223 protein-coding genes, 1 other RNA gene, 5 pseudogenes, 3 riboswitches and 1 other annotated feature (2 of these 233 cut by a window edge) are annotated in these 230,686 nt (G+C 41.0%); of the genes and pseudogenes, 40 read left to right on the forward strand and 189 right to left on the reverse strand.

The features are described 5' to 3' along the window. Positions 1 to 392 carry the 5' portion of a class I SAM-dependent methyltransferase gene (locus NST81_RS10720; RefSeq protein WP_327805275.1) on the reverse strand. 289 nt of this gene lie to the left of the window's left edge, so only the first 392 of its 681 coding nucleotides appear in the window; it begins with the start codon at positions 390 to 392; its stop codon lies beyond the left edge, outside the window. A gap of 129 nt (positions 393 to 521) precedes the next feature. Between NST81_RS10720 and NST81_RS10725 the strand changes: the two genes are divergently transcribed. Further along, positions 522 to 740, forward strand: coding sequence for a DUF3892 domain-containing protein (locus NST81_RS10725; RefSeq protein WP_341029845.1), 219 nt, complete (start codon positions 522 to 524; stop codon positions 738 to 740). Between the two features lie 85 nt (positions 741 to 825). Here the strand turns inward: NST81_RS10725 and mntR are convergent, their stop codons facing one another. Continuing rightward, positions 826 to 1,251 (reverse strand): transcriptional regulator MntR, encoded by a 426-nt coding sequence (gene mntR / locus NST81_RS10730; protein ID WP_048623526.1) that lies wholly within the window; start codon positions 1,249 to 1,251, stop codon positions 826 to 828. 289 nt (positions 1,252 to 1,540) lie between these two features. On the opposite strand from mntR, the gene cspD reads away from it, so the two are divergent. Further along, positions 1,541 to 1,741: a cold-shock protein CspD gene (cspD, locus tag NST81_RS10735; RefSeq protein ID WP_003355070.1), complete on the forward strand. Its 201-nt coding sequence runs from the start codon at positions 1,541 to 1,543 to the stop codon at positions 1,739 to 1,741. 848 nt (positions 1,742 to 2,589) lie between these two features. On the opposite strand, the gene NST81_RS10740 is transcribed toward cspD, so the two are convergent. Then, on the reverse strand, positions 2,590 to 2,763 hold the full coding sequence (locus NST81_RS10740; protein ID WP_081473103.1) for a zinc-finger domain-containing protein: 174 nt from the start codon (positions 2,761 to 2,763) through the stop codon (positions 2,590 to 2,592). A 40-nt stretch (positions 2,764 to 2,803) separates the two neighbouring features. Further along, positions 2,804 to 3,457: a reverse transcriptase-like protein gene (locus NST81_RS10745; RefSeq protein WP_341029846.1), complete on the reverse strand. Its 654-nt coding sequence runs from the start codon at positions 3,455 to 3,457 to the stop codon at positions 2,804 to 2,806. A 461-nt stretch (positions 3,458 to 3,918) separates the two neighbouring features. Here NST81_RS10745 and NST81_RS10750 point away from each other — a divergent pair, with 461 nt between their 5' ends. Together NST81_RS10750 and sspL are read left to right on the forward strand one after the other, a co-directional pair. Further along, the gene (locus tag NST81_RS10750; RefSeq protein WP_244878001.1) at positions 3,919 to 4,836 is read left to right on the forward strand and encodes a DMT family transporter; all 918 of its coding nucleotides are present in this window, start codon (positions 3,919 to 3,921) and stop codon (positions 4,834 to 4,836) included. A 576-nt stretch (positions 4,837 to 5,412) separates the two neighbouring features. Then, positions 5,413 to 5,550: a small, acid-soluble spore protein L gene (sspL, locus tag NST81_RS10755; protein WP_003355074.1), complete on the forward strand. Its 138-nt coding sequence runs from the start codon at positions 5,413 to 5,415 to the stop codon at positions 5,548 to 5,550. A gap of 88 nt (positions 5,551 to 5,638) precedes the next feature. On the opposite strand, the gene NST81_RS10760 is transcribed toward sspL, so the two are convergent. From NST81_RS10760 to NST81_RS10835, 16 genes are all read right to left on the reverse strand, one after another. Then, complete coding sequence (locus tag NST81_RS10760) at positions 5,639 to 6,550, reverse strand: 5'-3' exonuclease (RefSeq protein WP_048623528.1); 912 nt, start codon at positions 6,548 to 6,550, stop codon at positions 5,639 to 5,641. 211 nt (positions 6,551 to 6,761) lie between these two features. Then, positions 6,762 to 6,965 (reverse strand): hypothetical protein, encoded by a 204-nt coding sequence (locus tag NST81_RS10765; protein WP_040341714.1) that lies wholly within the window; start codon positions 6,963 to 6,965, stop codon positions 6,762 to 6,764. Positions 6,966 to 6,978: 13 nt separating this feature from the next. After that, positions 6,979 to 10,605 carry a dynamin family protein gene (locus NST81_RS10770; protein WP_341029847.1) on the reverse strand — a complete coding sequence of 1,209 codons (3,627 nt, stop codon included), beginning with the start codon at positions 10,603 to 10,605 and terminating at the stop codon, positions 6,979 to 6,981. Positions 10,606 to 10,868: 263 nt separating this feature from the next. After that, positions 10,869 to 11,033, reverse strand: a complete 165-nt coding sequence (locus NST81_RS10775) for a hypothetical protein (protein WP_156179243.1) — start codon at positions 11,031 to 11,033, stop codon at positions 10,869 to 10,871. Next, a complete protein-coding gene (locus NST81_RS10780) occupies positions 11,030 to 11,542 on the reverse strand; it encodes an isoprenylcysteine carboxylmethyltransferase family protein (protein WP_341029849.1) in 513 nt (170 codons plus the stop codon). The genes NST81_RS10775 and NST81_RS10780 overlap by 4 nt, the downstream gene beginning before the upstream one ends. Positions 11,543 to 11,686: 144 nt before the next feature. Next, positions 11,687 to 12,751 carry a type III polyketide synthase gene (locus tag NST81_RS10785; protein WP_341029853.1) on the reverse strand — a complete coding sequence of 355 codons (1,065 nt, stop codon included), beginning with the start codon at positions 12,749 to 12,751 and terminating at the stop codon, positions 11,687 to 11,689. 231 nt (positions 12,752 to 12,982) lie between these two features. Continuing rightward, on the reverse strand, positions 12,983 to 14,290 hold the full coding sequence (locus NST81_RS10790) for a nucleobase:cation symporter-2 family protein (protein WP_048623531.1): 1,308 nt from the start codon (positions 14,288 to 14,290) through the stop codon (positions 12,983 to 12,985). Continuing rightward, positions 14,287 to 14,871 carry a xanthine phosphoribosyltransferase gene (locus NST81_RS10795; protein ID WP_048623532.1) on the reverse strand — a complete coding sequence of 195 codons (585 nt, stop codon included), beginning with the start codon at positions 14,869 to 14,871 and terminating at the stop codon, positions 14,287 to 14,289. The genes NST81_RS10790 and NST81_RS10795 overlap by 4 nt, the downstream gene beginning before the upstream one ends. A 136-nt stretch (positions 14,872 to 15,007) precedes the next feature. Continuing rightward, positions 15,008 to 15,109: riboswitch (purine riboswitch) on the reverse strand. 392 nt (positions 15,110 to 15,501) lie between these two features. After that, positions 15,502 to 17,013: a carboxypeptidase M32 gene (locus NST81_RS10800; RefSeq protein WP_048623533.1), complete on the reverse strand. Its 1,512-nt coding sequence runs from the start codon at positions 17,011 to 17,013 to the stop codon at positions 15,502 to 15,504. A gap of 219 nt (positions 17,014 to 17,232) precedes the next feature. Then, entirely contained in the window at positions 17,233 to 18,381 is a 1,149-nt protein-coding gene (locus tag NST81_RS10805) for a THUMP domain-containing class I SAM-dependent RNA methyltransferase (RefSeq protein WP_341029855.1), read from the reverse strand. Positions 18,382 to 18,504: 123 nt separating this feature from the next. After that, positions 18,505 to 18,905: RNase P RNA component class B (gene rnpB / locus NST81_RS10810), an RNA gene on the reverse strand. Between the two features lie 81 nt (positions 18,906 to 18,986). Continuing rightward, positions 18,987 to 19,325, reverse strand: coding sequence for a cell division regulator GpsB (gene gpsB / locus NST81_RS10815; RefSeq protein WP_003355088.1), 339 nt, complete (start codon positions 19,323 to 19,325; stop codon positions 18,987 to 18,989). A gap of 114 nt (positions 19,326 to 19,439) precedes the next feature. Then, complete coding sequence (locus NST81_RS10820; RefSeq protein WP_048624476.1) at positions 19,440 to 20,015, reverse strand: DUF1273 domain-containing protein; 576 nt, start codon at positions 20,013 to 20,015, stop codon at positions 19,440 to 19,442. Positions 20,016 to 20,165: 150 nt separating this feature from the next. Beyond that, the gene (locus NST81_RS10825; protein ID WP_048623536.1) at positions 20,166 to 20,402 is read right to left on the reverse strand and encodes a CotD family spore coat protein; all 237 of its coding nucleotides are present in this window, start codon (positions 20,400 to 20,402) and stop codon (positions 20,166 to 20,168) included. A 287-nt stretch (positions 20,403 to 20,689) separates the two neighbouring features. Next, a complete protein-coding gene (locus NST81_RS10830) occupies positions 20,690 to 21,979 on the reverse strand; it encodes a ribonuclease H-like domain-containing protein (protein ID WP_048623537.1) in 1,290 nt (429 codons plus the stop codon). Positions 21,980 to 21,984: 5 nt separating this feature from the next. Continuing rightward, positions 21,985 to 24,273 (reverse strand): DEAD/DEAH box helicase, encoded by a 2,289-nt coding sequence (locus NST81_RS10835; RefSeq protein ID WP_048623538.1) that lies wholly within the window; start codon positions 24,271 to 24,273, stop codon positions 21,985 to 21,987. A gap of 156 nt (positions 24,274 to 24,429) precedes the next feature. On the opposite strand from NST81_RS10835, the gene NST81_RS10840 reads away from it, so the two are divergent. Next, on the forward strand, positions 24,430 to 24,885 hold the full coding sequence (locus NST81_RS10840; RefSeq protein ID WP_082142301.1) for an Hsp20/alpha crystallin family protein: 456 nt from the start codon (positions 24,430 to 24,432) through the stop codon (positions 24,883 to 24,885). A 75-nt stretch (positions 24,886 to 24,960) separates the two neighbouring features. Here the strand turns inward: NST81_RS10840 and NST81_RS10845 are convergent, their stop codons facing one another. Further along, positions 24,961 to 25,437 carry a YppG family protein gene (locus tag NST81_RS10845; RefSeq protein ID WP_053083248.1) on the reverse strand — a complete coding sequence of 159 codons (477 nt, stop codon included), beginning with the start codon at positions 25,435 to 25,437 and terminating at the stop codon, positions 24,961 to 24,963. Positions 25,438 to 25,610: 173 nt separating this feature from the next. Between NST81_RS10845 and yppF the strand changes: the two genes are divergently transcribed. Beyond that, positions 25,611 to 25,829 carry a YppF family protein gene (gene yppF, locus NST81_RS10850; RefSeq protein ID WP_048623539.1) on the forward strand — a complete coding sequence of 73 codons (219 nt, stop codon included), beginning with the start codon at positions 25,611 to 25,613 and terminating at the stop codon, positions 25,827 to 25,829. 153 nt (positions 25,830 to 25,982) lie between these two features. Here the strand turns inward: yppF and NST81_RS10855 are convergent, their stop codons facing one another. Both NST81_RS10855 and NST81_RS10860 read right to left on the reverse strand, forming a co-directional pair. Next, positions 25,983 to 26,384, reverse strand: coding sequence for a YppE family protein (locus NST81_RS10855; protein WP_327824223.1), 402 nt, complete (start codon positions 26,382 to 26,384; stop codon positions 25,983 to 25,985). A gap of 283 nt (positions 26,385 to 26,667) precedes the next feature. Then, on the reverse strand, positions 26,668 to 26,898 hold the full coding sequence (locus tag NST81_RS10860) for a hypothetical protein (RefSeq protein ID WP_048623540.1): 231 nt from the start codon (positions 26,896 to 26,898) through the stop codon (positions 26,668 to 26,670). 190 nt (positions 26,899 to 27,088) lie between these two features. On the opposite strand from NST81_RS10860, the gene NST81_RS10865 reads away from it, so the two are divergent. After that, positions 27,089 to 27,196 (forward strand): spore protein, encoded by a 108-nt coding sequence (locus NST81_RS10865; protein ID WP_270583530.1) that lies wholly within the window; start codon positions 27,089 to 27,091, stop codon positions 27,194 to 27,196. A gap of 57 nt (positions 27,197 to 27,253) precedes the next feature. Here the strand turns inward: NST81_RS10865 and NST81_RS10870 are convergent, their stop codons facing one another. Next, positions 27,254 to 28,243: a DUF2515 family protein gene (locus tag NST81_RS10870; RefSeq protein WP_244878002.1), complete on the reverse strand. Its 990-nt coding sequence runs from the start codon at positions 28,241 to 28,243 to the stop codon at positions 27,254 to 27,256. 114 nt (positions 28,244 to 28,357) lie between these two features. Here NST81_RS10870 and recU point away from each other — a divergent pair, with 114 nt between their 5' ends. The 3 genes and pseudogenes from recU to NST81_RS17665 all read left to right on the forward strand — a co-directional run bounded on the left by recU (position 28,358) and on the right by NST81_RS17665 (position 31,789). After that, a complete protein-coding gene (recU, locus tag NST81_RS10875; protein WP_048623542.1) occupies positions 28,358 to 28,972 on the forward strand; it encodes a Holliday junction resolvase RecU in 615 nt (204 codons plus the stop codon). A 269-nt stretch (positions 28,973 to 29,241) separates the two neighbouring features. Further along, positions 29,242 to 30,880: pseudogene (locus tag NST81_RS17660) on the forward strand (transglycosylase domain-containing protein); the annotation flags it as partial. A 57-nt stretch (positions 30,881 to 30,937) separates the two neighbouring features. Further along, complete coding sequence (locus NST81_RS17665) at positions 30,938 to 31,789, forward strand: fibronectin type III domain-containing protein (protein WP_445662371.1); 852 nt, start codon at positions 30,938 to 30,940, stop codon at positions 31,787 to 31,789. A 150-nt stretch (positions 31,790 to 31,939) separates the two neighbouring features. Here the strand turns inward: NST81_RS17665 and NST81_RS10890 are convergent, their stop codons facing one another. The 16 genes from NST81_RS10890 to NST81_RS10965 all read right to left on the reverse strand — a co-directional run bounded on the left by NST81_RS10890 (position 31,940) and on the right by NST81_RS10965 (position 47,081). Continuing rightward, entirely contained in the window at positions 31,940 to 32,476 is a 537-nt protein-coding gene (locus tag NST81_RS10890) for a YpoC family protein (protein WP_048623544.1), read from the reverse strand. Next, entirely contained in the window at positions 32,442 to 33,128 is a 687-nt protein-coding gene (nth, locus tag NST81_RS10895) for an endonuclease III (RefSeq protein WP_040341728.1), read from the reverse strand. The genes NST81_RS10890 and nth overlap by 35 nt, the downstream gene beginning before the upstream one ends. Before the next feature lie 145 nt (positions 33,129 to 33,273). Continuing rightward, positions 33,274 to 33,963, reverse strand: a complete 690-nt coding sequence (locus tag NST81_RS10900; protein ID WP_048623546.1) for a DnaD domain-containing protein — start codon at positions 33,961 to 33,963, stop codon at positions 33,274 to 33,276. 316 nt (positions 33,964 to 34,279) lie between these two features. Further along, positions 34,280 to 35,572 (reverse strand): asparagine--tRNA ligase, encoded by a 1,293-nt coding sequence (asnS, locus tag NST81_RS10905; RefSeq protein ID WP_048623547.1) that lies wholly within the window; start codon positions 35,570 to 35,572, stop codon positions 34,280 to 34,282. A 132-nt stretch (positions 35,573 to 35,704) separates the two neighbouring features. After that, positions 35,705 to 36,181: a cell wall elongation regulator TseB-like domain-containing protein gene (locus NST81_RS10910; RefSeq protein ID WP_048623548.1), complete on the reverse strand. Its 477-nt coding sequence runs from the start codon at positions 36,179 to 36,181 to the stop codon at positions 35,705 to 35,707. 13 nt (positions 36,182 to 36,194) lie between these two features. Continuing rightward, a complete protein-coding gene (locus NST81_RS10915; RefSeq protein ID WP_003355111.1) occupies positions 36,195 to 36,365 on the reverse strand; it encodes a YpmA family protein in 171 nt (56 codons plus the stop codon). A 355-nt stretch (positions 36,366 to 36,720) separates the two neighbouring features. Beyond that, positions 36,721 to 39,528 carry an ATP-dependent DNA helicase DinG gene (dinG, locus tag NST81_RS10920; protein WP_341029874.1) on the reverse strand — a complete coding sequence of 936 codons (2,808 nt, stop codon included), beginning with the start codon at positions 39,526 to 39,528 and terminating at the stop codon, positions 36,721 to 36,723. A gap of 193 nt (positions 39,529 to 39,721) precedes the next feature. Further along, complete coding sequence (gene panD, locus NST81_RS10925) at positions 39,722 to 40,105, reverse strand: aspartate 1-decarboxylase (protein ID WP_003355113.1); 384 nt, start codon at positions 40,103 to 40,105, stop codon at positions 39,722 to 39,724. A 13-nt stretch (positions 40,106 to 40,118) separates the two neighbouring features. After that, positions 40,119 to 40,970, reverse strand: a complete 852-nt coding sequence (gene panC, locus NST81_RS10930) for a pantoate--beta-alanine ligase (RefSeq protein WP_003355114.1) — start codon at positions 40,968 to 40,970, stop codon at positions 40,119 to 40,121. Further along, on the reverse strand, positions 40,967 to 41,806 hold the full coding sequence (panB, locus tag NST81_RS10935) for a 3-methyl-2-oxobutanoate hydroxymethyltransferase (protein ID WP_048623551.1): 840 nt from the start codon (positions 41,804 to 41,806) through the stop codon (positions 40,967 to 40,969). Before panB ends, panC begins: the two co-directional genes overlap by 4 nt. A gap of 264 nt (positions 41,807 to 42,070) precedes the next feature. Next, positions 42,071 to 43,042: a biotin--[acetyl-CoA-carboxylase] ligase gene (locus tag NST81_RS10940; protein WP_048623552.1), complete on the reverse strand. Its 972-nt coding sequence runs from the start codon at positions 43,040 to 43,042 to the stop codon at positions 42,071 to 42,073. Continuing rightward, on the reverse strand, positions 43,027 to 44,217 hold the full coding sequence (locus NST81_RS10945) for a CCA tRNA nucleotidyltransferase (protein WP_270583540.1): 1,191 nt from the start codon (positions 44,215 to 44,217) through the stop codon (positions 43,027 to 43,029). Before NST81_RS10945 ends, NST81_RS10940 begins: the two co-directional genes overlap by 16 nt. A gap of 13 nt (positions 44,218 to 44,230) precedes the next feature. Continuing rightward, positions 44,231 to 45,361: an N-acetyl-alpha-D-glucosaminyl L-malate synthase BshA gene (gene bshA / locus NST81_RS10950; RefSeq protein WP_327824228.1), complete on the reverse strand. Its 1,131-nt coding sequence runs from the start codon at positions 45,359 to 45,361 to the stop codon at positions 44,231 to 44,233. Between the two features lie 162 nt (positions 45,362 to 45,523). Then, positions 45,524 to 45,928, reverse strand: a complete 405-nt coding sequence (gene mgsA, locus NST81_RS10955; RefSeq protein WP_340404330.1) for a methylglyoxal synthase — start codon at positions 45,926 to 45,928, stop codon at positions 45,524 to 45,526. 12 nt (positions 45,929 to 45,940) lie between these two features. Beyond that, a complete protein-coding gene (gene dapB, locus NST81_RS10960) occupies positions 45,941 to 46,741 on the reverse strand; it encodes a 4-hydroxy-tetrahydrodipicolinate reductase (RefSeq protein WP_048623556.1) in 801 nt (266 codons plus the stop codon). Continuing rightward, the gene (locus tag NST81_RS10965) at positions 46,728 to 47,081 is read right to left on the reverse strand and encodes a nucleotide pyrophosphohydrolase (RefSeq protein ID WP_048623557.1); all 354 of its coding nucleotides are present in this window, start codon (positions 47,079 to 47,081) and stop codon (positions 46,728 to 46,730) included. The genes dapB and NST81_RS10965 overlap by 14 nt, the downstream gene beginning before the upstream one ends. Positions 47,082 to 47,338: 257 nt before the next feature. Here NST81_RS10965 and NST81_RS10970 point away from each other — a divergent pair, with 257 nt between their 5' ends. Next, entirely contained in the window at positions 47,339 to 48,211 is an 873-nt protein-coding gene (locus tag NST81_RS10970; protein WP_048623558.1) for a YitT family protein, read from the forward strand. A gap of 95 nt (positions 48,212 to 48,306) precedes the next feature. Here NST81_RS10970 and NST81_RS10975 read toward each other — a convergent pair whose 3' ends face one another. From NST81_RS10975 to prsW, 40 genes are all read right to left on the reverse strand, one after another. After that, complete coding sequence (locus NST81_RS10975; RefSeq protein ID WP_048623559.1) at positions 48,307 to 48,987, reverse strand: zinc metallopeptidase; 681 nt, start codon at positions 48,985 to 48,987, stop codon at positions 48,307 to 48,309. A 246-nt stretch (positions 48,988 to 49,233) separates the two neighbouring features. Continuing rightward, positions 49,234 to 50,025: a sporulation protein YpjB gene (gene ypjB, locus NST81_RS10980; protein WP_341029879.1), complete on the reverse strand. Its 792-nt coding sequence runs from the start codon at positions 50,023 to 50,025 to the stop codon at positions 49,234 to 49,236. Between the two features lie 84 nt (positions 50,026 to 50,109). Then, the gene (locus tag NST81_RS10985) at positions 50,110 to 50,721 is read right to left on the reverse strand and encodes a DUF1405 domain-containing protein (protein WP_327805318.1); all 612 of its coding nucleotides are present in this window, start codon (positions 50,719 to 50,721) and stop codon (positions 50,110 to 50,112) included. A 209-nt stretch (positions 50,722 to 50,930) separates the two neighbouring features. Then, complete coding sequence (locus NST81_RS10990; protein ID WP_003355127.1) at positions 50,931 to 51,695, reverse strand: menaquinol-cytochrome c reductase cytochrome b/c subunit; 765 nt, start codon at positions 51,693 to 51,695, stop codon at positions 50,931 to 50,933. 56 nt (positions 51,696 to 51,751) lie between these two features. Continuing rightward, positions 51,752 to 52,426 (reverse strand): menaquinol-cytochrome c reductase cytochrome b subunit, encoded by a 675-nt coding sequence (gene qcrB, locus NST81_RS10995; protein ID WP_003355128.1) that lies wholly within the window; start codon positions 52,424 to 52,426, stop codon positions 51,752 to 51,754. 14 nt (positions 52,427 to 52,440) lie between these two features. Further along, the gene (locus tag NST81_RS11000; RefSeq protein WP_003355129.1) at positions 52,441 to 52,947 is read right to left on the reverse strand and encodes a ubiquinol-cytochrome c reductase iron-sulfur subunit; all 507 of its coding nucleotides are present in this window, start codon (positions 52,945 to 52,947) and stop codon (positions 52,441 to 52,443) included. Between the two features lie 147 nt (positions 52,948 to 53,094). After that, positions 53,095 to 53,556, reverse strand: a complete 462-nt coding sequence (locus NST81_RS11005; RefSeq protein ID WP_341030489.1) for a YpiF family protein — start codon at positions 53,554 to 53,556, stop codon at positions 53,095 to 53,097. A gap of 240 nt (positions 53,557 to 53,796) precedes the next feature. Further along, the gene (locus NST81_RS11010) at positions 53,797 to 54,339 is read right to left on the reverse strand and encodes a ReoY family proteolytic degradation factor (protein ID WP_003355131.1); all 543 of its coding nucleotides are present in this window, start codon (positions 54,337 to 54,339) and stop codon (positions 53,797 to 53,799) included. 38 nt (positions 54,340 to 54,377) lie between these two features. Next, on the reverse strand, positions 54,378 to 55,634 hold the full coding sequence (locus NST81_RS11015) for a tetratricopeptide repeat protein (RefSeq protein ID WP_327824241.1): 1,257 nt from the start codon (positions 55,632 to 55,634) through the stop codon (positions 54,378 to 54,380). A 429-nt stretch (positions 55,635 to 56,063) separates the two neighbouring features. After that, a complete protein-coding gene (aroA, locus tag NST81_RS11020; protein WP_327796608.1) occupies positions 56,064 to 57,338 on the reverse strand; it encodes a 3-phosphoshikimate 1-carboxyvinyltransferase in 1,275 nt (424 codons plus the stop codon). Between the two features lie 20 nt (positions 57,339 to 57,358). Next, positions 57,359 to 58,468: a prephenate dehydrogenase gene (locus NST81_RS11025; protein ID WP_327824232.1), complete on the reverse strand. Its 1,110-nt coding sequence runs from the start codon at positions 58,466 to 58,468 to the stop codon at positions 57,359 to 57,361. Between the two features lie 18 nt (positions 58,469 to 58,486). Beyond that, positions 58,487 to 59,584, reverse strand: coding sequence for a histidinol-phosphate transaminase (gene hisC / locus NST81_RS11030; RefSeq protein ID WP_327805325.1), 1,098 nt, complete (start codon positions 59,582 to 59,584; stop codon positions 58,487 to 58,489). A gap of 76 nt (positions 59,585 to 59,660) precedes the next feature. Then, a complete protein-coding gene (gene aroH, locus NST81_RS11035) occupies positions 59,661 to 60,044 on the reverse strand; it encodes a chorismate mutase (protein WP_003355138.1) in 384 nt (127 codons plus the stop codon). Positions 60,045 to 60,129: 85 nt separating this feature from the next. After that, positions 60,130 to 61,221, reverse strand: a complete 1,092-nt coding sequence (gene aroB, locus NST81_RS11040; RefSeq protein ID WP_341029882.1) for a 3-dehydroquinate synthase — start codon at positions 61,219 to 61,221, stop codon at positions 60,130 to 60,132. A 1-nt stretch (position 61,222) separates the two neighbouring features. Beyond that, the gene (aroC, locus tag NST81_RS11045; protein WP_341029883.1) at positions 61,223 to 62,389 is read right to left on the reverse strand and encodes a chorismate synthase; all 1,167 of its coding nucleotides are present in this window, start codon (positions 62,387 to 62,389) and stop codon (positions 61,223 to 61,225) included. Between the two features lie 326 nt (positions 62,390 to 62,715). Next, entirely contained in the window at positions 62,716 to 63,489 is a 774-nt protein-coding gene (locus tag NST81_RS11050) for a CheR family methyltransferase (protein WP_048623567.1), read from the reverse strand. A gap of 359 nt (positions 63,490 to 63,848) precedes the next feature. After that, on the reverse strand, positions 63,849 to 64,295 hold the full coding sequence (gene ndk, locus NST81_RS11055; RefSeq protein ID WP_048623568.1) for a nucleoside-diphosphate kinase: 447 nt from the start codon (positions 64,293 to 64,295) through the stop codon (positions 63,849 to 63,851). Positions 64,296 to 64,396: 101 nt separating this feature from the next. Further along, positions 64,397 to 65,359: a heptaprenyl diphosphate synthase component II gene (gene hepT, locus NST81_RS11060; protein ID WP_048623569.1), complete on the reverse strand. Its 963-nt coding sequence runs from the start codon at positions 65,357 to 65,359 to the stop codon at positions 64,397 to 64,399. A gap of 17 nt (positions 65,360 to 65,376) precedes the next feature. Beyond that, positions 65,377 to 66,090 (reverse strand): demethylmenaquinone methyltransferase, encoded by a 714-nt coding sequence (gene menG / locus NST81_RS11065; protein ID WP_048623570.1) that lies wholly within the window; start codon positions 66,088 to 66,090, stop codon positions 65,377 to 65,379. A 3-nt stretch (positions 66,091 to 66,093) separates the two neighbouring features. After that, complete coding sequence (locus NST81_RS11070) at positions 66,094 to 66,906, reverse strand: heptaprenyl diphosphate synthase component 1 (RefSeq protein WP_048623571.1); 813 nt, start codon at positions 66,904 to 66,906, stop codon at positions 66,094 to 66,096. A gap of 187 nt (positions 66,907 to 67,093) precedes the next feature. Next, positions 67,094 to 67,318: a trp RNA-binding attenuation protein MtrB gene (gene mtrB, locus NST81_RS11075; protein ID WP_048623572.1), complete on the reverse strand. Its 225-nt coding sequence runs from the start codon at positions 67,316 to 67,318 to the stop codon at positions 67,094 to 67,096. A 30-nt stretch (positions 67,319 to 67,348) separates the two neighbouring features. Beyond that, positions 67,349 to 67,918 (reverse strand): GTP cyclohydrolase I FolE, encoded by a 570-nt coding sequence (folE, locus tag NST81_RS11080; protein WP_003355148.1) that lies wholly within the window; start codon positions 67,916 to 67,918, stop codon positions 67,349 to 67,351. 550 nt (positions 67,919 to 68,468) lie between these two features. After that, positions 68,469 to 68,741 (reverse strand): HU family DNA-binding protein, encoded by a 273-nt coding sequence (locus NST81_RS11085; RefSeq protein ID WP_003355150.1) that lies wholly within the window; start codon positions 68,739 to 68,741, stop codon positions 68,469 to 68,471. A gap of 529 nt (positions 68,742 to 69,270) precedes the next feature. Continuing rightward, positions 69,271 to 70,749 (reverse strand): stage IV sporulation protein A, encoded by a 1,479-nt coding sequence (spoIVA, locus tag NST81_RS11090; RefSeq protein ID WP_003355151.1) that lies wholly within the window; start codon positions 70,747 to 70,749, stop codon positions 69,271 to 69,273. Between the two features lie 173 nt (positions 70,750 to 70,922). Further along, positions 70,923 to 71,630, reverse strand: coding sequence for a hypothetical protein (locus tag NST81_RS11095; RefSeq protein ID WP_003355152.1), 708 nt, complete (start codon positions 71,628 to 71,630; stop codon positions 70,923 to 70,925). A 75-nt stretch (positions 71,631 to 71,705) separates the two neighbouring features. Next, positions 71,706 to 71,906: a DUF2768 domain-containing protein gene (locus tag NST81_RS11100; protein ID WP_003355153.1), complete on the reverse strand. Its 201-nt coding sequence runs from the start codon at positions 71,904 to 71,906 to the stop codon at positions 71,706 to 71,708. 625 nt (positions 71,907 to 72,531) lie between these two features. Next, complete coding sequence (locus NST81_RS11105; RefSeq protein ID WP_327824235.1) at positions 72,532 to 74,091, reverse strand: amidase; 1,560 nt, start codon at positions 74,089 to 74,091, stop codon at positions 72,532 to 72,534. Between the two features lie 645 nt (positions 74,092 to 74,736). After that, complete coding sequence (locus tag NST81_RS11110) at positions 74,737 to 75,792, reverse strand: NAD(P)H-dependent glycerol-3-phosphate dehydrogenase (RefSeq protein ID WP_341029890.1); 1,056 nt, start codon at positions 75,790 to 75,792, stop codon at positions 74,737 to 74,739. Positions 75,793 to 75,811: 19 nt separating this feature from the next. Continuing rightward, on the reverse strand, positions 75,812 to 77,122 hold the full coding sequence (gene der / locus NST81_RS11115; RefSeq protein WP_048623578.1) for a ribosome biogenesis GTPase Der: 1,311 nt from the start codon (positions 77,120 to 77,122) through the stop codon (positions 75,812 to 75,814). A 223-nt stretch (positions 77,123 to 77,345) separates the two neighbouring features. Further along, positions 77,346 to 77,531, reverse strand: a complete 186-nt coding sequence (locus NST81_RS11120) for a capping complex subunit for YIEGIA (RefSeq protein ID WP_040341891.1) — start codon at positions 77,529 to 77,531, stop codon at positions 77,346 to 77,348. Between the two features lie 2 nt (positions 77,532 to 77,533). Beyond that, positions 77,534 to 78,430, reverse strand: coding sequence for a YIEGIA family protein (locus NST81_RS11125; RefSeq protein WP_340402543.1), 897 nt, complete (start codon positions 78,428 to 78,430; stop codon positions 77,534 to 77,536). After that, positions 78,423 to 79,037 carry a YphA family membrane protein gene (locus NST81_RS11130; RefSeq protein ID WP_327824236.1) on the reverse strand — a complete coding sequence of 205 codons (615 nt, stop codon included), beginning with the start codon at positions 79,035 to 79,037 and terminating at the stop codon, positions 78,423 to 78,425. Before NST81_RS11130 ends, NST81_RS11125 begins: the two co-directional genes overlap by 8 nt. A gap of 435 nt (positions 79,038 to 79,472) precedes the next feature. Then, positions 79,473 to 80,735: a group II intron reverse transcriptase/maturase gene (ltrA, locus tag NST81_RS11135; protein WP_327805004.1), complete on the reverse strand. Its 1,263-nt coding sequence runs from the start codon at positions 80,733 to 80,735 to the stop codon at positions 79,473 to 79,475. A gap of 977 nt (positions 80,736 to 81,712) precedes the next feature. After that, positions 81,713 to 82,849: a 30S ribosomal protein S1 gene (gene rpsA / locus NST81_RS11140; RefSeq protein WP_003355162.1), complete on the reverse strand. Its 1,137-nt coding sequence runs from the start codon at positions 82,847 to 82,849 to the stop codon at positions 81,713 to 81,715. 96 nt (positions 82,850 to 82,945) lie between these two features. Continuing rightward, on the reverse strand, positions 82,946 to 83,527 hold the full coding sequence (locus NST81_RS11145; RefSeq protein WP_003355163.1) for a lysophospholipid acyltransferase family protein: 582 nt from the start codon (positions 83,525 to 83,527) through the stop codon (positions 82,946 to 82,948). Beyond that, a complete protein-coding gene (gene cmk, locus NST81_RS11150; RefSeq protein WP_003355164.1) occupies positions 83,524 to 84,204 on the reverse strand; it encodes a (d)CMP kinase in 681 nt (226 codons plus the stop codon). The genes NST81_RS11145 and cmk overlap by 4 nt, the downstream gene beginning before the upstream one ends. 478 nt (positions 84,205 to 84,682) lie before the next feature. Further along, positions 84,683 to 85,330 carry a flagellar brake protein gene (locus NST81_RS11155; RefSeq protein WP_327796618.1) on the reverse strand — a complete coding sequence of 216 codons (648 nt, stop codon included), beginning with the start codon at positions 85,328 to 85,330 and terminating at the stop codon, positions 84,683 to 84,685. A 118-nt stretch (positions 85,331 to 85,448) separates the two neighbouring features. Further along, positions 85,449 to 86,795 (reverse strand): germination protein YpeB, encoded by a 1,347-nt coding sequence (gene ypeB, locus NST81_RS11160; protein WP_341029894.1) that lies wholly within the window; start codon positions 86,793 to 86,795, stop codon positions 85,449 to 85,451. A gap of 12 nt (positions 86,796 to 86,807) precedes the next feature. Next, positions 86,808 to 87,569 carry a spore cortex-lytic enzyme gene (gene sleB / locus NST81_RS11165; RefSeq protein WP_328203734.1) on the reverse strand — a complete coding sequence of 254 codons (762 nt, stop codon included), beginning with the start codon at positions 87,567 to 87,569 and terminating at the stop codon, positions 86,808 to 86,810. A gap of 334 nt (positions 87,570 to 87,903) precedes the next feature. Further along, positions 87,904 to 88,578 carry a glutamic-type intramembrane protease PrsW gene (gene prsW, locus NST81_RS11170; protein ID WP_327802824.1) on the reverse strand — a complete coding sequence of 225 codons (675 nt, stop codon included), beginning with the start codon at positions 88,576 to 88,578 and terminating at the stop codon, positions 87,904 to 87,906. Between the two features lie 107 nt (positions 88,579 to 88,685). On the opposite strand from prsW, the gene NST81_RS11175 reads away from it, so the two are divergent. Together NST81_RS11175 and NST81_RS11180 are read left to right on the forward strand one after the other, a co-directional pair. Then, entirely contained in the window at positions 88,686 to 89,663 is a 978-nt protein-coding gene (locus NST81_RS11175; RefSeq protein WP_340396785.1) for an asparaginase, read from the forward strand. Between the two features lie 102 nt (positions 89,664 to 89,765). Next, positions 89,766 to 90,182 (forward strand): CBS domain-containing protein, encoded by a 417-nt coding sequence (locus tag NST81_RS11180; RefSeq protein WP_048623585.1) that lies wholly within the window; start codon positions 89,766 to 89,768, stop codon positions 90,180 to 90,182. A gap of 216 nt (positions 90,183 to 90,398) precedes the next feature. Here NST81_RS11180 and NST81_RS11185 read toward each other — a convergent pair whose 3' ends face one another. The 5 genes from NST81_RS11185 to NST81_RS11205 all read right to left on the reverse strand — a co-directional run bounded on the left by NST81_RS11185 (position 90,399) and on the right by NST81_RS11205 (position 97,098). Further along, positions 90,399 to 91,721, reverse strand: a complete 1,323-nt coding sequence (locus tag NST81_RS11185) for an MFS transporter (RefSeq protein ID WP_445662329.1) — start codon at positions 91,719 to 91,721, stop codon at positions 90,399 to 90,401. 567 nt (positions 91,722 to 92,288) lie between these two features. Next, entirely contained in the window at positions 92,289 to 93,263 is a 975-nt protein-coding gene (locus tag NST81_RS11190) for a YpdA family putative bacillithiol disulfide reductase (protein ID WP_048623588.1), read from the reverse strand. Between the two features lie 676 nt (positions 93,264 to 93,939). Next, entirely contained in the window at positions 93,940 to 94,533 is a 594-nt protein-coding gene (locus NST81_RS11195; RefSeq protein ID WP_048623589.1) for an adaptor protein MecA, read from the reverse strand. Positions 94,534 to 95,532: 999 nt separating this feature from the next. Further along, on the reverse strand, positions 95,533 to 95,853 hold the full coding sequence (locus tag NST81_RS11200; protein WP_341029899.1) for a MerR family transcriptional regulator: 321 nt from the start codon (positions 95,851 to 95,853) through the stop codon (positions 95,533 to 95,535). Positions 95,854 to 96,729: 876 nt separating this feature from the next. Continuing rightward, entirely contained in the window at positions 96,730 to 97,098 is a 369-nt protein-coding gene (locus NST81_RS11205) for a hypothetical protein (protein ID WP_048623595.1), read from the reverse strand. A 163-nt stretch (positions 97,099 to 97,261) separates the two neighbouring features. Between NST81_RS11205 and NST81_RS11210 the strand changes: the two genes are divergently transcribed. The 3 genes from NST81_RS11210 to NST81_RS11220 all read left to right on the forward strand — a co-directional run bounded on the left by NST81_RS11210 (position 97,262) and on the right by NST81_RS11220 (position 98,439). Beyond that, the gene (locus NST81_RS11210) at positions 97,262 to 97,519 is read left to right on the forward strand and encodes a spore coat associated protein CotJA (protein ID WP_048623596.1); all 258 of its coding nucleotides are present in this window, start codon (positions 97,262 to 97,264) and stop codon (positions 97,517 to 97,519) included. Next, positions 97,503 to 97,760 (forward strand): spore coat protein CotJB, encoded by a 258-nt coding sequence (locus tag NST81_RS11215; protein WP_327796623.1) that lies wholly within the window; start codon positions 97,503 to 97,505, stop codon positions 97,758 to 97,760. Before NST81_RS11210 ends, NST81_RS11215 begins: the two co-directional genes overlap by 17 nt. A 109-nt stretch (positions 97,761 to 97,869) precedes the next feature. Continuing rightward, positions 97,870 to 98,439, forward strand: a complete 570-nt coding sequence (locus tag NST81_RS11220) for a manganese catalase family protein (RefSeq protein WP_048623597.1) — start codon at positions 97,870 to 97,872, stop codon at positions 98,437 to 98,439. 24 nt (positions 98,440 to 98,463) lie between these two features. On the opposite strand, the gene NST81_RS11225 is transcribed toward NST81_RS11220, so the two are convergent. The 5 genes from NST81_RS11225 to NST81_RS11245 all read right to left on the reverse strand — a co-directional run bounded on the left by NST81_RS11225 (position 98,464) and on the right by NST81_RS11245 (position 102,670). Then, a complete protein-coding gene (locus tag NST81_RS11225) occupies positions 98,464 to 98,919 on the reverse strand; it encodes a DUF2663 family protein (protein ID WP_327796624.1) in 456 nt (151 codons plus the stop codon). Between the two features lie 125 nt (positions 98,920 to 99,044). Further along, positions 99,045 to 99,548: a LysM peptidoglycan-binding domain-containing protein gene (locus NST81_RS11230; protein WP_327796625.1), complete on the reverse strand. Its 504-nt coding sequence runs from the start codon at positions 99,546 to 99,548 to the stop codon at positions 99,045 to 99,047. 3 nt (positions 99,549 to 99,551) lie between these two features. Next, complete coding sequence (locus NST81_RS11235; protein ID WP_327796626.1) at positions 99,552 to 100,145, reverse strand: CPBP family intramembrane glutamic endopeptidase; 594 nt, start codon at positions 100,143 to 100,145, stop codon at positions 99,552 to 99,554. After that, the gene (locus NST81_RS11240) at positions 100,132 to 101,613 is read right to left on the reverse strand and encodes a RecQ family ATP-dependent DNA helicase (RefSeq protein WP_327796627.1); all 1,482 of its coding nucleotides are present in this window, start codon (positions 101,611 to 101,613) and stop codon (positions 100,132 to 100,134) included. Before NST81_RS11240 ends, NST81_RS11235 begins: the two co-directional genes overlap by 14 nt. After that, a complete protein-coding gene (locus tag NST81_RS11245) occupies positions 101,603 to 102,670 on the reverse strand; it encodes a helix-turn-helix domain-containing protein (protein ID WP_048623601.1) in 1,068 nt (355 codons plus the stop codon). Before NST81_RS11245 ends, NST81_RS11240 begins: the two co-directional genes overlap by 11 nt. A 259-nt stretch (positions 102,671 to 102,929) precedes the next feature. Between NST81_RS11245 and NST81_RS11250 the strand changes: the two genes are divergently transcribed. Beyond that, the gene (locus NST81_RS11250; RefSeq protein ID WP_048623602.1) at positions 102,930 to 103,178 is read left to right on the forward strand and encodes a ferredoxin; all 249 of its coding nucleotides are present in this window, start codon (positions 102,930 to 102,932) and stop codon (positions 103,176 to 103,178) included. 448 nt (positions 103,179 to 103,626) lie between these two features. Here NST81_RS11250 and NST81_RS17670 read toward each other — a convergent pair. Continuing rightward, positions 103,627 to 104,497: pseudogene (locus tag NST81_RS17670) on the reverse strand (methyl-accepting chemotaxis protein); the annotation flags it as partial. Beyond that, positions 104,495 to 105,232, reverse strand: a pseudogene (locus NST81_RS17675) (MCP four helix bundle domain-containing protein); the annotation flags it as partial. The pseudogenes NST81_RS17670 and NST81_RS17675, both read right to left, overlap by 3 nt. A 413-nt stretch (positions 105,233 to 105,645) precedes the next feature. On the opposite strand from NST81_RS17675, the gene NST81_RS11260 reads away from it, so the two are divergent. Further along, positions 105,646 to 106,143 (forward strand): inorganic diphosphatase, encoded by a 498-nt coding sequence (locus NST81_RS11260; protein ID WP_048623604.1) that lies wholly within the window; start codon positions 105,646 to 105,648, stop codon positions 106,141 to 106,143. A gap of 82 nt (positions 106,144 to 106,225) precedes the next feature. On the opposite strand, the gene NST81_RS11265 is transcribed toward NST81_RS11260, so the two are convergent. The 5 genes and pseudogenes from NST81_RS11265 to NST81_RS11285 all read right to left on the reverse strand — a co-directional run. After that, positions 106,226 to 106,402 (reverse strand): hypothetical protein, encoded by a 177-nt coding sequence (locus NST81_RS11265; RefSeq protein WP_156179247.1) that lies wholly within the window; start codon positions 106,400 to 106,402, stop codon positions 106,226 to 106,228. Between the two features lie 240 nt (positions 106,403 to 106,642). Continuing rightward, positions 106,643 to 108,418: an ATP-binding protein gene (locus tag NST81_RS11270; protein ID WP_341029905.1), complete on the reverse strand. Its 1,776-nt coding sequence runs from the start codon at positions 108,416 to 108,418 to the stop codon at positions 106,643 to 106,645. Further along, positions 108,415 to 109,119, reverse strand: coding sequence for a response regulator transcription factor (locus tag NST81_RS11275; protein WP_169799157.1), 705 nt, complete (start codon positions 109,117 to 109,119; stop codon positions 108,415 to 108,417). Before NST81_RS11275 ends, NST81_RS11270 begins: the two co-directional genes overlap by 4 nt. 203 nt (positions 109,120 to 109,322) lie before the next feature. Beyond that, complete coding sequence (gene ccsB, locus NST81_RS11280; RefSeq protein WP_048623606.1) at positions 109,323 to 110,507, reverse strand: c-type cytochrome biogenesis protein CcsB; 1,185 nt, start codon at positions 110,505 to 110,507, stop codon at positions 109,323 to 109,325. Beyond that, a pseudogene (locus tag NST81_RS11285) lies at positions 110,504 to 111,349 on the reverse strand (cytochrome c biogenesis protein ResB); the annotation flags it as partial. The pseudogene NST81_RS11285 and the gene ccsB, both read right to left, overlap by 4 nt. Positions 111,350 to 111,489: 140 nt before the next feature. On the opposite strand from NST81_RS11285, the gene NST81_RS11290 reads away from it, so the two are divergent. After that, entirely contained in the window at positions 111,490 to 112,605 is a 1,116-nt protein-coding gene (locus NST81_RS11290) for an IS4 family transposase (protein ID WP_003352762.1), read from the forward strand. 146 nt (positions 112,606 to 112,751) lie between these two features. Here NST81_RS11290 and NST81_RS11295 read toward each other — a convergent pair. The 8 genes and pseudogenes from NST81_RS11295 to NST81_RS11330 all read right to left on the reverse strand — a co-directional run. Further along, positions 112,752 to 113,543: pseudogene (locus tag NST81_RS11295) on the reverse strand (cytochrome c biogenesis protein ResB); the annotation flags it as partial. A gap of 18 nt (positions 113,544 to 113,561) precedes the next feature. Then, a complete protein-coding gene (gene resA / locus NST81_RS11300; protein ID WP_328202653.1) occupies positions 113,562 to 114,095 on the reverse strand; it encodes a thiol-disulfide oxidoreductase ResA in 534 nt (177 codons plus the stop codon). Between the two features lie 273 nt (positions 114,096 to 114,368). Continuing rightward, positions 114,369 to 115,094, reverse strand: a complete 726-nt coding sequence (locus tag NST81_RS11305) for a pseudouridine synthase (protein ID WP_328202655.1) — start codon at positions 115,092 to 115,094, stop codon at positions 114,369 to 114,371. Positions 115,095 to 115,723: 629 nt separating this feature from the next. After that, positions 115,724 to 116,257 carry a spore maturation protein gene (locus tag NST81_RS11310; protein WP_048623608.1) on the reverse strand — a complete coding sequence of 178 codons (534 nt, stop codon included), beginning with the start codon at positions 116,255 to 116,257 and terminating at the stop codon, positions 115,724 to 115,726. A gap of 1 nt (position 116,258) precedes the next feature. Beyond that, on the reverse strand, positions 116,259 to 116,849 hold the full coding sequence (locus tag NST81_RS11315) for a nucleoside recognition domain-containing protein (protein WP_328202658.1): 591 nt from the start codon (positions 116,847 to 116,849) through the stop codon (positions 116,259 to 116,261). Continuing rightward, on the reverse strand, positions 116,842 to 117,984 hold the full coding sequence (locus tag NST81_RS11320; protein WP_003355210.1) for a D-alanyl-D-alanine carboxypeptidase family protein: 1,143 nt from the start codon (positions 117,982 to 117,984) through the stop codon (positions 116,842 to 116,844). The genes NST81_RS11315 and NST81_RS11320 overlap by 8 nt, the downstream gene beginning before the upstream one ends. A 270-nt stretch (positions 117,985 to 118,254) precedes the next feature. Continuing rightward, positions 118,255 to 118,845 (reverse strand): SMC-Scp complex subunit ScpB, encoded by a 591-nt coding sequence (gene scpB, locus NST81_RS11325; protein WP_003355211.1) that lies wholly within the window; start codon positions 118,843 to 118,845, stop codon positions 118,255 to 118,257. A 3-nt stretch (positions 118,846 to 118,848) separates the two neighbouring features. Further along, positions 118,849 to 119,592, reverse strand: a complete 744-nt coding sequence (locus NST81_RS11330) for a segregation/condensation protein A (protein WP_328202691.1) — start codon at positions 119,590 to 119,592, stop codon at positions 118,849 to 118,851. 192 nt (positions 119,593 to 119,784) lie between these two features. Between NST81_RS11330 and NST81_RS11335 the strand changes: the two genes are divergently transcribed. Further along, the gene (locus NST81_RS11335; RefSeq protein ID WP_048623611.1) at positions 119,785 to 120,327 is read left to right on the forward strand and encodes a DUF309 domain-containing protein; all 543 of its coding nucleotides are present in this window, start codon (positions 119,785 to 119,787) and stop codon (positions 120,325 to 120,327) included. Between the two features lie 120 nt (positions 120,328 to 120,447). Here NST81_RS11335 and NST81_RS11340 read toward each other — a convergent pair whose 3' ends face one another. The 16 genes from NST81_RS11340 to NST81_RS11415 form a co-directional block, all read right to left on the reverse strand. Beyond that, positions 120,448 to 120,816 carry a GNAT family N-acetyltransferase gene (locus tag NST81_RS11340; protein WP_048623612.1) on the reverse strand — a complete coding sequence of 123 codons (369 nt, stop codon included), beginning with the start codon at positions 120,814 to 120,816 and terminating at the stop codon, positions 120,448 to 120,450. Positions 120,817 to 121,017: 201 nt separating this feature from the next. Further along, the gene (gene lysA, locus NST81_RS11345; RefSeq protein WP_328202660.1) at positions 121,018 to 122,340 is read right to left on the reverse strand and encodes a diaminopimelate decarboxylase; all 1,323 of its coding nucleotides are present in this window, start codon (positions 122,338 to 122,340) and stop codon (positions 121,018 to 121,020) included. Between the two features lie 258 nt (positions 122,341 to 122,598). After that, positions 122,599 to 124,086 (reverse strand): spore germination protein, encoded by a 1,488-nt coding sequence (locus NST81_RS11350; RefSeq protein ID WP_328202661.1) that lies wholly within the window; start codon positions 124,084 to 124,086, stop codon positions 122,599 to 122,601. 51 nt (positions 124,087 to 124,137) lie between these two features. Beyond that, the gene (locus NST81_RS11355) at positions 124,138 to 124,557 is read right to left on the reverse strand and encodes a stage V sporulation protein AB (protein ID WP_003355218.1); all 420 of its coding nucleotides are present in this window, start codon (positions 124,555 to 124,557) and stop codon (positions 124,138 to 124,140) included. Beyond that, positions 124,550 to 125,170, reverse strand: a complete 621-nt coding sequence (locus NST81_RS11360) for a stage V sporulation protein AA (RefSeq protein ID WP_040341908.1) — start codon at positions 125,168 to 125,170, stop codon at positions 124,550 to 124,552. The genes NST81_RS11355 and NST81_RS11360 overlap by 8 nt, the downstream gene beginning before the upstream one ends. Positions 125,171 to 125,356: 186 nt before the next feature. Then, positions 125,357 to 126,121 (reverse strand): RNA polymerase sporulation sigma factor SigF, encoded by a 765-nt coding sequence (sigF, locus tag NST81_RS11365; protein ID WP_003355220.1) that lies wholly within the window; start codon positions 126,119 to 126,121, stop codon positions 125,357 to 125,359. A gap of 12 nt (positions 126,122 to 126,133) precedes the next feature. Then, a complete protein-coding gene (gene spoIIAB / locus NST81_RS11370) occupies positions 126,134 to 126,574 on the reverse strand; it encodes an anti-sigma F factor (protein ID WP_048623616.1) in 441 nt (146 codons plus the stop codon). Position 126,575: 1 nt separating this feature from the next. Then, positions 126,576 to 126,926 (reverse strand): anti-sigma F factor antagonist, encoded by a 351-nt coding sequence (gene spoIIAA / locus NST81_RS11375; protein WP_003355223.1) that lies wholly within the window; start codon positions 126,924 to 126,926, stop codon positions 126,576 to 126,578. A 141-nt stretch (positions 126,927 to 127,067) separates the two neighbouring features. After that, the gene (locus NST81_RS11380; protein WP_003355224.1) at positions 127,068 to 128,249 is read right to left on the reverse strand and encodes a D-alanyl-D-alanine carboxypeptidase family protein; all 1,182 of its coding nucleotides are present in this window, start codon (positions 128,247 to 128,249) and stop codon (positions 127,068 to 127,070) included. 180 nt (positions 128,250 to 128,429) lie between these two features. Then, entirely contained in the window at positions 128,430 to 129,734 is a 1,305-nt protein-coding gene (locus NST81_RS11385) for a pyrimidine-nucleoside phosphorylase (protein WP_341029916.1), read from the reverse strand. Between the two features lie 133 nt (positions 129,735 to 129,867). Further along, complete coding sequence (deoB, locus tag NST81_RS11390) at positions 129,868 to 131,052, reverse strand: phosphopentomutase (RefSeq protein WP_327796640.1); 1,185 nt, start codon at positions 131,050 to 131,052, stop codon at positions 129,868 to 129,870. Positions 131,053 to 131,306: 254 nt separating this feature from the next. Next, on the reverse strand, positions 131,307 to 132,200 hold the full coding sequence (gene xerD, locus NST81_RS11395; protein WP_003355227.1) for a site-specific tyrosine recombinase XerD: 894 nt from the start codon (positions 132,198 to 132,200) through the stop codon (positions 131,307 to 131,309). A 6-nt stretch (positions 132,201 to 132,206) separates the two neighbouring features. Then, positions 132,207 to 132,425 (reverse strand): YqzK family protein, encoded by a 219-nt coding sequence (locus NST81_RS11400; RefSeq protein ID WP_003355229.1) that lies wholly within the window; start codon positions 132,423 to 132,425, stop codon positions 132,207 to 132,209. Between the two features lie 143 nt (positions 132,426 to 132,568). Then, positions 132,569 to 133,045, reverse strand: a complete 477-nt coding sequence (fur, locus tag NST81_RS11405; RefSeq protein WP_003355230.1) for a ferric iron uptake transcriptional regulator — start codon at positions 133,043 to 133,045, stop codon at positions 132,569 to 132,571. A 111-nt stretch (positions 133,046 to 133,156) separates the two neighbouring features. Further along, positions 133,157 to 133,792, reverse strand: a complete 636-nt coding sequence (spoIIM, locus tag NST81_RS11410; protein ID WP_048623618.1) for a stage II sporulation protein M — start codon at positions 133,790 to 133,792, stop codon at positions 133,157 to 133,159. Between the two features lie 210 nt (positions 133,793 to 134,002). Then, a complete protein-coding gene (locus tag NST81_RS11415) occupies positions 134,003 to 134,554 on the reverse strand; it encodes an NUDIX hydrolase (protein WP_048623619.1) in 552 nt (183 codons plus the stop codon). Positions 134,555 to 134,796: 242 nt separating this feature from the next. Between NST81_RS11415 and mciZ the strand changes: the two genes are divergently transcribed. Together mciZ and NST81_RS11425 are read left to right on the forward strand one after the other, a co-directional pair. Further along, complete coding sequence (mciZ, locus tag NST81_RS11420; protein ID WP_082142307.1) at positions 134,797 to 134,922, forward strand: Z-ring formation inhibitor MciZ; 126 nt, start codon at positions 134,797 to 134,799, stop codon at positions 134,920 to 134,922. A 64-nt stretch (positions 134,923 to 134,986) separates the two neighbouring features. Continuing rightward, positions 134,987 to 135,898 carry an aldo/keto reductase gene (locus NST81_RS11425; RefSeq protein WP_048623620.1) on the forward strand — a complete coding sequence of 304 codons (912 nt, stop codon included), beginning with the start codon at positions 134,987 to 134,989 and terminating at the stop codon, positions 135,896 to 135,898. A gap of 179 nt (positions 135,899 to 136,077) precedes the next feature. On the opposite strand, the gene NST81_RS11430 is transcribed toward NST81_RS11425, so the two are convergent. After that, positions 136,078 to 136,317, reverse strand: a complete 240-nt coding sequence (locus tag NST81_RS11430) for a YqkE family protein (RefSeq protein ID WP_003355235.1) — start codon at positions 136,315 to 136,317, stop codon at positions 136,078 to 136,080. A gap of 161 nt (positions 136,318 to 136,478) precedes the next feature. Between NST81_RS11430 and NST81_RS11435 the strand changes: the two genes are divergently transcribed. Then, positions 136,479 to 137,393, forward strand: coding sequence for an alpha/beta hydrolase (locus NST81_RS11435; RefSeq protein ID WP_048623621.1), 915 nt, complete (start codon positions 136,479 to 136,481; stop codon positions 137,391 to 137,393). Between the two features lie 35 nt (positions 137,394 to 137,428). Here the strand turns inward: NST81_RS11435 and NST81_RS11440 are convergent, their stop codons facing one another. The 3 genes from NST81_RS11440 to NST81_RS11450 all read right to left on the reverse strand — a co-directional run bounded on the left by NST81_RS11440 (position 137,429) and on the right by NST81_RS11450 (position 139,501). Beyond that, on the reverse strand, positions 137,429 to 137,758 hold the full coding sequence (locus tag NST81_RS11440; protein ID WP_048623622.1) for an iron-sulfur cluster biosynthesis family protein: 330 nt from the start codon (positions 137,756 to 137,758) through the stop codon (positions 137,429 to 137,431). 147 nt (positions 137,759 to 137,905) lie between these two features. Continuing rightward, complete coding sequence (locus NST81_RS11445; RefSeq protein ID WP_270583134.1) at positions 137,906 to 138,229, reverse strand: YolD-like family protein; 324 nt, start codon at positions 138,227 to 138,229, stop codon at positions 137,906 to 137,908. Positions 138,230 to 138,244: 15 nt separating this feature from the next. Next, positions 138,245 to 139,501, reverse strand: coding sequence for a Y-family DNA polymerase (locus NST81_RS11450; RefSeq protein ID WP_327802861.1), 1,257 nt, complete (start codon positions 139,499 to 139,501; stop codon positions 138,245 to 138,247). Between the two features lie 180 nt (positions 139,502 to 139,681). Between NST81_RS11450 and NST81_RS11455 the strand changes: the two genes are divergently transcribed. Beyond that, complete coding sequence (locus NST81_RS11455; protein WP_003355241.1) at positions 139,682 to 139,858, forward strand: YqzH family protein; 177 nt, start codon at positions 139,682 to 139,684, stop codon at positions 139,856 to 139,858. 102 nt (positions 139,859 to 139,960) lie between these two features. Here the strand turns inward: NST81_RS11455 and NST81_RS11460 are convergent, their stop codons facing one another. Continuing rightward, complete coding sequence (locus NST81_RS11460; RefSeq protein ID WP_048623625.1) at positions 139,961 to 140,755, reverse strand: SDR family NAD(P)-dependent oxidoreductase; 795 nt, start codon at positions 140,753 to 140,755, stop codon at positions 139,961 to 139,963. A 258-nt stretch (positions 140,756 to 141,013) separates the two neighbouring features. Then, positions 141,014 to 141,226 (forward strand) — a binding site (T-box leader). 62 nt (positions 141,227 to 141,288) lie between these two features. Here NST81_RS11460 and proC point away from each other — a divergent pair. Together proC and namA are read left to right on the forward strand one after the other, a co-directional pair. Then, positions 141,289 to 142,158, forward strand: coding sequence for a pyrroline-5-carboxylate reductase (proC, locus tag NST81_RS11465; protein ID WP_255287997.1), 870 nt, complete (start codon positions 141,289 to 141,291; stop codon positions 142,156 to 142,158). A gap of 186 nt (positions 142,159 to 142,344) precedes the next feature. Further along, positions 142,345 to 143,361 (forward strand): NADPH dehydrogenase NamA, encoded by a 1,017-nt coding sequence (gene namA / locus NST81_RS11470; RefSeq protein WP_328202683.1) that lies wholly within the window; start codon positions 142,345 to 142,347, stop codon positions 143,359 to 143,361. A gap of 98 nt (positions 143,362 to 143,459) precedes the next feature. Here namA and ltrA (NST81_RS11475) read toward each other — a convergent pair whose 3' ends face one another. Further along, a complete protein-coding gene (gene ltrA, locus NST81_RS11475; RefSeq protein WP_003354109.1) occupies positions 143,460 to 144,722 on the reverse strand; it encodes a group II intron reverse transcriptase/maturase in 1,263 nt (420 codons plus the stop codon). 571 nt (positions 144,723 to 145,293) lie between these two features. Continuing rightward, positions 145,294 to 146,232 (reverse strand): ribonuclease Z, encoded by a 939-nt coding sequence (gene rnz / locus NST81_RS11480; protein ID WP_040341756.1) that lies wholly within the window; start codon positions 146,230 to 146,232, stop codon positions 145,294 to 145,296. A gap of 331 nt (positions 146,233 to 146,563) precedes the next feature. Between rnz and zwf the strand changes: the two genes are divergently transcribed. From zwf to pdxK, 4 genes are all read left to right on the forward strand, one after another. Further along, the gene (gene zwf / locus NST81_RS11485) at positions 146,564 to 148,066 is read left to right on the forward strand and encodes a glucose-6-phosphate dehydrogenase (protein ID WP_048623628.1); all 1,503 of its coding nucleotides are present in this window, start codon (positions 146,564 to 146,566) and stop codon (positions 148,064 to 148,066) included. A 184-nt stretch (positions 148,067 to 148,250) separates the two neighbouring features. Continuing rightward, a complete protein-coding gene (locus tag NST81_RS11490; RefSeq protein ID WP_048623629.1) occupies positions 148,251 to 148,868 on the forward strand; it encodes a cyclase family protein in 618 nt (205 codons plus the stop codon). 307 nt (positions 148,869 to 149,175) lie between these two features. Next, complete coding sequence (locus NST81_RS11495; protein WP_341029920.1) at positions 149,176 to 149,604, forward strand: YueI family protein; 429 nt, start codon at positions 149,176 to 149,178, stop codon at positions 149,602 to 149,604. A 165-nt stretch (positions 149,605 to 149,769) separates the two neighbouring features. After that, positions 149,770 to 150,591, forward strand: a complete 822-nt coding sequence (pdxK, locus tag NST81_RS11500) for a pyridoxine/pyridoxal/pyridoxamine kinase (protein ID WP_003355250.1) — start codon at positions 149,770 to 149,772, stop codon at positions 150,589 to 150,591. A gap of 281 nt (positions 150,592 to 150,872) precedes the next feature. Here pdxK and NST81_RS11505 read toward each other — a convergent pair whose 3' ends face one another. Beyond that, a complete protein-coding gene (locus tag NST81_RS11505) occupies positions 150,873 to 151,742 on the reverse strand; it encodes a Cof-type HAD-IIB family hydrolase (RefSeq protein ID WP_048623631.1) in 870 nt (289 codons plus the stop codon). A 405-nt stretch (positions 151,743 to 152,147) separates the two neighbouring features. Then, complete coding sequence (locus NST81_RS11510; RefSeq protein ID WP_341029921.1) at positions 152,148 to 153,221, reverse strand: DUF871 domain-containing protein; 1,074 nt, start codon at positions 153,219 to 153,221, stop codon at positions 152,148 to 152,150. A gap of 191 nt (positions 153,222 to 153,412) precedes the next feature. Between NST81_RS11510 and NST81_RS11515 the strand changes: the two genes are divergently transcribed. Continuing rightward, positions 153,413 to 154,774, forward strand: a complete 1,362-nt coding sequence (locus tag NST81_RS11515) for an IS4 family transposase (protein ID WP_341027776.1) — start codon at positions 153,413 to 153,415, stop codon at positions 154,772 to 154,774. 128 nt (positions 154,775 to 154,902) lie between these two features. Here the strand turns inward: NST81_RS11515 and NST81_RS11520 are convergent, their stop codons facing one another. From NST81_RS11520 to NST81_RS11590, 15 genes are all read right to left on the reverse strand, one after another. Beyond that, positions 154,903 to 156,282 (reverse strand): PTS transporter subunit EIIC, encoded by a 1,380-nt coding sequence (locus tag NST81_RS11520; RefSeq protein ID WP_048623633.1) that lies wholly within the window; start codon positions 156,280 to 156,282, stop codon positions 154,903 to 154,905. A gap of 20 nt (positions 156,283 to 156,302) precedes the next feature. After that, positions 156,303 to 157,187, reverse strand: coding sequence for an N-acetylmuramic acid 6-phosphate etherase (gene murQ / locus NST81_RS11525; RefSeq protein WP_003355254.1), 885 nt, complete (start codon positions 157,185 to 157,187; stop codon positions 156,303 to 156,305). 793 nt (positions 157,188 to 157,980) lie between these two features. After that, positions 157,981 to 158,829, reverse strand: a complete 849-nt coding sequence (locus NST81_RS11530; RefSeq protein WP_003355255.1) for a MurR/RpiR family transcriptional regulator — start codon at positions 158,827 to 158,829, stop codon at positions 157,981 to 157,983. Between the two features lie 163 nt (positions 158,830 to 158,992). Continuing rightward, positions 158,993 to 160,720: an ABC transporter ATP-binding protein gene (locus NST81_RS11535; protein ID WP_412678311.1), complete on the reverse strand. Its 1,728-nt coding sequence runs from the start codon at positions 160,718 to 160,720 to the stop codon at positions 158,993 to 158,995. A gap of 358 nt (positions 160,721 to 161,078) precedes the next feature. After that, positions 161,079 to 161,315: a hypothetical protein gene (locus NST81_RS11540; protein ID WP_048623636.1), complete on the reverse strand. Its 237-nt coding sequence runs from the start codon at positions 161,313 to 161,315 to the stop codon at positions 161,079 to 161,081. 58 nt (positions 161,316 to 161,373) lie between these two features. Beyond that, complete coding sequence (gene hydA / locus NST81_RS11545) at positions 161,374 to 162,789, reverse strand: dihydropyrimidinase (RefSeq protein ID WP_048623637.1); 1,416 nt, start codon at positions 162,787 to 162,789, stop codon at positions 161,374 to 161,376. A gap of 19 nt (positions 162,790 to 162,808) precedes the next feature. After that, on the reverse strand, positions 162,809 to 164,089 hold the full coding sequence (preA, locus tag NST81_RS11550) for an NAD-dependent dihydropyrimidine dehydrogenase subunit PreA (RefSeq protein ID WP_048623638.1): 1,281 nt from the start codon (positions 164,087 to 164,089) through the stop codon (positions 162,809 to 162,811). 17 nt (positions 164,090 to 164,106) lie between these two features. Beyond that, entirely contained in the window at positions 164,107 to 165,456 is a 1,350-nt protein-coding gene (locus NST81_RS11555) for an NAD(P)-dependent oxidoreductase (protein ID WP_341029925.1), read from the reverse strand. 92 nt (positions 165,457 to 165,548) lie between these two features. After that, positions 165,549 to 167,075, reverse strand: coding sequence for an NCS1 family nucleobase:cation symporter-1 (locus tag NST81_RS11560; protein WP_048623640.1), 1,527 nt, complete (start codon positions 167,073 to 167,075; stop codon positions 165,549 to 165,551). 116 nt (positions 167,076 to 167,191) lie between these two features. Next, positions 167,192 to 168,418 (reverse strand): Zn-dependent hydrolase, encoded by a 1,227-nt coding sequence (locus NST81_RS11565; RefSeq protein WP_048623641.1) that lies wholly within the window; start codon positions 168,416 to 168,418, stop codon positions 167,192 to 167,194. A 168-nt stretch (positions 168,419 to 168,586) separates the two neighbouring features. After that, positions 168,587 to 169,738: an iron-containing alcohol dehydrogenase family protein gene (locus tag NST81_RS11570; RefSeq protein WP_048624489.1), complete on the reverse strand. Its 1,152-nt coding sequence runs from the start codon at positions 169,736 to 169,738 to the stop codon at positions 168,587 to 168,589. Between the two features lie 18 nt (positions 169,739 to 169,756). After that, positions 169,757 to 171,124 (reverse strand): aminotransferase class III-fold pyridoxal phosphate-dependent enzyme, encoded by a 1,368-nt coding sequence (locus tag NST81_RS11575; protein ID WP_048623642.1) that lies wholly within the window; start codon positions 171,122 to 171,124, stop codon positions 169,757 to 169,759. A 125-nt stretch (positions 171,125 to 171,249) separates the two neighbouring features. Continuing rightward, on the reverse strand, positions 171,250 to 172,413 hold the full coding sequence (locus NST81_RS11580) for a PucR family transcriptional regulator (RefSeq protein WP_328202051.1): 1,164 nt from the start codon (positions 172,411 to 172,413) through the stop codon (positions 171,250 to 171,252). Between the two features lie 635 nt (positions 172,414 to 173,048). Further along, on the reverse strand, positions 173,049 to 174,461 hold the full coding sequence (gene gndA / locus NST81_RS11585) for an NADP-dependent phosphogluconate dehydrogenase (RefSeq protein ID WP_040341911.1): 1,413 nt from the start codon (positions 174,459 to 174,461) through the stop codon (positions 173,049 to 173,051). Positions 174,462 to 174,698: 237 nt separating this feature from the next. Then, the gene (locus NST81_RS11590) at positions 174,699 to 175,889 is read right to left on the reverse strand and encodes a DNA polymerase IV (RefSeq protein ID WP_328202047.1); all 1,191 of its coding nucleotides are present in this window, start codon (positions 175,887 to 175,889) and stop codon (positions 174,699 to 174,701) included. A 413-nt stretch (positions 175,890 to 176,302) separates the two neighbouring features. On the opposite strand from NST81_RS11590, the gene NST81_RS11595 reads away from it, so the two are divergent. Continuing rightward, the gene (locus NST81_RS11595) at positions 176,303 to 177,490 is read left to right on the forward strand and encodes a CaiB/BaiF CoA transferase family protein (protein ID WP_341029931.1); all 1,188 of its coding nucleotides are present in this window, start codon (positions 176,303 to 176,305) and stop codon (positions 177,488 to 177,490) included. A gap of 15 nt (positions 177,491 to 177,505) precedes the next feature. Then, entirely contained in the window at positions 177,506 to 178,714 is a 1,209-nt protein-coding gene (locus NST81_RS11600; protein WP_328202042.1) for an acyl-CoA dehydrogenase family protein, read from the forward strand. Between the two features lie 270 nt (positions 178,715 to 178,984). On the opposite strand, the gene NST81_RS11605 is transcribed toward NST81_RS11600, so the two are convergent. After that, on the reverse strand, positions 178,985 to 179,455 hold the full coding sequence (locus NST81_RS11605; protein ID WP_048623647.1) for a chemotaxis protein CheW: 471 nt from the start codon (positions 179,453 to 179,455) through the stop codon (positions 178,985 to 178,987). Between the two features lie 63 nt (positions 179,456 to 179,518). Then, positions 179,519 to 180,643 (reverse strand): tripeptidase T, encoded by a 1,125-nt coding sequence (locus NST81_RS11610; RefSeq protein WP_341029933.1) that lies wholly within the window; start codon positions 180,641 to 180,643, stop codon positions 179,519 to 179,521. Positions 180,644 to 180,967: 324 nt separating this feature from the next. Between NST81_RS11610 and prli42 the strand changes: the two genes are divergently transcribed. Beyond that, positions 180,968 to 181,063, forward strand: coding sequence for a stressosome-associated protein Prli42 (prli42, locus tag NST81_RS11615; protein ID WP_003355267.1), 96 nt, complete (start codon positions 180,968 to 180,970; stop codon positions 181,061 to 181,063). Positions 181,064 to 181,117: 54 nt separating this feature from the next. On the opposite strand, the gene NST81_RS11620 is transcribed toward prli42, so the two are convergent. The 3 genes from NST81_RS11620 to NST81_RS11630 all read right to left on the reverse strand — a co-directional run bounded on the left by NST81_RS11620 (position 181,118) and on the right by NST81_RS11630 (position 183,467). Then, entirely contained in the window at positions 181,118 to 181,618 is a 501-nt protein-coding gene (locus NST81_RS11620; protein ID WP_371836614.1) for a L,D-transpeptidase, read from the reverse strand. A gap of 129 nt (positions 181,619 to 181,747) precedes the next feature. Next, the gene (locus tag NST81_RS11625; protein WP_003355269.1) at positions 181,748 to 182,740 is read right to left on the reverse strand and encodes an aromatic acid exporter family protein; all 993 of its coding nucleotides are present in this window, start codon (positions 182,738 to 182,740) and stop codon (positions 181,748 to 181,750) included. A 289-nt stretch (positions 182,741 to 183,029) separates the two neighbouring features. Further along, positions 183,030 to 183,467, reverse strand: a complete 438-nt coding sequence (locus tag NST81_RS11630; protein ID WP_003355270.1) for a BrxA/BrxB family bacilliredoxin — start codon at positions 183,465 to 183,467, stop codon at positions 183,030 to 183,032. A gap of 600 nt (positions 183,468 to 184,067) precedes the next feature. On the opposite strand from NST81_RS11630, the gene NST81_RS11635 reads away from it, so the two are divergent. Then, positions 184,068 to 184,928: a DUF1002 domain-containing protein gene (locus NST81_RS11635; protein ID WP_048623650.1), complete on the forward strand. Its 861-nt coding sequence runs from the start codon at positions 184,068 to 184,070 to the stop codon at positions 184,926 to 184,928. Positions 184,929 to 185,085: 157 nt separating this feature from the next. Here the strand turns inward: NST81_RS11635 and NST81_RS11640 are convergent, their stop codons facing one another. From NST81_RS11640 to NST81_RS11665, 6 genes are all read right to left on the reverse strand, one after another. Further along, positions 185,086 to 186,369: a dihydrolipoamide acetyltransferase family protein gene (locus NST81_RS11640; RefSeq protein WP_048623651.1), complete on the reverse strand. Its 1,284-nt coding sequence runs from the start codon at positions 186,367 to 186,369 to the stop codon at positions 185,086 to 185,088. A 133-nt stretch (positions 186,370 to 186,502) separates the two neighbouring features. Next, positions 186,503 to 187,486, reverse strand: coding sequence for an alpha-ketoacid dehydrogenase subunit beta (locus NST81_RS11645; RefSeq protein WP_003355273.1), 984 nt, complete (start codon positions 187,484 to 187,486; stop codon positions 186,503 to 186,505). A gap of 12 nt (positions 187,487 to 187,498) precedes the next feature. Further along, complete coding sequence (locus NST81_RS11650) at positions 187,499 to 188,497, reverse strand: thiamine pyrophosphate-dependent dehydrogenase E1 component subunit alpha (protein ID WP_003355275.1); 999 nt, start codon at positions 188,495 to 188,497, stop codon at positions 187,499 to 187,501. Between the two features lie 26 nt (positions 188,498 to 188,523). Further along, positions 188,524 to 189,948, reverse strand: coding sequence for a dihydrolipoyl dehydrogenase (gene lpdA, locus NST81_RS11655; RefSeq protein WP_048623652.1), 1,425 nt, complete (start codon positions 189,946 to 189,948; stop codon positions 188,524 to 188,526). 125 nt (positions 189,949 to 190,073) lie between these two features. Next, positions 190,074 to 191,171 (reverse strand): branched-chain amino acid dehydrogenase, encoded by a 1,098-nt coding sequence (gene bcd / locus NST81_RS11660; protein WP_270583153.1) that lies wholly within the window; start codon positions 191,169 to 191,171, stop codon positions 190,074 to 190,076. 384 nt (positions 191,172 to 191,555) lie between these two features. Beyond that, entirely contained in the window at positions 191,556 to 193,610 is a 2,055-nt protein-coding gene (locus tag NST81_RS11665; protein ID WP_048623654.1) for a sigma-54-dependent Fis family transcriptional regulator, read from the reverse strand. Between the two features lie 121 nt (positions 193,611 to 193,731). On the opposite strand from NST81_RS11665, the gene NST81_RS11670 reads away from it, so the two are divergent. Beyond that, positions 193,732 to 193,968, forward strand: a complete 237-nt coding sequence (locus NST81_RS11670) for a DUF2627 domain-containing protein (protein ID WP_003355280.1) — start codon at positions 193,732 to 193,734, stop codon at positions 193,966 to 193,968. Positions 193,969 to 194,148: 180 nt separating this feature from the next. Here the strand turns inward: NST81_RS11670 and NST81_RS11675 are convergent, their stop codons facing one another. From NST81_RS11675 to NST81_RS11805, 27 genes are all read right to left on the reverse strand, one after another. Continuing rightward, positions 194,149 to 194,889: a glycerophosphodiester phosphodiesterase gene (locus NST81_RS11675; RefSeq protein WP_341029935.1), complete on the reverse strand. Its 741-nt coding sequence runs from the start codon at positions 194,887 to 194,889 to the stop codon at positions 194,149 to 194,151. A 177-nt stretch (positions 194,890 to 195,066) separates the two neighbouring features. After that, positions 195,067 to 195,855, reverse strand: coding sequence for a sporulation transcription factor Spo0A (gene spo0A, locus NST81_RS11680; protein ID WP_003355282.1), 789 nt, complete (start codon positions 195,853 to 195,855; stop codon positions 195,067 to 195,069). Positions 195,856 to 196,033: 178 nt separating this feature from the next. Next, complete coding sequence (gene spoIVB / locus NST81_RS11685; RefSeq protein ID WP_048623655.1) at positions 196,034 to 197,323, reverse strand: SpoIVB peptidase; 1,290 nt, start codon at positions 197,321 to 197,323, stop codon at positions 196,034 to 196,036. 108 nt (positions 197,324 to 197,431) lie between these two features. Further along, a complete protein-coding gene (recN, locus tag NST81_RS11690; protein WP_341029937.1) occupies positions 197,432 to 199,123 on the reverse strand; it encodes a DNA repair protein RecN in 1,692 nt (563 codons plus the stop codon). 22 nt (positions 199,124 to 199,145) lie between these two features. After that, positions 199,146 to 199,595 (reverse strand): transcriptional regulator AhrC/ArgR, encoded by a 450-nt coding sequence (gene ahrC, locus NST81_RS11695; protein WP_040341761.1) that lies wholly within the window; start codon positions 199,593 to 199,595, stop codon positions 199,146 to 199,148. Positions 199,596 to 199,879: 284 nt separating this feature from the next. Then, entirely contained in the window at positions 199,880 to 200,728 is an 849-nt protein-coding gene (locus NST81_RS11700; RefSeq protein WP_341029939.1) for a TlyA family RNA methyltransferase, read from the reverse strand. A 2-nt stretch (positions 200,729 to 200,730) separates the two neighbouring features. After that, positions 200,731 to 202,623, reverse strand: a complete 1,893-nt coding sequence (gene dxs / locus NST81_RS11705; protein WP_048624491.1) for a 1-deoxy-D-xylulose-5-phosphate synthase — start codon at positions 202,621 to 202,623, stop codon at positions 200,731 to 200,733. Between the two features lie 584 nt (positions 202,624 to 203,207). Beyond that, positions 203,208 to 204,095, reverse strand: coding sequence for a polyprenyl synthetase family protein (locus NST81_RS11710; RefSeq protein ID WP_048623657.1), 888 nt, complete (start codon positions 204,093 to 204,095; stop codon positions 203,208 to 203,210). A 6-nt stretch (positions 204,096 to 204,101) separates the two neighbouring features. Further along, positions 204,102 to 204,332: an exodeoxyribonuclease VII small subunit gene (gene xseB, locus NST81_RS11715; protein ID WP_003355290.1), complete on the reverse strand. Its 231-nt coding sequence runs from the start codon at positions 204,330 to 204,332 to the stop codon at positions 204,102 to 204,104. Continuing rightward, positions 204,322 to 205,677 (reverse strand): exodeoxyribonuclease VII large subunit, encoded by a 1,356-nt coding sequence (gene xseA / locus NST81_RS11720; RefSeq protein WP_340402312.1) that lies wholly within the window; start codon positions 205,675 to 205,677, stop codon positions 204,322 to 204,324. The genes xseB and xseA overlap by 11 nt, the downstream gene beginning before the upstream one ends. Before the next feature lie 115 nt (positions 205,678 to 205,792). Next, positions 205,793 to 206,659: a bifunctional methylenetetrahydrofolate dehydrogenase/methenyltetrahydrofolate cyclohydrolase FolD gene (folD, locus tag NST81_RS11725; protein ID WP_048623659.1), complete on the reverse strand. Its 867-nt coding sequence runs from the start codon at positions 206,657 to 206,659 to the stop codon at positions 205,793 to 205,795. A 13-nt stretch (positions 206,660 to 206,672) separates the two neighbouring features. After that, on the reverse strand, positions 206,673 to 207,068 hold the full coding sequence (gene nusB / locus NST81_RS11730) for a transcription antitermination factor NusB (RefSeq protein ID WP_048623660.1): 396 nt from the start codon (positions 207,066 to 207,068) through the stop codon (positions 206,673 to 206,675). 221 nt (positions 207,069 to 207,289) lie between these two features. Further along, positions 207,290 to 207,700: an Asp23/Gls24 family envelope stress response protein gene (locus NST81_RS11735; protein ID WP_003355295.1), complete on the reverse strand. Its 411-nt coding sequence runs from the start codon at positions 207,698 to 207,700 to the stop codon at positions 207,290 to 207,292. A gap of 20 nt (positions 207,701 to 207,720) precedes the next feature. Beyond that, entirely contained in the window at positions 207,721 to 209,073 is a 1,353-nt protein-coding gene (accC, locus tag NST81_RS11740; protein WP_048623661.1) for an acetyl-CoA carboxylase biotin carboxylase subunit, read from the reverse strand. A 12-nt stretch (positions 209,074 to 209,085) separates the two neighbouring features. After that, positions 209,086 to 209,595 carry an acetyl-CoA carboxylase biotin carboxyl carrier protein gene (gene accB, locus NST81_RS11745; RefSeq protein WP_341029943.1) on the reverse strand — a complete coding sequence of 170 codons (510 nt, stop codon included), beginning with the start codon at positions 209,593 to 209,595 and terminating at the stop codon, positions 209,086 to 209,088. 580 nt (positions 209,596 to 210,175) lie between these two features. Next, positions 210,176 to 210,736, reverse strand: coding sequence for a SpoIIIAH-like family protein (locus tag NST81_RS11750; protein ID WP_048623662.1), 561 nt, complete (start codon positions 210,734 to 210,736; stop codon positions 210,176 to 210,178). Between the two features lie 17 nt (positions 210,737 to 210,753). Then, entirely contained in the window at positions 210,754 to 211,398 is a 645-nt protein-coding gene (gene spoIIIAG, locus NST81_RS11755; protein WP_003355299.1) for a stage III sporulation protein AG, read from the reverse strand. Further along, entirely contained in the window at positions 211,382 to 211,999 is a 618-nt protein-coding gene (spoIIIAF, locus tag NST81_RS11760; protein WP_048623663.1) for a stage III sporulation protein AF, read from the reverse strand. The genes spoIIIAG and spoIIIAF overlap by 17 nt, the downstream gene beginning before the upstream one ends. Before the next feature lie 9 nt (positions 212,000 to 212,008). After that, positions 212,009 to 213,202, reverse strand: coding sequence for a stage III sporulation protein AE (spoIIIAE, locus tag NST81_RS11765; protein WP_082142309.1), 1,194 nt, complete (start codon positions 213,200 to 213,202; stop codon positions 212,009 to 212,011). Between the two features lie 132 nt (positions 213,203 to 213,334). Further along, positions 213,335 to 213,718, reverse strand: a complete 384-nt coding sequence (gene spoIIIAD, locus NST81_RS11770) for a stage III sporulation protein AD (protein ID WP_082142310.1) — start codon at positions 213,716 to 213,718, stop codon at positions 213,335 to 213,337. 26 nt (positions 213,719 to 213,744) lie between these two features. Then, positions 213,745 to 213,948 (reverse strand): stage III sporulation protein AC, encoded by a 204-nt coding sequence (spoIIIAC, locus tag NST81_RS11775; protein WP_003355303.1) that lies wholly within the window; start codon positions 213,946 to 213,948, stop codon positions 213,745 to 213,747. A gap of 18 nt (positions 213,949 to 213,966) precedes the next feature. After that, entirely contained in the window at positions 213,967 to 214,479 is a 513-nt protein-coding gene (gene spoIIIAB, locus NST81_RS11780; RefSeq protein WP_003355305.1) for a stage III sporulation protein SpoIIIAB, read from the reverse strand. Then, on the reverse strand, positions 214,476 to 215,405 hold the full coding sequence (gene spoIIIAA, locus NST81_RS11785) for a stage III sporulation protein AA (RefSeq protein WP_048623664.1): 930 nt from the start codon (positions 215,403 to 215,405) through the stop codon (positions 214,476 to 214,478). Before spoIIIAA ends, spoIIIAB begins: the two co-directional genes overlap by 4 nt. Before the next feature lie 163 nt (positions 215,406 to 215,568). Beyond that, positions 215,569 to 216,126, reverse strand: coding sequence for an elongation factor P (gene efp / locus NST81_RS11790; RefSeq protein WP_003355307.1), 558 nt, complete (start codon positions 216,124 to 216,126; stop codon positions 215,569 to 215,571). 20 nt (positions 216,127 to 216,146) lie between these two features. Further along, on the reverse strand, positions 216,147 to 217,208 hold the full coding sequence (locus NST81_RS11795; protein ID WP_327803935.1) for a M24 family metallopeptidase: 1,062 nt from the start codon (positions 217,206 to 217,208) through the stop codon (positions 216,147 to 216,149). Next, positions 217,208 to 217,654 (reverse strand): type II 3-dehydroquinate dehydratase, encoded by a 447-nt coding sequence (gene aroQ, locus NST81_RS11800; RefSeq protein ID WP_341029948.1) that lies wholly within the window; start codon positions 217,652 to 217,654, stop codon positions 217,208 to 217,210. The genes NST81_RS11795 and aroQ overlap by 1 nt, the downstream gene beginning before the upstream one ends. Before the next feature lie 141 nt (positions 217,655 to 217,795). Next, positions 217,796 to 218,371, reverse strand: coding sequence for a YqhR family membrane protein (locus NST81_RS11805; protein WP_328202013.1), 576 nt, complete (start codon positions 218,369 to 218,371; stop codon positions 217,796 to 217,798). A gap of 358 nt (positions 218,372 to 218,729) precedes the next feature. Here NST81_RS11805 and NST81_RS11810 point away from each other — a divergent pair, with 358 nt between their 5' ends. Further along, on the forward strand, positions 218,730 to 219,626 hold the full coding sequence (locus tag NST81_RS11810) for a DUF1385 domain-containing protein (RefSeq protein WP_270583238.1): 897 nt from the start codon (positions 218,730 to 218,732) through the stop codon (positions 219,624 to 219,626). Positions 219,627 to 219,684: 58 nt separating this feature from the next. Beyond that, positions 219,685 to 220,023 carry an SA1362 family protein gene (locus tag NST81_RS11815; RefSeq protein ID WP_328202012.1) on the forward strand — a complete coding sequence of 113 codons (339 nt, stop codon included), beginning with the start codon at positions 219,685 to 219,687 and terminating at the stop codon, positions 220,021 to 220,023. Between the two features lie 17 nt (positions 220,024 to 220,040). Here NST81_RS11815 and NST81_RS11820 read toward each other — a convergent pair whose 3' ends face one another. From NST81_RS11820 to NST81_RS11830, 3 genes are all read right to left on the reverse strand, one after another. Further along, positions 220,041 to 220,919, reverse strand: coding sequence for a patatin-like phospholipase family protein (locus NST81_RS11820; protein WP_048623669.1), 879 nt, complete (start codon positions 220,917 to 220,919; stop codon positions 220,041 to 220,043). Between the two features lie 150 nt (positions 220,920 to 221,069). Further along, on the reverse strand, positions 221,070 to 223,634 hold the full coding sequence (locus tag NST81_RS11825; protein WP_328202009.1) for a vitamin B12-dependent ribonucleotide reductase: 2,565 nt from the start codon (positions 223,632 to 223,634) through the stop codon (positions 221,070 to 221,072). 344 nt (positions 223,635 to 223,978) lie between these two features. Further along, a complete protein-coding gene (locus tag NST81_RS11830; RefSeq protein WP_341029950.1) occupies positions 223,979 to 224,818 on the reverse strand; it encodes a lipoate--protein ligase family protein in 840 nt (279 codons plus the stop codon). 162 nt (positions 224,819 to 224,980) lie between these two features. On the opposite strand from NST81_RS11830, the gene NST81_RS11835 reads away from it, so the two are divergent. Beyond that, positions 224,981 to 225,364, forward strand: a complete 384-nt coding sequence (locus tag NST81_RS11835) for a rhodanese-like domain-containing protein (protein ID WP_390895380.1) — start codon at positions 224,981 to 224,983, stop codon at positions 225,362 to 225,364. Between the two features lie 259 nt (positions 225,365 to 225,623). On the opposite strand, the gene gcvPB is transcribed toward NST81_RS11835, so the two are convergent. The 3 genes from gcvPB to gcvT are packed head-to-tail and all read right to left on the reverse strand — an operon-like array spanning position 225,624 to position 229,542. After that, entirely contained in the window at positions 225,624 to 227,084 is a 1,461-nt protein-coding gene (gene gcvPB / locus NST81_RS11840) for an aminomethyl-transferring glycine dehydrogenase subunit GcvPB (protein WP_341029952.1), read from the reverse strand. Continuing rightward, positions 227,084 to 228,424: an aminomethyl-transferring glycine dehydrogenase subunit GcvPA gene (gene gcvPA, locus NST81_RS11845; protein ID WP_341029953.1), complete on the reverse strand. Its 1,341-nt coding sequence runs from the start codon at positions 228,422 to 228,424 to the stop codon at positions 227,084 to 227,086. The genes gcvPB and gcvPA overlap by 1 nt, the downstream gene beginning before the upstream one ends. A 20-nt stretch (positions 228,425 to 228,444) precedes the next feature. Then, the gene (gene gcvT, locus NST81_RS11850) at positions 228,445 to 229,542 is read right to left on the reverse strand and encodes a glycine cleavage system aminomethyltransferase GcvT (RefSeq protein ID WP_003355320.1); all 1,098 of its coding nucleotides are present in this window, start codon (positions 229,540 to 229,542) and stop codon (positions 228,445 to 228,447) included. A 65-nt stretch (positions 229,543 to 229,607) separates the two neighbouring features. After that, positions 229,608 to 229,680: riboswitch (glycine riboswitch) on the reverse strand. Positions 229,681 to 229,683: 3 nt separating this feature from the next. Then, a riboswitch (glycine riboswitch) is annotated at positions 229,684 to 229,772 on the reverse strand. Between the two features lie 172 nt (positions 229,773 to 229,944). Between gcvT and NST81_RS11855 the strand changes: the two genes are divergently transcribed. Next, a protein-coding gene (locus tag NST81_RS11855; protein ID WP_341029955.1) for a DEAD/DEAH box helicase crosses the window boundary here: on the forward strand, positions 229,945 to 230,686 show its 5' portion. The gene runs 959 nt beyond the window's last position; only the first 742 of its 1,701 coding nucleotides appear in the window; its start codon is at positions 229,945 to 229,947; its stop codon lies beyond the right edge, outside the window.

Here is a 230,686-nt window from a genome sequence, read left to right on the forward strand (position 1 = left end):
TCACGTATTACGTCCAAAGGAGACTCCGTCCATTCAATAGAATTGATCGCCAGCACCCCGTCCTGTGAGTGATCGGGAATCGGCACATTTGAAAGATCTCCAACTAAAAATCGGACGTTCGGATGCTGATAAGACTTTGCGATGCTGATCATTTGTTCAGAAAGATCAATACCCGTCACCAGATAACCGGCTTCAGCCAATTTTAATGCGGCATAACCGTCGCCACACCCTAAATCGCAAATCTTTTTTCCAATTGGCAAAGCGCTTTGTAAAAATGGCAATATTTCTTTTCGGCTGCCTTTTTCCCACATATTCTTACTTCTAGCATGCCAATTTTGCGCATTCTGATTCCATTGATCCTTCGCATAGTCCGTCCACTCGTTTGATTTCAAAAGAACCACCGCCTGTTTTTACCATAATCATAATCGAACGGTGTATTCGAAACAATAAAAATTTATTAGTAAAAATCCGTTTCCAAGGACATGATAGACAATAGATTCTACAAAGAAAGAGGGGTAACAATGGAATATATTGTTGCTGTCCAAAGAAACTCTACAGGAGGCATAATTAGTGTTCAGACCTCCAAAGGAAGGATCATTTCCTACCAAAAAGCCTTGATAGAAGCAGAAGCTGGGATGTTGGGCGGCACCGAAATCCAATGGAACAAAGACGGTAACCGAATTTTATTGAATAAAATGTCCGAGGACATCTACTTTTCTGATTTCCCTTCCATTTATTAAAGGACGGTTTTTCCTAATTTTTCTTATGTTGAAACCGATAGGTGCTGCATAAAAAAACTTCCCGGGTCCATACTCAGGAAGCGCTTTACATTTCTTCTTCATTTTTCATCTGAATCATGCGAAGCGATTCAATCCGTTCGGGAGTTTCTTCAAAAAATTGCAGCAAATCGGCAATGCGGTTAATGGAGTCCCAACTCAAATGGTGCTCAATTCCTTCCACATCGTTATAAATATTCTCTTCTTTTACACCAATCGTTCTTAAAAACGATTCCAACAGATCATGACGATCGACAAGCCTCTTCCCGATTTTTTTCCCTTTTGGAGTAAGGACAAGACCTCGATATTTCTCATATACCAAATATTCATCTTTATCTAACTTCTGAACCATTTTGGTCACAGAAGATGGGTGCACAGACAAAGCTTCGGCGATATCCGAAACCCTTGCATACCCTTTATTTTCAATTAACAAGTAAATTTGTTCTATGTAATCCTCCATGCTCGGCGTTGGCATGTTCTACCTCCAATTCTTCCGATAAGGAAAGTGTACTACCAATTGAATATTATCATAAGAATGAACAAAAATAAAAATATATCATTGAATTCTTTCTTTGAGAAGAGAAATTTTTCTAAAAGGCCTGTTCTTATCTTGACTTCTCTCTTCTTATGTTGTATATTGGTGTTATCAATTAACAGAATATGTTCCGCCTTTCAAACTATAGGAAGCCGTGAAGTATTTTGTTATTTGATAAATATTTTGATTGAGCACGATGTGCTTGGAAAGTTTAGGAGGATTTAATAATATGCAAAACGGTAAAGTAAAATGGTTTAACAATGAAAAAGGCTATGGGTTTATTGAAGTTGAAGGCGGAGACGACGTATTCGTTCATTTCACAGCTATTCAAGGTGACGGTTACAAATCACTTGAAGAAGGTCAAGCAGTTTCTTTCGAAATCGTTGAAGGTAACCGCGGACCACAAGCTGCTAATGTTGTAAAACTTTAATTTCGCGATTTTGGTTTCTTTTTGACCATTGTGAATATGAAAAGCTGGCGGTTTTCCGCCAGCTTTTTTTGATGTGCGCCCGGCATGTACATGAACTATAGGGTGTAAGTCCCGAACCCCGAAGACAGAAGTAGAGGTTAGCCAAGAGCAAGGGTGTCCGTGGTGACGCGGAATCTGAAGGAAGCTGGAGGCAAAACACCGGTCCGAGGAACACGAACCTCATATAAGGCTAGGTATGATTGAGTGAGTTTGCATAACAAAACAAAGCTCTTTCTGTCGAAGGTCATATCGAGTAAATGAGGCGGATAGATGGTGTGAAAGTGCATGTACTTACCCGGGGAGGTCTGGCGGATATGTGAAGTACTCTTCATAACCTACTTAGTGATAAGTAGCTGAACCGTCAGAAGTCAGCAGAGGTCATAGTATTAGTTGGTCTAGAACAACTAAGAAGGACCGAACAATTAAGAGAGAATAGCCCTTGGTATTCAGTGAGTCATGATGAACACAGAAAACGTAGTACCTCACTTGAGGGAGGAAGCGGTGAATCCCGTGGGAGACCTCTTGGAGGGTGGAGTGACCACTGGCATAAAGAGAACAGCTATTCACGGAAGTTATAAAGACTTGCGTCAATTATCTTAATTGAACCGCCGTATACGGAACCGTACGTACGGTGGTGTGAGAGGACGGGAGTTAATCGCTCCCTCCTACTCGATTCTTGAAAGAATGAATGAAACATCTTCAAGATTGCGATTCGATTACTGCGATTTACTGATGAACGGATTCAACATGGAAAAACAGAAACGAAATTCTTCGCATGCGGACAGCTCCTCAACATCTTTCTCTCCATCTTAAAGTCGCCGTCCGTATTCTTTAAGTTTTTCTCCTACTGTACATTCACGAATACAAAATCGGTGAGCCCTTGTTTTCCCATATTCTTTTCGCAACGTGGATTTCACTAAACATCCTCGACAATATGTTTGTAGTAATTCATCCACCTCTTCCAACAACTGTTTCCTATCCAATTGAGTCAACACCCTTCGTACTGAACGATTTTATTTATCATCATAATTTCGAATGACTGTTTATTGTAATTCCTTTCAGCGCTTGGCTCGCTAATTTGTCCGCTTCTTTATTTTGCTTTCTATCCACCTCTTTGTAAAGAGGCTTTATTTGCAGTTCGTTGATTTTCGCTTCAATCCTGTCCAGCCATTTATTTAGATTTTCTTCAAAGCACGGCCACTCCCCGGACAGCTGTTTTAATACCCCTAATGAATCGCCGGAAATGGTGCATACCGTATTTTTGACCCCTAGTTCTTCCAGCATTTGCATGGCTTGATATAAAGCTGCATATTCCGCTTCATTATTGGATTCTAGTTCATCTAGCTTATGGTTGGCTCTTATCCTGTAGGGCACCCCACTTTTTGTGTAATAAATAACGATACCAGTGCCTGCTGTAAATGTGTTACGGTCAAATCCTCCGTCAAAATACACCGTGATATCAACCGGCTCTTCCTCCAGCTTTTCGTTTAATTTTATATATTCTTTTTTGGACCACTGATTTTGCAACTCGTCGATGACAACTACTTGCTTCAATCTTCCGGTCTTTTCTAAATCTTGGATCAGCGGCAGAACTTTTTCTTTCTCCATCCAGTCTGATTCAAACCATATTTCCTGGATTTTCTTTTGGCTGTATAGCCATTTTATTTTCATTTTCATCTTGTTCACCTGTTCCTATCTTTGCACATGTCTTTTTGTTTAGTATAATGAATTTTATGATCATTTTATAAAGTGAAACTTTCATCAATGGAGATCGTTCCCATTGATGGTTAGTCGAACTGATCAAAAGCATTCTCGCCGTTCTGTTGGAGAGACTGCTTCTTTTTCTTTATACAACCAACTTACATATTTATATATTTTCCTATTGTTTAAAAATGTTTCAAGGGACTTTCCGTTTTAATGATGATTGCACATTTCAATCTGATTTTCCATTTGTTTTATTTTATGTCAGATTCGATTTCTTAGCATTCTTTCTGGCAACGGAAATCAAAAAATGTCATCGCTTTTGAGTTTGTTTGAGCACTTGAATGTTCGATTGAGCTGATTTTAAAGAACGAATTCCTTGAGAATTGATTTCACCACTTTCGTATACGTGTATTTCTTGCCGGAGGTTCCGTTTCATGAAAGGAGACAGTATGATGAAATGGCTTTCTGATATTTCATTATTCATAGTTGCACTTGTATGGGGCTCAACATTTGTGATGATTCAAAACGCAATTGACTTTTTGCCGCCACTCTTCTTTAATGGTGTAAGGTTTGGTTTGGCCGGGCTTGTCATGTTTCTCATTGTCGTGCTTCGAAAAGATCAAAAAACCTTTTCTTTCAATGCGATCGGCTATGGAAGTGTACTTGGATTATGCTTGTTTATTGGATATGCTTTCCAAACGGTCGGGCTATTGTACACCACTGTTGCCAAATCGAGTTTTATCACTGGATTGTATGTTGTTTTTGTTCAGTTTTTGGCTTTCGTTCTTTTGAAAATAAAACCTTCTTTTTCTGCCATCGTAGGCTCGTTTACAGCGGCTTTAGGTCTTTATTTACTTACTTCGGCAGGTGATGGAGGTAGCTGGAATAAAGGGGATGTTCTCAGTTTATTTTGCGCCATTGCGTTCGCATTTCATATCGTATTGACAGGAAAATTTACCCATAAAGCTTCCGTGCTGATGTTAACGACCGTCCAATTTTTCACCGTATCCATTCTTAGTTTCATTGGATCCTTCCTGTTGGAGAATTGGCAAACAACTTTTCAACTTTCTGTTCTTATAAAACCTTCTGTTTTTTATCCGTTACTGATGACTTCCTTGTTGGCAACGGACGCTGCTTTTTTTATTCAAACATACGCCCAAAAATATACGTCCCCGCCAAAGGTGGCTTTCATCTTGTCAATGGAACCTGTATTTGGAGTCCTGACCGCCTATTTTTGGATCGGTGAACGGCTGTCATGGTCAGGAGTGACCGGTTCTTTATTGATTTTTCTAAGTATGGTGATATCAGAAGTGCCTATTTTTCAGTATTTTTTCCGGAAAAAGGCCGGTTAAATAAACCAAAAGAAAGAAGCTAATCTTTGGCAATCACTTAATCCAATCGGAAAGCAATCATTTTCTTAGACTTCTAGAAATGAATAGAGAAAAGAACTTTCACGAAACTGTTGAAAAGGAACAACAGTCAAATCAAATCTCTTCGTTTGTCCTTTTGGGAGTTCATGTGCGACAAAACACCAGTTTCATAACTTTTAATAATAAGAAACATCCCTCCCAAGTGTATAAGTTTTCAAACAACAAAAAATGGTTTCCTACCATTCTATCAGGTTGAAAATCCTGTACAGGTTATTCCAACAGGATTAGATCGAGATTGAACTTGAGATAACGAGAGAGTCTACTCAAATAGACTCCTATTGCATTCCTTCGCATCCAGATGAACATTTCAGAACCATTTATGCGATTAAGAGGCTGTAGTGAAAAAAAGACGTTTCTGCTCGTCGTATCTTGATAAGTATAAAAAATCATCAACACTCCGTTTCCCCTATTCACTGGCCTGCTTTTCTTTTCAGATAGAGCGGCTGCTTTGCATAAAATGAACTCCCTCCAGAGAAAGTAAAGATGGAGGTGACCATCATGAGCAAAAACAGAAACCGAGGAAGAGGAACAAAAGCACCAGGCGTTAATCCGCAAGGCTATGGCCAAGATGCCGATTTTACTCCCGATCCTAAAAGCCGATTGGAAAATGCAGCCAAAAAATCGAATAAAAAATAGCCAATGACTGTTTTAATTTAAATACTTTTACGAAAAAGCGCTTCTTTCGATTTACTGTTAAAAAAAGGCGGTGGGCAACATATTTTGCTCACCGCTCATTGGATAACAGTTTGGCCGATTGACTTTGATTCCATCGTAATAAAAGTGGTTTTAACGTTTTGAATTCATACTGTTCGATACACTCCATAATAGAATCGAGAAACGGCTCCCAACGCGCCTGTTCCTTATTCCAGCTAATTGGAGCATCACAATGGATGGTTGCTAATTTCCGCGACAGGAAAAGCATATCTAAATCTTCTTCTATTTTCTTTTTCTGAGAAGGCGACAGCAAAGAAAGATTTTCAAGGATTCCTTCGATAGAACCAAATTGTTGTATTAATTTCAGTGCCGTTTTTTCTCCAATGCCTTTCACACCCGGGTAGCCGTCGCTCGGATCTCCCATCAATGCTTTGACATCTATAAACTGTTGGGGCGTCACACCGTATTCTTCATAGAATCTTTCGTATGTGTAAAATGCATAGTTTCCATACCCTTTTTTCAGAAGCATGACATCGATATGTTCATCCAGCAATTGCAGCAAATCTCTGTCTCCGCTTAAGATCGTGACTTTTTTGGGGTGTTCCCTTTTAGCGATGGTTCCAATGCAATCATCTGCTTCGAAACCTTCCACTCCAATATTCGGAAGTTGAAAAAAATCAGTCGCTTTCTTCGCCAGGTCAAATTGAGGAATCAACTCAACCGGCGGTGCCTCACGGTTGCTTTTATAATCAGGAAAAAGGTCGTTTCGAAATGTATTACCACCCATGTCCCAACATACCGCGATATGCGTCGGCTGAATCTTCTCTACCGCTGTCAGCAAATGCTTTATGTATCCTTGCACGCCATTAGTCGGCATCCCTTTCGAATTGATCATAAATTGTCCCGTCACAGCCGTTGCGTAAAAAGACCGAAACAAAAGCGCCATTCCGTCTACGATTAAAAGATGTTCATTCTCTTTCATTCCGTCACCCCATTGTTGAATATGAACTTCCTTTCATACTACCATAATTCATTGATTCTAGAAAGAATTCCATTTTCCATGATAAAGAACAATGGCCTTGTCGGCATTGTTGACAAACTGCCGTTCAGTCATCTTAACATGATGGTGTTTCTCTTTTTTGTTCAAAAAAACCGGAGCTTCGATTGAAAGCCCCGGACTGATTCTTTTCTTCCTAGGACGACCTCTGTTCCAATACCTCGCCTTTCTCTTTTTTCATCAATTTCCTTACATGGTCTTTTGGTGTCCAGCAGTTGAACCGATAATAAGTTTTCGTTTCATAGCCTAAGCGGAGACAGCGAAAAAGCATTCCACTTTCCGTTTTTTCGGCTGAAAAATGAATGCAGGTGGCGCATGCGTGGAACCGGTTGACAGACAAATCCAATCTCCTCCTAAGCGATGTCTTTTTGAAGCACCTTCAGCACTTCTTTCCATTCCTGTATATTTTCCGTTGCTTCCAACGCTTCCATCCAAGCGGAGAATTGTTCCTCGCATTCAGATGCCAAGCTGTTCTTCAGGCGGTTGAATTGTTCGTCCAAAATCTCTTTTATCCATTGGCTCAATTTTTCTTTTTCGTTAAAAAGATATTGATCGGCTAACGGCGACAGTATGTCTTCCAATTTATTCTGCATGAGCTGTTTCTCATTCTTTTCAAAAAACGTTTTGGCATTTTTGAAAAGAGCGAGCGCCGGTGAAAACGTTTCTTGTGGAAGAGAATGAAACGCTGCCGGAAATTCAGGCGTTTCTTTCGTCGGCCATTCCAAATCAGAAAAGTAAAGCTGTTCTTGAATACTTTGATAGTGTTCGTGCAAACTTTTTTGCTTCGCATTTAAAACTTGGTGTAGAAATTTCTCCGCCCGCAAGCTTGTGGCCCGCATTTCTTGAGACAAATCAAATCCGATAGAACTCAAAAAGTCCTCTAATGCTGTACGAAGTGCTGCCTTTCCGCTTGACGGCTGCAAAACAGATGGATTAAAAGATTCTTTAAAAAAGTCTGGAAGCCGATAAAAAACACGTTGTTTCACATAATACACGAGCTCGTCGATTTCTTGACACAACCGTTTCCACAAAAAATCGGGAGTTTCCTTTTGCAAATGTTGGCTGATTTGCTCTTTTTGCTTTGCCAGCAATGCTTTCTTTTCTTTTCGGTTTTCCCGATTCTCCTCTGCCGTTTTGATCAATTGCTCCAGCTGCAAGACTGCACGCTTCATATCACGTTCTGCAGATTGTATGGCAATCTTCGTTAAATCATATTGTAAAAAAGATTCGAATGCTGATTGAAACGACTCTATCCGCGATTGCTTTCGTTTGTTCGGGTCTAGAGCAAGCAGGCTTGAGACGCCGTAAATTCGCGGGAAGCGAATGCCATACTGCAGCAACTGACCTTGAACATACGATAAAACATCCGCCATTTCTTCCTCATCATTAGCAAGATCTACGGCATTAACGATAAAAAACATTTTATCCAATTCAAACGAGTCTTTCACCCGGCCAAGCTGAATCAAGAATTCACGATCTGCTTTTGAAAATGCGTGGTTATAATAGGTCACAAATAAAATCGCATCGGAGTTTTTAATATACTCAAAGGCGACTCCCGTATGGCGGGCATTGATAGAATCAACTCCCGGAGTGTCAACCAATGTGATTCCCAATCTGGTAAATTCACAATCATAATAAAGATCGATGGATTCTACAAAACAGCTTTGACGTTCATTGGCCACAAACCCCCGGAAAGTATCCAAATCGACGACGAGCGTTTCCCCTAAATGGTCTTTATATTCCGGAAATCCTTCATAAAACGCTTTTAAAAAGGACAGATGAATATTTTCTTTTCCATTTTTATTCTCGTTTGCAGTAATGTTTGGAATGCGTTCATATCCTTCCTCAAGGGAATCCGCCATCACATGAAAAACACCTAAAGAGGACTGCAAATCGGAAAGCATTTCTTCCCTTGTTTTCAAATGGACAGCCGCTGTCCGATCATGATAGATTTCATTAGGTGGGTGAATACGATTGACTGCCGCTGTCGTTGGATTAGGGGAAACCGGCAGCACTTTTTCACCAAGCATGGCATTGGCAAAGGAAGACTTTCCGGCACTGAAAGCACCGAATAATGCAATCGTAAATTCTTGTTTTCCTAAGCGGTTCGCTTTCTCCTCCAATTCTTTCCGCAAATATTTAAAGCCCGGAATTCCTTTTAAAGCTTCGCTCCATCGATGCATTTTCTCTGCGATGATGACAGGAGAAAAAGCCGGCGCTTCAGATTCAGCTTTTTTATACTCGCTTTCTCTTCTTTGGATTTTTGGAATCGATTTTGTTTTTGATGGATTCGTTTCTTTTGTAAAAATTTCCGCTTCCTGCTCTTCGGCTTCCCATTTCCGTATTCTTTCATCGAAGGTCGGAGAATAAGAGTACGTGCCGGTTTTCAACATTGCAAACGCTTTTTTTCTTTCGTCTTCAAGAATGTCAAGTTCTTTCCATTGAAGCACAGCATTTTTCTTTTGATTCCACTCTGTCCATTCGTTTTGCAATGATCCTAGATCCGACTGCCATTTTTGCTCCAGAATCGATTTGGCCGTTTCCAGCCATTCATTGCTGGCCATCCGAGCCATCTTTTTTAGCTTTTCGGCTACTTCGTCGCAATAATGCAGCACGGAATCACCTGTTACTTGAGCGCCCGGTTTAATCGCCGACGTTAAAAGCGCTGAATCCAATTGGACCCTAAATTCTTCCGCCTTCATTGCTAAATCGTCATGAACGAGATTGTATTTTTTCAGCCATTTTGCCTGCAAGTCACGAATATGCCATTCGACCTGGGCCTTTACTTTTTCCTGCAAGTCAGCTAAAAACAGATCTAATCGACGGGTCTTTTCTTCTTCCGTTTTTTTCTTGCTGAAAAAAAAGCCGACTTTAAAATCAGGCTGGTACGCTTCTAAAAAGGACTTGGCAAGTTCCCGCGTCTGCGCCGGCATGATATAAGCATTTTTTAAAATGGTTTCCCGTTCGTTTTCCAATTCCTCCACTGCTTTTTGAACATCTTTTTGTTCGATTTTTATTCTTAGTTGTTCTTCCTTTGCGAAAATCTCTTTTTCATTCCATTCGTTTCCTAGTATTGCCGCAAGCTGCTCTCTTTTTTCGTCTTGTTCTTTTTTCAACCATTCCAAATGCTCCGCAATCAGCCGCTCCGTCATCGCTTCGGCAGACTGCAAGGATAACTCCTCCCGCATTTGGATGCTATCTGCCACCAGCTTTTTCACAACGGAAAAATCATTGAATGGATGATCAGGCTCTTTTAAGCTTGTAAAATAAAATCCTTCCGGACGGACTCCCCAATCATCAAAAGCACGGTAAACTGATTGCCGAAATTCATCAAAAGACAATTCTTCTTGATGATGCTTGTCAATCTGATTAATAATTAAGTACAATTTTGCTCCATGGGAAAGGAGCTCTTTTGTATACGTAAAATTCAATTCTGATTGCACATGATTATAGTCCATGACATAAAACACCATATCAGCCAAATGCAAAGCCGACTCTGTGGAAATGCGGTGGGCATCATCGGTTGAATCAATCCCAGGTGTATCCATCACCGTTAAGGTTTTCGGCAGCTTGGACTGCTTGCGGCCGATTTCAATGGATTCCACTTCCATGCCATTTTTACAAAATTCTTTTATTGTATCAAACTCGTACGAACCTTTGAACAAAAGCGGTTTGCGGTTTCGATACAAAATTTTCGCAAAGTCCTCGTCGGCATGGCGAATTTTGACTAAATTAGCGCTTGTCGGAATCGGACTCGACGGCAAAATCGATTCCCCTGTCAGCTGATTGATCATCGTTGATTTTCCAGCTGAAAAATGACCGCAAAAAGCAATAATAAATTCCTCTCGATAGAGCTTTTTTAGAAATCTTTTTGCTTTTTCCGCCCTTTCATGGTCTCCGAATTGCTGAAACCGTTCATAAAGCATCATGCTTTTCGCCATCATTTGTTCCGTTGTCTTATGTTTATGTGCAGTTGACATGTATTCCCTTAACCCCTTTATCGCTTAAACTAAAACCGTTCAGCACGGCGCTGATAGAATAAAATTCTCTTTTTATTTTATCGGAAATTCTCCTCTATTCCCATAAATATTTTTATTTTCAGAAAAACACTAATATAGTTTTTTCATTGATTCCCCTTCATTCTAATACAGTCCAGTTTTATATGAAAGAACGATTTAAAGGGATGGGCAGCCAAAATTTTCTCTTTCCAAAACAATAAAAAAGACAAACATTTTGTTTGCCTTTAACGGTGGGAATGTATTGGGACATAAACGGGATCGTCTTTTGATTCTTGCTGAGATGGACGAGAAGCAGAGGACAGACTTTCAGGCTGAAGAACATGATTCAGTACGTATTTTAATGTTAATCCGCAAATAACGACCGTTAAAAGGATGAAAATAGCGATCATGGCTTTGCTCCTCTCTTTTCATGCACATGATAATCATTTTCATTAGTAATTAGACTATAGCATAAACGAGAATCATTTTCAATGTCATTTTTCACGTACATTTCGTTTTCGCTTTGGCCAAAGCTGGCGCTCCAGCAAGTCTTGATATAATTTGTGTAGGCTAAAAGAGCTTTTTCTTCCGTTCGGATGCGAATGCGGAGCATCGATTGATTGAGGAGAAAAAATAAGAACAAGGTGATATACGCTTGGAACAGAAGCGGGATTAAGATCAATTCGAGTGTGACAAGCCAATAATTAGGATGTCTAATCCATCGGTAAGGTCCTTTTTTAATCGCTTCCGCTCCTTTAAGCACGATAATTTTTGTATTCCAATAAGGGCCTAACGAAGTGATAATCCATATCCTTGCCATTTGAAGGCAAAAAAACAGTAACAATAAAAAAATCCAATAACGATGAGGTGTTTTGCCAAAACCTTGAACTTCAGCTAAAAGGGATAGAAAAAAAAGCACAGTGCAGGAGGACCATCCAAGGATAATGACCAGAGCCGAATTCCACTGCTCCTTTATCGATCAGCCGTTTTTCGTTCCTTTTCGCTATTCTCAGTTCGATCAACCGTTGCAATACTAACCAACTTAATACGAAAAAAAACAGCATTATGTCCACCTCATGAGCAAAAGTTCTGTGCTGAATCCCGGCCCAAGGGCACAGGCAAGTCCGATTTCGTCGCTGCGGATCGATTTTTTCAGCACTCGTTCCAACACATAAAAAATGGTGGGGGAAGACATATTTCCGTATTTTCTCAAAATGAAAGCAGCATCTGCTGTCATTTCGCGATGAATGCCAAAAGCTTCTTCATAGGCTTGAATGACCTTTTTCCCTCCAGGATGGGCGATAAAATGGGATATTTCGTTCCAAGAAAGTTTTTGCTCAGCCAAAAAATCTTCTACAACTGGTTTAAGCCAATTTGCCACTAGGGTCGGGATATCCTTTGAAAAAATAACATACAGACCGTTATTGCGTATATCCCATCCCATGACATCAAGTGCGTCTTTTTTTAGCACACTTTTGGCTGCAAAAATATGTGGGAGAGTCTGTTTCGCTTTCACTACTGGACTCTCCACGCCGCAAACGAGCATACACGCCGCTCCGTCACCGAATAAAGAAGTACCGATCAAATTGCTTTTAGATCGGTCATCTAATTGAAACGTCAAACTGCATAACTCAACTGCCAAAACGAGCACATTTGCCTTTGGAAAGGCTTTGCAATACTCAAACGCCCGAGCCAGCCCCGATGCTCCGCCTGCGCATCCTAATCCCCATATAGGAATTCGTTTCACAGACGAAGAGAACGGAAGTATATTCATAATTCTCGCTTCCAGGCTGGGGGTGGAGAGTCCCGTCGTGCAAACGGTAAAAATCGCCTCAATATCTTCATAATGGAGCGGTTGTTTGTCCAGGCAATTTTGAATGGCCTCTTTCCCTAACCGCACTGCTTCTTCAACAAACAGCCGATTACGCTCTTCCATATCATGAAATGTTTGATACCACTCTATGGGCTTCACAAAATAACGAGTCTCAATTTCGGCATTTTGAAACACTTTCAGCATCCTGTCCACAGGGGGATAACCGGAAAAAATCTGTTTTACCAATGCTTGTACTTCCTCTTGGGAGGCACAATAGTCAGGATTGGCATGCCCCGCCGCTACAATCATTCCCATCGGAATCCTCTCCTGTTTTGTAGTAATAATAGTTTTTCCTTCCGATTGACAGTTATGATTCCAAAAATCAAGACAATCTGTCCGGGCATCCTGTGAATAGAACAAAAGTTTCACCGCAAACAACACTGGCCCAGCATACCCCCGGATTTGGTATGAAGGGCCAAATAAAAAAGCAAGGAATCGAGTCCCTTGCCTTTCATTTATTTTTTCCAGCTAAATTTTTGAATATTTTTATGAAATTTTCTGTTGAATCACAGCTGTGCTTTTATCTGTTCTTTTGCCAATCATATGAAACACGATATTCAAAACAATGGCTGTCACACTTCCAGCCACAATTCCATTTCCTGTTAATATTTGCAGAGCTTTCGGTAATTGGCCAAATAAATCCGGCACCACTGTCACTCCAAGTCCCATCCCAATGGAACAAGCCATAATCAATAAATTTTCTTGCGATGTAAAATCGACTTTGCTTAGCATTTTAATTCCTTGAGCTATGACCATGCCAAACATTGCCACCATTGCCCCGCCTAAAACAGAGGACGGGATGATCGTTGTAAAAGCTCCTATCTTTGGAATCAATCCAAGAAGCATTAAAATGAACGCCGTTACGAATATAACAGATCTTGATTTGACGCCGGATAGTTGGATAAGTCCGATATTTTGCGAAAAAGCCGTGTACGGAAAAGAATTAAAGAGAGATCCTAAAATACTGGCAATCCCTTCAGAACGATATCCTTTTTTGAGATCATCTTCATTTACTTTCTTTTCACAAATATCTGCCGCCGCAAAATAGACGCCGGTTGACTCAACAAGACTCACAATCGCCACAAAAATCATGGTCAAAATGGAAGTCCAATGAAAAGCTGGCACACCCAATACAAACGGCTTAATCATATGGAACCAGGATGCTTCCGAAACGGGTGAAAAATCCACTTTTCCCATCATTGCTGCCGCCATTGTACCAGCCAATAACCCAAGAAGAACAGAAATGGATCGAATAAAACCTGTGAAAAAACGATAAAGTACGATAATGACAATTAATGTTCCAAAAGAAAGGGCAATATTGGCAGGAGAACCGAAATCGGGGCTTCCTTCTCCTCCGGCCATATTTTTCATGGCAACAGGTATTAGTGTAAGACCAATAATCGTAACAACAGAGCCCGTTACGATCGGCGGGAAAAATGGGACAAGTCTGCTGAAAACAGGCGCAATCAGCACGACAAAAATCCCTGAAGCCAAAATGGCTCCATAAACACCCGGCAAGCCGTACGACTGTCCGATGGCGATCATCGGAGCAACAGCCGTAAATGTACATCCCAACACAATCGGCAAACCGATTCCAAACCATTTTCCTTTCCATACTTGCAAGAAGGTCGCTATCCCGCACATAAAAATATCAATCGATACTAGATAGGTTAATTGTTCGCTGGTCATTTTCAACGCACTGCCTGTAATTAAAGGAACAATCACCGCCCCAGCATACATGGCCAAAACATGCTGCAGCCCTAACGAAGCCGTTTGGATCCATCGGTTTTTCATAGCAATGCCTCCTCATGGAATCGTACTTTACCGTTTTCCAATGACTGAATTCGGACCAGCGACTCCACTCGAATATTTTGCTTACGAAGAAGGGAACCGCCATTTTGAAAGGCCTTTTCAATCACGATGCCTATTCCAACGAGGTGTGCACCTGCTTGTTTTAAGATATCCAATAAGGCGCAAGCTGCTTGTCCGTTTGCCAAAAAATCGTCGATAATCAGGACACGATCGCTTTCGTTTAAATATTTTTTCGATACATAGATGGTGCTCTTCTCACGTTTTGTAAAAGAGTACACCTCTGATAAATAAACATTTTCCGACAAAGTCAAAGATTTGTTTTTGCGAGCGAAAATAGCCGGCACTTTCAGTTCAAGAGCCGTCATGACCGCCGGAGCAATACCGCTTGATTCCAATGTCAGCACCTTTGTAATGGACTCGTTTTGAAATCTTTTCGCAAACTCTTCCCCCATTTCCTTGACAAGGAAAGGATCGATTTGATGGTTCAGGAAGGAATCGACTTTCAGCACCTGATCAGATAAAACCAAACCTTCCTTTAAAATTTTTTCTTCCAAATGCTTCATCATAGTCCTCCTTTTCTTTTGACCCGCAGAAAAGAAAAAAGCCCGCAGGTCATTGCATTCCCCAAACATGAGTGAAGCAATGCCCTTTGAGCTTTTAAAGGGACAAGGAAAAACAGGACAGATCAAATCAAATCGGTCCGCCTCATTGCTCACTCATAGTCAGACTGTTTACGGCAGTCCGGTAGAGACTGGCAAGCCATATTCTTGCCATTATATGAGTGAATGCATTTTGAAATTTTACTAACATTATAGCAAATTAGTAAGTGATTTCAATAGAAAATACGAACATTATTTTGTTTGAATAAATCTTTCCACGATATATTCCTCTTAATTCTGAACATTCTTTATTTTTCTGTTTTTTTATACTTTCGGAAAGATTCGCAGCGATGCTATTACGTTACCTATGGTTTACGGCCAACAATTAAAAAAATGCTTTCATACAAGCCCCTACTATTTAACGATAACGGTATCACACCAAAGCCATAAACTAGAAAAAGAGGAGAAACTTTTTTCTCCTCAAGAAACATGAAACGCTTTTTGATCGGATGATCCACTATATAACAATAAACTTCTAAAAAATGAGATCATGCCTTTTTCAAAGAAAATCAAACATGACGGTTTTCCGGTGAGCTATAACCGGTAAATGTCCGTATATTTATTGCGGATGTAACGGATGAAATATTCCGGATTTAATTCTTCTCCTGTCGCATCCATTAAAATTTCGAGCGGTTTTTTTAATTTTCCGTATTGGTGGACATTTTGATTGAGCCATTCTTTGATCTTAAGCAATTGGCCTGTTTCCAGAAGCCCCTCCAAATCAGGTAAATCCTTTTTCATACTGTAGTAAAATTGGGCTGCATACATAAGTCCGAGACCGTAGGAAGGAAAATAACCAAAATCTCCTCCTGCCCAGTGGATATCTTGGAGCACGCCTTCTCCATCGTTTTGAGGAGAAACGCCTAAGTATTCTTTATATTTTAAATTCCAAATTTCCGGTAAATCTTTCACCTGTATTTCATCTTGGAAAAGCGCTTTTTCTATTTCATACCGAATAATGATATGGAGCAGATAAGTACATTCATCGGCTTCGATCCGAATCAATCCCGGCTTTACTTCGTTCACCGCCCGATAAAACTCTTCTGTAGAAACGGTATCAAACTGGCCATTGGAATAGCGCTTCAAGAGATCAAAATGCTTTTTCCAAAAATGACGATGTCGGCCGATAAAATTTTCATAAAACAATGATTGTGATTCGTGAATGCCCATTGACGTGCCGGCACAGAGAGGTGTTCCGATCAAATCATGGCGGATATTTTGTTCATAAATGGCATGACCTCCTTCATGGATCGTACCGAATATGGCGACCCGGAAGTCTTGTTCATTATAGTGAGTCGTTACTCGAACATCACCCGGATTTAAGGCTATTTCAAAAGGATGAATCGTTTCGTCCAATCGGCCGGCTTCTAAATCATACCCCATTTTCTTTAATATCTGTAAGCTAAATAAGCGCTGATTTTCTTTTGGAAAATATTCAAATAAAAAATCGGTTTTTGGTTTATGAGGCGACTTCTCAATTTTTGAAACAAAATCTACCAGAAATGTCCGGACCTTTTTAAAAACAGGATCTAAAACATCCACTGTCACTCCTGGTTCGTACAAATCAAGCAATGCATTGTATGGATGGCCTTCATAGCCCCAATATTCAATAAATCTCTTCTTATACTCAACGATTTTTTCTAAATAAGGTCTAAACATTTCAAAACGACTTTCTTCTTTTGCTTGTTCCCATGCATTCTCCGCTTTTGACTGCAATATTATGTACTCTTTATATTCTTGAGTCGGAATTTTTTTATTGCGATGATATTCCTTTTTGCATTCTTCTAGTATTTTTGCAACTGTCGGCGAAAGCTTTTCTTCATGAGGGGATAAACTGGCAATAAAAGATGCCATTTCGTCGGAGACAGACATTTGAAACAATTCAGAAGACAATACCCCCACCACATTGGCACGCTGCTGAATTCCTTTTTTAGGCGCACCTGTCCGCATATCCCAATAAAGAAGATTTAAAGCCTCTTGAAAAGAGGTCATTTTTTGGATATATTGCAAAAAATCGTTTTCAATTTCTTTCGTCATTGGATTCATATAGGTCCCCCCTTTTCTCCGTATGAACCCATTTTACCACATTTTCCAAAAAATATCGGCGGGCTTTTAAAAACGGTCTAATTGCGAAGATTTCGAAAAGTATATTTGCTTTCTATAGATAAACCGACCACTCGCTATTTAATCGAACAATCCGATACAGTCTATTCGATACCGGAGCTTTCTGCACAAATATTAAACTGCGGGGAAGACCCCCGCCAATCAATATGATCTCACGTCTTTTGGTGGTTTCGGCCCCCAGTATTGATAAAAATCCGTTCTGATAAATCCGTTAAACAACTTTCTTTTTTTCGTTGCCGGTTTTCCATAAAATGTTTCAAATTGCCGATGGGAAGTCAAAATATAAATCGACCAAGTCTCTAATTTTGCAAAAGTCCTCCCCATTTCCCGATACATAGCCTCTACTTCCGCTTTTTCTCCTAACCGCTCTCCATACGGAGGATTCCCGACGATCACTCCGTATTGTTTTGTGGTATGAAGATCTTTTACCTGCATTTGCTTAAACTGAATCATTTCGCCTAGGCCAGCTTCGTAAGCGTTTTGTTTGGAAATGTCGATCATCCGATGATCGATATCCGTCCCCATAATATCCAATTCTCGGTCGTATTCGGCAAGATCTTCCACTTCAGTGCGAGCATCGTCCCAAATAGCGGTATCCATCCAAGGCCATGTTTCAGAAACAAAACTGCGATTGAATCCAGGAGCAATATTTTGACCAATTAATGCCGCTTCAATCGGAATGGTTCCCGAGCCACAAAAAGGGTCGATAAACGGACGGTCCGGCGTCCAATTCGTAAGCAATACTAAAGCCGCTGCCAGTGTTTCTTTTAACGGCGCTTCTCCCTGTCCAGCACGGTAGCCTCTCTTGTGCAGTCCGCTGCCCGATGTGTCTAGCAACAGTTCCACTTCGTCTTTATGGATGGCCACTTCAATTTTGAACAAAGCTCCGTTTTCTTCCAGCCATGAAGGGTGATGATACGCTTTTTTTAGACGTTCGACAATCGCTTTTTTGACGATCGCTTGGCAGTCCGGAACGCTGTACAGCTTGGATTTAACGGATTTGCCTTGAACGGGAAATTCAGCATCTACGGGCAAAAATTGTTCCCAAGGCAACGCTTTTGTTTGTTCAAAAAGTTCATCGAATGTGAATGCCTTAAAATGGCCGACGCGAATTTTGATCCGGTCCGCCGTTCTCAACCAAAGATTGGCACGGGCAATGGCTTTTTCATCACCTTGAAACAGGACTCTTCCGTTTTCGGTTTTGCATTCGTATCCCAAGTTTCTGATTTCCTTCGCCGCAATGGCTTCCAGTCCCATTGCAGTAGTCGCAATAATGGTATATGTTGACATTTCATCACCTATTCATTTTTCATTGATAACCGTATGTAGAACAAATGGGACTCCTTCTTAAACCCATAATAAAAGCTCCCCCAAAAGGAGAGCTTTTTATACATCCTATTCCCGATAATAACGTTCTGTAAGCCATGTTCTGTTCCTTCGTACTGCAAGCGACTGGGATAGTCTCGTACTCAGGCGGTAATCATCTATCTGCAAGCAAGAACATCTTGCTTGCCCTTCTCTCCGTTCATTTCCTTCGAGAAGGCGCCCCTACCATAATTTGGGTTGCTCACTCGCGGGGTTTACCTCGTTCCACCTTTGCGATTTCTCGCAAAGCTGCGTCACTGTGGCACTTTCAAGGTAATCATACCATATCCCTTTAAGGGACTTAGGTATTTTCCCTGCCGTCAGCCCAGCAAATGCCGAGCTGCCCTGGCTTATGGTTTCGCCAGGCACGAACACTACGGGCATCTCAGCACCGTGTGAGCATGGACTTTCCTCTGCAGCCTTTAAGGCGGCAGCGATTACCTGAACGTTATTATCCTTTTGGCTTGAACTATTATAAAAGAAACAGCGCAAAAATTCAACGTCATTTTCTTTATTCATGACGAAAAAGGTTAATCTTCATAAAGCTTATCGCCGAATACATGTTTTTCTAAATTGGAAAGTCTTTTTAAAATGTCATAATTGGTGACAGCTGGCTGCGGCTGGCTGGCCGGCTGCGTTTGAAGCCGTGACATGGATGGAGACTCCACTTTAGACGCTTTTTCAAGCTTCATTTTCAATCTTAAGTTTTCTTTTTGCAATTCTTCAATGGCTTGGTGAAAAGTTTCGTAATCTTTAATGACAAGATCCAAAAATTGGTCAACTTCTTCTTGATTATATCCCCGCATGCTTGTCTTAAATTCTTTTTCTAAAATATCTTTCGCCGTTAACTTTACTTTATTAGATAACATAAAAGCCATCACCTCTATTTTCAAAAGGTCCGCTTTCTCCAGCAGGACTCGACCATCCAGTATGGAGAGTACACTTTATTTTTTCAAATATATGGACTTTTGTCAATTATGAACCTACCAATCATGATTTTCCCATTGTTCTTCTTCTACAATGTTCTGCAAATCAAAAAAAGTGATTTGCTTAATTCTATAATACGGATTGATTTCTTGGTATTTTTTAGCTTGTTGATAAAGGTACTTTGGCGATCCTTCCTTTTCTTCATCATATAAAAGGACTAGACAATCGCTTTTTTGAAGAAAGAGCTTGTTTTTATTTTGAAATTGCCAGGGACCGGTATAAGGCTGTTTAGAAATGGAATCCACAAAATCTGCGTTGTTCAGAATGTCATAATACATCTCTTGGTTCGCTTCATTCCAATTTTTCTCCTGATCTAAAAAAGGAGTTAATACAGCCAGCTTTAAATCAGGATGTTCTATCCGCATGTTCAATACCACATCCGCTGTCCAGCACTCAACTCCCAATTGACCGCTAATCAGGACCCATTCAAGACCTTCTTCCAATAATTCTTGAATTTCTTTTTGAATGCCTTTTTTTATGTAATCAATCGCTTTGGCATCATGATGAAAAATACCTAATTCTATCGGCTTATATCCTGATACAGCAGCTACCTTCGTATCAATCCCTCCCATTGAGTTCAAAACAAGGTCCGTCCCCTTTCGCATAAGGGGCCAGACCCTTCCTGGTTTTGCCGCTCACTTTCCCTTAAAAGAAGCTAATTTTTCTCATAAACCGCAAAATAAGGCAATACTCGAAAAAAGTGTATCATTAGGCACTTACCGTTAAGGACCAAATAGCGGCCTTGGCTCCGGCCCGAATCCCACCAAATCTTGGTGAAGCGCATCATTCACTGTCGGTTCTGTATATGGAAAATAGCGCTGATGCTGAAAAACATGGTGATTAAAAGTGGTTGTATGACTTGGATGGATGTGTGGTACTACATAATGATGAATCAGATGATTTTCGCGATTAATTGTCGGATGAATAATCGGCGGTAATACTTTTGGTCTGCAATACATGTTTTTTCTCTTTTCTCTCCAGGTTTTTATATGAATAGCCTATGAGAAAAAAGAGAAACATGTATTAATGCAAAAACCTAATTTACAGGAAAGAATAGAAAGTATCTTTTAAATGAATCATCATCACACTCATGACGAGAATAAACACAAAAAATAAAACCAGCAATGCCCGATACACTTTCAATCACCCCTGTGTTTAGTTCGTTCTGTCTATATTTTATAATCATCTGTACCAATCCTCAAATGAAAAAATGACCATTTGTCGAATTTTGCGATTGCCCGGGAAATTACCTTGTCCATTCTTGATTCTTCAATAATTTGCGCCGGATCCGTTCCAATCTTTTATATAGGTCATTTGTCTCCGTTTGTTCTTTTCTCGTTCTTCCATGCCATCGCTTATAGTGGTCGAGTGCTTTTTCCGCAAAGGTATAGGCAGCCTCCAAATTTTTTTCTTTATGTTCATAATACTTGCTAAGCTCAATGAGGGCTTCTTTTTTCATGGCGATAGGCCCTTTTTCCGCTATTTCAAGCCATAGCGGTACAGCTTTCTCATACTGTTTTCCCTTTTTGTATTCTTTTGCCAGAAGCTGCTTTGCCCGAAAATCAACACTGCTATCTGTCTTTTTTTCTTCCACCAAGTCTTCTAAAGATCGCATTGCCTGTTTATTTTCGCCAATATAGTGGAACCATTTTGCCACTTGGTATTTTTCATTTTCTGTTTGATCGACAAGACCCAGAATTTGATAGGTTAAATGGATGTATAACGAAATGAGGCTAAGTATATCATGCTCATTATGCTTTAAAATGCCTATCATTCCATCCGGCTTTTTTCTTTCTACATAATCAAAATAAATCATCGGAGCCAAATAGCCGGGAACGTCATCCTTCCGTTCAATTCCTAAAATGCTCTTTTCCACATTGGACAGTTTAACGGACTCGAGTTTCTCTTTCCACATTCTCCGTGCAGCATGGAATAAATCAAAATGACCGAATTCCGGCAGCTTTGGAACATGCTCGCGGATTAAAGTATGTCGTGTTTTCACCTGTGGCCAGTCAAACGCTTTCCCATTGTAAGTAACCAATTTTTGGTAATCGATATTTTCCAAAAAACTTTGATAAAGTGCAATTTCATAACCCGGTTCAGGCAAAATATGCTGAACAACTTCCACTTGATGGTCCAATACACGGGCATGGCCCAATAAAAAGATCGTATTGCCCGCACCGTGTCCCAGCCCCGTGGTTTCCGTGTCAAAGAAAAACAGCTCATCATGAGATAGTCCCTTGGCTGATAAAGGATGGTCACCATCCCACTGGTTCCAATGCCGGACAGCTTCGATCAGCTCACGGAAACTGTACTTGCCATGGCGATGATCGAGGCTGTAAAACGATCGGCGAATCAAACAGTATTGATGGTCAAAAAAATAGGGCTCAGCTCCAGCTGCTCGCCATTCATCGAGGTAAGGAATCTCTTTCTCTTCTTCCTGTTCCGTTTTTGGCGGGTTTTGATCTAATCGGACCACTTCTTTGTCTCGTACTAAATGGGATTTCATTCGTTGCAGTTTACTCGATAACGACATGTTCCTCACTCCATCGGTTCATTGACCGCTTTAGCGAAAAGATCTAGCAGCCGTATTGTATGATCTTTGCCGTGCTTTGAAGCGACATCCGTTCCAATACAGGACGGACAGCCGTTCTCGCAAGGACAACTCTCAACCAACTCTTTTGCGCTGAAAATCATTTCTTTCATTCGGTTATACACTTCCGTGCTTAATCCAATGCCTCCCGGATAATGGTCATAAATAAAGATCGTCGGTTTTCCATTGTAATTTGCTTTTACTTGAGGCGCTATATGAATGTCCGAGGGATCGCATAGAATATGCAACGGAATAACGGCTTTTAAACTATGCGCAGCGCCAATCAATCCCTCTTCTAAATGTTCTTCGGAAAAAGTTTTTAAATCTTGCTGCAAAGAAATCCAAGCGGCACTCGTATGAATTTCCTCTTCCGGAAGATGAATAGGTCCTGAACCAATATTTTCATGGGTATCTAGTTTTATTTTTTTGAAAATAGTCGGAAGAATATGGATTCCTACATCACCAAAAGAGATTAGCGCCTGTTCATTTCCCCGCTGTTTGTCAATTTCCAACACTTGGAGCTGAATCGCGAGGTTGGCATCCGTATAATAATCTACATCCACTTCTCTTACATACGCTTTTTTTTCATCCCAATCCAATTTTTCAACTTGATATTGAATTCCCTGATGAAGATAAATCGCTTCTTCATGAAGAAGTGTCATGGCGCTAAAGCGGTCCATTTCCCCAATCACTTTGACATTGGCTGTTTCCGTCGTATCAATAATCACGACATTCTCTTGAGAAGCAGACCGCAAGCTGATATTATGAGCCGGGAACGAGTCGTTCATCCAATACCAACGTTCGCCTTTATAATGAAGAATTCTTTCCTCTGTCAAAAACTCCAAAATCTCTTCCACTTCTGCATTTCCAAACGTTTCTCCTTTTTGAAAAGGAAGTTCATATGCAGCACATTTTATATGGTCTACTAAGATGATTAAATTGTCTGGATTAATCCGTACTGTTTCCGGTTTTTTGTCCAAAAAGTAATCCGGGTGATTGACAATATATTGATCGAGAGGGCTGGAAGTAGCCACCATGATCACTAAAGATTCTCCTTGTCTTCTGCCGGCTCTGCCCGCTTGCTGCCAAACACTGGATACCGAACCTGGATAACCCGTCATCACACACGCCTGCAATTGACCAATATCCACGCCCAATTCCAGAGCATTCGTACTGACTACTCCGTAAATATCTCCTTTTCTTAAACCTTCTTCGATTTCTCGCCGTTCCGATGGCAAATAGCCGCCACGATAACCACGGATGGACTTAGGACCTAATTCATGCTGGACTAGTTCCTGCAAATAGGAAAGAAGCAGTTCCACCCGGACTCGGCTTCTAGCGAATACGATGGTTTGAATTTTGTTTTTCAACAGTTCGCCGGCTATTTTCCGAACTTCAAAAAGCGCGCTTCTGCGAATGTTCAGCGGCTTGTTGACGACCGGCGGGTTATAGAATACAAAATGCTTTTTCCCGCTTGGAGCGCCATTATTGTCGATCAAAGCCATAGGCGTTTCGCAAATCGCTTGCGCTAACTCCTTTGGATTCGCAATCGTCGCTGACGTGCAAATAAACACTGGATCGCTTCCGTAAAATCGGCAAATTCGCTTCAAACGCCGAATGACATTGGCCACGTGGCTGCCAAATACTCCACGATATATATGCAATTCATCAATAATGACAAACTTTAAATTTTCAAATAAGGAAACCCATTTTGTATGATGGGGCAAAATCCCGGAATGCAGCATGTCCGGATTGGTAATGACAATATGTCCGGCTTTTCGGATTTTTTGCCGGATTCCCGACGGAGTATCACCGTCATATGTATAACTATTAATATCAGCCCCAATTTCCATTATCATTTCGTTTAATTCGCTTTTCTGATCTTGTGACAACGCCTTTGTCGGAAATAAATAAAGGGCTCTTGATGAAGAATCGGACAAAATGGATTCAAGAACAGGTAAGTTGTAGCACAATGTTTTTCCCGAAGCAGTGGGGGTCACTACGACAAAACTCTCACCATTTCTAGCTTTCTCATAAGCTGCAAGCTGGTGAGTATAAAGACGATCGATCCCCCGTTTTTGAAGCCCTTCTTTCAATAAAGGATGAAGCGTTTTTGGAAAGGGAGCTGTTTTCGCTTCTTTTTCGGGAATGGTATGCCAATGAACAATCTGATCCTTGATGGATTCATCCGTTTTCAGCCACTCAATCGCTTCTTGTATCGTTTTTTTCTTTTCCATTTCATCGTTCACCTCAATACTGCCTATTGTACCGAATAAACGTTCTCTTTAAAAGAAAAAAGTTGCACCATATAACACCCGCAAACGGCAGTCACCTCTCCAATATTTTGGCATATTGTAAATGAAGAGAACCGATTGAAGAAAGGAGAATAGAAAATGGCGATGGACAGCCATCTTCCAGAGAAACCGAAAAAGCACAATACGTTTGACGACTGGATGAAATCCATGAACGGCATTTTTCCTGAGCGGCCGATGAAAAATTTCTTAAAGCACATCGATGAATTTTTTGCCGGCTCTTTTCCGGTGGAAATGAGAGAAAAAGAAAATGAATACTGGATATTGGCTAAACTGCCCGGTGTATCAAAAGAACAAATTGGAATAGAAATCAATGCTCAATTTGTCACTATTACCGTTTCTGAGCGAGAGTATGTACTGGAGGAAAATGAGAAGCGGCAAATCGTGCAAGAGCAAACTTCTTTTAGGAGACAATCAAGAACGATTCCTCTCCCTGCACTGGTTAATGAAAAAATGGCAAAAGCGAAGTACAAAGACGGCCTGCTAACATTGATTTTACCGAAAAAGAAAGGGAAAATAATTGAACTATCCGATTGACATGATTTTTTTGCAAACCACGTATGAAAACCCGCCTTCCAAAACGGCGGGTTCTTTCATTTCCTGGGTTGAATCCTATGATTGTTTAAATACGCTGCCAAACCCTTTTACCACACTCGAAAATTGATTCATTACCGCCATCATCTGACCGGCAGTGTTAATCATTTTGTTCATATCCAAGGTGCCATCCTGATTTTTGAAAGAATTCATGATCGTGTGAAATCCGCCTGATGGCGGTTTCATTAAGTTGCCTTTCGGGTATGGATGCAAATAGTTTATTTGTGTGGGGACAGTATGTTTCTTAGGATGCAGCGGATTTTCAAATAAGTCGCTGCTGTTCGTTGTTGCCGGGGGCTGATTCGGGATTGCGGGATAAACGAAAGAACTCCCGGCATTTTCCGCATTTAAAGGATCATAAGCTTGATAAGGGTAGTGAGCATAATGATGAAAAATGGGACCAGACTGGCCATGAGGTAAAATTTCATAAGGTTGGCCTGGATCAGCTTGATAATGAGCCAAATACGGATAACCGCTAGTCGTTTGCCTCCGCATCATGTTTTCTCCTTTCTCTATTTCTGTTGATTTATTTTATGTGGCAAAAGTTGAAAAGTGAATTCATAATTTTCCGATAATGTCGATATTTGTATATCTATTTTTTACAAAAATGTGTCCAAATAAGTGGCTATTTATGTTAACATAAAACAAAAAAAGAGGGGGTTGATAAAATGACCATTCACGAGTTAAAAGAAAAATTTCTGGAAAAAAAATCTTACCCGCCGCGAGATTTTAATCAGCTTCTTGATTTTGCCAGAAATTTGTATTTGTTGAATGAGCTGCCTCTCAGAGACTACAGAGACGTTGTTCGTGATTTAGAAACCGCCGGAGCAATCAGTCCCATTGTCTTGGAACAATCGTTATGGAAGAATACAACTTCTGCTTTATAATCTCAATAAAGAAGCGGATTTTAAAAGGTTAGTCCGTCCCTTTTAAAATCCGCCTCTTTTTTGTTTCCGCCTTAAAACTCCCTTTATGCGCCCTTACGAAAATATTCCGCCCATATGATTCTATTCCTTGTCTGATGATTGAAAAATGAAGTTTTACGATTCATTGTCATTAATCACATTTTTTGAGGATTCTCCATCATGAACATTCCGTTTTACTTCATTTAAAACATACTCCACTGTATGAACGGTTTGCTTAAAACGACTGTAGCTAGTTTTTGGAAAAAAGGCTTGTACAGCGATGATTTGCAAATTTTCTAATGTCGCGGTTATTTGTTGTTTATGGATGTACTTCGGTTTTTGACTCATAAGCCACTTTTTTGCTTCCGCTTCCCATTCATAACTTAACGATTTCATTTTGTCTGCAAAAGGCTTCACTTCCGTATAAAAATCCATTTCTTTCCCCGTTGATCGAACGGTTTCATACACTTCATCCGCCTGCTGAACAAGCTTTAACAGTTCGCTAGTTAATATCCATAAATTTGATTGTCCAGCCATATACATCCCCCCTTTAATCATAAAACAAGATCTAACCAAATCATCTTTAATCAATGGGGCTGCCGTTTCAAGCACTGAATAAAAGTTTCGTGCAAAGCGGATACGTACAAAAGGAAAGAATGAAAGACGCAAGATAAAAGGATGGTCCAAATATCGAAAATATAATGAAAACGGCTTTTGGCGAATCAATATGAAAGACTTTGACATTCCCGCTGACAAGAATAAAAAAAGCAGCTTATTTATCATCTATAAGCTACTAAAAAAACTATAACGAAACTGTTCTTCACAACGCAAGTTTTCTAACAGATGAAGGGTTCATTTGTGTATAGGAAATGTATTCCACATTTGCTTCAATATCTGCCAATTGGTCCATAAGCCATTTTTTTTGCTTTTCAATCGATTGAAATCCCGCTTCTTTCTCCTGATGAATACTGACCGTCAAAAGATCATCCATATCTTCGACTTTCTCTTCTATTTGCTCAAACAACTTTAAAATTTCTTCTCTTTGTATCATAGAATTTCCTCTCCTTTCCTTCAAGGTATTACCCATATTCTTGATTTTTTTGCCATTCCCTGCCTTCTTGACAAAACTAGATGCCATTCGGCAAAGAAAGAATTTTTTTAACAGAATGGGCTATTCTTTTCCTTCTTTCACCGTATTTTTCCTTTCCGAAAAGCTAACAATAGGACGGGAGGTGTACAATATGGCTGAGAAAAAAGAACAAAAGCCGAAAAACCAAGGTACTCGTTCTGAGACAAAATCCGCCTATGGTGACAAAAAACTCTCGGGACCTAACCGCCCATCAACGTAGTCCATCATTCATTCAAGACCGAAAAAGCAAGGAATTCCTTGCTTTTTTGGATTCTTTTTATATCTTTTTCATCAAGCTTGCCCATTGGAGTTGAATCTGCTTTTGAACAAACCATTCTGTTAAATGGACGGGTTTTCCAGGTTCGGAATCCATAAACCATTCATCTTTGATGACCGCTTCTTGCGACCAGTCTCTCCTTGTATGTATATGATGTTCCACGATCGGAAATGCCCATCGAAGCATGGGCGTCTGGCTATAAAACGGCTTTTTCATAAAACGCTCGTAATCTTTCCGCGAACCAGTATGCTCCACCTTTCGAGCAAATAACAAAAAATGAGGATAAAGATCCGTATGAAACAAGATATGAGCCAACCGCTTTCCTAAATCGATTCGCGCATCCACGTTGCGAAACGAGGTCACGCTGGAACCGTATAAATTTCCATTGATCGTCGGAAATAAAACCGTGCTGAAATGCAAACATTCCTCCACCCAAAACAGCAATGAACGAAAAACTTTCTTTTTGTACAGAGGATGTTTTAATATCGGTTCTTGAATAACGTTTTGTTCATTGATGATAAGTGCTTTCAGCAGCCGATCTCCGTCTTTTTCCACCCAAAAGCGCTCCCATTCTTCAATCATAAATTGGGAAACGCCCCAGCGATCTAAACTTCGAAAAAGAGGGAGATTTTCTAATTTGGAGAAATGATATAGAAGCAATTGCGGATACGCATCACGAAAAATCAGCCAATTGGCTCTTTCATAAGCTAAAAACATATGGTCCCTAGTTTCTTCTTCTAATAACGTGATCAATTGTGGACTTTTTAAATCACACATATTATATCCAGCATTTCTGGATACCATCGACGCCAAAAAAGCCCATTTTATCTCTGGGTGATGGCGGTAAAAATGAAAATAAGCGCTCGTTCTGCTGATATTATCCATGTTATGGCGCCAAACTGCCTTTAAAATAACGTCTTCCATTGAGGAAAAACGGTCAGCACCAACGATTTTGGAAAAAATACAACGAAAAAATAAGGTTTTGTTCATATATCTCGCCTCTTTTCCATATATAAGCTTATGATAGCGACAATTTCAGATTTTTATTCCCCCATTTCGGCTCGGTTTCTGATATGATATGTAGTAGTCTGCGAGGTGTTGATCGTGGAGTTTCATTATCCAAATGGAAAAAAATACAATCCTTCTCAACAACAAATAGCGAAAAAAGGGCATTCAAAACCGATACGATACGGCAATCGAGGAATGACTCTCGAAGAAGATCTCAATTTGACCAATCAGTATTATTTAGAAATTGGACATGCTGTCATTCATAAAAAGCCGACACCTATTCAAATTGTTCAAGTAGATTATCCGGCAAGGAGTGCCGCTGTGATCAAAGAGGCTTATTTCAAACAGCCATCCACTACAGACTATAACGGAGTATACAAGGGGAGATATATTGACTTTGAAGCCAAAGAAACGAAAAACTTGCACTCTTTTCCACTGCAAAATTTTCACGAACATCAAATCCGCCACATGATGCAAGTGGAACAACAAAAAGGCATCTCCTTCGTTATTATCCGTTTCACCACAACGGATGAAGTGTTCTTGCTTCCGAGCCAACATCTTTTTCGATTTTGGGAACGGATGAAAAACGGGGGAAGGAAATCCATCAAAAAAGAAGAAATTGAAAATTATGGGAAAACTATTCCGATTAAGTATCAACCTCGCATTGATTATTTGGAAGTGGTAGACATTCTTTACCATTCTTATTTTTAATTTCTGCCAAAAAACCCATAATGATATCAAAGTAGAAAGCGATTAGGTTTTTATTTTTGAAAGTGAGGAGTAAGCTTATGGCTGACCAATATAAATCACGCACAGAACGACGAAGACAGCAAAGCAAAAAACCAAAAAAGAAGCGAAATGGCGGTTCTTTGGCCAAACGTATCCTGTTATCATTGGTGATTGTCGGTCTCGTCATGTTGGTGGGCGGGATTGGAACGTTCGCCTACTTCATTAAAGACGCGCCTAAATTAAATGAATCGATGCTAAAGGACCCCATTCCTTCCAAAATTTACGACAAGGATGGACACTATATTACCTCGGTGGGATCCGAAAATCGGGACTATGTCAAATATGACGAGGTCCCCAAACTAGTGAGAGATGCGATCATTGCCACCGAAGATGCCCGTTTCTACCAACATCACGGGATCGATATTATTCGAACCATTAAAGCCATTATCAGCAATGTGACAAACGGTTATGGTTCCCAAGGCGGAAGCACCATCACTCAGCAAGTAGTCAAAAACTCATTTTTGACTCATGAAAAAACGATTAAACGAAAAGTACAAGAATGGTGGCTGGCATATCAGCTAGAACGTAAATATACAAAAGCACAAATCTTTGAAATGTACGTCAATAAAATTTATATGTCTGATGGCATATTCGGAATTAAAGCAGCGGCAAAGCATTACTTTAATAAAGATCTGAATCAATCTGACGGAAGCAGCCATGCTGGCCGGTATGCCACAAAGCCCGAATAATTACAATCCGTTTGAACATCCGGAACAAGCAGAAAAACGAAAGGATATCGTTTTATCATTGATGAAACAACACAGGAAAATTACTGAACAGCAAATGCGTCAAGCGGAAGCGGATCATGTCACTCATTATCTTGTCCCTCCATCCAAACGAAAAGTCGATACGGCGGATAACAAGTATGGTGCTTTTATCGACCTTGTCGTGGATGAAGTGAAAAACATGGGCGGCTACAACGCTTATTCCGATGGATTGAAAATTTACACCACTTTGGATCCGGATGCCCAAAGCTATGTAGAAAATATGATGAACACCAATGATGTCATTCAATATCCGGATGACAAGTTTCAAGCCGGGCTCGTTCTTTTAGATACGAAAACTGGTGAAATTCGTGCAATCGGAGGCGGAAGAAATCAAAAAGTAAGAAGAGGCTATAACTATGCTGTCGATGCCCACAGACAGCCAGGTTCTACGATTAAGCCTCTCATCGATTACGGTCCTGCGATTGAATACTTGAAATGGTCCACCTACCACCAGCTGACCGATGAGCCTTACAGCTACTCAAACGGACAACCGATTCGCAATGCCAACGGCACCTATAAAGGCCAAGTATCGATTCGAAAAGCGCTGCAATGGTCTTACAATATTCCGGCTTTAAAAACATTCCAAGCCGTCGGTCCTGATAAAGCAAGCGAATTCCTTTCCAACTTGGGAATTCATTTCGACCATATGTATGAGTCATACGCCATCGGCGGAATGGATCAAGGTCCTTCACCGCTCCAAATGGCAGGTGCATACGCGGCGTTTGGTGATAACGGTATTTACCATAAACCGCATTGTATTAAGAAAATTGTGCTGCGCGATGGCGAAACGGAAATCAAAAATCAGATTGACCCGCAAATTGCCATGAAAGACTACACCGCCTATATGGTGACGGATATGTTGAAAGACGTCGTCAAATCCGGTACAGGACAAACGGCGAATATACCTGGACTTCCTTTAGCAGGAAAAACCGGAACGACCAACTATGATGAAGAAACGCGGCAAAAGTATGGTATTCCTGATTATGCCAACAAAGATTCGTGGTTTGTTGGCTACACTACAAAATATTCAATGGCCGTTTGGACCGGCTATCCTGAACCGAATAAAAACTATTTAACTCCTGAAGAATCCAAAATTGCTCAGAAAATGTTTAAAAACGTGATGGCGCATGTTTCCTCCAATACGGAAACAAAAGACTTTAAAAAACCGAAAAGCGTTGTCGAATTGCCGATTGTAGCAGGATCCGATCCGCCACGGATAGCCAGCAAAAGCGTGCCGAGGGATAAGGTTGATTACGAATTATTTGTCCGCGGAGAAGAACCGACCCAATACTCTGATGATTCTTCAGAGGACAATAACCAAGAAAAGAAAGACGATAAGAAAGAGGAGGAACAAACCGTTTCTGCACCATCTGGTTTAAGCGGACAGTACGATCCGTTAACACAAAGCATCACGTTATCATGGAATTACGATCAACCGGCCTCGTTTGAAGTGACTGCCTCTTCAAGCCAAGGCACTACGACTCAAACGACGAATGGTACGTCCATCGTGATTTCCGGCGTCCAACCTGGTTCAACTTATTCATTTTCAGTGGTGGCCATTGTAGATGGCAAACGCAGTGCACCTGCTTCTACGAGCGTAAATGTTCCAGGTGAAGAAAATTCGGATCAATCACAAGGCAATAATCAAGGCCAAGGAACGACGAATCCAAATGAGAACCCAACCGACAACAATAACGGAAATGAAAACAGTAATAACGGCATGAACGGCGGTAACAATAATAATGACAACAGCAACGGCAATAATGGCAATAGCAATAACCAAAATCCAGAGCAACCAAGTAACAACACAGGAAATGGAAACCAAAGCGGCGGTAATGGAAGCAATAACCATACACAGCCAAGTCAACCGAATCAGCCATCTACACCGTCCAATCAAAATAAACAACAACCCGTTTCAGGACAATCAACGAAGGGTTCGGCTTCGACCAACAGCGTTCCGCCTAACGAATAATAGACCTGCATCCATGACCAAGGGGATTTTTCCTCTTGGTCTTTAAAATTTGATTTTCAAGAGAAATGACAAAAAAAGGACTACCCCTTCTTGCTTTTCACAATGATCTTACGTCTTCCAAGATACTGTGAAAACGAAGGAGTAGTCCTTTTACTTTGCTTCTTTTTGTTTCCGTTTTTGAATAGTAGCCATTTTAGCATATTGCTTATACTGTTCTGTAAACAGTTCATCCAATTGCCTGAAAGCAGGATAACTATTTGGCCTTTCCATAATAAATTGAAGCCGTTCAGCTCCATTTACGGGTTTAGCATAAAATCCATCCATTTTCTCTTTCCAATTGCTAAGTTCGACCGGCGCAGAATTGCTCCAAAACATCAACATAAAAAACAACGCTATTCCTGCCCTCATCTCGCTTTTAAGTACTTTTTCTCTTTTGGAGAATTTTCTTTCTAACCCTTCTCGAATTTTTTCCCATTTGTTCAATAAAATCGGAATCGATTTTTCTGGATTTTCCCAAGGGTACTCTTCTATTGGACTATTCCAATAAAAAGACAACTCAAAAAGAAAATAAGGAAATTTCTCCAGTTCTGCTGCTGATAACGGTGCTTGATTTTCATCGAACGGTTTTGAGCGCAAAAAGAAAAAATCGTCCTCAAGCTCCTTCGGTAGTTCTCTTTGCTTCTTCAAGCCCTTTCTTCCCCTTCATTCTTTTTTTTCCTTCACGGCACAAAGACAATAACGGGCATTCTTCGCATTTCGGCGATTGCGCTTTGCAGTGATACCGTCCAAAAAAAATAAGCCGATGATGAGTGATGGACCATTCCTCTTTCGGAACCTTCTTCATAAGAGTTTGTTCCACTTCCCACACACTATCTTTCCAGCGGCAAATTCCTAATCGCTTGCTCACTCTTTCCACATGAGTATCCACCGCTATGGCCGGCTGTCCGAAAGCAATCGAAACGACGACATTCGCGGTTTTCCTTCCAACTCCGGGCAATTCCATCAGTTCCTCTTTCGTTTCCGGTACTTGCCCTTGATGTTTCTCGATAAGTATTTTGCACAATTTTTGAATGTTTTTTGCCTTAGTGCGATAAAGCCCGATGGATCTAATATCTTGTTCCAGCTCCTCTAACGGAACACGAACATAGTCTTCCGGTCTTTTATATTTTTGAAATAATGATTTTGTGACTTTATTAACATGCGCATCGGTGCTCTGGGCAGACAGCACTACAGCGATCAGCAGCTCGAATGGATTTCGGTGATTCAGTTCCCCTTTCGCATTGGGAAACATTTTGGCTATTACGTCTAAACAGTAGCGAATTTGCGATTTTGTCAACATCATCGTCACCGCCTTTCTCTCTAAAAATAGACTGACCCATTGTCCGTAAGATTGTACGGATGCCGAACAAAAATACTTTTACGGTCCTGTCCTTTACGCTCTCTTTTTAACCGTTTTGAAAATGGGCAATGATGAAAAAACATGTTTATTTCTCCAGCCAATTATAAAAAGGAACAGCTTTATGGGATTTTTTAGGTTGAGTGGTTTGTTGTTTTCCTTGTCGAAAACGCTGGCTGTATTCTCTTGCTTGATCGATGGATTGTATTCCTTGTTTTTTCCATTCAAACAAAATTCGATCAATATAGCGGAAATTCAATTTCCCTGATATGACCGCTTCTCGAAGAGCCGCTTTAATCATGACGGGAGTATGGCCGTCTTGATCGATCCAAATCGCAAGTGTTTCACACTCTAACGGCGAAAGGGGTCTGCCGAATTCCTGCTCAAAGCAAGAGTACAAATCTTGCTCATGATCCCATGTTTTTTGAAGCTCTTCTTTTCTTTTTTCCATCAATAGGACATCCAAAAATTTTTCCCAAAGCGGCTGCAAAGAATACCTTTCGTAGCCGGGCTTTTCTCCTTCTTCAATGGCAATATATTGCATTTGAACAAGTTTTCGCAGTATACGTGCGCATTCTGCTGCAGAAATGGTCATTGTATCCGAAATTTCTTCCGGCGTAGGAAAGTGGATTCCTTTTTCTATGAAACGGTTTAACTGCAAAAGCAACACCAATTCTGTTTCCGTCAAATTCAATCTCGTATAATGGGTAAGAAGCAACTTGGAAACATTCACCGTTCCTTCTTCCAACCAAAATTTCATCAGCTCTTTTTGATCCATTTCGGACACCTCAATCAATAGTATAGCATGGGGATAGCAGAAAGAGAATGTAAATCCCCCTAGCATGATGTCATAATGTAAAACGTTTTTCCATTCGATCGCTTTCTTCTCTTCATCCGCGTGCTGGCTATATATGTAGGTCTGCTCACCTGAAAATCACAAATGAAAAAACCACATCATCATAAAATGAAAATGTGGTTTCTCATCACAGTCAGCATTTCTAAAACTCCCATTTCTTCAATGGAAAATAAAGAAATGCTGACAGCCTTCTCTTTCATTCAGACTGATATTTTAAGATGGATGATCTTTTTGTTCATTAAGGATACAAACGATTCAGCAAGCGTGGGAACGGAATCGTTTCACGTACATGTTCCACTCCGCTAATCCATGCAACTGTTCTTTCCAATCCTAGACCGAACCCTGAATGAGGGACAGAACCGTATTTTCTCAAGTCCAAATACCATTGATAAGCATCAAGCGACAAGTGATATTCTTCAAGGCGTTTCTTTAACAGATCGTAATCATGAATTCTTTCTGATCCGCCAATAATTTCACCGTATCCTTCCGGTGCGATTAAATCAGCGCACAGAACTACTTCGGGTCGGTTAGGATCAGGCTGCATATAGAAAGGTTTTATTTTAGCCGGATAATGAGTGATAAAGACCGGTTTTTCAAAGTGCTCGGCAATAGCGGTTTCATGGGGTGCCCCAAAATCTTCTCCCCATTCAATGTCTTGAAATCCTTTTTCATGAAGAAGTTCTATCGCTTCATCGTATGTAATGCGTGGGAAAGGCGCTTGCACTTTTTCCAGTTTGCTCGTATCTCTTTCTAAACGTCCTAATTCCAATTGACAATTTTTCAGCACGGATTGAACGATATAGGATACATATTGTTCTTGCAATTTCAAACTGTCTTCATGCTCATAAAAGGCCATTTCCGGTTCAATCATCCAAAACTCAATAAGATGGCGGCGTGTTTTCGATTTTTCAGCCCGGAACGTAGGACCAAAAGAAAATACTTTTCCAAAAGCCATCGCGGCTGCTTCCATATAAAGTTGGCCGCTTTGAGACAGATAGGCGTCTTCGTCAAAATATTTTGTATGGAAAAGCTCCGTTGTTCCTTCCGGTGCACTTCCTGTCAAGATCGGCGGATCAATCTTCACAAAACCTTTCTGATTAAAAAATTCGTATGTAGCTCGAATAATCTCGTTACGGATTTTCATAACGGCATGTTGTTTCCGCGACCGGAGCCATAAATGGCGGTGATCCATTAAAAATTCCGTTCCATGTTCTTTAGGGGTGATCGGATAATCGACTGCCTCATGGATCACTTGAATGTCTTTCACTTGTAACTCATAACCAAATGGAGACCGGGCGTCTTCTCGAACAATTCCTGTTACGTAAAGCGACGTTTCCTGTGATAAAGATTTCGCTTTTTGAAAGACTTCTTCCTCCACTTCGTTTTTCACTACGACTCCTTGAATAAATCCCGTTCCATCACGCAATTGCAAAAAAGCAATCTTTCCGCTGGAACGTTTATTTGATAGCCAAGCACCAATGGTTACTTCTTGGCCAATATATTGACTCACTTCTGAAATTGTACTTTTCATGTATACATTCCCTCCAAGCAGTACCACAACGTTCAAATCCATTCGCTCTCTATTATACATTTCCCACTTCAGTCAATCAATGGTGCCTGACCCCCTTCACGCTTTAAAGCGTAAAGGGGGTCAGGCACCGCCTTAAATATTGGTCATTTTCTTCCACCATTTGCCGTTTTTGAAAAGGACATAGTAATAATTTAAGTCCCCTTCTTTATCCAAATAAGCCATTTCCCATACCGGTCCGACTTCTTCCATGCCGAGATGCACAGATAAAAGTTTTGCCGGTTTCTCATCTTGATATAGTTTATCTATCGCTTTTTGTTCGGAAATCCCATTCGAATATTTGTCATATAGGATTTTATCTTTTCGCTGTTTCGGAATCCAAGCTACCATTTTTTCATGCTTTTTATTTTCGCCGATCAGCACATAATACGTTTTCTTACTGTTGTATAAATAGAATTTATCCACAGTCGAAATGATTCCGTGGTCTTTGGCTACTTTCAACGCTTCTTCTTCCGCTTTTTGATAAGGCTTTTTAGCACTTGCATAAATATAGGTGGAAAAGGCTAAAACCACCACCGCTATAATTGCGATTATCATCATAACTTTTTTCATAGTATCACTTCATTCAGGTACGATATATTGTAAAAACAGCTTTTTTCGGATCATTTGGATCCAACGCCAATCCGAACATTAAATCTTTTCGCTTTAATGTTCGATTCAAAGCATCGACAATTTTGTACAAATCGGGATGATAATTGATCATCACTGTCTGCAGAACCTCAATTTTGCTCTCCATTCGAAACCTCCAATACTTTTTTGCTTTTCGAAAGAAGTGGTCTCGAACCGAACGAAAGACACACTCTTCCAGCGACACCGCTAGCGATTGTTTATTCCGAATACCATTATAACAAGAATCTTGAAAAAATCAGTAACCAATATTCATAAAAAATGTCGGCCATTGCACTTTGCATGGCGGATCTTCGTTCAAGACCATGAAACGGCAATACTGCCCATCGTTCCATTTACCCTTCAAGGTGTTCACGCGGAATTCTCTATTATCCATCCTCCACCGAATAAAAGAATCCTCCCGCGCACATTCCCCCCAATCCACCGAAGTTTTTCTCTTCGGCTTGACGCTCCAAAAGGGTTTTTTAAAGCCAATCTTCAATGACTTGAATGACTTCCGGCAAAGAAGCATGGAGAATGGGTACTTTCGGAATCGATTGTATAAACGCTTTTCCATATCGAGCCGTAGTGATTCTACGGTCAAATACGATAATGATTCCCCGATCTCGCTCTGTTCGCATCAACCTGCCAAACCCTTGTTTAAAACGAATGACCGCTTGCGGGAGAGAAGAATGGTAGAACGGATTTTTTCCTTCTGCTCTAAGTGCCTCTCCTTTTGCTTGAAAGAGCGGATCATCCGGAGGAGTGAAAGGAAGCCGAACGAGAACCAAGCAAGAAAGATCTTCTCCCGGAATATCAACCCCTTCCCAAAAACTGCTAGTGCCAAAAAGAATCGCCTTTTCGAATTTTTGAAAGTGGCGAGTCAATCTCACTTTACTTCCATTCGTAATTCCCTGGGCAATTAAAACAAAATCTTCGAGGAGTCCGCTTTCCTTCATCAAAAGATACGTATTCTTCAACATATCATAGGATGTAAAAAGAACAAGCATCCTACCATTCGTAGCTTCCGCGACAGCACTTAAATAATCCGCCAATACTTCCACGTATTTCTCGCTTGTTACATCCTGAATTTCAGGAACATCATTAGGAATGATCAGCTTGCAATTTTTTTCATAATGAAACGGGGAAGGAAAGATGGCTTGTCGAAACCTTTTTTCCGGAATCCCTAGTTCCTCAGCGAAATGTTGGAATGAACGATTTACCGATAAAGTGGCGGATGTAAAAATGACGCTTTTTTTCCCATCGATAAATTGTTCCATCCGTATTCGATCTAAGCCGGCGGGACGGCACTTAATTTTCAAATGATTTTGCGGCATTCGGACATCGCCTTCCATCCAAATGACAGCCGGCTGCTTCGATCCTTCTATTATTACATTCTTGAGATCGTTCATCCACTTTTTCCAGCTTTCAAGCAAGTCATACAGCTTTTCGATCATCGCCGCTTCATCCAAAGTCAAGTCTGTTTCCAGCTTTTTGGCCAACATTAGTCTTTCTTGCAAACTATGATGAATCATTTTCATCAATTCATACAATCTTTCGGTTGAATAGAGTAATTCTTTCCAATATTTCATTTTTCGTTCTTGTTCGCCAACTCGAATCTGTACTTTATTCCAACTGTTAGGCTTCTTTTTCGCCAAGTGAAGGAAAAAGGCGGAAGCGGCATTCATCCATTCGTTCATTTCAAAAGCAATTTGGTGTAAATCATGATCGGTTTCAAAGAAATGAATCGTTGCCTCTTTTCCGTGCTTTTTCAGCAATTCTTCGCATTGAAAGAACAGTTGTTTTTGCTCCATCGTTCCGATCTGTTGATACATCCATTTCAATGCTCGCAAATCTATTTCAGTTCCCATCTGGTCTCCGAGTACATTCCCGAAATGATGGGCTTCATCTATAATGACTTGATTGTAATCAGAGATCAAATTTTGATCAGAAAACAAGTCTTTTGCCAATATGGCGTGGTTGGTCACGATAATATCGGCTTGTTGCGCCTGTTTTCTCGCATGCAAATAAAAATCTTTTTCCATCCAAGGGTTTTTGGAGCGGTTCAAAAATATATCTTCTTGCTTAATGCGAGCCCAATATAGTTCACCGCCGGAGGATAAATTCAATTCATTTTTGTCCCCGGTGGTCGTTTCCGTCAGCCAAACCAAAATCTGCATCTTAGTCAACGCTTCATCGTAATTGCTCGTTTCGTCGTTCAGGCTATTTTCAAATTGAAACAAGTCAATATAATGGCTGCGTCCTTTTAAAACGGCCGTTTGAACGGAAAATGGCAAAATCGCCTTCAATAGCACCAAATCCTTATTCATCAGCTGTTCTTGAAGCACCGTTGTGTACGTGCTAATCACAATCGGCACCTTATGCTGTTTACTGTAAAAAGCGGCAGGCAATAAATAAGCTAGCGATTTCCCGATCCCTGTTCCCGCTTCAATGAAAGCATGATTTGAAGAGTCCAGCGTTTCATAAACGCAATCCATCATTTCAAATTGAGCTTCTCTTATTTGAAACTGGGGGAATTCTTTCATATATTCTGCTTTTTCATTGGGAGAAGAGGGATACATCACGTCGTAGAGAAGGTCTTCTCTTTTTTGTATTTTTTTCTTTTTCAAGGCGATATTTCGATAGACTTCCAAATCTTCCGGCAAAGACTCGATCGATTGTTCTTTTTCATCCAGCACCGCTTGTATAACCGTGGAAATATCCGATTTTAAATGAGAAGAAAGCTGATGCAATTTTTTTAACGTGACATACGGCAATGACTTCAGCTTTTTCAACATCAAAAGTAAAATTTCCGCCGTCACATAAGCATCGCTGTCAGCTTGGTGAGGCCTTGAATGCAAAACTCCCAGTTCTTCCGCCAAATCGGACAGCTTATAACTGTCTTGCGTGGGGTACAGAAATCTGGCCAACTCCACCGTGTCTACTGTCTGCCCGTTAAATAGCGGAAAGTTCGCTTTTTCCAATTCTGTTTGTAAAAACGTTAAATCAAAAGCGGTATTATGAGCAACAAAAATCGAATGATCCAAAAGCGGACGAATATTTTGAGCAGCCTCTGAAAACAGCGGTGCTTGTTTTACCAGATCCTCGTGAATTCCCGTCAATTCTTCAATAAAGGCGGGAATGGCCGTCTCCGGGTTGATAAAGGTTGTATATTGATCAATAATCTGCTCACGCTCAATAATCACCAGGGATGCTTGTATAATTCGATCCCCTTTTTTCGGAGAATTTCCCGTTGTCTCTAAATCAACTACTACAAATCGTTGTGGTAACATCTAAGAGCACACCTTTTTTCTAAAGTGAAACTTGCCAATCTTTTTTCAAGTTTACCATAAGAATTCCGATGATGTCAGTCATATGTCCGCAAAATAAAAAGGCCGGCCCCCTCCATCAAGAAATAGGATAGAATCAAAGATCTCCTATTCTAATGATTTTAAAAGGGGCCAACCCACTATTTCATGTCAAAAACTATAAAATAGTCGCTTCTTTTTCGCCGGTGATCAATTGAGCGATCCGGTTATTCTCATCCATAATAGCGATTTTCGGTGAATGTTCCTTGACTTTCTCTTCTGGAACTAAAACATAGGAAATAATAATGACCGTGTCCCCGGGCTGAACAAGTCTTGCCGCCGCCCCATTTAGGCAAATGACTCCGCTCCCTCTTTTACCCGGGATAACGTACGTTTCTAGTCTTGCACCATTATTATTGTTCACGACCTGCACTTTTTCATTAACAGCAATTCCAACTGCATCCAATATGTCTTCATCGATGGTAATGCTGCCGACATAATTTAAGTTGGCTTCTGTAACAGTGGCGCGGTGGATTTTGCTGTTCATTAATGTACGAAACATTTTTGTTTCCCCCTTAACGAGACAAATCTAGTATCACATTATCAATCAATCGTGCTGACGCAAATTGTACGGCTGTGGCAATGATCACTTTTCCTTTTATTCTCTCAAGCGGATCCAATTCAGGGAAAGAAAGGACTTCCACATAGTCGATTTCTCCGCCCGTGTTTTGGCGAATATGATCGGATACCAATCGGACGATTTCCGCAGGGTCATCTACCCCATTCTCGACGGCTTTTTTTCCTTTCAGCAGCGCTTGATAAATTTCAGGAGCTTCCTTCCGCTCCTGTGCGGATAAATACGTGTTTCGGGAACTTTTAGCCAAACCGTCTTCTTCCCGAACCGTTTCTACGCCGATGATGTCGATCGGAAAGTTTAAATCCGCCACAAATCCTTGAACAATCGCAAATTGCTGTGCATCTTTCAATCCGAAATAAGCTCTGTCCGGCATTGTAATATGAAACAGTTTAGTGAGAACGGTAACGACGCCGTCAAAATGTCCTTTTCTAGTACGTCCGCACAAAACATCTTTTCGTTTTTTGACGTTCATTTGAACGATAGATTCTTCAGGGTACATTTCTTCCACAGACGGGTGAAAGAGAACATCAACGCCATTGTCTTCAGCCAGTTTTCGGTCACGGTCAAAATCGCGAGGATACCGCTCAAAATCTTCATTCGGGCCAAATTGAATAGGATTCACAAAAATGCTCATCACTGTCAGATCATTTTCTGCAGTCGCTTTTTTCACAAGCGATAAATGCCCTTCATGCAGATAGCCCATCGTTGGAACAAAACCAATGGTCTTCCCGTTTCGTTTTTGCTCGGAGAGGAATTCTTGGATGTCTTTTATTTTTGTAAAAACTTTCATGAGCGTTCTCCTCCATACAAATGACTAAGCTCTTCCTGCTTCATCGTAAAAGAATGATCTCGATCAGGAAATTCGCCTTTTTTTACTTCTTTTACATAATCTTTGATCCCTTTTCTCGCCGCTTCATTCAAATTTTCATACGGCTTTACAAATTTCGCTAATCGATCGACCCCATACTGTAGAACATCGTGGTAGACAAGAACCTGCCCGTCTGTTTCACTGCCGGCTCCGATCCCGATCGTCGGAATCGTCAGTTCTTTTGTCACCTCTTCTGCCAGCTGATAAGGAACACATTCCAATACGATCATAAAAGCGCCTGCCGCTTCAATTTGTTTCGCGTCTTTTATTAATTTTTTCGCTTGATCCGCCGTTTTTCCTTGAACTTTATAGCCGCCCAGTACTCCGACAGATTGAGGGGTCAGCCCAATATGCCCGACCACCGGTATACCCGCTTTCGTCAAGGCAGCAACGGATTCAGCTATTTCTTCTCCGCCTTCCACCTTAACGGCTTGTGCACCCGCTTCTTGCATAATTCGTCCTGCCGCTTTCAAAATTTCTTCACGGGAAAGATGCGCCGTTAAAAACGGAAGATCCGTCACGACAAAAGTATCTTTTGCTCCTCGTTTTACCGCTTTTGTATGGTGGATCATATCTTCGAGAGTGACCGGCACAGTCGAATCGTATCCCAGCACCACCATACCAAGAGAATCGCCGACGAGCAAAATGTCGGCTCCAGCCTCTTCCGCCAATTTGGCAGACGGATAATCATAGGCCGTAATCATCGCAATTTTTTCATGATTTTGCTTCATCTTCAAAAAATCAGCGGTCGTTTTCACGTTCCCATCCTCCTTTTTATTGGGAAGGGGACGAAACAGAAGACTTACTGCAAAATAAAAAGCCCTTCGACAGAAGGACTCGTTTTCCACTTATTTGTTTCGACCCTCTGTCCCTGTCACTATGGATCAAGGCAGACAAACATTTTATTGATTTACGCAAGGTGCAGTTCGCGTCTTGGATACTGCCCATTCAAATTATACCAAAAATACGCAACTCTTGCCTACCAAAACATTCTCGGCCAATCAGACAGTAAATATCACTCTTTAAATTTCGATATCTGCAGAATAGATGTTGTGTATCGTTCCGTTCGCATCCTGAAGCTGCAATACTCCTTCATCGGTGATGCCAAGAGCTTTTCCTGTTATCACTCCTGTAATCGTTCTCGCCTTTATATGTTTTCCGATGGATATGGCATATTGTTCCCACAACGCTTTAATGGGAGCAAACCCTTCGTTTAAATAGAGATCGTAATACTGTTCAAGCTTTTCTAAAATCCTTTGAATTAACTTCGGTCGGAAAACTTTTTCGCCTTTTTCTATGGCAAGACTGGTGGCAATGTTCTTTAACTCATCCGGGAATTGCAATTGATTGACATTCATGCCGATTCCGATAATGATCGCATAAATTTGGTCAGCGTTCGCTTGAAGTTCTGTTAAGATCCCCGTCATTTTTTTCCCGTTGATTAAAATATCATTAGGCCATTTGATTTTCGGCTGCAAACCGGTTATCTCTTCAATGGCTTCCACAATAGCAACAGCCGTCAGAAGGGTAAATTGCGGAGCTTGTTGGGGAGGCAGTGTTGGCTTCAAAATAATGCTCATCCAAATTCCTGATGATTTGGGCGAATACCATTCTCTTGTCATGCGTCCACGCCCGGCCGTTTGTTCTTCCGCGATCACAACTGTCCCCTCCGGACAACCTTCCTGAGAAAGGCGGTGAGCTTCTATTTGAGTAGAATCAACCGTTTCCTTATGAACGATCTTTCTGCCCATAAATCTTGTCTTGAGCCCAAGAAGAATTTCATTGGCTGTCACTTTGTCAGGCATGCTGATGATACGGTAACCCTTTTTGCGAACGGCTTCCAATTCAAATCCTTCTTTCCGAAGTTCTTCCATATGTTTCCATACCGCAGTTCTTGAACACCCAATGATGTCAGCAAGTTCTTGGCCGGAAAGAAACTCACCTTCGGCTTTCGAAAATGCTTCTAACAGCTTCGTTCTTACAACCGATTGCACCTCTTCAGCCACTCCTTTATTTTTTCTTTCTCATTTTTCGTTTTTTGATCTAAAACGGCTTTCTCGATCTCTTCCAGACAGGCTCTCAGCCATGGTCCCGGCTTTTTTTGAAACCACATGCATAAGTCATGACCGTTTACGCTTAGTTCTTTTCGATGTTTGATAGGAAGATTCTCATAAAGAGTCTGAATCTGTTCCGTCATATCTTCATCTTGGTAAAGGACAGAATGAACTTTTTCAACATCAACGGCAACGGAAAGTCCCGCATCGTATACATCCCACTGCGTCCATGGTGTTTCTCGCCTTTTTTTCATCCAAGTCAACCCGCTTAACAAATATTTTATCGTTTTGGAAGGGAGTTTCCATGCTTTCAAAAACTCGACAGGTTTATCCCCGGAAACCAAAACAGCAATTAAAAGCCACATTTGCTGTAGCGTTAAAGAAGTGCAGTCAATGGTCAACATTTTTTCCAGCTCTTTTTCGTTTGATTCAAGACCAGGCAAGTAAATATACAATCCCGTTTCCAGTAATAACTTCAAACCTTTTTTTCGGAAGCGCCCTGAAATGAGTTTTTCAAACTCATTTCGTTTTCTTTCCACCGCAATATGCTGCATTAAACCAGCATTGCGGCATATGGCCGTAAATACGCCGTCTTCCAAATCAAACCCAAGCTGGCTGGCAAATCGGGCCGCTCTCATCATCCTAAGAGCATCTTCTGAAAATCGTTCTTCCGCCTTACCCACAGTGACGATCTGACGGTGTCGGATTGCTTCCTTACCATTAAAAGGATCCACTACTCTCCCAGTGCGGTCCATCGCCATAGCGTTCATCGTAAAATCTCTTCTCTTTAAATCTTCATATAAAGACCGTATAAAAACGACTTTTTCCGGCCGGCGAAAATCTTTGTAATCCGATTCTGCCCGGAAGGTTGTCACTTCATATCCTTCGCCATTGTGAAGGACTAAAACAGTCCCATGTTCAATTCCCACGTCCACTGTATTTGGAAAAATTTCTTTCACTTCTTCAGGCAAAGCAGATGTGGCAATATCAATATCGCTGATCGACCTTCCTAAATAATAGTCGCGGACGCATCCCCCGACAAAATAGGCTTCATAGCCAGCCTGCTCCAATCTTTCCAACAAAGGAACAGCCTTTTGAAAAAGTGTGTCATTCATTTTTTTCACCTGCCTAGTCTTGTTGAAGCAAACTCAAATAGATGGATTCATAACGGTTGACAATTTTCTGTGAATAAAATTTTTGTTTGACCGTTAAAACCGACCTTTCAGAAAATTGCCTATGAATTTCGCTGTTTTCCAAAAGGTACAGAGACTTTTGGACGATATCCGCAAGATCTCCCGGCTCACAAATAAACCCGTTCACGCCGTTTTGAATCACTTCCGGAATTCCGCCGACATTGGTTCCGATGCAAGGAACTCCGCACGCCATTGCCTCCAACAACGCCAGCCCGAAACTTTCTTTTTGAGAAAGCAAAAGCATTAAATCACTGATAGAGTATAGTTCTTCTAAATTATCTTGTTTTCCTAAAAAGAAAACTCCCTCATCCAAACCTAAATCGCTGACTAATTTACTCACGACCGTCATTTCCGGTCCGTCTCCGACAAGAAGAAGTTTCGCAGGCATCTTCTCAAAAATGCGGGCAAATACCTTAACAACATCCGGCACCCGTTTGATGGATCGAAAATTGGAAACATGGATAATCACTTTTTCATCAGAGCGAATTCCGTACTCTTCCTTCAGATGGCTGGATGAAATCTTTTTAAAAATTCTTTCGTCGATAAAATTATAAATGGGAATGATCTCCTTTTCCGGCTGGATCAATTGATATGTTTCCTGAACAAGTGCATTGGAAACCGCTGTGACAGCATCAGAACGTTCGATGCCAAAACGGATAGCATCGGTTAAAGAAGGGTCATAGCCTAAAACAGTAATATCCGTACCATGCAATGTAGTGACGATTTTACTGTTTGATCCGGCCATTTGCTTCCCTAGTATGGCACAAACCGCATGAGGGATGGCATAGTGAACGTGAAGAATATCCAATTTTTCTCTCCGCATGACTTCGGCCATTTTATTGGATAATGCGATATCATATGGCGGATATTGAAAAACGGAATACTGGCTCACTTCCACTTGATGAAAATAAATATTATGATACATTCGGTTCAGACGGAAAGGGACACTCGAAGTAATAAAATGAATTTCATGCCCTTTTTCTGCCAATAGTTTACCGAGTTCTGTCGCCACAACTCCTGAACCGCCAACTGTTGGATAACAAGTGATTCCAATTTTCAACCTCATTTCTTGCCCCCTTCCTTTTTCGCGAAATGGCCGCCGATTTCCATCATCGATCGGCGGCTAGGCGATTGTATTGGTTTCATCCTAATGAAAAAAACCCTTTTTTCTTGTCCTTCTAGTTGGATGGAAGAAGAAAGGACGACACTCGCAACGGCGTTTTTCCTATCAATGCTTGTTTCTATATAAATTGCGCCAATCGATGTCTCCTTTTTCAAGACCTCTAATCAAAACTTCGCCTGTTCCCATATTGGTCGCCAGCGGTACGGAATAAACATCACAAAGCCTGATCAATGCAGAAACATCAGGTTCATGAGGCTGGGCCGTTAAAGGATCCCGGAAGAAAAAAACTAAATCCATTTGATTCTTGGCAATCATCGCTCCAATTTCTTGATCCCCTCCAAGAGGACCTGATTGAAAACGATGAACTTTAAGCCCCGTTGACTCTTGAATTCTTAAGCCTGTCGTGCCGGTGGCGTACAAAGTATGTTTTGCAAACGTATCACGATAAGCAAGGACGAATCTGACCATATCGTCCTTTTTCTTATCGTGAGCGATCAATGCGATATTCATCTCACATTGCCCCTATTCCAAAATATTTTCAAGCCCATAGACAAAATCATTTAATTTCGTAACGGTTTCGACGCTTACTTTTACTCCTGACATAAAGGAAGCACGATTGTAGGAATCATGGCGAATCGTCAGCGTTTGTCCTTCCGACCCAAACATAACTTGCTGATGCGCAATCAAGCCCGGAAGACGTACGCTGTGAATATGCATGCCATCGATATTGGCACCTCTTGCCCCTGAAATGGTTTCTTTTTCATTTGGATGCCCTTGCTGTTTTTGCTCCCTGACAGTTGAAATCATTTGAGCGGTTTTCACAGCTGTTCCTGAAGGCGCGTCCAATTTCTGATCATGGTGAAGTTCAATAATTTCAACATCTGAGAAATATTTGGCAGCCATTTGTGAAAATTTCATCATAAGTACAGCACCTATGGCAAAGTTAGGTGCAATAATGCAGCCAATTTGCTTCGAATTGGCAAGTTCTTTTAACTCTTCCAGCTGTTCTTCTGTAAATCCAGTTGTTCCGACAACCGGACGCACTCCATATTCAAGCGCCTTTTTGGTATGTAGGAATCCGGCTTCCGGAACCGTTAGATCAATCCATACATCAGCTTTTGTTTTTTGCAAGCATTCATCTACATCGTTGTATACCGGTACATCGATTCCTTGAAAACCTTCTAATTCACTTAGCAGAATGCCATTATATTTATGATCCAAGACAGCTTCCAGTTCAAAATGATCCGTGCGTTGAATAAGCTGAACGGCTTCACTTCCCATTCTTCCTCTCGGACCCGCTACAATGATTTTAATGGTTTCCATTATCCGCATCCTCCTCTGCTTTGATTTTTGTCCAACGGTCTTTATCTCTCGTTTGAAATTTATTCATCACAACATCATGCGCGTGTTCCAAATCAATATGTAAAGAATTCGCCAAACAAACAAGAACGAATAATAAATCACCCAGTTCTTCTTCCACTGTCTTTGCTTGTTCACTTGGCTTTTTAGGTTTCTCTCCGTAATAATGATTGATTTCTCTGGCCAGTTCACCAAGCTCTTCTGTTAATCGAGCAAGCATGGCTAAAGGACTGAAATAGCCTTCTTTAAACTGGCTAATATATTGGTCCACTTCTTCCTGAATTTGGGCCATCGTTTTCCTCATTTTTTACCGCCTCACTTTCTCCTTCCATGTTAGCTAATTCCTATTCTATTTACAATCTATTTCTATCTCCCAATACGTCATTGAATGAAATCGCTTAAGAGGTGATACAGGATAAAATTGCTTGTTTCTTTCGCTTTCTATATAATAGTTTCGATGTCTGCACTGCCTTTTCCATCGTTCTAATATTCGTCTTGGCAATATGGATTGAATCTTTTTTCTGACACTATACGTTACCATCATGTTAAGGAGGTTCCATGATGATTTTGGGGCTGAAAATAAAAAATATTTTATTCATTTGTATAGGAGCCGCCATCTATGCTTTTGGCTTAGTGCATTTCAATATGGAGAACAACTTGGCAGAAGGCGGCTTTACCGGGATTACGCTGATTTTATACAATTTGTTCGGCATTGATCCTTCCTATACAAACTTATTCTTAAACATACCTGTTTTCATCATCGGATGGAAACTTTTGGGAGGAAAAACATTCCGATACACGATTATCGGTACACTCGCCCTTTCCTTATTTTTATGGATCTTCCAACGCTTTCAGTTAAATATCCCTCTTCATCACGATCTTCTTTTAGCCGCTCTGTTTGCGGGCGTGTTTATTGGGATCGGGCTTGGCATCATCTTTCGATATGGCGGAACGACAGGCGGAGTCGACATTATTGCGCGGCTTGTCAATAAATACACCCATATCTCCATGGGAAAAACCATGTTTGTTTTTGACGCATGCGTGATCATCGCCTCTTTGTTGACATATATCAATTACAGGGAAGCGATGTATACCCTCGTGGCCGTTTTTGTCAGCGCTAGAGTGATCGATTTTATGCAAGAAGGTGCGTATACAGCAAGAGGCGCATTCATTATTTCTGAAAAAAACGAAGAAATTGCGCATAAGATTTTGGAAGAAATGGACAGAGGAGTCACCGTGTTCAAGGGGCATGGATTTTTTACAAAGAAAGACAGAAACGTACTATATTGCGTTGTAGCCAAAAATGAAATTATCCGCTTACGAAATATTATCACATCCGTCGATCCCCATGCATTTGTTTCTGTCGTGGAAGTTCATGAAGTTCTTGGGGAAGGATTTACGCTTGATGAAAATAAAAAGCCGCTTGAAGAATGAAGCACTCACCAACTGAATAGAACGGTAAACGAAAAAAGATCAGACTCTCGATCCAAAACGTCGAAAGTCTGATCTTTTTAAATCCTCATTCATTTTTAATTATCTTCGTTATTTTGCATTCCGACAAATACAAGAATCAAACGAATTAGTTCCAAAATGGCAACCGCTGTGGCAGCCACGTACGTCATTGCAGCCGCTCCAAGCACTTTACGAGCTTCTCTTTTTTCATCGTTGCGGATAATGCCTATAGAGACTAACTGTTTCAACGCCCGCGATGACGCATTAAATTCCACCGGCAGCGTAACGACTTGAAAAAGTACTCCGGCCGACATCAAAATAATACCGAGCAGAAACAATTTCGTCAGGGTGGTTAACCCCCCAATGATAATGAAGATCCAAGATAAACTGGAACTAAAATTAGCAATGGGAACAAGCGCATGGCGAAAACGTAAAAAGGAATATCCGACTTTGTCTTGAATGGCGTGGCCGACTTCGTGCGCCGCAACAGATGCGCCGGCAATCGAATTGCCCCAATAGTTATTTGGTGATAAATGAACTGTTTTCGTTATCGGATTATAGTGGTCACTTAAAAAGCCTTCCGTTTCCAGTACTTTTACGTGATACAAGCCATTTTCATCCAAAATTCGACGAGCCACTTCAGCTCCCGTCATCCCTGTAGAATAGGGGACGTCGGAATACTTATCATACGTTCTTTTTACCCTAAATTGTGCCCAAATGGGTATTAACGCAATCAGGATAAAATAGAGAATATACATGTTAAGTTGATAACCTCCATTTAAGTTCTGATTTGATTCTAACTATAAAATCTTTTCATTTTCCATCATTCAGCCAAAACGATCTAAGTCAATATCGGAAAGTGTTAGCGAGAAGTGACCATTTTGCCTTCACCTCTTACGACCAACCCGTTTTCGAGTCCATTCTTCAGAGATTCAATGAGGACTCTACACGATCTTCGGTCGCATTGTATTTGCATTTATTTTAGTATTAAAATAAATGTATTGTCAATCTTTCTGCTTGCGAGGCTTTTTTTCTTCTTTTTCCCCTTTGTATTTTCTCCATCCCACATAGGATAATGTACCGATAATAATACTTCCGGTTGAAATAATGACCCACCATAACGACGGATCCGCTTCGTCTTCTTCCGTTCTGTCAAACAATTTTTGTAAATCCGATTGAAGATCATTTAATTGGGATACGGCCTCTTTCTTCTTTAAATTGTCAACACTGTATTGATCGATATATTGAATTTTCGCATCCAATTTTTGAACTTCTTCCACCGGTATATCCACTCTTAAACTCGGTTCAATAATACTATACTTTTCTAAAAATTGGTTGACCGTTTGACGGTAGACTTCTTTGTTGCCAATCTTGGCCGCCTCCTTCACATGTTGAAAAGCCGTCAAAACCGGTTCTTTCATTTCCGACCATAAGGGCTGATATCGAGACGTCAACGCATCCACTACTAAACGAAAGGTTGTGACTTCATCTACTCTTTGTTCGTGATTCATCGATGTACTATTTAAGGCTCTTAACGCCTGATGATGTGCCACTGTTAAAATCCGAATATCATCCATGGTGAATGTTTGATGAAGAATGGCTGATTTCGTAAACTTTTCCGAAAAATCATTCAAGAGCTGCTTTGCTTCGGTGTAATGATAGCTTTTCGTCATCTGTAAAGCTTCTTCAACCGTCGAATCCAGCTTCTGCATCGGCGACGATTCTTCCGCCGCCAAAACAGCGTCGACGAATCCAAAAGTAATCATGATCGTCAGGAGTATTCTAATAAAGAGCATTCCAGTCCCCCCTAATGCTACTAATTCAGTGTATGTGAAGAGGGACAAGAGTAGAACTCTTCCTTAAAGCGACAACCGTTCGAATCACTCCTGCCCGTTATGCCAAGGAAAAGCTAACGTAATCCGTTTTTTGCGCATACTAAAGAAATAAGTAAGTCCAATGGAACAGATGCTAAGCCAAAACGTAAAGTACCCAATGGGTCTTATGTATAAATTCAGTTGCGGATATATAGGGTATTGCATGAACACATAATCAATCATTTCGTTATGTAATGTCCAAATGGCCGCCACGGAAAAATGCCATGGCTTAATCCTGTAAAAAGGAGAATAAAGGATCCCTTCGATCGCCATTGCCAAATGGGAAATCATCAACATATAGCCTTGCCAAGGCAAAGATCCAGAAACGGTTAATGTAAGCAAATTCATGACAACCGCCCAAATGCCATATTTAAAAAGGGTCATGGCCGCTAAAGCAGCAGGTAGCCCCCAATTTTTTTTCAGCCAAAATCCCGTCAGCGCAATAACAAAAAACAAGCTCGCTGTCGGGCTGTCGGGAACGAACGGAAGAAACCACCATTCCGTATTCTTCATTTGCGGAATATACCATATATATCCGTATACGGTTCCGGCTAAATTCACAATCCACAATAATTGTAAAAACTTCTTGTTACCCAATACAAGATATAAACGATTCACTTTTTTGCCTCCTACTTGTCCTCTTTCGATTTCTCACAAAACGAGAACATCTCATCATGAACAACCTATTATGACCTTTGTACACGTATTGATTCTCCCATCAAATGTTCCGCTGATCAATATCTTTCTATTTTTTCTTTTCGATCGACAAAAGTAAAATCTTCTAAGAAAAATCAAAAGAGCCAGCAAGAGCTGACTCTTGACTCTCTTTATTTTGTTTTTAAATTAGCAATGAAATTTGCCAATTTATCGAGTTCTTGATCGGTGCCTTTAAATTGACCGGGAGGCATATTTCCTTTTCCGTTTCTGGCTATTTTCTTAATTTCCTCAGGCTTTAAGCCTGTGTCTACGAGACTAGGAGCAGCTGCTCCGCCAGTGAGCTTTTCGCCGTGGCAGTTAATACAGCCATTTTTTTGAAAAAGCTGATAGCCTTCTGAACTTTTGTCAATTTTCGCTTCTTGAACAATTTTCCCCTGTTCTTCTGCCGCTTTCCAATCATGAGTAACGACGGACTGCCATGTCAAAAAAATCATTGCTGCCAACGTCAGCAGCATAAATCCAGTCGCAAACGGACGTTTTAACGGGCGGCGATGCGGCCCCCGATCAATAAACGGTGCCAAAAGCAGGGCTGCAAAAGCAATCCCGGGAATAACCAGTCCGATTACTTCATAGGGTCCAGACGCATAACTGTATTTCAAAAGCTGATAAAGAAACAAAAAATACCAATCCGGCATTGGAATATAGCCCGTATCCGTCGGGTCCGCAATCCGTTCAAGCGGCGACGGATGTGCAATCGTTAAGCATAAATATCCTACCAAGAAAACAGCGCCGACCATCCATTCTTTCAAAAGAAAGTTCGGCCAAAAGGCTTCTGTTTTTCCCGGGTACTCTGAATAATCTTTCGGAATATTCGGTTTCCGTTCAGCGGGAACACGGGAATCCCCGACAAATTTCATCCCTTTTCCGCGATGCATACGTTCCCCTCCTTTTGGTCATATGATTCTAATTTTATTCGATCATCCGCTAAAAGCTAGAGCGGGCCGGAAATGCCTTGCCTACGGATCATCAAAAAGTGTGCAGCCATTAATCCGAGCAGTATTGCAGGAAGGAAAAAGACATGTATGGCAAAAAAGCGTGTAAGAGTTTGTGCTCCTACAATATCATGATGGCCGGCCAGCAATACTTTCAGCCACTCGCCAATCACTGGTGTCGCCGCGGCAATTTGCAAACCAACTTTCGTCGCAAATAGCGCTTTCATATCCCATGGCAACAAATAACCGGTAAAGCCTAATCCCAGCATGACAAAAAAGATCAAAACGCCCACTATCCAGTTTAATTCGCGCGGTTTTTTGTATGCACCTTGGAAAAAGACCCGCAATGTATGTAAAAAGATCATTACAATAACAAGACTGGCTCCCCAATGGTGCATGCCACGAACAATTTGTCCGAAAGCGACTTCATTTTGCAAGTAATAGACCGATTGCCAAGCATTTTTAATATCCGGTACATAATACATGGTTAAAAACATGCCAGAAAGAATTTGAATGACAACGATAAAAAACGTCAATCCTCCAAAACAATACACGAAGGCAGAAAAATGATGCGCCGGATTCACATGCTCTGGAACCTCGTGGTCTGCTATATCCCGCCATAAAGGCGTAATGTCTAAACGTTCATCAATCCAATCATACAGTTTGTTCAGCAAGGATTACGCCCCCTTTATACGAGATTATTCGCCTTTGGTTTTCCAAGATACAAATAGCCGTCTTTCACTTTTACCGGATAAACGTCTAACGGTTTTGTAGGCGGAGTACCGGGTACGTTTTTCCCATTTTTGTGGTAAAGACCTCCGTGGCAAGGACAGAAAAACATATTGGGGTGGGACTTGTTTGCATTCCAGTTGACGGTGCAGCCTAGATGCTTACAAATAGGGGAAAGAGCCACAATGTCTCCATTCTTCGTTTTATAAACCCAGGCTGTTTGAGTGACATTGGACGTATACCAGGCATCCTTTTGCTCGTAAGTGAAGTCTACACGCGTTGGAGTTTCTGTCAAATCATCAACCTTTTGCTTCGTCGCATGAAAATTGCCTTTTCCTTCGGCTGCCAGGACAGGATCAATGGCAAAACGAAGCATCGGCATAAGAACACCAGCTGCCATGAAACCGCCTACACCAGTAAGCGTATAATTTAGAAATTGGCGTCTAGATACACGCTCCTTGCTCATATGTTTCCTCCTTCAATTTTGAACTAAGCCCATTCGGACCTTTACGTACAACATTAAAGTTAGTCATCATTATGATAAATCATACAGAAGATGAAATCAATAACAATTGTCCAAAAGTTTATAAAATACTAAATATTTAGATATTATCTATTGTTTTTCCCATTTCTCAATAATCTTATGTACATACTGTTTGACTTGATTTTCGATGAAATCGTATTTAAAGGAATCGTCCATATCCTCCATTGGGGTCGCAGGGAGCCAAATCAGCATTCCTTTCAGCTGGCTTTCTCTTGATTTCCAGTTGGCATCGGACGTGATAAAAAACAGATGCATAAATCCTTCTTCATGTAATAAATCAGACCAGCGGTTTAGGAGTGAAGATTTTTCATCCGTTATTTCTTGTGATAAATAAACAATGGCTGGAAACAACATGATTCTTCCTCTGAATTGTTTTTCAAGACAACTCGAAAACAATTGGATATATTCTCCTTGTGAAGCGGATCGCCTCATTTCATTTCCAAAATCAATCGGCAAGAGCGGTATCACGGCACTATCAATAAAGCTCTTTTCTTGTTGATAAAGTCGTGCGTCCCTCCCGTTCCATATCATTATTTTCACCTCTTTTTTCTCCCATTATAACAAATTTTTTCCAAAGGAACGATAAAAATTTCGATTACAGTAGTCAATATTGCTTCGAAAGCAGATGACAAAGAAAAAACGAATGCTAAGATCAACATTTGAAGTTCTCGTACATGATGGCTGATATTCTTGCCAATATACCACACTTGATGCTTTCTTTCACTTTCAGATAAAAGAAAAACCCCTTTAACAACAACGTGTAAAAGGGATTTATCGTTCCAGTTCTTTTAACTTTTCAGTTAAAATTTGAAAAGCTTCTTTATCATTTTTGTCTAATGCTTCATCAATGGCCTTCAGAAGTTTTTCTTTCTGAAATTTATAGATGCTGTCCTTTAGAAACTGTTCCGCTAAAAACCGATCTTTTTCGGTGATTTTTAAATTTCTCGGCATATAAGGGTTTTCTTCAAGCACAAGCGCATATTGATGAGAAGTATTGGCTCCGCGAAATTTTAATTCTATATAGATATCTTCATCTTTGTTCAAGCGGATATCATGAAAGGATTTTTCGGCATCTGTCGTCATGATATTATTTTTGAAAAAACGAAATGGAGTACTGTCTACGCAATGTGTGGACATCACAATTCCTCTAGGGCAATATTGTGCATCTTCCACAAAATGAACTTTCTCCATCAATTGATCGTGGCTCATTAAATAGTTTAGAATCCAGACCGACTCTCTTCTTTTTAATTGATAATGATTTAAAAACCAGCGAATAAAATCTTTCTTTTCATTCACAGAAACAGGGGTTGCCATGTTCTTTCCCTCCTTACTGTGTAATAAAGCTCTCAGAATCACTCAAGTCTTTCCAGCAAAAGAATCCATTCTTCATTGGTCGGATCCTTTTCCAACAGCTTATGAAATATTTCTGCAGCTTTTTGCGTTTTTCCTTCTTCCAAAAGAAAATAACCGTATTCTTCAAGAAAATCTTGATTGTTTTTAAAATCATTATATGCTTTCTGGTACATTTTTAATGCCTCTGAATATTGCTCTAAGCCGTGAAGAGCTTTCGCTTGATCCCATAAAAACTGAGGGTCGTCTTCCCCTTCGTTTTGCACTTGCTTAATAATATCCAATATGTCGCTGTACCGTTCCTGAGTCATGTATAATTTATTAAGAGTGAGTGCTGCTTCCAAATAGCCCGGGTCTAATCGCAATGCCTGTTGGAAAAATGACTCCGCTTCGTCCTCTTTTTGCAATTTCAAAGCAATCTTTCCTCCAAGGAAGTACAATTCCTTTTGAAATTCATCGTGTGAAATTCCTTCCTTAATCGATTGCAATGCTTGTTCAAGCATTTCTTCATGCTCGTAGGATCTTGCTAAATAAAGATACAATGAGTGATAATCAGGATCGAGGGCTTTTAATTCCGTAAATTTTTCAATTGCCGTTTGATAATAACCGGCTTGATAGGCAGTTAACCCAAAGCCAAATAAAGTATTGACTTCTAATTTTTCATCCAATGCATCGTCATAATAAGGCAAAGCCTCTTCAAATTCTCCGGCAGCGCTTAATGCTTCGGCGATTCGTTGGCGAATTTGAGTACCCGCCAATTCGTATATCTGTTGATCGATTAACTTATGATAGTAATCAACCGCTTCACGATACCGTCCTTGTTCCATATAAAGTTCGCCAAGAGCAAAATCAATCACAGGCTCATCTTTTGCTAATTCTTTGGCCATTAACAGTTTTTGCTCACTTACTTCATACAATCCCTGCATTTGATACAAATCAGCTAATAGCAGCAGTGCTCGTGGGTAGGACGGATCCGAGGCGTCAATTTTTTCCAAAAGAAGTATGGCCTCTTCTTCTTGATTGAGATCTACGAACGTTTCGGCGAGAAGGACAATTAATTCTCCTTCTTCAGGATATTTTTCCAGAAGAATCTGATACAAATTCTTTGCATCTTCAGGAAATCCAAGCTGGTTTAATTCTTCTGCAAGAAGATATCGTTCTTCATCACTCCCGCTTGTTTTTACCTTATCAATAAGCTTTTTTGCTTTATCTAATTGTCCATTTTCAAATAATTGGATGATTTCTTCCACGTTGTTCATCACAAGTATATCTCCTTTTAGCGTAAACTCGTGTTGACGGATTAGGTAATGTTAAAAAATGAAAAGCGACTATTCTTGGGTAACTCCATCAGATTGGTGAACCCAATGATCATTCTGTGAATCATTATGAATCTGCTGTTAATAGTAAAGCAAAGTTCTCTTTCCTTCAACTAAAATGCCATTCTTACTTTTCTAGAATTCTCTTTTGCAGCGAATATTCCCTTCATAAAATCGTCGATTTGCACGAAAAAATTCATCCGATAAAAACCCAAAACCGAAATCAAAAGGATCAGTCTTTGTGCCGGCGGCATCTCTTTGGATCATCTTTCTTCCATAAAACGGAAGCAGGCTGATTGAGCTAGACTTCTTTCGGATAAAAGAAATAAGAAAAGCCTCTGACAAGACCAAAAGTCTTGTGAGGCTATGGTTTTAAATCAACTTCTGCAAATCGTCAAAGAAATTGGGGTAAGAGACAGCTATGCATTCCGGGTTTTCTAAATCGACCGGATCTTTTGACAGCAAAGCAGCTATGGCGAGCATCATTCCAATACGATGATCTCCAAAACTGGACACTTTACCGCCTTTTAATGCCGTTTTTCCCCGTATGACCATCCCATCTTTTCTCGATTCAATATCCGCTCCCAATTTTTTCAATTCTCCTACGACGGTATCGATTCGGTTTGTTTCCTTTACTTTTAATTCCTCCGCGTCTTTAATCACCGTTTCCCCTTCTGCTTGAGTAGCCATTAAAGCGATAATAGGAATCTCGTCAATTAATCGCGGAATTAAACTGCCTCCGATTTCGATGCCTTTTAATTGGGAATAGCGTATCACAATCGTGCCCGTTTCTTCGCCATTAGACGAGAGATCAGACAACTCCAAATCCGCTCCCATTTCCTTCAAAACATCAATGATTCCAGAACGAGTCGGATTTAAACCTACATTTTTTAAAATAATCTCGCTTCCTGGAATGATCGCTCCAGCCGCCAGGAAAAAGGCAGCTGACGATATATCTCCCGGCACATAAATGTCTCTTCCTTCAAATGATTGAGATCCTTTAACGGAAATGGTCATGCCTTCTCGGATACATTCACCGCCAAATTCCTTGATCATTTTTTCGGTATGGTCTCTAGTTGGGGCCATTTCTTCAATCACGGTGGTCCCCTCCGCTTGGAGGCCTGCAAATAGCAAGGCGGATTTGACTTGGGCACTTGCTACCGGCATTTTATAGTGAATCGACCGAAGTGATCCTCCATTAATGGAAATCGGCGTAAATTTGCCATTTTCTCTTCCCGAAATGGAGGCCCCCATTTCCCGTAACGGAAGAACGACGCGATCCATCGGCCGTCTGCCTATGGATTCATCTCCCATGAGCACGGAATGAAAAGGGCGGCCGGCAAGAATCCCCATTATTAATCTCGTCGTAGTGCCGGAATTTCCTGTGTACAATATATCCTTTGGTTCTTCCAACCCTTCCCAACCTTTTCCTAAAATGGTGATCTGTTGTCCATCTTCCTCTATATGAACGCCTAGTTTTCGAAAACAGTCTATGGTGCTTAAACAATCTTGTCCTCTTAAAAAGTGGCGAATTGTGGTTTTCCCTTGAGCGATTGAACCAAACATAATGGCACGGTGGGAAATCGACTTGTCTCCGGGTACATGAATGACTCCACGTAAATGGGAATGATTATGTGGCAACCTCATGTCTCTACCATCCTTTTCTATTACGCAAGAAATACGTCATAATTTGTATGTTTTTGAATACATTTTTTTGCTTTCATACGGTCATGATCGTTTTGAAAACTGATGACCAAAACACCGTATACATCTTCGCGCGTTTCCATAATTCGAATATTGGTGATGCTGATTCTTTCCTCGGCAAGGTAGCCGGTTATCTCTGAGATGACCCCCGGATAGTCGGGCACATCCACATATAAATCATAAAAGGCAGGAATTGCTCCTTTAGATGAAGAAGGCAGCTGATCGCGAAACGTTTTAGCCGCAGCAAAATATTCGTACAATCCTTCCCCGTTTTCGTCTTTCAACAGCTCGGCAAATTTGTGCATCTCTTTTTGCCATACTTCTAAAAGCTGGATGAGCGTCTCCTTGTTGTGCAACGAAACATCTTTCCACATTTCAGGATTGCTGGAAGCAATGCGTGTAATATCGCGAAATCCACCCGCCGCAAGCCTAGACACTAACGGATTTTGTTGGTCAAAATGCCTGGCTTGATGGACAAGGGAAGACGCAATCACGTGAGGAAAATGGCTGATGACTCCGGTTAATTGATCATGTTCTTCAGGAGTCACTTCGATCATTTTCGCTTTTGTCCCTTTGAGCCACTCCTTCAATGTATTTAGCTCTTCAGTACTGGTTTGTTCATCGGGAGTCAATAAATAAAACGCATTTTCAAAAAGAATTTTCTTAGCAGCCGCTACACCGCTTTTGTGGGATCCCGCCATCGGATGGCCTCCGATAAAGGAGATTCCTAAGTCATTCAATTTTTTTCCTTTTTGCATGATTCTCGCTTTCGTACTGCCTGTGTCTGTCACAATGACATTTTTTTTCAATTTGTCCGCGTTTTGGACCAATTCCTTGATGAGAATCTCGGTTTGCTTGACAGGAACAGCTAAAATGATGAGATCTGCCCTTGCTGCCAGCTCGATAAAAGAATCAGATTCTTCATCCACCACTCCTAGCGCTTTAGCCAATTTTCTCTCTGATTCTTTAACGTCAAAGCCGATAACAGTTGCATGAGGATGAGCCTCTTTAATGGTAAGTGCCAGCGATCCTCCAATTAAACCGATACCGGCGATTAAAACTGTCCCTTTCAAAAAACGATCCTCCTCACGTTAGCCAATAGCTCTTTCTTTTATAAAGCTTCGCATCGCTTCAATGACGCCTTCATTTTGTTCTTTGGAACCAACCGTCACCCTAACGGATGTTGGGAATCCAAGGGCATTGCCTGATCGAACAATATAGCCTTTTGTCATTAAATAATGGAAGACATCATCACCGTTACAGCCAAAATCAATCAAAACAAAGTTGGTTTGAGAAGGAAAATAGTTTAACTTTTCTTGACGGCAAAATTCGTAAAATTGCTCAAGTCCTTGTCGGTTTTTCTTGCGGCATTCTTCGATAAATTCTTGATCGCGAAGCGCTTGAACGGCAGCTCCCTGGCCAAATGTATTGACATTAAACGGTTCGCGCACCGCATTGAAATACTTGATGATGTCTGGATGACCGAATGCGTAGCCTACTCGGAAGCTTGCCATACCGTATATTTTGGAAAAAGTGCGAGTAACAAGAACATTTTTGAATGTTTTCACCAACGATACAGCATCATAAATATCGTCCGCTACAACGTATTCTCTATACGCTTCGTCTAACACGACCAGAACATGATCCGGAACTTTTTTCAAAAATGGTATCATTTCATCCTCAGTGATGTAGACCCCAGTTGGATTATTGGGATTGCATATCCACACTATGGCCGTGTTTTCATCAATGGCCGCTAACATTCCGTCCAAGTCATGAGCTCCGTTGATCAGTGGAACTTCCCTCACTTCTGCTCCTGCAATGACTGCGTTATGGCGATATTGTGAAAAAGTCGGCACTGCCATGACAGTATTTTTTCCCGGCTCAAGAATCGTGCTGGAAACGACTTGTAGGATATTGTCGGATCCATTGCCAAAAAGCAGCTGATTTTCTTCAATATTTAAGCGTTTGGCCATCTCTTTGCGCAATTCGGTTGCATATCCATCTGGATAAAGGGCAAAAGAACGATCAAAATTTTTCAGCCACTCTTTTACAAGCGGAGAACAGCCGAACGGGTTTTCATTGGATGCCAGTTTCGTTACTTTCTCAAGATTGAATTCTTTTTTCACTGCCTCTATTGTTCTTCCAGGTTGGTAAGGCTCCAAATCTAATATTTGTTTTTTCCATTTCATGTTTATCTCTCCCTGCTTTTGCACTTTATTTCTTTACCAAGATAAAGAAACCTTATCTTTATTGTAGCACTAAAGTTTATTTTTGATTAGATTCATTTGATCCTGCTAAATCCGGACGCAAAACCGTTGCGTGATTCAAATAAATATGGCGGATTTCTTCCTGAGGAACCGCCGTTTCCACATGCATCATAATCCTGATACATTTTTCTAAACTATCAGGAACAGGGATTTCTTGCATACACATAACAGGAACGTATGTCCAACCTTCGATTTCTCTAAGCGCCTTAGCTGGAAAAGCGGCAAACACATCTTTTGTAACAGAAATGAAAACAGAAGCAACATCTTCCGGTTGAATGTTATTCGATTCGATCATTTCGACCAAAAGCTGCTTGGTCGCAGCGATGATCTCGGTTTCCTCATTTTGTTCAACGGTTGTCGCCCCTCTTATCCCTCTAATCAATCCATTTCCTCCCTTTCTCATACACTGTCCAAGCCATCTTAAATGGTTTTTTAGTCAAACGGACAAGGTCTTCATAACGATTGGTTCAAAGTTTAGAGAAAGATCGAATAAACTGATCCGCTTCTTTTAAGTCTTCTTGATTCATCTCCACAATGACAGGCTTTCCGATTTCTTCGAGAAGCACAAACCGAATGGAGCTGCCAATCGTTTTCTTATCTCGCTTCATGGCGGCGAAAAGCTGATCAAATGAGATCGTTTCTGGTACATCCAAGGAATATCCCAGTTGTTTGATCCAATCAACAAAAGACGACAAATCCAAGTCGAGCGAGTATTTTTTCTTGCTTAAATACAATGCATATACGATTCCAATCATAACCGCTTCGCCATGAGTTATTCTTCCGTAGCCAATAGTCGCTTCCAATGCATGGCCGTATGTATGCCCAAAATTTAAAAATGCCCGTATTCCTTGTTCCGTTTCATCTTCTGAAACAATGTCCGCTTTAATGCTGATGCCTTTGCATAAGCACATTTCCAGAAAATCAGAGTCCATCTTATCAAAGGACACGAGCGTACTGGTTAGCTGATGTAAAAATGTTTTATCTTTTATCAGCGCATGTTTGATCACTTCTGCGAATCCGGAACGAACCTCTTTTTCTGGTAAACTATTGATAAAATTCGTATCAAAAATAACCGCTTCCGGCTGATGGAAGTGCCCGATCATATTTTTTCCAAGGGGATGGTTGATGGCCACTTTTCCTCCTACAGCACTGTCGTGGGCTAGAATGGTGGTTGGAACTTGTAAAAAACGGATTCCTCTCATATAGGAAGCCGACACATATCCGGCCAGATCTCCCGCGGCTCCTCCCCCAAAAGCGATAATACATGATTTTCGATCCAAATTTTGTTCGAGCGCTTCCGTTATACACGATTCAAAAACAGCCATTGATTTAGCCGCTTCCCCTTGAGGCACTTCTTTCCATGCATACGGGACATGGGTCGGCAGATGTTTTTTTAGCTTTTCCTTATATAGATGAGAAACATGCTTATCGGCGATCACCAGGATTTTCGTGGCATCTGACAGCTTTTCCTTAAAAATTTCTGGAATCATTTCCAGCGCATTTTCTCCCACCCAAATCGGGTAGGTTTTATTTCGTGTATGGACCTCCATCTTTTCCATATTAAAACTCCCTTGCATACTTTCTTTGTTCATCTACGTTTCGAATTAACGCATCCATACGGTCGCTGTAAAATTGATCAACGATCGCCGCTGCTAATTCCCAAGCAACAACCGCTTCTGCGACCACGCTGGCAGCAGGGACGGCACAGCTGTCGGAACGCTCAATGCTGGCGGAAAACGGTTCTTTCGTGTCGATATCTACACTTTGAAGCGGTTTATAAAGTGTTGGAATAGGCTTCATGACTCCTCGGACGACTATCGGCATTCCGGTTGTCATTCCCCCTTCAAATCCGCCAAGACGGTTCGTTTTCCGCGAAAACCCTCTTTCTTCATCCCAAATGATTTCGTCGTGCACTTCGCTGCCAAACTTTCCGGCCGCTTCAAAGCCGATCCCGAATTCTACGCCTTTGAAAGCATTGATGCTGACGATCGCCGCCGCGATTTTTGCATCCAGCTTTCGGTCATAATGTACATAGCTGCCGACTCCTGCCGGCATTCCTTCAGCGACTACTTCCACTATGCCGCCGATCGAATCTCCTTTTTCTTTTGCTTGGTCGATCGCTTTCATCATTTCCTTTTCCGCTTCGCTGTCAAAACAACGAACCGGAGATTGTTCAGTGACTTCTTGCAGTTCTTTTATCGATTTGTAGCGGAGGTTTTTCGCCTTTACTCCCCCTATTTCCACTACGTGAGAAGCGATTTCGATTCCAAGCAGTTTTAATAGTTTTTTGGCAACCGCACCGGCTGCTACTCGCACGGTCGTTTCTCTCGCAGACGAACGTTCAAGAACATTTCGCATATCACGGTGTCCGTATTTGATTCCCCCATTTAAATCCGCATGACCGGGACGTGGCCTCGTAACCTTTCTTTTTGTTTCTTCCGGTTGCTCCGGGGCTTCAATGCCCATAATGTTGGTCCAATGCTTCCAATCCTTGTTCTCGACAACGAGAGCGACAGGTGAGCCTAATGTCAGTCTGTGGCGAACACCGCCCTTAATCTGAACCTGGTCTTTTTCGATTTGCATTCGCCGTCCTCGCCCATAGCCCTTTTGACGACGGCTTAATTCAATATTGATGTCTTCCGCAGTTAAAGGCATTCCTGCGGGAAGGCCCTCGATAATAGCAGTTAGCTGAGGGCCATGTGATTCTCCTGCTGTTAAATATCTCATGTCACTTTCTCCCTTCAACTCGTTAAAGCGTTTATAACAATATATCATATTCCGCATGACTTGGCATAGAAAAAATGAATTTCCAAGACTTTTTCTTATTTGCCTATTATTCATAATATCATTTGTTTTCAAATAGTTCCGTCTATTATTGATTTTATTTGAAAAATTTTTCCGTCTTTCTTTGCCGAAAAAAAGCTAAACCAGCCCAAAAACAGCGGAGGGCCTTTCAGCCCCCACATATTGCCTTATGAAAGCTTTTTTCTTTATTCTTCAAAATCCAATACCTTTACGGACCCGTGATCGTTTTACGACTAACAGTCTAACATTTATAATTTCCGATAAAAAAAAGGTTCCTCCGGTTCAAAGCCATAGACTTCTGGATTAAAAATTTGCTCTGTACTCCCTACAAATAGGACGCCCCCTTCTTTCAATGCGGCGTTAAATTTTTTATACAAAAGATCTTTCGCTTCTTCTGTAAAATAAATAAGCACATTACGGCAGACGATCAAATCATAATTTTTCTCGAATGGATCTGAAAACAAGTTTTCTTTCCGAAATTGGACCGTACGCTTTATCTCATCGGATAGGCGATAAAAATCTCCTTCTTTTGTGAAGTATTTTGTTTTCATTTCCGAAGGAACTTCTTCCAAAGAACGTTCCGGGTATACTCCCATTTTTGCTTTTTGAATCGCCTTTTCGTCTATATCCGTAGCAAGAACCCTTATTTGCGATAAGGGGAGAAACTGGGACAATATCATGGCAATCGTGTATGGCTCTTCGCCAGTCGAGCAAGCAGCACTCCAAATTTTCAACTGCTTGTTTGCTGCCAGCATCCTTGGAAAAATCTTTTTCTCAAGAACTTCCCATCGTTTTCTGTTGCGGTAAAATTCCGACACGTTAATCGTCATTCGATCCAAACATTCGTTCAATAGTTCGGAATTGGTATTCATCGCTTGAAAAAACTCTTGAAAAGAGCGAAAGCCCCTTTTTTGATACAAGGAAGTCAATCTTCTCTTCATTTGCGCTTCTTTATACAACGAAAGATCGATTCCTGTTTTTTTCTTAATCGAAACAATAAATGCTTGATAATCATCCGGCATGACTTTTTCCTCTCCATCTAATTACACACATTTCCTCTTAACATAGAGACTTAATAGCCACCAATACATGCAGAAATCCTCAAGGTTGAAACTCTCTCTACGCCCGAACTGGTTCCACTCATTATCCATCTCCCACGGATTGAAGTTTTCGTTTGTACTTTATTATAACGAATGGAGGCAATCAGTTGAAGGAAAAAAATGCTTCGATTTCCTATTTAACGAAATCAATCATAAATTTGACATCAAGAATGAGCAGAAATTCACACGATTGAAACCCAGTCAAAATGAAATGATTCCTCCCAACAATCAAAAAAGAGCTGCCATCACGGCAACCCTTTCCTTAAGAAAAAATTTTTATCTTAATAAATCCATTGGTTGATCAATTTTGAATATTCAACGAGTTCTTCTTCTTTGAAGAAAATACCAATTTCACGCTCTGCACTTTCCGGAGAATCAGATCCATGAATGACGTTTTTACTTACAGTCAGTCCAAAATCTCCTCTGATGGTTCCCGGAGCAGCGTCTTTCGGATTGGTCGTTCCCATCATTTGACGAGCTGTCGCAATGACATTTTCTCCTTCCCAAACCATCGCAAATACAGGTCCGGACGTAATGAATTCCACTAATTCACCGAAAAAAGGGCGTTCTTTATGTTCTTGATAGTGTTTTTCCGCCAACTCTTTCGTGACTGTCATCAATTTAGCGCCCACAAGTTGAAATCCTTTTTTTTCAAAACGGGACACAATTTCACCAATCAAATTTCTTTGGACTCCATCCGGTTTGATCATTAAAAATGTTCTTTCCATTTTCCCAACTCCTATTATGTATCACTATTGTTGTCACAAAAGACAACCCAAGAAAATAGTATCATTCGCGCAAATATTTGACAACGTTTCCATGTCTTTTTCTAATATTTTCTTTTACCGATATACTTGGCGATTTCTTTCAAAGACTTTTTTGCTTTATTGTCGGGAAGATCATCCAAGATGGCGATTGCTCGATCCAAGTATCTTTGGCTTAAATTGTTGGAACGCTGAATGGCATCACTTTGCTTGATTTGTTCGATGATCCTTTTGATATCTTTTTGGGATGTTTTTTCATTGACCGTATAGATCGCTTCCCGCAGTCCGGGCTTCTCCATGGCATATAAAACAGGGAGGGTGACATTTCCTTGAAGAAGATCGCCTCCAGCAGGTTTCCCCAACTGTTTTTCCGTTCCCGTGAAGTCCAATATATCGTCAATGATTTGATAAGACATCCCGACATTATAGCCGAAATGGTACAATTTTTTGCAAATATGGGGCGGGGCGCCGGACGCAACGGCTCCGAGCTGGCAGCTTGCCGCGATCAGCAACGCCGTTTTTCTTTTAATTCGACGAAGGTAATCCCTTAGATTTTGATCAAATCGATACTTGTCTTTCATTTGTACCATTTCGCCGATACATACTTCGATGATCGTATCGGACAAGACCTTATGAACTTCCACATTTTCAAGCTTAGTCATATATTCCAACGAGCGAGCGAAAAGATAGTCACCTGTATACATCGCCACTCGGTTGTCCCATTGAGCTTTTACAGTCGGCTTTCCTCTCCTTATATCGGAATCATCGATGACATCATCGTGAACGAGAGAAGCCATATGTATAAGCTCAAGAGCTACAGCCAAATTTTTGATTTTTCCAATATCGTAATTTCCAAAATGAGCGGCCAGCAAGACAAAGATGGGGCGAATCCGTTTTCCGCCAGCCTGCAACAGTTTTAAAGAGGAGTTATAAATGATGGGGGACCGGGAATAAATGGCCTGCTCCAGTTCCCTTTCAATTAAATCAATATCCGTTTTTAAAAACGAATATAACGATTGAAATTTCATATTTTTATCCACCTAGCTTACGTTTGTTTATATCCAAAATGGCTTGCAGCCACACCGCCATTATAAGGTTTATAAGCGACGTTAATAAATCCTGCCTTTTCAAAAAGCTTTGCCAGTTCTTTCATACCTGGAAATTCGCGGGCGGATTCTTGAAGCCACGAATACTCATCATAACTTTTGGCAAAGATTTTTCCGAACAAAGGCATGATGAACCGAAAATAAAAATAATAAAGCTGCCGATATCCCCATAAAGTCGGCTGCGAAGTATCGAGACAGACTGCCATCCCGCCCGGCTTCAATACCCTGTGCATCTCCTCCAAAACGCGCAAATAATCAGGAACATTCCTTAACCCAAATCCGATCGTGACATAATCAAACGTATTATCTTCAAAAGGAAGCTCCATAGCATTGCCGTGTAGAAGCGTCACTTGGGAAAGGTTTTTTTCTTTTATCTTTTGTTCGCCGATTTTCAGCATATTTTTGCTGAAATCGAGTCCATACACTTTTCCTTCTTCACCGACCGCTTCCGCCAACGCTATCGTCCAATCAGCCGTTCCGCAACATACATCGAGAGCAATTTTTCCTTTCTGCACATTCATTCGCTTCATTGTATCTTTTCGCCACCGCATATGTTGCTTAAAGCTAATCAGTGAATTCATTTTATCGTAATTCGAATAAATTTTTTCAAACACATTTAAAACACGTTCTTCTTTTGATGATGGTTGATGCATTCGCTACCCTTCTTCCGCAAGTATTTTGATTGAATACGGCTCCGTTTCTAACAACGTTCGAACTTTTTCAATCAGCAATGGATCCCGATGCTCCCAAGTGTTGAGAGTTTTCTCGATTTTTTGTTTTGTCCTTTGAATGTATCGATCGCTAATGTGAAGCAAGGAGCGAAGATCACTTCCGGCCAAACTGTACAAAGAGCCTTGAACTGTCGGAAATTGAATGGATTTCAAAGCATCAAAAAGCAAAGCCGGTTTTTGTTTTAAAAATAAGTTCCGTTCCTGCAGAAGCCTTTTGAGTAATAAAATTTCAGATATGAAAGAAGAATAAGCGCCGTATTGAAAATAAGAGTAAAATCCTTGAGCAACACCTGATTCTATCAACTTGATGCTGTTTATAATCTCGTCCGTCGATCGATTCTCATGTTGATATACAGCGATTTTCTGCTCATTGATTTGCTTAATGGAATTGGCAAATATTCGGATCATGGATACATTTTGAACATCGGCCAAAATTTGATAATACAGCCCGCTGAAATAATCGCCTGCCAACACTTTGATTTGACGTTTCATCGCTGGTTCTTCATTAGACACGGAAACCTTTTCATGGGTATCAAGGGCAATTTGAATCAGCATAGCTGTTGTAATATAATGTTTCACGTTTTCTTTCAACGATTCTTCTTGAAATGGCAATAACAAAAATAAGAGCCGATCTTCATCAATATGCGGATCATCCAAATGCCGACTCAAGTAAGGATATGACAGCTTTTGCTGAATTTCTTCTTTAATATCCGCCATCTTCTTCAACCAAGTGTACATAAGCATTCCCCTTAATCCCATAAAAATAAAAGTATGTATCCTATTCACCCATATGTACGCACAGTTTTTAAAACAACCAATATTATATCATACTCGCCTTTTAATTACGAACAGCGGTTGGATGAAAGAAAACATGCTGTTTTTCTTTTAAATGAAAAACAGCTTGCTCTTCTTTCTATTTCATCTTTTATTCATCGACCCCGCTTTTTAGCTGGCCAACATTCGTCCATATTTCCGCACGCCCCCGTACTTTGATAGCGGACGTGTGTTCTGTAAATTGCGCGATCATTACTTCGCCTGCATCTAATTTTTCCGAATGGTGAAAACGAGTATCGGTTCCTCTTGTTAAGCCGATGACGTTTACTCCGTTTTCCAACGCTTTGATGACCACATAATCACTTTGATTGACCATTCCACTCTCGCTTCCTTCATGGTGAAAAGTTTATTTGATAAGAGCCAATACTTCAGCACGTGCTTGAGCATCTTGTTCGAAAATCCCTCGAACAGCAGTCGTAACCGTTTTAGATCCTGGTTTCTTGACTCCTCGCATCGTCATACACATATGCTCAGCTTCTACGACCACCATCGCTCCATGCGGATCTAATTTTTTCATGATGGCCTCTATGACTTCATCTGTAATTCTTTCTTGAAGCTGCGGACGTTTGGCCACTGCTTCTACTGCACGAGCAAGTTTGCTTAAGCCCGTTACTTTTCCGTTCTTTGGTATGTAAGCAACATGAGCCTTCCCGAAGAAAGGGACAAGATGATGTTCACACATCGAGTAAAAAGGAATATCTTTGACAAGGACTAACTCCTCGTGGTCTTCGCTAAAGATGGTTTCAAAATACTCGCCGGGATCTTGTCTTAAACCCGAAAAGACTTCCTGATACATTCTTGCCACCCGTTTTGGTGTATCAATCAACCCTTCTCGTTCGGGATCTTCTCCGATTGCTTCTAAAATCAAGCGCACAGCTTGTTCAATTTGTGTCAAATTGACTTCTGTTTTTTGCATGTATAGAACCACTCCTAAAGGTATTTTCATTCGCAAGCATATGCTAATCTTCATAATAGCACACGAATAGGAAGGGGGCAAAGAAGCAATTTGCGATCTAGAGGGATTCTTTTTGCCGATTGAAAATGAAAGACAACCAAAAAGACTTTTATGGATTTGGATTAGCTTTTTCCTTTCGATAAATGTTTTATCTTTCAAAAAGTCCGTTTCCATGAGAATGAAACCCTTTAAACTATTTCAAAGCAGCGAAGATTTATGGTTTGTGCATCCCACGATTCGTTTAAGACTCTTCCGCTGCAGAAACGGCTTTTTATAATCAGTTTCTCCTATTAGGACTGCTTATCTTTGCAGAACTACCGCTTCTTAAAATGAGATACAGTGCTTTCATAAGCGGAGATTTTCTCATCTTCTTCCAATGATGGTTCGTTGGACCAATCGGGCTTTTAGCGGCACTGTCTTTCACCTGTAACTTCTTTCGCCTGCTTAAAGCGGGACAAAAAAAGAAGACTCGAAAGTACGAGTCTTCTTTCTATACCCGGCACTTATGTACTCACTTGACAGCATCCTTCAATGCTTTACCAGGTTTAAATGCAGGCACTTTGCTAGCTGCGATTTCAATTTCTTCTCCTGTTTGAGGGTTGCGTCCTTTACGCGCAGCACGTTCGCGAACTTCGAAATTTCCAAATCCGATAAGTTGAACTTTATCTCCGCTAGCCAGAGCATTTTGGATAGCAGTAAACACCGCATCCACCGCTTTTGTCGCATCTTTTTTAGAAAGTTCAGCTGCTTCTGCAACTTCGTTGATTAGTTCTGTTTTATTCACACCAATCACCTCCTCCCAAAATTAACAATGCACTTCTGCTTATTTTTCATTTTTACGCATTTTTTCCGTTTCTAAACAAACTTTATGGGAGAAACGCTGTAGAATTCATGTTTATCACATCAATTCTGTTAAAAGATTATCACATAAGAATTGCCATATCAAGCACAATTCTTTTATTTCGGTCAATATTTCCTTAACAATATTTCCTTAATCATACATAAAGGATTTGTTCCAATACTCTATTGATTTTTTGCGGTTTCCATTTTTATACTCTTTATCGCTTTTATTGTCAAGTCATACTGGAATACAAATTGGGGAAAAGATTAAATTAAAAAAAATTAAAAAAATTAAAAAAATTAAAAAAATCGTCATACATAAATACTCGACACATTAGCTTGTTTTAAAGTCCGATTGGCCATAGCCTTGTTGGCAAATAACGGGCGCCCTTCTATCGTTCAACCGTTAAAACGCTTTATTGGCATATACCGAGTCAAAATGTAAATAAAAAAAGACCTCCCACATAAGAGGCCTAAAGTATAATGGCTATAAGTCCTCCGGAACCTTCGTTAATGATGCGTTCCAGCGTCTCTTTCAGTTTATAGCGGGCATTTTCCGGCATTAATGATAGTTTCGCCTGTATGCCTTCTCGAACAATCGAACTTAAACTTCTGCCAAATATATCGGAATTCCAAATGGATAACGGATCATCTTCAAAGTCTTGCATCAAATACCGGACCAATTCTTCGCTTTGTTTTTCCGTTCCAATGATCGGAGCAAATTCTGATTCAACATCCACTTTAATCATATGAATGGATGGGGCGACGGCTTTTAGTCTGACACCGAATCGCGACCCTTGCCTGATAATTTCCGGTTCGTCTAAACTCATATCCGTTAAAGACGGTGCGGCGATGCCGTATCCGGTTTGTTTTACCATTTTCAAAGCATCAGCAATTTGATCATATTCCGATTTTGCATGAGCAAAATCTTGCATCAATTCCAACAGATGATCTTTTCCCCGCACTTCCACACCGACAATTTCTTTCAATACTTGATCATACAATTCATCGGGTGCATATAAATCTATTTCCGCAACCCCTTGCCCCATATCCATTCCTGCCAAACCGGCTCTTTCAATAAATTCGAGCTCGTCAAATTGCTGAACCACTCGTTCCACATCTCTAAGCCGTTTGATATCTTTCACCGTTTCTTTCACGGCTTCTTGATAATTTTCCCGAAGCCAATGATCTTCTTTCAATACCATGACCCAACTAGGCAGATTAACATTCACCTCAAGCACAGGAAATTCATATAATGCTTCACGTAAAACACTTAAAACGTCGCCTTCCCGCATATTTTCCACCGACATGGACAATACGGGAATATCATATTTTTCGCTAAGCTCTAAACGAAGCGCTTCCGTTTCCGGATGATAAGGCCTCGCAGAATTGACAATCATGATAAATGGCTTCCCTACTTCTTTTAATTCATCGATGACGCGCTCCTCGGCTTCAATATAATCAGCGCGCGGGATTTCTCCAATACTTCCATCTGTCGTAATGACAACACCAATCGTTGAATGTTCTTGAATGACTTTTCTTGTACCAATTTCAGCTGCTTCATGGAAAGGAATCGGCTCTTCATACCACGGAGTGCTGATCATTCTCGGTCCGTTTTCATCTTCATATCCTTTTGCTCCCGGAACCGTATATCCAACGCAATCAACCAAGCGAATATTCACTTCAAGCCCCTCATCAACGCTCACTTTCACCGCTTGATTTGGAACAAATTTCGGCTCGGTGGTCATAATTGTTTTCCCCGCCGCACTCTGTGGAAGTTCATCTTGAGCACGAGCCCGGTCTGCTTCACTTTGAATATTCGGCAATACAACAAGTTCCATGAATTTTTTTATAAAAGTTGATTTTCCCGTACGGACCGCTCCTACTACCCCTAAGTAGATATCTCCGCCGGTTCTTTCTGCAATATCTTTAAAAAGATCTACTTTTTCCAAAAGGATTCCCTCCCAACATTCATTCCAGGGATGATATTCTGGTATATATGTCTTCTATATATGTGTATGACATTGTCCCACTTTGTTATGACTGCAAAATAAGATGTACTTTCTAATAATGCAATAAAAAACCCTCTTCCCTACAATATATTTGCAAAGAAAAGGGTTAGAACCTATTTTTTCATAAATACCGGTTCATTTTTTTCATTAACGGTATAGGGCAATGAATAAGCGGGAACGAAAAATGAATGCTGCGTTAATAACGGTCGTATATCTTCTCCCGGCTTGTATATATGTTTGTTGTTTTTCAAGGCCTCATACAAGTCCATACGATAATCGACATAAATCTTTCCGTCTCCGGTAATGACGAGTGGAAGATTTTTTTGAGAGTAGGGGCTCGTAACCATTGGTTCTTCTTTATAGCCAAGTTTTTTGTAATCAAGAGTATAGACATTTGGCGCGATTTCTTTTTTAAACGGTGGATATCCGTGAGATTGAATACGTATTTCCAATTCCCTTATGGTTTCCGCAATACGCAAATCAAAGATTTTGACAACAGGTTTTTTCTCTACATCCAACAATACGTATTGAAAGATCCCGCCGTTTTCGTACGAATTCCCCGGAGGTTCCGGCAAATATTGAGGAACTAATTTTTTAAAATCAATTAAATATTTTTGATAGATTGGAACATTCTCATCTTTTGTTTGAATGGGAAGGATGCCTCCGTTTTGTTTTTGAAACTGTTCAACGGCTTTTTGAACGGATTGAATTTGTTCTTGATAAGGGACTTTATTCTCTGCTTTCTCTTCATCCGGAAACATGCATCCATCTAAAAAGAAAACAGTTGTGAGCAATAAAACAGATATGAGCAACTTCCTCAATCGAAAACTCCCTTTCTATGTCAAAAATCCAACGTTAATAAAGCGGATACGAATAAATGAAAATTCTTTTTCTTTCTAGCCGACAGGGCCGCTGAAAACAACATAGATCATCATGATGCCGCCAAGAAATAAAAATATGTAGGCAAAAAAAGCAACAAGAAATCGAAGAAACTTAAATTTCATTTTATATCGGCTGACATAAATAGCGAACACAGAAAGAATCATGAACCCCATCGCAAGAAAGGATATCCACATTTTAATCATGCCTGGTGACATGGAATATCTCCTCCTATTTTTCCAAATATAGTATATCACGCTACGAGTATATTTCATAGAATTTTCGTTATTTTTCAAAAATATTATTGCTGCATTTTTCCTTTGCCGATTCAGATAAAACAAAACGATGGTTTGAAAACATTGCATTTCAGTACCATTCGTGATCTTTATGATGAAACGATCGTCGGTTATGTTCTTAAACATTCTATAATAATAAATTTATGTTGGATACTCTTGATCAAGAGCTTTTGTATGATTTCCTGATGAACATCCACTTATTTTATATCGATTGTAGGTGCGGGCAACTTCGCATGGATGAAAGAGAAAGATGAAGAAAGCAAATCGGACTCACAGTATGTCCCGGGTTGGGTTGGGAGATGTATAGATTTAATCCAATGGAATCTTTTTGGAGACACATTCACGGGGAAAGGTACGATACCTTGAAGGATGATCTACAACGGCTGAAAAATATACATGCGATTTTATAGCCACGAAAGAATATAACAACAATTAAACGGCCTCACACCACTGAAATATAGGGCTTAAGGCCGTTTAAACTTTTTATTATTTTTCACTGGCTGCTGGTTCAAAAAGCGTTTATCGTGCTTTTCATGTTAACAAGGACTTAATATTCCGGATACAATACAGGGGCTTTTCGATGTTTTGTAGCTTGTTCGTAAGCATAAGCCATTCCAATCAGTTCGCCTTCACTCCACATTTTGCCGAAGAAGGCCAATGCAAACGGCGATCCGCTTTCATAATAGCCAGCCGGAACGGTAATCAGCGGTAAACCGCTTATATTGATTTCAGATATGGTGGTAGATTGCACAACATTTTCCTGAATCGACGGAATGGCTGTTGGCATTTGTGGATAGACAAATCCGTCAAGACCTTTGTCTTCCATTACTTGATGAATCATTCTAAGCAATTCCCCCTTTGTTTCGTAAAATTCACTCAAATCCGGCAAAATGCTGTGATCCGCTTCAGCTGTTTCAGCATTCACATAATCGTGAACTAAAGCAAGCGGGCCATCTTCAGTCCAAGGAATACTTTTTGCTTTATCAAACACTGTTTTGATCGAAAGAGAAGGATCCTCCGGATTTAAATGTTTAAGGTATTTTTCCAAGTCGTAGAAAAAGGTTTCCAGCCCAAGACCCACTAAAGCCGACGGACCACCTTTAGATGATACATATTCAGCAAGTCCGGTTCCTGCAAAAGGATCCTCAACAACTTCCGCACCTTGGGCTTTTAATACTTCAATGGCCGCCAAATACAATTTTTGGGTTTCCGCTGAAAGTTCTTGTGTACGCCATCCCGGTCCGTATAATCCTAAACGTTTACCTTGTAAAAAATTCTTATCAAGAAAAGAAGTGTATCCGTTTTTAGGAATATTTCCAATTGAAGAAATGGTTTTTGGATCTTCTTTTGAATACCCGGCCATCACGCTTAGCATAAGCGCTGCATCTTGAACCGTACGAGCGTGTGGTCCTAACACATCGCGAGTCGTTCCTCCTAGGGGAGTGACCCCGACATTCGGTATTAACCCAAAAGAAGGCTTAATACCGACTAAAGCTTGAGCTGCAGCAGGAACTTGAATGGATCCGGCCGTTTCCTCAGCGACGCCAAGGACCGCAAAGTTTCCTGAAACGGCAGTCGCGGTACCACTACTGCTTCCTCCTGGTGAAATCGAGCGGTTTACTGCATTATATGTGGGCCCGTCCCAACTATTGTTTGCATTATAAGCACAGCTAAAAGCCGGAATATTGGTTTTTCCTAGAATGATAGCACCCGCTTCTTTCAATCTTGCAACGACCGGCGCATCTTTCACCGGCATTAACTCGATTCCACCAGATTCCTTACAAAGAGGAGCCCAGCCAAACGTGGAAGGAAACCCTGCAACATCCACCGCTTCCTTTATGACAATAGGAATTCCTGCCAGAGGTCCAAGTTCTGCTCCTTCTTCACGCAGCCGGTCAATGTTTTTAGCATCCTCAAGAGCATTAGGATTCATGAAGGTAAAGGCATTATAAAACTGTTCCAATTCATGAATTCGATCAAGGTAAGACTGAACTACTTCTTGAGCCGTATATTCACCATTTTGATACCCAGCTATAAGTTCTTCTACTGTGACTTCTTCAAAAAGGAAATCTTTTTCGTTTGACTTCAATAAAGTACTTTTTTTCAATAGTTTTCACACCTTTTCTAAATAATCTATCACTTATCGAAACCTTTCTTGATTATATTTTAAAATTTTCATACTATTTTTAATATTTATTTGTCAGATAATCTGACATAAATATAGTGAAGATTATTTTGGATGGCGAGTTCAAAGAGAAGGAAGCACAGAATTCGGCCGTGTCTTCAGAATCACAGCTGCCGTTTTCGTTTCCGAAGTGAAAAATCGGACATACACACTAAATAAAATTTGCCATTCCGTTCAACTCCATTCACAAAAGAAAAACAAAAAAATCTCCTCGATGCATTGCTTTCGAGGAGGTTTTGATCAAATGATTCCTGTTTTGTTCATTGCCAAGAGACTTTTTCAAGAAAGTACAACCGGGGAATATCCCCGGTTAGAAAGACGACCCATCCTTTTTATAAAGCCTGCTTTCTCATAGTATCGTATGAGTAGAAACTAGATGTGCATCCTTCTAAAGCCCAAATGATCATAAATTCTCTTGAATTTCCGCTTTTTTTGCCGACAAGTCTCGGTATCTTTTTTCAAATGAAACGAGAGTGGCAACAACCTATTGAAGTTTCCCGCTTAATCCTTTTATCGCCGCGTAATGGTTTCGTTCGATTTGCACGTTGGGGCAAAAACCAAAACACATTACTCATTCATTCTTGCATCTAAAATACCGGACAAGTCTTCCATTTCATGAGTTCTCATTCTGGTCATCAATTCATCCACAGCTTTTTTCGGGTCATAGTTATGAAAAAGTACTTGATAAAGGGCAGTTGTAATAGGCATTTTCACATTATAATTTTGAGATAATTGATAAGCCGCTTTGGTTGTTCTTACCCCTTCTACCACCATTCCCATGTTTTCGAGCACTTCGTTTAAATTTTTTCCTTTTCCAAGCAAATTCCCTGCCCGCCAATTTCGCGAGTGGACGCTTGTACATGTAACAATTAAATCACCGAGCCCGGCCAACCCGGAAAAAGTTAAAGGATTGGCCCCCATTTTTGTTCCCAGACGGGCTATTTCAGCTAGCCCTCGCGTGATAAGAGCCGCTTTGGCATTATCTCCGTACCCTAAACCATCCGAAATACCTGCTGCAAGCGCAATGACATTTTTTAGCGCTCCTCCAATTTCTACGCCGATCATATCCGGGTTCGTATAAACACGGAAATGCTGATTCATAAACAGTTTTTGGATTTTCTCGGCTGCTTTTATATTTTTTGAAGAAACCGTCACAGTCGTCGGCTGACGCTGGCTTACTTCTTCTGCGTGACTCGGTCCTGACAAGACGATAAGATCCGTTAACAAACAAGAAGGCATTTCTTCTTCAATCATTTCCGAAATTCTCATAAGCGTATCGGGCTCAATCCCTTTACTGACATGGACGAGAGTAATCGGCTTTTTTAAAACCTCGACCATTTGTCTGACAACTTCTCGAATCGCCTTTGTCGGCACTGCCAATACAATCAATTCAACACCGTTCAGCGCTTCTTCCATGGAGGCGAATCCTTTTATGTTTTCGGGCAATATGACATTCGGCAAATATTTTTTATTCGTATGATGTTCATTGATTTCCATGATTTGTTGTGGATTATGACCCCAAAGCCGTACATGGCATCCATTATCCGCAAGTACCATGCTCAAAGCGGTTCCCCAACTGCCTGCACCGATAACGGTAATCGTGTCAATATTCGTCTCATTCATGCTTTTCACCTACTTTTGGTTATTTCCGAGATCTCGCAATGATTTTAATAGGCGTTCCTTCAAATCCAAATGCATCTCTGATCCGATTCTCTAAAAAACGTTCATATGAAAAATGCATTAATTCAGGATCATTGACGAAGATAACAATAGTCGGCGGTTTGACTGCCACTTGAGTCGCGTAAAATATTTTTAGCCGCCGTTGATTCTCAGTAGGAGTAGGATTCATCGCCACGGCATCCATTATGACATCATTGAGCACGCTGGATTGAACGCGCATCGCATGGTTTTCACTCACCATGTTTATAACGGGAAGAAGCGTATGAAGACGTTTCTTTGTTTTAGCTGACACAAATACGATCGGCGCATAATCCAAAAATAAGAAATGACTGCGTATCTTTTTTTCAAATTCATTCATCGTTTTCTCGTCTTTTTCAACCGCATCCCATTTATTTACGACGATCACAATTCCTCTTCCCGCTTCATGAGCATAGCCGGCAATCTTCTTATCTTGCTCTCTTATCCCTTCTTCTGCATTCAACACGACTAATACAACGTCTGAACGTTCAATTGCTCTAAGAGCACGCAGCACGCTGTATTTCTCCGTTGATTCATATACTTTTCCTTTTTTCTTCATGCCGGCTGTATCGATAATCACGTACTTTTGACCGTTATACGTATAAGGAGAGTCCACCGCATCCCTAGTGGTGCCGGCGACATCGCTCACAATCACTCTTTCTTCCCCTAAAATAGCATTGACTAAAGAAGATTTTCCTACATTTGGCCGGCCGATTAAGCAAAATTTAATCACATCATCATCGTACTCTTGCTGAGAAGACTTCGGAAAACGTTTCACCACTTCATCCAGCAAGTCTCCAAGTCCAAGACCATGGGCGCCGGAAATAGGAAATGGCTCTCCAAAACCAAGAGCATAGAAATCGTAAATTACATCCCTCATATCCGGATTATCGATCTTATTGACAGCCAACACAACCGGTTTATTGGAACGATACAAAATTTTAGCCACTTCTTCATCAGCTGCTGTAACCCCTTCCCGTCCATTGGTCAAAAAGATGATGACATCCGCCTCATCAATGGCGATTTCCGCTTGCTGGCGAATTTGTTCAAGAAAAGGTTCATCACCGATCTCAATCCCGCCGGTGTCAATAATATTAAATTCATGAGTCAGCCATTCAGCAGAGCTGTAAATCCGGTCTCTAGTAACACCCGGAACATCTTCCACTATTGAGATTCTTTCCCCAACAATACGGTTGAAAATAGTGGATTTCCCCACATTTGGCCTCCCCACGATCGCTACAACCGGTTTTGCCATTTATATCATCCTTTCACAGTGGTTATAGAAAATATTCCATTCATTTTTTGTCCATAATTCAATCTAAAGACATGTCCATTTTAAGAGAAAGCACAGCTGGAAGGAAGACTCCCGTCGAGTCTGTCGATTTTTTATCAATTAAGAACAAAACCCTTCCGAAAAAGAAGGGTTCAACTTCACCATTTTAGCAATAATGCACAAAACTAGCAATGGCGAATAGAATCTAATGCCTCACGATAATAAATATCTCTTCGGTCAACTGGTGGGCGATTCCATCCAATATAGCCTCTAAATTCGTGGCGATGACTTCCATCTCCTTTTGATCCTCGCAGTGAAAAACAGTCGTGCCGGACGGAACTTTTTTGGGATTCGTGGTCACGGCGGCCAAAATGAAATTTTCAATCATCATTGTCATTTTTGCCGATCCCCCTTTTGAATGGCATTTGACTCACTCGGCATTCGAATCGCGTTTTCAAGTGTCGGGACCTCTTTTAAAATACGGATGGCTTTTTCCTTGTTTTTTTCTTGCGGCAACACAAAAACAGCCACTTGGCCGTTATTCAGATCCCTTTTAGCCAACGGAACTAACGCTGGCGTTCCGGAATCCCGGATGACTCCCATAGCGGTGGAAATATCGTGTAATATCGCTTGTCTCTGTCCGAGGTTGGCAATCGTAGTGCGCGCATTAAAATTTTTTGGCGTCAAAATAAATCCCATGCCGTATTTCAATACTTCCTTTTGCCTTTCAGGAAGTCCTATATTCATAATATAAATATCTCCCACATACAAGCCTGCCCCTTTCACATGCGGCTCAACGTATTCAATATGAACGATATCTCCCAGTTTTCCGCCAGCCATTAATTTTCTTGAAATCAACAAACATACAAAAGCACCGATAAGTGCGACATAGAAGTGAAAGACAACATACAAAAGCGTTGTAGTGAATGAAGTTAAAATCACGAGGTAATTTCTGCTTTCGAAAGCAACAGCAATTCCTTCGATATAAGTAGCGCCCCTTGGCACTAGTTCTAATTGGTCGATGGTTGTCAACGTATTCCGCTCCATATTCCGAACATCACGAAATTGTTGAGCAGCTAACGATAAGAATGTAATAGCTGTAAAATCTTTTTCCATAATCGCCGGTATCGCGACTGAACCTAAGGCTGAAGCAATAAATCCCATGGAAATATGAATAATTTTTCCGTGCAGATAGGTCGGATACTGACGGTAATCTGTTTTTAACATGTAAATCCTGGTTAATGTTCCGGCAACCACACCGAATATCACTGGATGCACATACTCATTCATAAGTTTGCTTCTCCTTTACTGGCAAAGATTTTACGTGGAATATAGATTTGAGAATCCGTAATTCATGGATGCCAACCATGATTAGCATGGAAAAAGAAAAAAAGTCTAAAAACCAGCTATCCCCTATTTTATAAGGCAAGGATGCTTGGCTAAGGACCTTAAACAATAACCATTCTCCCGCTAAAAACCCCATATAAACAGAGATCATTCTATTTTTCCAAAGTCGAGGCTTAGGATAGATCGCAAATTGAATGAGCAGAACAAGGATCACAATATACCATTTGACGTCGACTAAAAACCAGGCCCTTTCATACATTTCAAAAAGCTTTATCCCCGCGAATACCATAGCGGTCATCAACGCGGATATACATAATGAAAACAGTTGTATGAATGGATATTGTCGAATGGCGAAACATCCAATCGCTGTCAGTAAAAGATAAGAAAACGATACTTCAGCATGATCGATTGTGATAAATTTTCCCGCTCCAATACAAAGCAGCAAGCTCATAATGCTTATTTTCAACCGTAGAGGATGAGATTTATCCATAAGAAAGGTAGCCGTTATCCATATACCCCAGCATACGGATAAAAAAATTATGTACTCCATCATTTGCCCTCCTATTGTTACCATTATGGGAAAGGATTATGAATTTCATTCATTGGAAAAGTTCACGGTTTTCGTCATTTCCTTCATACTAAGGAGGGGAGAGATAGAGAAAACAACAAAGATAACATTTCTTAATGGTAAAAGCCAGGCCAGGATTCATCAAAAGCCTCGCTTTCCGATTTCCAATCTATTGGAAAATCGAATTATTCGAAATGATGATCGTCCAATGCGAACGAATGCGTTTTCTTGGAACGGAAGGAATTGTTTCTTTTTATCCTCATGAACAGAAGATGAACGAATTCTGACCTATCCGAAATGAAAAACTAAAAAAAAGGGGGATTGTCCCAAAATCTCTTTTTAAATCGAGTAGGAGGGGGTGATTAACCCCCGTCCTCTCACACCACCGTACGTACGGTTCCGTATACGGCGGTTCAATCAAGATAAATGACGCAAGAATTCATAACGTTTCTGTAGACTTTTAAGCCCTTGGTTACTCCAATAGGAGTTTCCAAGGGTTCTGTGTAATATGGGACTTTTTGAGATTCGCCAATAACCTTTGCGACTGTTCCCCCATTCATAAGCTTTCCATTCAGGAACTCCTAGTTTTATGAGGTTGCGTATCCTGGTCTTTGAGGTCTTCCAGTTTTTCCATAAACACATCCGGAGTCTTCGTCGAATCCAGCCATCCAAATCTTCAAAGATACTCTTTGTGTCTGCTAATGCAAAATATCCACACCATCCAAGTAGATATTGGTTAAGTTTCTTAATCCGATATTCCATTGGGTATGGTATTTTTCTTGACGTGATTTCTCGCACCTTTTTCTTCATTCGTTTTAGACTTTGCTTGGCAATCCGAACTTTTGGCTCTTTTGAAGGTGTAAAACTAAATCCTAGAAACTTTCGTTTCCATGGTCGGTCAACCGCAGATTTCTTCTCGTTGACTTTTAGACGAAGTTTTCCCTCAATAAATCGTTTGACACTAGCCATGGTTCTTTCACCAGCCCGTTTTGACTTCACGTAAATATTACAGTCATCGGCATAACGAACAAATTTATGCCCTCTTTTCTCTAATTCTTTGTCTAGTTCATCTAGTACAATATTCGAAAGTAAAGGGCTTAGGGGGCCACCTTGCGGCGTCCCTTCTTCTGTCCTAGATATCACACCATTAATCATGACACCAGCTTGTAGATATTTGCGGATTAGCTTCAATAGTGGCTTTTCTTTAATAGTCTTGGCTAATGTACTCATCAGCCTGTCATGATTCACTCGATCGAAGAACTTTTCTAAATCCATGTCTACTACCCATCTATAACCATCTCTGATATAGCCTTTTGCTTTCCTAACTGCGTCATGAGCACTTCGATTTGAACGAAACCCATAACTATGTTCGGAGAACATAGGGTCATATATCCTCGATAATACTTGGGCAATTGCTTGTTGAATCAAACGGTCTGTTACGGTTGGAATACCTAGTAACCGAACACCGCCATCAGGTTTCGGGATTTCGACTCTTCGAACAGGCATTGGTTCATAGGTACCCTTGAGAATAGCTTCTTTAATGGATATCCAGTTTTCGACTATGTGCTGACGTAGGTTTTGTACGGGCATCATATCTACTCCATGGCTACCTTTGTTCTTTTCTACTCTTTGTAAAGCTAAAAGCATATTCTCCCGTGACAGGATTTGATTCAAAAGCATTGTTATTCTTCCTTCCGTGAATAGCTTATCTTCTTATGCCAGTGGTCACTCCACCCTCCAAGAGGTCCCCCACGGGATTCACCGTTTCCTTCCTCAAGTGAGGTACTACGTTTTCTGTGTTCAACATGACACACTGAATGCAAAGGGCTATTCTCTCTTAATTGTTCAGTCCTTCCGAATTGTTCTAGACCAATTCGTACTATGACCTCTGCTGACTTCTGATGGCTCAGCTACTTATCACTAAGTAGGTTATGAAGGGTACTTCACGTATCCATCAGACCTCCCCGGGTAAGAGTGTAATCTTTCCTTCCATCCATCTGCTTCATTTACTCTGTATCACCTTCGGCAGAAAGGGCTTTGTTTTGTTGTGCAAACTCACCCAGTGATACCTAGCCTCCTATGAAGTTCGTGTTCCTCAGATCGGAAGTTTGCCGCCCGCTTCCTTCAGATTCCGCGTCACCACGGACACCCTTGCGTTAAGCTAACTGCTACTTCTGCCTTCGCAGCTCGGGACTTACACCCTATAGATTACACCCATGCCGGGCGCACACAAGAAAACCCAACGAGATAAAATTTTCTCGTCGGGTTTTTTCTATTCGGAACTTTCTTTTTGAATCAGGCTGTTTTCTTCCTCCTGTTTCAAAAAGTGATAAGAGATGACAGAGCAGCCCGAATTCGATGCAGCTTTTGCAAAGAAAATTTGCGGAATGACTGATTGCCTTTAATATGACCGAACGAACGAATGAATGGGCAAGCCGAGTTTTTGGCATTTGTCAAAGTTGCTTTTTACTGTGACGGTCGAAAAATGTGGGAGACTGTTGCGGGGAAGCGAGCCGGGCGAGGAGCGAAAGAAAAGACTTGCGGATCGTCCGCGGAAAACGAGTGGATTGCGATCCCGAGATTTACATAAAAAAGGGGATGCCCCTCAGTCATTTTTCTGACTTTTGGGCATCCCCTTTTCCTTCGAGCAATAGGAATTATTTAAGACCTTTTAGTTGGTCGCCGATTACTTCACCCAACTGGAAACCTTTCGATTCTTCCGGCAATTCAAAAGAATCATTTGTATCGACAGGTTCATTTTCTAATTCTTTTATGCTTAAAGAAAGACGTTTTTCTTTTTCATTTACATCCAACACTTTTACTTCCACTTCTTGGCCTTCGCTTAAAACTTCATGCGGCGTGCCAATATGTTTATGGGAAATTTGCGAAATATGGACGAGACCTTCCACCCCAGGGAAAACTTCGACAAAAGCGCCATAAGAAACAAGGCGTTTAACGGTTCCTTTTAAAACGGAGCCGACAGGTGCTTTTTCTGCAATATTTTCCCAAGGTCCCGGAATGGTTTCTTTAATGGACAATGAAATGCGTTCATTGTCTCTATCGACAGAGAGTACTTTTACTTTGACAATCTCGCCTTCTTTTACCACATCAGAAGGTTTTTCTACATGTTCATGCGATAATTGCGAAATATGAACAAGACCGTCCACTCCACCTATATCGACAAACGCTCCAAAGTCCGTCAGCCTTTGTACTTTTCCTTCCAGTACGTCACCAGGCTGAATTTCATCCAAAAGTTTTTTCTTCGCTTTTTGTTTTTCTTCTTCCACCACTGCCCTATGGGAAAGAATCAGCCTATTTTTTTCTTCGTCCAACTCTACAATTTTGAAAGTCAGTGTTTTTCCTTTGTAGTCTTCAAAATCTTCTACATAATAATCTTCTACCAACGACGCCGGAACAAACCCGCGTACGCCTAAGTCAACCACGAGGCCGCCTTTTACAACTTCTTTTACTTCGGCTTCAAATATTTCGCCGTTTTCAAAGCGCTTACGCATCAAATCCCAAGCCTTTTCTGCATCCACTTTCCGTTTCGAAAGAACATACAGATCATCTTCTTCTTTCGTAATTACTAATTCAAGCGTATCTCCTACATTTACTGCATCCGATGCTTTTTCTATGTGTAAACTTGACAGCTCGCTAATAGGAATAATACCGTCTTTTTTACTGTTTTCAATTTCTACTTGCACTTGTTTGTCTTCAACTTTTATAACCGTTCCTTTTACTTTGTCTCCCACATTCAACGGGGAAATTTCGAGACTATTCAAATCCTCTGTCATAAAGTACTCCTCCTTAATACGAGACTGCGAAAAAATGAAAAAAAACCTCTTTTTACTAACTTCTAACAAATGCTGTCATTTGTCAAGCATCTCGCATTAGCGATTTTCATTTAAAAGCTGCTGAATATGCGTCATGATCAGATTTGTCGCCTCTTCAGGAGATGCTTTTTTTTCTCGCAATTCCGACATATCAATCGGTTTCCCGTAAATCACTTTTACTTTTTGAAATATTCTATAGCTGCCAATGATGGCACAAGGAATGACTTGAGCATTTGTCCTCAAGGCAAAATAACCGGCTCCGGCCAGACCTTTTCCTAATTTGCCTGTCTTAGAGCGGGTTCCCTCCGGAAACAGACCTAGAACTTTTCCTTCCTTAAGTACTTTCAAACCCGTTCGCAACGCTTCTCTGTCGTTTCCTCCTCTTTTTACAGGGAAAGCATTGAGCTTTTTAATGATGCCGCTTAGAATCGGTACATTGAAAAGTTCAGCTTTTGCCATAAAGGAAATGGGGCGTGGACAAGTTACTCCTAAAATAGGAGGGTCCATATTATCTATATGATTGGAACAAAGGAGAACACCTCCTTGTTCAGGAAAGTGTTCCAATCCTTTAACTTCCACTCTATACATTTTTTTTAAGATAGGAGATACGATCCGCTTTGCAAACGCATAAAACGTCACTTCAATCGAACCCTTTCTTTTACAAGCTCCATGATATGGTCTACCACTTCCTCAATGGACAAGGAAGTCGTATCTAATTCGATTGCGTCATCCGCTTTTTTTAAAGGAGAGGCCTCTCTTTCTGAATCCATCTTATCGCGCAAAGCAATTTCTTTCATTAATTGGGCTAGATCCGATTCAAATCCTTTTGCTAAATTTTCTTGATGTCGTCTTTTAGCCCGTTCCTCAACAGTGGCCACTAAAAAAATCTTGACTTCGGCGTTTGGAAGCACATGAGTGCCAATGTCTCTTCCATCCATGACGATTCCGCCTTTTTGGGCTAATTCCCTCTGCCTTTCCACCATTTCTTTTCTGACTAATGGATGCTTGGAAACAGTGGAGACATGTTTTGTCACTTCGTGAGATCGTATTTCGTCCGTAACATCCGTTCCGTCTAATAAAACGTGTTGTGCTGCATTCCCTTGGATAAGTTCGATATTAGTATTGTTTAAAATCTCCGCTAAAGCTTGTTCATCTTCCAGATCCGCTCCTAACTTTAGCGCCTTATATGTAAGAGCTCTATACATCGCTCCTGTATCTATGTATAGGTATGATAACTTTTTAGCAACCAATTTCGCGACGGTGCTTTTTCCGGCAGCTGCCGGCCCGTCAATTGCAATTTGAATCTCTTTCACCATATTTTCACCTTCTCACAATCAGTCAAGTCTATTTTATCATAACAATGTTATAAAGTATGAATTGAAAAAGATGTAAAGTCAAAGCAAAACATAACACAAAAGCAAGCGAACTCTTTCTCTTAAAGCTTACTTTTCTTTATACACTAATGTTAATTCGTCCAACATTCGTGTCCAATCGCCAACAAAAGAATCTCCCGGTGCGAAGAGAAAAAAGAATGCTTCGCCGGGAGATTCTTTTACTTTTGGGGCAAACGGGGGATATAATGAGGCACTCTCCAGCAGTATTCCGAAGGCTGGCAACTTCTCCAAACGTTTCACAATAAAAACAAAAATGTTTTTTCCATTTTCCTCCTTCGAACTATCGAAGGTGAACCACCATTTGTTTTGAATTCACAGCGAGGATGAAAAGCATTTTGAAAGTCATTTTTCATCATTGCTGCCGCGCATCCAGTCCATATTCAACAACATTAGAATATCACTATTCGAGCAGACCTTTTTTTCTTAATAATAACTGTCTTTCAAAACTAAAACGGAGCAAAAGCTGGCGCTCAAAAGCAGTCGTATCGGAAAATTGAATATAAGCAATGGAATTATGGCCTTCATCCGAAACTCTGACGATTTCACCTTTTAATTTTAAATAATGAAATTCACCGGACTGCATTGGCAACACCATCAATATATTCAATTGTTCTTTCTGCTTCAAATCCAGATGTTTAGGAATGATTACAGCGGCCCCTCCTGCGCTTATGTCCTTTGTAATGGTGGCAAAAACTTCATCGCTCCCCTCTTTCGAAATCGAGACATCTACAGAGGTTTCCACCCGAACGAACCGACGCCGTTGAATCCGTATATATTTTTCTTCGCCCGGATCTTGTATGACCATGGTCGGGATTTGTTTTATTTCTTTTCCGATCACCGTTGTCTGAAAAGTATAGACTGAATTTTTTTCCGCAATAAACGTAACTTTGAACGTTGTTCCGTCCATAAAAAAGCGAGATTTATTTGTCTCCAAATGGACTGGATAATCAACGTAAAGTATACCGGGGCCTTTATCGACTACCCGGCATTTATAAAGTTCTTCATTTTCATCGACCGTCTTCAGCGTTAATATTGACCCGATTTCCAACATTCCATCACCTGTTTCCTCAAAAATCCATCTTTATTATGCCATGAAAAAGATGAGGAATCTATAAGGAAATGCGGAATGCCGACTTCAACGGCTGATAAAGAAAATCTCGTTTCATTTATAAAACATCATTGTAAATAGGTTCTGCGTTTTCTAATTTTTCCACTTTCTCTTCGTCTCCTGTTTCAGCATTAATATAAATGCGGTACGTATCTTGATCAAGCGTTCCCAAAAATTCATAGCACAGCACTTCTTCATACAAATCATTGTTGATCACGGCAAGGCGGCTCTCTTCAATTTTCACATTGCTGTGAATCATTTTTTTCGCATCGCTGACTGATAGTTTCGGCTTTGGAAGTTGTCGCTTATGATGATGATTTAAATAGTCGGAAGCGACTAGTCCCATCACCTCGCCATTATCAAGGGCCACTTTGATTTTCACTGCTTCCGGGTAGATCCTTACTCCATTTTGGTTGGAAACGAAAGTGAACACCCCGATATGATCATACTGAGCGCTGTCCACTCCCTCCAGATTTTGAAAGTGATGTTTTTTTAAAAATCTTCGGGCTGTTAAATAAGCTTCATTTAAACTCAGTTTTTGATTCGCCACGTCTCTGTTCATCATATACCAAATCGGATAACCGCCTTTTTTCGTTACATCCATAGTGCCTTCAGCTCCGTCGCATTTAAAAGAAACGCTATAAAATCCAAATTCCGAACCATCCCCGTTTTTGGTTACTTTCACATTCGATATGTTTGAAGAAGGAGAAAACGATTTGGCAATCTGGACAGCCTCTTTTCTGGAAATTTCTTTTCCCGGAAGCTGATCGAATTGCGGCTTTTTCGCTCTTGTCGAAATAGAAGCCACGCCGTTGACATCTTCTTCTCCATATCCCCCTACTGTTTTCTCAACGGTCTTAAAACCGTCAATAATCGTATTGTCGGAGGCTTCTTTGCCATTTGCAAGCGCCATTTCGACGTCCATCCAGCGAAGATTGTTTTTCAATACCATGTGCTGGACTTGGCGCAGTTCATTTTGAATGTCGGCCGACTGTTTATATAACTTTTTCAATTGACTGTACTCTTGTTCTGAAAGAGGCTGCTTATTCAAGTCGCGGATCGCTGTTCGATAGCTGAAGTTTCCTATGTTGGATAGAAATTCTTCGGTTTTATTAAACGGAAGCAAAGAAAGCGGCAGTTGTCCAACGTCGGTATGAGCTTCAGAAGTCAACCTCCACACATCCGCCAAAGCAGGCGATAACTGTTTCTGTGAATTCATGGCCAACGTGGCTCCAATTTTGTCATGGAGCATGTCTACTTGGTACGTCAAATCATGAAAAGCTCGTTGATAATTATTTTCGGCGTTGATCAACACAGCGTTTTTTTCTTTATGCTCTTGGTATCCCCAAAGAACCGTACCGGCAAGTCCCAATGTCAAGATGACAACTAAAATGTATCTGATCATTTTTCCACCCCTTTACCGACAGAAAATATGTTTACCAATTTGCTTGATTTGCGGACGCGACCAAATCCATTTGCTCGTAGCCGTGGCCGGATTGAAATAATAAATCGCTCCATCGCTTGGATCCCATCCATTAATCGCATCCAGTACAGCTCTTTTGGCTGTCTCATTTGGAGTCAGCCATATTTGTCCGTCTGAAACGGCGGTGAAAGCTCCAGGTTCGAAAATGATACCGGAAATCGTTTTTGGAAAAGACGGATGTTCCAGACGGTTTAAAATGACAGCAGCGACTGCTACTTGTCCTTCATAAGGCTCTCCTCTTGCCTCGCCATACACCGCGTTTGCCATCAGTTGAATATCATTTTGAGAAAAACCTGGCGGAGTGTTTGCTGCAGTAGGTTTTATTTGGCCACTGCCACTATTTTTCGTTTGCTCGGTTCCCCCGTAATAGGTAAAATTTTTTCCTTTGTAAATTTGTTCTTTCACATAGTTTTCATCGTATTTGGAAGCTTTTACAAGTTTTTGTTTCGTTGTGTCACCCACCAATCCGTCGACCGGCAGACCAAATGCATTTTGAAAATTTCTTACCGCCCAATAAGTTCCCCACCCGAAAACTCCATCAATTTTTCCACGGTAATATCCAATATATTGAAGCCGTGCTTGAAGTTCGATCACATCATCACCAAATGCTCCTCTTTGAATGACCTGGTTGGAAAAAGCATTTGCTCTAAGATTTTGACAAGGGAAAAAAATAATGAAACTTAAAATAACCATCATCCGACCCATTAAAAGGATCCATCTCCAACTTTTCATGTCGCAAACCTCCAAACCCTGTTTTAACATTAACCCTATTTTTCGTTATCCTTGTCTTTTTATTCCAAACTTCCAACAACAAAAACTAGAAAGAGTTTCAAATCTTTCCATATTGAGATGACAAGGAAATCTTGCCGATTATCCTGAACTTATTTTTCACTTGAATCGTCTTTAACTCGTTCTTTTCAGATCCTTTTCCGGAAAAAAGCAGCCTCTAAAAAGACAAAAAAAAGAACGATACACCGCGTATCGCCTTTTTATGCCATTCATCTTATTTCTCACTCAAAACAAGAGGAGTCTATTTTGACAACAGACCTTTTTTATAATGTTCTGTCACAATGCGAGCATCTTTAACTTTTTTGAGACCGAGCCACCATAAAAACAGCATGAACGGTATGATGACATACATCCATGTCTCCTTTAAAAATAATATATAATCGTAAAGCCCATGAAGTACAAAAGGCAAAAACAAAGAAAGAAACAAACCTGTTCGTTTTTTTCCGGGGCTGGAAAATTTCGATTTTCCCAAATAATAGCCCATTATGACTCCAAAAAGAGCATGGCTGGAAACCGGAAGCAAAGCTCTCGAAAAAGCAAACTCAACTCCATTTGCGATCAAATATAAAATATTTTCTACAGTGGCAAACCCTAATGACACACTAGTTGCATACACAATGCCATCATATGGCTCATCAAACTCTGCATGTCCGTATATGGCATAAAATAAAACAAGCCACTTAAACAATTCTTCAATCATTCCCGATGAGAAAAAAGCTTGCAAAAAGTCAGAATGAACGATTCCTTCCGCGGAAAACACATATTGAATAAACATGACGGGCAAGGTTAAAAAGCCGCCGTAAATAAACATTTTCAAGACCATCAGTAAAGGTTCTGTTTCAAATTGGTCTTTTAAATAAAAATAACAGAGGAGCGCTAGACCGGGAGCAATTCCGGCGGATAAAACAGTAAGCATACATGGTCCTCATTTCTATCTGTTTAGTTTCATGTTAAATTTATCATGTAAAGAAAAGAAATGAAATGATTTTCTATTTAAAAAATTGTAGGTAGGAGGTTTTTCGGTTGAAAAAAACGATATTAGTCATTCATACCGGAGGAACCATTTCCATGCAAGAAGATAAGAAGACAGGAAATGTTCTTCCTCGGCAAAAAAATCCCTTGACAGAAGCTGAAAAAATATTGAACCAATATGCCAATATCATCACCGAAGAACCATTTCAACTTCCATCTCCTCATATTACGACAAAAGAAATGTATGAACTGAAACGCTTGATTGAAGAGAAGCTGAAAGAACATTCGATGATTGAAGGGGTTGTGATCACCCACGGAACAGATACGCTGGAAGAAACGGCCTATTTTCTGGACCTTACCGTCCAAACTTCTATTCCCATTGTGTTCACCGGAGCCATGCGGTCAAGCAATGAAATCGGGGCAGACGGACTATACAATCTGATTTCTTCCATTAAAGTGGCGTCATGCGAGGAGGCAAAAGACAAAGGAGTATTGGTCGTCCTAAATGATGAGATTCATGCCGCCAAAAACGTTACCAAAACTCATGCAAGCAATGTTTCAACTTTTCAAAGTCCTCAATACGGTCCGATCGGCATCGTCACGAAAAGAGCGGTTCTTTTTCATCATACGCCCGTTTCCAGGGAACATTATCCGATTTTGGACATTTCTCCGAAAATCGGATTACTTAAAATTCATTCCGGCATGGATTCGAGTTTGTTTTATGCGTTAAAAGACTTAAATTATGATGGCGTGGTCATTGAAGCGCTCGGACAAGGCAATGTACCTCCTGCTACCGTTCCCGGAATTAAAAGCCTTGTGGAAGCGGGAATTCCGGTCGTTCTTGTTTCTAGATGCTTTAACGGAATTGCTGAGGATGTGTATGCCTATGAAGGTGGAGGGAAACAATTAAAAGATTTGGGCGTTATTTTCTCGAATGGTCTGAACGGCCAAAAAGCCCGGATCAAATTGCTTATCGCTTTGTCCATTACGAAGGATGTTCAAAAAATTGAAGAAATGTTTCAATTGTAATCAACGGAGTCAGAGTCAGGCCGCAAGGAAAGAATTCTTTGAATAGGTTTGAATACGCAGCAAATACTATGTATGCACTACACCATTAAAGGAGGAAATGTCATGAAAGTGCGTGATATCATGTCATCCAATATTGAAAGCTGCTCTAGTCAAGATTCCTTGCAAACAGTGGCCTCTAAAATGAAACAATTGAATATCGGTGCCCTTCCAGTCGTAGAAAACGGCCAAGTAACTGGAATGATTACGGACCGCGATGTAACTATCCGTGCGGTAGCTGATGACAATGCCAACAAAAATGTAGAGCAAGTCATGACTCATAATGTCGTTTCAGTCAGTCCTGACGCTTCTGTTGAAGAAGCGGCTCAATTAATGGCACAACACCAAATCCGCCGTCTTCCAGTCGTAGAAAACGGTCAAATTGTCGGCATGGTTGCTCTTGGCGACCTATCCGTCAGCGAAAAATCGAATGAAAAAGCTGGAGAGGCACTCACTCAAATTTCTCAGCAAAATTTACAATAACGCCCATAATATTGTCATAGGGGTTCCCATATAGGGAGCCCCTGTTTGTTATGGCGTTTTCCATTTTGAACAAAGCGGTTGAGTCGCTTATCTATTATTCATATTTTATTTTAAGTGTAAAAGCCATGGATCATGAAGAGATTCTGCCGACGAATCATTTCCGAAATATATCTCAACATCTCGATTCATTCACAGACAGATCTAAATATCCATTCCTCAACCTTCGATCTTAGATATCTTCGAACGAGCATCAAACTGCAGTTCTTTATCTATCTCTTGATTCGATCTGTCTTTCACTGTCCATATAGCAATCGAACTGATCAATGCAGCCAAAATGATATAAAGAGCAACTGGTACATATGATTGATGAAATTCAGCTAATAAAGCGGTTGCCACTAATGGTGCTGTCCCCCCTGCAATTGCCGCTCCTAGTTGATAGCCTAACGAAATGCCTGTATATCTTATTTTTGCTGTAAAGATCTCTGAAAACAACGTGCCTTGGACAGCATTAATCGATCCCCAAATCACACCGAGACCGATGACCGTTGCGATAATTAATAGCGCTACAGATTTTTGTTGAAGCAACCAAAAATATGGAAACGCATACAAAATAGTCAAAACAATTCCACTAACGTAAATCGGTTTACGTCCAATGCGATCAGACAACATTCCAATGAAAGGAGCTAAAATAGTGGCAGTGACTGAACCAATAAGAACAGCGGTTAAAGCAGACGTTTTACTAAAATGTAAATTGGCAGTGGCATAAGAAACAACAAACGTACCAAATATATAAAATGGTGCCGTTTCCACTACTTTAGTACCCATTGCAATGAATACTTCTTTCCAATGATAGCGAAGAGTATCCACTAATGGGATTTTGGAAACTTCTCCTTTTTCTTGGGCTTTCTTAAAGGATGGGGTCTCTTCAATTCCTTTTCTAATCCATAACCCTAAAATAACTAATATCGCACTTAATAAGAAAGGAACGCGCCATCCCCATGACATAAAATCTTTTTCCGGCAGCAGCGTCATTACTGAAAGGGCTAGCGTGCCTAATATCAACCCTACTGAAATACCCATTTGTGGAACACTGCCAAACAATCCTCTTTTATCTTTTGGAGCATATTCCACGGCTAATAAAACGGATCCTCCCCACTCTCCGCCAAGCGCTAAACCTTGTATAAATCGTAAGCAAGTTAAAAAGATAGGAGCCCATATTCCAATCACTTGATAGGTGGGCAGTATCCCCATGCCAAATGTTGAAATCCCCATCAAGCTAAGCGTTAAGACCAACGTTTTCTTTCTCCCGAGTTTATCTCCTATATGGCTAAAGATAATCCCGCCAACAGGTCTTAGAAAAAACGCTAAAGCAAATGAAGTATAGGCGAATAATAAACCGATCGTGGGGCTTTTGCTGACAAAAAAGAGCTGATTAAAAACTAGCGATGCCACGGTTCCGTATAAAAAATAATCAAACCATTCAATGGCACTGCCAACTATGCTTGCAATTAAAACTCTCCACATACTTTTCTCCATCATTCTCTCCCTTTCCTTTGTTCATATCAAATAAGAATATTCTTATTTTTTTGCTGATAATAACGTTATAACTTCTTGCTTTTTTATGTCCTCCCCCCTTGTTTACTTTGACTCATCATTACAGGTTAACTGGTCATCTGATGACCTGGTTATAAAAATGTTTTTTTTTATACTATCATACTCATTTTGTTGTTTAAAGATGTTTTTTGCAATTTTTTTAAAATTAGAAATAATGTGGGTCGCACAATTCATCCAGCATGGATCAACAAGAAAAGAACCTTTTTAAACAATACAATCTGGCGAGGGCATTTTCACATCTTACGATTTAGGAGAATGATTTTGCAAACACTTTAAGATTTCATCGCCATTCGGTTTTGCAGTAATCCCTATTTTATAGGGTACTGTGTCCCGAATCATCAATGAAAGTCGAATGTCCAACGGAAATAGTCAAGTACATTCCTATGTAGAATGACCATGTCTTTTCATTTCAGGAAACAGCAAAAGGACAAATGAAACCAATGATACCATTTGTCCTTTTCATTCTATGAAACTAGCAGATGGTCGCATTGTTTAGCTTGCTTGTTCTTTTTCTGCAATCGCCGCCGCTATGAGTTCGCCATGAAAACGGCCATTTTCTATAAAAATTTCATTGGCATTGTTCCCGGCAGCAATCACGCCTGCGATAAAGATCCCTTCAACATTCGTTTCCATCGTATCGGGATTATAGTTTGGCCTTCCTGTTTCCGGTATAATCTCCACTCCCATTTTGCTGATGAATTCATGGTCAGGATGATACCCGGTCATGGCGAATACAAAATCATTTGCGATTTCTTTATCAATACTTCCAACCGTATATAGAACTGAGTTTTGCTTGATCTCTTTCACATGGGCGTTGAATTCCATCACAATTTCTCCATGACGTATCAAGGAATCAAATTCTGGCAAAATCCACGGTTTTATACTTTCCGAATATTGTTTTCCTCTGTATAAAACCGTCACTCTCGCTCCTGATTTATGCAGCTCCAATGCAGCATCAACAGCCGAATTTTTGCCGCCGATCACGACGACATCAGTGTCAAAAAACGGATGAGCTTCTTTGAAATAATGATAGACTTTGTCCAATTCTTCTCCTGGTATATTCATATAATTGGGATGGTCGTAATAGCCAGTTGCGACAACTACATATGGAGTTTCATACACTTCTTTTGTCGTTTTGACGAAAAAGGTACCGTTCGATTGTTTCGTTACGTCTTTTACTTCTTCGAAACGATGGATGCGAAGCTGTTTTCTTTTCACCACTTCACGATAATACGTTAAGGCATCGTTTCTTTTTGGTTTCCGTTCCACCGTTATAAAAGGAACATCGCCAATTGCCAGTTTATCGCTTGAACTGAAAAAAGTTTGATGAGTGGGAAAACGATAAATCGTATCCACAATATTTCCTTTTTCAATAATGAGTGGGTTTTTTCCTGTTTCTTTTAACGAGATGGCTGCCGCCAAACCGCATGGCCCTCCTCCAATAATGATGCATTCTTCCTTCAACATTCCGTTCCACCCTTTCTCCTACCGTACAACAAAGAAGCGGTACTGCTGATAAAAGTCCATTCAGACGTTTCTTTCGTTCGGATCCTTTAAAACATTTCATATATTCCAAACAATCGAAAAGTATTTGTCTATTTTCGCTCCCGTCATATACAAAATCCCGGTAAATCCAATGTTTTACCCGCATTTCAATCAATATTGTGATGACGAATGAAAAACATTAAATCATTGGCAATTTGTCACTGCGGCTTACCTTCGTGCAAGAAAACAGTTCCTTAAGGATTGCACGTCGCACGGTCGTTCCGTTCACCACTTTATTTTACTGGAAATTTATGTATTGCTTTTTTTCGTTTCATTCGTTTCAAAAGCAGCAAAAATGCAAAATGGCTCTTTTAATCCATTTTGTCCTATCCATCTTCCCATTCTCACGCTACAATTCACGTCATAGTATACACTAGAATCCTTGAAATGCAATCAAAAATCTGGGATTTCGGATCAAAAAGCGGCCATTGGAATTTCATCTTCCCGTTCGCAGGGAATATGTACCTCATTTCCATCATATGTTTTGAATAGATCCCGGTCATTTTACAAAACATGAATCATCGCCACATGGAAAAAGCCGAATAAAACAGAAAATAAAAACAGGCTTATAAAAAGAGCCTTTTGGTAAGACTCTTTTTTATCCCGGAAATAATTTATAGACGTTTTCAATCCCTTTATTGGAAAAAATTATTTTTCCGTATTCCTCCAAATAATGAATCGTGAGACGAGATCTCTCTGCATATTCCAAAATAACAGGCTCCAGATTTTTTTTCATCCCTTCTTGAGAATAGTCGACCGCCACATAATAAAAGGGATCTTTCCAAAAAATCCTCGAAGGAATCACCATTCTCATTTTTGCTATACGCTGAGCAAGCTGGATAATCTCTTCAAAATCCGTACATTTATAAATGGAAAAAGGCGTGAACTCTCGTTTCCATCCAGCATGCAACTCTTCAATGGCATCATTTGTATGATCGTCATTATCCAAAAAGTCAAGTGTAAATATGAGTGTTACTTCTTCCTCCGTTAAAGTATGGATCTCAATAGCCACCGGACCATCATACGCAAAATGGTAACGCTTTTCAATTTCTTCAATCAATTCTTCAAACAGTTCATGCCAAAAAAAAGCATCCTCTTCCACCATCTGCTTCTTAGCGAATCCTTTTTCATGCAATTCTTCAAAGGATATCGATAGTTTAACCGTATTTTTTGACAATCGCTCTATATTCATCACATGGCTGCCCCCTGAGTGTGAACTCTTATGAGTATATTATGTTAGGCAGCAAAGATGGTGTCAGAAAGGCATTATCACTTCGCTTTAAGAAACACTTTTTTCCTTTGGAGTTCATCAATAAATATGTAGATGCCTGATATCCCAACCTCAAAGAAATCATGTCCAAGCCGTTCCCGATCAAAATGATCGAATCTTTACCTTCCCCATTTTCCTAAACCGGAACACCAAATTTATTTCCCGTGCGTATACCCACTTAACATCAAGGATACTTTATCCGCTGTCTCCGTATTCATTTAAATATCAGATGATCTAATAAAAATTTTCACATCCGTCTGCCGGCACGACTTTGAACGCTCCCCTTTTATTACTTGACAATATTCAATATAAAGCGAAGTTGTGAAAATTTGCAGGAAAATGGTGTACTGTTTAAAAAGGACGATTCGCAAGAGTGCTGAGCCGTGGTTCCAGTCTATTTTGTATGGAAAAGTAATGATAAAAAGGTAAACAAAAAATGTTTTCATCATTTATTGTATCTATATTCTCTTAATCGAATGGGGATCAATTTTTAGCAGGATTCATGAACGTGTTTGAATGGACAAAACCTTTTGTCAAAATCATTCTGGACTGTCTCCTATTCTTTGCGAGGCGTGACAGTTTTATAAGGCTAAGCCATTCCTCCATATAGTCGGCTTATTTTCCGCCTTTTTGTCACGCCTGCATTTTTAATTTGCAATCATTCGCAATATTCTTGTTTTTTCACCCAAAAATTCCCACAAGGATAGCATAACAAGCACAAGAAACAAACATAACACCTGCTCTGATCACCTTATTGTATTTTTGAAGGCAGTTAGTACTTTTGAAACAGCAAGCGAACCTATGATGGTGCAAAAGAGGAATGGGCGATGACAAATAATACATTGTTAGAGAAATGAATATTAGATTAAACTTGACTGTTGAGATGTAATGCCATTACGAACATGGCACTTTTTCATCGAGTTACGGCATTCTCAGAACACCGAATCTTGCATTTAATTGTCCGCGAATCATTTTTTCTCGGACGGCTTCCTTTTCTTTTTTTAATATCTTTTTTCGAATTTCAAATGTCTGAACTCCTTCTTCGATCATCTCAGCGATCTCCATCAGCCGTTCCACATCGCTGAATGAATATTTTCTTGTTCCTTTCTTTGTACGATAAGGAAAAATCAATTTCCGTTCCTCATAATAACGGATTTGCCGTTCCGACAATCCTGTGATCTCACTAACAGTACCAATGGAAATCACTTTTTTATCTTTGTAAGATTCACTTTTTATACTCACGGTTATCCCCTCCTTTAAGCTCGTTACACTTATTTTTATTATATGTTAATATTCATAATATTTCCATAATAATGTTATTTTATATCACATATTTTTCTGAACAAAGAGTATGAGTGAGATTTATTTACAGAAATTCATTTTATATCATGCACATTTCTTATAAACAAGAAGGCTTAAAGGTCTTTATAAAGAGTGCAAATGGTGGTGAATATTTCACCATTTTTCATTCATCAATCCCATTTCTGATCGGGAAATTTACCGTAAGATTTTCTCACATCATTTTTCCAGAAAGTAATTTTCTTTCTTCTAGTTGTACTCGGCATCGAACTTGTGAAGATCGATTGGTTGGCTGCTGCTTCCATTCTCCGTTTTAAGCATTTTCTTTTGTTGGTTATTGCCAAGATGTCCAGTTGCTGTTCAGTGTATGAATTCCCCATCTTTGTACTTAAAAATGTAAAAACTCTTCCCTGATAAGGGGAAGAGCAGCAATAAACGTCTTTTTATAACGATATATTCTTCTGACTAGGTGCGACGTCTTCGATAGAGACAAATTCCTCGGAACAGGACGAATTTATCAGCACTTTTGTCAGTTTTTCTGACATATTTTTCTCGCAAAGACCTAAATGCCAGGTCCCCATATAGTAAGGACGTCAAAATAATGATAATGAACCTTTGTACAACTTTGCCTTGAAACATGATTCTTTGTGGGGTTACTCCCCGCTGTTATTTCATATCGGATCCAGCCAGCGATTGGAACAAAAAGTAATAAGGAATTTAACATTTAAAGAAATGAAAGAGTATTTTATTTCACTTCATTCATTCCTCATACCTAACGGCAATCAATTGAGAGCTGCTGATCACTATCGGAACCATCCATCATTGCATCTCTCTCAATTTTTGAAAATCTATGGAAATGATTCCATACAGAATAGAGAAAAAGCAAAGAATGGCTGTTTCCCAAAAAAAGAACCAAGCCATCACGACAAAAGAAGCAAAATGCAGAAAGAAAAAACATCCCCAAATATTGATGTTCTTCATAAACAACCGATACAGCCCTTTCACTTCCCATTCAAGCAGATTTCCATTCAATACAAAAGCCGCCATAAACGCTACTGCTGCGAGAAAAAACTTCATCGGCTTTAATATAAATGTTAATAACAAAAGAGACCATGAAAAGGCTTCCGGACTTGGCAAGCAAAAAATATACATCCAACTAAACAGTTCCGCAAACAAAAAGCGATACACTCCAGGGCATGGAACCACCTCCTCCTATATTCATCGTATGAGGAAGTCGCAAAAAAACTGCCTGCATCATCCGGCTATAATCCCACGACATTAGAATTTATTAGCATGAGGGACAAAACAGCTCCATACAATAGATTGAGATCTATGCGAGGAGGGTGATCGTGTGACACATTTTAAAGGCTTCACTCCATTTAAAAGCTATACACCGTATGTTAGTCCCTTTGATCCATGCCCGCCTAAGACGATCAAAACGTATTCCACTCCGCCGAATTTATATATAGGATTCCAGCCACCGAATACTCCGCAATTTTCACCAATAGAAGCTTTAAAAAAAGGGACATTGTTTAAAATTTTCTATGATCCATATTACGGTCCATACGAACAACCAAAGGGGGTTAGAGAAAATGAAGAAGCCACCTAATTATTACAAAGATTTAGAGGATCTGCAGGCCATTGACTTCGCCATTTTAGAACTAGCCCTCTATTTGGACACCCATCCTGATGATTACGATGCCGTTCTGCAATATAACTGGCTGATCAAACAACGGAAACAGATGAAAAAAGCTTTTGAACTTCAACACGGATCCTTAACCAGCTTCGGGTACAGTTATTCCCGTTATCCGTGGGATTGGAAAGAAGCTCCATGGCCTTGGCAAGTTTAAACCAATCTCGCCGCTTTTTCTGTGTCCTGATGCTCGAACTACTTCTTGATTTTTATGCAGGGTTTTATAATCATGCCTGAAAACAACAAGAAAGGAGTGTTGTCATTCTATGTGGGTGTACGAAAAAAAGCTTCAGTACCCAGTAAAGGTCAGCAGCTGCAACCCGATGCTGGCGAAATTTCTCATCGAACAATACGGGGGTGCAGATGGCGAATTAGCCGCAGCACTCCGATACTTAAATCAACGCTACACCATTCCCGATAAAGTCATTGGACTATTAACCGATATTGGAACGGAAGAATTGGCTCATCTTGAAATGATTGCCGCCATGGTGTACAAATTAACCAAAGACGCTACACCGGAACAAATGAAAGAAGCGGGGTTAGGGGATCATTATGTGAATCACAGCGAAGCGTTATTTTATCAAAGCGCGTCCGGAAATCCTTGGAAAGCGGAATATATTCAGGCCAAAGGAGATCCGATCGCCGATTTGTATGAAGATATCGCAGCTGAAGAAAAAGCTCGAGCCACTTATCAATGGATTATTAATTTAAGCGATGACCCGGATTTAAACGATGGCCTTCGTTTTTTACGAGAACGCGAAATTGTGCATTCCCAGCGTTTTCGTGAAGCAGTAGAATTGATTAAAGAAGAAAGGGGCAAAAAACAGTTTTTCTAAAAGCGGGAAGGAGCGGCTTTCCCGCTATTTGCTTTCGTGATATAAATTAATACCGAATTTTCTTTCCATCATTTCGAATATTTTATGCCGATTTTCCCAAGCGTCATTTTTCCAAAGATCTTTGCTTTTATCAATGATTTCACAGCGAAGCGCATGAAACTCTTCCTCCGCTTTGTCTTTTTGATCGCGAAAAATTTTTACAGCTCCTAAAAGTGCTGCGCCCGCCAATAACAGCAGCATCATCATTCGACTGTCAAAAAAGGACGAAATAATTTGAAAAGCGGAATCTGAATACGGAATCAACAGCTTTTTATAAAACAAATAAATAAAAAGAAAGGTATAAAGGAAAAAGAGTGATAAAAAAAACATCTGCTTTTTGTGAAGTTTATCCAGCTTCCTTTTTCTTTCAATTAAATTTTGAAGCATTTGCTTCGTAGCCTCATCTGTTCCGTCATCCAACATCAAAAGAACTGAATCCATCCTTTCCCTCCTCCACACTCATTCTATGTACAAGCACTCATCGATATGATCAAATTTTGAAAGGAAAGGATGTTGACCCGCTCCAGCTCTTTACCAAAAAAAGACGAGAAAGGCTAAACAAAAAATTATTTTTCCAATGGGATTTTGAGTACCTGTCCCTCGTTAATATGATTGTCCTCTAAATGGTTGGCCGATTTAATCTTGTCGATTCCATCCTTTGTACCGTAATAATGAATGGAAATATCAGTAAGCGTCTCATTCGGCCGGACAATATGAGTCACCGTTTTTCTTTGTTTGTTTTTTAAAGTTTCCTTTTTTGATTGGTTGGATGTTGAACTGGCCGATTGATCGTGTCCGCTTGCGCTTTCTTCGGTAATAACCGATACGGAAGACAAAGGACGTTCTTTTTCCTTTATCGTGTTGTAACTAAATAAAATCGCCACCGGGAGAAAAATAAATAGAATGAGAAGTGTACGAAGCATAGAAAAGATTTTTTTTTCTTGCTTTTTCTGCTTTCGATATTCTGTTCTGCTTAATGTTTTAGGCTCTTCTTCTATTTCGGTCCATTCTTGCAATTTCAGCTCTTTTCGATGCTTTTCTGCCAATTCTCGATAAGGGTCTCTCTTCATGTATCATCCCTCTTCGTTTTTTTCCCTTTTATCTTTAAAATGAATGATGATTCCTAATGCGCAATCGATGACAAAATGCATGACGACCGTTACTGCCAAGTTTTCAGTCCATTCGTAAAAAAAGCCAATCCAAAAACTGAAGACGAAAACATTGACTGTAAGAAACCAATTGCTTAAATAACGAATATGGACTAAAGCAAAAAGAATGCTTGCCGCTGCGAATCCAAAGTGAGTTTGAAGAACTCCCCGAAAAAACATTTCCTCGCTGAAAGCAATAAGAGCCGTTATCCATACGATGGAGATCATGTTTAGCTTCGAAAATATTTTCTCATTGATCCCGCCATCATCAAAATATTGGTGGGGAAGCCATTTCATGAAGCAAAAATCAATCAAGACAACGGTCAAACCTCCGACTATTCCCCAGACAAGCCGCCGATCGCTCCAATCAAACAATTGAAAATAAGAGGAGAAGGAATCAAATAATAGCCAGATGCCGATTCCGGTAAAAGCAAGCAATAGACATTGTGTCCAATAAAGAGATTTCATGATATCTTGGTGCGTTAACTCCTCTATCAATAGTAACTTATTCTTTTTCATCGATTTTTCCTTCCATCAAAAGCAATTTTTGCAGAATGGCCTCCCAATCATTCATCTCTTCTTGCCTGGACTGGCCGGCTGTCGATTCATAATAATCGAGAATATTCAGCCCACAGCAGTCGCAACACCTTTCCGGCTTCGATCCAATCTTTTCATGAAAATATAAAAGAACTCCTTCTCTACGGCAAGAAGTGCTATGGATCCACTGGACCATTTGACTCAATTTCCTGCGCTTCTTACGGATCTGCTCATTTTTGTCTCTTTGGATATACTCCCATTTTTTTTCGAATGAAAAATCTTTGTATAGTTCCTCATAGTGAAGAAGATAACGATACTGGACATCCGTCAGTTGCAGAACAGCCGCCGCTTCCTTTTTTAAGTTCGGCTCATATGCAAGGAATGCTTCAATTTGTTTGTCCGTAGGCAATTCCGTTTCCATTAAACGCTCGTGTATGCGTTCATCTCCGTCGGCGTACAACAAGATCGCCAAACTTCTTTTACCATCACGACCAGCGCGGCCAATTTCCTGCAAGTACGATTCCATTTGACCCGGTGGATGGAAATGGACGACGAATCGAATATCGTTTTTATTGATCCCCATCCCAAACGCGCTCGTTGCACAGATAATCTCCAACTCGTTAAATAAAAATTGCTGCTGTATTAAGATTCTTTCGTCCTGTTCCATTCCGCCATGATAAACGCCTACTTTTTTTATCCCTTCTTGTTCGAGCCAATAAGCCGTTTCTTCGGCGGCCTTCTTGCTGGAAAAATAAATAATGCCTGGTTTTTGTACGTTTTTGACAATCTCCAAAAGACTGTCCAGCTTTTCTTTATAACTTTCGCAATGTTGAACACTCATCGCAATATTGGCTCGGTCAACCGAAAAGATCCATTGATTCGCATCTTGAAGATGTAAATACTTCGTGATGTCCGTTCTCACTTCTTCTGTTGCGGTCGCCGTCAGCGCAAGCGTCAATGGCCGGTTCAATAATTCACGTGCTTCGCCGATTTTTAAATAATCAGGGCGAAAATCGTGCCCCCATTGGGAAATGCAGTGGGCTTCGTCCACTACAAACAATGAAAGGCGGATTTTGGATAATTCATGCAACACCCGTTGATTAGAAAGCATCTCAGGAGACATAAAAACAAAACGAAATTGCCCTAAACGGGAAAGTGCACGTTTTTTTTCTTCAAAGGAGAGGAAAGAGTTCAAAGCAATCACCCTTTTTTCCCCTCGCATCTTCATTTGTTCCATTTGATCTTGCATTAAAGAAAGAAGAGGTGAAATGATAATACACGTACCGTCTAATATGTAGGCCGGCAGTTGGTAGCAAAGTGATTTCCCTGTCCCGGTTGGAAGCATGGCGAGTGTATCTTTTCCTTCAAGCAGTGAAGTAATGACTTCTTTCTGTCCGGTTCGAAATGACGAATACCCAAATTGTTTTCGTAATAACAGTTCAAGTTCCATGTTGATTCACTATCCTTCCATACTTCGCTAGAACAAGACGAATTTGAAAGTAAGATAAATGAGGAAGAATTTCTTTAATATCCTTTAATTTTTTACTGGTGAGTGTCTTTGCTACTTTTTCAAAGGCCTCCAACTCTTCTCTTTCAATAAATGGATCTATGGAAAAATCGGGAACATTTAAGGCAATCTCAACGAGGTGATCTTCGATTGTATTCCGCTTCAGTCCGCGCACATGTGCGATCCGTTCAACAGATAGCCCCCTCTGAAATAGTTCGTATGTTTTTTTTGCTGATTTTGTCAATACAACCGGCTGTTTTAAATCTAGCAGCATTTCATGTAAAATGGGAAATTTTTTCGGATGATGAAGCGCAGAGTGTATCATAAAATGAATCCAATGAGAAAATCGCAGCCAATATTCCGGTTCTTCTATTCCCAATTGTTTTGCTGTTTGCGCCGCCGTTTTTCCAATTCGTTCGTATCCTGACAAGCGAAAAACGAACAGACGCGGATCTTCTACTTTTTCACTTTGCAATAATTCATATAGTTCGCGATATAGTTGTACACCTGTATCCGTCCGATTTACCTTCCGGCTCAAAAGCCATTTTTTCACCCACATTTGAACTTGGTCATTCCTCTCTGCCGGATAAAAGACAGATTCTTCATGAATTAAATAGGAAACGGTTTGAACGAGCAAGTTTAATCGTTTCCAAAAGACCGACGCCATCGAATGTAAAGGCCAGCCATCCAAATACGGAAGGGCTGAGTTTTTGGTCCAAAATTCTTCTAATTCACTTTTTCCTTTTGGAAGCAAAAGGGCTCTTTCGCCATTTTCCATATAGCACCATTGTTGATCACACATTCGCTTAATCTCTTTTTCGAAATCGTTTCTATTCAAATACGGAACGGCGGAAAACCACTTTGTTAATTGATAAAAATGCACATCTTGAATGGATTGCAATGATTTTTTTCCTTTTAGAATGTGAAAAATAGAATAGACCGTTCGCTCCCCATGGATTTTTTCAAAGCAATGCAGCAAAACCGCTTGAAACAAGTTCAAAGATTTTTTCCTCCAGCTCTTTGTTGATTTAGTCCATATGGCCTTACAAGAAAATGTTATGATTCCACTATCAATAGCAGCCGCCTTCTATTTTAACATGAAATTCGACATCCATTGTTCCATCACCTCCATCGTAAGCGTTTCAATTGAATTGTTGGCTCTTTTCTATTGAAAAGTTTTGTTAACAGCTTTACAATGAAGATGGAGAAGTTAAATCCGACTAAATTTCTCAAGATAGCTTTGTTAGGAGGAACAATCTATGGCAAAATATACAATTGTAGATAAAGATACATGCATCGCATGTGGTGCTTGCGGGGCCGCTGCTCCTGACATCTATGATTATGATGACGAAGGACTTGCATTTGTAGTATTGGATGATAACCAAGGAACAGCGGAAGTACCTGAGGTACTGCTTGATGATATGCAAGATGCATTCGAAGGATGCCCTACCGATTCCATCAAAGTAGCAGACGAACCTTTCGATGGAGACCCGCTGAAATTTGAATAAAAATCCAGTGCCTGCTTCAATCGTTTTTCGCTTAGATGAATCGCAAGACTAATCAGACAATTGCGTCAAAACGAAAAGACATTCCGACTGAAAATAAAAAACCTTTCAGTTAAAAGGATGCTTCATCCTTTTAGCTGGAAGGTTTTTTTGCTGAAGATTGAATACCAAAAACCGGTATGAGACATAAAGCTTAAAAGATCCATGTTCCGACTCGTTTTCAAATTCGAAAATATGTAAAAAACGATGGACGACAATCAAACTTTCAAAAGGAATCCCCGTTTTCTCACATGCAGGAAAGCAGCTTCACATGATCCAACGGACATTCCTAAACAGTATAGCCCCCTTTCTGATAATGATGGGTTTCCCTAATGTTTGACATGAAAATGATGGATCGCTTCATCCAGGCTTTGTACTTCTGTTTCCATTTGCTGAATTCCATTGGCTATTTGTTCAATGGATGAGGACGATTCCTCAGCAGTAGCCGTAACTTGTTCAAAGCCGGCGGCAGATTCTTCTGATACTGCTGCTATATTTTCAATAGCCGACGTAATGTCTTTCGTATGGTCTAAAATATCATATAAGTTCGTAGACATTTCTTCTACTTGCTCAAATACCCGTTCAATGCTTTGATAAATTTGATGGAAGGATTCGCCTGTTGATTGAATGGATTGGCGGCCTCCTTCTACTGTTCCATATCCTGCTTTCAGCGCTTGAACCACTTTTCCCGTTTCGTTTTGCACTTCCGAAATAATGGCTGTGATGTCAGCCACCGAATGATTCACCCCTTCTGCCAATTTTCTTACCTCCTCTGCCACGACGGCAAAGCCGCGTCCACTTTCACCTGCTCGCGCTGCCTCAATGGCTGCATTAAGAGCAAGCAAATTCGTTTGTTCGGAAATGTCTTCAATCACATTGACCAATTTGCTGATGTTTTCGGTTTTTTTGTTCAACCCTTCCACTAGCTGGAGCGCTTCATTTACCGTAATGGAGATGTGGTTCATTTCTTCCACGGATTGGTTCATTTTTTGTCTGCCCTGATCGGCCAGTTCTTTCATTTGTTCGGCTTTTGTTTTCACTTCTTCCCCTTTTAACGAGGAATCCATTAACATTTTCATGAATTTTTCCATATCGCTCGATAATTTTTGGTTAGAATTGGCCTGTTCTTGAATGCCGTTTGAAAGATCTTCCATCGTTGTGGCGATTTGCACGGCACCTTCTTTTACGTCAAATGAATATTTAGCCATTTTTTCACTGTGTGTTAATAAGTTGGCGGAGACGCTTTGCACTCCGGAGATGGTCCTTTTTAGATGATCGTTCATCACGTTTAAAGCGTCTACCAACTCCCCTATCTCATCTTTATTTTTTAACTGCAATGGTTCTTTTGGAAGAGTGCCCTGTGCAATCATCAGAAGACGATCTTTTGCACGAACAATCGGACTTGAAATGATCTTTGTAAATATTTGAGTGACGACTAGACTGATGACAATGATCACGATAGCTAATGTCAAACCCCAGCCTGCTATGGTATTGCTATTGGAAATGATTTCATTTCCATTAGAGTGAATATTGCTTTTTTCCTTTTGGGCAATGGAATCAAAATCAGCCATGATCTTTTGAGCGATCGGCTCCGCTTTTTGTTGCAACGCAGCCCGGGCTTCTTTTACTTTTCCATGATCATAGGCTTTAATGACGTCATTGAGTACTAGAGATCGCCACTTCTTACTGTCCGCAATAACGGCTTTCATTTCCTTCGATGGATGCTCGCTTAAAATCGAGTCGGAAATGGCTTTGCTAGATTCCGTATATTGATTAAACTCATCCTTATATTTAGGATCTCCATAAAGAACATAAGCTCTGGCAAGAGCAATACGTTGCGAAATATTAAAACGCAGTTCTTGCTCCGCAACCAGCTCGGGAACTTGATTTTTGATCATATTCTCCGTTTTCTGATACACGGTTTGGGAAGACACAAAGTAAATAACGGACATAATCGTCGACATGATGATTAAAATGCCGAAACCTAAATATAGTTTTCTTTTTATTGTTTTAAACATTATGCCCCCTCCTTCATTTTTCAAAATGCATTCAAGTGGACTCTATCTATTTTACCATAAAACAGGAATATAGTACCATGTAAAAGAGTATAAGGAAGTAAAATGGAATCCGTGTATCGGAAAACGGGTTGTTTGTCGGTCTAAAACAGGATCCTTCATTGATTTTTTCGACAGAGAGCAAAAAATCTTTACCCCTTATTAGAAAAAAGAACGAGGGGAGCGGACGGCCATCCACAGTCCGACGCGATTCGTCCTCTGCTCACTTGCGAACACTCTTGATGCGGAATCTTTTCGCTTTTGAATGCCAGAATTTATAGTGTGAATATTCCGAAAATATATAGAGTTGTTTGCCTCTCCCTACTTATTCCACTATAATGAAATAGTATACATAGTGTATAGGAGGTATTAGGTTCATGACGGTGAAAAACCAAATAGTAGAGGCGTTTATCGAAATTCCTACCGGAAGCCAAAACAAATATGAGTTTGATAAAGAACGAGGAATTTTTAAATTAGACCGTGTTTTATTTTCGCCAATGTTTTACCCAGCAGAGTACGGATATTTAGAAAATACGTTGGCTTTGGATGGAGATCCGCTGGACATTCTTGTATTGGTGACAAATCCTACTTTCCCTGGATGCGTCATTGATACTCGTGTCATTGGCTATTTGAACATGATCGACAGCGGCGAAGAAGATGCTAAACTAATCGGTGTGCCTGTAGAAGATCCTCGTTTTGATGAAATCCATTCAATCGACGACTTACCGCAGCATAAACTAAAAGAAATCGCTCATTTCTTCGAACGCTATAAAGATTTGCAAGGCAAAAAAACCGAAATCGGCACTTGGGAAGGACCTGAAAAAGCCGCTAAACTGATCGAAGAATGCCGAGCACGCTACGAAGAAAACAAATAAAAAGCAGGATGTTTCACCTGCTCTCTTTTAAACCAATTTTTTCAAAAAAGACTCACGGACGCTCTTGGCGTCCTTTTTCTTTTTACGGAGCTGTACCTTTCTCTGCAGACCACAGTCTGTAATCACCAAAACTAAGAGCATGTTTTTCTCCTGTACTGCTGCTGGTCTTGGCATAAGCAAGCCTTCCTCCAATGATCAGTATTCCGATGCAAGCCCCCATCGCTATTACGATGACCAACCGCTTTAAGTAATCCCGCATTCTGATCCTCCTCGGCAATTCTTTCACCATAAAACGTTATGATTCCAAATGACAAATTAGACCGCTTCATTTTATGTAAGCGATTCCATTTAAAAACAAAAAAAGGGTCAACCTCCTTTATAATTAGATGATGATTCAATAAGGTCGACCCTTTCTATTCGCGTATAAAGGAAGATGTTTCCCATGTAACAAGATTTATCGCCATCATTCCCACATATGAATGGGTTTTCGACAGTTTGATTAATAAGGAAGATAAAAGGAGAATGTCGTTCCTTCACCCAACTTGCTTTGAACTCTGATGCTTCCTCCATGAGCTTCCACGATGTTTTTCGCAATCGCAAGCCCTAATCCAGTGCCGGATCGGCCGCGAGTCCTGGCTTTATCGGCTTTATAGAAGCGTTCAAACACGAACGGCAGATCTTCTTCCGGAATACCCGATCCGGAATCGATTACGTAAATGACAACGCCTTTCTGTTTTTTCTCCATATCCACCTTGACAAAACCGCCTTTAGGAGTATGGCGGAGAGCATTGTCAATCAAATTCGTCAACACTTGCTCAATGCGGTCCGGATCGATATTGGCGGCAAAAGATGGCTTGTTCCAATCGAACAGTAAACGAACCTCTTGATCCTTCGCCAATCCTTGAAACTTGTTCGTGACTCTTTTGATAAAAGCCGGAATTTCTACTTCTCTTTTTTGTAAGTTGGTATGCCCGGCTTCCATTCTCGCTAAATCTAATAATTCGTTGACCAGCCTTTTCATTCGCAATGATTCTTCATAGATGATTTTCACGATTTCCTTCTTTTCTTCATCCGTCGCTGCGATGTCATCAATAATGGCTTCACTGTACCCTTGAAGCAAGGAAATAGGCGTTCTCAGCTCGTGGGAAACGTTGGCGATAAAATCTTTACGGAGCTTGTCCAGTCTGCGTTCTTCCGTCATATCCCGAACAACCGCTACAGCCCCCCGAACCGTTTCTCCACTGTATAAAGGGCTCACAATGACGACATACGTTCTTCCTTGAACAGTCAATTCACCTATTTGCTCTGATTCCTCCCGACGGAAAACTTTTCCCAATAATTCTTGAATAAGAGTCGGGGCGGTTTCCGGTTGTTCATCTTCTCTGTGCTCATAATACCAGTTTTGCAAAAAACGATCGGCCGGAGGATTCGTAATCAAAATCGTGCCATCTCGGTTAAAAGTGATCACTCCGTCTGCCATACTGCGCAAAATGCTGGCCAGCTGTTCTTTTTCCTGGTTAAGAGCATTCATGTTAAACTTAAGCCGTTTTGCCATGTGATTAAAAGCGATGCCTAACTCCCCGATTTCGTCAGACGTTAAAATCGGAACTTTCGCATCGAATTTTCCTTTTGCAAAAGAGCTCGTTGCTTCCCTCATCTTTCGCAAAGGGGCCGTAATCCGGGTGGATAAGAAAAAGGCAAACACCGTTGTCAAGAAAATCGCAATGCCGGCCGCCAATATAATCAGTTTAGTCGTCTGCTCCGACGTCTCCTTAATCACTTCCAGCGACTGATAAAGGAACACTGCTCCATTTTCATTCGGAGACATTTTCAGAGGAACTCCCACTACAATCGAATTTTCATAGCGATTGGAAAATTTTTTCCCACCATGGATGTTGATTTCTTTTTGGACATATTTTTTATTTTTGAAAACTTTGGACAATTGCTTGTCGTGTATGATGACGCTGCGGTCCAGTTTATCTTTCGGAGAAATATTGGGCGAATATAAAAAGGTGCCCTTATTCTTAGCAATAATGACATGAACATGTGAATCGACAATTTCCCATGCCATTTCCGTACCGATTTTTTCATTTGGATGGTGGGCCAGGATGTCCGCAATTTTTTCCGCGGTATTAGATAATTCCTTTTCCACCTGATTGACGTGGTAATTTTCGAAAAAACCTAACAGCAAAATGGTAAGAACAAATAAGACAAAGGACACCAAGAGCAAGATGGTCGCCCATAATTTTCCTACAATACTTCTCCAAAATTTCATTCAGGCTTTACCTCGAATTTATAGCCTACTCCCCAAACGGTTACAATCATCTTAGCGGCTTTTTCAGACACTTTGTTCAGCTTTTCCCGCAGCCGTTTTACGTGAGTGTCGACAGTACGCAAATCGCCAAAGAACTCATAATGCCAAACTTCCTTTAATAAGTGCTCGCGATCAAACACTTTATCCGGCGTTTTTGCCAGAAAATACAGAAGTTCGTATTCTTTCGGTGTTAAATTTACTTCTTTTCCGTCCGCAGTTACACGGTGGGCATCATTGTCAATGACTAAATGGGGATACACGATCATGTCCTTAGCAGAAGCGTTCGTATGCAAATAACTTGTCGTAGAAGCACGTCTCAGCAGCGCTTTTACCCTCAGCACAACTTCACGCGGGCTAAAAGGCTTTACGACGTAATCATCTGCTCCGACTTCAAATCCTTGCACACGATTTGCTTCTTCGCCTTTAGCCGTCAGCATGATGACAGGAGTAGCTTTCTTTTCTCTTAACTCTTTGCATACTTCCACACCGTCTTTACCGGGCATCATGAGATCAAGAATGATGCAATCATAATCAGTGGTTAACGCTTTGTCTAACGCAGTATTTCCGTCGGCTGCCTCATCTATCACAAAATTTTCCTTTTCCAAATACATTTTCAATAGTCGCCGAATTCTTTCCTCATCGTCGACAATTAAAATTTTCATCTCTTCTTCCACTTTATTTCCCTCCTAGTCTAAACTAGTTGTTCATCCCCGCTTTATGCTAAACAAGTAAGGAGGAGCAGTAACTCTTTGCTCCGTTAAATGAAGGGCCACATGCTTCATTTTAATAGGAAAAAAGCCTCTTTTAAAAGGGAAGGATTGAACTTTTTATGAACATCGACAAATTCTGATTTTAAAATCGGCTGCTACGCATAAGAATGCAGCCCGGCTATGACGAGATTGACCGCCACTAAGTTAAACATGATAATGATAAATCCGATCACCGCCATCCATGCGGATCGTTCTCCATGCCAGCCTTTGGAAAGACGCAAATGCAAAAAAGCAGCATAAAACAGCCAGGTAATAAGAGCCCAAACCTCTTTCGGGTCCCATCCCCAAAACCTTGTCCACGCAATTTGCGCCCAAATCATGGCAAAAACCAAAGCGCCTAAAGTGAAAACCGGAAAACCGATTAAAACAGCGCGGTAGCTGATTTCATCGACTAAGTCCAAGCTGATGTTTTGGACAAAAGGCTGCAGCAAAGCGGCTATTCGTTTTCTAGTGATCACTCGAATCAGTACGTATAGAATGGTGCCTGCTATCAACGACCAAATCACCGTATTCAGTTTTTTGGCATTAATGATAGCCGGAACGTAGAAAAGTGGATTCATAACGTTTTTCGTTTGCAAATCACCCTCATGAGGACCAATCAAAGCAGGCAGATTATAAACCACTTCCGCCGGCTGCCCTTCTTTATTGACATACTGAAAAGCGGCTTCATAATCCATTACCCGGAAAATGGTTGTCACCGCCACAAAGCCGATGACCGCCACCAGTCCGTACATAATGACTTCCAGCCAAAAAGTCCGTTTGCTCGCTTTTGATTGATCCACCACTTTGATTAAATAAATGAGCCCGGCAATAAAACTGATGGATAAAATCCCTTCTCCTGCCGCCGCTGTCGTAACATGAATATGAAGCCAATCGCTTTGCAACGCGGGGATTAATGGACTGATTTCTCTTGGAAACATGCTCGCATAAGCGATGATAATGACCGCGACAGGAAGAGCGAAAAGGCCAAGTGCAGGCAAACGATAAATAAAATAAATAATGATAAAGGCCCCTACTAACATCATGCCAAAAAACGTCGTAAATTCAAATAAGTCACTCACCGGTGCATGCCCGGCAGCAGCCCATCTAGTAAAAAAATATCCGACTTGAGCGATAAAACCGACGATGGTGATCAAAATTCCTATTTTCGCCCAGCGATTAGGTTCCTTTACCATTTCAGCGTTTTTAGAGCGGATGGATCCGCCAAAAAAAAGCGTTGCTACTAAATACAGAATAAAAGCGGTATATAATAAGTTACTGCTTAAATGTGCTAGCGTCACGCTTCTTCCCCCTTTTCAGATTGGTCAACCGGCACCGGCAATTGGGTTCCTTCTAGAATAGACGAAATTTCTTTTTTTAATCCATACCAGTTTTTATTTGTATGAGCAGCAATATAAACTTCGCCATCTACTTTTCTAATCCAAATCCTGCGATGATTCCAATAAGCGCCTTGAATGACGCCGATCATAAAAATCGCTCCCCCCAGGGCTAAAATCCAAAGAGTTAAATCTTTATGGACTGTCAATGCAGAGACATTCCGTGTTTCAAGGCTTTTAAACTTCATTTTATAATCGGTTGCACCAAGCGGCTCGATAGTCTGCCTGATCGCTACAAAACTCACTTCTCCATCAGGATGCTCAGGCGAAAACATTTTAAATAAGAAAGCAGGATTATTCGGAATCGGAGATTTGGATTGTGGCTCACCATTATTGGCAAATCCTGAAAAATCAGGATAATAACCCATTAATTTTACTTTATAGCCATGTCCTAACGAATACGTTTCTTTAGGTTGAAAAAGATCCACTTTTACCGTTCCGAACTCTTTGCCTGTTTTTTTGTCCGTTAAAGTGAACACCATCGCTTTTGGTTCGCCCAGTTTAAAGGAAGATTGGTAAATCGCGTAATGATCCAATTTGATTGGATGGTTGACACGGATGGCTCCTTCCTTTATCTTTTTTAATTTCGGTGGCGCTCCCGGCAGCCCTTGATTTTCATTTTTATAAAGAACTACATTGGATTGATAGTTTTTAGCGATGTTTCCAACGCGATCCATTGCTTGGTTAAAAACTTCCGGATCTTTCTTTTTGCTGTATTCCTGCAAAATAAATTTTTTATTTTGAACCACTAGCATTGCAGTAATTAAATCTGATGATTCAAAATACTAAGAATGTTCAATTTTTTATTGATTTCGAAACAAAAAAATCCTTTACAATGGAAGTACAGGTGGTTCCTGCCCAAATCCAATCGTAAAGGATAACCATTATGGACAAGAATACACTAATTTCATCATTTGGTAAATGGGTTTCACCCATAAATATTCAAAAACTTAGCGAACAAGTCAAAGAATTGAAACAGGACTATTACACAAAAAAGCTGACAACAGAAGCCTATATTAAACTTTTATTGGTAGCCCAGCTGCTCGAATTTAAGAGCTTAGAGGAAATGAGTGATGCACTTGTAGACGAAGATCTTCAAAAAGCACTCGGATTTGAATCGATAAGTGCCTCTCAGCTATCCCGAAAAAACAATCAGATCCACCCACTAATTCTTGCAAATTTGTTCTTGGATCTTGTTTGGAAAATTCAACGGTACCATTATAAAAACGGAAAGAATATGCCACTGAAAATCATTGATTCAAGTACACTCCCGTTGAACTTGACCCATTATAAATGGGCAAAATTCCGGAAAACAAAAGCTGGTGTAAAGCTACACTTACGGCTCGTTTTCATGGATAAAGACACCGTCTATCCTGAAAAAGCAGTGATTACGACAGCAAAAGAACATGACCGAAATCAACTCGAAGTCCTAGTGGATGATCAAGAAGCCATGTATGTGTTTGACCGCGGTTATGTGGACTATGAACGTTTTGATCGGATGACAGATGATGGCTATTTCTTCGTTTCAAGACTGAAGAAAAACGCAGTCATTCGTGAAGTCTATACATTTTCACTTCCTGATGATTGTCACGTTCTATCCGATAAAATGGTCTACATTGGTACCACACAAAATCGTACTGAAAATGTCTTTCGTCTACTAGAAGTTATGGACACAAAAGGGAACTTACTTCGTTTCATCACCAACCGATTTGATTTAAAACCAGAAGAGATAAGTGATATTTACCGATCTCGCTGGGCTATTGAACTCTTTTTCAAATGGCTCAAGCAACACGTAGAAATTAAGCACTTTTATGGAATGAGTGAAACAGCTATTCAAAATCAAATTTTCTTAGCCCTGATCACGTATTGCTTACATGTTCTCATTCAATTGGAGATGAAAAGTAAGAAATCCCTACTTCGAATTACTCGTTGGTTAAAGAGAGCTCTGTGGAAACCAGCTTATGTTTGGTTGCGAAAATTTGATGGGCGAGCCAGTCCATAATCTCCCTTTTGTCGTTGTCGCTCTGGTTTAACTGTATATATTTACCAAATGGGCAGTGCCACCTTTCTTTAGGTTTTGTCTTTTTGGCACAAATTCACAAAAAATAATTAACAGAAAATTCTAACTATATTTATGCAATGCTAATGATTTTGAACATAATATTTTCCGTTTGTCCCCGGAACCTCCAAGGTTTCCCCTTCCCTTATCCAAAGAAGCTTGTCTACATACATGCCGTCAACCGAACGCAACATAGCTCCAAATAAGAAAATGATCAAACCGATATGATTCACATAAGGTCCCCAGCGGGAAAAGCGTCCTTTTTCCGCCAACAGGGCTTCATCATCCATTCGGATACGGTAATGTTTTTTTTCCAGCTTTTTCTTGATTTTTTCGATGTCTTCATGAAAGTGATGGGCGGAACTTTGAGCAAACAAACGTTGCTTCTTCATAAAGGACTCATGTCGAACCACCCTTTGATTTCTTAAAGCGCGGTACAACGGGATGACCCTGTCAAGACTACAGATGACAAGTGATACTCCGATTAAAGCAATGAGCGTTATATACCAGACAGAGTTGTAAAGATCGTAAAAACCAAGCTTATAATAAATTTCCCCCAACGTTCCATAGACTTGTTTGTAATAATCTCCCGGGTCCACATTTTGAGGAATATACATTTTTTGAGGAAAAATCGTCCCGATGGCACTGGCAATCAACGTGACAATAATGAGGATAACTCCTACTTTAACAGAAGAAAAAAAGTTCCATATTTTATCAATGATCGTTTTATGATAAGTTTGGGAACGTCGAGCGCTTCCTTCGTAGCGCATATTATAAAGTTTGCTTTGTTTCGCTTCTTCCGTAAGTGCTCTCCCGCACGCTTCACAAAGAATAGTGCCATGAGGATTTACGTGGCCGCATTCACATTTCACCTTTTCCATAGTATTTCTCCTCTAACATTATGGTTTAATTTCCGCCAATTTTTCTCGCACTTGTTCCTCATTTTGAAGCCCGCCGATGATGACTTCTTTCACTCTTCCTTTTGAATCAATAAGAAAAGTAGTCGGCAAAGGATCGACTCCGTACGCTCTCAGCACCTCCTTATTGCCATCAATCATGATTGGAAATGTGAGATGGTATTGTTCGGCAAATTTTTTTACTACTAAATCAGGTTCACCGACATTGACAGCGAGGATTTCTACTCCTTTGCTTTTATACTCTTTTCCTACTTTTTCCAAATATGGCATTTCTTTTTTGCATGGCTCGCACCATGTCCCCCAAAAATTAAGAAAAACTCCTTTTCCTTTGTAATCAGAAAGCTTATGTTCTTTCCCATGCAAATCTTTCAAGACAAAATCAGGGGCTTGATCCCCCTTTTGAACGGACCCTTTCTCATCTCTTGTTAAATTGGCATAAAGTGTATAGCCAACTGCAGCGGCTAAGATGAGGAGAATGATCGTCCGTACCAAAAGACGTCTTTTCTTTTTATCCACATCAGCACCTCCATCTGATGAAACGATTTCTTCTTCATAGAAGAAAATGCTTCCGTCACATCGTTCATTCAGTATGTACAACAAAGGAAGCGGCCGTTGTCAAAGCAGTGCCTTAAGGCAGTCCGGCCGGATGCGCCATATAGTTTGAATTATGGTAAAAGTTTGATCTTTTTCAAAAATGAGACAATCACAGAATTTACATTCATTATACCATTTATTCCTTTATTGAATAGAAGAATGAAGCTTCGCGAATTTTATATTTTGAAAACCTCTTCATTCTCCTCTCAGCGCCAGTTCTCTCAGCTGCTTCACTTCATGAGGAGATAATTCACGAAACTCTCCGGCATTTAAACCTTGCAGCGTCAAAAAAGCAAAACGTTCTCTTCTTAATTTCAATACAGGATAGCCAATTTTTTCAAACATTCGTCTAACTTGCCTGTTTCTTCCCTCATGAATCGTGATTTCAACAATGGCGGTATTCTTTTTGCGGTCGCCACTTAAGAATTTGATTTTAGCGGGTGCCGTCATCCCGTCTTCCAATTCCACCCCTTTTTCCAACTGCTTTAAGGCTGGACGAGGAGGAATGCCTTTCAGTTTGGCAATATAAGTCTTTTCTATTTTATAGCGAGGATGCATGAGCAGATTGGCGAATTCTCCGTCATTCGTCAACAACAACAGGCCTGAAGTATCATAGTCAAGACGTCCAATTGGATAAATCCTCTTGTCCACATGAGGAAAGAAATCGATCACCGTTTTCCGTCCTTTATCATCTCGAACCGAAGAAATCACACCTCTTGGTTTGTACAGCAGAAAATACACTTTTTCTTCCCTTTCAACAGGAATCCCTTCTACTTCAATCTTATCGCTGTCTGAAACTTTCGTACCAAGTTCCGTAACTACTTCTCCATTTACTTTTACTTTTCCTTCTACTATCAGCTGCTCGGCTTTTCTTCTTGAAGCAATTCCTGCCTGAGCAATCACCTTTTGCAATCTTTCCATTTCCATCACCTCTACTGATTTCCTTAGTTGACATTCCTTACTGCATTATCACATATCGTTCCAAAAAAGCAAAGATGAATGTCATGAACGCAAAACGGGACGCTGTCTAACTGTTTTTCGTCGATCTTTCGATGGACGGGTCATGCATTGAAATTTCAGTGGCAACATAAAAAAATGGGACTGCCCCAATAGTCAGTAAAATGACTAAGAGGTGCCCCTTTTTTCATGTAAAGCTTTCTATCAAACATATTTGTGAACGAGAAAATCACTCGCTTTTCGTGTCTTGATCCGTGACACGCCTCGCACGTCCCTCGCTGCTAGGGATCTCGCCCGCTTCGCAATCATCACAGTAAAATGTTATCCGAGACAAATAAAAAAATCGCCTTTTCCATGTATGCAGATGAAAGAAGTTCATATGAAAAACGGCAGCTGATACCAGGTTGCAATGTTTAGATAGGACATTGAAACCCGTTCCTCAAAGATCAACAGACACCGGTTGCTTCACCTCGCATTTGGAAAAACGGAAAGCGTCATGTCCGCCTAAGCCAAATCCAGATATTAGTAGATGCGGGTTACGAGAAAAAACAACTATTTATATACTTTTTTCGAAAAATCATATGAACCGGAGGTCAGGAACCAAAAACGAGAGTCACCACGATGATAGCCACTATAAATCCCGCCAAATCGGCCAAAAGTCCGACTTTTAAGGCATCCCCCATTTTTTTTACCCCAACGGCTCCAAAATAAACAGTCAAAACGTACATTGTTGTATCCGTGCTTCCTTGAATAACCGAAGCCAATCGGCCAATATACGAATCAGGACCGTGAGTCGAAATCAAATCGGTCATCATTCCAAGCGCCGCATTGCCGGAAATCGGTCTAATTAAGGCAAGAGGTATGATTTCAGGTGGAATCCCTGCTTTTAACAATAAGGGTTTTATGCAGCCAACCAAAAATTCCAGAGCGCCGGATGCCCGAAAAATACCTATCGACACCATCATCCCCACTAAATAAGGAATAATGGAAAAAGCCATTTGAATCCCTTCTTTCCCACCTTCCACGAACGTTTCATAGGTCGGTACTTTTTTCATTGTTCCGTACAGTAATATAAAACCTATAATAAAAGGAATGAGCCATAAGGATATGGCGGATATCCACTGCATATTATTTCACTCCGTTTTTCCTTCGATAATAAAAATACCGGTCAATTAAAATGCCAAAAATAGCGGAAAATACAGTGGAAACCAATGTTGGACCAACAATTTCAGTCGGCGAGGAAGAATGGTAAGTGATACGGACCGCGATTACCGTCGTAGGAATCAAGGTAATGCTCGATGTATTAATAGCCAAAAAAGTAATCATCGAGCGGCTGGCTGCCTCCTTTCCGCCATTCAACTTTTTCAACTGCTCCATTGCTTTTATTCCAAGGGGTGTTGCTGCATTCCCAAGTCCGAATAAATTGGCCATCATATTGGATACAATATATCCTAATGCAGGATGGTCGGGAGGCACTTCGGGAAAAAGCCGCCTCACGAGCGGGCGAAAGGCTTTGGACATTTTATCAAGCAAACCGGATTCTTGGGCGATTCTCATCATGCCGAGCCAAAATACTAATACACTGATCAATCCAATGCACAACGTGACTGCTTGGCCGGCTGTTTCGAAGATGGCTTCATTCACTTTATCCATATTTCCATTCACCATCGCAAATAGCAAGCCAACGATCGTCATTCCTACCCATATATAGTTAACCATTTGATTTCACACCCATCTGCATCGCAAACAAGTCTTTCCAGTACTGTATCCAACCTTTTTTCTCTGTTTTGACTGGTTCAAAGTAAATCGGAATGGACCGAACTTGACGATGATCAAAATAGACAACAGCCCGACCTACTAATGAAGGCACATTTCTGCCTTTTTTCCAAGCCTTTTTAGGCTTTAGCAATTCATAATTTACTTCTACTTTTTTTTCTTCTTTTTTGGTGAGAGGCAGTACCACTTCTTTCTTTGTGTAAACTCGTCCTTTATAAAAAGAATTTTTTACTTCGTCAATTTTTCCTTTTGGCAAAACTACTTTTGGATCGTAACGATCAAATGCATAGTCAAACATTTTTATATGATCATCCCAATCATTTGGATCATCCAAAGTGACGGCAATTAAATCAAAGTCTCCTTTTTGGGCAGTAGATACAAGCGTCCTTTTCGCTTTTTTGGTATATCCTGTTTTTCCACCCGTACTATATGGATATTTTTCCGTCAACAGTTTGTTTTTATTTTTCCAGACCCTGTCCCAATCCCCCCTGGGGTCAGGCACTTTGTACACTTTTGTACCTGCAATTTTCCGATAGGTTTTATTTTGCATTGCATATTTCGTTAACAGCGCCATATCGTAAGCCGTAGAAAAATGATCATCCGAATCATCAAGACCGTGTGGATTCGAAAAATGAGTGTTTTTCATGCCGATCTCTTTCGCTTTTTGATTCATGAGAAAAACAAATCCTTCTACGCTTCCCCCCACGTGTTCCGCAATCGCAACAGCTGCGTCATTTCCTGATCTAAGCATTAATCCATAAACAAGGTCTTTCAGTTTTATTTTTTCTCCTGGTTGTAAATATAGGGAAGAGCCTTCTGTATGAACGGCACGCTCAGACACTTTGACTGTATCATTTAATTTTCCGGATTCAATTGCCACGATGGCCGTCATGATTTTCGTAATGCTGGCAATCCGCTTAATCTCGTGGGGGTCTTTCTCATATAATATACGGCCGCTGTTTTGATCCATCAAAACGGCGCTTTTAGCGCTGATCGATAGTTTCGCCTCTACCGGCTTGGGCCATAAAGGAACAAGCAGCAAAAGGGAGAAACATATGTAAACCATACTCCTTTTCATTTCCGCCCTCTCCTTCTGTTGTTTGTACAAGTCTATGCAGAAGAAATCGGCATATGATGAAAAGTTGTCGCATTCTTCATTGCACACACGGGAAAAAATCAAGCGTGAGAGGGAATTCCGGCAGCTGTTTTTTCATTGGAACCATTTAATGTTTTTTTATTCTTTCACTCCTCATAAACAAATAAAAAAGGCAAAAGTGATTTCATTTTAAAATCACTTTTGCCCTTGCAAAAAATGTTTTGATTTTCAATTTACTATATCGTAAAGGAATTATTCTTCAATTTGTAATGTTTCCTGGAATTTTTCAAAAAATAAATCCGCATCCTGCTGATATTCCTCTTCCTCAGGCTGACGGAGCGGTGGCAATTCGTTTAAATCTTTCAGTCCGAAGTAGTCGAGAAACTCATTCGTAGTGCCGTACAAAATCGGTCTTCCCGGGCTTTCTTTTCTTCCGACTTCTTTTATCAATCCTTTCGATATGAGCGTCTGAATAGGACGCTCCGTTTGGACGCCGCGAATCTCCTCAATCTCTACTTTCGTTATGGGTTGTTTATAAGCGACGATGGCCAGCGTTTCCAGCGCCGCTTGCGACAATGACTGAGGCCGCGCCGTTTCAACCATCTTTTTTAAATAAGGAGCATTTTCTTTTTTAGTAGCAAGCTGGAACGTATGGGCCCACTCGATGATCTGTAATCCTCGTTGTTCATTGTTTTCATATTCTTGCTTCAGATCATTGACAATGTCCATGGCTTCGAATTCTTCAATTTCCAACACATCTGCGATTTGCTTTAACGTCAATCCTTCGTCTCCGGCAGCAAAAAGCAAACTCTCTAAGATGCTTTTCCAATGAATCAATTCCAATCGTTATGCTCCTCCTTTCACTGCCAAGAAAATTTCCGAAAAATTTTCATCCTGCTCCGCCACTATTTCGTTTCTTTTCATCAACTCCAAGATAGCCAAAAACGTCACGACGATCACTTCTTTGCCGGTATCAGAGAATAATTCGGAAAATTTTTGCCGTTTTCCGGTTGAGCGCAGCGTCTTTAAAATTTCATCCATTTTTTCTTCAATCGGAATTTCTTCTCTGGCAATTTTGGCCGAAAGTGGCCGTTTCAGTTTTTTCCTCCGGAGCATTTTGTGATAAGCGGCGATCATTTCATATACGGTGACCTGTAAATCTTTCAGCGGAGCCTCCTCTTTGGCATAGGATGATAAGTCTGCCGGAGGTTTCGTGAAGATTTGTCCTCTTTCTGCTTCCTTTTCTTTTAACAGCTTAGCTGCCTCTTTAAATTGTTTATATTCTATCAACTTTGTCACTAGTTCCTCTCGAGGATCTTCCGGTTCCCATTCCTCAATATCATCGACGATTTCTTCTTCTTGCTTTGGAAGCAGCATTTTACTCTTTATCGCTAACAGCGTTGCCGCCATGACTAAATATTCGCTGGCTACATCGAGCTCGAGCTCTTTCATCGTATGAATATACAGCATATATTGCTCTGTAATTTCCGCCATTGGAATGTCATAAATATCTATTTCCAGATGCTGGATTAAATGAAGAAGCAAATCTAAAGGCCCTTCAAACCCTTCAACTTTTACATTAATCTGCATATTATCACCAATTCTAAAAAGCAGAAGATATTTCTTCTTTAAGATCATGAGATTGGTACATGCTCCATACCAACATTAATAGTATAGTGGATCCCCTGCTTGTTCTCCAAGTTTTATTTTCATTATACTTTTTCCATCATTCATGTTAAGCTATATTTGAATTGCGAAAAATCAATCTGAGGTGTACCCGAATTGACCTATCCCGTTTCTTACTTATTGTATTTAGCCCATTTTCATCTGGATCATGATTACTTTGAATGTCATGAAATATTAGAAGAATATTGGAAAAATGAAACACAACAAAAACGCGACTCCGTTTGGGTCTTGCTGATTCAAATTGCCGTTTCCTGCTATCACCATCGCCGTGGAAATTTCAAGGGGGCCGGTAAATTGCTGTCGAAGGTCCAAACACAGCTGAAAAAAAATCGAAAAGAACTCTTTCAGCTCGGAATCGATCCGGACCGTCTTTCACATTTACTTTTATCCCGTTATCAAGATATTCTGAATCAGAAAGAGTTTCGGCCGTTTGCTCTCCCATTGAACAATCCCAACGTGAAAAATCAGTATATGCAATTAGCCCGACAATTTTCTATTTCCAACTGGAGTGACATCCGCAATAGAAAGTACATTGTCAACCGACATTCGCTGCGAGATCGTTCCAGTATCATTGAGAACCGTCTGAAGTCACTGGAAAAGCGGCATAATTCCGGTGCTCCCGCATGGAAAAAATGCTGAGCTTCGTTCAAGATCTTTTTTAATCTTTTCAAACTTCTTAAAAATCCGCCATAACGATTTCGGGCGGCAGGCGTAAAAAAAGAGTGCCCAATCTTTGGAACACTCTTTTACCACATTTGATTAAGCATCATCTTCATTTAACTCGCAATTATCGAAGAACGCAGCTGTATACTCGTTGGGTTTCAGCTGCTTATCGCTGTGAAGTTCTTTGAGAGCTTTCAGCATCGCTTTTCCGATTCCTTCTTGACGATAGGAAGGATTGACACAAATATGTTGAATTTCAGCAATATTTCCTTCTTTTAGTTGAATTCCAACGACTCCGACAATATCTTCTTTATCTTCTTTTTTCCATAAATACAGTTGCCATTGATCATCAGTTTCGTATGTTTTCATGGTTTGCTGTAGCTTTTTAACGTCCTTTTCATTAGGCATGAACGATAACAAGCCCATTGCAATTTTTTCAAAAGACTTTTTATAACGAATAAGCATTCTTAATCCCTCTTAAGTTCGTGTATTTCCGCTACACTCTTTCCATTCATCCAATGACATAGCTGTAACTATATTACTAAAATTTATCGAAGGAATCAACTTATGGTTGCAAAATGGAAATATATGCCTGAACGAATCCGTCGTCTAGCCAAAATAGGCGTAAGATGCTTCTTCCCGTTCTCCACCTCTTCTATCCTTTCATTACGCGTTTTCAACGGAAACAGTTAGCGGTAAGTCTAATTTCACCAAATCTTCATAGCTTTCCCTTTTGATCACAAGACGCGCTTCGCCGTTTTCGACAAATATCACAGCCGGCCGTGGAATTCGATTATAATTGTTGGCCATGGAATAACCATATGCTCCCGTACAAAAAACGGCTAAAATGTCTTTATGGTTCGGTTTTGGAACAGGCAAGTCCCATATCAGCATATCGCCAGACTCGCAGCATTTTCCCGCAACGGATACCGTTTCTTCTACAGGATCATTCATCCGATTGGCAATGACGGCCTCATATTTGGCATCGTAAAGAGCCGGTCGAATATTATCCGACATTCCCCCATCAATGGCCATATATTTCCTCACTTCAGGAATTTCCTTCATTGAACCGATTGTATACAATGTCATTCCGGCATCTCCCACAAGAGAACGCCCCGGCTCAATCCAAATTTCCGGCATTGTTAAATGAAGGAGCTCCGTTTGCTGTTTCACTTCATGGATAATTTCTTCCACATAGCGGGACGGTTCAAGCGGATCATCCTCGCTCGTATATCTTATGCCGAACCCACCGCCTAAATTAAGAACTTCAGGCTGAAACTGATACTTTTCTTTCCATTCCGCCATCTTGGTCAACAATTTTTTGGCCGCCAGCTTAAACCCAGTCGTTTCGAAAATTTGAGAACCGATGTGGCAATGAAGACCAAGAACATTTAAATAAGGTGAGCGAAGGGCCATTTTCAGCGCATCCTCGCTTTGTCCGCTGTTTAAATCAAACCCAAATTTGGAATCTTCCTGCCCTGTCAAAATATAGTCATGAGTATGAGCTTCCACTCCAGGCGTCACGCGCAGCAAAACATTTACTTGTTTGTCTTTCTTTTTGCATAATTGCTGCAAGAGTTCAAGTTCATAAAAATTATCAACGACAATGCACCCGATCTCGTAATCAAGCGCCATTTCCAACTCTTCTTCGCTTTTGTTATTGCCATGAAAATGAATTTTTTCACGTGGAAAATCCGCTTTAATAGCCGTGTACAGCTCACCGGCAGAAACAACGTCAAGCGATAGTCCTTCCTGATCTGCCAGCTGAAGCATGGCGATAGAAGAAAATGCCTTGCTGGCGTAGGCAACCTGAGCCTTAACCCCCAACCGTTCAAATGTATTTTTAAATCCGCGCGCCCTGTTTCGGATCATGGCAACATCATATACATACAGCGGTGTACCGTATGTTTTCGCCAATTCTACCACATCTGCGCCGCCAAATACTAAATGCCCTTTCTCATTAATGGCAGCTGAAGCATGTTCTACCATTTTTATCCCTCATTCCGTCATCCGATTTCTGATATAATCACCGCAAGATTCTGATAAATCTATTGATGAAAACAATCGACAGCCGAACACTGTCGATTGATCTCGTTTCATAAAAAAGATAAATGTAATATAACATATATTTGAAATCAGCTCAACTTCAAGATTACCACTTTGTTCCTCCGGCCTATTTATTACTTGTTTTCATCCTATTCAAAACAGAGTAAATCAATATGGCAGGGACGTTTTAACTGATTTCGATCATGATGATTTGGTTGGCTGTTTGTATCGATCTTGCGGGTGAACAATGCTCGGACGAATTTTTTCTCCCGGAACCGGACGTCTTACCAACACATTTAACAACGCTTTTGGATTAAAAGGGATAAACGGCCATAAATAAGGTGTATTTAATGAACGAATACTGGCCAGATAGATGAGAAAAACGGTGCTGCCGATGACAAATCCCGGAACTTTAAAAAGGACTACCATAATGAGGAGAAACATTCGTGCCAACGTATTGGCAATGCTTAATTCATAGCTGGGAGTCGTAAAGGTCCCGATGGCTGCGACGGATACATATAAAATGACTTCCGGAACAAACAGTCCAACTTCCACTGCAATTTCACCGATCATCACGGCTGCAATCAGCCCCATAGCCGTTGATAACGGCGTCGGTGTATGAATGGCCGCTATTCTGAAAAATTCGATTCCCATGTCTGCTAAAAAGAGCTGAACCACTACAGGAATATGCGACTTTTTGTGGGGGCCTATATAATCGATTTGATCCGGAAGCAAGGATGGATCTTTCACACATAAATACCAAAGAGGCAACAGAAAGATGGAAATAAAAATGCCGATAAAGCGCGTCCATCGTACAAATGTCCCTACGGCTGCTGCCTCCCGGTATTCCTCGGCATGCTGGACATGATGGAAAAACGTTGCAGGAGTTAAAATAACGCTTGGCGATGTATCCACAATAATCATCACATGCCCTTCCAATAAATGGGCGGAAGCGATATCGGCTCTTTCTGTATAACGAACGAGTGGATATGGGGTATAGCCTTGCTTCAGCAAAAATTCTTCTACTATTTTATCGGCCATGGGCAAGCCGTCGATATTAATGTTTTCAAGCTCTTGCCTGATCACGTTGACTAAGTCGGGATTAGCCACATCTTTAATATATCCAATGGCTACATCCGTTTTGGAACGCTCCCCTATTTTCAATAACTCGAACCGCAATCGTTCATCACGGATTCTCCTTCTTGTTAATGCCGTATTCATAATGATATTTTCCACATAGCCATCACGGGAGCCTCGCACAACTTTTTCGGTGTCCGGCTCTTCCGGCTGTCTGCCTGGATAATGCCGAACATCGACAATAAAGGCCTCTTCTTCCCCTTCCACTAAAATGGCTACAAGCCCGGATAGTACTTGATCCACCATTTCATCAATCGTTTTCACTTTCTGAACCGATTGATTGACAATTCGGTTTTCCACGATTTCTTTTACTCGAATGGTATTTCTTTCTGTATCGTTGAGACGAGTCAAAAACATCAAAATACCTGTAATAAAGGAAGTATCGCATAGACCGTTCACATAATATAGATGAACGTTTTTTCTGATGATTTTTAGTTTCCGAACACCGAGATCAAAGCTAGTGCCCAATCCCACCCTTTCTTTCATCATTTCTTCAAGATGAGAAAGGTCTTTAGGAATGGTGGTTTTCGTATTGAGATCTTGCTTTCCCATTGTTAAACGCTCCCTTCCAATGTATCAACAAAACAAACATATTTTTTATCGCTATAGCCGGGCAAAATACATCCAATGAAACAGCGATCCGGCCACTTTTCCTATCACGATCGCCATTAATAGCCATACGATTTGATCATCAACGCCTATTCTTTTCGCTAAAATCGGCAACACGTTCGTGACTTCTGTCAGCGCAGCCGCAAGCATTCCAATAAAAATCCCGTACATAAGCCCAATTGGAATCAAAAACGCCGGAAAAAAAGAATATGTCACTTTCCATAAACTGATCAAACATCCGAACAATGCTCCAAGCACGATCGCCCATTCATAATAGCTAATCTTGTTGACGGTTTTCGTCAGCTGAGTAAGACGCGGCACAATTCCCAGCACACTTAGAAAAGCGACGAATCCTCCTCCGACAGATAAGCCACCAGCAAGCCCGACAAAGGCTGCTATCGCCTCTTTAATCATCTTTCAGTTCCTTCATGCTTTCTTTGTTTTCATGTACAATCATGTATTGGTCTAAATCTTGCTGGTAATTGAACATTTCGACTTCCAAAGGGCTCGGTTCTTCGTTAATCCGTTTTTGAAAGACATGATTGAAGAATAAAATCATTCCCACACCTAAACCAAGCGAGTACGGAATTTGGAAAATCAGCGGATTTTGATCCTCTTTTCCCGTGATAATTCGATACAGCTCCCTATGAACTTTTCCCATACTCACATCTTCATGAAAGTTCATAATGGTAAAAGCCGCTCCGATAAATAACAGCAGCCAGACGCTGATAAACAAGAGCGGGGAAGCTTTCTTTTTCTTATAAATCACTTCTACAATCGTCTGAGCCGGCCCGATGGTCTGAACATCTGCCTGTGGAAATACTTTCAAAACTTGATCAATTACCTTGATGACATCGATAATAATAAAATTTTTATCCTCTTTTCTAATCTGATAAATGGGCAAGTTTTGCAAAGTGTTCAAATACGGTTCTGGAGCAATAATTTGAGCAAGATCTTTTAATAATAGTTTTTGCAACTCGGGACATTGTAGCTTGTTTCTCATCCGAATGTAGATTGTTTTTTCCATAGTTTTACCACTTCCTGAGCGATCAGTTTGTTTCTGTTCATAGTATGGGCCGTTTTGGTTATTTTTTTCAATCCAATAACTGTCAGTCATCCTAAACATATGGTATCCATCCATTGGCAAAAGCCCATGGAATTTGATGCAAGATAGGAAATCAACCATTTTGAACAAAAAAAAGCACATGAATCGTTATGATTGATTCATGTGCGTTCTCATTTGAATTAAAATCTTTTTCTCAAGCCTTGACACTTGCACTTGAGATATTCCCAGCCTTTCAGCCACTTCAGATTGCGTCTGATCTTTATAATAGCGCAAATAGACAATCAGCCTTTCCCGTTCATCCAATTCACGGATCGCCTCTTTTAGCGCCATTTTATCAAACCATTGCTCATCATTTTGATCGGCGATTTGATCCAGCAAGGTAATAGGATCACCGTCATTTTCATACACTGTTTCATGAATAGAGGTAGGCATTTTGCTAGCTTCTTGCGCCATAATGATTTCTTCCGGCGAAAGATCTAAATGCGCTGCCAATTCGTTGATTGTAGGAGCCCGCCCCAAACGTTTCGTTAATTCATCCTTTGCTTTGCGTACTCTGTTTCCCATTTCTTTCAAGGAACGGCTCACTTTTACTGTACCGTCATCTCTTATAAACCTTTGTATTTCCCCGATGATCATGGGGACCGCATAAGTCGAAAACTTCACATCGTATGTCAAATCAAATTTATCTACAGATTTTAATAATCCGATACAGCCAATTTGAAACAAATCATCCGGTTCATATCCCCTGTTTAAAAAACGCTGTACAACAGACCAGACTAGCCGCATATTTTTTTGGACAAGGAGCTCTCTTGCCTCTTGATTGCCTTGCTGGCTCTTTTGGATCAAATCTTTCACTTCATGATCTTTTAAGATGGATGGTTTACCTTTATCCTTTTTCAATTCCACGTCCATAGGCACGACTCCTTAGTTACACAATGCTTTACTGTTGGCGATGTGTTTGGTCAATCGAATCGTGGTGCCTTTTCCAGGTTGTGAGATCACTTCGACTTCATCCATAAAATTTTCCATAATCGTAAAGCCCATGCCTGAGCGTTCCAATTCAGGCTTTGTTGTAAACAAAGGTTGGCGAGCTTCTTCGATATTGGCTATCCCAATCCCTTCGTCCCGTATGACCATGTCGACGACGCCATCTTCAATGGCGACAGAAATATAGATGATTCCTGCAGGATTGTTTTCATATCCATGAATGATGGCATTCGTCACAGCTTCTGACACGACCGTTTTGATTTCCGTCAATTCATCCATCGTCGGATCCAGCTGTGCAATAAAAGCAGCCACCGTCACTCGAGCAAATGATTCATTTTCGCTAATAGCACTAAATTGCAAACTCATTTCATTTCGCATTCTACGCTACCCCCAATCTTACCAAAGCGCCTGTCTCTGATTGTTCCAATCGAATGATTTTGAACAGTCCCGACATTTCAAACAGCCGCTTGACAGATGGAGATATGGCGCAAACGACCATCTCACCATGTTTTTGCTGAATTTGCTTATATCTGCCTAATATGACACCGAGTCCGGAGCTGTCCATAAAGGACAAATGCTCCAAATTCAAAACAATATGACGAATATCGTATGCTTCGATGGTTTCTGACGCCTGTTTTCTCAATGATTCAGCCGTGTGGTGGTCCAATTCGCCGCTTAATCGAATGCAGAGCACATCCGTTTTCACTTCCATATCAATCGCAAGACTCACAGCGTTTTCCTCCTTTAATCCTTTGCTAGTGAGTCAATTCGACTTATGAATCATGGAATCCTTCTCCATGACAAAAATAGTATCTATTCGCCAGAACCAGTGGATTTTATACAAAAACCTCCATCTTCTAAATCAAAGGTTCTATTCCTCTGCCTTTGTGAATAAGTTAAACGCTTTCTTGTAATATTGCCACCAGCCGGCTTTTGCTACATTCTCTTCGCTGATCAACGGCGTTTTGGACAAAATTTTTCCATCTTTTTTCAAAACGAGTTCACCAATTTTGTCGCCTTTATGAACAGGTGCCTTTATATCTTTTTTCAGATGTATATCCCTCTGCAGCTTATTCAATGCCTCGCCTTTTTTAATAAGAACCGAGACGCTTTCAGCCGTTTTGGCGTCAATTTTGGATTTTTTACCTTTGGAAATTTTGACTTGCCCCAACGTTTCTCCCTGTCCGTAAATCGGGGAAGTTTCATAGCGCGCAAAGGCATAATCCAGCATTTTGGAAATTTGTGTATTTCTTGATTTTGGAGTAGGTGCACCAAATACGACTGCGATGACACGCATATTATTTTTTTTCGCTGTAGCAGTTAAACAGTATTTCGCATCGTTCGTAAAACCGGTTTTCAAACCGTCTACTCCCGGATAATGTTTGACTAGCTTATTCGTATTGACGAGCCAAAATTTTTTATCGGTGTTTTCACGGAGATAGGATTCATAAAGCCCAGTATATTTTGTAATTTGTGGGTACTTTAACAGCTCTTTTGCCATCAAAGCCATATCGTAAGCAGAACTGTAATGGCCTTTTGCCGGAAGCCCAGTCGGATTTTGAAACTTGGTATCTTTCAATCCCAACTCCTTGGCTTTTTTGTTCATCATTTTCACAAATTCTTCTTCGCTCCCCGCAATATGCTCTGCCATTGCAATAGAGGCATCATTTGCAGATCCTACCGCGATGGCCTTTAGCATTTCTTTCACCGTCATCTCTTCACCAGGCTCCAAGAAGACTTGTGACCCCCCCATGGAAGCCGCTTTTTCGCTTGCTCTTACTTTATCATTCCAATGAAGGCGCCCTTCTTGTATAGCTTCCATAATGAGAATCATCGTCATAATTTTGGTCATAGATGCCGGAGGAAGCCGTTCATGGCTGTTTTTGTCATAAAGAACCGCTCCTGTATCTCTTTCAATTAAAACAGCGGATTTCGCTTCATCAGCAAGTTCCGATTTTGATCCATCCTTTTGCTTTTCTTCTGCAAAAGCAAGTGATGACATAGATGATATCCATAGGAACAAAGCCGCGAAGACGATCAAGAATCGTTTCATTTTTCTACCCTCCATTTGTTTTGTAAGCTATCTAAACCCATCTTTTCCAGTTTCATAAAATTTATGCAAAGTTTTCCTGAAATAAATAAAAAGAAAAGACCGACCTCTCCGCATCCCAGACAGATCTGTCTATTGAGGAATTGGGAGAAGCCAGCCTCATAAAAGCGATGCTAGCCGTTTTTATTTTGAAATGACTTCGTATATTAACGTCGGTGCCGTCACTTTTTCTTTGGAAATCTTGATGCTTTCATATAACTTTTCTTTTACATCTTCAACATCTTCGCGATTGCTGTATATGGTGACGATCGATTCGCCTTTTTTGACTTCGTCGCCGATTTTTTTCTTCAGGACAAGACCCACTGCCAGATCGATTGTCGATTCTTTTGTGGCTCTTCCTGCCCCCAGCCACATTGCTGCCGTTCCAATGCTGTCCGCTTCCATCTCTGCTATATAACCGTCTTCCTTAGCAGGCAAGTCGATTTGGTACTTTGCCTGCGGCAGTTTATTCGGTTGATCCACTACAGAAGCATCGCCTCCTTGGGCAGCCAAGAAAGTTCGGAACGTATGCAATGCCGATCCATTCTGAATGGACGTAAGCAGTTTCTCACGCGCTTCTTCCAGCGTATTTGCTTGTTCTGCCAGCAAGACCATGTAACTGCCTAAAGTTAAACAAAGTTCGGTTAAATCTTTCGGTCCTTCCCCTTTTAATGTATCCATCGCCTCTTTTACTTCCAATGCGTTGCCGATCGCATAGCCAAGGGGCTGACTCATATCCGAAATGATGGCCATCGTCTTGCGTCCAACTTGATTGCCGATGCGAACCATCGCTTCCGCAAGCTGACGCGCCTCTTCCCTTGTTTTCATAAAGGCACCCGCCCCGGTTTTGACATCCAGTACAATGGCATCGGCACCTGCGGCGATTTTTTTGCTCATAATGGAACTGGCTATCAGCGGGATACTGTCTACCGTAGCCGTTACATCTCGGAGAGCATATAATTTTTTATCTGCAGGCGTTAAGTTCCCGCTTTGCCCAATAACAGCCAATTTATTTCGGTTTACGAGTTCTATAAATTCTTGATTGTCAATTTCTACGTGAAAACCGGGTACAGACTCTAGTTTATCAATGGTGCCGCCGGTGTGGCCCAAACCGCGCCCGCTCATTTTAGCAACCGGTACGCCAACCGAAGCCACAAGCGGTCCAAGTACAAGCGTCGTCGTATCGCCCACTCCTCCAGTAGAGTGTTTATCGACCTTGATTCCGTGAATCGCCGATAAATCGATTTGATCACCGGAACGCACCATCGCCATCGTCAAATCTGCGCGCTCTCTTTCTGTCATTCCCTGAAAAAATATGGCCATTAACAACGAGCTTACTTGATAATCCGGAATTTCTCCTTTTGTGTAGCCGTTAATAAAAAATTGAATTTCTTCTGTAGAAAGCTCATTTCCGTTTCTCTTTTTTTCAATAATATCTACCATTCTCATCTGTTCTCACCGCTTTTGAAAGATTTCAATGTTATTTTATACTTCGTTCCATCCATCGCTTTTTCATGCTTTTCCTGATGAAATTGCCGTACAATACCCTTTCATGAGGGCAGAACCATTTGATCCTGTTCATTCATTTTAAATAGGGTAAAAAGCTTTCCCCATGCTCCGGCATACGGACTTGAAAATTATCCGCCACAGTTGCCCCGACGTCTGCGAACGTTTTTCTGATCGGCAGCTCGTTTCCTCCATGAAAACGTTTGGAGTAAACGAGCAACGGCACAAATTCGCGTGTATGATCCGTTCCGTGGTGAATTGGATCATTGCCGTGGTCCGCTGTGATAATCAACAAGTCTTCATCCGTCATTTTGTCGAATACTTCAGGCAATCTGGCATCAAATTCTTCAAGTGCTTTCCCGTATCCGATCGGATCCCTGCGATGACCGTATAAAGCATCAAAGTCTACCAAGTTGATAAAACTCAAACCGGTAAAATCTTGATCAAAGACCGAAATGAATTTATCCATTCCATCCATATTGGATTTGGTCCGAATGGCTTCGGTCACCCCTTCGCCATTATAAATATCAGAAATTTTCCCAATCGCGATGACATCGAAGCCGCTGTCTTTCAATTCATTCATAACAGTACGGCCAAATGGCTTTAACGCATAGTCATGGCGATTGGACGTTCTAGTAAAATGGCCCGGTTCACCGATGAATGGGCGTGCAATCACCCGTCCCACTTTATATTTTTCATCTAACGTCAACTCTCGGGCAATTTCGCAAATTTTATATAACTCATCCAACGGTACAATCTCTTCATGGGCGGCAATTTGTAAAACCGGATCGGCAGACGTATAAACAATCAAAGCCCCGGTTTCCATATGTTCTTTTCCCAGTTCTTCTATAATGGCCGTACCGCTAGCCGGTTTGTTTCCAATCACTTTCCGGCCTGTTTTTTCTTCCAATTGGCGAATTAATTCCTCGGGAAATCCATTCGGAAATACCTTAAAAGGCTTGTCAACTCGGAGCCCCATGATTTCCCAATGCCCTGTCATCGTATCTTTTCCTTTTGATGCTTCTTGCATCTTTGTATAATAAGCCAGCGGTTTTTCTGCTTTTGGAATTCCTTTTAACGGTCTTATATTACTTAAGCCCAACTTCGCCATATTCGGCATGTTCAAGCCATTCATACGCTCTGCGATGTGTCCAAGCGTATCTGCGCCTTTATCGTTAAATTTTTCAGCATCGGGAGCTTCCCCTATTCCTACAGAATCCATCACGATTAAATGAACACGTTTATATGTACCTTTTTCCACCTGTACAACCTCCTTATCCATCGATGTCATGACTTGATCGAAAACCGGTCGATCAGGTTTCCACCCGCTTTAATCAATCGATTTCGGATCAAGAGCCCCCTTTTTAAAACGATTTCATTTCTTTATCCAGCAGTTTCTTCCTCATTTTCATAAAGACCGGCTTCCTCGGTTTCTCTTCATTGCCACCAAGTCTACTTACATTTTAACCTATGCCCGTTTTCAAAAACAACTTGTAATGGAGGTTGACCGGTTATTTACGCTCTCGGATGGAATTTGGAATACACTTCCCGCAAACGCGTTTTGGTGACATGGGTATAGATTTGAGTAGTGGAAATATCCGCATGCCCCAGCATTTCCTGTACAGCTCTTAAATCGGCTCCGTTTTCCAGCAAATGAGTGGCAAAAGAGTGCCTTAGCGTATGGGGGGTTAATTCTTTTTCAATATTCGCTTTTTTGGCCAGACCTTTTAAAATTTTCCAAAACCCTTGCCTTGTCAGCCTGTTTCCATGATGATTCAAAAATAAGGCATCTGTCCGATATTTTTTTGATTGCATATTCGGACGGCCGTATTGCAAATATTGATCCAGTACATGAAGAGCCGTTTTTCCGACCGGAATAATTCTTTCTTTATTTCCCTTTCCAATGCAGCGCAAAAATCCCATTGTGAGATGAAGGTCGTCTAAATTCAAATTTACCAGCTCGCTCACGCGTATCCCGGTAGCATAAAGCAGCTCCAGCATGGCCGCGTCTCTCAATCCCGAGGGCTTAGATCTATCCGGAGCCTCTAGAAGCGCCTCCACTTCTGACAATGTCAGCACTTTCGGCAGGGAACGTTCAAGATGAGGGGATTCTATATGAACAGAAGGATCTTGATCCGCCATTTTTTCTCTTAATAAAAATTGATGAAAGGAGCGAAGAGAAGCAACATGCCTTGCCAATGTTTTGGCGGATTTCCCTTCTTTTCTCAAGTGGTTAAGAAATTGAATGATATGAATTCTAGTGATCTGATTCACATCGGTGATTTGCTCCACCGTTTGCAAGTAATGCAAATAGCTTTTCAAATCCCGTTCATAAGAAACGATTGTGTTTTTGGCCAATCCTTTTTCCACAATTAAAAAGTGAAGAAAATCTTGTAAATAGTCATTCACAGCCCATTACTCCCCATCATGATAAAAAAGTAGCAATCGATCTTGCCAATGAACATGATTATCTTCCACGGATTGAAAAACTTTGACCGCGGAACCTTTTGGCTTTTCGTATCGATGATTCGTTTGATACTCTTGACTTATCCATATAATACCATAGTAAAAGAAAATCGTGCATCCTGTAAAAAGTAGAAACACTTTAATTGTCTGCCAAATCGTTCGAAACATTCACATGCCTCCCGGACCATAGCTTGTCTCGCCAAAAAAACAAATCGTTTTTATTACAGGCTATGACGATTTTACGGAGGTTTATACATCATTCTTGAAATTTTAAGGAGAAAATAAAAAAACCTTCCAAATAATGAAGGTTTTTAGTTGGCATGCTGTTTTTCACGATTTTCTTTTTCCGCTTTTTCTTGGCAACGATGGCAAATGCCGTGAAAAGTAAGCCTATGGTCTTTAATCTTAAATTTCCAGCGTTTTTCAACGATCGCTTCTACTTCTTCCAGTAAATCTTCTTGGATTTCATCCACTGCTCCACATTCAATACAGACAAGGTGATGATGGAAATGGGCTGCCCCTTCTTGCCGAAGATCGTATCGGGAGACGCCATCGCCAAAATTGATTTTGTCTACCACTTTTAATTCCGTTAAAAGTTCCAGCGTTCGGTAAACAGTCGCAAGCCCTATTTCTGGTGATTTTTCTTTCACTAGGAGGTAAACATCTTCAGCGCTTAAATGGTCGGCTTCATTTTCCAATAGCACCCGAACCGTCGCTTCCCGCTGTGGTGTTAGTTTATAACTTGCGGAATGTAATTGTTTTTTGATTCGTTCAATTCGGCTTTCCATTTATGTTTTCCCTCCCTAGCCGATGTCTTTCTTATTATAACAAAAAGGGAGGAATAAGCAAAATAAAATCATTTTCATTTGATAGCAAAAGATATTCTTTTTTAATAATCATTATTTTAATACCATTTTCATTAAGCTAGGCGATAAGTAAGCTTCGACACTTGCCGCGATGGTCACGATCCCAACCGCAATGATAAAATAGATCACATATCGCGAAAACATCGGCAAAATAGGAAAATGCCCTGACTGATGGACGAAGATTTTTTTGATCAATTGCAAAGAAAACGCGACAGCGGATGCCGCTATTAAAATAAAAGCGGGTATGATAAACAAATTTTGAGGAAGCACCGCCGCAATACTAACTAAGAATCCCTTCCAGCCCATCTGATTCACTAAGAAACCGACGGAAAAGCCGACGACAATTCCTTTCATAAACAAGAATATAAAAATCAACGGCAAGCCGATAATGGAAATGCCAAGCACCCATATAAGCCCTAAATATTTTAAATTATGCCAAAAACTTTGCTGAAAAAGGTCTTCGCTCGCAGCGATATTTCCTTTGGAAACTTGTCCAAAAAACCGCTGCAAATAATAAAACAAATCTTCTTTTTGGACGTACGAAAGGCTGTTGACAATCACCGCGCCAAATACGATCCCCATCAGAAAAAGCGTCATGATAAACAAATAAATTGAGGAATTGGCTTGTACATGTTGAACGATAGAATGGGACGTGGTCTTTTTCTGCATATGTTTTCCTCCTAAATTTAGTTACTACACTGTATGCTGTCCCATTCTGTTTTATACCCCAAAAGCGTCCTGAGTCATCAGAAGCTAAAAAACGTCCGACAACGTCCATATCTTTAAGAAAAAGTTTAAAAAGAAGCTCACCTAACTTTCGGCCAGCTTCTCGATGGTGTTTGCTTTTTTATTATTTCTTTTGGAAGATTCGCGATAGGTTCAGAGACGATGGCCTTTTTTTAATTTCAAATACTGTATCGCATAAACCGTTTTCGCATCTGCTATTTTGTTTTCTTTTATATATTGTTCTGCTTCCTCCAAAGTCATTTCCATCAATTCCACAAATTCATCTTCATCAGCGGCTTTGGCATTCTCTTTTTTGCTTAATCCTTCTGCCAAATACAGATGAACGATTTCATTTGCAAATCCCGGTGACGTGTAGAATGAAATAATATGGGTTAATTTTTCGCATACATAGCCGGTCTCTTCTTCCAATTCCCGGTGAGCAGTTTGTTCCGGGTCTTCCCCCGGTTCCAGTTTTCCCGCCGGAATTTCCACAAGCGTCCGTTCCAACGGCTTTCGGTATTGTTCCACCATCACAATCTTTCCATCTTGTGTAATAGGAAGGATGGCTACGGCTCCGGGATGCTTGACAATTTCCCGCTTCGATCGTTTTCCATCCGGCAGTTCCACTTCGTCTACTTGAACTTTAATAATCTTTCCTTCAAAAATGGGTTCCGTTGACAATGTTTTTTCTTCCAAACGCGACATTTTCACCACTCCTCTTTTCATGGACCCCTTTGTTCTATTCTGCTTTTCCCATCATAAAGTGTACCATAAAGCGATTACCGATCTGTGGTGTTTTCTTGATATCGGCTAAAAATCGGAAACTTTCCAAAATGACATCACTATGGAAACAAACACATTTCTCTAAATAAACAAAAACGGTGTGGAGGATTTGGCTGCTGCTGTTCCACATTTTGCGGAAATAAGCGGTACCGGGAGGATAGAAAATGAGAGTGTACATAGGAGAAGAAAGACTCATACTGACAGGAAAAGCGCGGGAAATTTGCTCTATGCTAAAACAATACGCCAAACATCATATATGGGTAACAGAATTGCTGAAAAAGCGACTCTAAAAAGAACATTGTCTTCTCTTTTCTCGATTCGATATTATAAAAGAAAAAGGTGGTGTTATATACCATGGAAAAAAGACAGCTGGGCCGTTCCGCTCTTATGGTCAGCAAATTAGGGCTGGGATGCATGTCTTTAGGCACCGATGCAAAACAAGCAAGAACGATTATAGAAGCAGCTCTTGATGAAGGAGTCAATTATTTTGACACGGCCGATTTATATGATTACGGCGAAAACGAAAAAATAGTCGGACAAACGTTAAAAAGTGTGCGAGATCAAGTGATCATCGCAACAAAAGTGGGAAACCGCTGGAATGATAAAAAAGACAGCTGGCATTGGGACCCCAGCAAATCTTATATAAAAGAAGCAGTGAAAGACAGCCTTCGCCGTTTAGGCACCGATTATATCGACCTTTATCAATTGCACGGAGGAACGATCGACGATCCGATAGAAGAGACCATTGAAGCTTTTGAGGAGCTGAAAGCAGAAGGAATCATCCGGCATTACGGCATTTCCTCCATCCGTCCGAATGTGATTCGCGCATACGTCAAACACTCTGACATTGTCAGCGTCATGATGCAATACAATCTTTTAGACCGGAGACCGGAAGAAGAAGCTCTTCCGCTTCTGCACGAACATCAAATCAGCGTCGTCACGCGCGGCCCTGTTGCCAAAGGACTGCTGAGCACACGCTGGCGCGAAAAAGCAGATGACTCCGGATACTTAAATTATTCCTATCCGGAATTGAAAAACCTCCTATCGTCAATCGAAGACTATTTTCAAAACACTCGGACTCTAACGGAGGTTGCTCTTCAATTCAACTTATCCCATCCCGCAGTGGCTGCTGTCGTTGTCGGAGCCAGCTCTGTTGAACAACTGAAAGAAAATGTTCGGGCTGTTAATCGTCCGCCGCTTTCTGAAGAAGAATACTCTTTCTTAAAAAAGATGACCAAAACTGACCTGTACGAACAGCACCGCTAAACCTCAAGGGGAGGCGTGGAAGATTTTTGCGCGGCCTCTCTTTAATCCCTTTCAATATCCTGATTTGATTCATGTTATGTACTTTTCAGCAAGAAAGGAAGCAACGGCCAATCTCGCAGATTCCCGCTTCCTTTCCGTTGAGGAATGATCGGCCTGCCAGCCGTGTGCAGGCAGGAATTTTATTTAAAATTCTTCCAATCTAATCGGCTTTCATTCAGCAATTCTTCAAAACTTTTATTTTTTTCTCTTCTTTTTCTTTCTTCGCGCTTTTTTTCTGCTTCTGCTTTTTTCTTCATTTCTTCCTGCTTTTCAAGTTCTTTTTGCGTCATCTTTAGCTGCTTTAATATTTCTTCATTGAGAGCGTCTTTTAATGTTAGCTGGGATTCTTGATCGACTTTCTTTTCCTTTGCCTTTCTCATGACGAACTTCCTTTCTTCTGTTCTTTCTTTCATCATACCGAATTCGGCTTTCAAACAAAAGATTTTCACTTTGCTATATCGATTTTCTTTCCCCGACAGCATCACTTCCGGCAGTGCAGGGAATCTGCTATACTTAGTTCAACCTTAGGGAGGGATGAAAAATGAAGAAATGGAAATCGGGATTAACTGCTTGTTTGGCTGCGGCTGCAGGTGTTGGATATTATTTTTCCAATCGCCTTTTATACATAAAGAAAAAGGATGATCCGTTCATTTTAAAACGGGAAATGGATGCAAAACAGTTTCACCCTGAGGAATTTAATCGGCTGCCAAAAGAAGAGTTTTGGATTTCGTCGCCATTTGGTTATTCGTTAAAAGCAGTCTTGATCCGCCCGTATCCTCATAAAAAATTTATGATCTTTTGCCACGGTGTGACAGAAAATAAAATCAGTTCAATCAAATATTTGAATTTATTTTTAAAACTTGGTTTCAACGGCATGATTTACGACCACCGCCGCCATGGAGAATCGGGCGGCAAAACGACTAGCTATGGATTTTATGAAAAGCATGATTTAAAAGCCGTAGTAGATGAGCTGATCAAGCGGGAAGGCGACGGCGTCTATTTCGGGATCCACGGCGAATCGATGGGCGCCGCGACCGCGCTTTTATACGCAGGCGAGATTGAAGACCGCGCCGATTTTTATATCGCTGACTGCCCTTTCTCTGATTTTCGCAAACAAATCGCCCGCCAAATGAAACAAGAATTAGGATTTGCCCCTAAGCCCCTTGTTCAACTTGCGGAATGGTTGGTATTATGGCGGGATGGTTTTTCTTTAAAATCGATTTCTCCCCTTGCCGCGGTCAGTGCTATTCGCCATCCGGTCTTATTTATCCATAGCGAAGAAGACGATTATATTCTTCCGGATATGTCAAAAGAATTATATGAACGGAAAAAAGGGCCTAAAAAATTGTATTTGGCTAAAAAAGGAGCCCACGCCCGTTCCTATCTCGAAAATCCGGAAGAATATGAAAATGTGGTCCGGGAGTTTTTGCACGATACTGTCGGCCTCCCGCTTTAACTCTTTCATCTTGACTGCAAGACCCTCTTTTCCCGTTAATCTCGACCTGTCTTATCCACAAACGTCATCCAACCATTTAAAATCTCGTTCGCACTTTTTAATTGAAATGTGCCGTTTGGATTCCAATCAAGCGTTAAGCAATCATCAAAAAAGAGTTTTTTGGATTTTTCCACTAAAATAGGATATTTATTGGTTTCGACTACTTCATCTTCTTGATTCTTGGAATCGACCAGCCATAAAACGGGCACACCGTCGACAGAGCAGCCGCATCCTTCTGTGTCATAATGCAATTTGATGTAACTGGATGGTGTTTTCATTTTTTGTTTTAAAGCTTCTGCAGCTTTTTCCGTTATGGTGATGTTCATCGTTTTTTCCCCTTTCTTTCAAGTGGAGGCGTGCTCCCGTTTCGGATCCATTCAACCTCCGCTTTCAACTCATTTGCAAAATGATCTTTCACGAAAATCCATAACCGTTTTCTGCTGAAAGAGCATTTGGATGGAGGACTTCTCTTATCAGTATATATCAATAATCGTATTGAGTGGGATAGAGTGAACTTTTCCGGTGTGATCTGCCAAATGAAGGGTTTGTTCCTGTTCGTTGCAGGAATGGATTATACCGGTTATTTGTTGATAGCGGCGGTGAGAGTAATAGGTGATCGTAACAGTATGATGAAATTCCATCGCTTCAAGCAGCGCCTCGTTTAAAAATTCAAGCTGCTGCTCATCCAGTTCTTTCTGCGGTTCCGCTTGATCTTCTTTTACCCATTGGCGCAGCATTTCCACATGTTCAGGAAGCATCATGGATGTCCATTTTATATTTCCTCTGTCCTTGATCATGACAACCCCTTCTTTCTATATTTTGTGTCCGCCCATTAATCGAGCGCGCCTTCTTGATGTTCCTGCTTCGGTATAAGAAACGGCCCTAAGCAAAATATGGGATCCGTATTTCCGACGCAAGCGGTCGACGACATAGCCCAGCTGTTTTTGTCGCCAACGATTTGGTTCAAATAAACTTAATTGTAATTCGCCGTCATCGGACAAATGAGAGAGTGAAACAGAAATTTGCCTTACGGTCTGGCCGTTGTAATGTTCGCGGAATAATGCCAAGCACGTTTCGTACAGTTCCATTGTGGAATTCGTCGGCTCTTCCCTCGTCCGGGAACGGGCAAAGCCTCCTCCGTTTTCTTTATGGCTAAACCCAATGCTAAGACTGATCGTTTTTCCGACTTTTTTATGTTCCCTTGCTCTTCTGGCTACTTCTTCACACATCTCCAACAATACGTGTTGAATGTCTTCTTCTCTTGTATAATCTTTCAGCAAAATTTGACTGTTTCCGAAACTTTTCTGATTTTCAGAAACAAGAGCGCCAATATGGGACAAATCAATTCCCCAAGCATGGTAGTAAAGCTGAACTCCCATGATGCCAAATTTGGCTTTCAGTACATCTAATGGGTAGTTCGCCAGCTGTCCGACCGTAAAGATGCCCATGCGATTGAGCGTTTTCTCCAGTCGTTTTCCGATTCCCCACATACTGCTCAAAGGAGAAACCGGCCACAATTTTTCGGGAACATCCTCATATGTCCATCTGGCAATTCCCGTTTTTTTCGCTTCCAAATCCAAAGCCAGCTTTGACAAAAGCATATTGGAGCCGATTCCAATCGCAGCAGGCAATTGAAACTCCCTTTCAAGATCATCCTTTATTTTTCTGGCGATCGTCTCGCTGTCTCCCCACAAATGAAAAGCTCCATCCACTTTTACAAAACTTTCGTCCACGCTATACGTTTGAATGGATTCTTTCGGAACGTATCGATTAAAGACTTTCGTAATTTCCGTTGAAATGCGTAAATACGTTTCCATATTCGGCTCAACCAACACAATCCTCGGATCATCCGGAATTTCAAACAACCTAGAACCGGTGCGGATGCCAAATTCTTTTTTCAGTTTTGGAGAAGCAGCCAGAACGAGGCTTCCCTTCCTTTCTTTATCGCTAATGACCGCCAAGTAGCACTCCAGCGGATTCAAGCCGTGCATGACAGCCGCACAGCTGGCATAGAAGCTTTTAATATCGATACAAAGAATATTTTCCTTTGGAAGCGCCAAATCATTCATTCGCTTTTGCCACCCCTTTGTTAGCGAACGTTTGTTCTAATATATTCTTTATTCTAGGGGAATATACGTTCTGCATCAATTTATTTTCAATGGAAAACCACTTAATAATTGCCAAATTCGGTTTATAATAATCAAAGGAATTGATCCGTCGGATACGGGATAAAGGCAGGTGATAGATAGATGGAAAAGATGATTATCCTTATGATTCAAAAAAAACTGCAGCAATATAAAAGTCCGGAATTGACCGATAAGGAACTGAAAGATCTTGCAAAAGAAGTGATGATCAGGCAGAAATCCGAGAAAGGAGAACTGCATGAAATCACGGAAGATGTGGTTTACGAATATATAACCAAGTAAAAAGCGATCCTCCCCTAATTCAAGAGGCTTTCAACCGCAATCCGCTTCTAATATTTTCAAAAAGAAAAAGGCAGCCCTTTCTAGAGCCAGCCTTTGAAGAAACTATTTTTTAAAAAATGCGTTTTTGCCAACCTTTTCTACAAGCCGAGGAAACAGCGTATAAAAAACGCTTCCGGCGTTCATCCATCTTGGAAGATTAATTTCGCGGGTATTCGTGAGCATGGCAGCCACCACTTTTTCGGCCACTTTTTCCGGCTTCAACATAAAGCGTTGGATATTTTGCACATAAGTGCCGGAACGATCAGCAATTTCAAAAAAGTTGGTCGCAATCGGCCCGGGGTTAACCGTTGTCACAAAGACGCCGTATGTAGAAAGCTCCATTCGCAAACTGTTGGAAAACCCTAGAACGGCATGTTTTGTCGCCGCGTAAATGCTCGATTTGGGCGTTGCGATTTTCCCGGCCTGAGAGGCGATGTTAACAATATGGCCGGAACGATTTTTTTGCATATGCTCAATCACCATTTGGGTACAGGAAATTAATCCGAGCACATTGACAGCAAACATCCTTTCAATGTCTCCCCATTTGGCAAGATGGGCTTCTTCAAAAATCCCGAAACCAGCATTATTGACTAAAACATCTATCTTTCCGGCCTCTGCAAAAATAGCCAAAAAAACCGCTTCAACATTTTCCCGTTCAGAGACGTCCAAAGAATGGATCCACACTTTATTGGAATAGCGGGATTCAAGAAAAGACTTCAGTTCCTCCAGCTTTTCTACCCGACGAGCAAGCAGCACAAGATTAGCCCCGCTTTCTGCCGCTTTGATCGCCATCTGTTCGCCGATCCCGCTTGAAGCGCCGGTTATCACCACGTTTTTTCCGTGAATCCGCGGATTCATAAAATACTTCACCTCCATAAGGAAATATGGCAGGATTGCTACCCATCATCATACCATTTTTCCGCTCAATAAAACACAAAATGTTTAGAATGTCTAAGGGCGTTGGAAACAACTTTTCATACATAATCATTGGCTGGGAACCGTGGCAAAAGTGCTGTTTTCTTCATTCAAAAGCGCTTCTAATCGTCAGTTTTTTCCGAAAATAGCCCTTGACAATGAGGTCTTTTTTTTGCATAATTTTGTAATAATCGTGTGAAGCAAAAAGCAATGAATAAGGCCAGTAAATAGAAAATGATGTAAGAGAGTGAAGCTCCTGGGCTGCGAAGCTTCATCATCCTCTTTTCTATTGAACCTACCTTATGAGCTGTCAAGATACTTGACCGTTTATCCCGCGTTAACGGAAACGAGCGTGCAAATGATTCCATTTGCAAATAAAGGTGGTACCACGGAAGATTCCCTTTCGTCCTTTTAAAGGATGAAAGGTTTTTTTATTTGAAATAGAAAAAAGCAAAAAATATTCCCATCATCTGCTCTTGACTAAAAACGTTCTAAAGGAGGAAAACAACATGAAAGTCGTCTTTATCGGCGCCGGTTCTATGGCAGAAGCCATCATTGCCGGCGGACTCAGCCAAAAGGCACTGATAAAAGAAGAAGTAATTGTGACAAATCGATCCAACCAAAAACGTTTGCAAGAATTAGAGGAAAAGTACGGCATTTCCTCTTGTGGCCGGGACCGCCTTGACGAAGCTTTACGGGAAGCCGATGTCGTCATCTTGGCTATGAAACCAAAAGACGCCAAAGAGGCGCTGGAAGCGATCAAGCCTCACGTTCCTTCCACTGTACTTGTTATTTCCGTGCTTGCCGGTGTATCCATCTCTTTTATTGAGGAAACGTTGGAAATTCCTTGCGCCGTCGTCCGCGCAATGCCTAATACTTCAGCCGCAATCGGGCAATCAGCAACTGGAATCGTATTGAACCGCCATGTAACGGAGCAGCAGCAAAAATACACCTTGAATCTTTTCTCAGCCATTGGCTTAACGGCCATCGTAGAAGAAGATCAGATTGATGCCGTAACCGGTTTATCAGGAAGCGGCCCTGCTTATATTTATTATCTGGTAGAAGCGATGGAAAAAGCAGCCGCTGAAATCGGCTTGGATGAAGATACCGCCAAACCGTTGATCATCCAAACTTTATTAGGAGCAGCGAAAATGCTTTCGACAACCGGACAAAAAGCAGAAGATTTGCGCAAAGCAGTGACCAGTCCCGGCGGCACCACTGAAGCCGGCCTGCGCGTCTTGGAAGAAAGACAAATGAGAGAAGCTGTGATCGATTGCATCAAAGCCGCGACTGCTCAATCCAAAAAACTGGGACTTCCTTTTCTAAAACAAATATCCAACCGGTAAAGTCACTGCTGCCTTTCATTCTTGCAATACTGAGGATGTTTTCTCTTAAAGGGCTGATCCGTCAAAAAAGGATTACGCCCTTTTCTTTTAGGCTTATTGGATTATGTCGATCGGGAAAATCAGATTATTTATAATCAATGAAAAAAATTGTTATAATGAAAAGTGCGTCAAAAAGGAGGAGATAAAATGGCAGTAAAACTTTTTGAACCGTATACGGTGAAAAATGTAACCTTCAAAAACCGGATCGTCATGTCACCGATGTGCATGTATTCGGCTGAAAATCAACAAGGTTTTTTGGAAGACTGGCATTATGTCCATTACACAACTCGGGCAGTCGGCCAAGTCGGATTAATCATAGTAGAATCGACTGCCGTGTTGCCGGAAGGAAGAATTTCTCCTAAAGATTTGGGCATATGGAGCGACGACCATATTGAAGGCTTTGCCAAACTTGTTTCCATGGTCCAAAAACATGGAGCCAAAATCGGCATTCAATTAGGGCACGCGGGCAGAAAAGCCGATTTGGAAGGCGATATTTATGCGCCGTCAGCGATTGCCTTTAACGAAACATCCAAAACGCCGAAAGAAATGACAAAAGAAGATATACAAAAAACGATTCGCGCCTTTCAAGAAGGAGCAAGACGGGCCAAAGAAGCCGGTTTTGACGTAATTGAAATCCATGCGGCGCACGGATACTTAATCAACCAATTTCTTTCCCCGCTGTCCAACAAGCGGACGGACGAATATGGTGGTTCAGCGGAAAACCGCTTGCGTTTTCTAATAGAAACGATCAAAGCGGTGAAAGAAGTCTGGGATGGTCCTTTGTTTGTAAGGGTATCGGCTAACGACTACCACGAAAAAGGATTAACCCCTGACGACTACGTGGAAATTGCTAAACAATTAAAAGAACAAGGCGTGGACTTAATCGATGTCAGCTCTGGAGCAGTCGTTCCGGCCAAAATCCATGCTTATCCGGGCTATCAAGTACCATTTGCGGAAAAAATTAAACACGGAGCCGGGATACCAGTTGGAACAGTAGGCTTGATTACTTCCAGCATTCAAGCCGAAGAAATCTTGCAAAATGATCGCGCCGATCTTGTTTTCCTCGCACGCAAATTGCTTCGCGAGCCTTATTGGCCACGCAAAGCTGCAAAAGAATTAAATGCTGCAATCGAAGCACCTGTTCAATACAGCCGAGGCTGGTAAAAAGATCTCATCCTCTTTTATCCAATCGAGTAGGAGGGGGTGATTAACCCCCGTCCTCTCACACCACCGTACGTACGGTTCCGTATACGGCGGTTCAATCAAGATAAATGACGCAAGAATTCATAACGTTTCTGTAGACTTTTAAGCCCTTGGTTACTCCAATAGGAGTTTCCAAGGGTTCTGTGTAATATGGGACTTTTTGAGATTCGCCAATAACCTTTACGACTGTTCCCCCATTCATAAGCTTTCCATTCAGGAACTCCTAGTTTTATGAGGTTGCGTATCCTGGTCTTTGAGGTCTTCCAGTTTTTCCATAAACACATCCGGAGTCTTCGTCGAATCCAGCCATCCAAATCTTCAAAGATACTCTTTGTGTCTGCTAATGCAAAATATCCACACCATCCAAGTAGATATTGGTTAAGTTTCTTAATCCGATATTCCATTGGGTATGGTATTTTTCTTGACGTGATTTCTCGCACCTTTTTCTTCATTCGTTTTAGACTTTGCTTGGCAATCCGAACTTTTGGCTCTTTTGAAGGTGTAAAACTAAATCCTAGAAACTTTCGTTTCCATGGTCGGTCAACCGCAGATTTCTTCTCGTTGACTTTTAGACGAAGTTTTCCCTCAATAAATCGTTTGACACTAGCCATGGTTCTTTCACCAGCCCGTTTTGACTTCACGTAAATATTACAGTCATCGGCATAACGAACAAATTTATGCCCTCTTTTCTCTAATTCTTTGTCTAGTTCATCTAGTACAATATTCGAAAGTAAAGGGCTTAGGGGGCCACCTTGCGGCGTCCCTTCTTCTGTCCTAGATACCACACCATTAATCATGACACCAGCTTGTAGATATTTGCGGATTAGCTTCAATAGTGGCTTTTCTTTAATAGTCTTGGCTAATGTACTCATCAGCCTGTCATGATTCACTCGATCGAAGAACTTTTCTAAATCCATGTCTACTACCCATCTATAACCATCTCTGATATAGCCTTTTGCTTTCCTAACTGCGTCATGAGCACTTCGATTTGAACGAAACCCATAACTATGTTCGGAGAACATAGGGTCATATATCCTCGATAATACTTGGGCAATTGCTTGTTGAATCAAACGGTCTGTTACGGTTGGAATACCTAGTAACCGAACACCGCCATCAGGTTTCGGGATTTCGACTCTTCGAACAGGCATTGGTTCATAGGTACCCTTGAGAATAGCTTCTTTAATGGATATCCAGTTTTCGACTATGTGCTGACGTAGGTTTTGTACGGGCATCATATCTACTCCATGGCTACCTTTGTTCTTTTCTACTCTTTGTAAAGCTAAAAGCATATTCTCCCGTGACAGGATTTGATTCAAAAGCATTGTTATTCTTCCTTCCGTGAATAGCTTATCTTCTTATGCCAGTGGTCACTCCACCCTCCAAGAGGTCCCCCACGGGATTCACCGTTTCCTTCCTCAAGTGAGGTACTACGTTTTCTGTGTTCAACATGACACACTGAATGCAAAGGGCTATTCTCTCTTAATTGTTCAGTCCTTCCGAATTGTTCTAGACCAATTCGTACTATGACCTCTGCTGACTTCTGATGGCTCAGCTACTTATCACTAAGTAGGTTATGAAGGGTACTTCACGTATCCATCAGACCTCCCCGGGTAAGAGTGTAATCTTTCCTTCCATCCATCTGCTTCATTTACTCTGTATCACCTTCGGCAGAAAGGGCTTTGTTTTGTTGTGCAAACTCACCCAGTGATACCTAGCCTCCTATGAAGTTCGTGTTCCTCAGATCGGAAGTTTGCCGCCCGCTTCCTTCAGATTCCGCGTCACCACGGACACCCTTGCGTTAAGCTAACTGCTACTTCTGCCTTCGCAGCTCGGGACTTTCACCCTATAGATTACACCCATGCCGGGCGCACACAAAAAAGGAAGGCTAAAAGATCAGCCTTCCTTTTTTGTGATGTCTTCGATTTTGACTTCCATAAAATCATGAACCAATACAGTCGGCTGAAAAATCGATTCCGCTTCTTTCTGCAAGTGATCCCATTCCTCCACAGGATAACGGGAGCTGACATGATTTAAGCACAACGCTTTTGCATTCGCTTTTTTGGCAATTTCAGCTGCTTGAGCCGTGGTCGAATGAAAATATTCATACGCCATCTCTGCACTTTCAGCGGAAAATGTGCCTTCATGAACAAGCATATCCGCATCCTTAGCCAGATCTACAGCAGCTTGGCAAGGACGGGTATCGCCAAGAATGGCGACGACCTTTCCTTTCTTGGAAGGTCCGACAAATTCTTTTCCGTCGATGACGCGGCCGTCTTCGAGCACAACTGTTTCGCCATTTTTTATTTTTTTATAAAGAGGCCCCGGCATAATTCCCATTTCTTTTAATTTATCTACAAGCAAAACACCGGGTTTATCCTTTTCTGTAATCCGATACCCGTACGATGGAATCCCGTGTTCCAAAAGCCGTGTTTCCACGATCATTTGCTCATCTTCAAAAACGATTCCCTCTTCAATTTCTTCAATGATGAGCGGATAGCGCAGCCTCGTTTCGCTGACCTCCAAGCTGACGCGCAAGAAATCGGCAATACCCTTAGGTCCGTATACCGTCAAAGGAGTCTCCCCTGCCTGAAACGAACGGCTTCCCAAAAGCCCCGGAAGACCGAAAATATGATCACCGTGCAAGTGGGTAATAAAAATTTTTTCAATTTTTCTCGGTTTTAACGATGTGCGAAGAATCTGATGCTGTGTTCCTTCTCCACAATCGAACAACCACACCGTTCCTCGTTCAGCGAGGAGTTTTAAAGCCAAGGCACTGACGTTTCTTGCTTTGGCTGGTACACCCGCTCCTGTTCCTAAAAACAACAATTCCAAACAACTCACACCCTTTTAACAAACTACCTGTTTTCCGTTCTTCCATTCTGTCATAAATGCACGTCTTTTTCCAACAAAACATGAATTTTGCCATCTAAAACAACGTCATCCATCTCCTTTTTCACGGCAATCCTTGCGCATAATAGTTGCCTAAAGGCGTCAGAACGTCTAAAATTAAATACCTGTATAGGATAAAATGTTCATGCTTTGGAAATAGAAAAGAGGTGTTTGGTTTTAGCCTGTTTGGCGAAAACTAACAGTGCATAGAACATCCTTTAAACAGCAGCAAACTTTTGTTACATAAAAGATGTAAAAAGTGAGGTCATATACAGTGAAACAATCAGAATCTCCAGCAACTTTAATTATGATTTTCGGTGCAACAGGGGATTTAGCGAAGAGAAAGCTGTTTCCTTCTCTTTACCATCTATTTCGAAAAAAGAAATTATCAGAGCGATTTGCCGTCATTGGCGTAGCCAGAAGAGAATGGTCAAAAGAAACCTTCCAATCCCATGTAAAAGACTCCGTTATTGCTTCAATCGGAAAAGTGGACAATATCGATGAGTTTATTTCCCATTTTTATTATCAGCCTCATGATGTGTCAGACTCAGAGTCGTATGTTGCTTTGAAAAAGTTGGCACAAACATTGGATGAACAATACAACCTTGAAGGGAACCGGATCTTTTATCTGGCAATGGCTCCGGAATTTTTTGGAACGATCGCCGAACATTTGAAAAAAGACGGATTGACAGACACAAATGGATTCACCCGTCTCGTCATCGAAAAACCGTTTGGCCATGATTTAGAATCAGCCATCGAATTGAATAAACGAATTCGAACGGCCTTTTCCGAATCTGAGATCTATCGGATTGACCACTATTTAGGAAAAGTCATGGTGCAAAATATCGAAGCGATCCGCTTTGCTAATGCCCTTTTTGAACCATTATGGAACAACCGCTACATTTCAAACATCCAAGTGACTTCCAGCGAAACGCTGGGAGTAGAAGAACGAGGACGGTATTACGAAAACAGCGGTGCACTGCGCGATATGTTCCAAAACCATATGCTGCAAATGGTGGCGCTGCTTGCCATGGAACCACCGATTAAATTGACAACAGATGAAATCCGCAGCGAAAAAGTAAAAGTTTTGCGCGCGCTTCGTCCAATAAAAGGAGATCAAGTGCACGAGTACTTCGTCCGCGGCCAATACGGAAAAGGAGTCATTAATGGCAAAGAAGTGGTCGCTTATCGGGAAGAACCGAACGTCGATCCTCATTCCAATACTGAAACGTTTGTAGCCGGGAAAGTCATGATAGACAATTTCCGCTGGGCCGGCGTACCTTTTTACATTCGAACAGGAAAAAGGATGGCTACGAAATCAACGAAAATTGTCGTCCAATTTAAAGATGTCCCGATGAATCTTTATTACAAGATGGATCAACCATTGTCCCCTAATCTGCTTGTGATCCATATTCAGCCTGAGGAAGGAATCACCCTTCATTTAAACACAAAACAAAGCGGTCAGAGCACGGGCATGATTCCAATCAAACTAAGCTTTGGAAATAACAGTTTTGACGCCATCAACACGCCTGAAGCCTACGAAAAGCTTTTATACGATGCCATTCGGGGAGATGCGACCAACTTTACCCACTGGGATGAAGTTTCCCTCTCATGGCGTTTTGTCGATGAAATTTCTGAAGTATGGGCCAACACTTCCGCCCATTTCCCTAATTATGAAGCTGGTTCTATGGGACCGAAAGAAGCTGACCAACTGCTTGAAAAAGACGGATTCTTCTGGTGGCCTATTGATCGGCTTGATGTAGACAATTGTCAATAAAAATCCAATCATCAGCGGTCATTTTCTTTCCGCTGATGATTGCCGTCATGCCTATCCATTGGATACACATACTGCCACCGTTCACTGCCATCCAATACTTAGGCATTTTACGTCAAAGACTCTTTCAAGCGGGAATCCGAACGAGTCAAACCGAACCGTGCAAAAAGAAAAGGAGGTTATAAAATTGAAAATTATTGACATAACTGCTCCAATTTATGAAGGAATGCCGGTTTATAAAAATAAGCCGGAAAAACAGCCATCGATTACCACTCAAACAAATGGCCATGTAACGGAGTCACGAATTTGCATGGACGTACATACCGGTACACATGTCGATGCTCCGCTCCATATGATGAACGACGGAAAAACGATTGAAACGATCTCGATCGAAAAACTCGTTCGTCCTTGCAAAGTGATCGATTTGACACATGTCCATGAAAAAATTACGAAATCAGATGTAGAAAATGCGGATATTCAAAAAGACGACTTTATTTTATTGAAAACGAAAAACTCGTTTGATAAAGAATTTAATTTTGATTTCATTTATCTTGCTGAAGATGCAGCCCGCTACTTGGCGGAAATCGGAATCGCCGGTGTCGGCATCGATTCCTTAGGCATAGAACGTGCTCAGCCGGAGCACCCCACTCATCGTGCTCTGATGGACAAAGACATCGTGGTCATCGAAGGACTTCAATTGGCGGACGTGGAAGAAGGGTCCTATTTTATGATTGCGGCCCCTTTAAATATTCAAGGAACGGATGCCTCTCCAGCCCGAGTTCTTTTGCTGGATAATTGGAAATAAAGAAATGCGATGAAAAAGAGCAGCTTGTGCGCTTCACAGGCTGTTCTTTTTTTGGTAATCATGTTTCGTCATCCCCATTTCGCCTGGAACTTCCTGCCTATCTATCCGTTTAGATTCATCGGGGTTTTGCCTTGATCGTCAAATTTCTTTTATTGATGAAAATGGACTCTTTTCATGATCCATTATCTTTAGGAAAAAACGGCCATCTTGACCGATATTTGAACCTTTTTCAGCCATCCCGAATAGGTGTAACTAAACCAGCCAACATAATATAGGCTTGAAAATATTAGCTTAGGAGGCGGTTCCAGTGGTTGGAAAAAAGATCGATGACGTGTTAAAAGAAGGATTATACGGAAAAAAAGAACTGAAACCTGAAGAGCGAAAACGATTTTTAGGAACGTTTCGAGAGCGCGTGGAAGGTGCCTTGACGATTAGCCAAGTACAAGAGCCGGACATCTATCCGGAAGTGAAAGAATGGATCCAAAAACCCGGCGTCCGCCTGCTTTTAAACGGAAAAATAGACTATTCTCATATTAGCAAATATGTCAGGCTGGCCAACGACCAAAATATTTCTTATACCATCATCCAAAATCATGAAGCAGAAACGGATATCGGCTTGGTAGTCGCTCATAAACACGCGGTCGACAAAGAAATGATTTGGGCATCCAAAAAGAAGCCAGCCTCTACAGAACAAAAAAAGAAAAAGAATGGCTTGTTTTCTAAAATCTTTAAATAAAAATGATTCAATAATGAAATCCTGCTTAACGATTGGAGATTCTTTTTTCCTATATGCCTTCATAAACAAAAAAAGTATCTCATATTTGTCTTTTCTAATCGAAAAATATATTCTAAAGATAGACTAGTCCTATTCATAATCGTTGCTATGAAGGAGATGTGGGTTATGAGTTTAAAGAAAACCTTTACGCTTGCTGGTTCGGATTCCAGTGGTGGAGCCGGTCTTCAAGCTGATTTGAAAACATTCCAAGAGCTGGGCGTCTATGGAATGACAGCCATTACTTCCATTGTTGCCATGGATCCAAAAAACAACTGGCATCATAACGTTTTTCCGGTGGATGTAAAAACGGTTGAACCGCAATTAGAAACCATTCTTTCCGTCGGGATTGACGCCATGAAAACGGGTATGCTCGGATCTGTCGACATTATTGAACTCGCCGCCCGTAAAATTGATGAATATCATTTAGATAAAGTCGTGATTGATCCGGTGATGGTATGTAAAGGAGAAGATGAAGTTCTTCAACCTGAAAATACAGACGCGATGCGCGAATTATTGCTGCCGCGTGCAACGATTGTCACTCCAAACCTTTTTGAAGCATGGCAATTAGCACAAACCGGCCCTATTAAAACGATTGAGGATATGAAAAAAGCGGCTGTGAAAATCCATGAATTAGGGGCCAAAAATGTCGTGATCAAAGGCGGAAAACAGCTGCAGCACGAAAAAGCCGTTGACTTATTCTACGATGGTCAAAACTTCCGTGTATTTGAATCGGAAAAAATTGATACCACTTATAATCACGGTGCAGGCTGTACTTTTGCCGCCGCCATCACAGCTCAACTAGCAAAAGGCAGCTCAGTGGAAGAAGCCGTCCGTTTTGCAAAAGATTTTGTTCATGCAGCAATTGAACACGGCTTTAAATTGAATCAGTATGTTGGCCCGGTTATGCACGGTGCTTATACCCGATTTGTTTCTAAAGCAACCGTATGAAATGCTAAACCAGCACATAGAAATGCATGATGAAAAAAGGCATGTTATAACCCTGCATGCCTTTTTTCATTTCCTAGGATGTTTGTTATTATCTTTGATTTTAGCCGCTGGATGATGTCAGCAATCAGGTAGGTGTGCATTGAATAATCGGATCAACAAACGGCTACATAAAAATGTTTTCAGCCATAAGATTGGAAATACAATCACGCCAATATAAAGGATCAGCCATCTTCAATAAAGCCTCTTTTTCCATGGATGAAAGATATCTGGTCCATTCTTGGTTATTTACAGATTTCTAAAATCTTATGTATCGCTTTGGCTACGCCATCTTCATCGTTTTTACTTGTCTCATACGGACAAAGATTTTTCACTGCTTGTACCGCGTTTCCCATCGCAATCGGAAAACCGACTCTTTCTAACATCGAAAGGTCATTCAAATTATCTCCCACCGCCATCGTATGTTGTAAAGAAATTCCTTTTTCTTTCACAAAGCGTTCCAAGGCAATACCTTTTTGTGCGGAGATATGGTTGATTTCAATGTTGCGAAACCCTGACGACGTCACGTGAATATCGTCCAGTTCATACTCCAGCTTGGTGCTGAGCTCTTCAAACAGCGACTCTTTTTTATCGAATGCCAATATTTTAAAAAAACGAATGGAAGGATCATTGAAAATTTCTTTTGAGTCGTATACGTTTTGGATATGTCGAATATCACCGCGATTTTTAAGATGGATGCGGATTTCTTCTTCTGAAACTTCGGGATTAGCCGATTGGAAAATATCCACCAACATTTCGATGCTTGTTTCATAGTCTTCTGTAAAAATGCCTTTATTGGTAAAAAATTCATAATAAAGCCCGAATTTTTCAAGATAATCCGCCACTTGAGAGGCAGTTTTGGCGCTAATGACAGATCTATGAGTAATTTCACCTGCTTCATTTCTTACTTCCGCACCGTTTAACCCAATCACTGTACAACGGATCCCTGCTTCGTCTAAAACCTCTTTTGCTTCTTGATAAGAACGCCCCGTTGCAATCACAAATTCGACTCCTTGCTCTTGAGCTAATTGAATCGCGTCACGATTTGCCGGACTAATTTGTTGTTTGGAGTTTAATAAGGTCCCGTCCATATCAGATGCAATGCATCGAATCATGAGGTCCACACCTTTCTTCGCTTATATTCGGTGATCTTTTTCAAATTGTCCTCCATCTTCTTTTTCTCCTTTGTTCATGAATCTCCTTTCGAATTTTTTCTTACCAGCAGGTTCCAATGCTTAAAAAAATGTTTAAATAAACGGGAACCATTCAATTAACATTTCTTCATCATATGTACTCGATTTTTCTTTCCGATATGCCTTTCGAATCCGCCATTTTTTGAATCACCTTCTTGGACGATGAAAAGAATTTAACGCTGTTGTAAGGGGGCGATTGAGTGATTCGAGGTTCAAATCAAGCGATCAATTGGTTTCCTTACACTTTCTATATTAAAAAAGAATTATTAAGGGCCTTTTACGAAATTATAAAATACTTATAAATTTCATTCACGCAAAAAAAATTGTCTATTCGATGTCCATCCATTTAATCTTAAACTTTGTTCCGCCTTTTATAAATGGCAAAAGGGGCAAATCCTCATCGATGACCTTTCCGATTACATTTACTTTCTTATCTGCCGGCAAATCGCGTTTTACGATTTGAATCTCTCCTCGATAACGTCCATACAGAAGATTATCTACTGTAATGGACCCTTTTTTTCGCTCGATTGTATGGATAGGCTCCAATAATGGTTTACCAACTAACCCATTTTCGCGTGATTCTTGAGAACGGATCACATCTCTTGCTGCATCTACTCGATTCGTTTGCACTACAGAAATGTCTTTTTGAAGGATATCATTTTGAACAAAGGGTTTCGCTCGCAGCAAAAAAATATTTTGATTGAATGTAGAAAACTGTTCCAATGCTTTCTCGCTGATCCGAACATCACCGATCAAGATTTTATCAACGCTCTCATTTATTTTTAAATCGAGAAACGCTAAAAAAGGTGAAGAATAGCGATGATCTTCCAATGTCGGCAATCCTGAATACAAAGGGCCTCTCTTTTCCTCATCTCCGGGAATAAAGGCCGCAACAAGAATTCCTTCCTTTTGCAGCCAGTCATTTTGCAGCGAAAAATCCTTTCTATCCAATCCCGTTTCAGGTCGAGGATAATAATTATGCCATGCTTCCGTATTTTCAATGCATAGCCCTAACGACTTTAAGCGTCTCATCCCCTCCTTTGTTAACGTGCTTGCATTTAAAGCAATCTTCATTTTACGAGATAATTCAACGATGATCTCTTCACTGATTCCGTAATCGATGCGCAAACCCGTTAATCCCCAAGACGTAAGCCTGTCTATTGATTCCCATGTGCAGCCTAAACGCTTGAGCGATTTCGGAGATATATCCACCGTTAATTCCATCCCATATTTTTTAGCCAATTCCCCCAGCTCTTTTAAACGTTTTACAGAAAGATCCGGATTTTCTTCAGGAATCTGCAAAGAAGTAAAGATCGAAGTAAAGCCCGCTGATTTCATTTTGGCAATATATCCTTCATGACGAGAGATTGAATCTGATAAGTAAATCGATATTCCACGCATCACTATTGCTCCTTTTCAAATCTTACTAACTCAGCTTTCGCAGTCCAAAATCTTGTTTAAATGCTTGATGTAAATGGTTTTGGGAAGTACAAAATTATCATTTGACATTTTTTAAAACATAAAGAAAGACACCTATTCTTTTGGTAAAATATTGGTGACGAAACCAAATCCAAAAGAAAGGTGTCACCACTATGATAACGAATAAAGACTACTTTGCGCAATTACCAAAAGAAATTAAACAAGGATTTTCCGAATTAAATATTGGATATCATTTAAGAAAAGCGAATATTACGAAACTTTCCGGGTATTCTTGTCTTACTGTTTTCAAACTGATTTTTCTTTTAGTCTTCCAATATAAGAACTGGTTTCGTGCTTTTATGAGTAAACGATCTCAGGATCTGCCCGGAAAGGATACAGTCTATCGCTTTTTAAATACACCAACCTATCATTGGAGAAAGTTTCTGCTTTCATTAAGCAGTGAAATGATCCGTCTGCTTCAACCATTAACTTCAAAAGATCGTGTCACAGCTTTTGTGATTGATGATTCTGTCTTTTCAAGAAACCGTAGTAAGTCGGTTGAACTGTTGGCTAAGGTTTTTGATCACTCTACCCATCAGTACTTGAAAGGGTTTCAAATGCTTACCCTTGGCTGGACCGATAGTTTTACTTTTATTCCCGTTGATTTTGCTCTTCTAAGTTCACCGAAAAAGGAAAATCGCCTGCAAGAAATCAATACCGATATTGATAAACGAACATCTGGCTATAAGCGTCGCCAGGAAGCTCTGAAATCAAAACCGGACGTGGCTTCAGCTTTACTTGATCATGCGCTTGAAAAAGGGATTATAGCTGACTATGTTCTCATGGATTCCTGGTTTACACAAGCGCCTTTAATTGAGAAGATTACGAACAAAGGGTTATTTGTCATTGGCTTGGTGAAGCAATTAAAGCAGCGATACGTTTACAATGGTGAACGTTTCACACTGAATCAACTTTACAAATTGGCAAAACCTCACATGGGTAAAAAAGACATTCGCGGATCCGTTTATGCTACTTTAGACAATGGAATTCCAGTAAAAATTCTATTTGTACGAAACCGTAATAAACGGAGCGAATGGCTTGCCATTCTCAGCACAGATACAACATTAGAAAATGAAGAGATCATTCGTATTTACGGCATGCGTTGGGACATTGAAGTCTTCTTCAAATGCAATAAATCCCTTTTAAATTTAGAGAAAGAATTCCAGGGACGTTCCTACGACATGTTAATTAGCCATACAACCATTGTTTTTACACGATATATTCTCATTGCTTGGCAAATGCGAAAAGAGGAGGATCCTAAGACGATTGGCAACCTTTTTTACATCCTTTGCGAAGATGTAAAAGACATAGATTTTATTACTGCCCTTCAATCACTTATTGACCTTTTCCAAACTTTGGCGGAAGCCGAGGTTTCTTTGAACATGGACATCTTTAAAAATCAAATGAATAAATGGTTGGCCACTATACCTAATTATATCAAGCAATGCTTAAATATTTCTGTGTGCGAAAGTTGAGTTACTAATAAAAAAGAAAAGTGTCAGACATCGATCTATATAGGGGCCACTCTTATAGAAAAATCCTATATACAAGATGGATTGGCTGTCAGACACTTCTCTCTTCATTGAACGAAAATATATTTCTATTATTTTATGTTTTCCGACATTTCTTCTTTATAACCAAATAGGTAAGTGAAAATAAAGCCACATGCATAAGCGATCACAATGCCTATTAGATAATAAAAATATTTATTATCAACAATAAGTGGTGTAAGCGACAAACCTGATACTCCTATAGCAGAAGCAGCTGTTTTCATAAAAGCTTGAAAGGCCCCGCCAACCGCTGCCCCTAAACAAGCTGTAACAAACGGTCTTCCCAACGGCAAAGTAACTCCATACAATAACGGTTCCCCTATTCCAAGAAAGCCTGCAGGTAATCCCCCTTTAATAATACTTCTTAATTTTTTATTTTTAGTTTTGACAAATATGGCAATCGCAGCACCAACTTGACCGGCGCCTGCCATTGCTAAAACAGGCAATAACGGGGTGCTCCCTGTAGCATGAATTAATTCAAGATGAATAGGCGTTAATCCTTGATGCAATCCAAGCATGACAAGCGGCAAGAAGAATCCGGCTAATATCGCACCCGCTATAACGCCACCGACATCTAAGATAGCTTTGATTCCGGTCGTGATGCCATCGGCCACGACTCCTGCAACAGGTTGTATCGCATAAAGACTTAAAATACTAACGATCAATACCGTAATAAGTGGAGTAAAAATAATATCAATTGAATTCGGCATGATCTTTCTGATTTGTTTTTCTACAACCGTCATCAACCAAGCAGCAAAAATGACTCCGAATAAACCGCCTCGCCCAGGGATAAGAGCATCTCCATAAATATGAATTTCAGCAAGACCCGGATTAAACAACAGCATGCCGGCAATGGCTCCAAGAACCGGAGTGCCATTAAATTCCTTTGCCGTATTCCAACCTACTAAAACAGCTAAATACGTAAAAATACAACTACCAACTAGCAATAAAATTTGCATCCAAGTCGTCTTGTCATCTACACCAACATTTTTTGCAAAGTTCGCTGCTCCATTGATAATCCCTGAAGCTACAAGACCAGGGATTAAAGGTATAAAAATATTCCCTATTTTCCTCAAGAAATTTTTAAAAGGCGTCTGATTTTTCGATTTTATATTGGCTTTTTTAAGTGCCGCTCTTTCCTCAAAAGTCAATTCATCTGGTTCCGCCGTTTCTTCTCCTATTTTAATCCCTGTCGAACGGCTAATGGCATCGGCTACTTTATTAACGGTTCCCGGACCTACAATAATTTGTAAAGTGCCGTCATCCACGACCCCCATGACACCTTCTATTTGCCGTAATGCCTCTATATCCGCTTTTTCTTCGTTTTTCAATTCAAGACGTACTCTCGTCATACAGTGTGCCAATTTGCGGATATTCTCTTTACCGCCCGTGTATTGGAGAATCTTCTTTGCAATCTGTTCTTCTTTTGTCATACTTCTCCCTCCAAGCCGATCTAAAGTGCTTTGCGAATAAACCCTTTTGCCTTCTCCAGTTTTTTTATGGCTTCCTCATATGAACATTTAAGTAAAATCATAATAATGGCTGCTTTTACATGATGATTGGCTTTTTCAAAATATTGGCTGGCTGTTTCATAATCAACATCCGTCGCTTCCATAATGATTCGCTTTGATCTTTCTACTAGCTTCTGATTCGTCGGTTGTACGTCTACCATTAAATTTTGATAGGTTTTCCCTATTCCGATCATGGAAGCTGTTGAAATCATATTCAGTACGAGTTTTTGCGCGGTTCCTGCTTTTAGTCTTGTAGAACCCGTTAACACCTCCGGTCCTGTTTCGACTTCAATAGCCACATCAGCCAACTGACTAATCTCTGCCTGTTTATTGCAGCTAATGCTCACCGTATTCGCTTTTTGTTCTTTTGCATATGACAGCGCTCCTTTTACATAGGGCGTTCTTCCACTCGCAGCTAATCCGATGACCGTATCGTTTTCATTTAAGAAAATCGATTTCAAATCATCTTTTCCTAAAGATTCGTTATCCTCAGCTCCTTCCACCGCTTTAGTAAGCGCTTCCAAACCTCCTGCTAAAATACCTGTTACCATGTTTTTAGGTGCACTAAATGTAGGCATACACTCTACTGCATCGAGAACCCCTAATCTGCCGCTTGTACCAGCCCCTACATAAATAAGTCGGCCTCCATTTTGAAAAGATCGGATCACCAACTGAACAGCTTTTTCAATCAAAGGGATTTGCGTTGCAACTGCTTGCGGAACCGTTTGGTCTTCTCGGTTCATCACCTCCAATATTTCTCTTGTTGACATTAAATCTAAGTCCATCGTGCTGGCATTTCTTTGTTCTGTTGTCAATTTTTCAAGCATCTAATCATCCTTTTTAAAACTTATTTTTTGATTTTATTGTATATGACTGAAATAAAATGTCAATAATTACATTTTTATTTTTGAAATTTTGTTTCATTTATCAGAAATCGAGTAGGAGGGAGCGATTAACTCCCGTCCTCTCACACCACCGTACGTACGGTTCCGTATACGGCGGTTCAATTAAGATAATTGACGCAAGTCTTTATAACTTCCGTGAATAGCTGTTCTCTTTATGCCAGTGGTCACTCCACCCTCCAAGAGGTCTCCCACGGGATTCACCGCTTCCTCCCTCAAGTGAGGTACTACGTTTTCTGTGTTCATCATGACTCACTGAATACCAAGGGCTATTCTCTCTTAATTGTTCGGTCCTTCTTAGTTGTTCTAGACCAACTAATACTATGACCTCTGCTGACTTCTGACGGTTCAGCTACTTATCACTAAGTAGGTTATGAAGAGTACTTCACATATCCGCCAGACCTCCCCGGGTAAGTACATGCACTTTCACACCATCTATCCGCCTCATTTACTCGATATGACCTTCGACAGAAAGAGCTTTGTTTTGTTATGCAAACTCACTCAATCATACCTAGCCTTATATGAGGTTCGTGTTCCTCGGACCGGTGTTTTGCCTCCAGCTTCCTTCAGATTCCGCGTCACCACGGACACCCTTGCTCTTGGCTAACCTCTACTTCTGTCTTCGGGGTTCGGGACTTACACCCTATAGTTCATGTACATGCCGGGCGCACATTAAAAAAACATCCTTCGTTTCCAAGGATGTTTTTTGGATTCAAGGTTATCTACGCAATTTCACTGCTTCATTTCTTGCCTCATAATACCGATCCACTACTTTCTCTCCAATTCGATTAAACACGCTTACATAAAGGGCATCCACAATATCAAGTTGTGCCATCCTTGAAGAAATGGTTCCTATCCGAAAATCTTGTTCGACAACCGGTGTACACAGCCGAATATCTGCTTTCTTATAAAGAGGAGATTTATCCATATTGGTTATAGCGATCACTGTTGCGCCTTTTTTTTTGGCAAATTGAGCTAATTCAAGGACATCCTTCGTTTTCCCCGACATACTGATCGCCACAAAAACATCCCGTTCATCTAAATAAGGAATAAGAGAAAGCAAGTAGTGAAAATCATGAGCCATGATCGATTGAAATCCCAGTTTTGTAAATTTGTACTGAGCATCAAAAGCAGCCGTTGCTGAGCCGCCGACACCGTAAAAAACGAGTTTTCTTGCCTTTTGTATCACATCTACTGCTTTGTCTAATTCTCTCCGATCCAACGATGTCAGTACGGATTCAATCGCTAACTTGTTCACATACGTCACTTTTTGAAATAAATCATAAGGTAAATCTTTTTTCTGTAAAATGGAGAAATCAGAAATATTTGTTTCAGATAATGTTAAATGTTTGACTAGCTCCATCTTAAACGTTTTAAAACTCGTCATACCAATGGATTTGCAAAACCTCACTACACTTGATTCACTGACTCCCGTTTTCTCCGATAAATCTTTCGTCGTCATATGTGGAACCAATTCAGGATGCTCTAAAATATACTCACCTATTTTCCGCTCTGCATCCGTAAGTTTATGCCATTCTTTCTTAATTCTCTCGAGTAACGAATTCACATGATTTCCCCCATTATGCAACTACTTTGTTTCACTATAAAATGAAATTGGAAAAGGAGTCAACTGATAAAGGAATCGCAAGTATCGTTTCTATCCTTTAAACACAAATATTTTTCTTATACGGCATGTCTGAACATTGCGATCCAAAAAATATCATTTATGATTACTCCGAGCTAGTCTGTAGTTGTTGTTCGGCAAGTTCTCTGTAGAGAGGATGGGTTTGCAGCAATTCTCTATGTGTGCCGATCCCGGTGATAACCCCTTTCTCTAATACAACCATTTGGTCTGCGTCGATAACCGTTGAGAGACGATGGGCAATAACAATGGTTGTTCTTCCCTCCATCAGCCGCTGCAAGGCCTTTTGAACAAGAACTTCCGATGAACTGTCTAAGTTTGAGGTCGCTTCATCCAGAAGAAGGATTTTAGGATCGCGTATAAGAGCGCGTGCAATGGCGATTCTCTGCCGCTGTCCACCTGATAATTTGATTCCCCGTTCCCCCACTTCAGTCCAATATCCTTTTGGAAGCCGATCGATAAATTCCGCTGCGTTTGCCAGTTTAGCCGCTTGTATGATTTCTTGATCGGAAACGTCTCTACTTAGTCCATAACAAATATTGTCTCGTATCGTTCCTGACATCATCGGGCTTTCTTGTGAGACATAACTGATATTGCGGCGCCACGAATGTAAGTGAAATTCTTCAATATTGGTTTTCCCTAGCAATATTTCTCCTTCGTCGGGGGTGTAAAATCGCTCTAACAAAGCAAACAAAGTCGTTTTTCCACCGCCGCTAGGACCAACGATCGCTGTTGTTTTTCCTGAAGGAATAGTGAGTGTTATTTGTTTGAGTACAGGCTCTCCCTTTTTATAAGAAAAGGAAACATTTCGAAAATGTATGTCTTGATCGTAATTTTGTACTGCCGGCAATCTGTCGATCGGTTCTTTCTCAAAGGACAAAATGCTTTGGATTCGTTCTGTTGCGCCCATCGCTTTTTGAAATGAGGTGAAAAATACAGCCATCTGGCTAAAAGGAACAACGATTTGAACCATATAAATAATGATGGCGACAAGCGAGCCGGATGAAAGCGTGCCCGAGGCTACACGAACGCCGCCATAGCCGATTAATAGAACTAAAACAAGCATCATCACAAATGTCATAAAAGGGGAAATGACAGACTGTATTCTCGCTTCTTTTAGACCGAATTGAAATAAATGATGAATCCCTTGTTCCCCGTTTTTTTGTTCCTCTTTCTCTGCACTGTAAGCTTTGACAAGACGAATATCGGACAAAACTCTGCCAAGATGAGCGGAAAAACCGGCCATTTCATCCTGGGTGGCTTTTGAAATTTTGTACATTTTTTGTCCAAGCGGCCAAAGGAGAAGAAGCGAAACCGGAACTGCCGTCACCATCATAAGGGTCATTTTCCAGTCGATAATAAGGAGAATACAGACTGCCCCTCCCACCGAAATGAATCCGGTCAGAAACGTCACGAAATGTTGGGTGATCAGCATTTTCACCGTATTGGTGTCTTGAGTAATTCGACTCATCGTTTCTCCTGATTCGTGATTGTCGAAAAAAGGAACAGGCAGTAATAAAACCTGATTCCAAAGCTTTTTACGAATCGCCGCCACCACATATTCTCCAATATAGGTAAGGAAGTAGTAAGAAAAACCAGAAGTGATCGTTTGAACGATAAATGAAGCAGCAAGTATAAGAATGATGGATGGCTTTAACGCGGATTCAGAAATCTGGTCAACAAGAGATTTAGTAAACCACGGTACTATGAGTCCAACCGCTGTCTCGATCAAACTGAAAGCTACAGCCAAAAACAAAATCCATTTGGGAGGATCCGTGCTCCGGATTAACTGCCAAAAAGTTTTCCAATTGTCCATTTGTATTTGGCGATTTTTCTCCACTCCAATCAACTCCTTCTATCGCTAAATATTTCAACAACGTTGCAGTCGATTCCTCTCTTCTTGGAAAAGCAACATAAGCACTTTACAATACGATCCAACAGAGAAGATAAACAACTAATCCTGTTTCAGATCAAGGATACGCTTATACAGGATTTGCTGGCGGGAACACTACGATAAAACAAACTCAAACATTGAAAAACAACCGTAAACGAAGTTCGTCTTCACTAGGAATCTCTTATATTTTGAAGAGCATAAAAAAATTCCCTTCATAGCATAACAAATAATAGTTATCTGCTATAAGGGAATTTATTTCTTTCTTATTTTTTATAGTTATTTATATCGTTTCAGAAAACTTTTTTCTTAAAAGCATTTTTGTTGAGTAGTATTTTCTACCATTCGGTGTCATAATATGCAATGTTTTTATTTCTTCAGTTTGTTTGTGATTGTCTGTTATTCGAAAATCGACAAAAGCACCGCTTAAATTTTCCGTCACAGCTACAATTTGATACCCTTTTTCTAATAATGTATCAATCTCTCTTTTTTCATCCCTGAATAATTCAGAATCAAACATCTCGAACACCTCCTGTTTAACAGGTAAGACCAACTGTAGCTTTTAATCAATACGTTTTTTATATCTTTGCTTGAGATACCGTCGGCGTTATTTCCTGGTTGAATTTTCTGCGTTTTAAATATTTACCGCTTCCTAATGTGCCTACAAATTGCTTATCTTTAATAATAAAATGACCGCGACAAAGCACCGAAATCGGTTCTCCTACAATTTTCATATCCTCAAACGCACTATAATCAACGTTCATATGATGGGTATTAGCGGAAATCGAGCGTTTTGCATTAGGATCAAAAATGACAATATCCGCATCACTTCCTACAGCGATCGTGCCTTTTTGAGGGAATATTCCAAATAATTTAGCGGCTTGAGTGGAAACAATATCAACAAATTGATTTAATGTCAAAATACCTTTTTTCACGCCTTCAGAAAATAAAATACTGAATCGATCCTCAATAAAGGGTCCGCCATTTGGAATCTTCGAAAAATCATGGCGACCAAGTTGTTTTTTCCCATTAAAATTAAAAGAGCAATGGTCAGAACCCACTGTTTGCAACACGCCTGACTTTAATGCATTCCATAAAACATCTTGATTCCATTTTTCACGAAGAGGCGGCGACCAAATGTATTTTGCCCCTTGGAAATCCGGTTTCTCTAAATAAGATTGATCAAGAACCAAATATTGCGGGCACGTTTCTCCCCATACTTTATATCCTTTAGCGCGTGCTTCAGCAATTTGTTTGACTGCTTCCAGGCATGTAACATGGACCACATACAATTGTGAATCGGCGATTTTAGCCAATTCAATGGCTCGGTGAGTTGCTTCTCCCTCAACTTCAGGCGGCCTGGTTAGAGCATGGTAGATAGGTTCAGTGTGTCCTTCCGACAAGGCTTGATTAACAAGTTCATCAATAACTGTTCCGTTTTCACAATGAACCATCACTAATGCTCCTGCTTCTTTAGCTATTTGAAAAGTTCGAAACAACGTCCGATCATCTGCTTGGAATTCCTTGGCATATGCCATAAAAATTTTTATAGAAGAGATTCCTTCACTTTCAAGCACTTCAGGCAATTCTTGAACGACTTGTTCATCTAAATTGGATAGCATTAAGTGAAATCCATAGTCAATGGCCGCTTTTCCTTTCGCCTTTTCATGCCATCTTTGAACGGCTTTTTTCAAAGTGTCATCTTCCGTTGAAAGACAAAAATCAAGAATCGTAGTGGTTCCGCCGAACGCGGCAGCAATCGTTCCCGTTTCCCAATCATCATCAGTCACCGTGTTATTAAACGGCATATCCAAATGTGTATGTGGATCTACGCCCCCAGGAAATACGTATGCGCCTTCTGCATCGATTACTTCTGCACCATCGGCAAGCAAGTCAGAACCTATTTGAACAATTTTTTCTCCTTCAATGAGAATATCCGCTTGATACGTATCAACAGCCGTTACAATAGTTCCATTTTTAATTAATTTTTTCATCTTTTTCCCTCCATATCTTTTAACTAATCATCTTTTGATTGGATAAGAAACGGTCAATTAATTTCTGCCGTTCATTCCATGTGAGAGGGATTGGACTTGGTTTTTCCACCATATCAATAGCCCCCTCTGCCGGGCAAACGATGGAGCAAAGATTACAACCGACACAATCTTCCTCTCTTACCTTTAAGATGTTTTCACCATTTTCATCTGATAGCATTTCAATACATTGATGTGAAGCGTCTTCGCAGGCAATGTAACATTTATTGCAATGAATGCATGATTCATTATTAATGTGGGCAACTACTTTATAATTGAGATCCAGATCGCCCCAATCTGTGTACTTCGGTACAGATTGGCCGATAAGATCCATAACTGAATGTAAGCCTTTTTCTTCAAGATAGTTATTCATCCCATCAATCATGTCTTCCACTATACTAAATCCATGCTGCATGACAGCTGTACATACCTGTATATTTGTCGCTCCCATCAACATAAATTCCGCTGCGTCTTTCCAAGTAGATATGCCTCCGATCCCCGAAATGGGTACAGAAATATCCGGATGACGCGCACATTCAGCCACCATATTTAATGCAATAGGTTTAACAGCCGGACCGCAATAACCGCCGTGCGTTCCTTTTCCCGCTACATTCGGAATCGTGTTCCATGTATTCAAATCAACCCCCATCAAACTATTAATAGTGTTTATCAAGCTGATGGCATCAGCGCCGCCTTGAACAGCAGCATAGGCCGTTGCTGTAATATCCGTAATATTGGGGGTCAATTTCACTATCACGGGGGTTTGAGCTACTTCTTTTACCCAATACGTTTGTTTTTCAACCAATTCAGGGACTTGCCCCGAGGCAGCTCCCATCCCTCTTTCTGCCATGCCATGCGGACAGCCAAAATTTAATTCAAGTCCGTCAACGCCAACGTCTTCCACCCTTTTTACAATCTCATGCCACTTTTCTTGATTTGGTTCTACCATTAAAGAAGCAACGATCACATGTTTAGGAAACTTCTTTTTTGTTTCATAAATTTCTTTTAAGTTGACTTCCAACGGTCTGTCAGTGATTAATTCAATGTTATTAAAGCCCGCCATCACTTGACCGTTATAATTGAATGCAGCAAAACGTGAAGAAACATTCAGAATCGGATCGCCCAACGTTTTCCAAACGACTCCGCCCCAACCTGATTCAAAAGCCCTCTGAACTTGATATCCTGAATTGGTTGGCGGCGCGGATGCCAACCAAAAAGGATTCATTGATTGAATTCCGGCAAAATGAATTCGTAAATCTGCCAATTCGTTTTCCTCCTTTTTTACAAGCTGCTTTGTATGTGCCTATGAATGGCGCGTGCTGCTTTTTTTCCTTGTTCAACGGCACTGACAACCATTGCATCACCTTGTCCCTTCCCAAAAACGACATCCCCGGCGGCAAATAATTTTTTATTAGAGGTTTGATGGGTTACGGGATCAATTTTGACGATGCCTTGATCATGTTCTAAACCAAGTTCTTCAATCAATTTTTTATGACGGGTTTGACCAATGGCTTTCACGACAATATCTACATCCATAGAAAAATCGGAATTTTCAATTATTTCAACGGAACGTCTTCCCGAATGATCAAGTTCTCCTAATTTCGTTCGAGAACATTTCAATTTCCCCACATTTCCGTTCCCGTCGTCAATGATCTCTGTCGGTTGGGTCAACCATCTAAACTCCACTCCTTCTTGCTTGGCAAATTCATACTCACTGGCATAAGCCGTCATCTCAGATTCACTTCTTCGATAAACGATCTTTACATTAGATGCTCCCATACGTTTTAAACAAGTAGCCGCATCGATAGCTGTATTTCCCGCTCCAATCACTGCTGCACGCTTTCCAATAAAACGATCAGTGATATCACCATCTTTAATTTCTTCAATTAATTGAATCGCATCATACACTCCATGCAGCTCTTCTCCCGGGATGCCGAGCATCGGAACCTTTCCCATTCCAATAGCCAGCAATACTGCATCATAATCTTCCATCACCTCGTTTACCATAATATCTTCATCAAAAATTGTATTAGTCAGAATTTCTACCCCCAGCTGTTTTACTTGTTCTACCTCCCAAAGTGAAATTTCTTGCGGCAATCGAAACGGCACGATACCATAAGTGTTCAAGCCCCCGGCTTTTTCTTTTGCCTCAAAAATCGTTACTTCGTATCCTAATCGGGCAAGTTCCCTGGCACCAGACAATCCCGCCGGACCGCTTCCGATGATGGCCACTTTCTTACCATTAGGATTTCCTTTTTTAAAAAGCGGTTGATGATGATGGATTGCCCAATTCGTTGCATGCCTTTGCAACTGCCCAATCATAACAGGAACTGAAATATCATTTAAAACGCAAGCTCCTTCGCATAATTCCTCTGTCGGGCAGACCCTTGCACACGTCGCTCCCAATGGATTAGCATCTAATATAACACGAGCAGACCCTTTTAAATTTTCAGAAGCGATCTTTTTGATAAAAGCAGGAATGTTAATACCAGTCGGACAGGCCTTCGTACATGGGGCATCGTAACAATATAAACATCGGTTTGCTTCATCAACCGCTTCTTTAGGACTTAAATCTTTTTTTACTTCTTGAAAATTCAATGGCAAATCATCCAACGTCACTGAAGATTGCATTCGAACACCCCTTTTATCTGGTTTTTTAAATCCTTTCCTAACTTTCATAATATCTGATAATATATTGTTACCTTGACCTCATTCTCTGTCACTTAATTTAGCTCATTCACCGCAGCTGATTGATTCTGACTTGTTTCATCGTTGTTCATAAAAAGGGTTATTTCCTCATACTCTTTTAATGATAGAAGACTTTTATCGTCGCGCATAAGATAACTGTAAACCGCCATTGCCACGAGCAAACCTATCGTCCAAGCATTGCTCCATAGGAAAGACAAACTCGGAATAACTAAACCTGCCAGCGGAATCACAATTCCAATGATTAAAGCGTAAATGCCGTTTTTATTCACTCCTGAAGAATAACTATAACGTCCATTCACTTGATATAATTCTCTCAACGCCAAACGGCGTCGACGAACAATCCAATAATCTGCGATGGCAATACCGTCGATAGGTCCGAGAAGAGCGCCGTATCCTCCAAGAAAACCAAAAATCAAGTTTTGAAAATTCGACATGAGATACCATGGCTGCATCGCTATAGCAAATAAACCGGTCAGTATAGCACCAATGGAAAATGTAATTCTCCTTGGCCACAAGTTTTCTGCAGCTCGGGCAGGAGCGACAAGATTTGCCCCTACATTTACGGTTATGGATGAAATAACAATGACAATGGCTCCAAGGAAAACAATGAATGTCGGAAATTTTGCTAATAATTCAACGGGTTCCCAAATAGCCTTTCCAAAAATCACAACGGTTGCGGATGTGACAAATATCCCAATAAAAGAAAATACCGTCATAGTTATGGGTAGAGCCAAGCTTTGTGCAACCATCATCGATTTTTGTTGTCGGGCATAACGAGCAAAATCAGGAATATTTAGGGCTAAGGTTGCCCAAAAAGCTATAACACCCGTTAAAGCAGGGAAGAAAGTGGACAAAAATTCTCCAAGAGAATGAAATTTACTTGGTGCTGTTAAAATCGGCCCCCAACCATGAATATGGGTCATTGCCCAAATGAATAAGATGATGGAAGAAAGACCGACAATCGGACTTGCAATGATCGTTAGCCATTTGATCGCTTCAGGCCCTTTCACTCCTATGCCAACATTCAGCGCCCAAAAAATCATAAATACAATCGCTGTATGAAAAGGAAAATTCACCCATCCCGAAAAAACACGGGCAAAAAGAGCGTCTATACTTGTTGTGCCAATCCATGTGTTAATTCCAAACCAACCAGCCGCAACAATGGCACGTGCCAAGGTGGGGATGTGAGTTCCTTTGGAACCAAACCATAATCTGGCAAACACCGGATATGGGATACCGAATTTTGCTCCAGCATGTGCATTTAATAAAATGGGAATCAAGACGATACAATTCCCAAGAAAAATAGTGAGCAATGCCTGCCACCAGTTCATTCCCAGGGAAATCATGCCACTGGCCATTGTATAAGAAGGAATGATAAGGCACATCCCCATCCACAAAGTAGCAAAATTCATGCCCGACCATGAATGTTCTTCTTTCGTTGTCGGCCTTAAGTCTTCATTCCATAAGTTGCTCCCTTTTATACTATCCATTGCTTCATTGGTTAAAGTGACTATGCCATTTTCTTCTATTTGCGATTTCATAGACTTCACCCTTTAATCAATTTATGATGATCAATAAATTGTTTTTTGAATAAACGTAATATTCAGATTTAAAAATCGACACTCAATGATTTATACATATTTTTCAACGGTACGAATCAATAATCCAAAATGGAAAGAACCGTATCCAAAGCGACATTCACTCCATTCGCACATTCTTCATAAGATGTAAACTCTTCTTCACAATGGCTCTTTCCATTGACGCTAGGTACAAATATCATAGCTGTAGGCAGATAACTGGCAATAAATTGGGCATCATGCCCCGCTCCGCTGTACATTCTTTTACTTGAATAACCGAGCGATTGAGCTGATTTTTCCAGTCGATCACATAGTTTTTGATCGAACACTACCGTATCACGCCCCCATAGTTTTCTTGCGGATATAGCGCAGCCTTTTAGCGATTTCGGTAAATCTTGAATGGCTTCTTCAACTTGATGGATGACTTTCGGATCTTTGTGTCTTGCTTCAAGCGTAAAAATAGTTTTATTCGGAATCACCGTGTGTATATTGGGAAGAACGTTCATTCTTCCCACCGTGTACACTAAATCACTGTCTAATTGATTTAGTTTTTTACGCAAATCAGTCATAATATCCGTTGCTGTAAAGAGGGCATCTTTTCTCATGTTCATTGGTGTTGTGCCGGCATGATCTGATTCACCGGTTACTTCCATTTCATAATTCACCATTCCAACTACACCTTCTACGATGCCAATCTTCACATTTTCACTTTCTAATACCGGCCCTTGTTCAATATGCATTTCTAAAAAAGCGGTAGCTTCCTTCAAACGATTTTCAATATCACCTTTATATCCACTAGCAGCTAAGGCTTCACCAAATGTTATCCCGTCAGTATCTCGGCTCTTCATCATTTCCGTTTTCTCAAACTTCCCGGAAAGTACACCTGAAGACATCATGGCCGGTTCAAATCTTGCTCCTTCTTCATTTGTAAAATTGACAATCGTAAATGGAATCTTTGGTTGAATATGATGATCATGAAGCGTACGAGCAATTTCTAATGCAGCAACCACGCCAAGAACACCGTCAAACCTTCCGCCTTTCGTTACCGAATCTAAATGTGAGCCCATCACAAGAGGAGGTTTGTCTTCAACACCTGCCATCGTTGCATAAATGTTAGCCATATCATCCATTTTTACTGTCATTCCTATTTCTTTACAACACGAAACAAAATAATCTCTAGCCGCTATATCTTCCTTTGAAAGAGATAATCGTGTGACCCCATTATTTTTTGTACGACCAAATTCCGCAAACGTTTCTAACGTCTTTTTCAATCTGTCCGAATGAATTAAGATCTTTTGTTGTTGCATTTGGCAGTCCTCCTTATTTACAATTTCAAATTGTCGTATTGATCGCCTTATTTTATCTATTTCCTTATTCCTTCATTGAAGAAATAGCCAGCCTAAAATCATTTAAAGAAAATTACGATAATTCAAACCAAGAAAACTTCCATTCCGCCGAATTAATGTCATATTTCATCACACGATTTTTTTAGTTTTTTTCCGCAAAGCATTATACATTTCTTTTAAACTTTCTTTCGTCATCAAAACTGGATTATTCATCATATTAGGGAAAAAACTATGAGATACAAGTTTATCTAAATCTCCTTCTGTCAACACCCCTATTTCTTCCAATGTCATTCTTAACCCCATTTCCTTTTTCATTTCGTCTATTCGATCCGCCAAGTCTTCCGAATCTTTGAAACCCAGCCTCCTACTGAACGCTTGAAGACGTTCCGATTCGAACCCAAGCCGGCTATTGATTTTCCAAAAGGAAGGAAGAGTAAAAGCACAAGCCTCGCCATGAGGAATATGAAACTCTTGTGTCAGTGGATAAGAACATGCATGCGCAGCAGCCGTTTGTGTCATATTAAATGCCAGACCTGCCGTAACGGAAGCTTCACTCATTTTTGCTCTTGCCTCCATATTTTCAGGCTCATGATAGGCGGTTAATAAATATTTGAAAACAATCGACGCTGCTCTTTCCGCCGCCATATCGGTGAAAGGCTGATGCTTTTTTCCGTAGTATGCCTCCAGTGAATGGGCCAGGACATCCAGACCGCTCGATGCAGTCACATCGGGCGGACAAGTGACCGTTAGTTCAGGATCTATTAACGCATAGGCCGGATAGAAATAATCGCTTGAGAGAGGAGCCTTCACATTTCTTTCCGTGTCTGTCAGCACTGAAACAGATGTCACTTCACTCGCCGTTCCAGCCGTTGTCGGTACAGCGATTAAAGGAATTCCAGGCTTCGTCACTGAACGTTCACGAGATAAAAAGTCAGCAGAACTATAGGGCGTTTCGGCCACAAAACAAGCAACCTTTGCACAGTCTAAAATGCTCCCTCCTCCTAAAGCCACGGCAAAATCACATTTGTATTCGCGAATGATGCGGGCGCAGGCATCCGTGTTATACACAGTCGGGTTTGTTTGAATATCCGAAAATATCGTTACAATACGCCCCTCCGCTTGATCCATAATTTTTTGTGCCGTACCGTTGCGAACCATCGACGGGGCACTAATTAATATCCCGCGCTTCCTATTTAATCGTTTTATGATTTGTGGTAATAAGTTTATTTTGCCTGGGCCAAAATCAATCGGTACTGGTTGTTTATAAAAAAATTTTTCCATTCCGTGAATTCCTTTCATTTATTTAGTTACCAATGTTCCAGCAGAGAATAAATGCTCCTTTTCAAACTTGGTCAATGCTTCTTCGAAAAGATCCATCGCCTCATTTATCTGTTGTTCTGTAATGATTAATGGAGGTGCAATGATCACACTGGATTCATGCGAGTACGTATAAAATCCCTTTTCATTCAATAAATGAATGAATGTTTTCATTAATCCCGCTTCATCTTTTCCATAATCCATCCCATACGATATAATCGGTTCCTTTGTCTTTTTGTCTCTAACAAGTTCAACGGCTGCGAATAAACCGATATGACGAACATCACCAACTGAGTTAAACGCTCTTAGTTTTTCCAATCTTGCTCCTAGCACTTCACCTACTTCAGAAGCATTTTCAATGAGACCTTCTTCTTTATAAATATCAAGCGTTGCACACCCGATTTGGGTTGAAACGGTATGTCCGCTGTATGTTAAACCTGTCATTAATACATGGTCATCGAAAAACTCCGCCACTTTTCGGCTGACAATCACACCGCCAAGCGGGCTATAACCACTTGTTACCCCTTTAGCAAACGTCATCATATCTGGTTGGAAGTTAAAATGATCGACCGCGAACATTTTTCCCGTTCTTCCAAATCCCGACATCACTTCATCACAAACCATAAGAATTCCGTAGCGGTCACATAATTCACGCACCCCTTCAAGATATCCTTTTGGCGGAATGAGAACACCATTGCTGCCCGGAATGGGTTCAAGAAATACAGCAGCAATGGATTCCGGTCCTTCATATAGCATTTGATTGTGCAACCGATCAAGGTAAAACTTTGCTGCCGCTTCTTCATTTTCAAAATTAATAGACTCCCGGTACAAATAAGGTGTATCAAATTTAATAAAACCCGGCATCCCAGGTTCAACAGCAAATCGACGATTTTCACCGGTTAAATTGCCGGCGCCGAATGTGGCACCGTGGTACGAACGATACCTTGAAAAAATTTTATAACGTCCTGTGACCATCCTTGCGATTTTAATAGCATGATCATTTGAATCTGCTCCACCGTTTGCAAAAAATACTTTCGCCATGTTGTCCGGCGCAACTTCAATAATTTTGCGAGCGAGTTCTGATTTTGATGGTGTCGCAAATGATGGTGCAGCGATAGGAATTTCATCCATATGCTTAAATTCTTCCAACAATTTAGGATGCTGATGTCCAACATTCAAGTAAACGAGTTGTGAACACATATCATAGTATTTTCGGTTTTCATCATCCCAGAAAAAAATGCCTTCAGCTTTCGTGATGACTTTCGGATGAATATTCTTTTGTTTGGACCATGAATGCAAGACATACTGTTGATCTTCTTTTTTTGTTTGAATCACATCCATCGTTTTCATTTGATTCGCAACTCCATTCAATGTTATTAATTCTTACATATAAAGAATACATTATTTATCATTCGGAAAACAATGAATATTCAAACAAAATAAATTGTGCATTTGCACATATGACAAGGAGAATATTATCTCAAAATATCTTCAATCATAAACGCGAGTAATAAATTCGTTTTTGTATAAGAGTGTGATAAATCCACATCTAATATTGACTCTATTTTTTTCATTTTATAAAGCACCGTGTTGCGATGAATGAACTCTCTTCGACTGATATTGGTCGTCTGGCCGTCCTCTTCAAGAAATACACGAAGAAAATGTACATAATCCGTTTTATGCAGCTTGTCATAACGATAAAGAAGACCTAACATATCTTGATGAAACATCTCAATCATGTTGCGATCTTTCACGGCCATAATAATTTTATAAGCGCCAATATCTTTGTACTTACAAATGAATGGGGCAGAATGACGCCGGGCAAGATGAATAACCTTTTTGGCTTCAAAATAACTTTTAGGAATATCGAAAATATTTCTATAAAAATTCCCCATCCCAACTAACAGTTTTACATTCGCTTCTTGTTTGTTAATCATCATTTGTATATGTTCTACCGTTTTGATAAAAGGAATTTCCGGTGTACGAACTTTTGAACGATCTACAAGATAGATCATTTCATCTTGATAAATGGTCGAAAGAAAATTTTCATATCTATTTGTAAAGGCATGTTCAATAATTTGAACGAAAGAAGAAGATTTATTAGAGCGTTGGGATGGTGTACATACGATGATTCCGAAATCGGCATCTTCTTTAAATCCGAGTTGGGCCAGTTCTTTCGCCACTGTTCCTTCATGAATATCATGGTTAAATAACAGATCCGAAAGAAGTTGTTCAGCTTTCGTTTGTTTGTGTTGTTCCGAAATTAAAAATTGAACGGTCATTTTTATAAAATCGGCAACACGATATTCCCAAGGCATTTGAAAAACGGGAAACTGATATTTTTCAGCAAAATGCAAAACTTCTTCAGGAATATCGGGGATATATGGCCCCGTATTTAACACAATGCCAACAGCCTTGCGCCGATAGGCAGATCGAACCATTTCCACCACTTTCTCCGGATTATTTTCCATATTAATTCCGGTTGTCACGATTAGTTCATTTGGTCTGAAAAAATCCACCCAATCTACACTTTCCGTTACGTTTACTCCTGTGATCATACGATCCATCCCTTTTTCTCCGGCAACCAACTTAAGCATTTGAAAATCAGGTAAATTGACCATTTTTTTTAAAGTCACCACATTCGTTCAAACTCCTTTCATTTCAAAGTAAAAAATCAGTCAATCATACTGATTCCCCAATGTAAAATGCTTATAAATGGATCTTCCATGCGTAAAACAGACAACCATTTTTTATGATTTAATTGTTAAATAATATAATAAGAATGACATGTTGGGAAAGTAAAAATTCTCATGTGTGACGAAATCATAAAACTGCTGAATGTTGAAAACCTTCTTATGGCAGCGTTAAAAAAGGGATGGATGAGGTTTCTACATGTGTAGCCCATTAGTATGTATGTATATTTGTTTTGAGGCGACGGGATAAAAGGAATACTCATGATTTGCTTCGATGGTTGTCAAAGCTATTACTGCCTAAAATTCCATTCTGTTTGGATTCTTCATTATCAAGTATGAAAGTGATTTTAAAGGGATTTTGTGAAATTCGAAAATTCTCTTAAACTTAAAATACTGTTTCACAAAAAACTACTCTATTCTCAATGGTAGAATGGAAAAATCTTCGCTGATCTGCCGCAGTTAAAAAGTGGACCTTAAAAGACGATCAAATTTTTCCATAGAAAAATCCCCTCATAGCAAACAGATTTTTCTGCTATGAGGGGACTCTCTTCATATATGAAAACAAAGTTTCTTTTTCAAAATTACTTGCTTATCCATTCTGTATGGAAAATGCCTTCTTTGTCCACTCTTTCATAAGTGTGAGCGCCGAAGTAGTCCCTTTGCGCCTGAATTAAGTTGGCAGGCAATGTTTCTGTCCGATAGCTGTCATAGTAAGCCAAAGCAGCAGAAAAAGCAGGAACAGGGATTCCTTGAAGGACAGCCAACGAAACGACTTCACGCAAAGAAGACTGATATTTTTCGACGATCTCTTTGAAATAAGGATCTAATAGCAAATTCGTTAAGTTTGGATCTCGATCATATGCTTCTTTAATTTTTTGCAAAAATTGCGCGCGAATGATGCAGCCGCCACGGAAAATCATGGCGATGTCACCGTAGCGAAGATTCCAATTGTATTCTTCCGAAGCTGCTCTCATTTGTGCAAATCCTTGGGCGTAAGAACAGATTTTGCTCATATAAAGCGCTCTGCGGATCGATTCGATCAGTTTGCTGCGATCGCCTTCGAATCCTTTTGTTTCCGGCCCTTTTAAAAGCTTGCTTGCTTTTACTCTTTCCTCTTTCAACGCAGAAATAAAGCGGGCAAAAACCGACTCGGTAATAAGCGGGAGCGGAATTCCCAAGTCGAGCGCGCTCTGACTGGTCCATTTTCCTGTTCCTTTTTGACCCGCTTTGTCCAAAATCACATCTACCAGCGGTTTTCCGGTTTCTTCATCTTTTTTCGTAAAAATGTCAGCAGTAATTTCAATCAAATAGCTGTCCAGCTCACCTTTATTCCATTCGGCAAAAACTTGATGCAGTTCATCAGCATTTAAACCAAGCAAATTCTTCAGTAAAAAGTATGCTTCTGAAATCAGCTGCATATCGCCGTATTCGATGCCATTATGAACCATTTTCACATAATGGCCGGCACCGTCTGGACCAATATATGTACAACATGGATCGCCATTCACTTTAGCCGAAATATCCTTTAAAATGGGCGAAACAAGATCATATGCTTCTTTTTGTCCACCGGGCATAATGGAAGGACCGGTCAATGCTCCTTCTTCTCCTCCGGATACCCCAGTGCCGATAAAATGAATGCCTAATTCACTCAACTCTTTATTGCGGCGCTGTGTATCTTTGAAGAAAGTGTTTCCTCCATCAATCAAAATATCGCCCGGTTCGAGATGCGGTTTTAATTGTTCAATCGTTGCATCCGTCGGAGCTCCAGCTTTGACCATCAACAAAATTTTCCGCGGTTTTTCCAAGGAATCAATAAATTCTTCAATACTATATGTTCCGACAATATTTTTTCCTTTTGCTTCTTCTAATAAGGCATCTGTTTTTTCTCTTGAACGATTATAAACCGAAACAGAGTACCCTTTGCTTTCAATATTGAGTGCTAAATTTTTTCCCATAACAGCTAATCCGATTACACCAATTTGTTGTTTTGCCATCATTTCTTACGCCCCTTCTGCACTATATTTAAAGCTGTTATCGCTATTTTACTGTATCAATTTTCGACGTGGGTTGCAAATGATTGAATCAGACCATCGTCTTTCCTATATAACGGAAAAACGTTCAAATAGAGACCATGATTTCTTCTGACAATATTTCCCGATGGTGAAAGAATCGCCTTTCTCACTATTCATTTCAAATCGGGATGTTTTAAAAAAACGCCACTTTTTCATTTGTTAAGAACGCGGGAACCCTTTTTGAATGATTTGGCTGCCAAATTTTTCTTTCAGTTTTTCCATCGTTTCCAACAGAAGCTCTATTTTGGCTTCTTTTTGGTACGTAAATAAATCCAGCTGCTTGTAAGCCTCTTCTTTTTCCACTAAATCTTGTGCTGTGATGCCAAGCAAACGAACAGGGGTGCCATTCCAATGTTCTAAAACCAACGCCCGAGAAATCCGCTGAATGTCTCCCACTGAATCCGTCGGACTGTCCAATTTCTTGCTTCTCGTGATCGTATGTCTGTTTCGAAAGCGAATCATAACCGAAAGATGGGTCGTGAGCAGTCCCCGCTCCTTAAGACGAGATGAGACTTTTTCAGCCAGCTTGTGAGTCACCTCGGACAATTCCTCTTCACTTTCCGCATCTTGAGGCAAAGTCATTGAATTTCCAATGCTTTTGCGCTCATTCACTGACTCCGGATCCACTTTTCGATCATCTCGACCATTTGCCCGCGCGCGAAGACGCACCCCGATGATGCCTAGAAGAGATCTCAGCTGGATATCGTTCGCTTTTGCCAAATCGCCAATCGTCTGAATGCCAATCGTTCGTAATTTTGCGGCCGTCTTCTCCCCCACACCGTGCATCTCCTCAACAGGAAGCGGCCATAATCGAACAGGCACATCTCTTTTGCGCAATATTGTGATGCCCATCGGCTTTTTCATATTGGAAGCCATTTTCGCTAAAAATTTATTGGGAGCAATCCCTATGCTGGAAGGCAAGTCCAATTCGTTTTGAAGTCTTTTTTGGATGTCTTCGGCGATTTCAATCGGCGTCCCCCATTCATAGCTTTCTGTAATATCCATATACCCTTCATCGATGGAAACAGGCTCTACTAGATGAGTGTATTCACGCAAAATATTAAATATCGCCTGAGATAAGGTCCGATACCGATCAAAATTCGGCGGTTTAACAATCAGTTCCGGGCACCGCTTTTTCGCTTCCCATATTGGCATAGTCGTTTTTACTCCGAACTTTCTAGCTTCATAGCTACATGTGACGACAATCCCTTTTCGTTGCTTAGGATCACCTGCAATCGCTAATGGTTTACCCTTTAAGGATGGATCGTAGGCCATTTCAACCGAAGCATAGAAGCTATTCATATCGACATGTAAAATCACTCGACCGTTTTTAGGGTAAAACCGCTTCACCTCCGTCCACCTCCATTCATTCTGTAATTTATTATACCAATTGTCAGCTTGAAGAAAACAATGGAGCGCTCCTCCAATGAATGAAAGCGACTAAAAGATTTCCTTCCTTCTCCTGCTTACCATCAAGAGATTTTCCGTTCCTTTTCAACATATCCCCTACTATTTTTTTACTATTCAGAATAATATAAAGTAGAAAAGTACAAAAAAGAACGGGATAATCGTTTACCGCCTATACTTGTTCATCTCAGCTTACCGCCATGGTAAGGCAGTTTGAAGCAAAAAACTTTTCATTTTTTCAACCTTGATTGTCCGTACGATCCAGGCAGATACGAGCCCGTTTCTTTCGTTCCGCAGTTTATTAGCCGGAAAGAAGCCGGCTTTTTCATTTATAACGTATGAAAGGAGTGATAACGATGGTTGGGGCGTTAGACGGTGTAAAAGTTCTCGACTTGACAAGAGTGCTTGCAGGACCATTATGTACGATGATTTTAGGCGATTTAGGCGCGGAAGTGATTAAAGTAGAAGCCCCCGGCGGAAGCGATGAAACAAGAAAATGGGGGCCTCCGTTTCAAAACGGTGTAAGCGCATACTATTTATGCGCCAATCGAAATAAAAAAAGCCTAACTGTCAATTTAAAAGATCCAAGAGGAAAAAAGATCATTTATCAACTAGTGGAAAAAAGCGATGTTGTCATTCATAACTTTAAAACAGGCACAATGGACCGGCTCGGTTTGGGATATGAGGAGTTGTCCCGATGCAATCCGAAACTTATCTACTGCTCCATTACCGGATTTGGCGAGACAGGTCCTTATAAAGATCTGCCAGGATATGATTTTATCATTCAAGGAATGAGTGGGCTTATGTCAATTACCGGTGACGAACATACGCCTCCCTTCAAAACCGGAGTAGCCATTACGGATATTTTAACCGGGCTCTACGCCTGCATTGGCATTCAAGCAGCATTGTTAGAAAAGGACCGTTCAGGAAGGGGGCAAAAGATCGATCTCTCTTTATATGACTGCGCTGTCAGCTCACTAGTCAACGTTGCCAGCAATTATCTCATGACTAAAAAGGTGCCGCCCAAAATGGGAAACCGCCATCCTAATATCGTACCTTATCAAACATTTCGCACAGCCGATGGAGAAATGGTCATTGCGGTAGGGAACGATCGGCAGTTTCAAGATTTATGCAGCATGTTGGAAATGCGGGAACTTCCCAGCGATCCGCGTTTTTCCACCAACCCGGAGCGGGTGAAGCACCGGACAGAGCTTATCCCAATTTTAGAGAAACGGTTTCAAATGAAATCAACCGCCTACTGGATGGAAGCTTGTCAACAGAAAAAAATACCGTGCGGACCTATTCAAAAATTGGATGAAATGGTTTGTGACCCTCAGCTGACAGCACGGGAAATGTTTCTTTCCATGAAACATCCAACAGCAGGGACTATTCAAGTCGTTGGCAGTCCTTTAAAACTTTCGAAAACACCCGTAAAACAAAATCAATATCCTCCTTTGCCCGGGGAACACAACGAACTCATTTTGAGCCATTTAGGCTATTCTGATGCAGAGATTGAAGATTTGAAAACGAATCAAATTATTTAAAGGAGCGATGAGCCCATGAACTTTGAATTTTCGGAAGAGCAACAACTATTAAGAAAAACCGTGCGCCAGTTCGTGGATAAAGAGATCATGCCGTATATCGGCGAATGGGACGCAAACCATCATTTTGAAACAAACATCATTAAAAAATTGGCTGAACTCGGCTTGATGGGTGTCTGTATTCCCGAACAGTATGGTGGAAGCGGAATGGATTACAACTCGCTTGCGATTGTGTGCGAAGAACTAGAAAGAGGAGATACAGCATTTCGGACAGCCGTGTCGGTCCATACCGGACTGAATAGCCTGACTCTTCTTCAATGGGGCAACGAATATCAAAAACAAACTTATCTTGTTCCTCAAGCGAAAGGAGAAAAAATCGGCGCCTTTGGATTAACTGAGCCAGGAGCAGGATCTGATGTAGCCGCTTTAGGCACGACAGCGACTCGAGATGGCGACGACTATATTTTAAACGGACAAAAAACTTGGATTTCCTTGTGCGACGTGGCGGATCATTTTCTTGTATTCGCCTATACGGACAAAAACAAAAAACATAAAGGGATTTCCGCCTTTATTGTTGAACGGACCATGCCCGGATTTTCTTCCAAAGCGATTAAAGGAAAATTGGGAATTCGAGCCGGAAATACGGGAGAACTGTTTTTTGACAACGTCCGGGTTCCAAAAGAAAACTTGCTTGGCGAAGAAGGTGAAGGATTTAAAATTGCTATGTCGGCTCTTGACAACGGTCGATTTACTGTCGCAGCCGGAGCCTGCGGCCTCATCATGGCCTGCCTGGAAGCAAGCGTCAAATATTGCCACGAACGCAGGACATTTGGAAAAGAAATCGGCCGCCATCAGCTCGTTCAACAAATGATCGCCAACATGGAAGCAGGACTGCAAATAAGTCGGCTTCTTGTCTATCGAGCCGGCGAATTGAAAAACAAAGGCCGACGCAATACACGCGAAACCTCCTTAGCCAAATGGCAAGCCTGTGATTTTGCCAACAAAGCGGCGGATGACGCGGTGCAAATTCATGGCGCATACGGATATTCCAATGAATATCCCGTGGAACGATATTTAAGAAATTCCAAAGCACCGGTTATTTACGAAGGAACGAGGGAGATTCATACGATCATGCAAGCAGAATACGCTCTCGGCTACCGACAGGATAAACCGCTCCATAAAATGCTCCCCGCATGGCCGTTCACAGAGGATTCCGTTTCAAGCTGAATGAATAAAGATTCACCTATTCTTTCAAGTGCTTGTAGCGCCATGCATTTACTCGCCTATCGCGATAAACAAAATGGAATCGTAGCTTCGCAACCAAATTTTATGAGCCAATCCTAAGAAGGGAACTTTTAGCTCCCTTCTTCTATCAAATGACAAAATAAACAGCTATTCCTTATATTCAATTTTTTCTGTTATAACAAGTGGCCTGCAGGAATCTGCTATATTATGATCAGCGATAAAACGGGGATATAACAACAGGAAGTTCCACCGTCAGGCATTTTGCATCGTTTTCATATATTCTTGTATGTCTTGAATGCCTTCTAGCGATTCCACCAGAATTTTAGGATCAATGATGGTCACTAAGCGTTTCTCCATGTTTGCCACTGCTGAAAAATAACGGGTTCCCTCGTAAGCCATTAGGCCGATCTGTTTTTGGAGTTCAATCGGAATGTCAATGATTTCTTTTGCCTCTTTTACTAATATTCCGAAAAAGAATGATTCTACTTGAAGAACAATCAGACGGCTTTCAGACAAATTTTCGATAAATTGAGAATATAGAACTTGCTCAAAATCAATGACCGGAATCAATTCACCACGATTTTTGACAATTCCCCTTAAATAAGCAGGCAAATGAGGAATGGGATTAATATGATCCAATTTTTCAATCGAAACGACATATTGAATCGGAACGGCATATTCTTCCTTGCCTGATTGAAAAACAACCATTTTTGTTTCTTCCATTTCTTGTGCCCCCTTTTGAAAACGGTCGAAAAGAGAGCTGGAGAGCTCTCTTTTCAAAAGAAATTACGATGGATTTGCTACTTCTTCCACAATAGCCACTGTCATTTCTGCCAATTTCACTAGTTCTTCAATAGGCATTTTCTCATTCACTGTATGAATCTCCTCATATCCTACAGCTAAATTGACAGTAGGAATCCCTAATCCGGCAATCACGTTCGCGTCGCTTCCGCCGCCGCTTTGCAGCAATTCAGAAGGTCGGCCCACTTTCGCCGCTGCTTTTTTCGCAATTTCCACCACTTTATCTCCTTCGCCAAATTTAAAACCAGGGTACATAACCTGCACATCAATTTCTGCCCGTCCTCCCATTTCTTGGGCAGCACTTTCAAAAGCTTCTTTCATTTTGGCTACTTGTTGTTCCATTTTTTCAGGAACTAACGATCTTGCTTCCGCCAAAATATCGACACGGTCACATACGATATTCGTTGCTTGCCCGCCTTCAAATCGGCCGATATTGGCAGTGGTTTCTTCGTCGATTCGTCCTAACGGCATTCTTGCGATAGCTTTTGAGGCGATCGTGATGGCGGAAACCCCTTTCTCAGGAGCCACACCTGCATGGGCCGTTTTTCCAAGAATCACCGCTTTGATTTTTGCTTGTGTTGGAGCTGCCACGACAATATTTCCCACTTTCCCATCGCTGTCGAGAGCATACCCATATTTCGCTTTAATAAGCGATGGATCAAGCTCTTTGGCTCCCACTAAGCCGGATTCTTCCCCCACTGTTATGATAAATTGAATCGTCCCATGAGAAATGTTCTGTTCTTTAATCATTCTGATTGCTTCAAACATGGCCGCCAATCCGGCTTTATCATCAGCACCTAAAATCGTCGTTCTGTCCGTGACGACGTAACCGTCTTTAATGGAAGGTTTCACCCCTTTTCCGGGAACGACGGTATCCATATGTGAAGTAAAATAAATAGGATCCACGCCTTCTTTATTTCCCGGTAAAGTACAAATCAAGTTTCCGGCGCCATGCCCTGTTTTTTCTTTCGCATTATCTTCATAGACATCCAAGCCTAATTCTGTAAATTTTTGTTTTAAAACTTTAGAAATCTCGCTTTCGTTTTTGGTTTCCGAGTCAATTTGTACAAGTTCCAAAAATTCATTGACTAATCTTTCTTTATTCACCATAGCAAAAATTACCTCCAATTTATGTACTCACCATTCAGTATACTCCTTTGAAAAAAAGTCTACAAACGAAAGGTAGATTCTGATCATATGGCTTTATTTTTCGAAAAATATCAACTTTCTATAAATTTTTAGGATATGGCGGTATAAAAAGTCAATGGCAAAAGGGGCGACAACGTTCAAGTATTTTTTCATTCCAATATTCGATATGATTTTTAAAAACTCCTCTTTTTTCAAAAAATCTTACCCATCCCTCTATAGGATCATGTTGATGACAACTGGAAAAATCGATAATATAAAGACAGCGGAATTGAAGGAGAGGAGATCATGAGAAATAAGAAATTCCAAAAAGTCGTTGTCTATATCATGTTATTGGCAATGATTGCCACAACGGTCCTCGCCGGGCTTACAATGTTTTTGTAAAAACGAAAAAAGCAATCAGCTGGAAAGCCGATTGCTTTTCATTTGGTTATTTTCCTAATGAATGGCACCGTACTGCCTGGCTATCTGGTCTAACGATTGTGTGGATGTGACCACCTTGATTTTCGTTCCAATGGGAACATTTTCATACAATCTTTCAATCGCCTGATTGTTCATACGAATGCAGCCGTTGGAAATATAGTGCCCGATGGAAGATGGATTATTAGTTCCGTGGACACCATAGATTCGACCGCCGGTATTTTTGGCATTAAATCCGATCCACCTCGTTCCAAGCGGGTTATTTGGATGCCCGCCGGGAATATTTTTCTTCCGATAGAAAGGATTTTTCGCTTTGACCGTTACAGTGAACAGCCCTTCCGGTGTCAGTTCATTCGTTTTTCCAGTGGCCACTTTTTCCCTCATTTGCAACTTGCCATGGTTATAAAAGGCTAATTCATTTGTTTTTTTATTGATGACAATAAGAGGAGAGCCTTGTGCAAAGGTCGAATTCGGAAACAAAAAAGCGAATATGAATAGAATTAACCAAAGTTTTTTCAACTTGATCACCACTTTTCTTTCCAACTTCACCGACCGTTAGATGCTTGAATGGAAAAACAGTCGGAAAACGGAAAATCAAATGTTGCTAAAACACCCCAGCGCAATCTTTGCTTGCCGGGATGGGTTTATTTAAGAGTATGTTGCGGATTTTTGGCTGTTTTTATTCGCCTTTCGTTTTAAACCCTTAAACGAACTTTTGATGATCAAGTATTGTTCCATTTCTCGGACAAATTGAAAAAGAGCCGCTCTTGTTTCGAATTCCTCCCTTGTTTTAGGCAACTCCATTCTTTCAAATTCCACCTTCATATCGTATAGTTTTTTCAAATAAAAATGAGCTGTATTTCCAGGATGAATATTGTCTTTTAACTCTTCCAAAAAATCGGCAACCATGTGGGATTGTTTTGTTTGGTAGGAGACAAACGTTAAAATCGGCAACAATCGTTCGAGTATTTCAAATTGTTTTTCACGAATGACAAAATAGTGATAAAATAAGTTTTCTTCTCTTGTTGGATGATTTTCTGCATCTTTTAAAGCGAGTGATTTTGCTTCTTTCAACAGACGCGCCGTTTCCGTTATTTCTTTTCCATCCCAATCATTTTTATGACTGCGTAAATACGAAATCACTTCCTCAAAAATCCTCCGGAAGTTCTTTTCAATTTCTTCCTGGTAGCGATACAACGTTTCATCTGCACTGGGCATATAAAGGTTCATCAATAAAGCAATGCCGATGCCGACAACAATGAGGCACAGCTCATTCAACAACAAAGAAAGGGTGACATGACCGGCTGAATAAATGTGAAGAATAATGACACTGCTTGTAACAATGCCTTCTGTTACTTTTAGCTTTACGGTTGTTGGAATAAAAAACAATAGCATGAGACCAATCACAACTGGATGAAAAGCAATTCCTTCAAAGAAACAAGCAGAAAAAATCATCGCCAGCACACAAGCGAAAAAACGCGTCCATGCTGCCTCAAATGATTTCACTTTCGTATTTTTGATACATAATATTGTAATGATCCCGGCAGAGACAAAATTATGCAAGTGAAGCCATTGCGAAATCATGATCGCCAATGTTGTACCTACCGCTGTTTTGATCGTTCGATAACCGATTCGAAACATATCCATAACCTCAAATCCATTATTTTCTCCTCTAGTATGCTCAACCCTTTCTTTGTTTTCAAGCAAGATCACACTTTGGACCGGATAATCAATAAAAAAGCTGGATCACAAGGAGCCTCAAAAGCCTTTTCAAATGCAGAATAAAAAAATTTCCCATTTGAAAGGGCTGACCTTGTTGAGCCAGCATGAAAGTGGATCTATCGGACATGGATTTTTCTGTTCCATCCTTGGCACGTTTTTCGTTTAAACGTTGTGATCGCAGAACGAAATCGCTGCCATCTTACACTTCTTACACTTCGTCGCAATATTGATCAAAAGCCGCTTGCAATTTTTGAACAACATCCATAGGCTCATGTCCTTCAATCTCATGTCGTTCAACCATGGCAACCAGTTTCCCGTCTTTTAAAAGTGCAAAAGATGGAGAAGAAGGTGGATAGCCAGTAAAATAACTGCGAGCTTTCGCTGTCGCTTCTTTATCCTGTCCGGCAAAAACTGTAACAAGCTGATCCGGACGTTTATCGTAGTGGATCGCATAAGCGGCAGCAGGACGTGCAATTCCCCCGGCACAGCCGCAAACCGAATTCACCATCACAAGAGTCGTGCCTTTTTTCTGCAACGCTTCATCCACTTCTTCCGGAGTTCTAAGTTCTCTATAACCAGCGTCGACAATTTCTTTACGAGACTGATTCACGACATCATTCATAAAAATGTTAAAATTCATGCTCATGGAACGTTCCTCCTTTCCGTATCATGTACCTATCATAAAGGAATTTACCTTTATTTTCAAATTTTTTATGATATGATAAAAGGTTTATCCATCAAAAATTAGGGTAAAATCATGGTACAACGAGATCCATACCCTAAACTCCCTATCATCGGGCGTCGATCTACGGCGCTCCTTTTTTAGCCGGCAAAGTTTTTCCTGATCTTCATTGGGCCAATGTGTAAGTCTTTGGCACCTTCTTTCCGAAAAAAGACGATCGTTTTTCCATTCATGAATATACGGCATACAAATACCTGCTTATTTCATTATAGGAATCATTTCCTGCAAAGGACGAAAGTAGCGACTTGGAAGATGGATTGCAGAAAAAGTTGTAGAACCATTTGTATTTCGATTAAAATAAAGAATTAGAAAAGTCCTTTTCCCTCGCTGATCCGAATAAATGCGAAAGCTGAGAGAAAGAACGATGCCGGCGGAATCCCGGGTTTGATCAAATCTGTCAAAATCAACCTTCCGCCATGAACATTCAGCGACTGCTTTAGTTTAGCGTAGCTGAAGTCTCATTGTATTCCAAAACGAAAGGTAAATTGTACAGGAGAGGATTTTATGAAAAAATTATTTTTGTTGCTTGCCATCTTTACATTGGGTTTCACCATGTCTGTGCAGGCTGACAGCATTACGGGCGAAACAACCGTAACTCTCGGAGCGGATTTAACCCCTCAGCAAAAAGAACAAGTTTTAAATGAAATGGGCGTATCCGGTGATGTCAATACGATCACGGTTACGAACGCCGAAGAACATAAATATTTGGGGAACTATATTCCCAATTCGCAAATTGGCACGAAAGCCATTTCTTCCAGCAAAATTACCACTAAAGAAAGTGGATATGGCCTGAAAGTGCAAACCAATCATATTACGTGGGTATCGAAAGAAATGTATATGAACGCGTTGACAACGGCCGGTGTGAAAGATGCCGATATTTATATCACAGCACCTTTTGACGTATCCGGAACGGCTGCGCTTACCGGAATCATTAAAGCTTATGAATCCACAACAGGCAAACAAATTCCGGAAGCACAAAAGCAAGTGGCCAACCAAGAAATGGTGACAACCGCCAAACTAGCCGATGATATCGGGAAAAACGATGCCACACAATTAATCGAAAAAATCAAAGAAGAAATCGCTAAACAACATCCTCAAACAAAAGAAGATATTCAAGTGATCGTCAATAACGTTGCCAATGAATTAAATATTTCCTTGACACCGGATCAAAAGGATCAGCTTGTCTCTTTGTTTGACAAAATGAAAAACTTAAACATCAACTGGAATGCAGTCAATTCTCAAATTGAAAAAGCAAAAGAGAAATGGAATGAATTTAAAAATTCGGACGAAGGAAAAAGCTTCCTCCAATCGATCATCGACTTTTTGCAATCGATCGTTAACTCCATTGCAAGCCTTTTTAAATAATCTCTAAAAAGGCCGACCCATTATGAAAGGGCTGATTCCTCCTTATCGTGGATAGGAGGAATCAGCCCTGTTTTTTTTGAGTCTGGCCTTTTACTTGATAGAAATCATTTTTTGATTAAAATTTCGAAAGATAAAGGTATTTGATTCGAGATAATGATCAATGAATCTGTGTATTCTCTTTCGAAATATTTTCGAGAATTTGTTTCACCCTTTGCAAAAAACGCCCGGCAATAAGCCCATCCAGTATTCGATGATCGATAGAGAGGCAAAGATTGACCATATCGCGAACCGCAATCATTCCGTTATCCATTACCATGAGTCTCTTGACGATCGATTCCACCTGCAAAATGGCGGCTTGCGGATAATTGATAATTCCCATGGATTGCACGGAACCAAAGGAACCTGTGTTATTAACGGTAAACGTGCCCCCTTCCACATCTTCTTGCTTTAAGCTGCCGTTACGGGCCTTCACGGCCAATTCATGAATCTCCCTTGCGATGCCCTTGATCGTTTTTTCATCTGCATGCTTTATGACAGGTACATACAGCGCATCATCCGTCGCTACAGCGATCGAAATGTTAATATCTTTTTTCTGAATGATTTTATCCCCTGCCCATATCGAATTCATTTGCGGATATTCTTTCAAGGCTTGAGCTGTTGCTTTTACAAAAAAGGCAAAATACGTTAAATTAAAACCTTCCCTCTCTTTAAATTCTTCTTTGATGGAATCGCGGTACTGAACAAGATTGGTAACGTCGACTTCCATCATGGTCCAAGCATGAGGGATTTCTTGTTTGCTTCGAACCATATGTTGGGCAATGGCTTTGCGTACTCCTGTCACCGGTATTTCCAAATCACCGTGAGCTCCGGACAAATGCAAGTGCTTTTTCATGTCGTTCTTTTCAGGATCATTCAATGGTCGTTCTTCCACAGCATCCGAATGAACAGTTGCAGGTGCTTCCCCAGAAGTTTTCGAATGATGATGTGATTCAATCCATTTCCATACATCTTTTCTGGTAATACGCCCCCCTTTTCCGGTGCCTTGAACTTTTGACAAATCAATCCCATACTCTTGTGAAAGCTTTAATACAGCCGGAGAGAAACGGGTCTTTGCCTCCGAAACCACCGCCTTCTGTTTCATTGTCATTCCGGCTGCCGGCACTTCTTGCTCTGTTGTTTCTTTCTGTGTCGAACCTTCTTCTTCTGTCTCAATGACACAGATCACTTTCCCCACTTCGAGCGTTTCACCTTCATCGGCAGCAAGTTCAACGACTGTGCCGGTAAAAGAAGAAGGGACTTCAGCGTTTACTTTATCGGTTAAAACTTCCGCAATCGGATCGTATTTTTTGACATGATCACCCGGTTTTACTAGCCACCGGCTAATGGTTCCTTCCGTCACACTTTCGCCTAGCTGCGGCATCGTCATTTTTTCCCGTGCCATCGTAACCACTCCTTGTATCTTCATTGCTCCTTAAACCATACGACTCACTCAAAATAGATGTGTAATAGACTCCAAAAAGATAAGATTTGCATTATGTCGGCACTTCCGAAAAAGGGTTCTAAAGAAAGTGCGGTTAAAACTCAGCTAAATCTCTTATGGCGTTTTCCACTTTTTCAGGAGTTACCATAAAGAATTTTTCCATGGTAGGGGCATAAGGCATTGCCGGAATATCAGGTCCTGCGAGCCGCTTAATAGGAGCGTCAAGATCAAATAAACAATGCTCTGCGATGATGGCCGATACTTCACTCATGATGCTTCCTTCTTTCGTATCTTCTGTAACAAGCAGCACTTTTCCTGTTTTTTTGGCTGCTTCTATAATCGCTTCTTTATCAAGAGGATAAACAGTTCGTAAATCCAATATATACGTTTCGATTCCATCCTTCGCGAGTCTTTCTGCGGCTTGAAGAGCGAAATGAACACATAAACCGTACGTTATAACGGTCACATCATCTCCTTCTCGTTTTACATCCGCTTTTCCGATTGGAAGCACATAATCCTCTTCAGGCACTTCTCCTTTGATCAGCCGATAGGCCCGCTTATGTTCAAAAAATAAAACGGGATCATCGTCGCGAACAGCCGCTTTCAACAGACCTTTCACATCATAAGGAGTGGAAGGCATCACAATTTTTAAACCCGGCTGGTTGGCAAAAACGGCTTCCATCGATTGAGAATGGTAAAGAGCGCCATGAACTCCTCCACCGTATGGAGCTCTTATCACAAGCGGACAATTCCAATCATTGTTCGAGCGATAGCGAATCTTAGCCGCTTCCGAAATAATTTGGTTGACAGCGGGCAAAATAAAATCAGCAAATTGCATTTCGGCAATGGGCCGCATCCCATAAAGGGCCGCTCCAATTCCTACACCGGCTATCGCCGATTCAGCCAACGGGGTATCGATTACTCGTTCTCCCCCAAATTGTTCAAATAATCCTTGGGTCGCTTTGAATACTCCGCCCTTTTTGCCGACATCTTCTCCAAGCACGAATACACGAGGATCTCGTTCCATCTCCTCGCGTATCGCCATGGTCACAGCCTCAATATAGGAAATGACAGGCATGTTGAATCCCCCTTACAATGATTCCTTATAGACATATTTCAGTGCGTCTTCCGGCAAAGCATATGGTGCTTGCTCCGCATACTCCGTTGCTTCATTCACGATCTCCATTACTTCGTTATGGATTTCCTTTTCAAGCTGGTCATCCATGACACCTGCTTCTTTTAAATAAGCGCCAAAAACGATAATCGGATCTTTTGTTTTCGCTTCCGCCACCTCATCCGGGGAACGATAGCTGCGGTCATCGTCATCTGAAGAATGCGGCGTCAACCGATAGGTCAATGCTTCAATTAAGGTCGGACCTTCTCCTTTGCGGGCACGGTCCGCAGCTTCTTTTACCACCTTGTAAACTTCGAGCGGATCCATGCCGTTCACCGTATAGCCCGGCATTCCATAACCGACGGCGCGATCGGACACTCTTTCGCAGGCAAGCTGTTTTTCTAGCGGAACAGAAATCGCATATTGATTATTTTCGCACATAAAAATAACTGGAAGCTTATGAACGCCCGCAAAATTAGCCGCTTCATGAAAGTCACCTTGATTGGATGAACCTTCTCCGAACGTTGCTAACGCTACTAAATCTTTTTTCTCCATTTTTCCCGCCAGTGCAATGCCGACTGCATGAGGCACTTGCGTGGTGACTGGAGAGGATCCGGTGACAATGTGCAGCTTCTTTTGGCTGAAATGCCCCGGCATTTGTCGGCCCCCTGAATTTGGATCTTCCGCTTTCGCAAAACCCGAAAGCATTAAATCTTTCGCCGTCATTCCAAAGGACAGTACAATCCCTACACCTCTGTAATAAGGGAGTACATAATCTTTTTTTGCATCAAGCGCAAAGGCTGCTCCCACTTGGGCTGCTTCATGTCCTTGGCAAGAAACGACAAACGGAATCTTTCCTGAACGATTCAGAAGCCACATACGTTCATCTATCTTACGAGCCATAAGCATCGTTTTATACATCTCTAAAACTCTATCGTCGCTGAGGCCCAATTCCTTATGTCGGTTTTGAACCATTTGAAACCCTCCATTCCTTCTCTTCATCACAGATGTATCGCCTTTCCATCAACGGAAAAGGCCGCCTCTCCCAACGCTTCACTCAAAGTCGGATGCGGATGAATGGCATGAGCCACTTCCCAAGAAGCAGCATCTAAAAAGCGCGCCAATCCGGCTTCGGATATCATATCGGTCACATGCGGTCCAATCATATGAACTCCTAATACGTCATCCGTGTCCCGATCGACAATCAACTTGACAAATCCATCGGACTGTCCGTAAACAAGCGCTTTTCCAACAGCTCGGAACGGAAATTTTCCAATTTTCAAATTCAGTCCTTTTTCCTTTGCTTCTTGTTCCGTCCAGCCAACACTGGCGATTTCAGGGGATGAATAAATGCATTTCGGAACAAGCGAATAGTCAAGCGGTTCAGGATTCAAGCCTGCAATATGCTCGACTGCAATCATTCCTTCACGGGAAGCCACGTGAGCCAATTGCAATCCTCCAATGACGTCCCCAATCGCATAAATATGGCGTTCTTTTGTTTGAAAATAATCGTTGACTTGAATGACCCCCTGATTCACTTGAATATCGGTGTTTTCCAAACCGATATCTTCAATATTCGCTTGACGACCAACGCAAACCAGAATTTTTTCAGCTGAATACGCCAGTCGTTCCCCGTTTACTTCTACTTGGACCGTAGCCGTTGTCTTTTCTTTTTGAACCGTATCCGTGAGAATTTTGGCATTTGTTACAATTCGGATTCCTTTTTTCTTCAGCCTTATTTCCAATTCTCTTGAAATATCGTGATCTTCAGATGGAAGAAGACGGTTGGCATATTCGATGATCGTGACATCCGATCCAAAGTCCTTTAGCATCGAGGCCCATTCTATCCCGATCGCCCCTCCACCAACAATCAAAACGGAGGACGGAACATTGGATAACTCCAATGCTTCGTTGGAAGACAAAATAAAGTCCCCATCGATTTCCAAACCATTCAACGTCTTTGGCCGTGAACCAGTAGCGATGATGACATGTTTAGGAATCAAAATCTCGTTTTCATTCCCATCGTTCATTTCAACGGAAATCGTCCCGGCAACCGGAGCAAAAATGGAAGGGCCTAAAATCCGTCCGACCCCATGATACAGATCAATTTTTCCTTTTTTCATTAACTGTTGAACGCCACGATGCAGCTGATCCACAATCCGTTGCTTTCGTATTTGTACTTTTTGAAAATCGAGTTTAATTTCTTTGGCAAGTATTCCGTATTCTTCACCGTTTTTTGTTTGTGCAAAAACTTCCGCGCTTCTCAAAAGGGATTTGCTTGGAATACATCCTTTGTGAAGGCAAGTGCCTCCAAGTTTTTCTTTTTCGACAACCGCGGTCTTCAATCCAAGTTGGGAAGCCCGTATGGCTGCTACGTATCCACCCGTCCCTCCTCCTAAAATCACGATGTCATATTCTTTTGCCATCAGGAAATCCTCCTTATCAAAACCAAATTGGCCGCTGATTCACGTTCTATAGAAAGGATCGATTTTTTCCGTTATGAATTATGGTTGTTACAAATTCTGCCCATATGGCTGCCTTTTTAAATCTCTTAGCGACGGCGATTGAGTATATGTTTGCTGTTGGTTAAAAATTGGCTCCGAGAATGGCGGATTTTTTCAATTCTTTCTTCTGCCATACGGTCGGCCGCTATATAAGTCGGAATCCCGTCTCTTTTAGAAATTTCGAATACCTTTTCAATGTTTTGATAAATTTGTTCTACTTTTTTTAATGCGCGTTCGCGGTTGTAGCCGTAAAGTTCATCGGCAACATTGATTACTCCACCGGCATTAATCACATAATCCGGAGCATAAACAATGCCCATTTCATATAACATATCCCCGTGTTTCGCCTCTTTTAGTTGATTATTGGCAGAACCAGCGATGACTTTCGCTTTCAATTGCGGAATGGTTTCATCGTTCAGAATGGCACCAAGGGCGCAAGGTGAAAAGATGTCCGCTTCTACAGAATAGATGTCATTTGGATCAACCGCTTCCGCCCCAAACTCTTGAACAATGCGTTGAACCGGTTCTTTATGAATATCCGTTACAATCAAACGCGCCCGTTCTTCATGAAGATATTTGCATAAATGATAAGCGACATTTCCTGCCCCTTGCACCGCTATGGTTAATCCCTCTAATGAGTCTGATCCAAATGCTTCTTTTGCCGCTGCCTTCATTCCGACATAACAGCCGTACGCTGTAACGGGAGAGGGGTTTCCTGAAGACCCGAAAGCAGGTGAAATGCCGGTGACAAAATCGGTCTCTTCGTGAATGATATCCATATCCGCTACCGTTGTGCCGACATCTTCCGCGGTAATGTAACGCCCGTTTAAACCTTGAATAAATCGTCCGAGCGCACGAAACATTTCTTCATTTTTATCTTTATGAGGATCGCCAATAATGACGGTTTTTCCTCCGCCCAAATTCAATCCTGCTGCTGCATTTTTATATGTCATGCCTCTTGCCAATCGAAGGGCGTCTTCGATTGCCGCTTCTTCCGATTCATAAGTCCACATTCTCGTTCCGCCTAGGGCAGGTCCCAACGTTGTGTCATGTATGGCAATAATAGCTTTTAGCCCTGAATTTTGATCTTGGCAAAACAATAGCTGCTCATAATCGTATTTTTCCATATAGCGAAATATTTCCATTCTCTATTCCTCCCTCATGATGCTGAATCCATTATAAGCTAAAGGACAAAAACATACTACTTGTCGTCTTTGTCGTCCCAACATGGGAATGCAGGATTTCCTGACTATCATTCCATTGCTCATATGCGCATAAACAGTAGTAATCGAGAAAAAGATCCGACAAAGGATATCGTCCGAATCTCCGAAATCGTAGCATTGCTCATGGTTGATTCCATTTTTTACTGTCTGAATGAGCGCAAAAAAGACGATTCCTGCTCTATTTTCTACCTTTCCTCATTCATTGTCATGCAAAATGGATGCCAATAAGAAAAAAATCGTTTTTCCAGTCGTCCTTACCCCTTGATTTTGCCGTTTCTTGCAAAAGTGTCATCATTTGCATGCAAATTATTGCAGTTTGTACTTTGCAATTTTGTAATACAAATTACGAATGGAAATTCCTAACCTTTTCGCAGCTTCGGTTTTGTTTCCTCCCGTCTGCATAAGCGTTTCTTGAATAATGTTTTTTTCATATTCATCCATCAAAGAAGATAGGGTTGTCCCTTTTTTTAAGCCATGAATCGGGGATTCAAGAGGATATTCTTTTGGCTGGGATTGCAAAAAGAATAAATGATCGACATCCATCATCGTCTCATGATAATTCATAAAAATCACAGCTCTTCCCAATACGTTTTCTAGTTCTCTTACATTCCCTGGCCAGTCATAATCCATTAACTTTTTCATTGCTTCCGAAGAAATTCTTTCCACATTTCGTCCGTAATCTTGGTTGATTTTTGCCAGCAAGTATCGGCAAAGCAATGGAATATCCGTCTTTCTTCGGCGTAAAGGAGGGATTTGAATAGGCATTCGATTTAACCGATAATATAAATCTTCCCTGAATGTTCCTTCCGCGATGCCTTTTTCTAAAGAAACGTTTGTTGCGGCAATCACCCGAACATTAATGGGAATAGGTTTTGTGCCGCCTACACGAACAATTTCCTGTTCTTGAAGAACTCTCAATAATTTGGCTTGTGTATTCGGGCTTAATTCTCCAACTTCATCCAGGAAAATGCTGCCGTTATTTGCTTCTTCAAATAGTCCAATCTTGCCCCCTCTTTTCGCACCGGAAAAAGCTCCTTCTTCGTAGCCAAATAATTCACTTTCCAACAACGTTTCCGATATCGCAGCGCAATTCACGCGGACAAACTTATTGTAGCGGCGATCACTGGCATTATGTATGGCGTGGGCAAACAATTCTTTTCCTGTGCCCGACTCCCCTCTTAATAGTACGGTAGCAGGGGTATTCGCACCTAGCTTGGCCTGTTCAATCGCGAATTTGATTTCTTCTGATTCACCCACAATGTCTTCAAACGTATATTTCGCTTCCAACGTACGAATAATTTGTCTAGCCCGATTTAATTCTTGAGTCAACGCCTGTATTTCTGAAACATCATGGATCACACCGACGCTTCCTTTCAGGGTGCCATTGACAATAATAGGCGCTACATTCACCACTACTTCTTTCCGTTTCGGACCAACCTTCATTTTCACTCCTCGAACCGGTTTTCGTTTCTTCAATACCTCCATATGGACGCTTTCCCCTTCGGATATGTCCGCATTGGCCGGTTTTCCGATCACCTGTTCTTCCGTTAAACCCGTGATTCTTGTGTAGGCAGGATTGATTAAAATGCCTCTTCCTTTTTCATCCACTACGGAAATGGCATCGTCGCTTGAATGGATAATCGCTTCGAGCATGGTTTGAAATTCTTTTAAATTGGTGATCTCTTCGGCGAGGTTCATTACTTCCGTAATATCCCGAAAGACAGCGAACGCTCCCATCATATTTTGATTTTCGTCCATCATCGGTATTCGCGTCGTAATAATTTTCAAGCCGTTCGCCAATATTTGTTCTCGATTGACTTCCGCTTTTTTTGTCCTTAATATACGAGGAAGCCGGCTTGTGGGAATGATTTGCCGTACGGGAGTTCCTATCGCTTGTTCTTTTTTGATTCCGATGATTCGTTCCGCGCTTTTATTGTAGAGAATAATTTTTTCGCGAAGATCAATTCCAACCATTCCTTCATCTGTGGAATCAAAAATGACATTATGCTTATTTTGTTCATTTTTCAGCTGGAGAATGAGCGATTCTTTTTCTTGCAACAGACGGGCCATCATATGAGCGATATTGCCGGGAATCAAGACCGTTTGCTTTCCGCACACTTCTTTCATCTCTTGAAGTACCTTTTCATCCCCTGTCACTTCGACAGCCATTCCGATTTCATCCGTTAAAAGCGGCTTCCAATCAGATTCTGTCCGTATCCCCATCTTTCTGGCCCATTTCATACCCGGAGCATTCTCATGGATATCGACAATGGCCGCTATTTGAAACAGCGATGTTTCCCGAAGAAATTTTAAGATCGTCATTCCGCCTCTTCCTGCACCGACAATTAACACCTTTTGCAATGTCGCTTCACCACGCTTTGAGAGGTTTTTTCATCTTTTACATTTTAATGGAAAATATCCGCTTGACAATTTCGAAAAGTTGGATACTATTTGGTCATACGGACAAAAAGGGGAGAAAGTCATGGCTCGTATTTTTGCGCTATTAATATTGGTCATTCCCGCGCTTCTTGCGGGTCTGGGAATAAAGTGGATGAGAGATACGGTATTCGGTATTCTACACCCGCCCTTTCTTTCATTATGGCTGCAATTTCTTATCGGCTTTTTACTGTTTGGAGCCGGGCTTTCGTTTGTAGGGGGTTTTGTTTTTTACCGCGACCGTAAAAGAAACAAAGTACAAAAACGATTCCAAAAAAGATAAAAAGAATGGATTCATGAATGACCATCTTGCTCTTCGTGTTCGCAAAATGGATTTTGCTTGAAAAGATTGTCCACAAACAAGATTAGCGGCTTCAAGGGAATGTTTCCCTCGAAGCCGTTTCATTTAACTGATCTAATCCATTTCCATTGAGTATATAAAATATCCACATTGTCGTTCTTTTTATGATGACGATTGGCCATCACTTTGCCGCAGCCGGAGTGCTTTCTTCGGTTCGTCCGTGATAATGGCGTCACACCCCATCGCAAAAAGGCGTTTCATGTCTTTCTCACGGTTAACGGTATAAGGACGTACTTTAATTCCATTTTGACGGGACATTTGAACGATTTCTTCCGTTAATGTCTGATAATGGGGATGAATGGCTCTTGCATGTAATCCTTTCGCATAGACCCACGGTAAATATATCCCGTAGGAATACAAAAGGGCCGTTTCCACATCGGGCGCCAGCCGATAACAATGAACGATCGAGTAATGATTAAAAGAAGAAAGAATCACTCGTTTTTCAAATCCATAGCGGCGGATGAATGCAATGACTTTTTCCTCTAAATGGAATTGCTGAAATTCGTGGCTTTTTATTTCTACATTGCAAATCAAATGATTTCCGGCCAACCAGTCAAACACTTCTTTTAACGTTGGAATTCGCACTTTTTCGTTCTGTTTTTTAAAAATATAGTGTGCGTTCAATTGCTGCAGCTCGCTCAACGTGTAATCTTTTACATACCCTTTTCCATTGGTGGTACGATCCACCTTTTCATCATGAATAACCACTACTTCGCCGTCTTTTGTCAATTGCACATCTAATTCGATTCCATCAGCACCGCATTTTTCCGCTTCTTGAAAAGCCGACATCGTATTTTCCGGCTCAATGCTGGAAAACCCTCTATGGGCAAATATGAGAGTCACGACCCACTCATCCCCTTAATCCATTTTTCCTTTGGAACAAAAAAGAACATTCTTTCAGAGGCTTACCATTTGACCAAAAAAGAATGTTCATACATAAAAATGAAAGAAGTCTTTAACGCTGAGTAAAAATGGATCAGACATTGCAACGATCGTTAAAATGATCGTCCAAACGGATATTTAAGAAGCTTTATGCTCCAATCTCAGCTTATCGGCTACCATCGCGATAAACTCACTGTTCGTAGGTTTTGCTTTCGACATGCTCACCGTATAACCAAATAAAGAAGAAATGGATTCTATATTTCCACGGCTCCAAGCAACTTCGATGGCATGACGGATCGCCCGCTCCACTCGGCTTGCGGTCGTATTGTATTTCTTAGCGATATCCGGATACAGGATTTTGGTAATGGATCCCAGCAGTTCAATGTCGTTGTACACCATTGCGATGGCTTCGCGCAAATATAAATAGCCTTTAATATGAGCCGGCACACCAATTTCATGAATAATGCTCGTAATGCTTGCATCTAAATTTTTCGGCTTTTGCTCGGAGGCCATTCGGGAAAAATGAGTGGATTTTTTTAGAATCGATGGTGCTGATCCGCTTACTTGACGAATATGGCTGATCAAATTTTCCATATCAAAAGGCTTTAAAATAAAATAAGAAGCTCCTAATTCAACAGCTTTTTTCGTCACATCTTCCTGTCCAAAAGCTGTTAGCATAATGACATTCGGCGTTTTCTCCAAAGGATTCTCTCTGATACTTTCCAGTACAGCCAATCCATCAAAATGAGGCATGATAATATCCAATATTAACACATCGGGAGCCGTTCTTGGGAGCATTTCCAAGCAATCATGTCCATTGTAAGCAACCCCCGCTACTTCCATATCTTCTTGAGAAGAAATAGCGTCTACCAACAAATTCACCAATTCGCGATTATCGTCAACAACAGCCACTTTTATTTTTTTCACTACAGGTTTCCTCCTCAATCCTGATTTCTCTCTTTTATATTTCTCATTATATTCATTCTCTGAATTATTTTTTCGACAAATCCAAAAAAAATCCTTTAAGTTTTCAAATTTTTAATGAAGATTTTAGCAGTTTTCGTTTTTGAAAAGAAAAAACCAGGTGGATTGCTCCATCTGGTTTTTAACTTGCTGCTTTTTTATTTTTATTTCCGTAAATATCGATCCCCGCTTCATGCAACATCCATTCAATGTGAACGCCATAGCCGGAAGTTGGATCGTTGACAAAAACATGGGTTACGGCACCCACAATTTTTCCATCTTGTATAATGGGGCTCCCGCTCATCCCTTGAACAATTCCACCTGTTTTATCGAGTAGTCTCGGGTCGGTTATTTTGATCACCATTCCTTTGGTAGCGGGATATTTTTGCGGAATCGTGCTGACAATTTCAATATCATAAGATTCCACTTTTTCACCATTTAAAACCGTCAATATTTTAGCCGGTCCTTCTTTTACTTGATAAGATAAAGCCACTGGCATCGGCTTGTTTAATACTCCATTCGAGATATTTTGATTTAATTTGCCGAAAATGCCAAACGAGCTGTTTTTGCGAATATCGCCGATCGTTTGGCGATCTTCTGAAAACTGGGCTAACTTTTCTCCAGGATCGCCATGACGTCCTTTTTCAATAGAAGTCACGGTCGATCGTACAATATTGCCATCATGAACAAGGATCGGTTTTTTTGTATCCATATCGGAAATGACATGACCCAAAGCGCCATATTTTTTTGTTTTTGGATCATAAAAGGTCATCGTACCGATTCCTGCTGCTGAATCTCGGATATAAAGCCCCAGTTTGTAGGTATTTTCGTTTTTGTCTTTTAGTGGAAGAAGTTTTGTTTTGATTTTTTGGTTATCTCTTATCACTATGACTTCCAGCGGCTTTTTTTCAATGCCGGCATGCTTTATTAATCGAGAAATATCGTTTAATTTTTCTACGGGGTGACCATTGATTTCCGTTATAATGTCACCGACTCGAATACCGGCTTCCTCACCAGGTGATTTTTTCCCAGATGCAGAATCTACCAAGTGATGACCTACGACGAGGACGCCTAGCGAATTTAATTTTACCCCTATCGATTGGCCGCCGGGTATGATTTTAATGTTTTTGACTACTCGTATATCCACTTTTTTCATTGGAAATCCTGCATATTCCAGCAATACTTCTTCTTTTCCTATATCCTTTCCTTTTATAGAAAACGCACTTTTTCGATTATGAACATCAACATGGTCCTTTGAAGAAGCAAATGCACTCACTGCTTGAGATTTGCCGAAAGAAATTTGTTCTCCTTCTGGCAAAGATATCGATTTTGGTATGGACATGTATTTTTCAACAGGCTGACACACCAAAGCCATGATCAAAGAAACAAGGAGAATTCCACCAATTATTTTCCTTAGACGATCCAAACTCATCTTTTCACTCTCCTCGCTTCTTATTAGGCTACACTTTTAATTTGACCTTTCCGGAATGGATTTATAACTGTGTAAACAGCAAAAAGCTATCCAATTTAGGATAGCTTTTCAAACTTGTTTAATGGATTTGGCCAAGTCAAGCAGTTCCTTTGCATGCTGCTTCGTCAAAGTGGTCATTTCTACTCCCGAAATCATCCGGCCGATCTCTTTTACTTTTTCTTCATATTCCAACGGTTTGACAGACGTTCTAGTCCGTCCTTTGTCGGTCTCTTTGGAAATATATAAATGAGTGTCCGCCATGGCCGCGACCTGCGGCAGATGAGAAATGCACAGAACTTGGGATTGAACAGATACTTGATAAATTTTTTCGCCGATCGCCTGTGCGACGCGGCCGCTAACCCCTGTATCCACTTCATCAAATATGATGGAAGTAACCCCTTGGTGGCTGGAGAAAATCGTTTTCAACGCCAGCATAATCCGCGACAATTCTCCTCCAGAAGCCACTTTTGCTAAAGGTTTCAAGGGTTCGCCCGGATTGGTAGAAATATAAAATTCCACTTGATCGATCCCGTCTTTATGGAATGTGTCTTCTTCCACAGGTAGGAATCGAATTTCAAATACAGTCTTGTCCATATAAAGCTGTTTTAATTCGTGGTGAATCGCTTCAGTCAGTGTTTCTGCCCATTTTTTGCGCAAATTGCTCAAATTTTTCGCTTCCAATAACAGATCTTGTTTGATGGACGCTAATTTTTTTTCCAAATCCTCGAGCCTGGTTTCTTTATGGGTTAAAGTTTCGATCTCTTCTTCTATTTTGGCCCCGTACTCCAAAATCTCTTCAATGCTTTGTCCGTATTTTCTTTTCAGAAGATTGATTTCATTCAATCGGGCTTCAATTTCATTTAATCTGTTAGGATCAAATTCGATCGTATCCATTTCTCCGCTGATTTGCCTTGCAGCGTCTTCCAGCATATAATAAGCGTTTGACACATTTTTATAAACGGGTTCGTATTCACTATCCAGTTCAGCAGCTGTCTCTAAATAGCTCATGACAAGGCCGACCCAATCGAGTCCTTTTCCTTCCCCTTGCAGGCCATCGTAGCTTGTCGTAATGGCTTCATATAACTTTTCATAATTGGAAAGTTTTCGTTTTTCATTCAGCAGCTTTTCATCTTCATTCAGCTGCAAGTCAGCGCTTTGAATTTCATTCAGTTGGAATTGAATGAGATCGAGTCGATGAGCCATCTCTTGTTCATTCTCGCTTAATTGGCTAATTCTTTGTTTCGTTTTTACGTATTGCTCATACAGCTCTTGATAGCTCATCTTGGCTTTCTCCAATTCTTTGCCTGCAAATTCGTCCAGCAATTGCAAATGGAGAGCGGGATTTAACAGTTCTTGATGCTCATGCTGACCATGAATATCGACGAGGGAGGCGCCAATCTCCCTCAAAATGGATATCGTGACCAGCTTCCCATTAATTCGGCAGACACTTTTTCCAGAAGTCGAAATCTCCCGGCGAAGGACAATCATTCCATCTTCAATGTCGATTCCCAATTCCTCTGCTTTTTGATAACAAGGATGATCGGGATTATCCAGCAAAAACAACCCTTCAATTTCTGCCTTTTTTTCTCCGTGCCGGACAAATTCAGCAGAACCTCTTCCGCCTATCAACAGCGAAATGGCATCAATAATAATCGATTTACCGGCCCCTGTTTCACCGGTTAAAACCGTCAATCCTTTATCGAGGGAGAGGGAAAGTTCATCGATAATGGCAAAATTGTGGATGGATAATTCTTGCAGCAATTACATCCCTCCAAACCTGTTATTACAGCATTTCCAGAAATCGTTTTTTCAGCAACTCTGTATGTTCCGGTTCTCTGCAAATAATTAAGCAAGTGTCGTCGCCGCAGATGGTTCCCAAAATTTCTTCCCAATCTAAATTATCAAGCAGAGCTCCTACAGCATGAGCATTGCCAGGGAGCGTTTTCAACACCACAAAATGCCCTGCGGAATCAATGCTGACAAAAGCGTCAAGCAAAGCTCTTTTCAATTTTTGCAACGGATTAAAACGCTGATCAGCCGGAAGACTGTATTTGTATCTGCCATCCGGCAATGGCACTTTGACAAGGTGCAATTCTTTTATATCTCTGGAAACAGTCGCCTGCGTAACATTAAATCCTGCTTTTCGCAAATATTCAACAAGCTCGTCTTGAGTCTCAATATCATGATGTGCAATAAATTCGCGAATTTTAATATGGCGTTGTCCTTTATTCATGTATAACACCCCATAAACTTTGTATAAACATGCTTGTTTATACATTTATCATATATTAAATGAACGAGGAAGTATAGTCATAGTTCTTCGCCCGGGCATCCGGGTCTGCCGCGTTCTTTTCTAAAGGCCGATGCCGAGAATCTGTATTGTAGTATCTCCTGTTGTGTAAAACAAATATGCGAAAACAAAAAGAAAAACGGCCTACCATTAAAGAGCCGCCATTACACTGAAAAGGAGACCCGGCCGCCTCCCGGAAGCAAGGCAATTCCGTCCGTCTCCTGTTTTTAAGATGGATCTTTCGATTTTTTGAACTGCTCGTGAGCTTCTTTTACGATCGATTCAATCGAAAAAGGATATTTTTGATCCTCTTGCTCGATCGATCGGCTCTCTCCCGGCCAAAAAAGATGGAGCAAAAATTCAATATTTCCGTCTCCTCCTGTAATGGGAGAGTACGATAAATTTTTGACTATATATCCTTCTTTGGCAGCAAAATCGATTGTTTGTTCGATTACTTCTTGATGAACGCGAGGATCACGAACGATTCCTTTTTTTCCTACTTGTTCCCTTCCCGCTTCAAACTGCGGTTTAATTAAGGCAATGCAATCACTGGAAGGCACCAGCACTTTTTTCAACACCGGATAAATCAATCGCAATGAGATAAATGAAACATCAATGGTAGCAAAATTAGGCAAGCCTTTTGTAAAATTTTCCGGCTGTACATAGCGAAAATTAGTACGTTCCATGACCACTACGCGTTCATCTTTTCTCAATTTCCATGCTAATTGATTATATCCGACGTCCAATGCATACGACATTTTTGCTCCGTTTTGAAGAGCACAATCCGTAAATCCTCCGGTAGAAGCTCCGATATCCAATAAAATTTTTCCTTTTATATCCACATCAAATTCTTTTAACGCTTTTTCTAGCTTTAAACCTCCACGGCTAACATATGGCAACGGATTTCCCTTTATTTCTAAAGGAATGTCCTCCGGAACCTTGTCTCCCGGTTTTTCAAGCCTAGTCTCGTTGGAGAAAACGGTTCCCGCCATGATTGCTCTTTTTGCTTTTTCTCTTGTCTCTATTAATCCTCTTTCCACAAGTAGCACATCTAGTCGCTGTTTTTTTACTTTCATAATCAAGCCCTTTTCTTTTTTTCTGGAATGATGGAATGAAGAATCTTCACTGCATGTTCAAAAGTAAGATCCATTTCTTCCAGCAACTTGTTGACACTGCCATGTTCAATAAAACGGTCCGGTATTCCCATGCGTTCAATGACGGTATGGTGGAAACCACGGTCGTGGGCAAATTCCATCACCGCGCTTCCAAATCCCCCTTGAAGAACCGCTTCTTCGATCGTGAGAATAGGGATGTTTTCCTTTAAAATCGAGAGCAGCATCTCTTCATCAAGCGGCTTAATAAAGCGGGCATTGACCACTTTGACAGACTGCCCCTGCTTCTCCAATTCTTTCGCTGCCTCCAATGCCATAGGAATGGTCGTGCCAAAAGTAAGAATAGCCGCATCTTTGCCCTCTTTCAACACTTCCCATGTTCCAATCGGAATGGCTGTAAATTCCTCGTCCATTGGTACGCCTAGCCCGTTTCCGCGGGGGAATCTCATCGCAATGGGGCCATCATCATATTGCAACGCGGTATACACCATGTTTTGGCCTTCATTTTCGTCCTTTGGCATCATTAAAACAAGATTAGGCAAGCTCCTTAAAAAGGCAATATCAAAGACGCCTTGATGCGTTTCCCCGTCTGCGCCCACAAGTCCGGCGCGGTCAATACCAATGAACACATTCAAATTAGGACGGCATATATCATGAACTACCTGGTCATATGCTCTTTGCAAAAAGGTGGAATATATAGCTAAATAAGGTTTCATGCCTTGTGTAGCCAAACCGGCGGCCATCGTGGCTGCATGCTGCTCTGCAATTCCAACATCAAACATCCGATCCGGAAATTCTTCGGCAAACCCAAGCAATTTCGATCCGACCGGCATTGCCGGAGTAATCGCCACAATTCGTTTGTCCGTTCTGGCCAATTTTCGGACGGTTTCACTGACCACTGCACTCCAAGCCGGAGGAGCATCTACCGGTTTGATGATATCCCCTGTTTCAATCTTATATGGTCCGGTTCCATGCCATGTTCCTTTTCTGTCCGACTCGGCAGGCTGGTACCCTTTCCCTTTTTTCGTAATGACGTGAAGAAGCACAGGTCCCTTTGTTTTTTTGGCATACTGAATATTTTCAATCAATTCATGAAAATCGTGGCCGTTAATCGGACCAAAATATTTGAATCCGAGTTCTTCAAAAAAAACGCCATTGACAACCAAATATTTCAAGCTGTCTTTTAACCTCTCAGCCGTTTGGGCAATCTTTCCGCCTACAGCCGGGATTTTTTTCAATAATTGTTCTAATTCGTCCTTCACTCGATTATATTTCCCCGCTGTTCGCAATCTGCCCAACATACTGTGAAGAGCGCCTACATTTGGAGCGATCGACATTTCATTGTCATTTAAGACGACGATCATGTCTTTTTTTTCGTGACCAATATGATTCAGCGCCTCTAATGCCATTCCTCCTGTTAACGCTCCGTCTCCAATAACGGGTACAATATAAGACGATTCATTTTTTAAATCTCTGGCAATGGCCATTCCCATCGCTGCAGATAACGAAGTGGAGCTATGGCCCGTTTCCCAAACATCATGTTCACTTTCAGAATGCTTTGGAAAACCAGAGAGGCCTTTATATTGGCGAAGCGTATCAAATTGATCGGCGCGTCCCGTCAAAATTTTATGGACATAAGACTGGTGGCCGACGTCCCATAGAATTTTGTCCTGTGGACTTTGAAAACAACGATGGAGCGCAATGGTTAACTCCACTACCCCGAGATTGGGTCCGATATGCCCGCCTGTTTTAGAAAGTTTTTCGATCAGGAATTGACGTATATCAGCACTTAATGCTTCTAATTCTTGTATGCTTAAATTTCGTAAAAAAGAAGGGTCTTTTATTGATAATAGATCCAAGAGGATCACTCGCTTTCATTCTGTTCAGATTTCAATGATTCTGCTTAAACAGGCATTAAGACCGCTTCCTAAACATTGGAAGAAGCCATTTGTTTAGGAGCACTTGCCTCAAAAACTCAAAGCAATAAATCTCAATACATCGAACGGAAAGCACAAGAACGTTGGGCAAAAACGCTCACACCTTTATGACAGCAGCTCTTTTCTTCGACCGCTTAAACGTCCGCATCATCCCGATATTCAAATCGGGCTTTTCAGCTGCCGTCTTTTCCTAAAGCTTCCGTCCACTAAGCCTTATCCGCTTTTTTGCGTATGAGAAACTTCATTTTTCGGCAGTGCCTCTATTGATTGATATGACTGGAACCTGAGCGAATAAACAGCATCTCGATGACGCCAATGTCACTTTGTATTTGATCATATCACAAAACGAATGACCCCACAAACCATTTTGAGAGATAGTGTAACCCTTTATCCAGAGACTCGAATCTCCATTGAAAAACAATGTAGACTAACCGTATATACCCGATTGGTTCGACTCATCATCAGAGAAGGATGCAAACACTCCCGATGATGGAAATTTCACGTCATTAGCTGTCCCTGGTGGCAATCATTAGGGCAATATCTTTTAAAAGAGCTGTCTCAACGTTTAAACGGTTCAACTCTTCTATTGCTTGATGGACATGTTCTTTTAATTTTTCTCTCGCCCCGCTAACGGTTAATAAAGCCGGATACGTATTTTTGTGGTTCGCTATATCACTTCCGACTCTTTTTCCGAGTTTTTCCTCTGAGCCGACTATGTCCAATATATCATCTTGAATTTGAAACGCAATTCCGATGTGGTAGGCATATCTTTCGAAAACAGCCAATTCTGCTTCCGTTGCCCCGCCGATCAAAGCCCCGGCTCTTACGCTAAAGGCAATCAATCGCCCGGTTTTATTTCTATGAACGGCTTCTAGTTCCTCTAAAGTAAGAGCTTTTTTTTCACCTTCCATATCTGCGACTTGCCCTGCTACCATTCCTTCCGGTCCCGCCGCTTTAGCCAATTGCTCTATGATAGCCACTTTTTCTTTTTCATACAAGTCAGGTGATTGAGCGATAATTTGAAAAGCGTACGTCAATAGCGCATCTCCTGCCAAAATAGCGTTTGCCTCTCCGTAAACTTTATGGTTCGTCGGTTTTCCGCGGCGCAAATCGTCATCATCCATACTTGGCAAGTCATCATGGATTAAAGAATAAGTATGAATCATTTCGAGAGCGGCTGCTGCATCCATTCCCCTTTCAGGGTCTTTCCCAAAACTGTTAATAGCAGCAAATAAAAGAACCGGACGTATTCTTTTTCCGCCCGCCTGTAAAGAATAATCCATTGCTTCTTTTAAAACGGGAGGAGAGTCCAAAGAGGAAATATAAAATCTTAATTTCTGTTCTATTTTTTGTTTGTATTCTTTCATAAAATCGGCCAACGTAGATTGGGACAATGTCTTCTACTCCTCCTCTTGAATGCGAAATTCTCTTTCGCCTTCTTCAGTCATGAGCTTTGCTACCTGTTCTTCCGCATCTTGCAATTTATCATGGCAAAGCTTAGAAAGTTCCATACCTTTTTTATAGATTGAAATCGCTTCTTCCAACGGAACATTTCCTTCTTCCAGCTTTCTCACAATGTCCTCCAATTGTTCCATCGCTTGTTCAAATGATAGTTCCTGCTCAATTGCCATTATGATCCCTCCTTACTTCCGTTACTCGGCAATCCAATTGACCGTCTGAAAGACGGATTTGAATATTGTCTCCTCGATCCACTTGTTCGGTGCTTTTGATGACCGTTTGATCTTCCGAAAACACAACGCCATAACCTCTTTCCATAATTTTCATAGGATTGAGGGCGCTAAAAACCGATAAAGTATTTCCCAGCTTTTTCTTATGCTCATTCAAATAGCGAACCATTTGTTTGTGAAGCTCAAGCTGCTGATGTTCTACATTTTCTGAAGCTAGTTGAATTCGTTTTCCCGGATGATGTTTGAATAGTTGTTTGCTCAAATAAGAATAATAATCTTGCAAACGATGAAACTGAAATCTCTGTTCCCTTATTAATTTTTCCGTCAGCCTGTCCACTTTCTCCATTTTCTGAACGTATATCGATGCCGGATTGCGCAAAACATAAGAATCCTTCAGCGCTTCATAACGTTTTCGTTCTCTATTTACCTTTTCGGAAACGGCCCGAATCAAGCGCATTTTTTTCGTCAACACTTTCTCCAATACGTCCTCTATTTGCGGTACGGCCAATTCAGCGGCTCCCGTTGGCGTCGGCGCTCTCATATCGGCAACGAAATCCGCGATGGTGAAATCCGTTTCATGTCCGACGGCGGATATAACCGGGATGCGGGAATGGTGAATGGCTCTGGCCACCACTTCTTCATTGAATGCCCATAGCTCTTCGATCGATCCACCGCCGCGCCCAACGATCAGGACATCAATCTCTTCATTGCGATTCGCTTCAGCAATGGCTTTCGCCACAGAACTAGCGGCATTTTCTCCTTGAACAAGCGCCGGATAAACATATACTTTAGTGATGGGAAATCGTCTTTTAATAGTCGTTATAATATCACGAATGGCGGCTCCCGTCGGAGAAGTAACGACTCCAACAGCCGCAGGAAATGACGGGATTTTTTTCTTTATTTCCGGACGAAAGAGGCCTTCTTTTTCCAATTTTTCTTTCAATTGTTCAAAGGCCAGAAACAATTCGCCAATCCCGTCCGGCTGCATTTCCTTGACATAAATTTGATACTGGCCGCTCGCTTCATATACCGTGATTTCCCCTTTAACTAACACTTGCATGCCATTTTCAGGTTGAAATTTTAATCGTCTATTCATCGTGGAAAACATCACGGCCAAAATTCTCGCCTGGTCGTCCTTTAACGTAAAATACATATGTCCGCTCGTATGCTGTTTGAAATTGGAAATTTCACCTTTTACCATGACGTTTCGAAGGTACGGATCCGCATCGAATTTTCTTTTGAGATATTTCGTTAATGCCTTCACCGTTAAATACGCTGGCTGATTCATAAAAAATCACCTTTTCGTCTTTTTCCCGGCTACGGCTGCCGGAATGTCATAAGAAAAGCTGCATTCCACGCCAATCGCTGGAAGGCAGCCTTCTTTTTTATTATTGTACTATGAATCAATTGGAAATGCGATCTTTTACCATTCTTTTGGCTGATTGAACCGTATTGTAAAGCAACATCGTAATCGTCATCGGTCCAACTCCACCAGGCACAGGAGTAATGAAGCTTGCTTTTTCTCGAACGGATTCAAAGTCAACGTCCCCGCAAAGCTTTCCGTTTTCGTCGCGGTTCATACCGACATCAACGATGACAGCCCCTTCTTTCACATCTTCTGCTTTTAAAAATTTCGCTTTTCCAACTGCCGCTATGATGATATCGGCTTGTTTCGTATGATACGAAAGATTTTCTGTTTTAGAATGACAATAAGTGACAGTCGCATTACGCTGAAGTAATAAAAGTCCGGCAGGCTTTCCAACAATGTTGCTCCGCCCAATGACAACTGCCCGTTTTCCTTGCAAATCGATCTGTTCTCTTTCCAGCAGTTTCATAATGCCATATGGGGTACACGGCAAAAACCCTTCTTTTCCTATTACCATTTTCCCAACGTTCACCGGATGAAACCCATCGACATCTTTTTCTGGAGAAATCGTGTCAATGACTTTTGATTCGGAAATGTGACCAGGAAGCGGCAGCTGAACAAGAATGCCATGAATTCGCTTATCCTCATTCAATTCGCGGATTTTATCGAGCAGCTCGGCTTCCGAAATGGCAGCAGGGTATTTATAAATTTCCGAATGAATGCCTACTTCCTTACAGCCTTTTTCTTTATTCCTTACATACGTATGGGATGCGGGATCATCTCCGACCAGTATCACGGCAAGACCCGGAACAACACCTTGCGCTTTTAATTCATCCACTTCTTTTTTTATTTCTTCACGAATTTCCTTTGCCGCCGCTTTCCCATCAATTAGTTTGCCTGCCAATGCTTTTCGCCTCCTATTTATTCTCTAGCGACTTTTTAATTCTTGATAAAACACCGTTAATAAATTTTCCTGAACGTTCGTCTCCAAATCGTTTGCCGATTTCTACTGCCTCATTGATTGCCACATTGGCGGGAACATCTTCCCGATATTTCATTTCGTAGACAGCCAATCTTAAAATATTGCGGTCGACTTTTGCCAAGCGGTCAAATGACCAATTTTCCAAATGCTGTTTAATGCAGCCATCTATTTCATCCAGATGTTCATATGTACCGAGTACACATTGATGCACATAACTGTCGTCCACTTCTTCAGGGACTACATTTCGGATAGCTTCCGCTGGATCCGCACCGCTTACATCGATCTGATATAACGCTTGCAGACTTTTTTCGCGCGCTTCTCTTCTGTTCATTCGTGCTCTCCTTCTTTTTATGTATTTCTTGCTGGTATTATATCAAGACAATCAAAAATGAGAAAAGAAGTTCCGACCAATTAAGCGACCATTCGCATAACGGCACGTACAAAAAGAGGCCGACCCAAAAAGACCCGCCCCTCCTTATCACTCAAGAATTGTTGTCTTTATTCAGACAAAGATGAGGAGGGACATGATCCTCGGCATGGGGTCAGCTATTTTTACACTTCTTGTTCAATTTCGCCGTCATTCGTTTTCGTTTCAAATTGTACTCCTACAATATGGACATTTACTTCATCAGCCTCAAGCGATGTCATATTGAGCAGCGCCTGGCGAATACTGTCTTGAACTTTTTGAGCTACAGACGGGATGGAGATGCCAAAATGGACGACACAATAGACGTCCACCTTCATGCTTTCGTCTGTCAACTCCACTTTTACACCTTTCCCATGGTTTTTCCGTCCTAAACGTTCCGCTACACCCGACGCAAAACTTCCGCGCATTTGAGCAACGCCCTCTACTTCAGAAGCGGCAATTCCGGCAATCACTTCAATGACTTCAGGCGCAATCTCTATTTTCCCCAGCTCATTTTCATCATTGTTCATTTCCAACAGTTGGTTATTTTCAACCATTTTCTGCACCTCCGGGCATATTATGTGTTCATCACATCATACATCTCAAGAAACTTTGTATTAAAGTCTCCTTCCACGAACTTTTCATGCGCTAATAATTTCAAATGAAACGGAATGGTTGTATGAACACCATCAATGACAAACTCGCTTAAAGCACGTTTCATCCGGGCGATCGCTTCTTCGCGGGTATCGCCGTAAGCAATTAATTTGGCGATCATAGAATCGTAATAAGGAGGAATCATATAGCCTGGATACGCAGCGGAATCCACACGAACTCCAAGCCCTCCCGGCGGCAAATACATTTGGATTATGCCCGGGGAAGGCATGAAATTTTTCTCAGGATTCTCTGCATTGATACGGCATTCAATCGCCCATCCATGAAAAGTCACGTCTTCTTGTTTAAGGGAAAGTTGTTCTCCAGAAGCGATACGAATTTGTTCTTTCACAAGATCAACGCCAGTAACCAGTTCTGTTACAGGATGCTCCACTTGAATCCGGGTATTCATTTCCATGAAATAAAATTGGCGGTTACGATAATCATAAATAAATTCTATCGTACCGGCTCCTGTATAATCAACCGCCTTTGCCGCTTTCACGGCCGCTTCTCCCATTTCTTTTCGAATTTCACCGTCTAAAGCAGGTGATGGAGATTCTTCCAACAATTTTTGCAGACGTCTTTGTATCGAACAATCCCGTTCACCTAAATGAATGACGTTGCCGTATTGGTCCGCCAAAATTTGGATTTCTACATGACGGAAATCTTCAATGTATTTTTCGATGTATACACCGGGGTTGCCAAAAGCAGTAGCCGCTTCTTGTTGAGTAATATTGATTCCTTTTTCCAGATCCTGTGGATTTCTGGCAACGCGAATGCCTTTTCCGCCACCGCCTGCGGTCGCTTTTATAATCACAGGATAGCCAATTTCCTCAGCCAGTGATAGGGCTTCATCGATGTTTTTGATAATCCCATGAGATCCCGGAACGATTGGAACACCGGCTTTTTTCATCGTTTCTCTCGCTACGTCTTTCGTTCCCATTTTAGAAATGGCTTCCGGTGAAGGGCCAACAAACGTGATATTGCATTCACGGCATAATTCTGCGAAATCGGCGTTTTCCGACAAAAATCCATATCCAGGGTGAATCGCATCACAGTTAGTCAAGGTGGCTACGCTGATGATATTCGTCATGTTCAAATAGCTTTCTTTTGATGTCTTCGGACCAACGCAATAAGCTTCATCCGCAAGCTGGACATGGAGCGCTTCTTTATCTGCTTCCGAATAAATGGCGACGGTCTCTATACCTAATTCCCGACAAGCGCGAATAATTCGGACCGCAATTTCCCCACGGTTCGCAACCAGTAGTTTTTTTATCATGCCGATCTCTCCTTATTCTGTTTTCACTAGAAACAACGGTTGCCCATATTCCACCAATTGCCCGTCTTTTACTAGCACTTCCACAATTTCTCCGTCTACTTCTGCCTCTATTTCATTAAATAACTTCATGGCTTCTATAATGCAAACCACTGTATTCTTCTGTACTTTTGATCCTACTTTTACGTAAGGATCAGCGTCTGGAGACGGAGATTGATAAAACGTTCCGACCATTGGAGATGTAATTTTATGTAATGCTGAATCCGTATTGGATGTTTCTGCTTTCTCTTGCGCCGCCTCTGTCGAAGCTTTTTCCACAGCCGCCTGTTCTTTTGGCACCGCTACTTGTGCGGCAGCAGGCTGCAGGGATGCAGCAGGTTGAACAGAAACAGGCTCTTGCTGTACATATGTAACACCGGCACGCTTTTTCATTTGGATTTTAGCGCCGTCTTCTTCATATACAAACTCGTCAATGCTTGATTGATCGACAAGCTTAATTAGCTCCCTAATTTCTTGGACTTTCATTTTTAGCACCCTTTCCTAAATAATGACTAAATAATAAGCCTAATTAATAACATCATACGATAAGAATTTGTGAAAAGACAAGAACAGCTTTATTCATGTTTCCATGAATATCCCTATTTTAGCTGTTTTTCATGCAATAATAAAGATCAGGATTGTTTTTCTTCCTCCCGGACTTTTTCAGTTTTCGCCAAAACAAATGACAATCCTGCTTTTCGGAAAAGAAAAAATTCAAATACTTTTTTTCATAAGGCGATCATGTCCCCCTCTTTGAAAACCAGAAATACGTTGAAAAATCATTCAGCCCACAAATAAAACCTTGTCTCAAAATGAATGACAAGGCTCCATTTCATAACACGGAATATTCAGAAAACATTTGTTGTTTGAATCCCTTTTGACTTCAATGAGATTTCTTCTTCATTCCTCGCTTTGAGGACTTTTTCATACAATCCGAAAAACAAGTTCATAAGCAAAGATAGATGAATCAGGTGAGTGAAACCTCATACCCTCTCTCAAAATCTATTGAGAAATATCACTGATTTATCGTCCGCCGTTTTCCATTCCTATAGACTGTTCTTATATGCTATTTAGAAGGCTGGAATTCCACGGCAATTGGCAAATATTGATTATCCATTTCTTTTTCAACAAGGTGAATGATCTCGTTCGCATCTTTAGCGGAATGTTCATTCGATTTTACTGTAATTAATATTTGCTTTCCGTCATCGCGAACCAGCGCATCTTTATATCCTTTCGATTTGATCAGCGTTTCAAGAACATTTTCTTTTGTTGCCATTTCCGTCAGCTTTTCCATCTCGTCATAAGCCTTGTTTTTTTCTTCAGGAGACAAATCAGAGGAAGCTAATTTGTTGGTCAGCTCTTCCCGCAATTTGCTGCGTTCATCTTGAATTTCCAGACGCAGAGCTTCGAAAGCTTCATCCCCCGCAGATTTCGTAATGACTTCCACATTATGGTTTTTGGCCGATTTATCTTTTGCCGATTCATCCGCTGCTGGATTGGTTTGTTTTTGTTCTGCCAATTCGCCGCCGTTTTTCGGCTGTTCGGGAGAAGTAATGTAATATACCGATAGCACCACAACTAGGCTAAGCATGGTTAATAGCCATACAGTCTGTTTTTTTAAAAGCATTTTTCAGAATCCTCCTTCTATTTTTTAGGCATTACGGCCACTCTGTAGCTAGGAACATCCAATACCCTCGTAACCGCTTCAATAATCCATTTTTTGACTTCAATGTTTTCTGCTCCTTCCGCTACAACTAGAACCCCGCGTATTTTCGGTTTCATCGTTTCTACGACGAGCGGTTCATCCGTTTCACCTTTTTGCACCATCACCACGTTTTCTTCTTTTGTTTCATCTTGAATGGTTCTTTTCCCTCCTTGTTTATCCTTTTCTTCCGTTGTTTGCTTTTGGGTTTTCGTGTTTTTTTCCAGTACTTTTTTTTCTGTTGCTTCTACATTTACGACAACCGTGACATTATTGACGCCCAGCATTTCATCAAGTGCTTCTTTTAGTTGATTTTCATACTGAGTTTCGTAATCTTGGATGTTTTTCGGCTTTGTTTTCTTATCTGTCGCAAAGGTTTCCACATCTTTTTGCGAAGGGGGCTGCACAGTTGTCGTAACTGCCTGATTTTTCTTGTTCCACATATCACTTGCGGCCATCAAGGCGGCTCCAATAACGGCAGCGACCACCAAAAACAGCAATTTGTTCTTTTTCTTATCGTTCTTCCCATCGCCTAGTTTTAGCGGGAGCCATTTTTTATCAGAACTGTTTTTAGAATCCATGCCCATCCGTCCCCTCTTCATCCAGTACCACGATTTTTTCCGGATCCTCTCCCCACTGTTTGGCTAAAAAAGCAGCGATTTTTTTCTCTTCTTCATGCGGCTTTGAACTTCGAGAATCGTGAATGTCGATATTGACCTCTTGAACAGATTCTGTCATTCCGTCTTTTGCGTCTTTTAAAACCACCTTGATTTTATTTATATCCTCCTGCTTATACCCATGTTGATCTTTCATTTCCACTTGAATATCCACAATTTCTTTTTTGTACTTCTTCATCAGCTCCTTTTCCACCGAATGTTTTAATTGGACAGCCATCTGTTTTAAAATATATTCACGCTGAGACGCTTGTATTTCATTTTTCTTTTGATTCAATTGATTTTCTGCTTCCCAGGTTTCTCCGCCGCTCGTTTTGATCGCCGAAACGATTTCTTGCTGGAATTGGCCGGAAAACACCGAGAGCAGCGGCGTTAACAGGACAACGATTAAAATAAGTCCAACGATGATTTTCAAATATTTTTGATAAGTCGAAGAGGGAAGCAGCATTTCGATGGTGACAGCAAATAAAAGCAAAAGAATGATGTTGGCAATCCATTTCGCAAAAAAATCCATGTCAACCTCCTAGCGCATCATCATCGTGATATTTCCGGCTGTCACAATTATCGTAATACAGAGAAAAAACATGATGGAAACAATCGCCAAAGCGGCAAAGACATAAAGAATGCTTTTGCTCATAATATCTAAGCAAGTTATGACGGGGCCTGCTCCAATCGGCTGCAAAACAGAGGCGGCCACCTTATAGATCAAGGCAATGAGCAAAATTTTTACTGCTGGAAAAGCGGCAATAATGAGTATGATCGCCATACCGGCTATACCGACCGTATTTTTTAACAACACGGATGCGCTGATGACGGTATCGGCCGTTTCTGTGAGCATCCGTCCGATAACAGGGACAAAATTACCCGTTACAAATTTCGCGGTCCTCACAGCCAGGCCATCCGTCACAGCGGTGGCGGTCCCTTGAACGGAAACGACCCCCAGAAAAACGGCCATAAAAATCCCTAAAAGACCGATGCTCCAATTTCTTAATAAGGAGGCAAGCTGAGTGGCTTTATACTCTTTTGAAAACAAACTGACCATGCTGACTACGACAGATAGAAAAAGCAGGGGAAACACAATGTTTTGAATAAACAGCCCGCTCGTATTCATTAAAAAGATCATAACGGGATGGAAAAAGGCAGCGGAAACAGCTCCCCCCGATGCAGCAATAAGCGCAAGAAGCAAAGGAATAAGAGCCAATGAAAAATGAGTCATCCGTTCAATCGATTCTTTTGAATATTGAATGGCAATGTGAAAACTATTCAATGCAATGACAATCAGCACCATAAAAACAACGGCATACGCCACTTTGCTGACGGTCCCCTGCTCAAAAGCATTTTGAAGCGATTGCAGAAGGGCACATAAAACAGTGAGCACGATCAACGATCCCAAAAGTTTTCCACTCTTTAACACTTCTTGAATAGAAAATTTGACTATGGCCGAAAACCATGCTTGGATGGAAAACTGCTTTTCGCCTTTTAAATAATCCATAAGGGATCCTGTTTGAGATTCAGGAAGATATCCGCCATATTCATTGACTACTTCTTTCCAGTAATTCATCAACTCATCTACCCCTAGGTTTTCCAGCTGGGTTTGCACCATTTCCTTTTGGGAAGGGTGTTCACGAGAATCCGAAGAACCTTCCGCCTGGACAACAGTTCCAGAAAAGGCAAAAGAATAGAGAGCGAAGACGAAAAGCATTGAATAGACACGCAATCTTTTTCACCATCCTAAAAGGGCTCTGTCCTGCTTTCCTCGACCGGAACAAAAGTCCCGGATAACGCATTCAGGTTAAAAGTAAGATGACGTTTTTCCTCTTGAGTAATGGTCGACGATGAATATTGATTTTTATTTTGCCGGAATTAAAGAAATAATCGTCTCGAGCAGGACTGATAAAATAGGAACAGCCATGGCCAATATCAAGATTTTTCCTGCTAATTCCACCTTTGATGCCAGAGACGAAAGTCCCGCATCCTTTGATATTTGAGAAGCCAGTTCGGCAATATAGGCGATCCCGATAATTTTCAAAATCGTCTCCACATACACCATGTTGATGTCTGTTTTGGAAGCAATTTCACGAATCATTTGAATAATGGATTGAATTTGATCGATTAAAAACAAAAAAATTCCAACACTGACAAATAGAACAAGCAACACAGCAAAATTGGGCTTTTGTTCTTTTAAGAGGAGAGTTAAAAATACTGTAATAAGCGCGATCCCCGCAATTTTGATTATGTCAATCTTCCTCTCCCCCTTTTCTACTGAAACAAAAATACAGATTTGATTTTTTCAAACAAATCCCCAACGATGGTGGCAACAACAAACAAAATATAGATAAATCCAAATAATGTAACCCACTGGGCATACTCTTTTTTTCCTACTTGGTCCAAAATCGTATGCAAGAAGGCGACAACGAGTCCGACACCGGCGATTTTAAAAATAATATCCACATCTATCCCCATGTACGATTCCCCCTGGTTTTAGAAAAGCAAAAGGACCAAAAGCAGCCCTACTAAAATGCTTAAACTTTTGTACATTTTTTCGTATTTTTTTTGATTTTCCCGCGCTTCTTCCTCTTCTCTTTGCAAATGGGCAAGGGTCAGAAGAATGTGCTTCTGCTGGGTCAGAAGGTCATGTTTGCCTAACGATCCGCCAAATTGTTCTATAATTTCATATTCCGGCCGCTTAAAGGCTGCCTTATTTCTGATAAAATGGAGACTGTTTTTCCATGCTTCATCGACTGAAATTTCTGTCGATAAAATCGTTTCTGCAAAAGTAAGGAACAACTGGGAGACAGGGAATCCGAACTGATGACCGATTTTTCTCGCTGCTTCATGCAAAGGGGTATGCCCGTACATAATTTCCGCCTCCAACGACTGCAACGCCGCGATCATCATTTTCAATTGCTTCGTCCGATCGGCTAATTGTTTTGCTTGTTCGAATCCGAACCAGCAAGCGGACCCCAGAATCAAGATGGCACCAATCCATTTCATCCTTTTTCCACCCTCATTTGGCGGGACAGCCGTTGCCCTTTTTCTCCTCTAATGACGGAAATAGTACCGGGACCTTTTTCTCGTGTCAGTTCCACATACCTTTCGATTAATTGCCGATTGACAATATCAGCAAGAAGAGGGCGTTTTTGAATCTCTTCAAGAGAATCTCCGTGTGTCGTCATGACAAGCTTTACCCCTGCATTGACCGCTTCCAGCACAGCCATTCGATCCTCTTCCCGCCCGATTTCATCTACTACTAAAACATCCGGACTCATCGAACGAATCATCATCATCATGCCTTCCGCTTTTGGACATGCATCCAACACATCCACTCTTGGTCCAAAGGAAAGCTGAGGAATCCCAAACATACAGCCGGCGATTTCGGAACGTTCATCGACAATTCCTACTTTTAAGGGTGGAATATTCAATTGGTCACAACCGGTCGAAACGACTCTGGCGATATCACGGAGAAGAGTCGTTTTTCCTGTCTGGGGAGCCCCGATAATCATCGTATGTTTCCATCCTTTTTCAAATAAAAAAGGGATAAGAGGACGTGAAATCCCTATGATCTCCCGGGCAATTCTTATATTAAAAGAGGACAAATGGCGCAATCCCTTGACTTGTCCATTTTCAAGGATGACTTTTCCCGCCAGCCCCACTCGATGCCCTCCTTCGATGGTAATGTACCCCCGTTTCAATTCTTCTTCCAGCGTATAAAAAGAATGGTGGCTTATTTTACTCATAAACGTTTCCCCGTCCTCTTTCGTGACAACATGAGAAAGAAACAGGGGGCGTCCCTTGACAGCGATCTCAAGCGGACGACCAATTCTCATACGGATTTCTTCCACTTTCATCCAATAGTTGTCGGGCAGTCGCTTCATTTCATCCGCAATTGTCTTTGGCAAATAATCAAAAATTTCTTCCACATTCATTCCTCCTAGTACAAGCCCCCTCTACTACAAATATATTTTCGATCGAAGGAAGTATGACTTCATTTCACCCAAATCCAAAAGCAGGAAAAAAAGAAGCCAGATCAAAATCCATAAAAGGATCTTGATCTGGCTTCCTTCAACTTAAAATGTAGTATGATTACGCTCTTGAAACGTATGAGCCGTCTGATGTGTTAATAACGAGTTTGTCGCCTTCATTTACAAAGAACGGAACTTGTACGACAAGCCCTGTTTCAAGCGTTGCTGGTTTTGTACCGCCTGATGCTGTATCTCCTTTAACTCCTGGTTCCGTTTCCACGACCGTCAATTCCACTGTATTCGGAAGTTCCACACCGATTGTTTCTCCTTGATACATCATAATGAAAACTTCCATATTTTCTTTTAAGAATTTTAATTCGTACTCGATTTGGGAGCTGCTTAATTCGATTTGTTCGTATGTTTCATTATCCATGAAAACGTGTTGATCGCCGTTTGCATACAAGTATTGCATTTTTCGATTATCAATTTGTGCTCTTTCTACTTTTTCGCCGGCGCGAAACGTTTTTTCTTGAATGGCGCCTGTGCGCAAGTTGCGCAGCTTCGAACGAACGAATGCCGCTCCTTTACCCGGTTTCACGTGCTGGAAATCCAGTACGCGCCAAATTTCTCCATCAACTTCAATCGTCAAACCTGTTCGAAAATCATTTACTGAAATCATGTATGGCTTCCTCCTGTAATTTACAAAATAATCAATTCTTTTGTTGAATGCGTGATCGTTTCATTGCCGCTGCTTGTGATAATCGTATCGTCTTCAATGCGTACTCCGCCAAGGCCGGGCACATAGATCCCCGGTTCAACCGTTACAACCATTCCCGGCTGCAGCACAATATCCGAACGCATAGACAATAAAGGCTTTTCATGAACTTCCAATCCAATTCCATGACCAAGAGAATGGCCAAATCGATCGCCGAAACCTTTTTCTGCTATGTAGTTTCTCGCAATCGCGTCTGCTTCTTTCCCGGTCATTCCCGGTTTTATTTTTTCCACCGCCAACAATTGAGCCTCGAGAACAATTTGATAAATGTTTTTCAAATCGTCGGAAGGCTCGCCAACGGCTACCGTGCGAGTAATATCGGAAACATATCCTTTGTAAAGGGCTCCATAGTCAAGAGTGACTAAGTCCCCTTTTTCGATGATTTTATCGCTGGCCACTCCGTGTGGCAAAGCGGATCTTTTTCCTGAAGCAACGATCGTATCAAACGAAGAAGAAGTTGCCCCGCACTTTCTCATAAAGAACTCAAGTTCATTGGCGACTTCAAGCTCAGTGATTCCCGGTTTGATAAAGTCCAAAATATGTTTAAACGCAGCATCGGCAATATCGGCAGCTTCCTTTAATATCTTAATCTCTGATTCGCTCTTAATCAAGCGCAAGTTTTCGATGATATCACCGACAGGAACTAGCTCGCCTTTAAAAGCTTTCTGATAGTCTTGATAATTGGAAAAGGTTAAGTGATCTTTTTCAAAGCCTAATTTTTGAATGCCTAGCTTTTCAGCCTGTTTCGCCACTTCTTCATGAATGGGAACGGCATGTTGGACAATTTCATATCCTTTTGCCTGATTCCCGGCTTGTTCCACGTAGCGAAAATCGGTAATAAATAAAGCTTTTTCCTCAGAAATAAGCGCTACTCCGCTCGTTCCGGTGAAATTTGTCATATAGCGTCGATTAAAGGGGCTTGTCACTAGCATCCCATCAATACCGGCTTGAGCAAATTGTTCACGAAGTCTTTTGATTTTTTCCATTAAGATTCTCTCCCCTGTATGTACTGAATAATGGCTTGAAGCGCCAACTCATAACCCAGTGCCCCCAATCCGACAATTTGACCAATGGCTTCGGGAGCGATGACAGAATGGTGTCGAAAGGATTCACGTCGATGTATGTTTGACAAATGAACTTCTATCACCGGGACTTGAACGGAAGCTATTGCATCTCTTAGCGCATAGCTGTAATGCGTAAAAGCCCCTGGATTGAAAATGATGCCTTCTATCCCTTCGTCTTCTGCTTGATGAATGCGGTCAATCAGGGCCCCTTCATAGTTAGATTGGAAACAAACCACCTCTGCTCCAAACTCTTTTCCTTTTTCCCAAACTCTTTTCTCAATGGAATCTAATGTTTCGGTTCCATAAATCGCCGGTTCTCGTTTTCCTAAACGATTTAAGTTCGGGCCGTTTAATAAAAGTATATGCACAGCGACCACCTTATTGAAAAAGATTTCTTTAAAACATTTTATCACAAATATCCCATATCTTTCATTAGCCTTCTCGGAAAGACCGTACTTTTCCGTTGGGGGAGAGCGTATAATAAACAGGAAGCTTTTAACTATGACCTATTATTTATTTTCTTGTTTTTGAAGCTTTTTATAATATTGACCATATACTTCTCCATATTGATAAGAAATGGAAAATCCGACAAATAAGCCATAAAGCGAATAGAGACAAAGACTTGTCACATAAGTATGAAAAGAAATGTGTTTCCAATGTTTTATGCCGGGAAAAATCGGATTGAAAATAAATATGACAACCAAAAACAAGGCAATCCCATACCCTACTCCCATCCACATAGATTTTACTTTTTTGAAACAAAGATAGTAGATAAAGGCCGCAAGGATCGAAACGATTCCATAAGCGAACAATGTCATGAAAAAACCAATCCATGTTTCCCGCCATTTTCCTACAGTAAACGGTTCCAGCAAAACGTTCGGTTCAATCGTGGTAAAATGAAACCAGTAGGCAAAATAAGCCACAAAACTCCATAACAATCCTCCAAAAAAGCCTGTAACGGCCACATATGCAAACATTGACATCGTTTGCTGACTGTGTTCTGATTGATTCTTTCCGTTTTCATTTCCGTCCATGTTGCCCACCTCCATCTGACGGTTCTTGACGTGAACATATCGCTTCATCATAAAGATTCTCTCCTGACTTGCATCTGACATATTCCCTTTGATATTTTGTGAAAAATGACCAAAATGAATTCGCTAACCTATCTGTAAGTCGTTTGGAAGGATTATTTATCATCGTGAAGTTCCTAAACACGCATGATTCAAGACCAAAGCTATTTCCTCCTTCACCACGAAGCCTCTTCTATTGAAGTCCTCTTTTAATATGCCCTATCTAAAAAAACTTTTTCGTCCTTTCGTGCAGACCTTTCCTTATTCAGAAAAGAAAGTTAAAATAGGGATAACAAAAGTTTACGATGAGCGAGGGATTCCATTGAAACAAACAAAGCCTTTATATGGAGGCCAAGCCGTAATCGAAGGAGTGATGTTTGGGGGTAGACACTTTACGGTCACCGCTGTCAGGAAAAAAGACGGTGAAATGGAGTTTTACCGCCTTTCTCGAGAACAAAAACCGATCTTTCAAAAAATCAAACACATCCCATTGCTGCGGGGGATCGCGGCCATCATCATCGCAACCACCACCGGCTCAAAACATCTTCAATTTTCTTCCGATCTGTATGAATCCAATTGGGAAAAAGACATGGATGATGAAGCTCCAAAAAAAGAAACAAAAAAATGGACGATGGCCTTAAATGCAGCGATCGTCGGTATTCTGTCTTTTCTGTTTGCCAAATTTGTCTTCACCCTTGTGCCCGTGTTTTTGGCAGAATTCACCCGTCCCATTTTTCCCGGAGATTTGACTCAAATTTTCATAGAAGGTATGTTTAAACTTCTACTGCTTCTAGCATATATTCATTTTATTTCGTTGACTCCCCTTGTAAAAAAAGTGTTGCAATATCACGGAGCAGAGCATAAAGTGATCAATGCCTTTGAAAATGGTCTCGATTTAACCGTTGAAAATGTTCAATCTCAGTCGCGCTTGCATTATCGCTGCGGCAGCAGTTTTCTTCTTTTTACCGTCATTGTCGGAATATTTGTATATATGTTTGTTCCGGTTCACCCTCTTTGGCTGAGAGTAGTAAACCGGATTGCTCTGATACCTGTTGTGCTGGGTCTGTCTTTTGAAATGCTACAGATCACCAACAAACTGCGAACAGTGCCGATATTAAAATATTTAGGCTATCCTGGCTTATGGCTTCAATTGCTGACGACAAAAGAACCGAGTGATGATCAAGTAGAAGTGGCCATCGCTTCCTTTAACGAACTACTCCGTTTGGAAATGATGGAAGAAAAAAGATTAAAAGAACAGAAAATTGTCTAAACTATCAATAGATCATCCATCGACAATGAATTTCATGCCTGGCAGGGAGGTGGGTTTCTTGAAGATTCGCACTTTCGTTTTCTTTTTAATCACGGGTCTTGCCGCCATCGGGTTATTGTCTTTCTTTGCAGGCTCTCCTAATGCACTGGGAAAGCGAATCCTGTTTTTAATCTTTGTTGCAAGTATTCTGTATATTGTCTACAGAATGGGAATCAAAAAGCCGGTACGCAAAGACCAGCAAGCATTTTTAAGAGCAGCTAAAAAATCCAAGAAAAGAATCAGGAAACGTCAATCATCCCGACTTTCTACCCAAAAAAGAAAACCGATTCGCAGAAGAAACGACGTCCATCTGACCGTCATCGAAGGAAAAAAAGGGAAAAAGAAAAAACGAGCTTAACCCTTGGCTCGCTTCCATTAACCATAGCTCCAGTTTTTTAAAAACCGCCGAGTTTGTTCGCGTCCTAATTCCACAAGGACGCGTTTTTCATTATCATTTAATTCAAACTCCGTCAAACTAATTCCATTCGTTTTAATAAATACAATATTTTTCTCCAGTTTACGGGATATATAACGGGCATCGTGAGCATCTTTCATCGTTTTAAAAAGGGCGCTAAACAACTCAATGGCATTATGAATGTTTTTTTCCTGAATATCGGAATCTCGCGGAACCAGCTTAATGCCGATCACCGGACGTTTTCTACCCTCCTGGCCGAAAATCCACATGGGAAAGTTGCTCAAAATGCCTCCATCTGCGATCAACGCTGTTCCCTTAGCTGTTTTAAGCTTTGCCGGCTGAAAAAAATAAGGGAGCGAACAGCTCATGCGAATCGCTCGAGCGACGGAAAAATTCTCAGGCGAAATGCCGTAGGGCTGAAGATCATCCGGCAAAACGATTAACTGGCCGTTTGTCAAATCGGAAGCGACGACTCTCAGTGTCTCGGGAGGTAAATCAGCAAATGTCCGAACACCTTTTTGCGCCAATTTTTCGCTTAACCATGCTTCTAATGAATCTCCTTTATAAAGTCCTAATTTCCAATAGACTTTTAGCCAATTTAAAAATGCCGGAAAGTATCGTGGAGAATCGTCCAACAAATCCTTCAAGTCCACTTCATCTATTAATTGGTAAATTTCGCTGCTTCTATAACCGGCCGCTATAAAACCGGCAATGATCGAACCGGCACTTGTACCCGCAAGCCTGATAAATTGATATCCTTTCTCTTCCAGTTCTTGATAAGCGCCAATTAACGCAAAACCTCTTATTCCTCCTCCGGAAAAAACCCCATCGATTTTCATACGGCCCCTCCTTCGATGCAAACTTTCTTTTATATGTTTAAGAATGGGGCACGACAATTAGAACTTCCGGATACAAAAAACAAGGCTGACTCTAAATGCGAATCAGCCTCTTAGAAAGAGATTTCTCTGAAAAACAGCAGAAGTTTTATTTTATAGTCCACATTTTAATTGTGCACCGCAGTTTGTACAAGTATTGCAGCCGCCGATTTCTTCAATCGTCCCTTTGCGGCAGATAGGGCATGTATCGCCGACTTCGTTGCCTATTTTCACAGATGTTGAACGAACATCTTGAATCGTATCTAGTATGACGACATGTTGTTCCGATTTTTCCGCATCATTCACAATCGGCTCTTCCTCTGGATGGTTTTCTTCTGCTTTTAACGTTAATACTTGTGAATCACGGCTTCCGTCAACATAAACGGTTCCGCCTTTTGCCCCGCCTTTATAGAGACGCTCGTACACTTTCTGCACTTGTTCAACCGTATAACCGCGAGGAGCGTTGACCGTTTTGGAAATCGAGCTGTCTACCCAGCGTTGAATCACACATTGTACATCGGCATGAGCTTCCGGAGATAGATCCATCGCCGTTACAAACCAGTGCGGCAGATGATCCGGATCAGCTTCTGGATGTTGATCTAAATATTCTTGTACGATATCCGCTTTTACCTCGATAAATTTTCCTAACCGGCCGCTGCGGTAGTAAGTAAAGGAGAAATACGGTTCCAATCCTGTGGATACGCCCACCATCGTTCCTGTGGATCCAGTCGGCGCCACCGTTAATAAATGGGAATTGCGAATTCCGTATTTCAAAATATCTTGACGGATATCTTCCGGCATTTTTTTCATATAACCGGATTGAATAAAGGACTCGCGAAGCTTATTCGTTTCTTCTTCCGTTTCCCCGACCAAATATGGGAAGCTTCCTTTTTCTTTCGCCAATTCAATCGATGTTCTGTAAGCCGTCGTTGCAATCGTTTCAAATACTCGGTCAACCAGCTTGTTGCCTTCTTCCGAACCGTACTCTTTCTCGCAGTAGATCAGCAAATCCGCCAGGCCCATCACGCCTAAACCGATACGACGTTCGCCGAGGGCTTGTTTTCGGTTCTCTTCCAGGAAGTAAGGAGTGGCATCGATGACATTGTCTTGCATGCGAACGCCCACTTCCACCGTCTGTTTTAATTTTTCAAAATCAACCGTCTTGTTTTCTTTATCCACCATTTCGGCAAGGTTGACTGCTGCTAAGTTGCACACAGAATACGGAGCCAGCGGCTGTTCACCACACGGATTGGTTGCCACTATTTTTTGTCCGTAGCTTACCGCGTTCGTCATTTCATTAGCATTGTCAATAAAGAAAATGCCCGGCTCTGCAGAGTATGTAGCGCAAATGTTGATTAAGTTCCATAATTCACGTGCACGAATTTTACGGTATGTTTTCACTTTGTGGCCCATTTTCTCCCATTCGCGCACATCTCCGACTTTGTGCCATTCGTTATTGTAAATTTCCATTTCTTTTTCATCGTAAGATTCCACAGCCGGAAAACGGAGTTCATATTCTTCATCTTTTTCGACTGCTTCCATAAATTCCTTCGTTAAGCAGACCGAAATATTCGCTCCCGTCAAAAAGTCCGGATTATGGACAGAATATACTCCACCTGTACGAAGCTTTTCTTCGGCTTCTTGAATAATTTTTTCGCCAAAACCGCCTTGTCCCGGAATGTTTTTATAATTGAGAATCCCTTGATACATCGCTTTTTCCAGTTCAGTAAGCGGTGTGAATTTCAGTTTGTCGCTCGCAGCCTTTTTAATTTGTTCGTCGTTTGAATTTTCAATTAAGAAACGCAAAATACGCGGATTTTGCATTTTGGATATAATAAATTCCACAATATCAGGATGCCAGTCTGCCAGCATAATCATTTGAGCTCCACGTCTTGAACCGCCTTGTTCCACCAGGTGGGTTAATTTAGCAATATCATCCAGCCAAGAAACGGATCCTGATGATTTTCCATTTACCCCTCTTGCCAATGCATGACGAGGACGAAGCGTTGATCCGTTCGTTCCGACCCCACCGCCTCGCGACATAATTTCCATTACTTGTTTGCGATGTTCGGAGATGCCTTCGCGGGAGTCCTTTACAAACGGCATCACATAGCAGTTGAAATAAGTAACATCCTTTCCGGATCCCGCTCCGTACAGCACACGTCCAGCCGGAACAAAATTCAAACTGACGAGCTCGCGATAAAATTTTTCAAACCATTCTTTTCTTTTTTCTTCCGCTTTTTCAACGGAGGCTAGGCCTGTTGCGTTTCTCTTTGCGATTTGTTCATAATAGACTTCCAGAGGTTTTTCAATGACGTTGAGCGGCCGACGAACGATACCTGTTTCCAATTCTTTCGGATCGTCAATGGCACTTCGGTATTCCTCTTCAATCCATACATCTGCCTTTTTGGCTTCCCAATCAATCCCGACGATATACCCTAATCCGCGGGCCGGAAATTTTGGATCCTCTTTCACCGTTAAAACGACAAAATCCCCTTCTGCCAAAGTAATTTTCTCTGTATCTTTAAACGAATATCGATCGATCATCACCAGCCGGGATACACCTTTAAAGGTGATTTTCATGTCATCCGTAATGGGATGAACTTGAGGGAAAAGCTGTATATCCTTGTTTAACCGTTCCTTGTTAATCGTCATGTTTTTATTCAACGCAACAGACATATCGACAACTCCTTTTCTAGCTTTAAACGTTTCTTCATTTGGACAAACCCAAGCCATATATTATACTCACAAAAACGAACCGCACAATATATTGTGCCATTATCCCTTTCACTATTACTATATATTGATTTATATTCGCTTTTTTGTCAAGCGAAAAAAAAAGATGGTTTCGTTGGGAGAATAGAGATATTTAGGGGAAAACGACCATAATTGCCGAAAAATGATCATTTCTGAAACTTGCAGAATGAAAGGCAACATGTATCACCACTGCCCTCCAGCAAAAAGAAGGCACAGCAACGAAAAAAGAGAAAAAGCGGATGCGGCCTCCGCTTTCTCCCCAGTAGCTAACGTCTGAAATTCCATTCATCCGATTCGTATTTTTCTTTGGCTAATTTTTCCACAAACGTCTTTTCCTGTTCGGACAGCTCGTATGGTTCCAATTGGATATTTAAGCCATCTTCAAATCCTTTTTTAAAAGCTTCCTTTGCCATTTCAATGGTAACAGGATTTGCACTGATTTCATTAATGGCCACCGCTTTGTTTTTGAACGATTTCATCATCCGTTCTTTTACTCTTTCACTCGGATAGCGAAACAAACTGAAAAGTTTCTCTTCATCCAAATCAAGCAAAATGGAACCGTGCTGCAGAATGACTCCTTTTTGCCTTGTTTGAGCACTTCCTGCCACTTTCCGTCCTTCCACTACTAGTTCATACCAACTTGGGGCATCAAAACAAACAGAAGAACGCGGATCCTTTAATTTGTTTTTTTCTTCTTCCGTATGGGGGATGGCAAAATAAGCGTCTAAACCAAGGTATTGGAACCCTTTAAGGATTCCTTCGGAAATCACCCTGTAAGCTTCCGTTACGGTTTTCGGCATGCGCGGATGCTCTTCCGTTACAATGACACTGTATGTAAGTTCATGTTCATGCAAAACACCTCTTCCGCCTGTGGGGCGACGTACAAATCCTAAGCCGTGTTTTTTAACAGCTTCCAGATCGATTTCTTTTTCCGCTTTTTGGAAATAACCGATCGATAATGTCGGTGGATTCCAGCCGTAAAAGCGGATCACAGGAGGAATGTCTCCTTTGCTGTGCCAATCCAAAAGAGCTTCATCAAGGGCCATATTGAAAGAAGGCGAACATTTACCGGAATCAATAAATTTCCACACTTCTTTTTTTTCCATTCCATTCACCCTCTTTAACCTGAAAATTTCCTTCTCTAGTCTATCAAAGGATCCGGGAAAACACAAAGAAAGAATTCTGCATAAAAAATCATAGAAAAGATTTTGATTAAAAGAACAGTGATGACTATAATAAATATTAGTGCATCTTAAGGGAAAGGAGCTATAAACTTGCTGTATACGCTAGCCACGATTATCGTAGTTGTTCTTATTTATTTTCTCTTCGTGTATTTTACACAAAAAAGAGTTGTCAAAACATTAAAAGAAGATGAATTTAAAGCCGGCTACAGAAAAGCGCAACTAATCGACGTCAGGGAACCGAATGAATTTGAAGCCGGTCACATCTTGGGAGCCCGCAACATTCCTCTCACACAAATCAAAATGAGAATGAAGGAAATCCGTCCGGACAAACCGGTGTATCTTTATTGCCAAAGCGGTTTAAGAAGCGGACGAGCTGCTCAATATTTATACCGGCACGGTTACCGTCAGCTTTATCAGTTAGAAGGCGGCTTCAAAAAATGGACGGGGAAAATCAAAACCGGAAAATAACGAAATTTCGTCATTTTAAACGAACATCATGAAATGACTGGACGGGAAAAGGGAGTTCGCAGCAAATAGGCCGAATATTCCTTTTTCTTGAACCAGTCTCTTTTTTTCTGCAAACGATCGGACTTATTTATGTTCAACCATTTGGTCGTTTTCCATGGTTTCGTTCTTTTTTCTGTCCATTCGTCGCTTGTAGGCCGTCTTCCTGATTTCCATCCTTCCTTGATAAGGAAGGATGGAAATGCGAAAACTCCATCAACCGTTATGATCGTTTAAATCGCAAAATCGGCTTTCGGGCAGCGGCCGTTTCATCCAAGCGGCGGATCACAGTGGTATGAGGAGCTTCTTGGACGATTTCCGGCTGTTCTTCCGCTTCTTTCGCAATTTGAATCATCGCTTCAATAAAAGAGTCCAGCGTTTCCTTCGATTCCGTTTCCGTCGGTTCGATCATCAGACATTCTTCCACATTGAGCGGAAAATAAATGGTCGGGGGATGAAAGCCAAAATCCAGCAGCCGTTTCGCAATGTCCAATGTCCGAACGCCCAATTTTTTCTGGCGTTTTCCGCTTAGCACAAACTCATGTTTACAATGCCGGTCATATGGCAGTTCGTAATATGGAGCCAGCTTTCTCATCATATAGTTGGCATTAATGACGGCATTTTCGCTTACCGCTTTTAAACCGTCCGGCCCCATGGAACGAATATACGTATAAGCGCGAACAAGAATACCGAAATTGCCATAATACGGTTTCACTCTGCCGATAGAATACGGACGGTCCTCATCCCAAACAAAGATCCCATCTTTTTTTGTTAATACGGGCTTCGGCAAATAAGGGATTAATTCCTTTTTCACACCGACAGGTCCAGAACCGGGGCCGCCTCCCCCATGCGGTCCTGTGAAAGTTTTGTGAAGATTCAAATGGACTACATCAAAGCCCATATCACCCGGACGCGCCTTTGAAAGAACGGCATTTAAATTAGCGCCGTCATAATAAAGCTTTCCTCCGACTTGATGGATGATTTCAGCGATTTCAAGAATATTCTCCTCAAAGAGCCCTAACGTATTCGGATTCGTCAGCATTAAGGCCGCTGTATCTTCCCCCGCTACTCTCCGTAGATCTTCCAAATCGACAAGACCTTGTTCGTTCGATTTTACCGTAATGGTATCAAATCCGGCAATGGTCGCCGATGCGGGATTGGTACCGTGAGCGGAATCAGGGATGATCACTTTCGTCCGTTTGTCATCGCCTCGCGCTTCGTGATAGGCGCGAATCATCATAAGACCTGTCCATTCGCCGTGTGCTCCGGCAGCCGGCTGCAAAGTCACTTCATCCATTCCTGTTATTTCTTTTAAATGTTCCTGGAGATCGTACATCAACTCCAATGAACCTTGAACGGTTTCTTCGTCCTGCAGCGGATGAATATGACGAAAGCCTTCCAAACGGGCGACATCTTCATTTATTTTGGGATTATATTTCATCGTACAGGAACCGAGCGGATAAAACCCGGAATCAACACCGTGGTTCCGTTTGGAAAGAGCCGTGTAGTGACGCATAATTTCCAACTCAGATACTTCCGGCAAATCCGGCTCTTCCTGCCTTATATATTGCGTTGGAAGAATATCCGCCACGTCAACCTTAGGGACATCCAGCTCCGGCAAACTGTATCCGATGCGGCCAGACTTGGAAATTTCAAAAATAAGAGGCTGATCCGTTTTGTTCATCATAATCCCCCCAATTCTTTGACCAATAAATCAATTTCTTCTTTTGTGCGAAGTTCCGTTACCGCAATCAGCATATGATTTTGAAGCATTGGATCCATTTTTCCTAAATCGTACCCGCCGATTATCTTTTTTTGAAAAAGCCGCTTATTTACGTCCTTCACCGGTTTATTTAAACGAATGACAAATTCATTGAAAGAGGGTCCGTCAAAAGCGACGATGGCGCCATTTTTCTGAAGCTGTTTTTTCGCATAATAAGCTTTTTGCACGTTTTGTTCCGCCATTTCTCTTAATCCTTTTTTGCCAAGAGCCGTCATCGCTACGCTAGCTGCTAAAGCGTTTAAAGCTTGGTTGGAACAAATATTGGATGTCGCTTTATCGCGGCGGATATGCTGTTCCCGTGCTTGGAGAGTTAATACAAATCCTCTTTTGCCATCTTCATCTACCGTTTGCCCCACTAACCTTCCGGGGATTTTTCGCATCAATTTTTCTGTGACGGCAAAATAGCCGCAATGCGGTCCCCCAAATGCTGCAGGAATTCCGAAGGGCTGGCAGTCGCCGACCACAATGTCTGCTCCGAATTTTCCAGGTGGTTCTAAAACCCCAAGAGCAAGCGGATTGGCGGAAACAACAAACATCGCCTTTTCGGAATGAGCGATATCCGCCAGTTCAGCGAGCGGTTCGACTCTGCCCAAAAAATTCGGATACTGAACAATGACCGCCGCAGTATTCGAATCGATTTGATTGGCTAACTCTTGTACGTCCGTCGTACCTTGAGTCGCCGCGATTTCCACCACTTCAAGCCGGCGTCCTTTCGCATACGTTTTCAGAACTTCTTTTGATTCCGGATGAACGGCGGAAGAAATCAGTACTTTATTGCGTCTCGTTTGGGCAGCGGAAAGCAGCGCCGCCTCAGCAAGAGCCGTCGCCCCGTCATACATCGAAGAGTTGGCTACATCCATTCCTGTTAATTCACAGATCATTGTTTGAAATTCGAATATGGCCTGCAATTCCCCTTGAGAAATTTCCGGCTGATAAGGTGTATAGGCGGTATAAAATTCAGAGCGTGAAAGAACATGATCGACAATCGCGGGAATGTAATGATCGTACACACCCGCTCCTAAGAAGGATATATACTCTTTTGTGTTCGCATTTCTACGGGAAAGCTGGGTCAATTCCTTTTTCAACGTCGATTCCGGTGACGCTTTTTTTATATTGTACTCTCCTTGGAATCGCACTTTTTCCGGTATATCACGAAAAAGTTCCTCCACCGACTCCACACCAATGGCTTTCAGCATTTCTTGTTGATCCGTTTCTGTCATAGGCAAATAACGATGCTTCATTCCATTCTCCTCCCCCTTCTCTATTTCGAACGCTTATAAAAAGGTGTTTCGACTACCTTGGCCGCCAGCTTTTGTTGGCGAATTTCCACTTGAACCTCGCTGCCAAGATAGGCAAATTCACTCTTTAGAAGAGCAAGCCCGATATTTTTCTTTAATGTCGGCGATTGCGTGCCGGATGTGATATATCCTATTGGCTGATCATCCGAAAAAACAGGATATCCATTTCGAGGGATTCCTCTATCGATCATTTCCAAACCGACTATTTTTCGTTGTGTCCCTCTTTCTTTTTGAATGTTTAACGCTTCTTTTCCGATAAACTCGTCTTTATGGAGTTTTACAACAAACCCGATGCCGGCCTCAATCGGAGTGATATCAGCCGACAGCTCCTGACCATACAACGGCAAGCAAGCTTCAAATCGGAGCGTATCTCTTGCGCCTAATCCACAAGGAAGCACCTTTTCTTCTTTTCCTGCCTCTAAAAGATGATTCCAAATATCAGGGGAATCGCTGGCGCGGCAATAAATTTCAAACCCGTCTTCTCCCGTATATCCTGTCCGGGAAACCAGCGCCTTTGAACCTTGGATATCCACATTCGTTTGAAACGTAAAAGCTTTTAGCTTAGAAAGATCGATATCCACTAATTTTTGTAAAACTTTTTCCGCCAACGGTCCTTGAATCGCCAGCTGTCCCCAATGCTCCGATTCATTTTCGACCATTACGTCTCCTTCCAGATGGCCCTTCAGCCATTGAAAATCACTTTCCGTATTGGCAGCATTGACAACCAGCAAATATTCTTTTTCATCCAGCTTGTAAATCAGAAGATCATCTACTGTCCCGCCGTTCTCGTAACACATGGCTGTATACATGGCCCTGCCTGACTTTAAACGGGAAACATCGTTCGTTACCATTTTTTGAAGAAACTTTTCGCTGTCATCCCCTTTTACGACAATTTCCCCCATATGGGATACATCGAATAATCCGGCTCTTTCCCTTACCGCACTATGTTCTTCCTTTATACTTGTAAACTGCACAGGCATCTCCCATCCGCCAAAATCAATCGTTTTAGCCCCATATTCTTTGTACAAGTGGAAAAGGGCCGTCCTTTTTAAACGTTCCATATCTCTCCCCCTATTTCATAGATCGTGAAACAGAAAAAGACAGAGAACTCCCGTTTAGTTGAGTTCTCTGTCCTTAAACCTGAAAGTTTCCAAAAATGTTGTCTTCTTTGGTGGCTCCAAATGGAACACTCTCCAGAGGTGCGTCCAACAGGAGTTCTTTTGCCTGAGAGATTCGCACTTTTGCTTGCTCCTTCGGCGCTGCATAAAGCAGTCTCTCCCCCTGTTTTCATTCGCCGATATTTAATTGAAATTTGGGCATACTAGGAAAATCAAAACGGAAATGATCCCTAGCACACTTGTCGGACTAATTTTGTAATAAAAAACTTTCTAAACTTTCTTTGGTTTTATCCTACCATTAAGGAGGCCATTCCAGCAATCTTTTTTTGAAAGGAGATGACTTATATGGAATTAAAAATTCTATTTGATGAACGATGGTCGCAAGAATTTGCATCCAAACTCGAACAGGACGGTCCATGGGGACATTGGGATCTATTTCAATTAGCCGTTGAAATGGAAAAAGATATGATTATTCCTGACTTTACAGGCTTGGTCGCTCCTAAATTTTTGCCTCATCTTACCCCTCTTCCTCATCAACTTGAGGCAGCGCAGCAAGTAATTGAAGAAATGAACGGAAAAGCTATATTGGCAGATGAAGTGGGTCTGGGGAAAACGATTGAGGCCGGTCTGGTTTTAAAAGAGTATATGATTCGAGGTCTCGCCAAAAAAGTGCTTATTCTCGTTCCCGCTTCACTCGTATCGCAGTGGACACATGAATTGAACACCAAATTTCTGATTCCGGCCGTTGCTCAAAAAAAAAGTTATGTATGGGAACAGTGCGATGTCGTTGTGACCTCCATTGATACGGCCAAACGCGATCCGCATCGATCGATCATTTACGAACAAAACTATGATTTCGTCATTATCGATGAAGCCCATAAACTTAAAAATCCCAAGACCAAAAACTATGAATTTGTACAAAACTTAAAGAAAAAATTTTGCCTGCTGCTAACGGCAACCCCCGTTCAAAATCGAATCGATGAACTCTTTCATCTCGTATCTTTGTTGAAACCGGGACATTTAGGGAATGAAAGCGCCTTTTTCGAGCGCTTTAAAAAAGATAAACGTTCTGTACAGAACAGCGTGC

Source organism: Bacillus sp. FSL W8-0223, assembly GCF_038006805.1.
Lineage (GTDB): Bacteria > Bacillota > Bacilli > Bacillales > DSM-4216 > Bacillus_O > Bacillus_O smithii.

Coding starts and splice junctions, on each gene's coding strand:
- NST81_RS10725 (WP_341029845.1), top strand. CDS start 522: ATGGAATATATTGTTGCTGTCCAAAGAAACTCTACAGGAGGCATAATT.
- mntR (WP_048623526.1), bottom strand. CDS start 1,251: ATGCCAACGCCGAGCATGGAGGATTACATAGAACAAATTTACTTGTTA.
- cspD (WP_003355070.1), top strand. CDS start 1,541: ATGCAAAACGGTAAAGTAAAATGGTTTAACAATGAAAAAGGCTATGGG.
- NST81_RS10745 (WP_341029846.1), bottom strand. CDS start 3,457: ATGAAAATGAAAATAAAATGGCTATACAGCCAAAAGAAAATCCAGGAA.
- NST81_RS10750 (WP_244878001.1), top strand. CDS start 3,919: ATGAAAGGAGACAGTATGATGAAATGGCTTTCTGATATTTCATTATTC.
- sspL (WP_003355074.1), top strand. CDS start 5,413: ATGAGCAAAAACAGAAACCGAGGAAGAGGAACAAAAGCACCAGGCGTT.
- NST81_RS10760 (WP_048623528.1), bottom strand. CDS start 6,550: ATGAAAGAGAATGAACATCTTTTAATCGTAGACGGAATGGCGCTTTTG.
- NST81_RS10770 (WP_341029847.1), bottom strand. CDS start 10,605: ATGTCAACTGCACATAAACATAAGACAACGGAACAAATGATGGCGAAA.
- NST81_RS10775 (WP_156179243.1), bottom strand. CDS start 11,033: ATGATCGCTATTTTCATCCTTTTAACGGTCGTTATTTGCGGATTAACA.
- NST81_RS10785 (WP_341029853.1), bottom strand. CDS start 12,751: ATGGGAATGATTGTAGCGGCGGGGCATGCCAATCCTGACTATTGTGCC.
- NST81_RS10790 (WP_048623531.1), bottom strand. CDS start 14,290: ATGAAAAACCGATGGATCCAAACGGCTTCGTTAGGGCTGCAGCATGTT.
- NST81_RS10795 (WP_048623532.1), bottom strand. CDS start 14,871: ATGAAGCATTTGGAAGAAAAAATTTTAAAGGAAGGTTTGGTTTTATCT.
- NST81_RS10800 (WP_048623533.1), bottom strand. CDS start 17,013: ATGAATCCAATGACGAAAGAAATTGAAAACGATTTTTTGCAATATATC.
- NST81_RS10805 (WP_341029855.1), bottom strand. CDS start 18,381: ATGTCAACATATACCATTATTGCGACTACTGCAATGGGACTGGAAGCC.
- gpsB (WP_003355088.1), bottom strand. CDS start 19,325: ATGTTATCTAATAAAGTAAAGTTAACGGCGAAAGATATTTTAGAAAAA.
- NST81_RS10820 (WP_048624476.1), bottom strand. CDS start 20,015: ATGGGAGGGATTGATACGAAGGTAGCTGCTGTATCAGGATATAAGCCG.
- NST81_RS10825 (WP_048623536.1), bottom strand. CDS start 20,402: ATGTATTGCAGACCAAAAGTATTACCGCCGATTATTCATCCGACAATT.
- NST81_RS10830 (WP_048623537.1), bottom strand. CDS start 21,979: ATGTCGTTATCGAGTAAACTGCAACGAATGAAATCCCATTTAGTACGA.
- NST81_RS10835 (WP_048623538.1), bottom strand. CDS start 24,273: ATGGAAAAGAAAAAAACGATACAAGAAGCGATTGAGTGGCTGAAAACG.
- NST81_RS10840 (WP_082142301.1), top strand. CDS start 24,430: ATGGCGATGGACAGCCATCTTCCAGAGAAACCGAAAAAGCACAATACG.
- NST81_RS10845 (WP_053083248.1), bottom strand. CDS start 25,437: ATGCGGAGGCAAACGACTAGCGGTTATCCGTATTTGGCTCATTATCAA.
- yppF (WP_048623539.1), top strand. CDS start 25,611: ATGACCATTCACGAGTTAAAAGAAAAATTTCTGGAAAAAAAATCTTAC.
- NST81_RS10855 (WP_327824223.1), bottom strand. CDS start 26,384: ATGGCTGGACAATCAAATTTATGGATATTAACTAGCGAACTGTTAAAG.
- NST81_RS10860 (WP_048623540.1), bottom strand. CDS start 26,898: ATGATACAAAGAGAAGAAATTTTAAAGTTGTTTGAGCAAATAGAAGAG.
- NST81_RS10865 (WP_270583530.1), top strand. CDS start 27,089: ATGGCTGAGAAAAAAGAACAAAAGCCGAAAAACCAAGGTACTCGTTCT.
- NST81_RS10870 (WP_244878002.1), bottom strand. CDS start 28,243: ATGAACAAAACCTTATTTTTTCGTTGTATTTTTTCCAAAATCGTTGGT.
- NST81_RS17665 (WP_445662371.1), top strand. CDS start 30,938: ATGGCGCATGTTTCCTCCAATACGGAAACAAAAGACTTTAAAAAACCG.
- nth (WP_040341728.1), bottom strand. CDS start 33,128: ATGTTGACAAAATCGCAAATTCGCTACTGTTTAGACGTAATAGCCAAA.
- NST81_RS10900 (WP_048623546.1), bottom strand. CDS start 33,963: ATGGATCAAAAAGAGCTGATGAAATTTTGGTTGGAAGAAGGAACGGTG.
- asnS (WP_048623547.1), bottom strand. CDS start 35,572: ATGAAAAGTACAATTTCAGAAGTGAGTCAATATATTGGCCAAGAAGTA.
- NST81_RS10910 (WP_048623548.1), bottom strand. CDS start 36,181: ATGAAAAAAGTTATGATGATAATCGCAATTATAGCGGTGGTGGTTTTA.
- NST81_RS10915 (WP_003355111.1), bottom strand. CDS start 36,365: ATGGAGAGCAAAATTGAGGTTCTGCAGACAGTGATGATCAATTATCAT.
- dinG (WP_341029874.1), bottom strand. CDS start 39,528: ATGTTACCACAACGATTTGTAGTAGTTGATTTAGAGACAACGGGAAAT.
- panD (WP_003355113.1), bottom strand. CDS start 40,105: ATGTTTCGTACATTAATGAACAGCAAAATCCACCGCGCCACTGTTACA.
- panC (WP_003355114.1), bottom strand. CDS start 40,970: ATGAAAGTTTTTACAAAAATAAAAGACATCCAAGAATTCCTCTCCGAG.
- NST81_RS10945 (WP_270583540.1), bottom strand. CDS start 44,217: ATGAATGACACACTTTTTCAAAAGGCTGTTCCTTTGTTGGAAAGATTG.
- bshA (WP_327824228.1), bottom strand. CDS start 45,361: ATGAGGTTGAAAATTGGAATCACTTGTTATCCAACAGTTGGCGGTTCA.
- mgsA (WP_340404330.1), bottom strand. CDS start 45,928: ATGAATATCGCATTGATCGCTCACGATAAGAAAAAGGACGATATGGTC.
- dapB (WP_048623556.1), bottom strand. CDS start 46,741: ATGGAAACCATTAAAATCATTGTAGCGGGTCCGAGAGGAAGAATGGGA.
- NST81_RS10965 (WP_048623557.1), bottom strand. CDS start 47,081: ATGAGGAAAACGATGGCCCAAATTCAGGAAGAAGTGGACCAATATATT.
- NST81_RS10970 (WP_048623558.1), top strand. CDS start 47,339: ATGATTTTGGGGCTGAAAATAAAAAATATTTTATTCATTTGTATAGGA.
- NST81_RS10975 (WP_048623559.1), bottom strand. CDS start 48,987: ATGTATATTCTCTATTTTATCCTGATTGCGTTAATACCCATTTGGGCA.
- ypjB (WP_341029879.1), bottom strand. CDS start 50,025: ATGCTCTTTATTAGAATACTCCTGACGATCATGATTACTTTTGGATTC.
- NST81_RS10990 (WP_003355127.1), bottom strand. CDS start 51,695: ATGCATCGCGGAAAAGGGATGAAATTTGTCGGGGATTCCCGTGTTCCC.
- NST81_RS11000 (WP_003355129.1), bottom strand. CDS start 52,947: ATGAGCAAGGAGCGTGTATCTAGACGCCAATTTCTAAATTATACGCTT.
- NST81_RS11005 (WP_341030489.1), bottom strand. CDS start 53,556: ATGATATGGAACGGGAGGGACGCACGACTTTATCAACAAGAAAAGAGC.
- NST81_RS11010 (WP_003355131.1), bottom strand. CDS start 54,339: ATGGCAACCCCTGTTTCTGTGAATGAAAAGAAAGATTTTATTCGCTGG.
- NST81_RS11015 (WP_327824241.1), bottom strand. CDS start 55,634: ATGAACAACGTGGAAGAAATCATCCAATTATTTGAAAATGGACAATTA.
- aroA (WP_327796608.1), bottom strand. CDS start 57,338: ATGAGGTTGCCACATAATCATTCCCATTTACGTGGAGTCATTCATGTA.
- hisC (WP_327805325.1), bottom strand. CDS start 59,584: ATGAAATGGAAAAAACAAATATTAGATTTGGAGCCTTACCAACCTGGA.
- aroB (WP_341029882.1), bottom strand. CDS start 61,221: ATGGAAAAGATGGAGGTCCATACACGAAATAAAACCTACCCGATTTGG.
- aroC (WP_341029883.1), bottom strand. CDS start 62,389: ATGAGATATTTAACAGCAGGAGAATCACATGGCCCTCAGCTAACTGCT.
- NST81_RS11050 (WP_048623567.1), bottom strand. CDS start 63,489: ATGCCGGATGATTATCAAGCATTTATTGTTTCGATTAAGAAAAAAACA.
- ndk (WP_048623568.1), bottom strand. CDS start 64,295: ATGGAAAGAACATTTTTAATGATCAAACCGGATGGAGTCCAAAGAAAT.
- hepT (WP_048623569.1), bottom strand. CDS start 65,359: ATGAAATTTCAATCGTTATATTCGTTTTTAAAAACGGATATTGATTTA.
- menG (WP_048623570.1), bottom strand. CDS start 66,090: ATGCATCAACCATCATCAAAAGAAGAACGTGTTTTAAATGTGTTTGAA.
- NST81_RS11070 (WP_048623571.1), bottom strand. CDS start 66,906: ATGTACACTTGGTTGAAGAAGATGGCGGATATTAAAGAAGAAATTCAG.
- mtrB (WP_048623572.1), bottom strand. CDS start 67,318: ATGGTCAATCAAAGTGATTATGTGGTCATCAAAGCGTTGGAAAACGGA.
- folE (WP_003355148.1), bottom strand. CDS start 67,918: ATGCAAAAAACAGAAGTCAATTTGACACAAATTGAACAAGCTGTGCGC.
- NST81_RS11100 (WP_003355153.1), bottom strand. CDS start 71,906: ATGTCACCAGGCATGATTAAAATGTGGATATCCTTTCTTGCGATGGGG.
- NST81_RS11110 (WP_341029890.1), bottom strand. CDS start 75,792: ATGAATGAGACGAATATTGACACGATTACCGTTATCGGTGCAGGCAGT.
- der (WP_048623578.1), bottom strand. CDS start 77,122: ATGGCAAAACCGGTTGTAGCGATCGTGGGGAGGCCAAATGTGGGGAAA.
- NST81_RS11120 (WP_040341891.1), bottom strand. CDS start 77,531: ATGATGATTGAAAATTTCATTTTGGCCGCCGTGACCACGAATCCCAAA.
- NST81_RS11125 (WP_340402543.1), bottom strand. CDS start 78,430: ATGAATGAGTATGTGCATCCAGTGATATTCGGTGTGGTTGCCGGAACA.
- NST81_RS11130 (WP_327824236.1), bottom strand. CDS start 79,037: ATGGAGTACATAATTTTTTTATCCGTATGCTGGGGTATATGGATAACG.
- ltrA (WP_327805004.1), bottom strand. CDS start 80,735: ATGCTTTTGAATCAAATCCTGTCACGGGAGAATATGCTTTTAGCTTTA.
- rpsA (WP_003355162.1), bottom strand. CDS start 82,849: ATGACAGAGGATTTGAATAGTCTCGAAATTTCCCCGTTGAATGTGGGA.
- cmk (WP_003355164.1), bottom strand. CDS start 84,204: ATGGTGAAAGAGATTCAAATTGCAATTGACGGGCCGGCAGCTGCCGGA.
- ypeB (WP_341029894.1), bottom strand. CDS start 86,795: ATGATCAGATACATTTTAGTTGTCATCTTGACATTGGGACTTGCCGGT.
- sleB (WP_328203734.1), bottom strand. CDS start 87,569: ATGATGGTTATTTTAAGTTTCATTATTTTTTTCCCTTGTCAAAATCTT.
- prsW (WP_327802824.1), bottom strand. CDS start 88,578: ATGCTTACTGTTTTATCCGCCGGAATTGCTCCCGGTCTAGCGCTCCTC.
- NST81_RS11180 (WP_048623585.1), top strand. CDS start 89,766: ATGAAAGTGCGTGATATCATGTCATCCAATATTGAAAGCTGCTCTAGT.
- NST81_RS11185 (WP_445662329.1), bottom strand. CDS start 91,721: ATGATGGAGAAAAGTATGTGGAGAGTTTTAATTGCAAGCATAGTTGGC.
- NST81_RS11190 (WP_048623588.1), bottom strand. CDS start 93,263: ATGTTGAAGGAAGAATGCATCATTATTGGAGGAGGGCCATGCGGTTTG.
- NST81_RS11195 (WP_048623589.1), bottom strand. CDS start 94,533: ATGAATATAGAGCGATTGTCAAAAAATACGGTTAAACTATCGATATCC.
- NST81_RS11215 (WP_327796623.1), top strand. CDS start 97,503: ATGAAGAAGCCACCTAATTATTACAAAGATTTAGAGGATCTGCAGGCC.
- NST81_RS11220 (WP_048623597.1), top strand. CDS start 97,870: ATGTGGGTGTACGAAAAAAAGCTTCAGTACCCAGTAAAGGTCAGCAGC.
- NST81_RS11225 (WP_327796624.1), bottom strand. CDS start 98,919: ATGGATTCAGTTCTTTTGATGTTGGATGACGGAACAGATGAGGCTACG.
- NST81_RS11230 (WP_327796625.1), bottom strand. CDS start 99,548: ATGAAGAGAGACCCTTATCGAGAATTGGCAGAAAAGCATCGAAAAGAG.
- NST81_RS11235 (WP_327796626.1), bottom strand. CDS start 100,145: ATGAAAAAGAATAAGTTACTATTGATAGAGGAGTTAACGCACCAAGAT.
- NST81_RS11240 (WP_327796627.1), bottom strand. CDS start 101,613: ATGGAACTTGAACTGTTATTACGAAAACAATTTGGGTATTCGTCATTT.
- NST81_RS11250 (WP_048623602.1), top strand. CDS start 102,930: ATGGCAAAATATACAATTGTAGATAAAGATACATGCATCGCATGTGGT.
- NST81_RS11260 (WP_048623604.1), top strand. CDS start 105,646: ATGACGGTGAAAAACCAAATAGTAGAGGCGTTTATCGAAATTCCTACC.
- NST81_RS11265 (WP_156179247.1), bottom strand. CDS start 106,402: ATGCGGGATTACTTAAAGCGGTTGGTCATCGTAATAGCGATGGGGGCT.
- NST81_RS11270 (WP_341029905.1), bottom strand. CDS start 108,418: ATGAAATTTTGGAGAAGTATTGTAGGAAAATTATGGGCGACCATCTTG.
- NST81_RS11275 (WP_169799157.1), bottom strand. CDS start 109,119: ATGAAAATTTTAATTGTCGACGATGAGGAAAGAATTCGGCGACTATTG.
- NST81_RS11290 (WP_003352762.1), top strand. CDS start 111,490: ATGGACAAGAATACACTAATTTCATCATTTGGTAAATGGGTTTCACCC.
- NST81_RS11305 (WP_328202655.1), bottom strand. CDS start 115,094: ATGGAAAGATTGCAAAAGGTGATTGCTCAGGCAGGAATTGCTTCAAGA.
- NST81_RS11310 (WP_048623608.1), bottom strand. CDS start 116,257: ATGCAGTGGATATCCGCCATATCCTTATGGCTCATTCCTTTTATTATA.
- NST81_RS11315 (WP_328202658.1), bottom strand. CDS start 116,849: ATGGTTAACTATATATGGGTAGGAATGACGATCGTTGGCTTGCTATTT.
- NST81_RS11320 (WP_003355210.1), bottom strand. CDS start 117,984: ATGAAAAGGAGTATGGTTTACATATGTTTCTCCCTTTTGCTGCTTGTT.
- NST81_RS11330 (WP_328202691.1), bottom strand. CDS start 119,592: ATGCAGATTAATGTAAAAGTTGAAGGGTTTGAAGGGCCTTTAGATTTG.
- NST81_RS11340 (WP_048623612.1), bottom strand. CDS start 120,816: ATGCTTATTCGTTATAAAAAGTCTTTTGAAAAAATTGCAATGGGCTTG.
- lysA (WP_328202660.1), bottom strand. CDS start 122,340: ATGGTAGAACATGCTTCAGCTGCCATTAATGAGAAAGGGCATTTAGTA.
- NST81_RS11350 (WP_328202661.1), bottom strand. CDS start 124,086: ATGGGAAAGCAAGATCTCAATACGAAAACCACCATTCCTAAAGACCTT.
- NST81_RS11355 (WP_003355218.1), bottom strand. CDS start 124,557: ATGATTAAAGAGGCGATAGCAGCCTTTGTCGGGCTTGCTGGTGGCTTA.
- NST81_RS11360 (WP_040341908.1), bottom strand. CDS start 125,170: ATGGAAAAAACAATCTACATTCGGATGAGAAACAAGCTACAATGTCCC.
- sigF (WP_003355220.1), bottom strand. CDS start 126,121: ATGGACGTGGAATTGAAAAAGGATAAAGGTAAACCATCCATCTTAAAA.
- spoIIAB (WP_048623616.1), bottom strand. CDS start 126,574: ATGCGAAATGAAATGAGTTTGCAATTTAGTGCTATTAGCGAAAATGAA.
- NST81_RS11380 (WP_003355224.1), bottom strand. CDS start 128,249: ATGAAACGATTCTTGATCGTCTTCGCGGCTTTGTTCCTATGGATATCA.
- NST81_RS11385 (WP_341029916.1), bottom strand. CDS start 129,734: ATGAGAATGGTAGATATTATTGAAAAAAAGAGAAACGGAAATGAGCTT.
- NST81_RS11400 (WP_003355229.1), bottom strand. CDS start 132,425: ATGTTTCGAACGATTTGGCAGACAATTAAAGTGTTTCTACTTTTTACA.
- fur (WP_003355230.1), bottom strand. CDS start 133,045: ATGGAAAGCCGAATTGAACGAATCAAAAAACAATTACATTCCGCAAGT.
- spoIIM (WP_048623618.1), bottom strand. CDS start 133,792: ATGCAGAAAAAGACCACGTCCCATTCTATCGTTCAACATGTACAAGCC.
- NST81_RS11415 (WP_048623619.1), bottom strand. CDS start 134,554: ATGTCGCGTTTGGAAGAAAAAACATTGTCAACGGAACCCATTTTTGAA.
- mciZ (WP_082142307.1), top strand. CDS start 134,797: ATGAGAGTGTACATAGGAGAAGAAAGACTCATACTGACAGGAAAAGCG.
- NST81_RS11425 (WP_048623620.1), top strand. CDS start 134,987: ATGGAAAAAAGACAGCTGGGCCGTTCCGCTCTTATGGTCAGCAAATTA.
- NST81_RS11430 (WP_003355235.1), bottom strand. CDS start 136,317: ATGAGAAAGGCAAAGGAAAAGAAAGTCGATCAAGAATCCCAGCTAACA.
- NST81_RS11435 (WP_048623621.1), top strand. CDS start 136,479: ATGAAGAAATGGAAATCGGGATTAACTGCTTGTTTGGCTGCGGCTGCA.
- NST81_RS11440 (WP_048623622.1), bottom strand. CDS start 137,758: ATGAACATCACCATAACGGAAAAAGCTGCAGAAGCTTTAAAACAAAAA.
- NST81_RS11445 (WP_270583134.1), bottom strand. CDS start 138,229: ATGATCAAGGACAGAGGAAATATAAAATGGACATCCATGATGCTTCCT.
- NST81_RS11450 (WP_327802861.1), bottom strand. CDS start 139,501: ATGAATGATTTGGCGCTTCCAAAGGAAAATATTCTTTGTATCGATATT.
- NST81_RS11455 (WP_003355241.1), top strand. CDS start 139,682: ATGGAAAAGATGATTATCCTTATGATTCAAAAAAAACTGCAGCAATAT.
- NST81_RS11460 (WP_048623625.1), bottom strand. CDS start 140,755: ATGAATCCGCGGATTCACGGAAAAAACGTGGTGATAACCGGCGCTTCA.
- namA (WP_328202683.1), top strand. CDS start 142,345: ATGGCAGTAAAACTTTTTGAACCGTATACGGTGAAAAATGTAACCTTC.
- ltrA (WP_003354109.1), bottom strand. CDS start 144,722: ATGCTTTTGAATCAAATCCTGTCACGGGAGAATATGCTTTTAGCTTTA.
- pdxK (WP_003355250.1), top strand. CDS start 149,770: ATGAGTTTAAAGAAAACCTTTACGCTTGCTGGTTCGGATTCCAGTGGT.
- NST81_RS11505 (WP_048623631.1), bottom strand. CDS start 151,742: ATGATTCGATGCATTGCATCTGATATGGACGGGACCTTATTAAACTCC.
- NST81_RS11510 (WP_341029921.1), bottom strand. CDS start 153,221: ATGCGTGGAATATCGATTTACTTATCAGATTCAATCTCTCGTCATGAA.
- NST81_RS11515 (WP_341027776.1), top strand. CDS start 153,413: ATGATAACGAATAAAGACTACTTTGCGCAATTACCAAAAGAAATTAAA.
- NST81_RS11520 (WP_048623633.1), bottom strand. CDS start 156,282: ATGACAAAAGAAGAACAGATTGCAAAGAAGATTCTCCAATACACGGGC.
- murQ (WP_003355254.1), bottom strand. CDS start 157,187: ATGCTTGAAAAATTGACAACAGAACAAAGAAATGCCAGCACGATGGAC.
- NST81_RS11535 (WP_412678311.1), bottom strand. CDS start 160,720: ATGGACAATTGGAAAACTTTTTGGCAGTTAATCCGGAGCACGGATCCT.
- NST81_RS11540 (WP_048623636.1), bottom strand. CDS start 161,315: ATGTTTGATTCTGAATTATTCAGGGATGAAAAAAGAGAGATTGATACA.
- hydA (WP_048623637.1), bottom strand. CDS start 162,789: ATGAAAAAATTAATTAAAAATGGAACTATTGTAACGGCTGTTGATACG.
- NST81_RS11555 (WP_341029925.1), bottom strand. CDS start 165,456: ATGCAATCTTCAGTGACGTTGGATGATTTGCCATTGAATTTTCAAGAA.
- NST81_RS11560 (WP_048623640.1), bottom strand. CDS start 167,075: ATGAAATCGCAAATAGAAGAAAATGGCATAGTCACTTTAACCAATGAA.
- NST81_RS11565 (WP_048623641.1), bottom strand. CDS start 168,418: ATGCAACAACAAAAGATCTTAATTCATTCGGACAGATTGAAAAAGACG.
- NST81_RS11570 (WP_048624489.1), bottom strand. CDS start 169,738: ATGGAAAAATTTTTTTATAAACAACCAGTACCGATTGATTTTGGCCCA.
- NST81_RS11575 (WP_048623642.1), bottom strand. CDS start 171,124: ATGAAAACGATGGATGTGATTCAAACAAAAAAAGAAGATCAACAGTAT.
- gndA (WP_040341911.1), bottom strand. CDS start 174,461: ATGGCAAAACAACAAATTGGTGTAATCGGATTAGCTGTTATGGGAAAA.
- NST81_RS11595 (WP_341029931.1), top strand. CDS start 176,303: ATGGTTGGGGCGTTAGACGGTGTAAAAGTTCTCGACTTGACAAGAGTG.
- NST81_RS11600 (WP_328202042.1), top strand. CDS start 177,506: ATGAACTTTGAATTTTCGGAAGAGCAACAACTATTAAGAAAAACCGTG.
- NST81_RS11605 (WP_048623647.1), bottom strand. CDS start 179,455: ATGGAAGAAACAAAAATGGTTGTTTTTCAATCAGGCAAGGAAGAATAT.
- NST81_RS11610 (WP_341029933.1), bottom strand. CDS start 180,643: ATGGTGAATAAAGAAAGATTAGTCAATGAATTTTTGGAACTTGTACAA.
- prli42 (WP_003355267.1), top strand. CDS start 180,968: ATGAGAAATAAGAAATTCCAAAAAGTCGTTGTCTATATCATGTTATTG.
- NST81_RS11625 (WP_003355269.1), bottom strand. CDS start 182,740: ATGTTTCGAATCGGTTATCGAACGATCAAAACAGCGGTAGGTACAACA.
- NST81_RS11630 (WP_003355270.1), bottom strand. CDS start 183,467: ATGAGCATGAATTTTAACATTTTTATGAATGATGTCGTGAATCAGTCT.
- NST81_RS11635 (WP_048623650.1), top strand. CDS start 184,068: ATGAAAAAATTATTTTTGTTGCTTGCCATCTTTACATTGGGTTTCACC.
- NST81_RS11640 (WP_048623651.1), bottom strand. CDS start 186,369: ATGGCACGGGAAAAAATGACGATGCCGCAGCTAGGCGAAAGTGTGACG.
- NST81_RS11645 (WP_003355273.1), bottom strand. CDS start 187,486: ATGCCTGTCATTTCCTATATTGAGGCTGTGACCATGGCGATACGCGAG.
- NST81_RS11650 (WP_003355275.1), bottom strand. CDS start 188,497: ATGGTTCAAAACCGACATAAGGAATTGGGCCTCAGCGACGATAGAGTT.
- lpdA (WP_048623652.1), bottom strand. CDS start 189,948: ATGGCAAAAGAATATGACATCGTGATTTTAGGAGGAGGGACGGGTGGA.
- bcd (WP_270583153.1), bottom strand. CDS start 191,171: ATGGAAATATTTCGCTATATGGAAAAATACGATTATGAGCAGCTATTG.
- NST81_RS11670 (WP_003355280.1), top strand. CDS start 193,732: ATGGCTCGTATTTTTGCGCTATTAATATTGGTCATTCCCGCGCTTCTT.
- spoIVB (WP_048623655.1), bottom strand. CDS start 197,323: ATGAGTTTGGATCGTCTAAGGAAAATAATTGGTGGAATTCTCCTTGTT.
- ahrC (WP_040341761.1), bottom strand. CDS start 199,595: ATGAATAAAGGACAACGCCATATTAAAATTCGCGAATTTATTGCACAT.
- NST81_RS11700 (WP_341029939.1), bottom strand. CDS start 200,728: ATGAAAGTAAAAAAACAGCGACTAGATGTGCTACTTGTGGAAAGAGGA.
- xseB (WP_003355290.1), bottom strand. CDS start 204,332: ATGGCAATTGAGCAGGAACTATCATTTGAACAAGCGATGGAACAATTG.
- xseA (WP_340402312.1), bottom strand. CDS start 205,677: ATGAATCAGCCAGCGTATTTAACGGTGAAGGCATTAACGAAATATCTC.
- nusB (WP_048623660.1), bottom strand. CDS start 207,068: ATGAACAGAAGAGAAGCGCGCGAAAAAAGTCTGCAAGCGTTATATCAG.
- NST81_RS11735 (WP_003355295.1), bottom strand. CDS start 207,700: ATGGTTGAAAATAACCAACTGTTGGAAATGAACAATGATGAAAATGAG.
- accC (WP_048623661.1), bottom strand. CDS start 209,073: ATGATAAAAAAACTACTGGTTGCGAACCGTGGGGAAATTGCGGTCCGA.
- accB (WP_341029943.1), bottom strand. CDS start 209,595: ATGAAAGTCCAAGAAATTAGGGAGCTAATTAAGCTTGTCGATCAATCA.
- NST81_RS11750 (WP_048623662.1), bottom strand. CDS start 210,736: ATGCTTTTAAAAAAACAGACTGTATGGCTATTAACCATGCTTAGCCTA.
- spoIIIAG (WP_003355299.1), bottom strand. CDS start 211,398: ATGGGCATGGATTCTAAAAACAGTTCTGATAAAAAATGGCTCCCGCTA.
- spoIIIAF (WP_048623663.1), bottom strand. CDS start 211,999: ATGGATTTTTTTGCGAAATGGATTGCCAACATCATTCTTTTGCTTTTA.
- spoIIIAC (WP_003355303.1), bottom strand. CDS start 213,948: ATGGGGATAGATGTGGATATTATTTTTAAAATCGCCGGTGTCGGACTC.
- spoIIIAB (WP_003355305.1), bottom strand. CDS start 214,479: ATGAAATGGATTGGTGCCATCTTGATTCTGGGGTCCGCTTGCTGGTTC.
- efp (WP_003355307.1), bottom strand. CDS start 216,126: ATGATTTCAGTAAATGATTTTCGAACAGGTTTGACGATTGAAGTTGAT.
- NST81_RS11795 (WP_327803935.1), bottom strand. CDS start 217,208: ATGGAAAAAATCAAAAGACTTCGTGAACAATTTGCTCAAGCCGGTATT.
- NST81_RS11805 (WP_328202013.1), bottom strand. CDS start 218,371: ATGATGAAGCGATATGTTCACGTCAAGAACCGTCAGATGGAGGTGGGC.
- NST81_RS11810 (WP_270583238.1), top strand. CDS start 218,730: ATGTTTGGGGGTAGACACTTTACGGTCACCGCTGTCAGGAAAAAAGAC.
- NST81_RS11820 (WP_048623669.1), bottom strand. CDS start 220,919: ATGAAAATCGATGGGGTTTTTTCCGGAGGAGGAATAAGAGGTTTTGCG.
- NST81_RS11825 (WP_328202009.1), bottom strand. CDS start 223,634: ATGTCTGTTGCGTTGAATAAAAACATGACGATTAACAAGGAACGGTTA.
- NST81_RS11830 (WP_341029950.1), bottom strand. CDS start 224,818: ATGGAAAAAAAAGAAGTGTGGAAATTTATTGATTCCGGTAAATGTTCG.
- gcvPB (WP_341029952.1), bottom strand. CDS start 227,084: ATGAACAAAACGGATCAGCCTCTTATTTTTGAAATTTCCAAGTCTGGC.
- gcvPA (WP_341029953.1), bottom strand. CDS start 228,424: ATGAAGCATCGTTATTTGCCTATGACAGAAACGGATCAACAAGAAATG.
- gcvT (WP_003355320.1), bottom strand. CDS start 229,542: ATGGAACGTTTAAAAAGGACGGCCCTTTTCCACTTGTACAAAGAATAT.